Source organism: Pseudoalteromonas citrea, from assembly GCF_000238375.3.
GTDB classification, from domain to species: domain Bacteria; phylum Pseudomonadota; class Gammaproteobacteria; order Enterobacterales; family Alteromonadaceae; genus Pseudoalteromonas; species Pseudoalteromonas citrea.
Genome location: NZ_AHBZ03000014.1, coordinates 288358 through 519043 on the forward strand (window position 1 = coordinate 288358; position 230686 = coordinate 519043).

Genomic DNA, 230686 nt, shown 5'->3' on the forward strand with positions numbered 1-230686 from the left:
GCTCGTGCGTAAAAACCAGACAAATTCAGACCATGATGTTGCACTACAAAATGGGATTTGTATGTGGGTATCCGCCTTTGATCATAGTCAAATTGCACACACCCGTCACAATGCAGCCATTGCGCTAAGGTACTCGCTATGAAAGCCAGAATAGTGAGTTCACTCTTAATACTTGCAGCCATTACTCTCTACTGTTCATCAGAGCGGACTGCTGAGCCCAGCCATGAACACCCCCGTTATACAAAAATATCAGCTGATGGTGAACCCTTAAAGCCATGGCAAGGACCTTGGTCATGTGTGCTGGATCACCAAAATAACCTTCTGTGGGAAGTTAAAACAGATAACGAGTCTATCCATGATGGATATTGGACTTACTCATGGTTTAACAACCACAGCGGTGAAGAAAATCTCGGCGATTGCTATTTTGAACCAGCGCGCTGTGATACTCAGGATCTAGTGCGCCACACTAACCGCGATGGATTATGTGGCGTAAAAAGCTGGCGCTTGCCTACGCACGCAGAGCTACAAAGCTTGGTTGAAGCACCAACGCGCCCAAGCAGTACACATATAGCACATGACTACTTTATCCATATCAAGCATGGCGATTATTGGACGTCAGACAGCGACGATCAGCTACCGTCGCATTTCAAACAATTTCAAATAGGTGGCAAAGCCGTTAACTTTCATACAGGTCAGAGCATGACCTTACCTTATCGCAATGCCGCCTTTACCATGTTGGTCAGCGCTGCACCCAATTTAACTGCCATTAGATTAAACACTCCGCGGTTATCTAGCCGCACCTCTGTCATTACACAACCAAAGGAAAACAATAAATGAAACAACCTATTGTGAGTCTAGCTATCGGGCTAGCACTCGCCAGCAGTGCCGCCCATGCTGGTAGCCAGTACCACAGGCTGATCTGGGATAGTAACCCTAGTCAACAAGCCACGATTGGATTTACTCCAACCACGGGTAGCAATCACGTTGTGAAGTATGGGACCTCTACCAACGAACAAACATGGCAAACTAAACAAGTATCTGCATCGCATACTTTCGCGAGCAGTTTACAGAGCAAATTTGTCACATTTACTGGACTGTCTGCGAATAGTAATATTTATTATCGCGTGTGCGACAGTGAAGGCTGTGGTGAACGTTTGTGGTTTAAAACCGCACCAACATCAAGCAACGGATTTACCGTGGTTGCTGGCGGGGATACACGAACCGGCTGGACAAACCGCCGAAAAGGCAACCAGCTAATCGCTAAAATTAGACCGCTCTTTATTATGCATGGTGGGGACTACACTAACGCTAATTCATCATCTGAAATGAAAGAGTACCTTAAAGATTGGCAGTTAACCTTCTCAACAGACCAAATCGATGGCATAAGTTACAAACGTATTTACCCATTTGTTGCAACACATGGTAATCACGAAGACGGTAACTATAAAACCCTATGTCAGGTTTTCGGGGTAGACTTTAATAAAGATGGCAGCTGTACCAGCTCAGATACCTATGGGGCATTCAATGTCAGTCAATTGTTGCGTGTCTACACACTGAATAGCCAGTACAAAAATAGTGGTTGGTCAAACTATGCGACCACCATGAATAATTGGCTAAAACAAGACCTTACATCTCAAGGTTCAAGCGCTAAATGGCGTGTTGCGCAGTACCATAAGCCTATGTACCCACATTATTCAGGAAAGTCTGACAACACCATTTTACACACGTGGTGGGCGCAAAATTTTTATGATAAAAAAATGAACCTGGTTGTTGAGTCTGATACCCATATCAACAAAATTACCGAAGCACTGCAACCCTCAGGCAGTAACTTTGTAAAAACAACCACTGGCGGCACAGTCTATGTGGGTGAAGGCAGTTGGGGTGCACCTGCGCGATCAGCTAATGATCCCAAGTCTTGGACCATTGACCTTGCCAGTATTCAACAGTTTAAAGTAATGAGTGTTACCAATAACAACTTAACAGTGAGAACGGCTCAGTTTGACAGTACTGCTAGTACATTAACTAAAGCCCAGCGTGACGCTGATCCTCTCGCATTACCCACAAACATCAATTGGTGGTATGCAAACGGTTTGGGAGAAGAGCTGGTATTAAAACAAAGCGCGTCAGGGTTAAGTATTATAGATAACACAACGGATCCCGTTGACCCACCAGCAGATACGCCACTGTCTAATAATACGCCGGTTTCCGGGCAATCTGGCAACAAAGGCAGTCAAGCCTATTACGTTTTAGATGTGCCAGCTGGCGCAAAAACACTCTCATTTAAAACCTCTGGTGGTTCAGGCGATGTAGATATGTATGTTAAACATGCGACTAAACCGACAGCTAATAGCTACGATTGCCGCCCGTACAAATCAGGTAATAACGAAACCTGTGATATTAGCCCAATTCAAACGGGTAAATATTACGTCATGTTATCTGGTTATGCAGCATACAGTGGCGTTAGCTTGGTCGCGAGTTTTGACTCAACAACTCCACCAGATAATGGTGGTTCTGAGCAATGGCCAAACCTTAGTGCGAATAAAGATCAATGGGTATACAAAACACTCACGCTACCAAGTGGCGTAAATACCTTAACGGTTAATTCAGCATCTGGGACAGGTGATGCAGACCTTTACGTTCGCTTTGGCAGTCAACCAACCTCATCAAGCTATGACTGTCGACCTTACAAAGATGGTAATGTGGAAAATTGTGTATTATCAAATCCACAAGCAGGCACATGGCATATCGCCTTACGTGGATATAGTGCGTTTAGCGGAGTGACGGTCACAGCGAAATATTAATTAAGCACATACTTTGCCTCTTGTTATCTACTAATTTCGCCATACAATGGCTGCAACAAGACAACAAGGGGCATTTTTATGGAGTTTTTACACACAATGGTACGCGTTGCTGATTTAGACGCGTCGATGCATTTTTACTGTGATTTACTTGGCTTAATTGAGGTAAAACGATACGACAGCGAAAGAGGCCGATTTACACTGGTTTATTTAGCTGCGGCAGGGCAATTAGACGAAGCTAAAAACACCTTTAAACCGACGATTGAATTAACCTATAACTGGGATAAAGAACAATACAGTGGTGGCAGAAATTTTGGCCACTTGGCCTTTTCCGTCGACAATATCTATGACGCCTGTAATAAACTCATGTCTGCCGGTGTCGTTATTAACCGCCCACCTCGTTGTGGCCATATGGCATTTGTCCAATCACCCGATGGTATTTCAATTGAACTCCTACAAAAAGGCGAAGCGCTATCAAGCCAAGAACCTTGGCAGTCAATGGAAAATACGGGGAGTTGGTAAGGTAGCGCCTTGTGGCGCTATATATTGAAATTAAAAACGATAAATCACGCTCAGGTTGTCACCGTCGTTGCTTAAGCGTGCAGTAAGTGTACATCGCTAAACCAGCCTTGTTGAATACCCAGTTGTAATACACTGATCACAAACATAGAACCTGCCTGTTCGTCTTCAAACTCCCCTACCACAGATTGACATACCATACTAAACGGCATACCTTGTGCGATACTTTGTATGCATTGCCATTGCAATGCTGTTAATGGATGAAATCCTGTGCGCAACGTGGCTTCGCGCGCAACAAGCCAATAGTGTGGGCCCTTAATATCTGCATTTGGTGGCACATTTTTTTCTTTTAACGCTTGCCAGCTTTCAACTGCTGCATAATCACACGTTAAAAAATGCACACTCGGATGTAATACTAAAATCATGTTAGGCCATTGGCCAATATCAATAGCTTGTAATTGCGGCCAACTTAGCGTTGTGGCGTCAGCACTGTCAAAAGCACGCAGCAGAATACGTTCAAACTCAGCTATTTCAGCCAGAATACCATGCGCAGAGAAAGGCGCGGTCATCCGTAAAAACTCCGGTAATCTATCACCAAATTGGCGCAGTGAACGGGACTGCGAAGGAAAGCTAGCAATATATTGTGTCAACATGAGATTGAATAAGTCATCACCTAAGTAGAACCCTAACGTCTCATGGTCTTGTTCTAATACGCCTCTCAGCCTGATTTGATAAGCATTTTGATAAATCTCTAAACGCTGATTAACCTGAAGCGGAGGTTGATCTTCAATGTCTTGCATTAGCCCTGTATTGCCTTGCTGCAACAGTGCAATAAAAGCGTTTTGTAAACTGGCTAGGTCACCCATTTTACCTCCAGTGGTCGTGCGTTAATGCTTTGGCATGATCCAGTTCAGCGAGTAAATCAACCAAGGGAGGAAAGTTATCATCTCGTTCGATCATGGTGCTCACAGCAGGGAGTTGCTGACTAAATTGCGAAAACAATGACCATACCGCATCACATACAGGCTCGTCATGTGTATCTATAATGTGACTGTCAAAATCTTTATGGCCCGCCAAGTGGATTTGGGCAATGCTGCGCTTCGGGATTGCATTTAAATATTCCATGGCTGAGAAGTTGTGGTTACGTGCACTTACATAAACATTATTAATGTCCAATAAGAATTGGCAACCTGTTTGGGCATGCAATTGAGCTAAAAACTCCCACTCTGTCATGTATGACTGCTTATAAGTCAAGTAACTCGATACATTCTCAAATATCATCGGCCTTTCTAAATAGTCTTGTACCTGTGATATCCGCTGTGTTAAGTGATTAAGTGCTTCTTCGGTATAGGGCATAGGCAGTAAATCGTGACTATTGAACTCACCTAACGCGCTAAAACAGAGGTGATCTGAGACCCACACAGGGTTAACTCGCTCAATGGTACTTTTCAATTGCCTTAAATAATCAAAATTAAGCGGATCAGTACTACCTATAGACATGGATACCCCATGCATCACTATCGGATACTGCTCTTTTATTTGTGATAGGTAGTGCCATGGCTTCCCACCTGACACAAAATAGTTTTCTGAAATGATTTCAAACCAGTCTATGGCTGGTCGCTCTGAGATAATTTGCTCGAAGTAGCATGTACGCAACCCCATCCCAAAGCCTAAAAACGGTACTGACATAGGTTTCCTAAGTGATAAGGCTATCCATAGCCTTTCGTGAACGAATAAACTCGAACTGGTAAAGTCAAATTAACTTTTTACTTTACCACCAATATCGCCGCAAGATTTTGCTGGCATAGAAACAAACCCAGTCCCTTTACATGACGCTTGGCCTGCGCAGGCATTACTTGCCGTTTTACAGTCATTATGACCACCACAAATATTCACATCATGACAATGCACCAATGCCGCTTTTGCAATCTCCCCTACCCAAGCATCTTTTGTTTTACCACCTACGTCACCGCAGGCTTTTTTAGGCATGGCAACAAACCCTGTACCTTTGCAAGATGCTTGACCCGCACATGCATTGCTCGCCGTTTTACAGTCATTATGACCACCACATACGTTCACATCATAACAATGAACGAGATCAGTAGAACTTGCACTGGCTGCAGCACTGGCCGTTGCCGAGCCTGCCGATGAATTTGACGTACTAGTACTGTTACAACCAACTAACCCGGCAACCATCATTGCCATTGCTGCGCCTGTAAGTGCTTTCATGTGAATTTCCTCTTTGTTTTATAAGCATGGTAGTTGACCCACTTAATCCAAGATCTATTTCAGTTTAGGTAAGGTTTTTGTTTTTGCCGCGTTCCAAAAATAAAAAAAGGCAGCACAGCCACCTTTTTTACAAGCACTTAATTAGAGAAAGAAACTAACACCCGCCCTCGTTATAAGTTATTTTCAGCGTACTCCCAACACCAGCACTAGATACTTTCAAATAACCCCAATACTGTGATTGGCCACTCAGACTGATACATTCATTATTTCCGGTGTTATTAGAGCGCGCTTCCACATTTGTGTCAGTTGGCCAACCAGAATTACTATATTCGAGTGATAAATCACCGGTACCATAAGCCGTTTCTATACGAATTTGGTTTTGGCCACTCATGTTTTCCATACTAAACCACATGGGTGTTTGGTTTGCCAAGCACACAGCTTGCCCAGACAATAATCGTCCATCAGTTACCACACCTTGAGTTTGACAACTATCAGGTAAACGTGACAGTGCTGGCACATAATCAGCCAATAAACTGACATCGGCATAACGGTTATAGCCTCTGGTCATCACGTAATATTTGCCAGCCTGTGGTGCGGCTATTTCACATTGTTCAGCATTGCCACCTTGATATGGCCGACAGTCATACTCAGTTAACGTCGGTTTACTACCAAAGCGCACATATAAATCCACATCTCCCGTTCCTTGGCCTGTTGATATGGTTAAATTAGTCGCCCCATGGGGTACTTCAAAGGTAAAATGACTGAGTTCATCTTGTTCCGCCGAGATAATACGTGGTTTTCCTTTAATTAACATGGGCTCCGAAGTACTGTCCTCAATAATTGTTGCACTCGATGCGACTGCCGTACTCAAACCGTTATTATCAGTTACCGTTAAGTTCACAGTGTAATTACCACCACTTACATAACGATGAATAGGGTTTGCACTATTACTGTGGGTACCATCACCAAATTGCCATAAATAAGTAGCTATTTCCCCATCAGGATCATAACTACCTTGGCTGGAAAACTGGACATCTTGATTTACCAAACCTTGATATGGGCCATTCACTACCGCGACTGGCGCGTCATTGGCAGTGCCACCAGCGAGCTCTTGTGTCCAAACCGTAAACTCATTTTCATATTGATTAACCCAACCCGTAAGCAATGTTTTATACCCAGCCCAATCGCCAACCCGTGTGTGCGACAACATCGCATTTAACTCATCATTATGACGTTCAAACATAAAGCGCACCGCTAAATAGCCCCAGCGATATATCCGGTCCTGATCAAATCCTGCATATGTAGTCGCAAATATTTGTGCCAAAGAGTAGGTCGAACCATCTTTGATGGTATCTATTGCCGCCTGATTATCATTTAAGTTAGCAATGTACTCTGCGACCCCCTCACTCCACCATACAATAGCTTCTGTAGGCGCGTTAAAATCGCCATATAAATCAAATCTGCCATCTAAGTAATGCACGTACTCATGCTCAAGGTTCCACACAAAATGATCCGGTTTTGCATACGTGGCTTCATAGGCTATAAAGTTTGCTTGGTTACCTACTTTGCTCGGATCGCCCTCTAAATACATCCCCCCGTTATTGGTGTCTATTTTAAATATCGCCTTAGCGTATTTTTTATAGTCATCACTACTATTGAAGATATTCACCTGTAAAAAGGTATTATTATCATCAGCAACAGGAGTATTGGCGGTTGCTAAGCGGGTATGAAAGCGAGTTTCTTCCATTGCCATAGTACTGCATGCAGATACATGCTGTGCAGGAGTCATATCTTGTGAGCGAATTTTAACGGTATCACTACATTGGTAGGTTTGTGAAAGTGCTTGGCTGGTTAATTGCGCTTCAAAGCCACATATGCTGAATTGACTACAGTCTGCATAATATGTCGCAACATCAGCGGCATTAAGCCAAATGGCATCGCCATACCCGAAGCTTTTATAAGTAGAAAAAAGCTGTATTAGCGCGGTATCCACGTTAGTTTGAATGGGTGTATCTTTGTAGGCTTTTAATCGCGCTAACTCACCAGCGGCATTGACCATGAGATATTCAGCATCAGCCCCTATCAACCATGTTTGCTTGGTAAATTCACTTAATAACTGCACCAATTGAGTATCTGATTTAACTAAACCTTTAAAGTTATCATTCCACTGCCCACGATATAATACGGTAAAAATGCCATTGATAGCTCGGTGCATATTTCGTACACCAGCATAATTTTGATCAAAGCGGCTTAACCATTGCTTTATAACTGGCAAGTAAACATCTTGCTGCTCGGAGCTATCCATTGTGGTAATAACTTCTTTTAATAATTGCCCGTGCGCATCATTATTATCATAAAAGTGATTGTTGTTAACAAACGCGTCAATGGCATTTTTTACTGCCGGTTTTAACCAATCAGAAAATTGCACACCATCGTTATAAAACTCAACATAATAGCCAGCACGTATGAATAAGAACAATGCCTCGAGCTCACTGCTGCCCAACCCGCTATAAGTTACTGACAGTGCCTTCGCTCGATTCGCCGCGGCAAACATTTTATCAGAGTTAAATACTTGCTGTTGAATAGTACTGCTTGCATTAAATAGCTCATTAATACAGGTACTTCCCTGTGCTTTAATCTCTGTAAGTAACTGCGAAGAGTTAGCCTCAGCTAACGCATTTACATCGCATGTTGCAGCTACATTAAATATATTTTGTGTGGTATGTGTCTGCATTGAAAAAGTATGTGCGGTTTGCGAAGCGGCACTCGGTGCTTTTTCATGGCTGTCTAATTGATGATGCCCATGAAGCTGGGTATTGGTTGCATCAGTCGTTGTCGGTTTTGTTGAACGGTGCTGTTGATGCGCTTGTGCATTGAAGTTTAAGCCAATGACAGATAACGCCAACATGAGCGCTGATAGTTTCATAATTTGTCCTTTAAATGTTGTCAATCCACAACTGACGTTGAGGAATTACATTTTTTACATTTAAATTACAAAATATACAATATATTTTATATAATATAAAGTAATAAAAACTGTCATGTTGTGCTCTTCAAGTTCTTAAGCGCGGTCGGTAAACAACAATAAAAGCTGTACATCTTTAACTAAGAAACTGAAATAAATCTTATAAATGGGTAGTTGTTATGGGAACTAATAGTGCGGTCAATTGACTGAACTATGCACTACATGAATACGTCGCATGTCGAGATCAGAGCAATGCAGTGGATCATCTGATAGTAGCAAGTAATTAGCTCGCCCCCCAGCAAATAAATGACCCGCTTGTGGATGTATTTTTAAGTGAGATGCTGCGGCACTAGAAATACTCCTCATGGATTGTAAGCGAGTGAAACACTGCTTTTTATCCAAAGTGCGATCAGCAGCCATATAGCAGTGAGGTGCATACTCCATCTCTCTCGTGGTAGCTTGCTGGGCATTTCTCAACGGGGATAAGGGCAACATGGGGAAGCCTGATTGCAAGCATACATTTACGCCTTGTTTTAGCAATGACTGACAAGGTGTTAAAGTCTGTTCACCATGATAACTTTGGACCCAATCAAAACCTAAATAGCCTACATCACCAATATTTAAAGCAATAGAGTTATCAATAACGGCTTTACTTATGTCAGCCAACCCTAAGTCATTACCGTAGTTGCATGACGCATTGATCCAAGTCTCTATGGTATTAACTAAGTGTACTTTGGGTGTTCTTTGCGAATAAGTGCTTAATAAGTTTAATGCCACTGGGTGGCTATCAACATACCCTAAATGCGTGATCCCCTGCTCTTTCGCATGTGTCAGTAAATTATCTATATTTTGTATAAGTGCATAGCCAAATTGCTGAAGTTGACGCACGGGGAGTACTTCTAAAATCCAGAGTAACTGCTCATCTTTAAGACCTCCTTGCTTTTCTATAGCAGTGAAAAAATGTTGTTTATTCTTAAATAACCCAACATGATTCCGTGCCAAGTATTTATACAGCAGCTCTAGAGCAGCTGTATTAACGAATGCCAATGGCTGTTGGGCATCAAAAATAACAACAGGCCGATTCATTGCTATTGTTCGCAATGCTTTATACACACTGTATACATCTGATACATCATCAGAACTCAGTAAACTACTATAAAGCCCGTACCCTAGTAGCCATTGCTTATCTTTAATCGCTTTGTCCAAGTACAAAACTGATCGCAACACATAAGAAATATTATAGCTGTCCATAAATTTACAAGTTCTGCAATGAAAACCAAAAGGACCAAAATGAAACCATTGTTGTAAAACTGCAGAAGTGACCAAATGGCAGTGAGGTTCTATAAAACCAGGTGTGACGACTTCATTAGGTTTTAAACGATAAAATGTCGCTATAAACCCCATTTGATAAACCCGGTGCCGTACTTCATCCAATGTTCCCAAAGCTAGCACTTTGCCGTTATATACAGCCATTGCATCTTCATAATGAGCAAACTCACCAAAATGACTGTAGACCTTGCCACCATGAATAATGTGCGCACGGTGATGAGGTGAACCTTGAGTATATCGTTCTGAGTTATTATTTAAGGTAATCGACATAGGCGTTTTTGGCAGATATTCACCAAGTTTATCGAGCAACCCATCAAAGAATAGATGGTCTAAAGAAAAACCTTGCTGCTTATGCTGAATATCATTCATCACATACCTCCACCCTGTTTGTATACAGCTTAGGTGAAGCTAATTGAAATTCTATTACACCCGATTACAAAGGCTCAATGAAGGTGTTCAGCGTATCAAACACGGTATTGTAATTGATAATGTGGTTTGTTTAACGTATGACTAAAAGTATAAATGAACATTGAGTCGCGACTAACACAACACAATATTCATTTAACATGTTGTATTACTTAATAGGTAATTGCACATCAGCAAAAAGTGCATCTACATCATCTTGGTTGCGCAATAAACTGGCACGCTCAACAACATCTTTTGTCAAATGAGGTGCAAACCGCTCGATAAAGTCATACATATAACCACGTAAAAAGCTGCCCTTTCTAAAACCAATTTTAGTGGTACTGGCTTCGAATAAATGGCTTGCGTCTATGCAGACTAGGTCTTGATCCGTTTCAATATCTATCGCCATAGACGCAACAACACCGACACCAAGACCCAAGCGCACATACGTTTTTATGACATCTGCATCTGTTGCGGTAAATACAATGTGTGGCTCTAACCCATGTGCATTAAACGCTTTATCTAACTCAGAACGGCCTGTAAAACCAAAAACATAGGTGATTAAGGGGTATTGGGCAACATCCTGCACAGTTAGATTAGAGGCTTTTTGTGCCAGAGGGTGATCTTTTGCAACCACAATACTACGATTCCAGTGATAGCATGGCAGCATAACCAAATCAGAGTACAAGTGTAACGCTTCAGTTGCTATGGCAAAATCTGCATCACCGCGCGCTGCGGCGTCAGAAATTTGCTGCGGAGTGCCTTGATGCATGTGCAAAGATACCGCAGGGTATTTATTCATAAACCCTTGAATCACATTTGGCAGCGCATATCGCGCTTGCGTATGCGTCGTTGCAATATTTAGTTTGCCCTGATCCGGTAAGGTGTGTTCATTGGCAACCGCTTTTATCCCCTCAACTTTCGATAGGATCTCCCGGGCAATGTTGATGATTTCTGTACCAGCACTTGTCACGTGCGTTAGATGCTTGCCACTGCGGCCAAAAATTTGTACACCGAGCTCATCTTCTAACATTCTAACCTGTTTAGAAATCCCAGGCTGAGAGGTATAGAGGCTCTCAGCAGTAGCTGAGACATTTAAGTTGTGGTTTAACACTTCTACAATATATTTAAGTTGTTGTAATTTCATAGCTTGTATTGTTCTTATTAATTATAAGTCGGCACTGACATTCCGTGACATTGAACAGAGCATGCTCATCAGTATCAGTTAGGCTAGCATATTTAACTAGAACGAGATAGCAATTGCCTATTTTGTTTGTTTATCGGCCAAAATTAAATCATGGTCTATAATGAAAAATAATGAATTACAAAAGTTTTTTAAGACTTATGAACGTAATACTGTTCAGAATGCAATTAATTGATGTAATATAAAAAATCATCTTCTTGAGTCGTGGTCAAAGAGAATTCGTTATGTTTGTTTCTATTATTATTATGTTGATTGTTGCACTGATTGTTATTGCCGTGTGGGTAAGTGCCATCCAACAGCACAAGGAGAAACAAGAAGCTGAGCGTCGTAAAGAGTTAACCAAGCAAAAAAAAGTGATTGAAGAATCCGAAGACGTTTTAGTGAACAGCTCCAATATTCCTATGTCTGAGATGCTAACGCGTGTTTTACAGCGCCGCATTCATGATGCACTGGCAACTATGGTCGAGTTGTCTCCTACTTCTAGGGAACTTAAAAATCGTTTACATGAGTCTAAGGAGCGCCTTGGTACTGCTGTTGAATCAAACGCAAAAGGTGATTCCTTATCGTTACCCGATAATGACAAGCAACTTATTGCGCTTGTACAAGGCATTAAAAAGCTACGTAATGTGCTTCGCTCAGAACATTCAAAAGGGAAAGTTGATACTCAGCAGTTTGTCGCTGAAGATCGGCGTCTTGAAAAACTTCAGTTAAAAATCAACGTAGAAAGCCAAATAAAAAGAGGCGTGTCTGCACGGACGGCCAATATGGTTGGTTCCGCAAGGCAATACTTTGAAAAAGCATACGCGACAATTTGCGCTGTGACCTATTCTGACGATTACGTTACCGAAAAAAAGACATTACTAGAATCATATTTAAATGAGATAAGTACAGAGCTGAAAGCGTCAAATGCGTCTGCTGTAAAAAAGAAGAACGAGCAAGAGCAAGACGACTTGGATATTCTATTTGCACCAAAGAAAAAGTGGTAAACCACTTTTTCTTTGGCTTCACCCTTGTTCCTTAACTAAATGCAAACTTAACGATAAATAATACAGTTAAGACCCAAACGCTTATCGAGACCTCTTCTCGTTTATTACACAGCACTTTAACCGCTGTATATGCGATAAACCCAAGCGCGATACCATGCGCTATAGAAAACGTCAATGGCGTCATCAGCAACACCACACTCACAGGAATTGCATCACTCATATCATCCCAATTGACGAATTTCAGATTCTGTAACATCAAAACCGCAACGTATAAAATCGCGCCAGCTGTAGCATAAGCAGGAACCATTTGTGCCAAGGGGGCAAAAAACATCATCAGCAAAAAGCAGATACCCACCACAACCGCCGTTAAACCTGTTTTTCCACCCACCGACACCCCAGAAACAGACTCAATGTATGAAGTGGTGGTCGACGTGCCTAACATTGAACCCGCTATTGTAGCGGTACTATCCGCCGACAAAGCACGGCCTAAACGTGGCATATGACCCTTTTCATCGGCTAATCCTGCTTTTTGCGTAACAGCAACTAACGTACCTGATGTGTCGAACAAATCGACAAATAAAAATGCAAATACAACACTCAACATTGATAGCTCTAACGCGGCTGCGATGTCTAGCTGCATTACCGTTGGCATTATACTCGGTGGCACCGACACAATGCCGTGATACTCAACTAAACCGAGCCCCCAAGCACATACAGTGACAATAAATATGCTCAGTAGTACTGCGCTTTTAAAGTCCCTAAACATCAGTGCTGCAATAATAAAAAAACTGAAAATAGCTAATAAGGGTCCCGCAGACGTAATATCGCCTAGTTGAACCAAAGTCGCTGGACTCGCGACAATAATACCCGCATTTTTTAACGCTATAAGCGCCAAAAATGCACCAATACCTGTTGCAATAGCTTGTTTAAGAACCACTGGGATCGCTTGGATCACCCATTCTCGAACTTTAAAAAGACTGAGTAATAAAAATATACAACCAGATAAGAATACGGCGCCCAGCGCTGATTGCCAGGAGTGACCCATACCGAGTACTACACCATAAGTAAAAAATGCATTTAAGCCCATACCAGGCGCAAGAGCTAATGGGTAGTTAGCCCAAAAGCCCATAATAAAGCACCCAATTGCGGCAGCAATACAGGTCGCAACAAACGCAGCCCCTAAATCCATTCCCGCTTCAGAAAGCATTGCTGGATTTACAAATACGATATAAACCATTGTGACAAAAGTCGTTAGACCCGCGATCACTTCCGTTTTAACAGAGGTTCCCTGACGGGAGAGAAAAAATAGTCGTTCCAGCATAATGTTTGGTATTTAAATTAGAAACAAGTGTTTGGATTTTAACATAAAGCACTGACTTAATCGGACAAAAACGTTAGAATTCGGCTACACTAAATAGTGCATAAATAAACACGGTTGTAATATGGAAAAATCTCAGTTAGACAATTCAGCAAGTCATGATCTCGAACAACAATTATTAAATGTGCTTGAATTTGTCACCGCGCCAATTAATAGCGAAGCTCGTCTACCTGAAGCAACAGAAACAGCGCAAGCCTACAAAAAAGGTTTATATTACTTAAAAGAGCAATCCTATCCACTGGCTGCTAAATGGATTCGACTTGCTGCGATGTCTGGTGACCACAAAGCACAGTTTTATCTCGGTTTGTTATTTGTTAAAGGACAAGGGGTGCCTCAAAGCGCTTTTCACGGCATGGCCTGGTTAGTGCTGGCAAATAGCCAAGGCGTTACTGCAGCTCAAGAAATGATTGAGCAAATAAAGCCACATCTATCAACAAAGCGTATAAAAGATGCACAATGTTATGCTGCAACCTTGTATGAACAAATTCATCAGCTCCAATTTTTAAGCCCTGATTAGTTTCATCGTTCTTCAAAGCAACACTGATAAATGCCAAAGCGCCCCTAGATAGTACCTTTAGCCGGGGCGACGGCTATCAAGAAGTAACCTCTAAAAACGACCAAAATGAATCAAGCAACCTAGTTATCTTTGTGTCGTGCATAGCGAAAATTAGTACGCAAGAGCCCGCGCTTACTAGTCAGTTCAACCCACCTAGTGTACTTCGCCACTCTAGTTTCAGGCTACTTAACACAGGCTATAACCCCTCTTTAAAACAAACCGACCACTAACTATCATTTAGCAATTGTATAAATCAACTTAGTTAGAAAAGTAAGCGCAACGTGCGCTACTAACTTTCATAAAACAACTTTATTAAGATCAGATGTTTATAAAACACCTGATTCTTATAAACCAACAAAGCATATTTTTCGTACAATAAAGGTGATATTTATCTTGCTTTGAACAACTGTATGAACTACTGTATATAAATACTGTATATAACACCAGTGAGTTGATTATGTTGCATACTAATTCTGATACACCCATTTTGCTGAGTAACACAACACAACGCTCTAATGTCACCATAGTTCGCACAGCCGATGACATTAATGCTAATTTAGAGTTACTAAAAATCATTCGCTTGTGCAACAAAAGACATGGTTGGACCTTGTTAATTGCACCTGAAAATATACCAAATAAAGCTGTACTAGATAGTTGCTCTATTGACTCAAGTAAATTATTGGTAATAAAGCAAAAACATATTTCAAACTTACAATATGTATTAAATGCAGCATCAAGCAATGGCAACTTTGCTGCGATTATTACATGGACAAATATTGCTACCGCTGCTCAGTTAGATGATATGAAATTAAATCTAGTGGATACGGAATTATTTTGCTTTTCAAAAGTACAAGGCAAAGATATGTGTACAATAGGCAGTATGATTTCATAAGTAACAAAGCAACTATGTGTTATTGTAATAACCTCTCTACATTTGATGAGTGCTGTAAGCCAGTCATAACGGGTCTAAGACAGGCCTCATCAGCAGAACAATTAATGCGCTCAAGATTTAGTGCCTATTGTACAAAAGATGCTGAATATATTTTAAATACCTATGCGTCGTCACAGCGTGCAATGCACACAACCTCAGACATTTTGCAGTTCGCGAATGAGGTTAACTTTATCAAGTTAGATATAATTCATGCTTACAGTGACAGTGAATACGATTACGTAGAGTTCAAAGCACATTATTTAGCAGGTGATAAGCATTGTCAGCTACATGAGCAATCACGATTTATTTTAGAAAATGAAAAGTGGAAATACTTAGATGGAGACTTATTCGAGTCACCAGAAGTTAAAATTGGCCGAAATGATATTTGCCCTTGTAACAGTGGTAAAAAGTTTAAAAAGTGTCACGGCTAAGCAAAATACACCAACGTAAAAACTACGCGCTGAGTTGGAGCGCACTCTGCATTTCACCACTATTTAATTGATCATACATAGCTGCTGCATCCATTTTTGGTTTATCAGCAGTTCCCTCACCTTTTTTGTCCACATCTAAGCGATTTCTTACTGCAAGCTCACAATTATCCACCACAACCAGCGGGATGTGTTTGTAATCGTCTCGCACTGCAAGCGGTTCTGGATTTAAACAATTCGACAATCGTAAACTTGTCATACTACTTTGAGATAAGCGCTCTGCATTATGTTGCCCAATTAGCATATCAAAATCAGCGGGCGCCAAAACTTGCTCTGGCCCTATCTGTAATTCTTTCTTTAACGCAGATTCACTTTTGTCACTTTCTTGCTGTTCCTCTTCCGGTAAATGAAACTGACTAAAATCGAGCGCATCTTGAGACAACATTGCCAATAACATAGAAAAGTCTGCACGTCGCTGATCGCTGACACATATCGCCAACGCACCGCCTAACTGATCTTCTCTGGTTAAAATATTGTCTATTTGCATAGAGTTTCACCGATTGTGTATGAATCTTCATTTTTATCGGCATTTTTTAATTTTTCTTTAGGAGTTTTCTTTACTTAATTAGAAACTTTGATATTATCAGCGCCGTTGTTTAGGAGGGGTTCCCGAGCGGCCAAAGGGATCAGACTGTAAATCTGACGGCACTGCCTTCGCTGGTTCGAATCCAGCCCCCTCCACCATAACAACACTGCAAATACAATTTGGAGGGGTTCCCGAGCGGCCAAAGGGATCAGACTGTAAATCTGACGGCACTGCCTTCGCTGGTTCGAATCCAGCCCCCTCCACCAAATTGTAAATGTATTAGCTCCATAAGATGGAGGGGTTCCCGAGCGGCCAAAGGGATCAGACTGTAAATCTGACGGCACTGCCTTCGCTGGTTCGAATCCAGCCCCCTCCACCATCTTACTTTTGATAAAATACATCCCGTATTTTAAAAAAACCATCCAAATCTACATATTAATACAAACTCAAAAAAGTACTTTTTCTGTATTTTCCTCTATATACAGCAATCAATACACAGTTGGAGTGTGTGCATTTATTACATCAAATCATAGCTCTAATCTTTAATTATAATTCACATCACACAAAGCGTACGAATTATAATTGACCGCCTCAAACCTCTTTTGCAATAAACAGCGTTGTTCCCTTTTCTCTGAACCATTTAACCACCCCTTTATATTGCCCATAATGCTGTAACACTAGTTGCCAAAACTTAGGGTTATGAGCAAGAACATGACAATGCGCCAGCTCATGAATGATCACATAATCTATATAAGATGGCTTTGCCCCGATGAGCAACGTATTAAACGCTAACGCACGATTACTTGTACAGCTTCCCCAGCGACTTTTATACTCTCGAAATTTAACCTGATTAACGTGAGCATCCATTTTTTCCGCAAGTAAAGGTAATACTCCCATCACGTAAGATTCTAACTCAATGCGTAATAATGATAAAAGTGCAGCTCGACAAGCTTGTTTATCGTCAGAGTTAATGACGCACACATGTACGATGCGATTTGAATGACATAGTTTACTTTGGTACTCAGGGCCAAAAAAACAAGCGTATGTTTCACCAAACACGAGCAGGGTCTGGGTATGCCAAGGTGCTTGAAAAACCGGCACTGCCTGCATTTTTTGTTGCTTTGCCAAAACCCAGCTGCGCTTACTCACTAACCATTCTTGTAGTCGCTTTTTTTCAAGCCCTTTTGGTGCATATACAATAACACCTTCCCCGGTTACTTTAATTGCGACACTTCGCCTGCGCGTACTTTCTTTTAATTGGTATTCAAACATATCGAAAAAAATTATTTACTTTTCTCCATTCTACACCGCGAATAAGCTGCTAACCTATAAGTAAATGATGAAAAAGATCAGAGCGCTATGAATTCAAAGCCATGTTGCCAATATCACTCTCCAGATGGAAAAAGATGTCAGGAAATTGATATGGGTTCAGGGTTTTGTTTTTGGCATGATGCAAAATTTGATAAAAGTGGCTTAGAACTAACACAAAAACTAGAACGCTATGCAAAACGAGGCGGTTTATTACAAGGACTAGAATTAAAGCGGGCCAATTTAGAAGGCTTAAATCTCGTTAAATTTGGTGATCACAATGGCTACGATCTCTCTCATGGCAATTTTTATCGCGCCAATTTACGTGGTGCTCACCTTTTCAACAACACCATTGAACACGCCTCCTTAATGAAAGCCGATTTACGAGAAGCAAACCTACACTGCTGCAAACTTGAAAACACCAATATTTTAGGGGTAAAACTAGACAACGCGCGAATAGATAACTTGCAGCTAGGTGAACAACTAATGCAAGAATCCCGAGCGCATAAAGCGCTAAAAGAAAAAGCACCAGAAGACGCAATTGACTTATTTTTACAATCCGAGGAAATATACCGGTTATTACGTAAAGCAGCCGAACAACAAGGTCTGTTTGAGATGGCTGGCAAGTATACGTATAACGAACTGCGTATGCGCCATCAACAATACCCAAAAAGATCGAAAAAGCGCTTGGTGTCTAACGCCATTAACCTGTTGTGTGGTTATGGTGAAAAGCCAGAAAACGTGATCCGCTTCAGCCTGAGTATGATTGTCGTATGTGCTCTGTTGTACTTTTTGTTTGGTATTAGCTATCAAGATCAAATCATTCAGCTCAGCCAGAACAACAGCTTCTCAGAGAATTTAAGTGCATTACTCAATAGCTTTTACTTTAGCGTCGTCACATTCACAACATTGGGCTATGGAGACATAACCCCAGTGGGAATATCACGATTTATTGCCAGTATTGAAGCTTTTACAGGCAGCTTTTCATTAGCATTGTTCGTGGTCGTTTTTGTAAAACGGATGACCCGTTAATAACATAAAATGCAAATGTACAGTAGACCCAGCCAATACTATGAGATCTCAGTGCTGAGCCTCTGTAGAAACGCTTTCATAAACTCAGTTCTATGGGCTGCTTCTTCTTTTGCCGACTCGGTATTCATGTGTTCAGCAATATGCAGTAGCTTGATAAAAAAGTGGTCGAGCGTATATTTACTATCATCTGCTTCTCGATTTTCACACATAGGATCATCAGGGTGATAAAGGTGCCTTGCAATAGCCCCACCCACTTTCATACATCGGCTAACCCCTATAGCCCCCAAAGCATCCATACGATCTGCATCTTGTACTATTTTAGCTTCAAGTGTTGTGGGCCGAACATTGGCGCTAAAACTATGCGCCACAATAGCATGGTGCACAGCATCTAACTTTGTCTCGTCAAACTTTAAAGTTTGTAAAAACGTTACTGCTTTGTCTGCAGCCATCTTAGATGCTTTAGCTCGGTCAGGGTGATTTTTAGCAACGGCCACACAATCATGTAACCAAGCCGCAGCAACTACAATGTCCATGTCTGCTTGTTCACTTAGCGCCAGCGCCTTAGCCACCTTTACCACTCGTTCAATATGAGTAATATCATGCGCAGTATCAGCAAACTCACCACTTAACATGAACGCGCGGCATGCCATTTCAATATTTTTCATTAATTTCTCTCTGTAAAGTGGGTCAAATTGATCTAAACATTATTATTCACTGTGATCACATTGTATGTTGGCACGGCCTTCACTAAAATGGCAAGCATTCAATTTAGTAAGGAATTTATATGTCTAGCGTGGTCTATTTACAGCCAGGTAGAGAAAAGTCACTTAAACGTAAACACCCTTGGATTTTCTCTAAGGCCATCAAAAAAATTAAAGGTAAGCCTGCGCTTGGTGACACCATAACTGTATACAGCCATGATGGAAAGTTTCTTGCTACTGCAGCCTATAGCCCTGAGTCACAGATCAGGGCACGCGTATGGACTTTTGATGAAAATGAGCAAATTGATACTCAGTTTTTTATCAAAAGAATAGAAAGAGCTCTTGATGCTCGCCAGCATGTTATTAGTGAAGGTGGACTAACAGGCTTTAGACTCAGCGCGGCAGAGTCTGATGGTTTACCTGGGATCACCATTGATAAATTTGACGACTATCTTGTCTGCCAGCTTTTAAGTGCGGGTGCAGAACGTCACAAAGGTGATTTATTAATGGCGCTTCGCCATGTTTTTCCAGAGTGTAAAATTTATGAACGTTCTGATGTAGAGGTCCGAGCTAAAGAAGGCCTTGATAAGACCACAGGGGCACTGTGGGGCGATGCTCCAGCTGCACCAGTAATTATTGAAGAGAATGGTTTAAAACTAGAAGTAGACATCATCAACGGTCACAAAACGGGTTTTTATCTCGACCAACGTGATAGCCGCGCAGCGCTAGAGCGTTTCTCAAAAGACAAAAGTGTTTTAAATTGCTTTTGCTACACGGGCACCTTTGGCCTTTACGCACTGCGTGGTGGTTGTGAAAAAGTCATTAACGTTGATGTATCTCAAGCCGCGCTTGATATTGCCAAACGCAATGTTGAACACAATGAACTAGATATGACACGTGCTGAATTTGTAAAGCAAGATGTGTTCAAATTGCTTCGCCAATATCGCGATGAAGGCCGCCAATTTGATACGATAGTAATGGATCCGCCAAAGTTTGCTGAGAGCAAAGCACAACTTAATGGTGCATGTCGTGGCTATAAAGACATCAATATGATTGCCATGCAAATATTGAAGCCTGGTGGTACATTATTGACCTTTTCATGTTCAGGGTTAATGGAGCAGAATCTATTTCAAAAGGTCGTTGCAGATGCCGCTCTTGATGCAGGGAAAGACTTACTCATTGTAGAACGCCTAAATCAAGCCGCTGACCACCCTATTTCAGGTAATTATCCTGAAGGATTCTACTTAAAAGGATTAGTGTGTAAGGTCTATTAACAGCCTTTTACAATAAACTACTCACTAAAAAAGGGGCACTTGCCCCTTTTCTATAAATTTAGTCAATTAGTTAAATTTAGTTATTTCAAGCCCTAACAAATAGCTTTCGTCTTGTTCTTGTGAACACCTCACAACTTTTGCATGAGCATTTAATGGTGGCGTAGTAGCACTATTTGAGTCGATATAAACCTCCACTGTCGTATCCATATCAACTGGCTCTTCTATTTCTATCGACAGTCCCGTGGCACTTAAATCGTTACATGTCCCTTCAATACTCAACCCAGTTTCTAACAGCGTAATTTTTGCTTTTGCGTTAACCATCATCCGCATAAAGCGACGTTTGTCTTCGTGCAACATACCCTACTCCTAGACCATTAGTTTTAGTTTTTCTAATAAGGATTGCATTGAAAAGGGTTTAACCACATACGCATCACAACCGGCCTCAAAGCCCGCTTGCTGCTCTTGCTCTGTCTCTAAACCTGAGAGCATGACTATTGGAATATCTTTCGTCTCTGGCGTATTTTTTAGCAAACGACAAGTATCATAGCCGTCAAGGCCCGGCATACATACATCCAATAATATTGCATCAGGCCTGTTTGCAATTGCGTTCGATAAGCAGCTTTTGCCTGAATCAGCATAACTTAACGTAAATACTTCAGACAATGCCACGCTCAGCATCTCATAGTTAAAATATTCGTCGTCCACAACCAGTACATGGGGTGTGGTACTCCTTGTTTGCTCAGCGGACATGGTTAGTGTCACTTCCTTTTCAAGATCCAAAAATTGATTCCTCTTATTAAAGTAATGGGCCTGACTAAAAAAGCAAGCTTCAAGTTAAATTATTCACATTCTTTAAGTGCATTCATCACCCTTTTGGCTGAAATAGGATAAGGCGTTCCTAATGTTTGAGCAAACAAAGACACTCTTAGTTCCTCTTGCATCCAAAAAATATGTAATAAAGCTTCTGGTAACGGTAGCCCTTTAGGTACTCTAGAAACCTCTTTTTGGTAGGCTTCGCTTACTTTTTCAAGCTCTAACACGCACAACCTATCTCTGTTAGGGTCCACCGGTAGTTTTTCAAGCCGCTTCTCTATTGCCTTCATGTAACGCAGTAAATCTTCTAACTTGTCTGCACCATGATCACTCACAAAACCTTTAAATACCAGCCGTTGCAGTTGTGATTTTACATCTCCGTGAGCCGTTATCATGGTTAAATCTACAGGCCCTTTCATGCGTTTATTGATGGCATGAGCCACACTTAACACTTGCTCAACCTGGGTTGCAATCTTAACAACACACTCACCTAACTCACCACGAATGCTCTCTTTCGCTTGTTCAAATTGTTGTTCGTCTCTGATATCACCATGCGTAATTAAGAGTCGATCAACGCCAGCCGAAATACAATCGTTGATCAGATCTTGGACTTTGCCAAATGGGTTGAAATACAAGCCAAGTTTGGCTTTATTTGGTAATTTTTGCTGTAAATATTTAATCGGTGAAGGGACGTTTAGTAACACTAAGCGACGTAAACCTTGCTGATGCGCGATAGACGCTTTTATCGAGCTATCAAACAATTCGATCGCCGTACTGTCTTTTTTATCCACCAAAGCTGGGAAGGCTTTAATCTCGTAGTTACCTTGTTTTTTTGTATATTCACTCGGTAATGTACCGAATTGCCATTCGGTGATTTCTTGTTGTTCGATCCCTTTTTCAGCCACTTGGGATAAGGTATCTGCCACTTTGCCCTGAAGCTGAGTTTTTATTGCATGTAAATCAAATCCATGTGCAAGTACCGTATTGTTATCTCCAACGACTTGAAATTGCATTTTCAAATGCGCATCGAGTGTCGATAAATCCCATGCTTCACTGTCAACGCTGACGCCTGTCATTCTTAATAAACGTGTACTTAATGCCTCAAGCAAAGTTCCCTGCATTGGCTCAACAGCTGCAAGTACTGCGTCAGCATAATTAGGAGCTGGGACAAAATTCCGACGTAAAGTCTTCGGCAAGCTTTTAATTAACCCGCAAATTAATTCATGGCGTAATGCTGGAATGTGCCAATCAAACCCACTATCAGATACTTGATTTAACAAAGCTAGCGGGATATTTACGGTCACGCCATCTACTGCTTTTCCGGGCTCAAAGTGATAACTCAATGGCAGAATAATATTACCTTGTTGCCATGTGTCAGGGTAATCAAACTCGGTGATCTGCTCTGCACCATGCTGCATTAATTGCTCTTTGCTCATATGCAAAAAGCGTTTGTCTTGCTTTTTCTTATCTTTCCACCAATGTGTAAATGCAGCGCGCGTATTCACCTGGGCTGGAATTTTACTATCATAAAATTCAAAAAGCTGTTGCTCGTCAACCAAAATGTCTCGACGTCGCGCTTTTTGCTCAAGTACCTGAATATCATCTATCAAGTCTTGGTTATATTGTAAAAACCCTTCATTTTGCCCCAATTGTTGACCAATAAGTGCTTCTTTAAGAAAAAGCTCTCGACATAGCTTAGGGTCAATTTGACTATACACACTGCGCTTACGACCAACAATGATCAGTCCGTAAAGCGTTTGTTGTTCATAAGCAATTACACAACCAGGTTTTTTCTCCCAATGCGGTTCACTGTAACTGCGTTTAACTAAATGTTGCGCTAAAGAAGGCACCCACGCAATATCAATCTTGGCATTAATACGGGCATAAAGCTTACTGGTTTCTACCAGCTCTGCAGACATCAGCCATTTTGGGCTCTTCTTAAACAAACTGGAGCCAGGAAAAACATGGAACTGGCTATTTCGCGCCCCCTTATAATTCTGCTTTTCGTCTTTGAAGCCAATGTGGCTCAACATGCCACTTAAAAGCGCTTGGTGTACATTATCTAGTTCGGCTTCATTGTCCGTAAGTTTCAACCCCATCTCTTCGACAACGGTTGTTAACTGATACACAATATCTTGCCACTCACGCACCCGCATATAAGCCAAAAAGTCTTTTTGACATAACTTTCTAAACTGCCCGCGTGATAACTCAGCTTGCTGCTGCTCGATGTAATACCAAAGATTTAAAAATGCGATAAAATCAGAATCTGGGTGCTCAAATCGTGCATGTTTCTCATCAGCAGCCCCTCTGCGCTCTGAAGGTCGCTCTCGAGGGTCTTGAATAGACAATGCCGCGACGATAACTATTACTTCACGCAACGCACCCAACTTACTGGCACTCAGTACCATTTTAGCTAAGCGAGGATCTATCGGTAGCCGGCTCAGTAGCCGACCTGACTGCGTCAACTTAGTGGCTTGGTGACGTTTACTTGGATGAACCGCTTCTAACTCTTCTAATAGCGAGACACCGTCGTTAATATTTCGGCTATCTGGTACTTGCACAAACGGGAAGTCGTTTATATCTCCAAGCCCTAAGCCCAACATTTGTAAAATAACCGATGCTAAATTGGTTCTCAAAATCTCTGGGTCGGTAAATTCAGGACGAGATAAAAAGTCATCTTCTGAATACAGTCGAATACAGACACCTGACGCAACCCGTCCACAGCGCCCTTTTCTTTGATTTGCACTGGCTTGAGATACCGCTTCAATGGGTAAACGTTGTACCTTCGTTCGATAGCTATAACGGCTTATTCTCGCGGTTCCTGGGTCAATAACATATCGAATACCTGGCACGGTTAAAGACGTTTCCGCAACATTAGTAGATAGTACGATACGTCGTTGGCTATGAGCTGCAAAAATTCTGTTTTGCTCTGCATTCGATAGTCGGGCATACAAAGGTAAAACCTCTACACCGCGCAGGTTTCTCTTTGCTAAGGCGTCTGCGGTATCACGAATTTCACGCTCACCGTTCATGAAGATGAGAATGTCACCTGGCCCTTCATCACACAGCTCATCTACCGCATCAAAAATGCCCTGTAACTGATCATTTTGCGCCTCGGTGTCATTACTAGCAGTGTCTGCTGGGGGCCTGTACCGCACTTCAACAGGATAAGTACGTCCTGATACTTCGATAATTGGCGCATTATTGAAATGCTTTGAGAATCTTTGTGGGTCTATCGTAGCAGACGTAATGATCACTTTTAGATCTGGTCGTTTAGCTAGCAGGTTTTTCAAATAACCTAAAATAAAGTCGATATTTAAACTACGCTCGTGAGCCTCATCGATTATGATGGTGTCGTATTGATTGAGGTATCGATCTTGCTGGATCTCAGCCAAAAGAATACCGTCAGTCATCAATTTAACATAGGTATTGTCTGATACTTGATCACTAAAGCGGATCTTAAAGCCCACCTCATTGCCAAGTTCACATCCTACTTCTTCAGCAATCCGATTTGCAACTGTACGTGCCGCTAACCTTCTCGGTTGGGTGTGACCAATATAACCATCAACGCCTCGACCAAGCTCCAAACATATTTTTGGCAGCTGTGTGGTTTTACCTGAGCCCGTTTCACCTGCAACAATCACAACTTGATGTGCTGCAATCGCAGCTTTTATTTCATCTTTTTTCTGACTTACGGGAAGCTGTTCAGGGTAAGTAACTGCTGGAAGTTGTTCAGTGCGCGTAACTCTCAATGCTTGACTGCGCGAAATGGCCTGCGCAATAGACTGAACCGCTTTTGCTTGCTTAATTTCATCGGTTATTTTTTTTGTGCCATGAAGGCGTTTTTTTAAAATGAATTGATCTTTCTTTAGGCAAGATTTTAGTTCAGAAAACAGCGGTCCAACACTCACTTCGCAATACCTTTATATAATACAAATCGCGACGTAGTGTATCAAAAACTAATAACTGAGCCTATGGTTATACCCAGTTATTCTATAAAAGCGGTTTTATACGTATCGATTACCTGATTCATAGGTATCGTGAAGGTGTTTGTCTAACGCAAGTAATACATTTGCACGACTGATCACCCCCTGTAATCGTCCATCTTCATCACAAACAGGGTAGAGCTTTGGTGCATTCACCGTCATTCGGTCAGCCATTTGTAAAATACTATCACTTGGGGAGACACATAGCGGGGTGCTATTCATAACATCACTGACCACACTATGAGACTCATTCTGATAAGTGGCTTCTAGCATTTTACGTAAACAGTCCTGCTCAGACAAAAACCCCACCACATGTTTATTGCTGTCAATGACCGGTCCACCTGATTGACCACTTTGTAATAATTTTTCTACCGCAGCTTCCACACGCATATCAGCTGAAAAAGTCACGGGACGATGATTTAAATAATCTGCTACTTGAATTGATTGCATGGTATCGGCTCCATTAAAAAACGCCAGCATTCATAACTATAGCTGGCGTTATCTAATTTGCCTGTAATTTTTAATCTTGTTTAAAAATCGCGACGCTGGTTGGTTGTGAACTCGATTTACTGGCTCTGTACATGCCTTTAGTGTTAAAAGGCATACTCATGTTGCCTTTCGTATCCACTATGATCACTCCGCCGGTGCCGCCAACTGGCATTAATACATCATGAATGACTTCATTACCTGCTTGCTCAATCGTTTTACCTTGATACTGCACACGGGCACAAATGTCTGCCGCAACGTTATAGCGTATAAAATACTCTCCATGCCCAGTTGCCGATACCGCGCAAGACGCATTATCAGCAAATGTACCTGCGCCAATCACTGGAGAATCTCCAATACGGCCATAACGCTTATTTGTCATACCGCCTGTAGAGGTACCCGCTGAAATATTACCTGACTTGTCTAGAGCAACTGCACCAACAGTCCCTACTTTGTACGTTGTTTCTAATGCGTGATGCGCGGCTTGATAATCCTTATTTTGCTGTTTAGCGTGTTCCATCTTACGCTTGGCACGTTGCAACGCTTTATATCTATGTTCAGTATCAAACATTTTATTATCAACCATTGGCATACCTTGCGTCTTCGCAAACGCTTCAGCCCCTTCACCGCTCAACATCACATGCACAGAGTTTTCCATGACAAGTCGAGCTAAATTAATCGGGTTTTCAATATGCTTAACGCCAGCCACAGCCCCTGCTTCACGTGTTTTACCAAACATAATAGAGGCGTCGAGCTCATGCGCTTCATCATGCGTGTATACCGCACCTTTTCCGGCATTAAAATAAGGTGAATCTTCTAAGATCTTAATGGCCGTTGTTACAGCATCAAGGCTACTGCCCCCTTTATTAAGTACCGCGTACCCTGCCTCCACTGCCTCTTGCAATTTGGCACGATATGCTTGTTCTTTTTCCGGTGAAAATTTGCTTTTTTCAATGGTGCCAGCTCCCCCATGAATGGCAATCGCAATAGGGTTTTGTGTCGCTTGAGCCGGTATAGATAGCGCGGAGAGCAACAGCGCTATACAGCGAAGTGATGTGTTATACATAGAGTTATGCCTTTTATTATTATATTTATCGCTTTAAACAAACTTTGACGAGAATTGCTGCACATTGCAAGTCAATTGCGACGCGCTTGTAAATATCAGATACAAAAAAAGCACCCTAGGGTGCTTTTTTAATAATACAGATTTTATTTAAGCGTCAGCTTGGCGCTGTGCTTTTAAACGCGCTAAACGTGCAACTTGGTGTGTTGACGTTAGAAACGCAAAAATAGGTGCTAAATAGCCGCGCTTACGCAGCTCTAGGTGCGCTTCATCACTTAGTTCATTTAGTTTACGCTCATCAACTAAGTAGATACCATTGATGTCTTTTTTCTCACCTTTGATATCAACAGTTAAAGTTTGTTGAACTAACAACTCTTTATCAGCCAAATACTGTGTGAACGCTTCTGTTACACGAGAGAACTCAATGAAGTTTACTAAAGCTTCTTTACGCGCTTTTAAGTAATCAGTTTCTTCGCCATCTTTAAATAATGCGTTACCTTGCTCTTCACCTACCAGTGAACTCGCTTCGTCAATTACAATGCCAAACTGATCTTCTTCAGGGTGCTTAACTAGACCAAATGGGTAACGAGTCGCAGCTAAAGGTGCAAAACCTGCTGTCCATTTGCCATTGTCGATGAATAGATTTTCACCTGGCTCTAAGCCAAACATTGCTACTGGTTGGAATTGACCCGTTTCAGTGTTTTTTACAAACGCCATAGGGAACTCAGTCGCGACACGAGCGAACTCATGTGCAACAACTGGCATTAAGTGCTGTGATTTTAAGAAATCAACGTTGATGCCATTTTGTACTTTAGTATTAGCATGTTTTTCGTTGTGTAAAGGCTGCACTTGTTGCTCTGCCATAATGTTACTCCGTTCATTTACGTAATTATTACTTTTGTGGGCATAAGGCTAAAGGTTTTGGGGCCAAAATGGAAGTACCCCTCAAACTATTTTTCATTGCCGTGAAGCCTAACCTTTGGAAACCCCAAATTTTATAATTTTATCAATTAGCTCGGAGTGCAATTGCGCTTTATCAGCCCAATATTCGTATTCCATTGTTTTAGACTTGAGCATTTCTTGATAAACCGAATTAGAAAACGGTGACGGATTTACTAATGCTTCAGGGAAGTGCTTCATCCCATAAAGCACATATTGATAATTGGAAATAGTAAATACGTTTAGCTTTGATGTAAAATCAAATTTATTTGGTGCTCTAAAACGCCACATTTCTAACTTTTCAGACAAAGAGTCTGGGATCTTTGAGTTTTCACAATTATCTATCCAAAACTCACTGTCTCGGCGCTTTGATATACAGTAATGTAATTTAATAAAGTCGACAATATTCAACCACACAGTTTCAACGTCTCGATTAAACTTTGCAGCGGATTGTGTCAAGACATCGCCTCCACCTGCTAACGCATAACTTAACATTGAAGCAGTCATATCAAATACTAATAAGCCTGTTGCCTCTAAAGGTTCAACAAAACCTTGAGATAGACCAATTGCTGCGCAATTTTTCTTCCAAAATTGCTTTCTATAACCAACTTTCATATCTATTTGCCGTGCATTTAGTATATCTTTATCTATGCCGGTATAATCAGAAAGGAGAGTATGTGCTTCATCAATAGATGAATGGGAGCTTGAATAAACTAACCCAACCCCCTTCCTTGTTTGCAATTGAATATCCCAAATCCATCCACATGACTGTGCAACAGCTTTTGTATATGGGTTTATATCATATTTCTCAGGCGACTGAGGATAAGGTATTTGGGTCACCAATGCCTTATCTGTTAACAAAGTGTCAGATAAATCATTAAAACCAACACCTAACGTACCTGACAATAAATCACTTTGAAAGCCAGAACAATCAACGAAAAAATCGGCCTCAAATACTTCATTCTCACTCACAAGCGAATGAATACTTCCGTCAGGATTTAACTCAACACGATTGATTACAGCATTTTTTGCTTCAACACCAAATTGAGTTATCGCGTTGTTTGACAAAAGTTTCGTGAATTTGCCAGCATCAAAATGAAATGCATAGTCCACAAAGCTCTGATAGTTTCCATGCGTAATGAGTTTAGGAGCTAAGTTATTTTCTGCTAACCTGGCTTGAATTGATATATAATCTTCGAAGTTTACTTTATCAGGCTCTTGCAACCAACTACGGATAATTGATTCTTGGCCTAAAGGAAAAGGCTCAAACGGATGATAATAAGCATGCTCTCCCCTTTTAATTGGGTCTTCAGACCAATTCTGAAACTTAATGCCTTGTTTGTAGGTACCTTCAGCCTCAGTAATTATCGCTTCTTCACTAATTCCAAAATATTGTAGCGTTTCTTTAATATAAGGCACAGTCCCTTCACCAACACCAATCGTGGGAATAGTATCTGACGCGATTACAGTAATAGATACATTTTGACCCAATTCAGCATTTAGTTTTTTCGCTAGGTGATTCGCCGTTAGCCAACCGGCCGTGCCTCCCCCTAGAATGATAATTTTTTTCAATGTCATAAGAGGCCTTTACAATTGTGTTAGTCGTCAGTTAGATATATTAAGTGTTATTCATAGTTATATAAAACGATAAATTAACGCCATTTAGCCGTCGTTCATATCGGTTTTTAACTTTACAGATATAAAAAAGCCCGGTGATAACCGGGCTTAAAATAGGCTATTAATTAAAACCTAAATTGTACACCAAGTGAATAACGAGCTTCACCTTCATAGCTATAGGCTGGGTAACCATTAGAAGTTCGTTGCAGAGTCGCGATTTCACCTTGGTCACGACCAATTTGAATGCTATCTTCTTCTAGTAAATTAGTTATATCAGCAACAACTGTAAAGTTGTCATTGATTTTATAAGAAAAACTTAAATCAAGTGTACCAAAATCTTGGTGCTCTCGGTTACCATAAAAACCAACTTCACGGATCATATAATCTGAACGCCACGTATAAGCCGCACGCGCTGAGAATGCATCATCTTCATAAAAGCCAACTAAGTTTGTCGTATGCTTTGATGAATCGGTAAAGATATTATTTCTATCTGTGTAGTTCTTCGCATCAGCCTTTGCATCTGCATAAGTATAGTTAAATACACCACCAAACCCATTATCAAATGTATGCTGCCATTGGAATTCAACACCATTAATATCACCACCACGGCCATCTTTATAGGTATCTAAACGCCAACTATCAAGTTGAGAGTCTGGGTCAACGATACCGATTGACTGATTTGCGATGCTATCTGCAGTTGTAAATGTATCGACTTGCTTCGTGAAGTAAGAAAGAGCCACTAAGCTTGAGCTGTTATAGTACCATTCGACACCAATATCGGCCTGATTAGCCTTAAATGGACTTAGTGCTACAGACCCTTTTTCAACTGATTCATTTCCGATAATATTATCGCCAAATCCCTTAAGACTCGAGCTTGTAAACATATCATTATAATTAGGGCGCGCGATTACGGTTGCCGCTGAAAAACGTACTATCACATCTTCTTGTACATCAACTGCAACGTTGATACTTGGCAATACTTCATTGTAATTTGACTCTTCTGTAACTATATCATGTGAATAGCCATTATTTGCAACAAGAATGGGGTCTACAAATCCATCTAACCGGGCATATGTATCAGAACTAACGCTTGTACTTATGTAGCGTAATCCCATATTACCTCGAACATTCTCATGAGAGAAGTTTGCCATCACATAACCTGAAAAGTTATCTTCAACAATATTTGAGAAACCTGAACGTGATTCAACCCATTCAGTAATTAAGCCCTTAGTATGGCTGATCATCGCATCAGCATTTGGCTCAGGAATCGTAAAGCTATCTTTGCCCGCTGAAATCGTGCCCAATAGAAGCCCTTCAGCCGCATCAGTATTCGATAGTAACGGTCTATTAGATGACTTTTCTACTTCATGATGGACCCAGCGTACACCCGTTTTGATTGATGTAAAGAACTCACTTTCTAATTGGAAAGTAAAATCTACCTGTGCATAATCTTCACTGTCTTTATTCGGCGAATTTACGATTGAATTATCACCAACATTTAGAGTAGTAGCCTCATAAACTGGAGAAGTCATATCGTACTGAATTCGATCACCTTCGGCATTTATCGTACCAAGCGAACCTATTTTATCCGTAAGAGTTGCATAGTTAGTTTCAAAGTTCGTACCACCAGTCGCTTCTGTGCTACCAATTTGGAATTCAATTTTCACCGCATCACCAACATATGTCATGTCGAATGCGACAACTTCTGTTTCCATTGATGCTTGACGAGGACGAACATCGTAATACGGAAGGATTACATCGTCAGAATCTATCCAAGCCTGTGTCGCAGTACAATTAGTAGGAATACCCTGCGCATTTGTCGACGAACAATTTGAAAAATTCTGTGGAATCCAAATTTGTGTGTTAAGGTTATTAGCGTTAAGTTCAAGATTCATATAATGTAGACCAAAGTCTAATGAATCAGTTGGAGCGTACTGAAGCTGAATATCAGTCGCCGTGCGCTCGCGTTGCTGCTTAAAGTTCGTTGGCGCAATTCTTCCGGCCCAAGCAGGAAGTGACTCATCACCGATGCGCTCTAAAGAGTAATCAGACTTTGCTAAAGCACCTAAAACACCGAATGTCTCAGCTTCATTTTTCCAACTATATAAACCTGAGTAACTTGCATCATTCTCATCAGATGCTGTAGAACCCGTCATTTTAATCGACCCAAATACCGTATTTGCATCTAGATCTAAAGGACGACGAGTTTTTACAATAACAGTACCACCAACACCACCTTCCACGATATCAGCCTGCGCTGACTTATAAACATCCATTGATGCGATCATTTCAGGTGCTAGCATTGAGTAATTAAATGAACGGTCGATTGCTTGCTCTGTATACCACCCTGTAGATGCTACATTTTGTCCATTTAAAGAAGTTTTTGTTAATTGGTTAGATGCGCCACGAATTGATACTGCAGAACCTTCACCAAATTGACGTGAAACAGTTACACCTGGAACTCGGCCTAAAGACTCTGCTAAGTTATTATCAGGGAAGTCACCGATGTCTTCGGCTGATACAGAATCGACTACAGAGTTTGCAAAACGCTTTGTATTCATTGACGCTTCTAAAGAGCGGCGGATACCACGAACTTCAATTACTTCAACATCTTCTTGAACTTTGTTTTCTTCTGCTGCAAATGCAACACCTGATGCGCCTGCACTTAGTACAAGGCCTACATTTAAAGCGAGTAAGCTTTTCTTAAAATTATTAGCTAACACAGGATTCCCCTTGAATCATATTGTTGGTTTTTTAATCACTTCTGCCCAGTGATGATGACAACGCTGTCATCTAATAACAAACATACACCGTAAATTACAAATTCGCTACATCTTTTTTGTCATATTAAACAAAAAACAACCAAAGAATAAGCCAAACCTCTGATTTAACTGAACTTTGAAATTTACTTGAGATAATCTGTTACAAAAATCGAGAGAAATATACCATAAAATAAGAGAAATACCGCATCAAATTAGTTGAATTAGGGACATTCATAACTTTAGGTTATAAGAAATGGGGATATGTCTTGTTGTCTAGTGATAATGAAAACTTTGGCAGAAGTGTTCAAGGGTGATAACCATTCTCAATGACAACGCTGTCATTATAGAATCTCATACTCTCGATGTCCAGCAATTTGATAAAAAAATACCTACCTATTCCTGCTGTGATGCCTGTAAATACGGTACATTCAGCCAAACCCATGAGTTATCTATATTTAAATCTATGCTGACATCACGAATATCAAATTCCAAATGATATTTTTGTCTTGAAATAAAGTACAGGTTATGAGGTAGGCGGATAAAGAATATTTAGAGTGTATTCGCTATAGACTTCATTAGAGATAACCTAACTGCTCACAATGAGCAATTAGGTTACACTTAGCTATGGAGCCCTATGGGCACCAAAATACTGATAGTGTGATCTGAGGGTGATTAATTACGGCTCTCAGTGGTATATCCAGTTCCGACCCTGCACCTTTTGCTTGATCATACATCGCGCGCTTCTCATCACCACTAATGAGTAACACAACCTCTTTTGAGCGTGCAATACCATTCAAAGTCAAACTCATGCGTTCAGTGATGCTTCCTGTCACCGCGCTTTCAACCGCATTTATCGCACACACTATATCTGTTGTTTGTAAGCCAGACTCAAGACCTTCAGCATGTGGGAATAGAGAGGCCGTATGCCCATCCGGACCCATACCTAAAATGGTAACATCAGGTGCTTTTAGCGCTTGATACGCTTGTTCACATTCCACTTGACCTGCAATAGCTGAACTTGCCGAGTTTTTCATCACAATAAACTCAGCATCAGCAGCTTTATTCTGCAATAGCGTTTCATTAATAAACGCTTCATTTGATTTGTCATGTGCTGGGTCAACCCAACGCTCATCAACCATAGCAATTGAAATTTTGTCCCACTCCAATGGCAAATTAGATAAGTATTTATATGCTGGTGCAGGAGATGACCCGCCTGATACCATAACCAACGCTTTTCCATCTTGCTTAATACCGCTGGCAATACCTGTTTCAAGTAAAGACGCTAAAGCCTCAGTCATTTGAGCTTTAGATTCAAATATACGTTCCACAATATTTGCCATTATACTTGCTCCCCTGCGTTAAACCATACATGACCATTTTCTGCTAACAACTCATCAGCTCCCTCTGGTCCCCAAGAACCCGCGCGATACAATGCTGGGGCACCTTTTTCTTGCCAACGTGCAACAATTGGATCAATCCACTGCCACGCTTGCCTTACCTCATGGCGATGAATAAATAACGCAGGGTTATTTGCAGCAGCATCTAACATTAAGCGCTTATAGGCATCTGAGTGAAAACCATTTTTATACTGTTCACTCAATTCAATATTTAATGTCACAGGCTCTAACTGCATCTCTAAATTATCTAGGCGTTTAGACATTAGAGTCAGCTGAATGCTTTCTTCAGGCTGAAGTCGGATCACTAGACGATTAGGTTGAATTGGGCCAACAGAGTCATCGTATACATTGTGTGAAACCGGCTTATATTCAACCACAATTTCTGCACAACGTTTGTTCATGCGTTTACCCGTACGCAAATAAAATGGTACTCCTGACCAACGCCAGTTATCTATATGGGCACGAATAGCGACAAACGTCTCAGTAATACTAGAACCCTCGCCTAGTTCCTCTAAATAGCCAGGTACTAATTTACCTTGTAAATCACCAGGAACATACTGCCCACGAACAATATTACTATCAACATCAGCGTCAACCAAAGGGCGTAATGCTTCTAATACTTTAAGTTTTTCTGTACGAATACTATTGGCATTGAGCTTATGAGGAGACTCCATTGCCACTAAGCACAGTAATTGCAGTAAGTGATTCTGAACCATATCTCTTAACGCACCAGCTTTATCATAAAAGCCTGCTCGTGCTTCAAGACCGACAGTTTCAGAAATGCTGATTTGGATATTGTCTATGGACTTCGCGTCCCATAAGTTTTCAAATAAAGCATTAGAAAAACGTAGAGCCATTAAATTCTGTACAGTTTCTTTACCTAAGTAATGATCGATACGGAAAATTTGCTCTTCACTAAAGAACTGTGCAATTTTGCCATTTATTTCTTCAGCCGACTCACCGCAGTAACCGATTGGCTTTTCAACAACGACCCGTGATGTATCAGTGATAAGAGATTTAAGTGACAATATTTCACAACATCTACCGTATACAGCAGGCGGCAAGGATAAGTAAAAGACACGAGACTTATCACTGGCATCTTCATCTAGAATAGCTTTTAGCTTATCCCAATTATCGTCAACATCGGTTACATTAACCACAACAGGCACTAAAAATTCAGAAAAGGCTTGCCAATCTTTTTCGTTAAATTCATCCGCACTTAAAAAAGACTGAAGTGCTTGATGCGCTGTTTCGATGTATTCTAGTTGTTTATTTTCTTCTCGAACAGTTGGCAAAATACGAGAGCCCTTTGGCAGGTTCCCTTCTTGATATGCTCGATACATAGCTGGTAACAATTTGCGTAAAGCTAAATCACCACCCCCACCAAAAATTACGATATCAAAAGGATTAAGCATAATTTACTCTCTACAGGTTAGGCGCGTCGTAACAAACTAGGGTTAAAAGGCGCGCAATTTTCATTGTTATATTTGCTAGGTAAGACTACTTAGCCTAACAAAACAGTCGTGTCGTACGACATTGAATTCGATTGCAAGACACTTTAACAGGAATAGGCTGAAGATGGACATTTTGCGATAAATGAGCCTTAGGGGCCCTGTAATTCCTCTCACAAAAATACAGGCCCTAAGAACTCCAGCGCTACCCGTTCAAAGGTAATCTTTTCACATTGCGTGATTCAGTTGTCTCATTATTATGAGACGAATTTATTACAGTTTTTAACGATGTTGTTTGTAGTAAGCGATTAATCCATTTGTAGAACTATCATGCTCGTGACTTACATCGCTTTGTGTTAGCTCAGCTTCAATTGCCGATGCGAGTCCTTTTCCAAGTTCAACACCCCACTGGTCGAAAGAACAGATCTCTAATATAATTCCTTGACAAAATATTTTATGCTCGTAAAGCGCTATTAAGCGGCCTACCGCTTTCGCATCAACTGTATCAAGGATCATCGAGGTCGTTGGCCTATTCCCTTGGTGAATTTTATGCGTGACTAGCTGCTCTATCTTTTCTTCAGAGATACCTTTCGATACAAGTGCCTGACGAACCTGTTGCTCGTCAACTCCCGACATCATGGCTTCTGTTTGAGCAAAGAAATTAGACAGTAAAATATCATGATGCTGGCCAACATTCTTTTGTGGCTTTATCGATGCGATAAAATCAGCAGGTACTATCGTATTTCCTTGATGCAAATATTGATAAAACGCATGTTGACCATTAATACCAGTCATGCCCCAAATAAGAGGTACTGTCGTGTAAGGTACCGTTCGTCCATCGAATGCCACTGACTTACCGTTACTTTCCATCTCACCTTGCTGTAAATACGCAGGTAGCATATGAAGTGCTTGGTCATAAGGGAGAATAGCTTGAGCTTTGTGCCCTAAAAAGCTGGTATTCCATACACTTAACAGGCCCATGATCAACGGAATATTCTGCTCAGGTGATGCATTTTTAAAATGCTCATCTATTTCGAATGCACCTTCCAAAATATCAGAAAACACGTCAAAACCAAGGTACAAAGCAATCGGTAACCCTATCGCACTCCATAAAGAAAAGCGACCGCCAACCCAATCCCACATGGTAAAGACGTTTTCATCAGCAATACCGAACAAACGTGTTTTTTCTAAGTTCGTACTTACCGCGACAAAATGCTTAGCTATCGCTGCATCGCTTTGCGCACTCTCTAAAAACCATTTAACCGCTGAGTTTGCGTTTGTCATCGTTTCTGATGTGGTGAATGTTTTTGACGAGATCACAAACAAACAAGTCTCGGCATCTACTTTGCCAAGGACATTATCAAGCTGAACGCCATCGACATTAGAGACATAATGTACTTTTAATCTATCATCGGCATATGACTTCAATGCTTCTGTGGCCATTTGCGGGCCTAAATTAGAGCCACCGACACCAATAGCAACCACATCTTTTACAGCTTTACCTGTGTACCCAGTCCACTGACCATTTCGAACGTTTTCTGTAAACGCCTTAATTTTTTCCAATTCACCATGTACTGCTGGCATAACATCATCGCCGTCAACGTATACTGGTGAAACTGAACGATTTCTTAGCGCTGTATGCAATACAGCCCTATTCTCAGTAAAGTTAATTTTTTCTCCGCTGAACATTTTTTCTCGCCAGCCGGCTAGATCAACTTGTTCCGCTAAAGACAGTAATTGATTAAAAGCACTTTCATCAATCAACTGTTTTGAATAATCGAAAAGCAAACCTGGGATCTGACAAGAAAACTTATCAAAGCGTTGTTCATCCTGAGCAAACAGGTTTTTTATTTTTTGTTGTTTTAAATCTGCGGCTGATTGCTCTAATGCTTTCCAGCTATTCAGGTTGCTTCGGCAACTCATACTCTTCCCCTAAACACGACTAACTCGTTGAAAAACACAATATATAAGAGATCTTAATAAATAAAATGATACTTGCTTAGTAAACCATAAGTTAAAATGACAACGCTGTCAATGCTCTACTTTTCAATTTTATAGCGGGGATAATAACCCAATTCTTGTCATTTGACACCGGTATCATTAAATTATTTATGATCTTTATGCTGCTATTTTATGTTTGGATTAGATAGACTAAGCTACAAATAATGACATTTACTGAATTTTGAGCTCGTTGCGCTCTCTCACATAAAAGAACAACAACATGAAAGTCACTATAAATGATGTCGCTAAGTTAGCCGGTGTATCGATGAAAACCGTCTCTCGTGTGATTAACAAAGAACCATCAGTTAGAAAAAAAACGTACGATATCGTGATGAACGCGGTTAAAGAACTCAACTATCAACCTAATATAGCAGCAAGGAATTTAGCTGGAACCTCTTCGTTTGCCGTAGGTTTAGTCTATGATAACCCCAATGCTTACTATGTAATTGATATGCAGAACGGTGTGCTGTCTCGCTGTAAAGACGAAGGATATGAGCTAGTTATACATCCGTGTAGTTACTCCGACGATAACATGGAAGCAGATTTTATCACCATGATAAAACGGTCTCGCCTTGCTGGATTGGTTTTAACCCCACCATTATCTGAACAACAAAAAATCATTGATATGCTGGACGAAATCGGGATTCAGTATGTTCGCCTGCTATCTGGTAGAGCAACTGAGACTGAAAATAGCAGTAATTGTATCTTTGTTGACGACTTCGCCGCAGCTCATGAAATCACAGAGCATTTAATTTCTCTCGGTCATAAACGCATCGGTTTTGTACTCGGAGATAAGGAGCACAAATCAACCTCTGAGCGATTAGCAGGCTACCGCCAAGCGTTACAAGACCATAATATTAATTACTGTGAAGAGCATATATTCGAAGGGAGCTACTCTTTTGAATCTGGTGTATTAGGTGCACAGCACTTATTGAAGGACAGTAACAAAAACAATATTTCAGCTATTTTAGGCGGTAATGATGAAGTCGCTGCTGGCGCATTATTTGCTGCACGTTTAATGAATATAGATATTCCTGCTCAACTATCTATAACTGGGTTTGAAGACTCGCCATTCTCTCGCCAAACTTGGCCCAAATTGACCACAGCACATCAGGCTAACAATGTCATTTCGGAACATGCGGCACGCTTATTGTTTTCTAAAACGAGAGGATCTCGAAAACAAGACAAAGAGATCATTAGTACCTTTACCCCATCACTGGTAATACGCCAAAGTACCGGGGTAGCTGCCGACAAAACTTAAACAGCCACCCACACTAGAGTAAATAATTAATTTTATTGCTCTAGTGACACCGACTCCCCTTCTTGCCACTGCGTAGACCACGCGTTAAATAATGCTTTAACCAGTGACGCTAAAGGTATTGCAAAAAATACTCCCCAAAACCCCCATAGGCCCCCAAAAAAGAGCACTGCTACGATTATATATACAGGATTAAGGTCCACCGCTTCAGAAAATAACAGCGGGACTAATACATTACCATCCAGTGCTTGTATTACGCCGTAAACAATTAACACAGTCCAAAACTGCGTATCGATACCAAACTGAAACAAAGCAACTGCTGCCACGGGAATAGTAACCAATGCAGCACCAATAAACGGGATCAAAACAGACAGACCAACCAATGCACCTAATAATGCTGCATATCGCAAATCTAAGATATAAAAGGCAATAAACGTGACACTACCAATGATCACAATTTCAAATACTTTTCCTCGTATATAATTCATAATTTGATGATCCATTTCATGCCAAACTTGCGTAATTAGTCGTCTATCTTTTGGAACAAGGCGGCCGATCCCTTCAGTTAAAGTGGCTTTATCTTTTAGCATAAAAAAGACTAACAGGGGCACTAAAACAAGATATATCAGCCACGCAACAGCATCTTTTAACGATGTCAGAGATGCAGAGACGATTACTTGCCCTAACTCAATCACTTTACTTTCCACAGTTGTTACAAACGACTGCACTTGCTGTTCAGTTATTAAGTTGGGATAGTCATCTGGCAAATGTAGTAAAAAGTATTTCCCCTTTTCAATCATGTGTGGGCTTTCTTGCAACAAGTTACTCAATTGCTGCCAGAGCACCGGCACAATACCAAGTAAAAGCGCCAATACAACCCCAACAAATAACAACATAATAAGTGTTGTGGCCAATACTCGGTTATGCACCACATTTTGCATATGGGCTGTTGGCCAGTCCAACAAATAAGCGATCACAAGTGCGACCAAGACAGGCACCACAAAAGGCCCTAAAAAATATAATAAGCCAACGAGTGCAATCAGCATCAACAACAATGTAACTGAATGGGGATCTGAAAATTTATTTTGATACCACTGCTTTACTATTTCAAACATGGTGGGTATTTACCTCGATAAATAATTGTGATGTTGTGCTTTGGGTATAAGAATAATGACGCAATGTTAAATATTTAAATACATCTGTCATATCCTGAGCATTAGCATAATAAAAGCGGATCACATGACCTGCTTTCTCAGCTTGTTGTAAATGCCATTTAAACTGCACGAAGAGTTGAGGGCATTGAAGGTCGCAAAGGTTTTTTTTCACCATAGATCAAGCCTATACAGGCATTTAAATAACCACATTGATAACCTAGTGTAACACTGTGAAGTACAAACTAAAAAGAATAGTTCTGTGGCTTGGTACAAGACAATGGTTTATCCTTATAGCTATATGTTAGTTTAGGGAAGTTTTTTCATGCCAAAGCCTAGTGGCAAAGCACAATTACCTAATAACCCCACATTAAAAGAAATAAACTGGTACAAAAAGCAAATTAATTGGGGAGAGTTACCGCCGTTTTATCATTTGGTCGCTTCGTCAGTCAGTGAAAGTGAGGGTATTCTGCAACACGGTTTCGATAATGCGGTAAAACGCTTACTCGATAAACGCAATTGGAACCTTGAACTGCTCGATGGTTTTGAGGACGACAATGGGATCATTCATAGTCACGAGAAGCCGCGGATCGCATTACATCAAGTCTTTACTGATAGAGGTTTTGAATTATGGGCTTTCCCTTATGCTAAAGATATGAAAATTGACAATTACATAAAAGACAATCGCTTCATGGAATTCCAAATCTGGGATCCACACACAATGAAAAACCTAATAAGAATCAATCAACTGCATAAATTTATAGGCTTCTACTTTGAACGCGGTGACATTGCAGACAAAGCGATGATCTTACACGCGCACAAAGTCGTTTATAAAATTATCGCATTTTTAAAAAAAGAACTGAACGTCAAAACAGTAGATGGGGTCTCAATTAAAGATTTTTATCAGTTATGTGAAAAAGACAGCCGTGCGTGTGATGACGAGATTGATCTCGCAAAACTCATGCTCGGCGATGATTTAAAGAAGGATTAGTATGACGTTAAATAGTATATTTAAATTTATCATCGGTGCTGGGCTACTAATATCGAGCTCAACTTTATTGGCTCAAAACACCTTTAAACTTCCAGATTTGGGCACATCCGCCTTGCAAGTACTGCCTTTAGAAAAAGAGCAGGCGATTGGTGAAGTGATGATGATGCAAATTCGCTCCGGTTCGCCATTATTACAAGATCCCGTTTTAAATGAGTACTTGACCTCTTTAGGTAACCGTTTAGTCGCCAATGCTAATGATGTTAGATTTCCATTTACGTTTTTTTGGATCAATAACCCTGCGATAAATGCCTTTGCATTTTATGGTGGCCATGTGGGTATACACACTGGGCTAATCGCCCACTCAGATAATGAGAGCCAATTTGCGTCCGTATTAGGCCACGAAATTGCGCATGTTACTCAACGCCACTTAGCACGTCGACTACAACAAGCACAAGATAATAGCGCACTCACTATTGCAGGCATGATCACAGGCATATTAGCTACCGTCATTGCACCTGATGCTGGAATGGCCATTATAGCCGCTAACTCAACACAAGCAGCGTTGAGCCAACTTACGCATAGTAGAAAGGCAGAACAAGAAGCCGACCGCTTTGGTATGCAAACACTCCACAATGCAGGCTTTGACACGACTCAATCGGCAGAATTTCTAAGCAAACTCGCAGCACAAATGCGCTTTAAAAATAAGCCTCCGGTTTTTTTACTCACACACCCATTACCAGATTCGCGAGTATCTGACGTCAGGTTGCGTGCACAACAATATGCATCTGTTAATTTACCTGAAAGTCCCAAGTTCCAATTAGCAAAAAGCAGAGTGCTTGCACGCAACCATTATGCAAGTGACGAGGCTCAGGCGTACTTTGAAAGGCAGCTCAAGCGATCTTCTAAACTTGATGATAGCGCATTGGAGTATGGTTTGGCGCTATCCCTGCTAGATCAGGAGAAATATCAGCTTTCAGGCAATATCATAGTAAAACTACTTAAGAGGGAACCTGATAACCTTTTTTACCTTGATGCATATACCGATATATTAATTGGGCAAAAAAAGGCCGCAGATGCGGTCAAAATATTACATAAAAAGCATCAATTTAGACCTAATAATCAAGTGATCACGCTCAATTATGCCAATGCCTCTATTAAAGCAAAACAATATGATAAAGCAGAGCAGCTGCTGAAGATTTTTTTACTTGATAAGCCGGAACACACGCTTGCAATCGAGTTGCTAAGCCAGGTTTATAAAGAACAACAGAATAAGTCAGCTTATCACGAAATTAAAGCCAGTTTATTGGCCCAATACGGTGCATACATACAAGCAGCGGATGAAATTCAGCGTGCACTGAACCATGTAGAGAAGCAAGAAACGGTTAAAGAAAGCCGCTTAAAAGCTCTCTTAAGTCAATATCGACAGATGCAAAAAGAGCTCGCAAAGCTTTGAGAAAATCGATAGATACTTTAAAATGACTAAAACACTACTCGGAGCCAATATGTCTGTCACAATCTACCACAACCCTCGTTGTTCAAAATCGAGAGAAACACTTGCTCTTCTTGAGGCTCAAGGGATCACTCCAACAGTTATAGAGTACTTGAAATCTCCGATCGATTTAGCACAGTTAGAAACGTTATTAGACCAACTCAACTACCCATCTGCACACCAGTTAGTCCGTAACAAAGAAGCGATTTACAAAGAGCTCGCACTATCTAAAGACACAGATGAAGTGCAGTTAAAAAATACCATGATAAACAATCCAAAGTTAATTGAACGACCTATTGTTGTTAACAATAACAAAGCAGTAATTGGCAGACCGCCTGAGTCTGTTTTGGCCATTTTGTAATGGTCAATATCGTGGTGTTATACCACTCAAGCCATGGCTCTGTTGCTAATATGGCTCACGAGATAAGTGACACCATTGATAACTTGGGCGCCACTGTCAAACTCAGAACATTTGAGCAGAAACAACCCCATGACATCATTATTACAAAGCAAGACTTGATTGATTGTGATGCCTTGGCTTTTGGCACACCCACTCGCTTTGGAATGATGGCCGCACAGGCAAAAGCTTTCTGGGAAACAACCAGCGACCTATGGTTAAAAGGTCAGCTTATCGATAAACCAGCCTGTGTGTTTTCATCTTCTAGCAGCATGCACGGCGGAAATGAGGCTACGTTACTTAATTTATCTTTGCCTTTACTGCACCACGGTATGATGTTAATGGGGGTTCCTTATGACGTACCAGAACTCATCGACACCTCAACTGGTGGCACACCATATGGTGCATCCCATGTTGCTGGGGCTGATAACACCTCTAAGTTATCAAACACGGAAGTTAAAATATGCCAATCCGTCGGAAAACGATTATTTACCATTGCAAGTAAACTTAAATGACACATATTACCAAAAGTAAAATCACACAAAAGTATCAACGAATGGCTTTAATAGGCTATGTTGGGCTACTCATTCTAATGCCTATTTGGATGTTTCTCATAAGCCCTAATGAGCAGTATAGCAATGGCTTTATTTTTACTTTTTATATATTACCCCTATTACTACCACTTAAAGGGATAATACAAGATAAGCCATATACATATGCATGGGCGAACTTCATTGTGATGATTTATTTTATCCATAGTCTTACGATGATTTGGATTGCACCAGAGCAAATCATTTGGGCGTTATTAGAGTTAGGCTTCGCAACTAGCATGTTTATTGGCTGCACTTATTATGCGAGGCACCGAGGTCAAGAACTTGGATTAAAAATCAGAAAGCTAAAAGAAGACTTAGCAGACGAAAAAGCAGCGCATCAATCAAAAAGTGATTAGCTTACACAGCATAGACCAAAAATTTATCACGTTAGGTGTCTTATACTAGACACCTAATAAAGTGATGAGAACAAGCAATGAAAACATCCCTTGCAAGCTAATACTCATCCAGCTTAATGCACTTAAGCCTTTAAGAGACCAAGGGTGTGGTTTTGAAGGATATAAAGGCCCTCTTCGTACTCCTCGTGCAATAGCAAATATACTCACGCCAAGTAATGCTGCCCCCCAGACCAACTCCTGCTTTGCGTTTAAACTATCATGAAAAAAGAAAAAGAGCTGTAGAGGCAGCAGTAATGTCGCTAAAGCATACAAACCATGAACTTGTCGAATTTTGTTATATTGCGCATCTTCTGATAATTCGATGATGCCATGCTCTTCGAGTGCTTTTCGCGCAGCTAATGCGCTATTTTGCATTGAGAGTCGATATGCAGTTCGATCATTAACGTCTCGTTGATGAGGATCGCACCCGGCATTGAGTACAACTTGAACCATACTCGGTAAGTTCGACTTCACGGCATAATGTAAACAAGTTTCTCCCATGTCATCGATACAGTTGATATCTTGATACGGTAATAATTGTTCAACGACATTCACAAACCCCTTTTCAATCGCCCACATAAAGGCAGAACAACCAACGTCATCTTTTGCATACCCTTTTGCTCCTTGGCTAATAAAAGCAATCAATGTTGATTGTTTGGCTTGTGGGTCTACTACATGGGCCAGTAATGCTTGTTCTAATAAACTACTCAACTCACTTTCATCACATAGCTCACGCAACAAAGAGTAATATTCCTCACCTTTGAGTAAGTAGTCTGTGGCTAGCTGAATCGTTTCAGCGGTGTTAGCAACACAGTTAGGCAACGCATCAATGATCACACTTCGCAAGTCTTCGTTATTCCAAGCATTACACAAATCAACCGCCGTTAACTTAATACCTTGAGATAAAGCCCATGTTAGTGTTTGAAAATAACGCCGATGATGTAATAACTCGTAAAATGAAGGAGTAGGTACACTCTCTATCTGCAACTGCAGATCACTGTAGCCCTGCAACCTTTCCAACAAAGTCGTCGTCAAAGATTGCCTTGTCATCTCGGTCGAGTCAATATGCTCAAATAACTGTTGTGTATACACTTGTTGCTGCTCGTCATATTCATCGATATGTTGAAAATAACAAGATTCAAACGGTTCTAATGGTTTCAGCCAAAGTAAATAAAATGCAGGAGGTAATATTGTGCTCTCAACCCCCTGTTCGCCGATTGAGGTACCACAAACCGGCCAAGATTCCAGCGCATCAAGGATAAAAGCACCATTTTGTTCAGCTAATCCACGTAATAGCAGCGGATATTGTGCTGGCCAGATCAATACATGTTCCATCAGTTGACTACTCACCCTATCCTAAAATTATAAATATGCTAGCCTAAAATGACAGGCCTGACTGAGAGGTGAATAATATCAAGTAAACGTTGAAATTGCTTTGTAAAAACACATAATTTTACAGTGATTTCATTCATCGCTAGGTGGCACTTGGTTAGAGTCTCGCTTTTTATGTAAAGCAAAGTACAATAAAGATTGATTGTTATAGAGGAGAATACAATGCAGCAGTTAGAAACTTGGCAAGTTGTCTTAATCATCATCGGTGTACTTGGTATTATCTGGAGTAATATCGCGTTGTTAAAATACGCGACTAAGTTTGAGGTAAAAAAGAAAGTAGATAAGCAAATACAGAGTGATGACGAAAAAAAAGACGCCAATTAAGCGCCTTTCTTCTTTTATTTACTTAATTCAGGGTCACTATATGACTGGCTAGCCAACCAACCAATGTGCCATTAATGCTATCACAGGTAAGGTCACTAACGTTCTCAATACAAAAATAGCAAATAGCTCAAACAAGTTAACCGGTATTTTACTACCAAGCAAAAGCGCCCCCACTTCTGACATATATATCAATTGCGTGACACTCATTGCCGCAACTATAAAGCGAGTGACGTCGCTATCAATACTACTGGCAGCCAATATAGAAGGAATAAACATGTCAGCAAAGCCAACCACTATTGTTTGCGCTGCTTGGGCAGCTTCTGGCACCTGAAGCAACTCCAAATACGGTACAAATGGTGTGCCTAAAATTTGGAATATACTGGTATGCTCAGCAACTATCAACGCAAATGTTCCAACCGCCATTACAACGGGGAGTACAGCAAAAATCATATCAAGTGCATTAGTTACACCTTCTTGTAAAGTCCCCTTCACTCCCGGCGCTTTTTTTGCTTTCGTCAAAGCCACATCCAATGCGTGAGTGAATAACGTCTTCCCTTCTGGTACTGACTCGGCATCGGTATCAACAGAAGTACCATCAATATAAACATCTTTTTTGAATCTAAGTGGTGGCAAGCGCGGCACGATAATTGCGGCGACAAAACCAGCTAAGCATACTGTAAGGTAAAAAGGCGCAAATAGGTGTTCCAGTTTTACCTGGCCAATGACCACAAGACAAAACGTAATTGACACGGCAGAAAAAGTGGTCCCTATGACAGCCGCTTCTCGTTGCGTATAATATTTATCTTCATACTGACGAGCCGTCATCAATATACCCACACTGCCGTCTCCTAACCATGATGCAACACAATTAACAGCACTTCGACCTGGCACACCAAATAATGGGCGCATGACGCGTGTTAGTAGCGTTCCAACAAGCTCCAGGAGACCAAAGTTCAATAGCAAAGGTAATAATAATCCAGCCAGAATAAAAACTGAAAATAAGACTGGTAAAAGGTCATTTAAAACTAATGCGCCCGTATGTGCTGAATAGACAACCTCAGGGCCAACTTTAAAAAAAGTCATAATTATAAACGCTGCACCACATAGACGCGTTACTAACCAAATCCAGCTTACATCAAAGAGGTGCTTTATTAATGGCGCTTTTTCTAGCCAACTTGGTTTTACCAATTTAATAAATATGCTCATTAGACCCGTTAAGCAAATGATACCTAAAATAAGCTCACTCATAACCGGTGCAACAAAAGCTTGTAAGGATTTGGCCATCACCGCTATTGGGATTGTCATTGCTTCGCCAATCGCAACCGGAGTCATAAATAGAAAAATACCGATTAACGATGGGACAATAAAAGCGAATAATGTACGAAAATCTATTGATTTATCGCCACTTAATTGTGTTGTCATTTTATTTTGCCTACAAAAACGAAGAAAAGAGCCTAAGCTCTTTTCTTTTTTAAAACTAGATGATTAAATAGTTAGCCCTTTATCACGCAGCACAACCAATAATGCTTGTTGCAGTTGTGTCATCACTTCAGGCTCCAATACATCACCCGCAGCATCTCGCCACGTCAGTGATGTGGTCACCTCTTTAGTTTTAGCAACACTTACAGTGTAATCACCACTTTCAAGAGGTAACAATAAAGCATCATCACCCCAAATTGAATCCCAAACACTATCATCTGGTTTTTCATAGCGCACAGATATCAAACCTGACTCTCTGTCAATTTTGATAATAGTGAAGTTTACACGCTCCAAAAAGCCCGCAAAACGATCTATCACTATTTTATGATCTTGTTCAGTGATCAATGCAGCGTGACCTTTATCATCAAAACCGATTTCCAAAGACAATACACCCTGCTGCTTGCGCATTTCAACTTGTAACAAGCGGTACAAATAGTCAAATTCAGCGACAACTTCATTCAAAGCCCTTACTTCCAGCTGTTGCTGAAGTAGCGCATTAAGTGGCTGTGTATCACTTCTATAGTCAATTAGCTCAGCTTTTAAGGACGCAGTTCGCTGGTGTTCTTTTTGTTCAATAACAAACTTTATTTTTTGTTCCGAGACTATTTTATTGTCTTCCCAGAACCACCCTTCAATCGGTTGAATAAGAGAATACCAATTTGTACTAACACGACCTTTTTCACGTTCATCCAGAGCAATGTTAGTGCTACGGTTTACCATAACGCTATCAATCGCACGCCAAATAAACTGATTCAGATCATCAATGCCATCATTTTTATCAAAATAAACCCGCGCAATAGTCTCATTCTCTTCAACCCAACTACCTGTAGCGAGCGTCAATACTTGCTGAGGCGGGCGAAAACTCTTTGCTTCAGGGTCATTATTAAACGTTGCTACATCCATTTTAAACGTTGGATCTTGATATGGCTGCTCTAATTGAGCCGGCGTTTTAACTGCATCATTAACACGATAGTTGCGCTCATTGTGCGCATCGTTAATAAATACACTACACCCAGACAAACCAAGAATTACACCAACTGTCAACGCTTTTGGGATCCAATACTGCACTGATTATTCTCCTTAGCAAACCCATTATTTTTAATTCATTACTATGAGTGAGGAATGCTGATTTGGTTCACTGTTAAATATAAATTTACGCCTACATTAAACTGTTTCATTATTAATGAAGCACTTAGCTCATACACACGCAAAAACGACACTATGGTACTTTCCCAAGACACTAAACACAAGAAAGCCGTTCATTTATTGCATATTTAAAGCCCTTATAACAAAATCGACCATGTGTTCATGAGCCAACTATGGTACCATTTTTGGTTAAATATCAATTATTCGTCGTATTATCGCATTTGTATTGTTAGGTTCGGTGATATAGACACAAATTTAGGCACCTTGAATGACTGCTTTTGAAAACCAACAACTGGTCTTAACAGCCATCGGTGAAGATCGCTCAGGTATTGTCAGTGAACTGACCCAATTGGTCAGTGATTGTCACTGTAATATAATAGACAGTCGCATCGCTATTTTAGGTAATGAATTTACCTTTATCATGCTGCTCAGTGGTGATATGTCGGCTATAAGCCGTGTCGAACATACTCTTCCAGTCAAGAGTATGGAACTTGGCTTACTAACCATGATGAAGCGCACCAGTGCACATCAACACAGTAACTTCAGTGCAGGTTACACGCTTGAGTACCACGGAATCGATATGCCTGGTACTCTTAGCAAAATGACACGTTTTTTCGCAGAGCAAAGTATTAATATCTGTTCATTAAAATCAGATACATACGAAGAGTCTGATAAAACGCATATGCGCTGTGAACTCGAAATAAATATTCCGACAGATGTTGATGTAGACGCATTTAAGATTAAATTTGAAGATCTTTCAGGCGTACTCAACGTAGACTATGTATTAAGACGCATTCGCTAAGGATCACTTTAATGAATACACTCACGGCAGGCGATAACGCCCCTCTATTTTCTTTAAAAAACCAAAACGACGAAGTTGTAGAACTTGCGACCTTGTTGAATGATAACCAAGTTCTAGTTTACTTTTACCCAAAAGCACTCACTCCAGGCTGTACGGTACAAGCGGAACAACTGCGCGATCATAAAGAACAACTCGCCCAGTTAAATACTGTTGCGGTGGGCATAAGCCCAGATCCAATAAAGAAATTAAAAAACTTCGAAACCAAAAAAGAATTGAACTTTGACTTACTATCTGACGAAGATCACGCTATCGCTGATGCGTTTGGGGTTTGGGGGTTAAAGAAGTTCATGGGTAAAGAGTATGACGGCATTCACCGCCTTAGCTTTTTAGTTAGTCAAGACGGTACTATTAAGCACGTCTTCAACAAGTTTAAAACGAAAGAACATCACCAAGTGGTGATCGACTATATTAGTAGCCTCAGCGAATAATTTATGGCTTAAAAGCATTCACGACTGAACGTGAATGCGCTCTAACTGTTATCAATCAACAATGACTTTCATATATTTTCAACGCTTGCTCTAAGTCATTGATAAGATCTTCTACATCTTCCAAACCAATGTGTAAACGAATGATCGGACCTTCCTGCCAACCTGTTGTTGTTCGTAAAGCCGCCATCGATTTACTTGCTGTCACTAAGCTTTCGTATCCCCCCCAAGAAAAACCCATTTTAAAGTGGTGTAATCCGTCTAAGAATGCATTGATGGCTTTTTGGTTACCCTGCTTCATGACAAATGAGAAGAGTCCATTACTGCCAGAAAAGTCACGCTTAAAAAATTCATGACCGGGACAACTTGGTAATGCAGGATGGCGAACATGGTCCACCAGCGGGTGTGTTTCCAACCAATCAGCCACCTTTAACGCAGCTTTTTCATGTTGTGCTAACCTTACTGGCATGGTGCGTAAACCACGCAGCGCTAAATACGCATCATCAGCTGATGTGCACTGACCTAGAAGGTATGAATGTTCTCTTAATGTTGGCCACAGCGCTTCATTTGCTACAGCGACTCCCATCATCACATCTGAATGGCCTACGATATACTTAGTCGCCGCTTGAATACTAATATCAACACCATGATCTAATGGTTTGTAATGCCACCCATTGCCATATGTATTATCTAACATAGTGATCAAATCATGTTGCTTCGCAACCGCAACCAAGCTTGGTACGTCTTGTACCTCCATTGTGATAGAGCCGGGAGATTCTAAAAAAAGCACTCGGGTATTAGGTTGTATTAATGCTTCAATCCCAGCACCGATCATGGGATCATAATATGTCGTAGTGATCCCCAAACCCAATAAAATCTTATCGCATAAATCTCTAGTAGGCTCATAAGCGGTATCAACCATTAATAAATGGTCGCCGGCTTTTAAAAATGACAACAAAGATTGGCTAATGGCGGCGGCACCTGATGGGTACAATGCACATCCTGCTGCGTTTTCCAACTCCATCACAGCATCTTGCAATGCATAATGTGTTTGTGTCCCTCTACGGCCATAAAATAAGGTACGATTACCACGCCCTTTGACAGCTTCGTGTAATTCTGCAACAGAGTCAAACACCACTGTTGATGCCCTTTGTACCACGGGGTTTACTACACCATGGGTATAGTCACTTTTGCGACCTGAACTGATCAACTTTGTATTTTTTTTCATAATTTAACCTTTAGGATGCTCGCCAATATTCTATCAAATAGCGAGAAATAGAATCTTTTCGCGTTAGCTTAAAACCAGGTGCATCGATGCCCCACTCTAAAAATGAATCCAGATCAGCACGTGAAAACCATTGTGCATGTTCAAGTTCATCCTGCTCAACAGCGATATCGGTCGTCGTTGCTTGCGCAATAAAGCCAAGCATAAGCGAGCTTGGAAATGGCCAAGGCTGAGATGCTAAATACTTGACCTTGTCTACATCAATGTTTGCTTCTTCTTTTACTTCTCTAATAACAGCTTGCTCAAGCGTCTCAGCAGGATCTACAAAGCCTGCAAGTGTCGAGTATACACCTTCTGACCATTGTGCCTGACGCCCGAGCAGACAGCGCTCAATACCATCACTGAACAAATGTGTAACTAGCATAATTACTGCAGGGTCAGTTCTTGGAAATGTCATATGTCGACAGTCAGAATTTAAACACTTTCGGGCATGTCCTGCTTCAACACTATGATTCTTACTTCCACAACGACCACAATATTGATGTGTATTATGCCAATAGCATAATCCTTTAGCTAACACCCCGACAGAAGCCATTGTGGGTGGCAATTGAGGACCTATCTGGCGCATGTCTATAAACTCTGCACTACTAGGAATTTGAAGCGTATTTTTATCCGCATATTTGCTAATATCTAGTGCAAAATAGCTTTTCTGGCCATCAAGCCCTAGAAATACTGCATTATCTAAATGCAGCTCTTTTACTTGATCAAATGACAGCGACACGAGTGTACAGGTTTTTGTGTCCACTAAATTTTTATCATCATCAATCAAGAGCCAGTGGCTCTCACCGCGCATTTGCGCAATGATCCAATCGTTACTTTTTCGCTCACTGGAAGCGCGATTTAAATGCATTTCGGTATAATGTAGCACAGACGGTTCCCTGTTAAATATTTAGCCCAACGCTATCATAAGAGCGGGTAAAGCAAAACTATTTCAAGAGATTAAGTCAGATTGAAAGGGCTCGAAGCAATAGATAAAAAAAAAGCCCTTACGGGCTTAAAACTACAGTGTAATTTGTACACTACAGAGAAGCTAGGTAAGCTTGGAGTTTCTGATTCTCAGCTTCGATATGTTGGTAAAACTCAATATCTTTAAGTTTGCTTGCCGCTGCTTTATCAATAACAATAACAGCATCTCGGTGCATTTGCAGTGCAGATGCAGGACATGCTGCAGTGAGTGGGCCTTCAATCATTGCCTGAATAGCTTCCGCTTTATTTTCACCCGTTGCCAATAAAACTACTTTTCTAGCATCTAAAATTGTACCTATACCCATAGTAATGGATAAATGAGGCTGATATTCATCTGGCTTGAAAAAGCGTGCGTTATCGTCAATCGTTGCTTTTGTTAATGTTTTAACACGGGTTCTTGACGTCAATCCAGAAGATGGTTCGTTAAAGCCAATATGTCCATTGCGACCAATACCTAATAGCTGAATATCAATACCGCCTTTTTCAGCAATCTTTTCCTCATACTCATGACATGCTGAAACTGGGTTTTTTGCATCTCCAGGTGGAACATACGTGTGTGCTTTGTTTATATCGATATGATCAAAAAGCTGACTATTCATAAAATGACGATAACTTTGTGGGTGACTACCGTCTAAACCAAGATATTCGTCCAAATTAAAAGAGGTCACATCGCTAAAGCTAACATCACCAGCCTTGTTACGTTCGATCAATGCCTGATACAAAGCAACTGGCGTTGAACCTGTCGCTAAACCTAAGACGGAGTTTGCATTTCGATTTAATTGCGCGGTAAAAATATCTGCGCCGTAGGCTGCAACTTCGATTGCGTCATTTAGAATAACAATTTGCATAGTGTGGGCTCGATTTATAAATTAGGAAAAATGGGATCTGAGCCTCACTTCGCGTGCAATCAAAGTAAGGTCAGATCAAACCTAAAAAACGATAGAAATTTAGGTTATTACCATTATGACAACGCTGTCATTATTATCAGAAAACAACTTTTTGTAAAGTAAAAGTGAAGAAAGTTTTTGGAATTACATATTCAAATAAGTAAAGTCCGCATATGACGCGGACTCCAAAGCCAAAAAAATTTACACACTGACGAATATTTTACGTTTATACATCCAGTGTAAAACAATTAATTGCACAGCTAATAACGCAACGACACCCATTAGTGGCTGCCAATGTTCAGCGGAACCCGAAATAATGCCACCAAATACGCTACGTGATACAAATGTCCAGTTAACCAATGAAGAAGCTAAATAGATAATGATTGAATTTGCCCCGATGATCACAAACAAATAAGCAAAACGCTGACCATTAAGTACATCTACCAAGGCATAAAAAGCAGCGAGTAAGATAGCGCTCCAGCCAACCGTTACCAACACAAAAGAACTCGTCCATAGCTCTTTATTGACTGGAAAGTGTATATCCCATAGCCAACCAAGACCTAAAGCAACAAAACCAAACACAAATAGCCTAGCGACTGTATGCCACTGGCCCACATGTTGCGCTTGTGCAATGAGTCGCCCAGCAAACACCCCCGCTATCGCATTAACAATAGCTGGTAAACTAGATAAAACGCCTTCAGGGTCGACAGGTCTATTTTGGTAGCTGATCCCTGGTAAAAGCATTGCATCAACCCAAGCATTCCAACTTCCTGCTGCAGATAAATCACCAGCAGTGCCTCCCGGCACCGGGATAAAGCATAAAAGTAACCAATATCCGATTAACACGCCGCCACCAATGAAGCCTAACGTACGTAAGCTGGTATGCCACACTAAAAGCATACAGAAGAACCACGCTATTGCGATACGTCCTAGTACGCTAGCATAGCGAATTTCGCCCAGTGCTACAGGTATTCCTGTACCCCAGCCATGGTTATAAAGCACGCCCAAAGCCGATAAAAGAAACAACCGTTTTAGCGCTTTATTGTAATAACCCCGACGTTCGCTAAATGGCAGGTGATCAATTCGCTTGGGAGAGAGTCCCATAGCAACCCCTGATAAAAAGATAAAGAGCGGGAAAATCAAATCATAAAATGTAAACCCATGCCATGCACTATGCACTGTATGGGCTTCAAATGCTTTCCAGCCTTGCCACCCCGTCAATACAAATAGTGCCGCGAATATAGACTGCCCGCCTAAAATCCAGAACATATCCATACCTCGCAATGCATCAAGAGAAGCTAAGCGTTTTTTGTCGGTTTTTGTTGTCATATTTTGCTGCCTTTAAAAACAAAAAAGCCCCGCTATTAATTCAGCGGGGTTTTTCTCAGGGAGAGTTAAATCTGTTTTCCAGCGATAAAGGTCGCTTGTGTATAAATTTGTTCGTCTAACAGCACAAAATCTGCGTCAGCACCTTCTCGTAAGTGACCCTTGGTTTTCACATTAAGATACTGTGCAGGATAAAGTGAAGCCATACGTAAACTTTCAGATAAAGATACGTCAAGCCAGTTCACTGTATTACGGACTGCACTGGCCATATCAAGAACACTACCTGCTAATTCACCTGTCGTTGAGTTTAATCTATCTCCAGTACGGATCACCTTGCGTCCGTCAAAAAAGTCAAACTCCATATCATCTGTACCAACCGGTGGCATCGCATCAGTCACTAACATTATTTTACCACGCTGCTTAGTTCTAAGCGCCAGCTTAGCTGACGTGCTATGAACATGGTGACCATCGACAATTAACCCACACCATGAGTTATCATCCCATAATGCAGCACCAACCACTCCTGGTTCTCTCGAGGTAAACGCTGACATAGCATTGAATAAATGCGTAAAACCGTCTGCACCGACATGTAACGCATTCATCGTTGTCTGATAGTCAGCATTAGAATGGCCCACACATACCTTGACGCCTAAACTAATAAGTCTTTCAATATCTTGTAATGGTACCGTTTCAGGCGCTAGCGTAACCATTTTCACGCCTAAGTCTTCTCGCGCGTAAATCTCAAACTCTTGCTCAGTGATCGGGCGAATATACTGTTCACTATGCGTGCCTTTTTTAGGGTGAGACAAATGCGGACCTTCAAAATGAATTCCTAAAACACCCGCTTGTCCATTTGCAATCGCTTCTGCCGTTGCATCTGCAGCTTTTGCCATTACCTCAACTTTATCGGTAATCAAGGTTGGCATTAGTGCAGTAGAGCCAAACTGGCCATGAGCAGACACCATTTTCGCCAGACAGTTTGTGGTTTGTTCAGCATTAAAAAATGCACCACCACCACCATTTACTTGGACATCAATAAAACCAGGGGCAACTAATCCATCGAGTTCAATTAAGTCAGTGCTCAATTCTTCATCTGGATAGGTTACCTTAGCATCCTCAACAGCAAATATGACATTGTTGCTAAATGTATTACCGTCAAATAACCTTTTTGCTCGATATAATTGCCTAGACATTATTTGACCTTATTTAATTGTTGCTCAACAGAGTTTATTGCAAAGTATATCGCACCCATTTCAGGTGGTTGCTTTGGTAATTCTACTTTTTCGGCAATTTCAGGGGCTAACCATTTATTTAACGGCTCAGCCAAACCACCAATCATAGATAATCTAGGTGGACCACTTTCCAATAAACGCTGTGCTAAACGGCTAATATATTCCGCCCCTTGCTTTACAATTGTCAACGCAAGTTCATCTCCCTGCTCTGCTGCGTTAAAGACAAAACGCGCTAGTCTGGCGTAACCACTTGATGGTTGACCTGCCATCTGCTCTGCAATGCCCATTGCATTTGGCGTATTGAAATGTTGCAGTAATAAACTAGACAAAAGTGTTGGCTGACCTAACCCGTCTAGATCAAGCAATGCTGCTTTAACGGCTTCTAGTCCCATCCAAGCACCACTGCCCATGTCACCTTGAGCAAAACCATGACCACCAAAGTTGACAGTTTTTCCATTCACTAACGAAAACCCACAAGATCCAGTGCCGGTTATAATTACCGCGCCATCCTCACCTTCATGGGCACCAATACAAGCGGTGTGAAGATCCGTCGTCAAAAACATCTGTTGAAAAGGATGATCCCACTGCATAATTTTGTCATATAACGCAGGTAGGTTGACACCCGCTAGTCCTAAGCCCGCATTTAATGAATGGACTTGCTCTACGTGCAAGCCCGCATCTTGTAAAGCCAGTTGTGTTGAGACCATGATAGACTCGAGAGTACGTTCAAGACCGTGCAACGGGTTTGCTGGACCACCTAAACCAGTGCCTAGCACACCGTGTTCTAAAGAATAGATAGTAGCTCGGCATTTCGTCCCTCCGCCGTCTATACCTATATATAATTGGTCTTGTTGCACCTGTTTAGCCATCATGTTGCGACCTCTATGAAAATGGGGTTTAGCTCAATTTTATTTATTTCTTTACTGAGCGTTTAGTCATGTTGAATTAATGTTACACATAAAATGACAGCGTTGTCATTACTTTTTTTTTAAAAATGTGCAAGATTGAAAAAATCTAATATTGCACATATTAAGATTATTGTCAGGAAAAACTTACCTAATTTATTGAAATCAGGCAAAGAAATGACAATTAGTGACTACTCCATCTAACATATAGCTTAAAATTGCGGCTATATTTAATTTTGTGACAAAAAAGCCAATCTGAACGATTGGCTTTTTTGTCAATTGCTTCGAACTAAATTACTTTACTCCGAGCTCTCGTAAACGCTCCTGTAGATAACTATCTGCAGTGTAACGTTCTGACAACTCGACATCAGGACGAGGGTGCAAAAACAAGGGTAAAGAGATCCTAGACTTTTCAGAACCCTTCCCTGTTGGATTAATTACTCGATGAATCGTTGATGGGAAATAACCTCCAGATGCCTCTTGCAACATATCACCAATATTGATGATTAATGAACCAAAATCACACGGCACGTCTAACCAACCACCTTCCTGAGTTTGCACTTGTAAACCAGGCTCATTAGAAGCCGGTAATACAGTCAATAAATTAATATCGCCATGTGCTGCTGCACGAATCGCCCCTGGCTCCTCGTCACCCGTCATTGGCGGGTAATGTAAAATACGCAGTAAGGTTTGCTCTGAGTCTGCAATCATATCTTTGAGGTCAATTGAGAACTTTGCTCGCACATCTTCAGGCGCTTGAGCTTGAACCCAACTTAATAACTCTGCTGCAAACTCATTAGCCAAGCGATAGTACTCACGGATTTCCGCTTCTAACTGCGCTGGAACACGTCCTTTTGGGTATACGTGAAAATATTCTTTAATATCTTTAACGGTAAACCCTTTAGCAACTTCCGATACATCTGGCGGAAAATAACCGTCCTGAGTGTTTTTATTGAATAAAAAATCATGCTTTAGTTCTGAATTAAAAAACGCTTGCCAATTCTTATAAATTGATTCAACAAGCGATTGTGGGATCGGGTGGTTTTTTAAAACACCAAACCCTGTATTACGAAGAGATTCGACAAATTGAGATGCTGCGTCAGAGGCACGATAATCGACTGTTGGTAGTTGTTGCATAATGGTTCCACCCAGATTGTTTGCGTGATCAATTAATCACATTCATAACCAAAGCCTATGGCTGAAGTGATTAATTTAAATAATCTATTATTGCTCGCGAGCATAGATAAATAAACCAGTGCCGATAAGGACTTTTGTCCTCTTCACTTACCACTTGTGCAACTACTTTGATTTAGCTCAAGGGCATCATGGGAATTTTTATGATCCATTCTATACCCCGCTCTGTACTTGAAACAGTATATTCACCTTGCAGCGCTCCACTTATAATATTAGCAGCAACAGGTGTACTCAAACCAACGTGACCACTATTACCTCTGCGCGACGTGACAAACGGCTTAAGTAAATCCTCTATTGTTACATCGATAAGCCCTATACCATTATCGACATACTGTATTTCGATCTCGCGTTCATTCGCCTCTAATCGAATTTCAATCGGCCCTTTTTTATCAACCAGGCCATGATTAATGGAATCTTCAATAATATTGCCAAGCACTAATTGTAATAAGCTGGCATCGACTGTCACATCAAGTACCGAATGTTCCGATGTCAACTTTATCTCAACACCCGTTTCATTCTGACTGTATTGGCCAAGATGTTGCTCTAACACGGCAATAAGATCACACCGACCAGGCTGTGCTGGTGCTTCTGCTTTGGAAATAGTTTTAAGTAAATTTACAAATTCAGCCACTCGGCCAAGGCTTCTTTCACATAATTCGATACTCTCATTGGATTGTATCAAGAGATCTGCAAGTACATTTTGCGATAATGTTTTATTTTCAAACTCTCTAGTTAATTCAGCAATAACCCCAAATAAATGAGATGCGGCCGTGATCCCTGTACCCAGCGGCGTATTAATTTCATGGGCAACTCCAACAACCATTTGGTTTAAGGCATCCGACAGTTTACGCTTAACTTGTAAAGCATTTGCCTCTAAGAGTTTTATTTGGGTGTTTACACGTGCGTTGATCTCTGCAGGCCTAAAGGGTTTGCTAATGTAATCAACCCCACCCACTTCAAGCGCTTCTACTATATTTTCAGTATCCGTGTAAGCACTTACAAACATAAGAGGAATATGACTCATCCGTTTATCCGCTTTTACCAATCGACATAAATCAACACCGCTCATATTTGGCATCTTGATATCAGTTATTATCAGATCCGGTAATTTACTCTCAATAAGTTGCAACGCAGTATGGCCACTCGTTGCAGCCCGTATTCTAAATCGAGGGCACTTCAAAATCAGCTGCAACATTTGCAGGTTTTCTGCCACATCATCAACGATTAAAATATCAAACATGCTAGCTCCCTAAGCCTAATGGGCTCAGTATAGTCAACTCCTCGTTGATTGCTTAGTTAGTGTAAATTTTAGAGTTTTCTTGTGAAAAGTGTAGAGCAGACTATGGTTTAAAACAGGGTAACGTTAAGCCATAATATTGGAGACAAATGAGCGCGAAATTATTAGTTAACTTATTATTTTATATGATGAGCCTACTATTTGTATTATTGCTCAGTGCGGTGCTTTATTCGTTTCATATATCAAAACAAGAAATACGCACCTTAAACGCCATTAATACCCTACAAACTTTAACCAATGAGTTAAAACATAGTTCAGACTTATTAACCAATTATGCACGCAACTATTCAGTAACGGGTGAAAAACAATGGTTTATATTATTCAACCATGTTCTGGCTATTCGCAATGGTTACTGGCCCGCTCCCAAAAACCCAATCAACTACTGGGATAACCTAGCTAAAAATTCCGTGCGTCATTTAAGCAACTCCATCGACGAAAAAAACCACCTTTCTATCATCGAACGTATTGCTCAGACGGGTATCCGCCAAGAAGAAATTTATAACTTAACACTCGCACTTGACACTTCTGACCAGTTGGTAAAACTAGAAGAACGCGCGTTTACCTTGCTTCATAATCAATCAACTGACGGTAAAGCCGCTGCACAAGATATTCTCTTCGGGCAACCCTATTTAGAAGAAAAAGCCAAAATAATGAATGCAATTGCACATGCAAGTAAAGTGATTGATATTCGTAAACAGGCTCACAGAAAGGTATTGAATGAACAAGCCACTAACAATCAAATATTAGTGACCGCTTGCTTTACACTCACTTTTTTAATGTTCTTATTTTCATACATTATGCTTCGAGTTCGCTATTTCTTACCCATTAGACAGATCCACAAAGCGATTTCAGAATCTTTATATCAAAAGGCCAACACCCTGCAATTACCCACTCACCTTGCTGGAGAATTAGGTACGCTAGCTAAAATATTTAACACAACATTAAGTCAATTAAACAGTAAAATACAAGCCGCCGGAACAATAGAAAAGTACCATACGGCATTGCGCGGTCAAAACAAACTCAGTGACGTGATTCAAGAGTCGCTGCAATTTGTAGCGCTGCAATACGGCGCACCCAGTTGCGGTATTTTTATGTTTGAAGAAGATGACTTAAAACTACTGGAGTCTGCAGGAAGTGCTCCATGCTTTAATAAACATTCTCCCCATGTCAAAGCCGCTTTAAAAACTAAACAACCGCAATGTTTAGGTACTCCATCACAGACCTTAATTATTTCCAAAAATGAGCAAAGGCTAGAGCTTGCACAAATCCAACTATTTCCCTTAATAGTAAACGATTGCTGCATTGGTATTTTATATCTTGGCTGCGTATGCGAACTCGATGAATATCAGCGAGACAGTTTGGAACAAATAAGCCGAGAGCTGGCTGTTTCACTTGAAATCAGCAGTAATAACGCAAAGCAACAAGAAATAGAAGCCGCTTTGTCACAACAACTCGAATTAACACACCATATTATCAACGCGATCCCCAACCCCACGTATTACCGAGATAAGAATGGTGTCTTCATGGGTGTCAATCGGGCATTTTTGACATTTTTGAACCAGTTTGAAGTAGATGTGATCGGCGGAACACTCGACAATGTTTTTGATACAGGCACGGCGAGCTTATTTCATGCCCAAGCACAAAAGATTTTCCAACAGCAAATGAATGTAGAATTTGAACTTGTTACCTTAGATGGACAAGATAATGCGGTTGAGCTCATCGTATACGAAGCACCTTTTTTCAACAGCGACGGGCAAGTAGCCGGTATCGTAGGTATGTTATTGGACGTAACACAGCGCAACGAGTTAGAAAGAGAGCTTGTTTCATCAAAAGATCTCGCTGACCGATCTGCAAGGGTCAAAGGTGAGTTTTTAGCTAATATGAGTCATGAAATCAGAACACCTATGAATGCCATTATCGGTATGGCTCATTTAGCACTCAGTACTGACTTAAACCCAAAGCAACATAATTATGTGAGTAAAATTGACGTTGCAGCTAAACAATTACTTCACTTAATAAATGATATTTTAGACTTTTCTAAAATTGATGCTGGAAAGATCGAGCTGGAACACACTAAATTCGAGTTAGACCAACTGTTAGATAATGTAATGACCGTTATCAGTGTTAAAGCACAAGAAAAACAATTAGAACTCATTTTCGATGTACCAAATACGATCCCAAATAATTTAATTGGCGATCCGTTAAGGTTAGGACAAATTTTAATTAACCTAGCAGGTAATGCAGTCAAGTTTACTGAAAAAGGACACGTCTCAATACAGATCCGAGAATTAGAGCAAGCTGAAGAGACGACCAAAATCACTTTCTCTGTCATTGATACGGGTATTGGAATGAACCCTCAACAGCAACAGAAACTGTTTAAATCATTTTCCCAAGCTGATACATCAATTACACGAAAATATGGAGGCACTGGATTGGGTCTCACTATTTCTCAGCAATTAGTCAAACTGATGGGAGGAGAGATTTATATCGAAAGCACTTTAGGTGGCGGATCCACTTTTTATTTCACTTTGGAGTTATCACGTGATCAACATACGCAAAAAGTTGCTCTACCCACGCTTAGTACCACAAAAAACATTCTTATTGTAGATGACAATGCGCAAGCCATAGAAGTACTCCATGATATGCTCGTCAATATGAATGCCACTGTATCCTGTGCAGACAGTGCCATTAAAGCTATCGATATAATTACAACTGCTCCCAAACCTTTTGATGCCCTGATTATAGATTGGCAAATGCCTGAAATGGACGGCCTCACTGCTATCGAAATTCTCAATACTCGTAGTTTGCTTACCCATACTAAAGTTTTACTAACAACAGCGTATGGCCGTGAATTAGAGCTTAAACCTCATCAAAAATCATCTGTAGCAGGTGTCGTACTTAAACCGATAAACGCCTCTCATTTATTCGATACATTAATAAGCTGCCTCGGACCATACACACAGCCACATACCACTGTTGAACCTGTAAATGAGCAAGTATCAACAAGCTTGGGTGGTATCTCTATACTCCTTGCTGAGGATCAGCCAGTTAACCAAGAGATTGCTGTAGAAATTTTATCTAATTATGGGGCGAAAATTGATGTTGCGAATGATGGGGTAGAAGCTCTGAAAAAAATAGCTGAAAATAAGTATGACGTTGTGCTGATGGACATGCAAATGCCCAACATGGGAGGCATTCAAGCCACACAAGCAATTCGTAAACAGCCTAATAATGGCGACCTACCTATCATTGCTATGACAGCTAATGCGATGCAAGATGACATAACGCTCTGCTTAGATAGTGGTATGAACGATCATATATCAAAGCCAATAGATGTTCCTATTATGATAAAAACAATCCAAGCGAACCTTGGCTCAATGGTCAAAGGACATGAACCATGTCAAAATCAACAGTCACATGAAACTCTGTCTAAGCCTGATATACAAGAAAGCACCATTGAGCGTAGCTTAGAGGGTATAAATATTGAGGAAGGCATAGAGCGCGCAGCAGGTAACAAAGAAATATACTTTAATATACTCACTACTTTTTTATCGCAGCAGGTTGAAGAGTTAATTAATTTAAAGCAAGCTATAGCAATCACAAACTACGAATTAGCAGCGAATATTTTACATGCAATCAAGGGGGCGGCGGCAAATCTATCAATTTACTTCATCACAGAAAAAGCCAAAACACTCGAAATCCAATTAAAGGGGATGACTGTAGATATAGGTGAAATAGACATTATGATTGATTATGTCAATACCACACTCGCGAAATGTCCGCATGTCATAAATCAACAGCTAAATGACAATGCCCTCCCTGAGCTCGATACAAACTACATGCTAGATAAACTCGCACAAGCGCTGCAGGAATTCGATACCAGTGCATCAGATCTGGTTTTACAATTAACGTGTAATGAATATCTAACTCAAGATGAACTTGAGGAGCTAAAAATACTCATTGCACGCTTTGAATTTGCCCAAGCGCAAACTGCGCTTGGGAAAATTCAACATAAAATCTCTGAATCGAGTCCAAGTTATTTACATTGAGGTTTTTTTCCAGATTGCCATGCAACTCGCTTTAGCTTAGAAGCTTCGTCCATCTTAGATGTTAAGTTTGCAATTCGACTTTGTGGTGCGGGATGTGTGGACATAAATTCAGGCGGACGTTCTCCTGATGAAGCCGCTTCCATATTTTTCCAAAGCGCCACAGAACCCTCCGGTTCAAAACCCGCTTTAGCCATAAGGTCTAACCCAATAACATCAGCTTCACTCTCATGTGTTCGCCCAAATGGCAGCGCAACACCATATTGTGCACCAAGCCCCAATCCTTGCATAATGGCATTTCTATATTCAATATTACCCATTTGTAATGCCGTATTACTTGCCTGCAAACCAAACTGTAATAGACTATTTTGAGATACTCGTTCATTGGAATGCTCTGCAATAACATGCCCAACTTCATGACCCATTACTGCTGCCAATTGATTTTGATCCTTTGCCACATTTAACAGTCCGGTATGAACACCTATTTTTCCACCTGGTAATGCAAAAGCATTTGCGCTTGGCTCTTTAAATACCACGACTTCCCATTCTTGGTTTGCATAATTACTTGGTAGCTCTGCGATTAAGTGCGTCGCAATACATTTTACATATGCATTCATTGTTGGATCTGTTTCAATGGCTTGCTCTTTCTTCATTTGTTCAAAGCTTGCTGAACCCATTTCATTCATCTTTTGATCTGAATAAAGCGCGATTTGTGTTCTACCAGTTGGAGAGGTTTTACACCCTGACATTAATAAAGCGATAGCGAGTATTGAAATAATTTTTTTCATCGTATTATCCAAAATAAGTGATTACTGTATCCAGTGTAAAATACACGGGTTATCCCTCAAGATACAAAATAGTACTTTTATCTATAATAACTCAAAAGCGGCCTGTCTTGTCTCATTTGGTCATAAAGTCATTCAATATTTGATAAGATTACAACAAATGTAATTAAGATACACACCCATGATCCAAGATCACCCACTCGGCCGGCTACTCCTGCCGCTACTTGCTAGTATTGTTGCACTTACTCCCCTTGCGATTGATTTATATTTACCTGCAATGTTAGTTATTGCATCGGACTTGAATTCTGATTTGGAGAGTGTTCAGGTTTCATTGAGTAGTTATCTTGGAGGTTACGCGCTAGGCATGATGGTTTTTGGCCCGCTTGCAGACCGATTCTCTCGCACACGGCTTGTCCAAGTTGGTTTGTTCGGTTTCGCTATTAGCTCCATTGCACTCGCTATAACAAGAGAAATCGATGTTTTCTGTGCGCTAAGGATCCTACAAGCGTTTTTTGGAGCGGCAGCAACAGTCGTAGTACCTGGTGTTATACGGCATTATTATAAAGAGCAGACAGCCAAAGGCATGTCATACGTTTCTATGATAATGATGGTCGCTCCACTTATCGCGCCTACTGTAGGAGCTGCCCTTATGTTAGTTTGGCATTGGAGCGCTATATTCTTCGTCCTCGCCCTCTATGCCAGTACCCTATTATTCATTACACTCGCTACGAGTATTGATGTTCCAAAGTTTACCAATGAGAAAATAACCATTCATTTTTTCACTAAAAACTACTTGACCGTTTTTGCAAATAAAGCAGCTAGAAATGATATTTTGACCTCTATGTTAGTCTCTTTTGCATTCTTTTGCTTTTTAACATCAGTGCCTTTTATTTATTTGGACTATTACAACGTATCCGAACAATTATTTGGCGTACTCTTTGCTATGAACATTATTGCACTAATGTTAGGTAATTTTCTCAACACCCGATTAGTTCCTAAAATTGGGTCACGAAACATGCTTTATTCTGGCCTCATTATAGGCCTACTGTCCGGTATTGCCGTACTCGCTGAAAGCCTAGCCGATATGGGGGTATGGGTAATTGCCAGCACAATCGCACCGTTAATGATGAGCCTAGGCATAATTGCTAGTAATGCAGACGCTTTAATTTTAATCGCTTTTGAAAAACACACCGGCACTGCAACTGCTGTGATTGGTACCCTTAGATTTGGCAGTGGCGCGCTAGTCGGACCTTTACTAGCACTAGTACAACCTAACAGTACTATCCCATTTGCAACATTCATGTTTATGGCTGTCGTCCTGGCTGGATTATGCCAAATGAGGCAGCGTAACTTTATTTAGCGCATAAAAAAGGCCGAGTAATCGGCCTTTTTTATATCATGCATACTATCAAGTATTATTCAGCTTCTTTTGAAACCATAACCATTGCAGGACGTAATAAACGACCGTTTAACGTATACCCTTTTTGCATAACCGCCAGTACTGTATTTGGTGATACATCATTACTCGGCTGAATAGACATAGCTTGATGAAATTCCGGATTAAAGGTTTCACCTTGAGGGTTCACCATCTCAACACCGAACTTTGCAACTGCATCTGAGAAACTCTTCAGCGTCATATCGATACCTTCAAGAACTGGCTTCAACGTTTCATTTTCTTTGTCAGAAAACTCAATGGCACGCTCTAAGTTATCGATCACAGGTAACAACTCATTTGCAAATTTTTCTAATGCAAACTTATGTGCTTTCTCAACATCTTGAGCTGCACGACGACGCATATTTTCTATATCTGCTGCGGCACGTACTACGCTGTCCTTTTGATCTGCAATTTGCTGCTTTGTCGCTTCTAGTTCAGCATATAAACCTGCGATTTCTTCTTCAGTACTAAGTTCAACTTCAGTCTCGACGTCAGTTACCTCAGCGTCTTCGATTGGGTCATTTGCTTGTTCAACTGGCTCTACGATTTCTTGCTCATGTTCAGTGGCATTATTTTGCTCAGACATGTAAAACTTCTCCGATTCTTTACAATTGACGCTAAATATGGGGATTGAATCTATAGATTCAAGACCCAATGGTCTCAATTTGAGAAAATTCTCCAATGATAGCCTCAATAGGCGCATACACTGGACAAATTATACAAAATCGACTTTGATATTCACCCTCGGTAAAATAGGGAAGACTTATCACTAATGACTCCTCTAAATTCAGGGTACTTAATTCGTTTGCATATAGTACCGATATCCCATTTTTAAAAGCAAGCTTATCCTCTACCTGGTGTAAAAATGGCACACCTATATTTAATTCACTCTCCAGCTCCAGACTCTGATATAAATAGCGCTCACCAACCACAATAGTATTGTCAGTTCCAAGCTGCTGACTTAGCTCTCGAGTCCACTGTGCTAGTTGATCATGACACTCGGATGGTGCGCTATGTGCCATTGCACGCATTCGGTGTAGACCCTCAATTAAAGTTTGCTGACTAAAAACGGTGTTCATCCAAGCTGCAAATTGATAACGTAAGGCATCTGAGTCATTATTGGGTTTCTTTATACAAATATTATGAGACTGCCCTGCTTTATCTATCAGTAAGACAAGCCAAGACTCACTATCAAACCCTAAAACCTCCACTCTAAACACCAAACGAGAGCTCGCTTGTGGTAACCCTACACAGCAGCAAACTTGATACTTTTGACTTAAGCCATGTGCAAATTCAACCAACTGATGTTGCTGAGGCTGCCAGTAAGTTGCTATTTGAGAAAGCTCAAAAAACTCTTCAAACCAATATTTAAAGCCAGCCTCAGTCGGCACTCGTCCAGCTGAGGTGTGTGGAGAATATAAAAGCCCCTCACGTTCAAGTCTCGCCATCACATTTCGGACCGTCGCAGAGCATACCGCCATTCCTTTTTGTTTGGCAATTTTGCTAGAAGCTACAGGGCTGCCTTCATTGTCACAATAAAGGCCCATCACCGCTGTAAAGATTTGTTGGTCACGTGCTGTTATTTTCATATTATTTTAATGGTGACGTTAATTGTCAGTTTCAAGTGGTAAAGAATTCAGTTAATCTTGCGCTATAAAAGAAAAAGAGCCATTTCTATGACAACACCTTTTAAAACCATAGGTTTAATTGGCAAGCCAAGCCATGAAGGCGCCGCGTTGACATTACAACGCTTATATACCTTTTTGCAAGCATTAGGTTATGAGGTTTTAGTAGAATCTCGTGTTGGCGCGCAAATAGACACCATTGATAACAATTCATTAACGGAACTTGTTGAATTGGGCCGCTTATGCGACTTAGCTGTTGTTGTTGGTGGAGATGGAAATATGCTCGGCGCAGCAAGAGTGCTTGCTCGGTTCGATGTTGCTGTAATTGGCGTTAACCGTGGCAATTTAGGGTTTTTAACTGATTTAAGCCCTGATGGATTTGAAGCGAGTTTAGAGGCTGTATTGCGCGGGGAGTTTATTTCTGAGTCTCGTTTTTTACTCGAAGTTGAAGTCTATCGCCACGCAGAATTAAAGAGCGCTAATTCTGCAGTAAACGAAGCTGTTTTACACGCAGATAAAGTCGCACATATGATCGAGTTTGAAGCATTCATTAATGATGAATTTGTGTTTTCACAACGTTCAGACGGCCTCATTGTTTCCACCCCGACAGGTTCTACCGCCTATTCATTGTCTGGAGGTGGGCCTATTCTCACACCTGAGCTCAATGCTATGGCGTTAGTCCCCATGTTTCCTCATACTCTATCAAGTAGGCCATTAGTCGTTGATGCAGATAAGGAAGTTAGATTGAAGTTAAGCCTCTCGAATACTGACAGTTTACAAGTAAGTTGTGACAGTCATGTTGTTTTAGCTGTCTTACCGGGAGATGAGGTGGTGATTAAAAAAGCAGATAAAAAGCTGCGTTTGATCCATCCAAAGTCTTATTCCTACTACAATGTTCTTAGACAAAAATTAAATTGGGGCAGTAGGCTTTACTAACACTATAAAGATAACGCACAATAGCAAATTAGTATTTTTCTAAATTGGGAAATTATAAGAATTATGAGCTACATTGTTTTTTTCACCTTAGTATTATTAATTACTTTATTAGGTGTTTATGTGGTGATCGAAAATAATCGTAAAAAGGCACGTGAAGCCGAAAAAAAAATGTTCAACGATCGATTAAAGAAAATCACATCACAATTTAAATCTAAAACTTCTGAGTTTGTAGAAGCTAAAGCCTTACGTCCAAAATATTCACCAAAAGTGAATGCCATTGTTGGAAACTTCTTCGTCGTACAAGCTCATACTGAAGAAAACCTTGATCAACTAGAACGGATAGCAGAACAATTTATTTACTGTGTTATAAGTGAATTAAATAAGTGCAGAGAAAATGGCAACCTAGACTTACTGTCAGATCAGCTTCAATATTTTGTAGCTGAGTTACCAACCTCTGGCATCTCGTATAACAAAGAGTTTTATCAAGAAATTCTTCCTGCTTTGATTGTTATGATAAAGACACCTGAACAAGGGCCTAATAGTACACCTAGTGATGAGTCAAACCAGCATAGTGATGACTTATCAACAACACCTTTAGACGATACTAAAGCAACACAGAAAGTAGCAGCCAAGGCACAACCTGTTGCTTAGCTGTTAAGCTAAATTATAAGTAATTTCTATTTTCTGGTTGCATTTACACTAAGTACTGTATAAATTAACAGTAAACCACTGTTTGGATACACAGTATGCTAACTAATTTAGAAGTAAATGATTTTGCTATTGTCAGTGCACTCAATATTGAATGGCACTGTGGCATGACAGCGATCACCGGTGAAACTGGCGCTGGTAAATCAATAGCTATTGATGCGTTATCTTTATGCTTAGGCGAGCGTGCTGATCCAACAGCAGTTCGCCCAAGCGCTGATAAAGCGCAGATCAGTGCACACTTTGATATCAGCCAACTCCCTATAGCACAACAATTTTTAGCTGAGCATATGCTAAATAATGATGACGAAGACTGCATTTTGCGGCGAGTAGTCAGTAAAAATGGCCGTAGTAAAAGCTATATTAATGGTATATCAGTCACTGCGAGTCAGTTAAAAGAACTGGGACAATGTCTCATTTCAATCCACGGCCAACATGCACACCAATTACTTTTAAAGCCTGAACACCAGTTGCACCTACTTGATTCTTACGCAGGACACACACCGCTAATCAATGCTGTAAGAACGCAATATACCCATTTCAATAAATTACAGCGTGAACACAGCAGCCTATTAAAATTACAGCAAGCACAAGCAGCGCGCAAACAACTATTAGAGTATCAGGTTGCCGAACTCAATGAATTTGCAATCGCAGAAGATGAATACGAAGCGATAGAAATAGAACATAGTAAACTCAGTAATAGCCAAACAATTATTGACACCTGTCAGCGAGAGTTACAACACCTGTACGAAAGAGATGACCAAACCGTCCTGAGTCAATTACAACAAAGTGCACAGCAATTTGTCGATTTAACTGGGTATGATAAGGCGCTAGAACCCATTGCACAAATGCTCGACGAGGCTGCGGTTCAAGTTGAAGAAGCATGTAGAGAGCTGCGCAGTTATAGTGGCCGGGTTGAACAAGACCCTATGCGCTTACAAGAAGTAGAGGCTCGGCTATCGCAAGCAATGGACTTATCAAGAAAACACCATATCAAGCCACAGGAGCTATTCGAGTTTCACCAGCAATTATGCCAAGAGCTGGTAAACATTAGCTCTGACTCTGCGCGTATTGATGATCTTGAAATTGAAATTGCAGACTCGTTACAAGCCTATCAGTTGGCTGCACGCTCACTGAGTGAAAGCCGTGCTAAAGCTGCCACAAAGTTAAACGGCCTGATCTCCAAAAGTATGCATTCTTTATCTATGGATAATGGTCGCTTTGCAATTGAATTACAGCAAATGCCACAACAAAAACCAAGCAGCTCTGGCTTTGATAATATTGAGTTTTTAGTCTCAACAAACCCTGGGCAACCCTTACAAGCGCTAGGCAAAGTTGCATCTGGAGGAGAACTATCTCGTATTAGTCTCGCGATACAAGTTATTATCGCTCAACGAGTTACAACCCCAACTTTGATTTTTGACGAAGTCGATGTAGGTATATCAGGCCCAACGGCCTCACAAGTAGGTAAACTACTCAGACAGCTGGGTAATTCCACTCAGGTCATTTGTGTTACCCACTTACCTCAAGTCGCTTGCAGTGGTCACCAGCAGCAATTTGTTGCTAAAACAGTTAAGAATGGGCAAACATTCACATCGATGAAACCGCTTGAACACGCTATGCGTGTCGCAGAAATTGCGAGGTTAATCGGCGGCGATCAAATCAGTAATACAACCAAAGCAAGCGCCGAAGAATTGCTATTGGTGCAAAGCGCTTAACCAACCTCATTAGCAAAAGTATGAATTAGTGCTAACAACACTACACACTATTTAAGAAAAAAATAAGGCCCAAAATTGGGCCTTATTGTCTCCAGGGTATTACAAACTAAACATCTAAATAATCCAATATCCCTTCTGCTGCATTGCGGCCCTCAAAAATTGCCGTTACAACTAAATCAGATCCCCTGACAGCGTCTCCACCGGCAAAGATCTTAGGGTTACTGGTTTGGTGAGTAAAAGCACCTTGCTCTGGCGCTTCAATGCCTCCCCAACTATTAATCTCTACATCATACTGTGATAACCAATCTAAACTATGCGGCTTAAACCCAAAGGCCACCAAAACGGCATCAGCGTCTAAAATATGCTCCGACCCCGCCACTTCTTCTGCTCGACGTCGTCCATTTGCATCTGCGTCACCTAATTGGGTTTTAACCACCTTCACGCCGGCTACTTTCCCCTCAGCGTCTAATACAATCCCTTTTGGCTGAACGTTAAATTGGAACTCAATGCCTTCTTCTTTGGCATTTTTAACTTCACGACGCGAACCAGGCATATTCTCTTCATCACGACGATACGCACAAGTCACTTTACTCGCACCATGACGCACTGAAGTACGTACACAATCCATTGCGGTATCACCACCACCAAGTACAACAACCTTTTTTCCCGCCATATCAATATAAGGTTGTGTAGACTCATCATAATTCATCACTCGATTAGTATTACCGATTAGAAATGGTAAGGCGTCATGAACACCTCTGGCATCTTCATTTTCGAGTCCGCCTTTCATACTTTGATAAGTACCAACCCCGACAAATACAGCATCATACTCACTGAGTAATTCGTCCATTGAGATATCGGTCCCAATCTCTGTATTCAACTTAAATTCCACGCCCATTTCAGAAAACACTTCTCGACGCTTTTCCATTACTGACTTTTCAAGTTTGAAAGACGGGATCCCAAAGGTTAACAAACCGCCAATTTCTGGATTTCTATCAAACACAACCGGCTTGACGCCATTTCGCACCAAAATATCAGCGCAGCCCAGTCCCGCAGGACCCGCCCCTATTACAGCGACTTTTTTATCTGTCCAAACCACATACGACATATCGGGCTTCCAACCCTGAGCAAATGCCGTATCTGTAATATACTTTTCAATATTCCCTATGGTAACCGCGCCAAACTCTTCATTAAGTGTGCACGCGCCCTCACATAGCCTATCTTGAGGACAAACTCGCCCACACACTTCTGGCAAACTATTTGTTCTATGCGACAGTTCAGCTGCTTCAATTATTCTTCCTGTGCGAATTAGCTTAAGCCATTGTGGAATATAATTATGTACAGGACACTTCCATTCACAATATGGATTGCCACAGTCAAGGCACCGATCCGATTGAGAATTTACCTGATTGGTTGAAAATGGTTCATAAATCTCAACAAATGATTGTTTTCGCGTAGAAATAGGCTTCTTCCTCGGATCTACACGTTGAACGTCGATAAACTGATAGACATTTTCGCTCATACTTCCCCCTATTGAGCCTGAACACGTAATTCAGCACTACTTCGTGCTCTGTGGCCTAGTAAGCTATTTACATCACTAGATTTTGGTTTAATTAACTTAAACATCGGCAAGTACAATTCAAAATTAGCCAAAATCTGTTCAGCACGAGATGATCCTGTCAAATCAAGGTGCTCAGCTATCATTCCGCGTAAATGTTCTTGATGCGAGACGAACTCAGCTAAGCTAACCACTTCAACAAGCTCTGGGTTAATGCGTTTAGAAAAGTCATCGCTTTCATCGAGTATGTACGCAAACCCACCAGTCATGCCAGCACCAAAGTTAACACCAACTTGGCCGAGTACGCATACTACCCCTCCGGTCATATATTCACACCCATTGTCCCCCAGGCCTTCAACAACGGCATTCACCCCAGAGTTACGCACAGCAAAGCGTTCACCAGCTCTGCCTGCGGCATAAAGCTTTCCACCTGTTGCACCATACAAGCAAGTGTTACCAATAATGGTCGCATGATGGCTCGCAAAACTTGAACCAACTGGCGGTCTTATAACTAACTTACCACCAGCCATCCCTTTACCAACATAGTCATTTGCATCACCGACAAGCGTCATTTCAAGACCACCCGCATTCCATACTCCAAATGACTGACCCGCAGTACCATGAAGCTCAATTGCAACAGGATCTGCGGCCATGCCTTGATTGCCATGTTTACTCGCAATATAACCTGACAACATCGCCCCTACGGAACGGTCGGTATTACAAATACGATTAACGAGTGAGATACCACTTTTATCTGTAATAGCTTGCTTTGCTTTTTCAAGTAGCAGCTCGTTTAATTTACCCTGATAATGCGACACATTCGGTGCAGAACAATACAATGTTTCATTCGTTGGGTTACTTGGTTTAGCCAACAAATTAGATAAATCCAGCTTACTTTGTTTGTTGGTTTTACCTTCAATCATGTCAAGCAGATCAGTTCGCCCAATCAGGTCAACCAATCGCGTCACGCCCAACTGCGCCATTAACTCTCTGGCTTCTTGTGCTATAAATTTAAAATAATTCATCGCCATTTCTGGTAAGCCATGATAATGCTTTTGACGCAGTGTCTCGTCTTGCGTTGCAACACCGGTCGCACAATTATTTAAATGACAAATTCTCAGATATTTACAACCCAGTGCAACCATAGGTCCAGTACCAAAACCAAAACTCTCTGCACCTAAAATAGCCGCCTTGATTATGTCTAAGCCTGTTTTCAATCCACCATCTGTCTGTAAACGAATACGGTGACGTAGTCCATTCTCAACGAGTGCCTGCTGTGTTTCTGCCAAACCAAGCTCCCAAGGGCTTCCAGCATATTTTACTGATGTGAGTGGGCTGGCACCTGTACCACCGTCATAGCCTGCGATAGTAATTAAATCGGCATATGCTTTCGCAACACCCGTTGCTATCGTGCCAACTCCTGGTTCAGATACCAACTTCACTGATATCATCGCTTCTGGATTAACTTGTTTTAAGTCAAATATAAGTTGGGCTAAATCTTCAATTGAATAAATATCATGATGAGGCGGAGGTGAAATAAGTGTCACACCCGGCACTGAATATCTTAATTTCGCAATATAAGGGGTTACCTTCTCTCCGGGTAACTGACCCCCTTCACCTGGTTTAGCACCTTGTGCGACCTTGATTTGTATTACATCAGCGCTTTGTAAGTAATGTGGCGTTACGCCGAATCGACCAGATGCAACTTGCTTGATACGCGAGTTCTTCTCAGTACCAAAACGGAGCTTATCTTCACCGCCCTCCCCTGAATTTGAACACCCACCTAATCGATTCATAGCAATGGCGAGTGCTTCATGCGCTTCAGGAGATAATGCGCCAATACTCATTGCCGCAGAGTCAAAACGTTTGTAAAGCTCAGTCGCAGGTTCTACATCATCAATTGGTACTGACTCTTGCGCAGTATTAACACGCAACATATCCCGTAAGTTGGTCACTGGGCGCTTATTTACTAGATCTGCGTAGACTTTGTAGTCTTCATAATTCCCTGAACGCACGGCCACTTGTAAAGTACTCACTACATCGGGGTTATAAGCATGATATTCACCACCATGTACAAACTTGAGTAACCCCCCATGGCTGAGTAATTTACGCTTACTGTACGCGAGTTTATGAAGTTTACTCTGATCACATTCAAACTCTTCAAAAGACGCGCCTTGAATACGGTTCGCAACGCCTTTAAAACATAAGTTTACCAGCTCATCAGACAACCCAACGGCTTCAAATAACATCGAACAACGATATGACGCAATGGTACTGATCCCCATTTTCGACATTATTTTGTACAACCCTTTGTTGATGGCTGAACGATATGAAAGCGTTACTTCTCTATAATTCTTTTTAATAACATTATCATCGCACATCGCTACCAATGATTCGTATGCTAAATATGGATAGACTGCAGTTGCGCCAAAACCAAGTAGTACCGCATAGTGATGAGGATCTCGAGCACTGCCAGTCTCGACAATCACATTGGCGTCACATCTTAAGTTGGTATTGACCAGCCTTTGTTGTACCGCACCGACAGCCATTGCTGCAGGAATGGGTAGCGACTCCTTGGTGGTATTCCTATCACTTAAAATAACCATTACACAGCCCGATTGCGCATTACTTTGTGCCTCATCACACACACGTTTGATGGCATTTTGTAACCCTTCATCAGGGGCATAATTCAGGTCAATAACACATGAGCGATAATGTGTATCATCAGCATCAACTAATTGCTGCATATCCGAATAGGTCAGTACTGGAGAATCAAACTGGAGCCGCTTTGCGTGTCCTGTCGTTTCATTGAATACATTTTGCTCACGGCCGATACAGGTTGCTAATGACATCACGTGATTTTCACGCAATGGATCAATAGGCGGATTTGTTACTTGAGCAAACTTTTGTCTAAAGTAATCATAAAGTGAGCGAGCACCTTCTGAAAGCACCGCAAATGGTGTGTCATCTCCCATCGAACCCGTTGCTTCTTGGCCATTATCGCCCATAACACGAAGAACTTGGTCTAACTCCTCGTTACTGTAACCAAATAGCTTTTGATAAGTATGAAGCGTGGCTTTATCAAAACTACGTTGACCGGCGTCCTGCTTCTCATCTAATTGTTCAAAAGGTGTTAAACGCTTCACATTTTGTTCTAACCATGCCTTGTACGGATGACGCGCTTTTAAGTCTTGATCGATTTCATCTGACTGCCAAATTTTACCGTGTAAGGTATCAATCACCAACAACTCACCAGGACCTACTCGGCCTTTTTCAACTACCTCATCTGCCGCATAGTCCCAAATACCAACCTCAGATGCTAACGTAATAAAGCCGTCTTGTGTGATCACATAACGTGCAGGGCGTAATCCATTTCTATCTAAATTACATGCCGCAAACCTGCCATCAGACATAACAATACCAGCAGGACCATCCCAAGGCTCCATATGCATGGAGTTAAAATCGTAAAAAGCGCGTAAATCTTCGTCCATGGCTCTATTTTTCTGCCATGCTGGCGGAACCAGCATGCGCATTGCTCTGAACAAATCCATGCCACCTGCTAAAAAGAGTTCCAGCATATTATCTAGACTCGAAGAGTCGGAACCGGTCTCATTAACAAAAGGCGCTGCGCTTTGTAAATCAGGCAATAATGGTGAAGAAAATTTGTATGATCGGGCACGTGCCCACTGTCTATTGCCCGTAATCGTGTTTATTTCACCATTGTGAGCCAAATAACGAAACGGTTGAGCCAGAGGCCAACGTGGTTGTGTATTTGTCGAAAAGCGCTGATGAAAAACGCAAATAGCACTGGTCATACGCATGTCAGCCAAATCAAGATAAAAATTTGGCAGATCTGCCGGCATCATTAAGCCTTTGTATACAGTTACCAAACCTGACAAGCTAGAAATATAAAACTCTTTATCATGTTCTAGGCGTTTTTCTATTCTGCGTCGTGCAATGTATAGACGACGCTCCAAATCTTTTGGCCGCCAACCTTCTGGGGCGCTGACAAACACTTGTTCAAAAGTCGGTAATTGCTGTCGGGCGATCGGCCCTAACATTGACGGATCTGTCGGTACTTCACGCCAACCAACTAGCGTCAACGTTTCTTTTTCTAGTTCTTCGTTTATTACATCCCTAGATCTTGTGGCGAGTGCAGCCTCAGGATTTAAGAACAACATACCTACCGCATAATTCTTGCCTAAACGCCAATCATTTTCCGCCGCTATCGCTCGGAAAAAACTATCTGGTTTTTGCAGCAGTAAGCCGCATCCATCTCCGGTTTTACCATCAGAGGCAATTCCGCCCCGATGCTGCATACGATCTAACCCTGTGATCGCCGTTCTTATCAATTTATGGCTAGCCTGACCGCTTGTATGTGCTATCAAACCGAACCCACAATTATCTTTTTCTAGTGCTGAGTCATATAACATGGACTCCTCCCCTTGCTACCCCTGCCAGTGGATTAAACTGCTGACGATTATTACTGGCCGATATTCAAAATTAACGGGGATTTAAAACTGAGTCAACACATTTATGAATACATATTCATAACTATGAATATTTCTCATTGGTAAGACAAATTAACCAATTCGTTAAAAAACACTTAAAACTATCCGTATAGAATAAAAAAACAGCATGACACCAGTGTCATTGTGACTAAAAAGTGAATTAATATCGCACAGATATTCAGTTTACGTAAACGTAAAGCCAAGCTGCAGTGAATATATATTCATAAAACATCATTGATTAATGGGTGAAAAATAGATTCAGTGAATAATATGCAGGTACAACTACATAAGACCATGAATCAAAAAATAGGCAGCTCTGAAAGGGTTACTTGATGGAGGACTGTATTGGGCACAAAAAAGCCGAGCAATCCGCTCGGCCTTTTAAACTAACTAACTGACATTACTTATTCTGCAGCATCAGCTTCTTGAGTTTTATACTTTGCAGCAGTTTCTTGTATAAGCGGTTGCAACTCACCGCGCTGAAACATTTCAATGATGATATCACAGCCACCAATTAGTTCGCCTTCGACCCAAAGTTGCGGGAATGTAGGCCAATTGGCATAGTGCGGTAACTCTGCACGAATATCCGGGTTAAGAAGAATATCAACATAAGCAAACTGCTCACCGCATCCCATAAGAGCTTGTGACGCCTGTGATGAAAAACCACAGTTTGGTAACTTCGGTGATCCCTTCATATATAGAAGGATTGGGTTTTCTGAAATTTGCTCTTTAATTTTATCAATGGTTTCCATCTTTAACCTCAAAAATGACGATAGCTTCAGCCCAAATTAACAATTTATTGTTTAAAAATAAATCAACAGGGCTAGTTTCCTAAATAAGTGTAAGGCAACGCCATTGCTGTTTGCCAAAACTTGAGTAAAATACTCAAGAATTATAATATCACTATAAAGCCAGCTCGTATAGAAAAGTGCACTTAACTGCGCTATGTTTCGTATCGATTCTGGAATTAATAAACAATTGGAGAAAAAAATGGCATTTGTACTACCGTCACTACCTTATGCAATTGATGCACTTGAGCCGCATATTTCAAAAGAAACGCTAGAGTTCCACCACGGCAAACACCACAACACTTATGTTGTAAAACTTAATGGCCTAGTTGAAGGCACTGAGCTTGCTGAAAAGTCTCTAGAAGAAGTTGTATGTAATTCAGAAGGTGGCGTATTTAACAACGCAGCACAAATTTGGAACCACACTTTCTACTGGAACAGCCTTGCACCAAATGCAGGCGGTGAACCTTCAGGTAAAGTAGCTGAACTAATCAATGCAAAATGGGGCTCATTTGCAGATTTTCAGGCTGCTTTCAACGATAAAGCTGTTAACAACTTCGGCTCAAGCTGGACTTGGTTAGTGCAATTAGCTGATGGCTCACTTGATATTGTTAACACATCAAATGCAGCAACTCCGTTAACTGAAGCAGGTGTTACTCCAATCTTAACTGTGGACCTTTGGGAACACGCTTACTACATCGACTTCCGTAACGTACGTCCTGATTACCTTAAAGGTTTTTGGGCACTAGTAAACTGGGAATTTGCAAACGCAAACCTAGCATAAACACCTGCAATAAAAACTATTTGTTTTTTTGCAACAAAAAGGCGCTAAGGCGCCTTTTTTTATTCCTAAAAACCAGTACGTTATTCTATTAAATGTTTGGAATTTTTAGGCAAATTACCATTTTCACGTCTAGACTTAAAACTAACCTTTCCCACTGAAGATTAAATAGCTTTCCTTACTTAAGCAGGTTATTGGAGGTCGTTATGACGATATTTGAACACTACCAAGCCAGATATGAAGCAGCTCAAGAAGAAGAATACAGTATCGCTGAATTTCTAGAGATCTGTAAGAACGACAAGTCAGCCTACGCCAGTGCTCCTGAACGTTTGTTAATGGCCATTGGCGAACCTGAAATGATTGATACATCAAATGATGCTAGACTCAGTCGGCTGTTTTCAAATCGTGTGATTGCACGTTATCCCGCATTTAATGAGTTCTATGGTATGGAAGATGCTATAGAACAAATTGTGGCGTACCTAAAACATGCTGCACAAGGGCTTGAAGAATGTAAGCAAGTACTTTATTTACTCGGTCCAGTTGGGGGCGGTAAATCATCTATAGCTGAAAAACTAAAGTATTTGATGCAACAGGTGCCGATTTACGCCATTAAAGGCTCACCAGTCAATGATCATCCACTGTCTTTATTTAACCCCGTTGAAGATGCTGAACTGTTAGAAAAAGAGTATGGGATAAAACCTCGCTATTTGAAGACAGTAATATCCCCTTGGGCCACAAAACGTCTTCACGAATTCAATGGCGACATAACCCAGTTTAAAGTTGTTAAACGTTACCCCTCTATTCTGGATCAGGTTGCTATTGCCAAAACAGAACCTGGCGATGAAAATAATCAAGATATTTCAGCGTTAGTGGGTAAAGTCGATATCAGAAAATTGGAACACTTTGCACAAAATGATCCCGATGCATACGCTTATTCAGGTTCTTTATGCCTTGCCAACCAAGGGTTAATGGAATTTGTAGAAATGTTTAAAGCACCAATTAAAGTGTTACATCCATTACTCACAGCAACGCAGGAAGGTAATTATAACGGTACTGAAGGTATTTCAGCATTGCCATTTAATGGCATGATATTAGCCCATTCAAATGAATCAGAGTGGCAAACTTTCAAAAACAACAAAAACAATGAAGCATTTTTAGACCGTGTATATATCGTAAAAGTGCCCTACTGCTTACGCGTCTCTGAAGAGGTAAAAATTTACGATAAATTGATTGAAAACAGTGAGCTCGCCACGGCACCATGTGCACCGGGTACATTAGAGACATTAGCTAAATTTGTTTCCTTGTCGCGAATTAAAGAACCTGAAAACTCAAGCATCTATTCGAAAATGCGTGTATATGACGGTGAAAGTCTAAAAGATACAGATCCTAAAGCAAAATCCTATCAAGAGTATCGAGATTATGCCGGCGTTGATGAAGGTATGAATGGACTGTCAACTCGATTTGCATTCAAGATCCTATCTCGCGTGTTTAACTTTGATCATGCAGAAGTTGCCGCTAATCCGGTTCATCTTTTCTATGTGCTTGAGCAACAAATAGAACGTGAGCAATTTAATGCCGAGGTACAAGAACGTTACTTGAGTCACCTTAAAGGCTACTTAACCCCCCAGTATGTAGAGTTTATTGGTAAAGAGTTACAAACAGCTTACTTAGAATCGTACTCAGAATACGGGCAAAATATTTTTGACCGCTATGTCACCTATGCTGACTTTTGGATCCAAGATCAAGAATACAGAGATCCAGATACAGGCCAGCTATTTGATAGAGCAGCATTAAACGCTGAGCTAGAGAAAATTGAAAAGCCAGCAGGTATATCAAATCCAAAAGATTTCAGAAACGAAATAGTTAACTTCGTACTCAGAGCTCGAGCACATCATAACGGGAGCAATCCAGTGTGGACGAGTTACGAAAAACTACGCACAGTAATAGAGAAGAAAATGTTCTCTAACACTGAGGACTTATTGCCTGTTATTTCATTCAATGCCAAAACCTCTGCCGAAGATCAGAAAAAGCATGAAGATTTTGTCAACCGAATGGTAGAGAAAGGCTATACACAAAAACAAGTTAGGTTACTCTCTGAATGGTATCTAAGAGTGAGAAAGTCACAATAAGATTAATTCGACTGAGAGGGTGATTTATGGCGCATTTTATAGACCGTCGCCTGAACGGTAAAAATAAAAGCACACTTAATCGACAGCGTTTTATTAGGCGCTACAAAAAACAGATAAAAGAAGCTGTTTCTGATGCGATTAATAAACGCAGCGTAACCGATGTGAGTAGTGGTGAGAGTATTTCGATACCGCAAAAAGATATGAGTGAACCCGCGTTTCACCAAGGCAAAGGGGGGGATCGAGAAATGATCCACCCCGGTAATGACCAATTTACGACTGGGGACAAGATACAGCGTCCCCCTTCGGGTCAATCTGGTGGTGCAGGAGAAGGCGAAGCCAGTGATCAAGGTGAAGGCGAAGATGACTTTGTATTCTCAATCTCCAAAGACGAGTATCTAGACTTACTATTTGAAGATTTAGAGCTGCCTAATTTACAACAAAGTCAGCTTGATAAATTGGTGCAAATGAAAACCCACAGAGCTGGTTTTTGTAACGATGGTATGCCAAGTAACCTCGATATTGTGCGCTCATTACAGGGGTCACTGGCAAGACGTGTTGCGATGAGCGCAGGCAAGCGACGCAGACTTAAAGAGTTGGAAGAAGCGTTAGCGGAGTTGCTAAAAGAGCCCGTACCACCGCAACATCAAATCTCACAGCTGGAAAGTGAAATAGAAGGCCTAAAGCGACAAATTGCAGCTGTGCCTTTTATTGATAACTATGATTTACGTTTTAGAAATTATGAGAAAAAGCCGCACCCAACAAGCAAAGCGGTGATGTTTTGTTTGATGGATGTATCTGGCTCTATGGATCAAGGCACTAAAGATATGGCGAAACGGTTTTACATTTTGCTCTATCAATTTCTTACACGTACGTACAAAGATATCGAAGTGGTGTATATACGCCATCATACACAAGCTAAAGAAGTTGATGAGCAAGAGTTCTTTTACTCTCAAGAGACGGGCGGTACGATAGTATCAAGCGCACTGAAGTTAATGGATGAAATCGTAAAAGAGCGATATTCGCAAGGTGATTGGAATATCTACGCAGCACAAGCGTCTGATGGCGATAACTGGGCTGATGATTCACCCCATTGCACTGATATTATGACCAATCACTTGCTTAAAACAGTGCGTTACTACGCCTATATAGAAATTACCACACGGGCACACCAGAGTCTGTGGAGAGAATATCAAGCAATCGAAAATACGTTCGATAACTTCGCTATGCAGCATATTAAAAGTGTCGAAGATATCTATCCAATATTTAGAGAGCTATTTAAAAAGAATCGTCAGCAACAAGGCGCTGCCTAACCTTTATAGGAGGGAACTATATGAGTTATAACCCTATGAATGACGGACCTGATTGGACATTTGAGATGTTAGGTGAATATCAGGCCGAGATAGCGCGAGTAGCAGAGCACTACCGGTTAGATACATACCCTAACCAAATAGAAGTAATAACCGCCGAACAAATGATGGATGCATATTCGAGCGTTGGCATGCCTATTGGCTATAGCCATTGGTCATATGGCAAAAAGTTTATTCAAACTGAGCAAAACTACAAGCGTGGCCAAATGGGCCTCGCTTATGAAATTGTGATTAATTCAGACCCTTGTATCTCGTATTTAATGGAAGAAAACACATTACCCATGCAAGCATTGGTAATGGCACATGCCTGTTACGGACACAATTCATTTTTTAAAGGTAATTATCTTTTTAAAACTTGGACTGATGCACCATCAATCATTGATTATCTATTATTCGCCAAAAATTATATTGCAGAATGTGAACAGAAATATGGGATTGATGAAGTCGAGAATTTACTCGATTCTTGCCATGCACTCATGAATTACGGTGTTGATAGATATAAGCGTCCGCAACAAATCTCTTTATATGAAGAGCAGAAAAGACAAAAAGAACGCGAGGACTATTTACAGTCTCAAGTGAACGAGCTTTGGCGTACGATCCCCGTGAGCGCGCACGAAGAAAAAGTAAAAAGGATCCGCTTTCCAACAGAACCTCAGGAAAACATCCTTTATTTTATAGAAAAAAACGCGCCTTTATTGGAATCATGGCAACGAGAAATTATTCGTATAGTCCGTAAAGTATCACAATACTTTTACCCACAACGCCAAACACAAGTTATGAATGAAGGGTGGGCAACATTCTGGCACTATACTATTTTGAATCACCTTTATGATGAAGGCAAAGTCAGCGATGCTTTCATGTTAGAGTTTTTACAAAGCCATACTAATGTGGTCTATCAACCACCTTATAACAGTAAATTTTACTCTGGCATAAACCCCTATGCGCTTGGCTTCAATATGATGGTAGATATTCGTCGTATTTGCGAAAACCCAACGGAAGAAGATAAACAATGGTTTCCGGAGTTTGCGGGGAAAGACTGGCTAGATACGCTCCATTTTGCGATGGAAAACTTTAAAGATGAAAGCTTTGTGAGCCAATTTTTATCACCAAAGCTGATCAGAGACTTTAAACTATTTACAATAGTTGACCAACAAAAATCTCCTCATCTAGAAGTGGGTGCAATTCATAATGACGAAGGTTACCAATTTGTACGTTCCTCATTATCTGCACAATACAATTTAAGTAATCACGAACCTAATATTCAAGTATATGACGTAGATGTTCGAGGAGACCGGTCTTTAACATTACGCTACGTACCGCAGAATGACATACCTTTGGCAAACTCTAAAAAAGAGGTTTTAAAACACCTATATAGGCTGTGGGGGTTCTCTGTTAAGTTAGAGCAAGTGGATAGCGACGGGGCTAAGACAATCATCGGTCAGTGCCCTGCTGAGAATAAAGAAGCTTCTGCTTAGTTTGAAGCGTAAGCCCTGACGTCGTAAAATATCCGACACAATAAAAAAGCCCTGTTATTAGGGCTTTTTCACGACTTTAAATTACTCTTTTTATTTTTTCATATCAACGGTGTAACCAGTCACTTTATTTCTACCCGTTTCTTTTGAATGATACAACGCAAGGTCCGCAGCTTCAATCCACTGCTCATGCTTGTCAAAATCACTGGTATACACGGCAAAACCCACGCTCACTGTAATTTGTATTTGTTTGTTATCATAAAAAATGGATGACTTTTCAATCAAGCACCTTAAACGTTCAGCAAATATTTGTGCTCCTTCCTCATCCGTATCAACCAACGTGACTACAAACTCTTCGCCACCATAACGGCCGGCAGTGTCCGTTTCTCTTAGAGTTTTCTTTAGTAAATCTGAAATATGCCGAATTGCTTCATCACCACCACTATGGCCATACTCATCGTTGACGCGTTTAAAGTGATCAATATCAAACATTAACAAGCTACATACACCCTGACTACGCTTTAATCGCTTAAACTCTTTACGTAAGGTTGTTTCCCAATAGCCTCGATTGGCTAAAGTCGTTAAGCTATCAGTGCGGCTCATTTGTTCAAGCTTCTGATTAACTTGTTCAAGTTCAAGCTTATTCATTGCTTCATCAGTCACATCATAAATAATGATACAAATGTGCCCTACTTCACCGGTAATTGTACTCAAAGGAATAATGGTCGAACTTTGATACATATGGTCTGCTTTACCGGTGATTGGTCGGTAATTCTTAAATTTAAATATGTATGGTTGCTGTTCCCAAATAGTAAAAGAACGGTTTTTTAACACAAATACCGACTCTGTTTTGCCTCTAAACCACTGTTCATCAATACTTGGGAATAGGTCAAAAATATCTTTATCTTTAACGGCACTTGGCAATAACCCAGAGTGGTTTTCCATAAAACCATTCCAAATACATACTTTATAATCTCTGTCTAATACGACTAAACCAACATCAACCGTATTAAACATATCCATTAACCAATGGATTTCATTCATGTCAAAATCAGCAGCAGGCATAGTTTTAATCTTCTAATAAGTATTCGACTTTATACTTTAAGGTCTTCAATGAGTCCTCAGTAAATAGCAGCATTAAGTCACAGTTGATGTTGTGATTTTCAATTCCATAACTAATTTCTATAGCTAGCGTCCGTTGCCATCTAGATTTATTTGCTTTAACCAGATCTGATACGTCACAGTGCTGCCCGAGTACCACAGGATGACCTTGACTAAATGGCATATCCAGCTGCCTTGATAAACCTGTCAAAATCGAGCCAATCAAGATGTTACTAATATCCATTAATAACTCAAGTTCAACCTTTTCATTCAGTTCACCGTGGTAGTTCATGAGTGATGCGACTTCTTTGAAGCTAGAATCATTCAGTAGTAACAATGCTTCGCCCGATACCCCACCACCGATAAAGCCTTGGCAAACGCCCGACGTGCTTGCACTTGCATCAATAGCCTGTAAAGCCATATGTAACTCACTGACTTCAAGGACATTCACATTTGGAATTGGTAACTCTACAAATACATTCAACAGCCTAGCCAATAAATCACCCGCTTGGCCCATAGCTACATTGGTTAATTCTTGATAAATATCTCTGATCTCAGGGTCTAGTTGCTCACCTAATTTATGGACTAAACTTTCGCGAATAGCGCGATCTCGTATCCCATGGTGCTCAATGATTTCAGCAAGCTTTGTTGCATCACAGGGCTTGCGAATGAAGTCAATTGCCCCAAGCTCGATAACACGTTGATGTGCGTTAGGCTGAATGTCCCCAGACACCACAACCGTTAATACATTCAAATCTTGGTTTTGAATTTCTTGCAATACGCCATAGCCATCCATTTGCGGCATATTTAAATCTAGAAATAGAATTTCAGGAGAAAACTGTTTGATCTTTTCAATACAGTCTAAGCCATGTTCTGCAAATTCTACCTTAATATCCCAATCCTCAGGCAATGAGCGAGCCAGTTGACGGCGCGCTAATTTAGAGTCATCACATATTAAAACTAATGTTGACATAAAAGCTCTCTTTGCTCGAGTTGTTCTCAATGATCTGTAAATTGAGACTTAATGATTATTATAAGTTTTTGGTGGCTCAATTTTACGGCTAATGTTAATAAAACCCCTAACGATTTACAACGCAGTTATCCCGTAATACTTTGTTAGCGTTTTACAGTATAATACACTGACGCCAATTAAGATAACTCGAAAAGGAATACTTTATGCTGAAAGTCTCCATTATTGCCACAAGCTTGTTCGCTATGAGCGTATCTGCATACACTCTACCTGAAAACAAAATTGACTCAGGTAAAGTATATGCCCAAGAGAAGCCAATCACATTACTGGGCCAAGGTGTTACCGAAGGTCAAAAAGCCCCTGATTTTAAGGTTGTTAACGATGCATTTGTTCCTGTGAAATTATCGGACTTTCAAGGTAAAGCTGTTTTGATAAGTGTTGTGCCAAGCTTAGACACAGGTATTTGTAGCCTACAAACCAAACACTTCAATGAGCAAGTCGCTAAGACTTTTTCAAATATTGAAATGCTAACAATCAGTGCTGACTTACCATTTGCCCAAAAGCGCTTTTGTAAGCAAGAAAACATCGACAAGGTCGTAACTTTATCTGACTCGGTATGGCGAAACTTTGGTGAAAACTATGGCTTATATATTAAAGATATGGGGCTACTTAGCCGAGCTGTTTTTATCCTCGATAAAGAACATAACATTGTTTATAAACAACTAGTTAAAAATTTAGCTACTGAACCTGATTACAGTCAAGTCGTCGAGAAACTAAAAACATTATAAAAAAAGACCCTGTAAATAATTCTGTGTAACTGCTCTTAGTTACAAGTATTCAGTTAGTCGGTCTTCAAACATAATCATAAAACGGTTTAGAGCTTGCTTCCAGTTATGAATAGGCATTGTCCACCTCTTGGAAGCATCCATTATCGCTAAGTACACCACCTTGCTAGCGGATTCATCTGTCGGGAACAGTTTACGTTTCTTGGTCGCTTTTCTGATCACACTGTTCAGAGATTCAATAGCATTTGTCGTGTAGATAGCTTTACGAATATCTTGAGGGTAGCTAAATAGAGTATTGAGATTATCCCAATGAGCCGTCCAGGAGCGGCTGATTTGAGGGTACTTTTCATCCCATTTATCACCAAAGTGCTCTAACGCCAACAGGGCTTCATCTTCCGTTGTTGCTTGATAGATTTCTTTTAAGTCAGCGGTAATTGCCTTGTAGTCTTTCCATGGGACGTATTTCATTGAGTTTCGCACCATGTGTACGATACAGAGCTGAATTTGAGTTTTTGGATAAACAGCGTTGATGGCATCAGGAAAGCCCTTCAGGCCATCTACACACGCGATGAGGATATCATTCACGCCTCGATTTTGAAGTTCGGTGAGCACGCTAAGCCAGAACTTCGCTCCTTCGGTTTCGGACATCCACATCCCAAGAAGTTCTTTCTGACCTTCCATATTTACGCCAAGTGCGAGATAAATGGCTTTGTTGATAACCTGTTTATTCTGGCGTACTTTCACGACGATGCAATCGAGATAAACGATGGGATAGACCGTATCAAGCGGGCGAGATTGCCACTCAACCACTTGTTCTAAAACAGCATCTGTAACTTTAGATATTAGACTGGCGGAGATATCCGCATCGTACATTTCTTTGAATGTTGCGACGATTTCACGGGTGGTCATTCCTTTGGCATATAGGCTTAAGATCTTGTCGTCCATCGATTGAAATCGGGTTTGATGTTTACGAACAAGCTTGGGTTCAAAGGACGCGTCACGGTCACGAGGGACTTCTAACTGGATCTCACCATCGTCTGTAATTAGGCGTTTAGATGAGTAGCCATTTCGACTGTTACTATCGTTAGTTGGTGAGTTTTTTTCGTAACCGAGGTGCTCATTAAGTTCAGCATTTAAGGCTGTCTCAACCGTCACCTTGGTTAACATTTTCCTAAAGTCATCAAGATCAGAAGGAGTCTTAATCGACTTAGCTGCTTCGCGAGCGAAGGCTTCTAGAGCTTTCTTATCCATATTGCTTATCCTCAGCCATTACTGGCTTAATTATAAGCAGATACACAATTTAAATTACAGGCTCTAAAAAAACCGCCAAAAGGCGGTTTTTTTATAATTTAGGCGTTAATCAAACGATTAACCTAACAGCTCAGCAAGTTGAGCGCTTACCGCTTCAACAGCCTGCGTACCATCAAGTTTATGGTATTGCGTGTTACCTGAATCCGCTTCAGCTTGGTAGTAACTTACTAATGGCTTAGTTTGCTCATGGTAAATACCAAGGCGCTTTTTAACTGTTTCTTCAACATCGTCAGGACGAATAATTAAGTCTTCACCTGTTACATCATCTTTGCCTTCAACCTTTGCTGGGTTATAAACAACATGATACACACGACCAGAACCAGGGTGCACGCGACGCCCACCCATGCGCTCAACAATAATGTCATCAGCTACATCGAACTCAATAACATGGTCGATGCTAATGCCATTTTCTTTCATTGCGTCTGCTTGTGGAATTGTACGAGGGAAACCATCTAGTAAGAATCCTTTTGCACAATCAGCTTTCGCAATACGCTCTTTGACAAGGCCAATGATGATTTCATCAGATACTAGTTGACCTGCGTCCATCACTTTCTTTGCTTCAAGGCCCAAAGGCGTGCTTTCTTTAATAGCCGCACGTAACATGTCGCCAGTAGAGATCTGTGGAATGCCGTGCTTTTCCATTAAGAATTGTGCTTGAGTGCCTTTACCTGCACCCGGTGCGCCCAAAAGGATAATGCGCATAATATGTTCCTCGTATCGGAGTTTATTTAAATTTGGTTGAATTTTTTCACAAGCGCCGGTGTTTCTCAAGCAACTTATACTAATTGCTAAGGTTAATTCGTTATAGATAAAAAAAAGGGGCATAAAGCCCCCTTTTCCTTACGGAATTTAACCGCTTATTTGCTTAAATCAAGCATTAGTTTGTTCAAGCGAGCAACAAATCCAGCAGGGTCTTTTAAGCTACCGCGCTCAGCAAGTAGCGCTTGGTCAAATAATACTTCTGACCACTGTACAAACTTGTCTTCATCTTGCTCAACATTTAGGTGCTTCACAAGTTGGTGCTCAGGGTTTAGTTCAAATACAGGCTTAGACTCTGGTGCCGCTTGACCCACAGACTCCATCAGCTTTTGCATTTGTGAACTCATGTCGTGCTCATCTGCAACAACACATGCTGGAGAATCAGTTAAACGGTGCGTAAAGCGTACTTCTTTCACTTTATCACCCAGCACTTCTTTAATGCGCTCAACTAAGCCTTCAACTTCTTTTTCACTCTCTTCTTGTGCTTTCTTAGCTTCTTCGTCATCTAAATCACCTAAGTCTAAGTCGCCTCGTGTGATTGACTGTAGTTGCTTCTCATCAAGCTCTGTTAGGTGGCTCATCATCCACTCATCAACACGATCAGAAAGCAATAATACTTCAATGCCTTTCTTACGGAAGATTTCTAGGTGTGGAGAACTCTTAGCTGCTTCAAAGCTATCGGCAACAACATAATAAATCTTGTCTTGGCCTTCTTTCATACGCTCAACATACTGCTCTAAAGACACATTCTGTGTAGCTTCATCTGTATGTGTAGAGCTAAAGCGTAGAAGCTTAGCAATGGCTTCTTTGTTAGCTGAGTCTTCAGCTGGACCTTCTTTGATCACTTGACCAAATTCATTCCAGAACGTTTGATACTCTTCAGGCTTGTTTTTGCCCATACGGTCAAGCATTTTCAATACGCGAGATGTACAGCCTTTACGAATTGCTTGTGTGATCTTGTTATCTTGTAAGATTTCACGTGAAATATTCAGTGGCAAATCGTTTGAATCAAGTAAGCCTTTAACAAAACGTAGGTAGCTTGGCATGAACTGCTCAGCGTCATCCATAATGAAAACACGTTGTACATAAAGCTTTAAGCCCGTTTGACGATCACGGTTAAACATGTCGAATGGTGCTTTCTTAGGAATATACAATAAGCTTGTGTATTCTGTTTTACCTTCAACCTTGTTGTGTGCCCATGTTAGTGGCTCTTCCCAGTCATGGCCAACGTGCTTATAAAATTCTTTGTATTCTTCATCTGAAATGTCTGACTTATCGCGAGACCAAAGTGCTGTAGCACGGTTAATCGCTTCCCACTCACCCGGAACTGCTTCAATTTTTTCACCGTCTGGACCTTCTGATTCTGGCACTGGTGCTTTGAACATTTCAACAGGGATAGAAATATGGTCAGAATATTTAGTCACAATACCGCGTAGTCTGAAGTCGTCTAAGAATTCACCTTCTTCTTCACGTAAATGCAGCACGATTTCAGTACCACGGCCTTCTTTTTCTACTTCAGCAAGCGTGTAATCGCCTTCACCTTGTGAATGCCACTCAACACCTGTGCTTTCACCCGCTTTACGCGTCGTTACTGTTACCGCATCAGCAACGATGAATGCAGAGTAAAAACCAACACCGAATTGACCAATTAACTGTGAGTCTTGCGCTTGATCACCTGTAAGGTTGCTAAAGAACTCAGCAGTACCTGACTTAGCAATCGTTCCTAATGAGCTGATCACTTCTTCACGTGTCATACCAATGCCGTTATCAGAAATGGTCACGGTATTCGCTTCTTTATCAACACTTACACGTACACGCAAGTCTGCGTCACCGTCATAAAGGCTGCCATCAGACAGTGCTAAAAAGCGCAGTTTATCCGCGGCATCTGAGGCGTTAGATACAAGTTCACGTAAGAAGATTTCTTTATTCGAGTACAAAGAATGGATCATTAGGTTTAATAATTGTTTTACTTCTGTTTGAAAGCCTAATGTTTCTTTTTGAGCTGTGGTCATCGTTCTCTCCGTCTAACCAAATTGATACTAAATATTATGCAAAAGGATATGGGGGGGAGTTTTTCAAGTTCAAGGGGAAAAATGTATTTTTATAATGAATCAAAGCTGAAAAGCCTGTGTGGCCGTCTGTTTAGTTTAAATAAAAGTGTATTTGCGTGATTTTTTACAGCGTGCAAGTCCTGAAACTGACCATAATTCTAACCATTAAATTTATGCGTAACAGTAAAAGTTTGTGTGTTCAATTACAGTTACGATACAGACAGTCATTTTTGGTCTAGCAAAATCTGGGAAGTACTGTGCAACAAATCACGTTAGGGCCTCAGCTCAGCCAGAGCAACTACCATTGGGCTTGCACTGAGATTTCTTACACCTAGCGCAATGAAACGTACTAGGTGTAAAAACAACTCATCATTACGCTGCACAATTGTCTTTAGTTGCTGGTTGTAACTCCATCAATACCGTTTGCCATAATCCACTCAATCCCAATAAGTAACCTGGCTGCTGATATACAGGCTGTGTTTCACCTTGGACAGTGGCAGCTAATGTTGCAATAGCCGTGAGATTACACTGATCTCTGTGACTCATTAACTGCTGCCGATCCATAGGTGCAAGCTCAATGGGCATATAGGTTCTCCAAGACTCAGCAGGTAAGGATTGGCTTGCAGGAAACCAGCTTAATGGGCCAGAAGTTTCACTCAGTGTCAAAGTACCATGAGGAAATAGCGCAGAGCACTGATGATTTAAAAAAGTGGCACTGCCGTCATCTTCAACTGACGAAAAGTTTTGGCATAACACAGAGACAGTGAGATTCTTATTTTTGAGCATAACAGGCTGAAATGCCATAGGATCACCGCTGTATTTGACGACTTCCAGCCCTTCAAATCCACCGAGAGCGCGGCCTAATAAGTCCAGCGCCGAATATAAAGTTCTTAAGTTAGCCCCCATAGCATAATGCATACAGCCAAAACCCTGTTGATAGGCAGCAAGTATAGATTGTAAAAAGGCTTGTGGGGCATATAAGTCAGCAAAATGGCCATTGACGTGAAAATAGACTTGCTGCTGCTTGGCAAGTGCCAGTGCTTCTTGCACAAAGGCTTGATCAACTGGGTGCTCACATAATACTGAGATGCCTTTTTCTAGTAAAGACAATACAATTGCTTTTCCCGCATCGCCTGATACTGCGACACAAGCAATATCAATACTGTCAGCCGTTACAGCGGCAACATCAGTATAATATGGTACCCCAATTTGTTTGGCAATTTGCTGAGAGTGCTCACTCCCTTTTGATAGTATGCCTGCACATAAAAAGCTATCTTGTGGAAACTGAGTTAATGCGCGAATATAAGTGGAACCATAGTGGGTGCCACACACGAGTACGTTCATAATAATATCCTTTTTCTAAGCTATGGGGTGTGGCTCTTTATTAATCGGACGCCCTTGTAATAACTTACGCAACCTTGGGTTATCTGCCCGTTTAAATTGCTCACCAAAGTGAATTGGCTGAATATTGACACCTATAGCCCGTGCTACTCTAAATGGACTTAACGCCATATCCGGAGAGGTGACATCCACAATGGCTACGTCAACACCCGCTTCATCTAGACGTTGCTTAAGTTGGGTTACTTGCGTGATCACTTCATAAGGCCAATCATCCAGAGTTTTTGCCTCACTTAAAGGGCGACGCATAAAATCAAATGTAGCGAGTTTGCTCTTGCTAAAGTAATAAGCTGCGTGATCTTCTAAACCTGTCACATCGCTAACATGATGCGGAATTTTATTCCCCGAACGCATTAATTGGCACAAATAAGGCATTACATGCCCCTGCTCTAATAGCGCCTTGCGCATGGCAACTTTAATATCGCCATGAGTGGCCAAAGCAACCGATGCCGCAGGGGTGCGATAGCCATCACCGAGTGCTAAGCATACCACCGTGGGGACATGTAACCCTACATCTAATAAGTAGCACTCAAGTTCTACGCCGAGCTTAGTTAAATCTTCTATCATCACTCTCATTTTGCCTTGATTAAGTGCTTCATAGCAGAGACGTTCGCAAGGTAACTGCGCATACCAAGTGAGCATCATGGCATCGCGCTCAATTAGTTCATAACAGGCTCTGAGAGCCGCATCATCATTGTCTTGGCCCGCTGCTAATCCGTTTGAAGATACCTGACTAAATTGCTCTTTGTAAGGGCAAGAAAAATTAAAGTAGCTGACTAACGCGGGTACCCAAACAGGTTTATCTGTTGCTAACCAGCTACCGCGGCACCAGTGTATTTTTTGCTTTCGATGCCATTTGTGAAATGGAAAATTAGGGGTGCTGTATTGCTTATTAGAATATAAAACTAAAGTGTCAGGGTCGATATAGTCACCATGCAACTGTCTAATAGAAGCGTATTTAAAATCGCTTAATTGGTATCGAGCTGCGGAGTAACGCTCCAGTGCCTCCCCTACTGCGCTGATATGCGCTGAAATATGATCCAGCCCCTTACCAGAACCTACTTGACCTGAAGCTCTTGGGTCAAACTCACCTTCAGTAAACGAGGACACCCCTGCTGACGCAGTAATTGGAAAATCGGGTAAATGTGGGGCATGTCCTGTGAGTTGGCGTACGATACCGGTTACCGAGTCTACCCAGCCTTCAAATAAAGATTCAAATTGCTCAACATTTTGAAGCTGATTAAGCGGGTTACCAGCTGGTTTTCTATCGCGATGCATTGATAATGCATGAGTATTCGCAGTGCTATGATCAAAACCACATACTTCACACCAAGGGATAGGAATAATGGCATGTTTTTCTGAGTGGGATGTGACTAGGTTTTGCACAATAACATGCGAGGATAATTCACTTTCGGTATAGCCCCAAAGGATTTTTAATGCTTCCATCGCAAGCTGTTGGCCAGTGATGGCTGACATTGGTGTCAACATACTACGGGCACGACCGTCACGATTTTTTATATGACTTTTTTCTAATTGGTGTGCCAACTCGCCATGTTGCTCTGTACCAAGCTTTCTTAATCTTAAACAGTTCCAACATGAGCTAGAGGCGGTGTCATTTAAATTGACAACTGGACCTATCCAGCTTTCTAAACCATTCAAATGACCATACATCGCTTTAATCGTATTTTGATGCACATACTCAGAAACTTTATGTGACCAAAAATGGGCATCTTTACCTAAAGTAATGATGGCCAGATCCCAGTCATTTGAAGGACTACCTAAGTTGTCGTTATCACACGTGAGCTCTGAGTAGCTGATCTGCATCCAGGGGTTACGTTGTTGTAGTGCAGCTTTAAATACCTGTGCTCTTGATTTGCCAATATCGTCAGGCGTGAGAAAGCGGTGACATGTTAAATCATCACTGGTGATATTTTCTTTATCTAATAAATGAATATGTCCCACACCTGCGGTGCTTAACTCCTCTAGCAATGTAACAGCCCAAGGCTCAAGGCCCACTACTAATACCCTACAAGGGGTTAGGGAGTATATTTGATCTTGGCTAGATAGCGTTTGACTTGCTTGGTACCATGGCCGTAAAAAGCGTGTTTGCACTAAACCTGGTGGCCTAAACTCAAGTTGCGCAGAGACTTCTTCTAATAAACCATATTGGCTAAGCATTTTCAGGACACTCTGAATACTCTCATCACCATATTCAGGTAAACGCGTGCAAATTTCAGCTTGAGTGAGTTCCCCCTCCAGTAGTGGCAATATTTTTTCAACAAAGTCTGCCGTATCGCGACCATGAACTTGAAAGTCTCCCAAATCTGAACTTAATAACACACCACTGCTATTGGGAATAATGCTCGCAGCTGGGGTTAATCTTAGTTTCTTCATAAATTAAACATCCAATTTCTAAGAACGCTCGCTGAGTTGAACTCAGCGAGCGTTAATAACTGCGTGCTAACCGCCGGTACTACACGGTGTACAAGTTAAACACTGGTAACATTGCAAACACTGCGGAGCACATTGATAACACTGCGCACACTGCGGAGCACATTGATAACACTGCGCACACTGAGGTGCACATTGGTAGCACGGCACACATTGGTGTGCACACTGAACACATTGATAGCACTGCACACACTGCGAAGCACATTGAATACATTGAGGAGCGCACTGATAACACTGTGCACAGAAGCTCACGGCACAGGGGTTACAGGTATCACATTTAGTCACAGGTTCGCATTGTTGACAGAAATTCACGACGCATGGATAACAAGTCTCACACTTAGTGATAGGTGCACACTGCTGGCATTGTAAATGTTGACCAGGTTGGCATGTCACACAATAAGTCACTACACATGGATAACAAGTGTCGCAGTGAGTAACCGGCTCGCATTGACTAATTGGCGCACATTGCTGACAGAAGTTGACAATACATGGGTAGCAAGTGTCACACTTAGTGATATGAGCACATTGCTGACATTGTAAGTTTTGGCATTGCTGACACAACGCACAGAAATTAACAATGCAAGGGTAACAAGTGGCACAATTAGCGACAGGCTCACATGTTAAGCATTTGTAACTCGCATCACATTGCACACAAGCAACACAAGGTGTTGGCGGACCTACAGGCTGATAGCTGGTACCAACAGGTGCACACATAACACATTGTGTAATCGTGCAAGGGGCGCATAGAATTGCCGGTGTGATACAGGGGCTACAAGGTGTACAGTAATAACATACAGCACAGTCTGTAATTGCAGGAGGGTTACAGCGTGATTCTAATGCTTTGACTTTACAAGTGAGCTCCGTCACTTGTAATTGGAGTTGTTTTATTGCTTGTTCGCTCATATTACTTTCCTTAAAGTTTATTTAATTGTCATCTTTGGTATCGCATACCAAACAAACTGCGGTTTATCGCTTGCCGAATGTATCTCACACGAGGCAAACACAATGTCTTAAACAGACATATTCATCACAATGCAATCGCGTGCTTATTGCACTTTAAATAGTGTATTGGCCGTAATGTGCGGAAACTGATAACCGCTGCGTTTACTGGGGTCTTTACCAGTTGCCAAACTAAAATCCAAGGTAATATCTTGAGTGTATTGCAGCATATCGAGGCCATTAGACAGTCGCTCTAACCACAACGTAGTTTTGAATCGAGGCACATCAGAATGTGCTTTCATAAATGGTGTATTGGCAATATTGCCATGTTTTTGAGTATCAACATCGAGCACCGTGGTATCGATAACACCTATGCCTTGTTGATAGAGGCTATCTAAGGCAACTTGCAGTACAATATTGGGGTTAACATTTGGGTTTTCAGGACTATCTGTACCATATGGGGCTTTAAAACTCGTTCCGCCAGCAGTGGGCAGGGCATTCGCAACAGGAATGCTCGGCGCACCTCTAAAGCTATCGTGATGGCCTATCGCTAAAATAGAATTACCGTGAGGAACTGAAACCTGCTTTACGATAGTTAAGTTCTTCTCTTGCTGAGGGAGGGGGTCGGGTGTATCGGGTACCCATGGCGCTTTGTTCAGTGGTCCTTGCCCTTGAGGCGCAATCACCTGATGTAGCCAGCTCCCATTTTCAGCATGCACAAGCTCATCTTTTTGACAACCTTCAGCAAAAAACACCCGTTGTGAATAAAAAATAGTATAAGCGTCTTGCTCATAATTACCTGCTCGGTTAGCGACTTTACCCTGAATAGCGCTAAACGTCATAACTTCGTAATACGGGATATTTTTTAAAATAAACCCATTAGGGGCATTATCTTGCGGGATAGGCATGACATTAAACCCTCCACACCGTGTGCTGACCCAAGTACCTATCAACCCAGCCAATGGTCCGAGTTTTTCTAAAATATCGCATTTTTTATCGCCGCCACCAGCTGCAATAAGCGGTATATTAAAATCGGGGATAAAATGAGGTTGTTGTGGGTTAGTGGCTTTTTCTGTGCAGCCATAAAGCTGCTGTGGAATACATGTGGCGCAACGCAAAATGGCGTTGTGCTCACTTTCTGTCGAACATTGTTTATTAAGATCTTCAAATGCAGATTGAAGTTGCGCGATTTCAACTTGTAATTGCGCAATAGGATCTGGCTTGCTCATAGTTTACTTTCCTTGCTGTACATAAATTAACGGTTGATTGATTTTTCATCCGATTTTGAGTATATCAGCAAGGTTTTTTTAGGGTATTACACCCCATTACACAAAAGTAAACGTTTTTCATTAGAGCATATATTCATCGCCATTACTCTCAAGGTTGTACATTACCTATTACAAGTAATTATTAGCCTTGGGGAAAATAATATATAGTAGTGTGAGCGGCTTTAAAATTTGAGCCGCACTGCATATCTGAATGATGCCTGTCAGTCATTGTAATGCAAAATTAAAGAAACTTGTACGCAGCTAATTACTGCAAGAAAAAACCAAAAAATAGCTATTATAGACTACATCTAGCGGCTCGTAGGATCATATGCCTATGGTCAAGGATGGTGTCATGAGCGCTCCTAAAGTAGCTTTAAATTAGGCATTGACACCCAAGTCCATTGCCAGTTAACTAAGGCTGCGCCGGCCAGAGAATGCATGCATTAATGTCATGCCATCGACTAAATCAAGCTCACCACCGACAGGCATACCATGTGCGATTCGAGATGCATCCACGTTATGTTTTTGACACAGCTCTGCAATGTAATGTGCAGTGGCTTCACCTTCAACCGTCGGGTTTGTTGCCAGAATTACCTCATCAATATTACCCTTTGACAATTTATCATCGAGTATATCCAGCCCAATTTCTTTCGGCCCAATACCATCTAATGGTGACAAGTGACCCATTAAAACAAAATACAACCCTTGGTATTGCCCCGTTTGCTCAATAGCAAGCACATCAGTTGGCGATTCGACAATACATAATAAACGGCTGTCTTGACGTTTTACACTCAAGCAAATATCACACAATGGTGCTTCAGAGAATGTACGACATGACTCGCAGTGACCAATAACCTGCATGGCTTTTAACAAACTATCGCCAAGTTGAGTCCCGCCTGAGCGATCACGTTCAAGTAAATGAAAAGCGATCCGTTGCGCTGACTTCGGCCCAATGCCAGGCAAGCAGCGTAAGGCTTCGATTAACGCCGTTAATGATGGAGATAATTGCATAGTAAATTAACTTAAAATAACGTGATTAGAGCACAAAAATTACTTTTATTTAGAAGCCATAAAGCCACTCAGTAATTTATAAGCCGTTTAAAAAATAATGATACCAGAAAATACTAAATGATGGCAGCTATGCCCTTAGACATACACCATATACTTTATTGTTCGCCAACCGACTTCATTTACTGAAGACCATCTGCTTCACTGTACTTATATCACTGTATGCTTATATGGTACAAAAGCACCAATTCCCTACTTACTTGAGCTATTTACATGAGCGCTACCAACCCCATGGTACTCGCACGTAGTAAAACGCACTGTTACTCAGCCAGCATCCTAATTCATCTCACTTTTTGATAAAACCAACCCCAACTTAATGACAAGTTATCCACTTTTTCTGTGGATAACCATGCTATAAAAAAACGCAGCTTCGCGCTGCGTCTTATTATATTTTTCTAGGGAAGCAATCTAGTTAATTACAAACCAAATACCACCTTTTCACTTTTTAACATACGGCTACTCAGCCAGCTAAATAAACCAAACAATGCCAATGTAACAAGCGTTGATATAAATAATTGCGGCCAAGGTAATGCATTGCCTTTAATAAATTCAATCATGGCATGTTGTTGCGCCGCAATAGGCAACCACTGCACGTACTCTGTCGCAATATCGTAGGTCGTGACCATACTGAGTCCCATCGGCACAAACAAAACCATGGTGACGTACGTTTGCGCTTCCTTAAATGACTTAGCCATGAACGACACAAACACTTGTAAACTGGCTGACATTAACGCAATTGGTAAACCAATCACCATGCATAACAGCATAAAATCAAAGCCGATATTGACACTAAAACCAAGCTGCTGCCAAGGCACCAAAGCATAAGCAAATTTTGACACCACCAAAATAATTGCAAGACCAAGCATTGAAAAAGCAGCAATGGCAGCTGACTTTGCTAAAACCACCTGCATACTGCTAAGCGGGTGACTTAGCAACAACGCCAGTGAATTTCGCTCTCGCTCGCCCGCACTGGTATCAATTGCCAAATTCATCGCAGCATAGAATAACGTAAGTACAATAGATAAGGTTGCAATACCTAAAAACATGCCCCCTTTCGACTCAGGCGTTGCTTGATCATGCACTTGTACATTCACCGCTTGCATTACAGTAGGATCAATACCCCGTGTAAGTAACCGAAGACTGGCGACTTCACTGTTATACCTCATAAGCGCACGTTCAAGTTCAGCAATCGATTTTCGTAACTTATCGTCGGACTTATCAGCAATAATTGTGACCTGTGCACTGCGTCCTTCGCGCATTTTATCTTGATAATCTGCACTGATTTCTAAGGTAATGGCTTTTACGTCGTTATCAGTACTGTGAATGATCTCTTTGCTATCTAAATATTGCACCAATGCTGGCGCAGCATCTGCATTATTAATGGTAATTTTTAGCTCATCTGGAGACGCAAACTGCTTGAGCATAATTGAAAATAATACACACATGATTATCGGTGAACCAATCGCGTAATATAAACCAGCCATTACCGAGCGCTTGTCTCGACCTGCATCAAGTACTTCTTTTTTAAACAATACAGTCAGTAATTTCATTATGCTGCTATTCCTTCATCACTGCCGATCAACTCAATAAATGCTTCTTCTAATGTTGCTTTGCCAGTGCGCTCACACAGTGACTCTGGTGAACCTTCCGCCACAACTTTCCCCTTTGCCATAACTACCACATGATCGCACAATGCGGCCACTTCTTGCATTACATGGCTTGAGAACAACACACAATGCCCTTGCTCTTTCAGCAACAGTAATAGATCACGTAATATACGCGTGCTCATTACATCGAGCCCCCGCGTCGGTTCATCTAAAATAATATTGGTTGGCTTGTGTACGATTGCTTGAGCCAAAGCCGTTTTCATATGCTGGCCTTGTGAAAAGCCTTGGCAACGCCTATCAGCTATATCATCCATCTGTAACTTAGATAATACATCTGCTGTCGCTGTTTTTGCATCCGTAGCGCTCATACCACTCAATTGCGCAAAAAACTCAACATACTCACGTGGTGTTAAGCGTTCATATAAACCACATGGATCAGGAAATAAGCCTAGCTGCTGCTTTGCTTGCATGGGATCTTTTGCGACGTCAATGCCATCAATCTCAGTGTTACCACTGTCAGCCTTAAGCAAACCAAACACGGTGCGTAAACAGGTTGTTTTACCCGCACCATTTGGCCCAAGTAACCCGGTAATTTTACCATTTTGCGCACTAAAATTAAGGCCATTAAGCGCATTTACATCACCGATTTTTTTCGTTAAATTATTTACCGATATCATAAGTCGCCCCTACTTGTGATGTACTATTTTTTGTTTTTTGAGTTGAAACTGTGCCATTAAGATTCATAAAGAACTGTTTACGATTATCTTTTTCCAAGCAACTGGCGTCTAACTCCTGCGCACTCTTTTTATCAATGAATTGACCAACTAACTTAGCTGCACAAGTTTGCGATACCACGCCATGTGTTGCTGATGGTGCAATCAAGTGTGTGGCATTTTCCATATTAACCATCGCCATCTCAGCCCACTCTGGTGGCGTCGCTGGATCAACACCCCCTGATAACAGCAAAGTTGGCGTTACAGTATCAAGCGGCTGATAAAAACGGTTATCAACCGGTTTTACTTGCCAAACAGGGCAACTCATATCTAGAGACTCAATCATCAATTTACCAAAATAACTTTGCGTATGTTTTACGCGTGATACAGATGTTAAATAGGGCCAGTCTTCACCGCACACAATCGCACTGTGCATCCCCATCGCCATACTATCAACCATGTCTGATGAAGATAATAACCCCACTAACGGAGAATAATTACCTGCCAGCGCTTCACTAATCGTTAAAGGGATTAATGCACGAGTGTGATGGCTATACAGTGCCATTCTTATGGCAGAAAAAAACTTTAATTGCGTAACAACTAATTCAATGTTTTGATGAGTTCGGGGGTGCCTTACGTCAATTGTAACGGGTGAATGATCTAATCTATCAAGTAAAGTAGCCAGTTGATTTGATAAATCAGGATACTGCTTTTCACATTGCTTTTGCGCTTTACAACGTTTAAGTAACGCTTCGAGTGACGTATCTATAGCACCGCCAATTGCCGCAAGACTCTGTTGCATTGGTGCAACACCATCTAATGTACTGGTTAGCACTGAGTCTGGAAATTGACGAGTATACTCTTGCGCTATACGCGTACCATAAGACACACCGTACAAGTGCAGCCCGGTATAACCTAAAGCTTGGCGAACTGCTTCAAAGTCCTTTGCAGCAACAGGCGTGGTAAAGTGACTCAAATCAACCTTTATCTCAGATTTACAACCTTGGGTCTCTTTTGCTGTTAACGTACTCATATCTACCAATGCATCATTGAACGCAAACTGAGTCACTAAGTCATCAGACTGACACTGTAATTTAAATGATTTACCCGTGCCTCTTTGATCAACCAATAAAATGTCACGGTTTTCACGGGCATACCGCAAATTACGATTAAATATTGCAGCCAACTCAACCGCAGATTGCCCAGGACCTCCTGCAAAGCCCAATACAGCTTCAGTTGGGTAACTTTGTTTAATGGCCGGAATGACCGCAAAGTGAATGTCTATTTCACCTTTATTCGTTTCATACGATAACGGCTGTTTTATGCTGCCACACAATAACCTGTCAGGCAGGTTTTCAATGTAGCAAGGTGTTAACTGTACTTTTGAACTCGACTCTGTATCAGCTAAAGCACGCTTATTTATGCCAAGAGACACAGTCAGTATTGCAAGACATAAAAGTCCTGACTTCATTTTTTTTATAGAATGCATCAATAATTTTTCCTAATTGCATTTCGCGACGGTGGTGTTGACAATATCGCTTACGTTCCATATATAGACACAAAACGAGTTTACTTAGCGCATCTTGTGATGTCAATTATGCGTACTAACACCTTTTTTATCATAACTTTTACCCGCAGTAAGTACTAACATAACTAAAATACTCAATGTTAAACACCGCACAGTATGAATTACAAAAAGACAAAAGCCGGGCGAACCCGGCTTTTCATTAAACATAATACAATGTTACTTTTTCTTTTTCTTCGTCACTTTCTGCTCAATAACCCACTTACCTTTATCAAGGGTTGCTTTCCAGCCTGTTGCTTTACCTTCAACTTCTGTCATAACGTATTGAGTCTTAGTTTTGCGTGAATAACGAATTACCGCTAAGTTACCATCATCATCTTGATCTGGTGCATCAGCTAAATAGTAAAACTTTGGTGATATACGGTCTCTAAAGCGTTTTAACTCTGCCACTTTAGGCGCACGTGTTTCCCGTGATTTAGGGAAGGTATGCGCTGCTAAAAATACCCCAGACGCACCATCTCGCAAGACAAAATACGCTTCAGACTTTTCACACTCCAACTCCGGCAAGTGAACAGGATCTTCTTTTGGTGGCGCAGGCTCACCACTTTTCAGCAGTTTACGCGTATTCTTACAATCTTCATTGGTACAGCCAAAGTACTTACCGAAGCGACCAGACTTTAACTGCATTTCTGATTCACATTTATCACATTCGATAACTGGGCCATCATAGCCTTTAATTTTAAAGGTGCCCTGTTCGACAACCACGCCATCACATGCCGGGTTGTTACCGCATACATGAATTTTACGTGTTTCATCAATGAGATATGAATCCATCGCTGTTTCACAAACTGGGCAACGCTTCATCTGCATTAACGTTTCAGTTTCAACATCTTCTACATCAGCAGCAACCGCTTCATCACCCGACACCAAGTTCATGGTTGTAGTGCAACGCTCTTTTGGCGGCAGATTATACCCTGTACACCCTAAGAATACCCCTGTAGACGCGGTACGAATACCCATTTTCCTACCACATGTCGGGCAGTCAATATCGGTTTCAACCATAACATTTTGACGCATGCCGCCTTCGGCTTCTTCTCCACCAGCCGTTGTTAACTGCTGCGAGAAGTTTGCGTAAAACTTATCTAAAACTTGCGTCCAAACTCGTTCGCCTTCTGCAATGTCATCTAAACGGCCTTCCATTTTGGCAGTAAAATCAAAATTCATTAAATCGTTAAAGTTTTCGACTAAGCGATCCGTAACAATTTCACCCATTTTCTCGGCAAAGAAGCGACGATTTTCAACACGAACATACCCACGATCTTGAATCGTCGAAATAATCGCTGCGTAAGTAGATGGACGGCCAATACCACGCTTTTCTAATTCTTTAACTAAGCTTGCTTCACTAAAACGTGCTGGTGGCTTAGTGAAATGTTGCTTAGGATCTAACGCGACTAAGTTAATGTCATCGCCGACAGCAACGGCTGGTAAAGATTGATCTTCTTCATTTTTCTTACGTATCGAAGGCTGCACCGCAGTCCAACCATCAAAGCGCATTACGCGTCCCTTGGCTTTCAGGGTATATTCACCCGCAGCCACAGACATGGTGGTTAAGTCATATTCAGCAGGTGTCATTTGACACGCCACAAACTGTCGCCATATCAACTCATACAACTTCTTGGCATCAGCATCTACGCCTTCAACATGACCTGACAATACCGTTACGCTTGATGGACGAATGGCTTCGTGCGCTTCTTGTGCGTTATCTTTGGCACTGTACTTTATTGGGTTTTCAGGTAAATACTTATCACCAAACTGCTCTGTAACATACTCACGACACATCGCAACGGCATCATTTGATAAGTTCGTTGAGTCTGTTCGCATATAAGTAATATACCCAGCCTCATACAAGCGCTGCGCAAGCATCATGGTTTTCTTTACGCCGTAGCCTAAACGCGTACTGGCTGCTTGTTGCATTGTTGAAGTAATAAAAGGTGCACTTGGCTTACTTTTACTTGGTTTCTCTTCAACTTTTACAACTTTGTAGTCGCTCTTTTCAAGTACAGTTACCGCTGCAGTGGTCTGCTGTTCATTAACCGGCTTAAATGCACTGCCTTGAAACTTAGTTACTTCCAAGCGAATTGGTTGTGCACTGGCTGTCACATCGGCGTGAATATCCCAAAACTCTTCTGGGATAAATGCTTTTATTTCACGCTCACGTTCTACGAGCAAACGCACAGCAACTGACTGTACGCGCCCCGCAGATAACCCTCGAGCAACTTTTTGCCATAGTAAAGGCGATACCATAAAGCCCACTACACGGTCTAAAAAGCGGCGAGCCTGCTGAGCATATACCATATCGGTATTTAGCTGCCCCGGTGCCTCAAAGGCTTGCTGAATGGCGTTTTTGGTGATCTCGTTAAATACCACGCGCTTATACTTTTCAGGTTCGCCACCGATGATCTGTTCGAGGTGCCATGCAATGGCTTCCCCTTCTCTATCCAAATCGGTTGCGAGATAGATGTGGTCAGCACCTTCAGCAAGTTTTTGTAATTCTTGTACTACCTTTTCTTTACCTGGCAGTACCTCATAATGTGGCTCCCAGCCTTGTTCTGGGTCAATCCCCATACGCGCAACAAGATTCGCATAATCTCTGTTTTTCTTGTAAATGGCTTTTTCTTCTGGCGCCATTTTGCGTACTTCAGCAGGGGTTTTGGTGGCAACACCTTTGGTTTTACCTGCACCTGACGTCGGCAGGTCCCGCACATGGCCGACACTAGACTTTACAATAAAGTCCTTACCTAAATATTTATTAATTGTTTTAGCCTTTGCGGGAGACTCTACAATTACTAACGATTTGCCCATAGCTGCCTATTCTTGACCGTTCTTGTCTACGTTTTTACCCATCACGGGCGATTAATATTTATAGGTATATCTACAAACACCTATTGTTACAAGCTTTAAATACAATCTTTTAGCTGATCACTGATTAATTACACAACTTTTGGTGCTATTTTACTCAAAAACTATAAACCCTAAATTAAGCTGCGCAATATAAAGGAATAGATACAAAAATGCCAACCCGGAGGTTGGCATTTCATACTATTTCACTTTATCTGTCATCTAAGACCGTAATCGACCTGGTGATTTTTGTTTCCGCATCACCATTTTTTATCAAAAATTCAATCGACAGCGCACCCGTGGTTTTTTTATTCCCCTCTTCCTCACGTGCAATGGTTACTCTTGAATACATCGTTTGATCCGAATTTGTATTAGGGATGATTTCGCTATGTTCGATGATTGTTAGCTCGCCATTGGTCGCTGAAAGCGTTACCTCAGTGCCAGCAGGCAACGGATTACCAAACACATCTGAATAATAAATGTATACGATGACAGATGAGACCCCTTCGTCATCATCGCTTATACTCCCATCATCATTGGTAATCTGAATCGTTGATTCTGACAAGTTTATTGCGTTGATATCACAAAAATCTTTATGACCCGAAGGGGCTTCACCCGCAGACTCAATATTAAGCTTACCAGTTCCCGCATTGGCACCAGCCGTAAACGCTTGGCTGCTGCAATCCGCAGGGATGTGGAGCCTATGTGCAGCCAAATCATCAGCTTGTTTTTCTACGGAGAACCTTACATAAGGCGTGTCTCCAGACATTACTAACTCAAATTGCTGCCTTACTTCGATTAACTCACGGGTACATTCACCTGCTTCTTCAGCTTCTTTTGAACACAATAAGCCGTTATATTTATCATCTTTTTCATCATGTCGACCATTGCCATTTAAGTCTCGCCAATCATCATCATGTCCACCGTTCTCGGTACCTGTTGGGGAGCAAGGCCCAGTTGTATTATTGGTATTACAATCTACTTTATCAAATTTACCATTTTCATTGGTATCTAAGAATGCTTCACTCAAATCAAACTCTTGACGATACTCACCAATATCAAATAGTCCGTTTCTTCGGGTTACAGGGTTCTCTACCTTTTCGGGGTCATCTGAAGGCTCATCACGAAAACTCTCTTGTCCTTTTGCTACAGCTAAAATGCTGACACGACCGCCCATAACGATACCTTTAGGACTGCTAGTATCGTCATCATTTTTAGCTCGCAGCATACCATTGATACATGGCGCAGCTGCATCAAAATACATATCACAATTTTCTTTATCTGTAGAAGGATTAATACTTCCCAAACGATTGTTCCACTTCGGGTCGGAGAATGGTCTTTCACCTTGACTACGCCATTGCACCGTACAACTGGCGTTATCAGTCACACACTCAAGTGTATTGGTGCCATCGATGCTGCCAATTGCCCCTGCTTCAGCAATCACGGTTGCAGTCACCCCATCAGCATTAAATTGGTTAAACTGATCACCAAAAAAAACCGTGATATTTGAAACAATACCATTATAGTTCAATGAATTGGTATTAAACACATCTGGTGAAGCACTGAAGGAATCTTGATCGGTGACACCGGAGCTCAGGCTAATTTGTGACGAGACACTCAATATCTGCTTAGAAATATCGTATAGTTGTAACGCCCCAGCTGGGCATATTTCACTTGCAGGCGTACTCGCACACAAAGCAACATCCTCTTCCCAGCAAGAGTAATCATCGTTTGGAGCAGAAATGGCTAACGCATCCAGATCAGCCTGATCAATATAGCACGCAGTAACCACTAGTGGACCCGGTACAACCCCAGATTTAACACTGGTTTGCACCACCCCATCATTATCGGTGTTACTCTGACGTTGAGTAAGCGCAGCAGAGCCTTGATTATCCGATAATTTAAAGTCCACCCGAGCACGTGGCACAGGCAAAGTATCTTCGTCTAACAAAATAAACTTCACGATAGATTGAGTCGGAATACCGCCCTCACCTGGAGGCAGTGCAATAAATGGTTCAGAGACACTGTCAAACTTGATTGATTGAACCGGTGATGACAATACAGGTATCACAGTTCGAGCACTAAAGTTCTTACCACCTGTTTGCACGTTCACCGTGATATCATCATCACCTTCACAGCCTTTTGCACGATACGTCGCACTCGCCACACCATTTGAAGTTTTTACAATGCTATCTAGTTCCGATAAATCCGCACTTTTACACGTCGACGAAAACTCAACATCGGTTGGCACAGTATAAAGATCGCCATCTAAATCGCGTAAGGTGACATTAATAACCGTACTACCGCCCGCTTTTAACGGCACGACTTCATTATTTACAGTTGATAGCCCGTTATCGACGCTCAATGTCAGATCCGCGATCCCCACCGCAAAATTAACCAGTTCTTGCACGTTACTCGCTTGAGATGAGGAAATAGTCAATGTACCAGCACCACCTTCTGTGCCCGGTTGCAACTTCAACAATGCAACACCAAAACTATCAGTCAGTGCTTTGCCTGAACTCGGTAGCAATGTGCCTAAATCAGTAGTTACCTCGACGAGTCCATTTGCGACACCATCACCTGTTTGGGCATTGGTAAGACGAACATAAACATCCGCTAAATCACTCGATGAAATTGAGTTGACCACTTGACAACCAGATGCCGTACTTAAAGGGTCAAGTAATGTGTCATTTCTATTGGCATCCCAATTTGCATTACAATCCACCAGCAATTTCACATCGAGTAAAAACCCGCTTGTATCATTAGCACCACTGTCTCCTGATGAAAAAAACACGTCTGACTTACTGATACTTTCGTTGCTGCTGGAATCTTGATAAGTGGCTGTAATTCGCCCCGCACCTTTTGATTGCCCGCTACCGAGTTCTAATCGGGCGACACCACTTTCGTCGGTTATGGCACGTTCAGTACCATTTTTAATTTCACCTGTAAACTCTGTAGCAAAAGAGACAATTACACGAGGTAGCGCCACACCATCTTTTTTCAAAGTCGCTGTGATAAAGCCGGAATTATCTTGTGTCAGCGGGTTTGACTCAGTAAACGTGTTACCGCTTTTGTCGAGTACTGATACTAGCAGAGTGACATCTCCCGATACTCCGGTATCAGTGCCGCCACCGCCGCTTGAAGTAAAATCAAAACTAGCTGGGACGGTCTCATCACCCACAACATAAACAGCACTTAGCCGACCAGCACCTTCATTGGCTGTAGCACTAAGCAATATATCCGCTTGGCCTGCTGCATTAGTCAAAACAGTACCAGAGCTGGGGTTCAAAGATGCAAATTGATTACTGGTGAAAGTAATGAGCGCATTACTTTGTGCTATCCCCTCTTTACTGAGTAACGCCCTTACCTTTAAAGGTTTCTCGGATGAGACTAGATTACTTGTTTCATTAGTTTCACTGTCTAACCCTGTTAACGTCAGAGTATAATCAGAAGTTGTTCCGCCATCTGAATTATCGTTTTTCTCAATGGAGCCACCGCCACCGCATGCGGTAAGCCATAAACCAAGCATGACAATGCTAAATAAGCGCATTAGAGGCATCGAACTCTCTCCCTAGCCAAGATTTAAGTTAGAATTTTTTATCATATTACCTTAGAAAGGTTGAAAAAATCACAGTTTTTTATTAATTAATTGTCGATTTTTTTTGGTCTTGTGCAGTCAGCCTGTTAGGCTATGCTGATTTTCCGATTACTTTAGTAACATAGTTATGCAAATAAATAAAAAAACGAGCCTAACCTCTCGGATCATGTTTGGCATGGTCGCGGGTGTTATGATAGGCCTGCTACTTCAAGCTTTGTTAGCCGGTCAAACCGAGGTCTATATTCCACTTGGCCTATTTGATTTTCCAGTAAAAAGTGTTTTTGTTGATGGCTTTTTCCACATTGGCGGGCAAATATTCATTGCCAGCTTAAAAATGCTGGTTGTTCCTTTGGTCTTTATTTCGCTGGTTTGCGGTACATGTAGCTTAAGCGATCCAAAAAAACTCGGTCGCTTAGGCGGCAAGTCTATTGGCTTATACTTACTCACAACCGCGGTTGCGATTACGGTTGCTATTAGTTTGGCTTTATTGGTCAGTCCGGGTGTCGGCTACGACGTACCAACTAACGCAAGTTTTGATGCCAAGCAGGCACCTACACTTGTGCAAGTCATTATCAATATGTTCCCGACTAACCCTATCAGTGCAATGGCAGAAGGTAATATGCTGCAAGTTATCGTGTTTGCATTGTTATTTGGTATTGCCATGGCTCTCAGTGGTGAGGCTGGCAAACGCATTGCAACTATTTTTGAAGACTTAAATACTGTTATTTTAAAATTAGTGACCTTACTGATGAACTTAGCACCCTATGGCGTGTTCTGTTTAATGGCAAAGTTATTTACGACCATTGAAATGGACTTAATCATTGGCCTTGCCAAATACTTTTTCGTGGTTGTAGCAGCGCTGTTTATTCACGCGTTAATTAACTATTCAATCATATTAAAAACACTCACGGGATTGAGCCCAATTAAATTCTTGCGCAAAATGAAAGATGCCTGCTTGTTTGCATTTAGTACTTCAAGTTCAAGTGCAACGATGCCAGTAACCCTTGAAACTGCCACGAAGAAGCTAGGTGCTCATAACTCTGTTGCCTCTTTTACAGTCCCTTTAGGTGCCACAATAAACATGGATGGCACTGCAATTATGCAAGGTGTCGCGACCGTATTTATTGCTCAAGTGTTTGCGGTAGATTTAACAATTAGTGATTACCTCATGGTCATTTTAACTGCCACTTTAGCTTCTGTCGGTACCGCAGGTGTCCCTGGTGTTGGTCTAATAATGCTTGCTATGGTGCTTAACCAAGTCGGTCTTCCAGTTGAAGGGATCGCAATTATTATGGGCGTAGACAGATTGCTCGACATGACCCGTACCGCAGTGAACGTAACCGGAGATTGTATGGTGACGTGTGTTGTCGCTAAATCTGAAAAAGAGTTTGATGTTGAGGTATTTAACGACCCAAATGCAGCAAAAACACTCGAAGAGAATAAGCCTATCTCTTAAATTCTTAATAACTTAAAACAAAAAAACCAACATGAATAGTTATGTTGGTTTTTTTGTGCCTAACAAGAGCGGCATTAAAAATGCAGCTCTTCAAGTAGAAATGCTAATTTATGCCTATGTATTTATGTACTTGCACTGATAACCGCCAGTTCTTTTTCATACACGTGTCAATGGCCAGCTTGGTCGCCTTCGCTTTTTGACTGATCGGCTGTAAATACACTAACCTTGGTGTGACGCCAGTTTCTGTAAATAAAGCTTCTAATTCATCAACATGTTTTTGCATTGCAACGGGGTGCTTAATTTCATCAGCGCGCTTCATTGCCGACGTTAACACCTCATACCCACCGCGCATGTTTATTTTTGGTGAGACCGTGACCCATGTTTCTGCTGGCGCTTTAATCTCAAATGTACCACTGGTCTCAATTTGTGTAGAAAAGCCTTCGTCATGTAACAGCTCACACAAGGGTATCAAGTCATACATACAAGGTTCGCCCCCCGTAATAACAACATGCTTGGCCAAATACTCTTTATCTTTGAATAAAGTAACTATTTGCTCTGAAGTAGCTTCAGTCCACAGTTCAGAATCTGCTTTTTTCTCAACCGTTTTATCAAGCGACACTAGATACTCTGTATTGAGATCCCACGTCTGTTTGGTGTCGCACCATGAACAACCCACTGGGCAACCCTGTAAACGTAAAAAGATCGATGGCACGCCAGTAAAGCTCGCTTCACCTTGAATAGTTTCAAAAACTTCGTTGATTTTGTACAAAACAGCTCCGATACAACTTTCCAAACTCAAAAAATTACCGCGGAAAATTGTTATTTTTTCAGCGGCCGTGTAGTATATCGCGCCCTGAAGTAAACCTCTATCAAAATCGAGGCAAAAGCATTATGAGTGAAAAAGTTGTTGTTATTTATTCTGGTGGTATGGATTCCTATACCGTATTGAACAAAGCGATCCGTTCGGGACACGATGTCTATGCTTTGTCATTTAACTATGGCCAGCGTCATGTCAAAGAGCTAGAAGTTGCAGCACAAGTGTGTGAACGTCTTAACATCACTCATAAAATAGTTGATATTTCGGCGATTAATCAACTTATTGGCGGCTCATCACTCACTGATGATATTGACGTGCCTGAAGGGCATTACGAAGAAGAAAGCATGAAAAGTACTATCGTGCCAAATCGTAACATGATTCTAATTTCTCTCGCCGTTGGTTATGCCGTCTCGATCAAAGCAAGTAAAGTATTTTACGGTGCGCATTCTGGTGATCATGCTATTTACCCAGACTGCCGTCCTGAATTTGTGAAAAAAATGGATGATGTATGCCGTATTGCTAACTACGATGCCGTAGAAATTGTCAGCCCATACTTAAATAATACTAAAATTGACATTTTAACAGATGGCTTAGAAATGGGCCTAGATTATAGCCAAACATGGACTTGTTACAATGGTAGACAACATGCCTGTGGTAAGTGCGGTGCTTGCCAAGAGCGTCTAGAGGCCTTTGCATTGAATAATGCAACCGACCCTATACCTTACGAATAATTATACTCCTTAACAGCAGGAAGGTTTTACAGCTTCCTGCTCATACTCTCCCTTTAAAGCCTGCCAATGTCTTTTGACACTTGATAACCGTCATCCGTTACCAACTTTTCAAGCACAACAATGCGTTCTTTTAACGCTGATATCTCAGTCTTTAACGACTCTACATCCTGATCGCCTTTGGTACTGCGCTTTTTTAATTCTAATTTAGTAATATATATTTCTCTAATTGCGCCAAACCCTACAGATACTAGCACGATTAAAAAAATCATGGTTGTGCCACTCATACGTCTCTCCATTTGCGTTTTAATCAACAATAGCAAAACTGAATAACATTTCGAAGTGACAAACGTCAGAATTTTACCTGCATTTAAACCTTACAACCCCCAGCTACAGACTAGTCGTTTAAACGACCTGTTTTTCGGCACTTAAAAACTTGAGTAATTCTGATGATGGCAAGGGTCGACATATAAAATACCCCTGTGCTTGATCGCAACCCATTTTGTGTAACTTGTCTAAATGTGCCGCTTGCTCGACGCCTTCAGCAATTAAGCACAGGCCTAAGTTTTTGCCCACATCAATAATGCTTTGCACAATTGCCTCCGCTTTGGGCTCGCTCAATAAAGCCGCAACAAATTGCCTGTCTATTTTTAAATAATATATATCAAGTGCCTGTAAATATGCGAGTGAAGAGTAGCCCGTACCAAAGTCATCGATTGCCACTTTAATACCAAGTTTTTTTAGCTGCTTGAGCGTCGCTTTAACATTCGCTAAATTACTGATCAATGCACTTTCTGTTAACTCTAATTCTAAAAGAGATGGATTGAACTTATAACGACTTAGTAGGCGCTCTAGCTTCTCATAAAAATTATCAACGCTGATGTCTTTGCCTGAAATATTAATAGCAATAGATAAGTCTTTCAAATGAGCTAAGCCGTGCCACTGACTTAATGTGTCACATGCCATTTCTAACACGCACTCGGTGATCTTTCCTATTAAGCCTTTATCCTCAGCGATAGGAATAAATTCGTCTGGAAAAATCATCCTGCCATTATTTGGCCATCGAATGAGCGCTTCTAAAGAGGTAACTTGTCCGGACGCTATATTTATTTTTGGCTGAAAGTACAATTCAAATTGTTTCAGTGTGATCGCTTGCTGTAACTTCTCTTCAATATAAATGGCTTTTTGAACTCGCTGCTCTAGCGCTGAGTCGAATAACTTATATTGATTTTTACCCTGTTTTTTCGCTTGATACATGGCGATATCTGCTTTACCCAGGATTTCAGACACCTCTTTACCATGGGCTGGGTAACTTGCTACACCTACGCTTAGAGAGAGTTGATAACAATTTCCTTCTATTTTTATGGGATCTATAAACGCATTTAAAATGTGCTCTAGCTGCTCACGTATTGCAGGCAAACTGTCTAACATTAAGACAACCAGAAACTCATCACCGCCCAACCTTGCTAAACGATTTGGCTGCTGCACACGCCTTTCTAAACGCTTGGCACAAATTTTTAATGCGTCATCGCCAGCAAGGTGACCCAAGCTGTCGTTTATTTTCTTGAAATCATCTAAATCAATTAGCACCAAGGCAAATGGCTTCACCACATCACTTTGAAGCATTCTATTAACTGTAGCGATAATATTAAATCGATTAGCGAGCCCCGTAAGAGAGTCACAGTTTGCTTGCTTTGATAGTAGCGCTTTTTGAGCTTTTAAATCTGTGATATCACGGCAACACCATACTCGTCCAACATACTCTCCGTGGATCAGCTCCGGTACACTGTAATATTCATAGTATCGACCATGTATCGTCTCAAAGTTTCCAGTCAGCAGCGCTTCTTTGGAGTCAAACATGGCTTGAATTTGTTCTATAAATACATCAGGCGCAGTAAGTAGGGATAAAATAGAGTGAAGAACTTGTGTCGCATCAAGGGTCAGAGCAGTTCCCTCATCACAGCCGAGAAAAGTGCAACCACTTTGATTTATATGTGTAATTTCTCCACAAATATTAAACTCAACCACTACTTCTGGACTAGCGTCTAATATTGCTTTCTGGCGGGTAACAGATAACTCTAAGCTCCGTTGGTATTTATCAATATCAACAAGCTTGGTGCGTAACTGGCGATTATTTTCAGTAAGCTCTTTACTCGTTAAATTTAAACTATGTTCTAGCATCCATCGATCTTCATCTGCATGCGCAAACGCGTCGGATAATAAACGTATAAAGTGGTCGTATTGCGCTGAGTCAATACCAGAAAAACCACTTTTCTTAAGTAATCGCGCTAATAAATGATGCATATTATTCTGAGACAAGTGTTACCGTCATCGTTTGGTTGTGTAAAAGGCAAGGCCCACCATACTCACCTGGAGCCAACTCTCCATATGAATAAAAGCCCATACACTTAAACCCAGAGGCAAGTTTTGTTGTGATAGCTTCTAGTTCTTCCTCAACTCTCGGCCCCAAAACCAGCTTTCTACCGACGCAGCTAATTAATAAAGCGACGCCAGACTCACCATGCGCACACTCTAATGACTTCATAACCCCAGCCCCAGCCCCATCCACGAGCCGATCAAAGTTAGCCTTCATCAATTGTGCATAACCTTGATGTGGCATATCGCCAGCAAATACCATGCTATTATCTTCATAATCAATATCTAATATGGTTCTTATCACCGAGAGACCAGTCTCAGGGTGCGTGACCTGAAGTGGAAACCTCAGTGCTGATGCAGGTAAATCATTGGCATATGGGCCTAAATACTGCTTATACAAGGTGATAGCAGGCTCTCCATCTAGCGCATAAAGACGATTTCCTTTAGCTTGGGTGATTTCTCGTCTTGGTCCAAACGGATCCCATCCACCAACACTTGCATGGCTTACTTTCAATGTATCTGAGTAGAAACCACATAAGATCACAGCCCCTTCTTCTAAGAATTGGTTATTAAATAATGATGTACTTGAAAACCGCTCTCCATCTGCGGCAAGACCCCCGGTAATTATCACTGTTTCATCGAATGAGTGATTAAGATGTACTGCCAAGTCACTGCCGTTGATAACATGCCCATCGCTTATTACCAGTAGCCATTTTAAATCGGGTTTTTGCAATGCTGATGCGGCGAATTCGCAAAACGCACTCACCGCAGTACCTTGCACTGCGTCACTATAAATAGCGACTCGAGTATTACTGAATAAAAAAGCGGTAACTACCATTGCATCATCAAATAACTGATCTGCTGCTATATCACCTGCACTACTGCAGCCCACTATTTTGGCATTAGGAAAATAGTCCTTCAAACGCGTAAGCTCGTTACAGTTTCGTTCCTGTAAACTAAAAAACACAGTCACAAGCTGAACCCGCTCGTTTGCTACAGGTGCATTAATCCACTGGCTTTGTTGGTAAATGTATTGCTCTGTTTCCATTTCGACAAGTTACTCGCAATCGTATTGCTTTAAACTTAGCAGTGGATTGCCGATTACGACAATTTTTACCCAATTAAACAAGGAACTATTACTTAATAATCTAGCTCCAATAAAAACTCACTCGGATTAACTTTTGGTTTGATGAGGTACACTTGGCGTTTAGCACGTGTCAATGCGACATAAAACAATCGACGCTCTTCAGCGTTTGGAAAGTTTCCTTGTTTTGGTAATAAAGCCTCGATGAGTGGATCACTACTTTCTTGAGCAGGTACGCCACTCGTGCCAGCATGTAAACCCAGTAAAATGCTATAGTCTGCTTCTTTGCCTTTCGAGCCATGAAAGGTCATGGTGCGAAGCTCTAAAAACTCGAACTGTTGTTGCAACTTAGATAACAACCGCTTGTCTGGTAACAACTTATGATATCGAGCAAGTATTAGAACGCTGCATTCAGTTTGCACTTTTGCATTTAATTCACTTAGTGCACTGCACAACGACTGCTCTTCTTCTGACTCTTCAATATAAACTAACGGCGCTATGTCGTCGGTGTTATGTGCCGAGATCCGTTTCATGATCTGACCCGGATTAGCACAAATAAAACGACTGGACACATCTAAAAGTGCCTGATGGTAACGAAATGTTTTATCTAATTGCGTCACAGTCCCTTGGCCAAAGAAGTTTGTAAAATCCGTTGTATATGAAATGTCTGCGCCGCTAAACCTATAGATAGATTGCCAATCATCACCAACAGAAAATAGATGATGACGTTCTGACTGCTCCGTTAATGCTTTTAATAACTTGGCTCGTATAGGAGATATATCTTGAAACTCATCAACTAAAAAGTGTGTCCAAGGGGATATAAACTTTTTTTCTTCTACATACCGAATGGACTTGATGATCATATCTTCAAAATCAATTGCCTTTTCATTACTCAAATAGAGGCTATACTCCGCCAAAATAGGCCTAATACACAATAAAACTTCATTAAAACGCGTCTCAAGCCGCAACAAGTTGTTCATCGCTGCGGCGCACTTGAGATGACCTAACGACTCAGTAATCGTTTTTAACTGACGAGTCCCTTGAGCACTTTCTAAATAACGTCGAATACTTGCTATATCTGTGCCTGAACATTTGGTGTAGTGCACAAAGCTCAATCTATATTGCTCTTCTTGACAAAGCAATACTATTGTTTCCTTCACAAAAGTACGCTTTTCTCTTTCGTTCTGAGCAAGTTGAGAAATATTAGGTGCAACCCCCTCAACACGCTCAATGATCTCTAACCCTAACTTATGAAACGTCATACATTCTGGAAACGTAGGATATTGACTGGCTCTTTGCGCCATCTCACGCGCAGCCTCATTACCATACGCTAACATCAGTATATGCTTAGCATATGCTTGGCGGGTATACGCCAAGTATTGCGCTTTTGCTATCATCACACTTGTTTTGCCCGTACCGGCACCTGCAAGTAATAACTGCCTTTCATCTTGTATTACACAGGCTCGCCTCTGGGCTGTCGTTAACGGTAACTTTTCGACTGTATCAAAAAATACTTCATGTTCTGTTAATTTATAACGCACGTAGCCTTCTTGAAATGCCGCAATATCTCCCTCGCTCCATTGCGTAACCTCCTTTAAAGTAGCAATGGCTTGAGCTAATTCAGCACTGAGCTCACAGCGTATATCCCAAGATAGCCATTTATCACGATACGGTATCAATACCGACTGGATCATATTAATGAGTCCATGAGATAAATACCTAGCTTTGAGTAACCTTTCTAGCTTGATAATACGCGCACATAACTCTTTTTGATGGTGTGTCACCCATATTTTTTGTAACTTTAAAGCAAGCTCTGATTTGTCATCTACTTTAATAGCCAAAGACATCAAGCCTTGGCTATGTGTAATAGTCAGATAACTAAATAATACTTTAGATTCAAGTTTAGGTGGCTGAATTATTTGCTTCCATAGTAACGAATAAGGTTTGCCATAGCGGTCGTAGAGTATGACCCCGCCATCATCTACATTGATACTCGTATACGAAGCAAAATATTTTAAGATAAGTGGTGTAGTAAATAACAATAGAAGTATCAATTAACTAGATATAGACATAGCATAATTGAAGTAAAGAAGATCATAAAGTAAAAATAACTAAGCAATTAAATTCTTAGCATATTATTTGAAAGCAAAAACCCCGATTGAATTAAATCAATCGGGGTTTTAATATTTGGTGCGGATGGGGGGACTTGAACCCCCACGCCCGAAAGCACTACCCCCTCAAGGTAGCGTGTCTACCAATTCCACCACATCCGCTTTTTTACAGCCATTTGATTAACTGAGGTGTTAATCGACTGGGTAACTAAAGGATACCAATCTTTATTAATTTGGTACGTCTGACGTATTATTGTCAGTTGACGCTGGTACATCTGATGCTGCAGGCACTGTAATTGCTTCTGCTGGTGCTTCTAGATTTTCCCACTCGTCTGTTTGTTTAATTTGACCTGCTGTCAGATTACCCAAAACAATACTTAAAACAAAGAACACAGTTGCTAATACTGTCGTTGTTTTAGTCATAAAATTACCGGCACCTGATGATCCGAATACAGTTGCTGATGCACCTGCTCCGAAAGAAGATCCCATGTCGGCACCTTTACCTTGTTGTACTAACACCATGCCAATAAGTGCAAGTGCAACAATTAAATAAATAACCAATAATATTTCGTACATGCTATACGTTCCCTAATGCACTGTTACAAATGCTCACAAATGCATCTGCTTTCAAACTAGCGCCACCAATAAGGCCGCCATCAATGTCTGGTTGTGTAAATAAGCTTTTACTATTTTTATCGTTTACACTGCCACCATAAAGTATTTGCAGTGCTTGTGCGACAGGCTCGCTTTGTGTGCTAAGCATGTCACGAATAAACTTGTGTACAGCCTGTGCTTGCTCAGGAGTTGCCGTTTTACCGGTTCCTATTGCCCAAACGGGTTCGTATGCTAGCACAGAATTTGAGAGCGCTGCTATACCTAATTTAGAAATTACAGCATTTATTTGTTCGGCTACTACTTTCTCTGTTTCACCTGACTCTCTTTGCTCTTCCGTTTCTCCAACACAAAGTACGGGGATTAAACCATTCTCTTGTGCCTTGGCAAACTTGTTAGCAACTGCTTCATTGCTTTCGCCGAATATAGCACGGCGCTCTGAATGGCCTACGAGTGTGTATGTAGCACCAAGTTGCTTTGCTAATTCTGCACTCAATTCACCGGTGTAAGCACCTGAATCAAATTCTGAAATAGTTTGCGTACCTACTTCAACTCCAAACTCTGCCATCTTAGTCAATAAGGCTGCTGGAGGAAAAACAATAACATCAACTTGCTTATTTTTACATTCATTCACTGCTGTGCTGATCTCTGAAACCAACTCTATTGAGCCATTCATTTTCCAGTTACCAGCAACTATTGGCTTACGCTGCGCCATTCGATACTCCGCATTCTAAAGCGGGTGAGATACTAACTCGACTCACCCAAAGTTACAAGATATAAAATAAAAAAAATGATTAATTGCTCACTGTTTCAACAACTTCAGCAATTTTTTGAGTGAAATCGATAACCTGTTTCTCTTGCTCAGCTTCAACCATCACTCGTATCACTGGTTCAGTGCCAGATTTACGTAATAATACTCGTCCTTTACCAGCTAATTCAGTTTCAACTTCATTAACTGCTGCCAACACTTTCGGATCAGTTGTGGGGTCAGTTGCAACAGAGTACCTTACATTAATCATTTTCATTGGGTACTTAACAAAGCCTTGCCCTAGGTCTTGTAACGTTTTGTTTTGTGAAACCATCGCTGCAAGCACTTGCAAGCTCGATATAATACCATCCCCTGTGCTTATCAAGTCTAAGCTCAATACATGCCCTGAACTCTCGCCTCCAACTTTCCAACCATTTTGCGAAAGTAGCTCCATCACGTAACGGTCGCCCACCTTGCTTCGAGCAAACTCAATACCTTTCGCTTTTAACGCATTCTCTAAGCCCATATTTGACATTACCGTGCCCACAACACCTCCACCCAGCGTGCCTTGCTCAAACGCTTGGCTGGCAATAATGTAAACTATGTCATCACCATCAAAAACTCGGCCATTATGGTCAACCATCATCACTCGATCACCATCGCCATCGTAGGCAATGCCCACATCGGCGTCGTGTTCAAGTACTTTACGTTTCAAGCTATCTACATGAGTAGCACCACAATTGAGGTTTATATTCACACCATTTGGTTCACAAGCATGGCAAATCACCGTTGCACCTAGCTCACGCATTACAGCTGGCGCAATATGGTACGTCGCACCATTTGCGCAGTCTAAAACAATTTTTAGTCCTTCCAGCGACAGTTCGTTAGGAAACTGCCCTTTACAAAATTCAATATAGCGGCCATCTGCGTTATCGAGCCTATGTGCTTTACCTAATTGCTCAGATGGCACACATGTCATTTTATCATCAAGCATTGCTTCTATTTCAAGCTCTACTGAATCGGCAAGTTTTAGTCCGTTACCACTGAAAAATTTAATCCCATTGTCATGGTATGGGTTGTGTGATGCACTGATCACAATACCAGCTTCTGCGCGAAACGTTTGTGTTAAATAAGCCACAGCGGGCGTGGGCATTGGGCCTAACAACACCACATCAATACCTGCGGCTATTAAGCCGGCTTCTAATGATGTCTCTAATAAATAGCCTGAGATACGCGTATCTTTACCTATTATGACTTTCTTTGTACCTGATTTTGACAATACTTTCCCAGCAGCCCAACCAAGTTTTAATGCAAACTCTGGTGTGATTGGGTACTCACCTACCAGACCTCGTACCCCATCAGTACCAAAATATTTTCTTGTTGTCATAAAGTTACTCCATTTCTAGCTGCATGCCATACATTTAACACATCAGCGGTTTCCTGAACATCGTGGACTCTAATAATATGTGCACCCTTTTGTGCACACAGTAACGCGCCAGCTAAACTCGCTGATAAGCGTTCATCTGTGTCCCGGTTCAATAATTGACCAAACATTGATTTGCGCGATAACCCTGCCAATAAAGGTAGTTTAAACATAGCAAACTGCTCAAATTCGCCCAATAAACTAAAGTTATGCGCCAAATTTTTACCAAAGCCAAACCCAGGATCGATAATTAACCTATCTCGCTTGATCCCCGCTTGCTCACAAACCTGAATACGCTCACTAAAAAACTGCTTCACCTGAAGTATCAAATCTGTATAACTCGGATCCGCCTGCATCGTTCTGGGCTGTCCTTGCATATGCATTAAGCAAATGGGTACATCATCAAATTGCGCTGCGACTTCTAACGCATTAGGCTCTTGTAAAGCCCGTACGTCATTAATAATGTCAGCTCCCGCATTAATAGCCGCTTCCATCACTTTCGCTTTACTGGTATCAATAGAGATCACACAATCAGAAATCGCTCGAATTGCCGAGATCACTGGGATCACCCTTTTCAGCTCTACATCACAGCTAACGTCAGGTGCACCAGGACGTGTAGACTCGCCACCAATATCTAAAATAGTTGCACCTTGTTTTAGGATTGTAATGGCTTGTTTTACAGCATGCTCGCTATTGAAATAATTCCCGCCATCAGAAAATGAATCTGGTGTGACGTTGATAATTCCCATTACTTGCGGAACATTTAGGTCCAAAGTGCGACCCCGAGGTAAACTTAACGTAGTCATGGTGTACCTTAGCTTAATAATATTCTATCGAGAGGAGCTTTTTAGTCTTAATTCTCAATCCAGTTTTTGGCTTTCATTTGGATATTAAAAAGCCCCGATATTCGGGGCTTTAATAAGAGGACAGTATTTTAACCGTTATTCTGGACTATCATCAAGCTCTGAACTTGATTGAGATTCAGAAGTTGGCTTTTTTTCTGTGTCATTTGCATCATCATCTGATTTTGATGCTTTCGCTTTAGGCTTAATGTCATGCGCATCGCGAGGTGGTCTCACTTCAATACGTGCCATCAAATCATCAATTTGAGGTGCATCAATTGTCTCATACTTCATAAGTGCGTCTTTCATGCTATGCAGTACATCCATATTGTCTTTCAATATTTGTTCTGCACGGTCATAGTTTCGAGTTACAAAGTCTTTAATCTCTGAGTCAATTAATTTAGCTGTTTCATCTGACATGCCCGACATACGCTGTGAACCGCCACCCATATACATTTCATTTTGATCTTCCATGTACATTTGTGGACCAAGCTTGTTACTTAAGCCCCACTGAGTAACCATTTTTTTAGCGATATCTGTAGCACGTTCGATGTCGTTACTTGCACCTGTCGTCACTTTGTCGTCACCGTAAATAAGTGCTTCAGCAATACGCCCACCATATAAGCTAGACAGCATGGATTCTAAATGTTCTTTAGAATGGCTAACTCTGTCCTGCTCAGGTAAGTACATAGTTACACCCAACGCACGACCACGAGGAATAATCGACACTTTGTAAACAGGATCATGTTCAGGAACCAAACGACCAACAATCGCGTGTCCAGCCTCATGATAAGCGGTCATTTCTTTCTCATGCTCGCTCATAACCATAGACTTACGCTCGGCGCCCATCATGATCTTGTCTTTTGCAGCATCGAATTCAGCCATACTTACTTTGCGCTTGTTCCCACGCGCAGCAAATAGTGCAGCTTCATTCACTAGGTTCGCCAAATCAGCACCAGAGAATCCTGGCGTACCACGCGCAATTACTGACGCTTCAACATTATCATCAAGCGGTACTTTTCTCATATGAACATTTAATATCTGTTCACGACCACGAATGTCAGGTAAACCAACAACAACTTGACGGTCAAAGCGACCAGGGCGTAATAACGCTGGGTCAAGTACATCTGGGCGGTTAGTCGCAGCAATAACGATAATACCTTCGTTACCCTCAAAACCATCCATTTCTACCAGCATTTGGTTAAGTGTTTGCTCACGTTCATCATGACCGCCACCCATGCCTGCGCCACGCTTGCGGCCTACCGCATCTATTTCATCAATAAAGATGATACATGGTGCTGCTTTCTTAGCTTGCTCAAACATGTCACGTACACGTGAAGCGCCCACACCAACAAACATTTCAACAAAATCAGACCCTGAAATTGTGAAAAATGGCACTTTTGCTTCACCAGCAACCGCTTTCGCTAAAAGTGTTTTACCCGTTCCTGGAGGACCGACCATCAAAACGCCTTTAGGAATACTGCCGCCAAGCTTTTGGAATTTTGACGGGTCGCGTAAAAAGTCAACCAGTTCAGTAACGTCTTCTTTTGCTTCGTCACAACCAGCAACATCAGCAAAAGTGGTTTTTACCTGATCTTCACTCATAAGGCGCGCTTTACTCTTACCGAAAGACATCGCACCTTTACCACCACCGCCTTGCATTTGACGCATGAAGAATATCCATACACCAATCAATAACAGCATTGGGAACCAAGAAATGAAAATGTTAGCCAAGAAAGATTGCTCTTCCGGTTTAACACCTTTCACATTTACATCGTTTTTTAGCAAATCATTAATTAAATCTGCGTCATGCATAGGGATTATTGTTTGAAAGCGCTCACCATTGCCCTTTACGCCAGTAATAGTACCTGAGTAACGGTCAACGTTAACATCTCGAATTGCGCCGCTGCGCACTTCTTTCACAAACTGTGTGTAACTTGTTTGACGATCAATATGATCGCCGCCATTGAAGCTCTGAAACACGGTCATTAGCACAACTGCAATAACCAACCAGAGTATTAAATTCTTTGCCATATCGCTCAAGGGGTTAACCTCTTGTATCCAAAATTGTTTAAATTCAACTTAATGCTGTCCAACTGTACTACAGTTTGTAGCCTGTCGCCACTATATATACTTCTCTCGAACGGGGTCTAGACGCTTTTGGCTTGCGGATCTTTACCACGTTAAAGCATTTACGTACTTCTTGAACAAATTGATCAAAGCTTTCACCTTGAAACACTTTTACAGCAAATGCGCCGTTTTTGCGCAGTACTTGATGACACATATCTAACGCAAGTTCTACTAAATACATGCTTCCAGCCTGATCGGTCGACATGTTACCACTCATATTAGGTGCCATGTCAGAAAATACGACATCAACATTTTTTCCTTCAATCCGATTTAGTAAAGCATCTAATACAGCCTCTTCACGGAAATCACCTTGTAAAAAATCAACACCAGCCAAAGAATCCATCGGTAAAATGTCACACGCAATAACTTGACCTTTTGTGCCGACTTGCTCTGCAAGGTACTGAGACCAACTACCAGGAGCAGCACCAAGGTCGACAACACTCATACCAGGTTTTATCAATTTATCCCGCTGCTGTATCTCTTCTAGCTTAAATACAGCACGTGAACGAAACCCTCGTTTTTGTGCTTCTTGAACATATGGATCATCAACATGTTCTTTTAACCAGCGCTGGGAACTCGCTGAGTGTTTTTTATTTGTCATTATTCGCTGCAACTCATTAGTAATATTGTCTAGATGGCGGTAGAATATCAATAATTCAAGCCTATATTTAGTAAATTGTACCAATATGACCTTATCAAATAAACAAAAGCAGTACTTAAAAGGATTAGCACACCCATTAAAACCCGTTGTTTTGCTCGGTGCAAACGGTTTAACGGAAGGTGTGGTGATGGAAATAGACAACTCATTAACCATACATGAGCTTATCAAGGTAAAAGTGCCTACGAATGATCGTGAAACAAAGCAGTTAATTTTTGATGCAATTGTAAGAGAAACCAAAGCCTATAAAGTACAGAGCATTGGCCACGTAATCGTATTGTATCGCCAAAGCGAAGAAAAGAAGATTCAATTACCTCGTACATAATTGACTCTTTAAGATACTCAGTCCGCGCCAAAGGTTATGCCTCTGGTGCGTTCTGAGCAAACTGTAGTGCGCTATTGATAAAATCTGTTGTTAATGAGTTTATCACCCCACTTTCTGCGTTCAATAATAAGCTAAAGCCCATATTTATTGCAGGGATCACCACAACATCGGTTCTGTAGCCTTGCACCCAGCCACTGTGATAATACAATGTGGTTCCTTCATATTCGTAAATTCGCCAACCTAACCCATAATATGCTTGTGTCACGTGTTCACGCCAAATACGCCGTCGTAACTCGCGTTTTGTGCGTGTATAAGGCCGGCTTTGTATCGTGAGCGCATCCAGCGACATAACACTTGGGTAATAGCCCAGTTGCAATTTTAGCCATTGCACCATATCTGCTGCACTCGCGTTTACTCCTGCAGCAGGCGCAACTTTATAATAATTCGCTTTAAGTCTTGCTGTGTGCCAACGCTTTCTCCCCAACACATGGGGTAGCGCGTAGTTTTTATTCCGAGTCATGTTATCTAAACCCACACCACCATCGTTCATATTAAGCGGTGTAAACATAAACTCTTGAAGCCACTGCTCATAAGGCATTCCTGTCGCTTTAAAAATAACGTCAGCAATGACGCTAAACATCACGTTCTGATAGCCATAGCATTGTCCTGGCCGACATATTTTTTCAACCGATATCAAACGCTCAACAATATCTTCGTAAGACATTCGAGATTCGATTAAATTATCGTATGCATTAGGGACCAACCCACTTGAGTGACTCAATAAATGATAGAGTTTTAAATGCTTATATTCTGAATCAGAAAAAGCAGGTAAATAATCACTAACATAGTCATCAAGTAGTAATTTGTTCTCACTGGCTAACTTCGCACTCAACGAGCCAGCAAAGGTTTTTGATACAGATGCAAGCCGAAATCGAGTATGCATATCAACCGCACGGCCTTTTCGCACTTTTGTTACCCCATATCCCTTGGCATAATCGCCTAATTCGCCATGAACAATACTTAATGCGGCTCCAGGAATGGATTTTTCTTTGAGTTTGCGCTCGACTTGCTTAGAATAGCTGTTCAAAAATTGGTTCCACTGAACTTTTGCTGAGTCTGTAGCAAAAGTATGAGCAGTGAATAGCCAAAATACGACTGAAACTAAAAACTTCATATTGACTCATTTTAATTTTCTTGAGTGAAGTGTACACGAAGTTAGACTCTGTTTGTAAAGGCTATATAATTTTTTAACGCGATTGAGGTATTTAGATGCGGTTACTGTTTTGTATTATTATTTTAAGTTTCACTTTTGGTTGTGTTTCAACCAAAAAATTGGCACCGACACTAGATATTCCTGCAAAACCTCTTTTAACAAAAGAAGTTTACCAACTTAGTTATAGTACTGAGCTTGATTCAGCACGTATTAAATCCGTGCAATTACCCGCACACCCGATTAAGACCAATAATACGGTGCGTATTGTGACTGATAAAGTCAGCATGACGGATACGCTCAAGGCCCAGTTAATTAAAGCGCTCAATATAAAAGGCTTAAAAATTGTTACATCAAGCAAAGCGGATTATGTATTAACCGTACACCAATTAGACTTAGAGTTTGGCTCAGATAAAACATACACGCTTAATCAACCTAAAAAGCCCCACCCATTTTTTACTCGCTTAGCACAGCAAGTGCCCAGCTATCAATGTACCAATATCATAGCATCAGTCAGTATGCGCCTAACTCACCAAGCCTCATCAGACGTAGTATGGTTTGCCAAATCCTCTATAGATAGTGCTAGCTTTCAAGGGATCCCATTACAACTTAATTATACGCAAAATCAAACTATCACTAACGAACATGCTGTTATCTCTTTTATTGTAAAACAAAATACCGACTTAGCTCGACAAGCCCGCTTTAATAGCCCCCTTGCGATACCCAAGTATGATGTAAAAACCAGTATCAGCCAGCCAACAAAAATTGCCGGGGCATGTACTGAAACTGAAGTCAGTGCGCTTAGTAGCGCGATGCAAACATCACTGACAAATTTATTGATTGAAAAAATCAACCTTCAATAACTTACAATTTTTTACAGCAAAATCAGACTTCCCAGCGTATATTGGTCAGTAACACATAATGGTTACTGGCCAGTCGTACACTCGCCAAATAAGCTACTTAGTATTTATCTTGTATCCATGCCATTTTTTATCCTAAAAATACAGATATACGCGCCAAAAGCTTAACGGCTATGTACTTCTAAGTACTTAGAATAACTTAACAAAAAAGAATATTGACGCTACACTTACATATAATCAGGCCTAGCTAATTAACTTGCCAGACATGGCACAGGAGACATTTTTAATGGACAATTACGGCACAATTTTACTCGTCGAAGATGACGCATCCTTAGCGCAGTGGGTTGCTGATTACTTAAACGGTCAAGGCTATACAGCGCATGTCTGTGAACGAGGTGACAAAGTTGTCGCCATGGTTAAGTCTCTAAACCCAGATATTGTATTATTAGATGTTATGCTGCCAGGTCAAGATGGCATTAGTGTGTGTAGGGAACTCAGACAGTTCTATCACCAACCTATTATCATGCTCACCGCCAGAGATGAAGAAATGGATGAAGTGATAGGTCTTGAAGTCGGTGCCAGTGATTATGTGATCAAACCCGTTAGACCACGTGCACTGCTCGCACGTATAAAAGCGATGCTACGGACAACACAAGACAATAAGCCCGCTGAAATCAATAGTAACATCATTCAAGTGGGAAATTTAAGCATTGATACACAGGCCAGAAAAGTACTACTCAATAGTAATGAAGTTAATATTTCAAGTGCTGAATACTTACTTTTACACTTCCTAGCTTCCAATGCCGGGGAAGTTGTCTCACGAGATGCCGTTTTCAAAGCAACAAAGGGACGAGAGTATGACGGGTTAGATCGCAGTGTCGATGTACTTATCTCAGCGTTACGCAAAAAATTTAATGATGACCCACAACAGCCTGAGAAAATTAAAACAATATGGGGTAAAGGCTATTTGATGGTTCCCAGTGCTTGGTAGTTATTTTTCGTGAAAAAACTTTACTTGTATCTACTTACCAGTGCAATTATTTCTATTGTTGTACTCAGCTTAGTGATCGACGCATTGAGTCAACAGACTGCCCCAACCGTTGATAGCTTCAGTTGGGAAAGTACATTAACCAATGGTTTTGCTCAACAAGTTGCGCGTCAGCCGGTCGATCAAAGAGCTGAATTCACACAACGCTTAAGTCGCGATTTCAATATTACATTGACGTATAGAAAAGGCGACACACTGGCACTACCAATAGAACTCAAGACAAAAATGGTCGATGAAGGCCAGCTACTGCTTGAAGAAGAGCAAGGGCTAAATTTATTAAAAACAAATGATGCACTATTGCCTGATTATTTAGAGCTAAAAGTTGAAAAACCAGCGAAAGAGCAAAACAGTGACATCGCACTTACTTTTATATTTTATGCTGGTATCTGTGCATTTATGTGGTTTATTCTTGCCCCTTTGGCGAAAAGACTCTCTGTACTGACTGAAGCTGCAAAACGTTTTGCCAGCGGAGATATGAGTGCTCGTATCGAAGTGAATCATTTCACTTATATAAAAGATGTGGAACTCACCTTCAACAGTATGGCTAATCAAATCGACAAACTTCTAGCCGAAAATAAACTCATGGCTTCGAGCCTCTCGCATGATATTCGAACCCCGGTTGCATGTTTAAGGTTTGGGTTAGACGCGGCCATTGAAGAGGACGATATGCAGCAAGTCAGAACCATTTTATCTAGAATGGAAAATGATCTAGACCAAATGGAAAACATGTTGTCGAGTTATTTATCGTTTGCCACGTTAGAACAAAAAGCACACTTGCTTAATTTCGAATCAACCCAGGCACAACAGTATATCATTGCGCTTATCGAGCAAGTGCAACCGAAAATTGCAAAAGCCGAGCTGATCAGTAGCTATGATGTCGATCCGGCGCTATTTTTGACCGCTGATCTTCACTGGGTAGCCCGCGCAATCACCAATTTATTAAGCAATGCCTGCAAATTCGCATCTCACAATATATTTGTTAAAGTGCAAGAACTTGATCAGTACATTGTTATTGATATTGAAGATGATGGGCCTGGTATAGCACCGAATAATTGGCATAAAGTATTTAGCCCATTTTTTCAGGAACAGAATCATAGAAACCGCGATGAAAAAGGGTATGGGCTTGGGCTGGCCATTGTTGCAAAAGTAGTCGATTGGCATCATGGAAAAGTGTCAGTATCTCAATCAGACACTTTAGGCGGAGCTAAATTCACATTAAGCATCCCGTGTAAACCTACAAGAGCACTGTAAAACAACTCAAACAGTTCGAATACGCAAACAACTTAAAGCATTAATAACCCTAGGTTTAATATTAACTGAATACCTAGCTTTACGCATCATAAAGCTTACAGATTCAAAGCGAGTACACGTTTGTCCTAGATCATGTTAATTAGTGTGTAATTAGCACTTTTTATTTGTGATTAATTACAGTAGATTGTGGTCGCCGTTATAAAAATAGAGAAGTATAAATAATATGAGCAGTGTTCGCGGAGAGTTCAGTTCTCGCTTTGGTTTCATTATGGCCGCAGCTGGGTCTGCAGTTGGCCTTGGTAATATATGGGGCTTTCCAACCCAAACCGCCAGCAATGGTGGCGCTGCATTCGTGCTAGTGTATTTAATTTTAGCATTTTGCTTAGCCTATCCCGCATTGATGGCTGAGCTTGTAATAGGACGATATGGACAAGCTAACGCCGTTTCATCGTTACAAAAGCTCTCTGAAAAACCGACCCATAAGCGCTTCGCTTTTTTCGTTGGGTTTGGGGGAATTGTCTGCGCAGGTTTAATCTTGAGCTTTTATGCAATTGTTGCCGGTTGGATGTTTAGCGCCACCATTGAGCCCATCACCAAGCTTGCCGGTATGCCTGACATGACTCATTGGCTAAGTACCCAATCTTTAGGCAGAGACCTTTTCTTTACTTCGATATTTATCATTTTAACTATCGCGATTATTAGTAAAGGGGTCGAAAATGGGATTGAGAAATGGTCTAAACGGTTAATGCCTGCTTTGTTAAGCATTTTGTTTTTACTCATTGTTTATGTTCTCACTCAAGATGGTGCGAGCGAAGGGCTAAAAGCGTATTTGATCCCAGACTTTTCATCTTTGCTCAACCCAGACTTACTCGTGAGTGCCTTAGGCCAAGCATTTTTCTCGTTGTCTTTGGGGACTAGCGTGATGATCATTTATGGTTCTTATATCAGTAAAAAAGAAAATTTAGTTTCTTTGGGAGCATATGTCACACTCATCGATGTTCTCATTGCGTTCGTCGCCGGGTTATTGATCATACCTGCAATGTACGTAGCGCAAGCTCAAGGCGTAGAAATATTTGCCGCAGATGGCAGCTTGCTATCAGAAGATACGTTGGTATTCCAAGTGCTCCCTGCTCTCTTTAACGGTATGGGTGAAGTTGGTTTGTTCGTCGGTTTTGCTTTCTTTGCCTTAATGAGTATTGCAGCCCTGACCTCTTCCATTTCGATGCTAGAAGCGCCGGTATCGTATGCTGTAGAGAAATTCGCACTAAGACGTATCCAAGCCACATGGATCATTGGTGCCCTTATCACTCTTGTAAGTTTTACCATCATATTTAACTTTAATGCCCTATTTGGCCTAGTCATCAGTCTGACCACGCAATTTGGTCAACCACTGCTTGGCATGCTTTGTTGTATCTTTGTCGGCTGGTTATGGAACAGAGGGACACTGCTAAAAGAAATTGAATCAGGTAGCCCTGACATTGCTGCAACCTGGTTTTGGAAAATTTGGCCTTGGTACATTAAATTTGTATGCCCAATTGCCATCGCTTTGGTATTTATACACTCGCTATAAAAGCAACTTAAATAGATTGACAATAAAAGCCGCTCACCAGCGGCTTTTATTTTACATTGCCTCACAGGTTAAAATCATATCTTGGTGTTCAATACCATCTTCTAAATACGGCTCTCCAACGCATGTAAAGCCCTGTTGGGCGTAAAAACTCCGAAGATATGCCTGCGCACTGAGCTTGATTGAAGTGCCTGAGCCATAGCCTCGTGCAACCTCAATAGATTTTTCCATTAACGTCGCTGCTAACCCTTTGCCACGATATGGCTCGGTAACTAGAACTCTTCCAATAGCAATACACTCAGCCGTTTGCGTATAAACGCGCGCATAGGCTGCAATACGGCCATCCACTGTGGCATATATATGATGGGTATCAAGCGCACGATCAACCTCATCAAGCTCCGGGTATGGGCACGCCTGCTCGACGACAAAAACATCAACCCGTGCCTTCATAAGGGTAAATAATGTTGAAACATCTAACTCTAAAAATTTCTTACACTGCCATTGCATCATTATCACCTTATATAAAAAAGCCCAGCATCGCTGGGCTTAATCGCATGTAAATACTCGCCGTTATGCAAACAGTCGCTCTAGCTGATCGCAAAGTGCCGACAAATTCACTTGATCATGTTCAATTGTTAAGTCTACATAACCATCAGAGCGAAATGCTCTATCAAGCTCAATTAAAACATGTGTCTTATGTGCCTCAGGCACGAAAGACAACTCTATTTCCTGTATTCCAAAAATAGATTGGCTATTTGGTCGGTATTCAAGTTCTTGATAACACCCGGAAAAGGATTGAAAGTCCGCCGCTTTCAAAAAGCCTTGCTCAACATCAGCTTTAACCAATGTAAACCCTAACTTTTCCATCGCAGCCATACAGGTTTTAACCGCCTCATTTGGGTAGATATGTAACGTGTCTTTATCCGATGGATCAAGCGCAAGGTCAATATCCAACCCTGTTTCAATCCACACAAAACTATAATTATAGCCTGCGTTAATTTCTGTGATCGGTGTTTCTGAATGTAAGCGCGCTTCAAATGGGATTACTTTTTGCTCACCGGGCCCTATACTAAAACGCTCTCCGACGCTCCACTTTTCCAAAACGTGATTGGTAAAATATTCACCATTCTCACCATCATGTTTGATACGTGTCATCAAGGCTAGTTCCAGACCAGTCACCTCTTGTACAACATCACCACCATTGACAATAATTTGCGCCTGAAACTTCTGCCCAGGCTGTAAATGCTCGGTCTCTAAAACAGTATCGACTTTCGCAGCACCGATACCCACTGATGCAAGGATTTTTTTAAACATTAAGTCTCCTGTTCGAGATTGCTCCTTTTCTTGCATCTTAACCCTAAAAATTAGAGTTTGTCAGCGAAAATTTGTAACATAAATCAGAATATCTTATTCATGACGTGTTTAACGTTATCTATTTATTGCCTCTTCTATAAGTTTTTAATTTATAAATCAGCCAGTTTTGATACACTTTAGCGACGAAATATCTCTAATTGGTTGCCAAATGGAATTACTGTTTTTTGCCATCGCTTTTGTCTGTGGTTTCTCAGTGTATCAACTTAAACTCCCACCACTTATCGGCTTTTTAATGGCAGGGTTTGTATTAAACCTACTTGGTCATCAAACAACAGAGTTACTCACTTCCCTCGCCGATTTAGGCGTTACGCTGCTGTTATTTTCAATTGGCTTGAAGCTAAAAGTTTCAAACTTAATCAAACCGCAAGTGTGGGCACCTGCCACTTTGCATATTGTGGTGTGTACGGCATTTTTCACTAGCCTATTAATGCTTCTCGGCTATATTGCTCTGCCGTTATTTACTGAATTATCCTTAACCAGTGCCATGTTAGTAGGCTTTGCTTTTAGTTTTTCAAGCACCGTCTTCGCTGTTAAAGTGTTAGAAGAACGTGGGGAGATGGCAACACTACACGGCAAAATATCGATTGGTATTTTAGTTATGCAAGACATTTTTGCTGTGGCATTTTTAGCAATCAGTACCGGCAAAATACCAAATATGTGGGCTTTAGTACTATTCGCAAGCCTATTTGCTCTCAAGCCCGTGATGTTTTGGGTTTTAAACCGCTCGAAGCACGGTGAGCTACTTCCCTTGTTCGGGTTCTTCTTTGCGCTGGTAATAGGGTATCATGCTTTTGAATATGCAGGCCTGAAAGGCGACCTTGGCGCACTCATTATTGGTATGATGTTCGCACCTCACAAAAAAGCCGGTGAACTCTCAAAGTCTTTGCTCAATCTCAAAGATATTATGCTGGTCGGATTTTTCTTAAATATTGGACTTAATGCCAATATATCGACCAATGCGTTTTTAATCGCATTATTACTGGTCGTTGTCTTACCAATCAAAGTTTCGCTGTACTATGCCTTCACAAATTTATTTAGACTGCGTGCACGCACATCACTACTCAGTGCTTTTACTCTCTCAAACTACAGTGAGTTTGGCTTAATCGTGTGTGCTGTGGCAGCCTCCAGTGGCGCGATTACTTCTGACTGGTTAGCCGTTGTAGCAATCGCGGTCTCTTTGACCTTTGTTATAGCGTCACCACTGAATAAAAGGGCCAACGAATTGTTTGTAAAACTTGAGCCTTTTTTACTTAAATTCGAAAGCAATAAACGCTTGGAAGAAGAACTGCCTGTTAATTTGACCGACACCCAAATTGTTATATTCGGTATGGGCCGAATTGGTACCGGAGCGTATGAAACGATTGAAGCATCTAACGCCGGTATTATTGCAGGAATTGACATTAAGCCTGAAGTTGTCGATCGTCATGTTAAGCGAGGTCGAAGAGTCTTGCTTGCCGATGCGACCGACCCAGACTTTTGGCAACGAGTGAATCACTCAAATGTTGAAATGGTTATGCTCGCTATGCCAAAACATATGCAAAACATCTATGCCTTAGAACAGCTCAATGCTTCTGGGTTCAGCGGTCAGGTTACTGCTATTGCAAATTACCCAGACCAGCAGAAAGAACTTGAAGAAATGGGGGTGGATTATACCTATAACTTCTACCTAGAGGCCGGAAGTGGCTTCGCTGAACACGTTAAACAAAAATTATTTTCTTAGAACAGTAATTGAATTATCAGTACCATTAAAGGTACTGATAATTATTTTTATTTCCTCATCAATACCTTACTTCTAGACGTCTAGATTATAGATACAAACTGTAAACAAACACTCCTTCTTGCGATTTACAAAACTTTACATCTAAGTTAGTAATCACAGCCTAAAACAGAGTACACTGGCTTTATTCGAAAATACGTAAGTATCTATTTTTAACACAAAAATTTTAAAATATCGGAGTATGCATGGAAAACTCCCATCGTGTTAATGCAATCTAATGAGGGTAAAAATGCTTAAAACAAAACCAGTAAATCAATTCTCTGCTGTTGTTGATGATGTCAAAGCAGCGCCCTTCTCGGATCTACAAAGCCGCTTAGATGAACTTCAAGACAATGGAATGACAGCGTTGACAATACGAGGTATTTTATTTCATAAGATGCTAGACCTGCACTCGGTACCTGCCGATCATGCACTTCGTAAGCAAGAAATCCCGCAGCGTCTTGATGACCCTGCAATAATAGCCAATTTAAATGAGCTTGGCTTTTTCAGAAAACAGCGCAATATGATGCACTAATCAAAATTATGGGAGCCTACATACTCCCTTATAGGCTGGCTATGCCCGTCGCCAGCCTATTTTTCTTTATAAAAACAACTCAAATATTTATAAATCAATCACGTTCACAAGTTTTCTAAAAAGTCCTCATCAAAGTCAGCATCTTCTTCCTTCATTGGTGGATTACCATCGTAAAGCTCGTATAACTGTCTTTGAAAGTAAATATCTTTAATAAATACATATGGGTCGAGTGACTCCTTGAGTAAACTTTCTTGCGCCATGAGCGATGCCCGAGCTTCTACTGCTCGTAAAGCGAATAATACGAGTGTTTGAGGTGTTGTTAAAGCAATTTCAGGGAGGACTAAATTATCAACCAGATCTCCCGTAACATTGCGTACAGTAGAAGGTCCCATCGCTGGTAGCATAACATATGCGCCATCTCCAAGGCCCCAGACGCCTAGCGTTTGGCCAAAGTCTTCATCTTTGTGCTTTAAGCCAAAATTACTCGCAACATCAAATATCCCTAGTACGCCCACCGTTGAATTGATCAAAAATCTGGCTACATTGACTCCCATATCTCCAGGCTTACCTTGGAGGCCAGCATTAACAGCATCAATGGGCGCTGCTATATTGGTCGTAAAATTAACAATGCCAGCCCTGACTGGCGCAGGGGTAACCGCTAGGTAACCGACCGCAGCAGGGCGCAAAATATATGCGTCCAATACATCCATATTGAAGTCATACATAGGACGATTAAAAGACTGTAATGGGTCTCGTTCATCTTTTTTCTCTTCGGGTACTGTTGTACAGCCCGAAAGAACTGTCAGCGCTAATAACACGCTATAAATAGGTTTAAACATTTAGCTTCCTGTGCTGGTAATTACACGACTTATTTCTACCGTTTGGTTTTGAACTGAGCCAGTAAGCGCAATGGGTTGAGATTGCCCTTCAAGCTCCCCCGCACTAACCGTAACTGAATTATCAATAGAGATACGCGCAGTTACGACAACCTGATCAAAGTTTGATAACTTCAAGTTCGGCATCATCGCCATACTATCATCCAAAGTGACGACTAAAGGCAAGTAAAAATCTGTAAGTTTTTCTACAGCTAAGGGCATTTTTGGGCCATCGACAGCTTTTGCAAACACAAATAAAGTCGCATTTTCTGGTACAGATGCCAACAAGCTGTCAGCTATCGTAACTGTAATCGCTAAACGCGGCCCAGAAGTCACATTATTAACCGGTTGCTGCACTGCGCTCAATTGCACATCAATTTCTGAAATTCGTTGTGAGATCATATTATAGCGGGGGTCCGAATCAGTCATTGTAGAAAGTAACACTTCAAATGCTGTTTTTGCTTCAACCCAATCTTTTCTTTCATAGGCAATTAATGCGAGTAACGATATTGCGTCGATATTACTTGGATCTGACTGTAGCACTTTCGACAACATTTTCGCCGCCTGATTCATACTCGTTTCAGAACCTTCAACTAACAATACTTGGCTATAATTCACCAAAACATTGTTATTATCTGGGTTCATCTGCAATGCTTTATCAAACGCCTGCTTCGCCATTGTATAGTCATTTAAAGACATGGCCACTCGACCAAGTAACATCCATGCAACGGCATCATCACCGCTGTTTGCCAGCTTAGTTCTTAGGCCCAATGCAAAAGCTTGCAACTCATTCTGACTTAACGGCTCACCTTGCTGCATTACCGCACGCTCGCCATACTCTGGCAGCTTGTCGATTGCTTGATACCAATTTTCAATTTGTGTTTGGCTACCGGTAAAACTATAGAAAACCCCACTCACTGCCAGTGTAAATGCAACGCCTGTTAGAGCGAAAATGCGGTTATTACCTCGACTGTTTAACTGCTTCTCAGGTGACAATTCGTGGTATAAGCGCTGCTTTAACTCCAATATAGATTCATCATGAACCGTTTTTTCTATTCGTTGACTGCTTAAATCTTGTTGTAATTCTTCCACTCTTTGATGATAAATATCGATACGCTCAGCATTGGCATTATGATCGAGCGTTAATATCGACTCTTTACGTAAAAACGGCACAACCACGAATAATATTGCAAGCACAGTGAGTAAGGCGAACATCGCCCACATTGTCATCATCTCATTCATTATTGTTGCTCCTTACGCTGGTATTGAGCAATTAACTTCGCTAGTTTTTTCTCATCATCAGGGTTCCAATCTTGCTTTCGAGACGCCTTTTTTTGTCTAAATATGATAAATCCAAAACCGATGATAACGATCAAAATAGGCAGCACCCATAAAATAATCGTGGCTGGTGTCACTGGAGGTTGGTAATGAACAAAGTAACCATAGCGGTCGATCATATAATCAATCACTTCTTGCTTACTTTTTCCATCGTGGACCAAAGTAACGACTTTATCTCTTAAATCTTTAGCCACAATCGCATCAGAGTCGGCAATATTTTGATTCTGGCATTTAGGGCAGCGCAGTTCATGAGTCAACTCTTTAAACGTTGCAGCTCGCTCTGGGGTTGAAAATTCATACTTATCTTCTGCTGCATGCAAAGCCACACTCATCGCCATGGCTAATACCATCATTAAGGCTCTCATTCTGATAGCTCCTGAATAATAGGTGCAAACTTAGCACGCCAAACTCTCGGATTGATATCACCCGTATGGTGCAACAATATTTTGCCTTCTTTATTTACTAAAAAAGTTTCCGGTGCACCCGACACGCCTAAATCGAGTGCCAGTGTCCGCTCTAAATCTAAAATATTAAACTGATACGGATCACCCGCTCTATTTAGCATTGTTTTTACTTCCTCTCGAAGAGCCGTTATATCAAAATGATCTCCAAAGTCGGGATCATAAGCTTGCTCATAATACAGCCCTATTATTCTGATCCCCTGTTCACGGAGTTGCTCTAAATAACCCAGCTCAGCAATACAAGTCGGACACCATGTACCCCAAACATTCAGCAAATATACATCACCGAGCAAATCAGTATTTTTCCATTGCTTAGATTCATCCATTAAATCTGGCAATGTAAAGCTCGGCATTGCCTGCCCAATACGCCCTGTTTGTAATTCACGTGGGTTGCCAAATAAACCTTGATATAGGAACACACACAAAAGCATAAAAATTAAAAATGGAATAAGTGCTAAAAACTTTTTATTCATGCAATTACCCCATCAACTTTTTTGTTTTGAGTACGCTTTCTATAACGCCTATCGGCAACAACCAAAAAGCCTGCAAACGATATTAATAGTCCACCAAGCCACATCCAACGGACATAAGGTTTGTGGTAAATACGCAATGACCAATACCCATTACTGAGTTGCTCGCCAAGTGCTAAATACAAATCTCGGAAGAAACCATCATCAATAGCCGCCTCTGTCATAAACTGCATGCCAACATCATAAAGACGCTTTTCTGCATATAGCTCAGTAACCTTTTGCTCGTCTTTTAATACAGTCACTACACCTGCATGACCACTGTAATTAGGCCCTCGAATCTCTTTTACACCTTCAAAGCGATATTGATATTCATTAAGCAACGCAATATCACCAGGCTTGACGCTTACTGAGCGTTCAACTGAATAAGCTGATGTAAGCGTGACTCCCGCTATAACAAATGCAATACCTACATGACCTAAGATCATCGCCCAATAGCTCAAACTTTGACGTTTAAAACCTTCCAGTAACTGCTTTTCTACAGTGACTTTTTCAAAAATATCGACAAGTGCACCCAGCGTGATCCAGACAGCCAATGCCGTCGCAATAAACGTCAATGCTGACACCGTATCATAACTGCTATATAACCATACGGCAGTCAACAATAAAGCACTCGCTACTAGCCCCAATGCTTTTCTGGCTAATGGCGGTAACTTATTTTGTTTCCATCTTAAAAAGGGAGCAATACCTAATAACAAGGCAAACGGTACTATCAATATTGCAAACATTTGATTGAAGAAAGGAACACCGATTGAAATAGACCCTAAGCCCAACTCTTTATGAATCATTGGCAATAATGTACCAAGTAATACGATGAGTGTTGCAACCACTAAAAATATATTATTCGCCCAAAGTGTTACTTCTCTAGACAATAATTTATAGCGCCCTTCACTTTTCACTTCTGACACACGCATTGCATATAAAGCCAAGCTGCCGCCCACAACGACCAGTAAAAAGCTCAGAATGAATAAGCCTCTGTCAGGATCTGTTGCAAACGCATGTACCGACACAATAATGCCAGAACGTACAATAAACGTCCCTAACAAACATAAACTGAACGCTGTTATTGCCAGTAATACAGTCCATGATTTGAAAATGCCACGCTTTTCTGTACTTGCTAAAGAGTGTAACAACGCAGTCGCCACTAACCATGGCATTAATGATGCATTTTCAACTGGATCCCAAAACCACCAGCCGCCCCAACCAAGTTCTGAATAAGCCCACCAGCTACCGATGGTTATGCCCAATGTTAGAAATCCCCAAGCAACCATGGTCCAAGGACGTGACCATTTGGCCCATGTATTATCCAATTTACCTGTTAACAACGCGGCGATTGCGAAAGAAAATGACACAGATAACCCGACATACCCCATATAAAGTAAAGGCGGATGTATGATCATACCAGGGTCTTGTAGTAATGGATTAAGGTCACGACCTTCTACCGGATAATACGGTAACAAACGCTCAAATGGACTCGACATCCATAAGGTATACAACATAAAGCCGACACCAAGGAAACCAAGTACACCCAGTACTCTCGCACGTAGCACCCATGGTAAAGAATTAGACATCATCGCTACCAAGGCAGTCCAGCTGGATTGCATAACCAACCAAAGTAAAATAGCACCTTCATGGCCACCCCAAGTTGACGTGATTTTATAATACCAAGGTAAACTAGTACTCGAATGGTGCGCAACGTAGGCTACGGTAAAGTCATCCATCAAGGTTATGTAAATTAAAATAGCAAAAGAGACTAATACAAATAAACATTGACCAACAGCCAGCGACGGCGCCGCACGCATTAATCTCAAATTGCCGGTATATGCTCCCCACATAGGAAAAATACAAAGCAATAGGCTCAACGCCATTGCTAATACTAACGAGAAATAACCAATCTCTGGGATCATACTAGTTCTCGCTATTTAAATTATAAGTGGGCTTCACATGTTTGATACCCTTCACCGCTTCAGCAACTTCAGAAGGCATATACTCTTCATCATGCTTGGCAAGCACTTCAAATGCTTCAATCACATCAGGTTCAATTAAGGTACCTTGCGCTACGATACCTTGCCCTTCTCGAAATAGATCGGGTAAGATGCCATGATATTTAATTGTCACTAGCGGTCCAGTGTCAATTAGCTTAAAAGTCACATCTAAGCTTGTTTCATCTCGCACTACAGAACCCGGCACAACCATACCGCCAATTCTTAATTTCTGACCAACAAAAGGTTTTTCTTTCGCTTCCCCTTTGCCATCAATTAACTCGCTTGGGGTATAAAATAAATTGATGTTTTCTTGCAATGCATACAGAGTGAGGCCTATCGCAGAACCTACACCAAAAATAATTGCAACAACCGCGAGCATACGCTTTTTACGTCTAGGGTTCATACTGCTTGCTCCTGCTGCGCCTTTTTGATTCGGGCTTCACGCTCTATTTGTAACTTAACTTGCTGTTTCAGCGTTTTGCCATCATGTAATGAGCTTAACAACACAGATAACAACACAAAGGCACAACTACCAAACGATAACCAGACATAAAAGCCATATCCACCCATCGCTAAAAAATCACTAAATGACTCAAATTGCATACTTAACCTCGACTCACTAAATCGCGCACCCATGGGCGATGTTTCTCACGTTGTAATATCTCATTTTTCAATCGGATCAACGTTACAACACCAACAAAACCAGCAAAAGCAACAATGTTGATGAGCAGTGGCCATAGCATTGACGGATCTATGGCTGATGTATCAAACTTTGTAATGGTTGCCCCTTGGTGTAATGTATTCCACCATTCAACTGAGAAGTGAATAATCGGTAGGTTAATCACTCCCACAATTGCCAGAATACAAGCTGCCTTACCAGCTGATTTTTTGTCTTCAAACGCATGATAAAGCGATAAAACGCCCAAATATAAAAATAACAAGATTAGCTCAGATGTAAGTCGTGCGTCCCATACCCACCAAGCTCCCCACATTGGCTTACCCCAAGCAGCTCCAGTTACCAAAGCGATCACTGTCATTGCAGCTCCTACGGGCGCGATTGCAACCACGGCTAGCTCAGCATTTCGTAATTGCCATACCAATGCGACTATTGCAGCAATGGCCATTGATGAATATGCCCCCATTGATAAAATAGCCGAGGGCACATGGATAAAAATTATTCGGTAGCTGTCTTTTTGTTGATAATCGGCAGGTGCATATGCAAGCCCCCACACCCAACCAACAACTAAACACACAACGGTGAACACTGTAAAATAAGGCAGTAGCGTATTACATAATTGATATGCACGCTCTGCTTTTGCATAGGGATGTAACCATTTCCACATGTTAACTTACACTCACTTTTAAAGCTGACGATATTGCTAAAGGGGCCATAACAGCTGCTACCGCTAACATAGCCCCAAGGATCGCGAGTTGCCCACCATAAGCCAATGACATACTACTGGTGTCAATGGCGGACGTCGCAAAAATTAATACAGGTATATACAAAGGTAGTACCAAAAGGCTCATTAATATGCCACCTTTTTGCAGAGCAACGGTTAGCGCTGCCCCTATTGCACCGATAAAACTCAGCAACGGTGTACCAATCAGTAAGGTTAGTAACGTTGCTGTCAATAATTGAGTATCTAAATTCATTAGTAATGCAAAAACTGGCGCCATTAATACCATAGGTAATCCAGTTATAGTCCAGTGTGCTAAGACTTTCGCGAGGACACTTAATGGTAAGGGGTAGGAAGAGGCAATTAACTGCTCTAAAGAACCGTCATTAAAATCATCACGAAATACTTTATCTAAACCGAGCATGGTTGATAGCAATGCCGCGACCCAAATAATACCAGGTGCCATACGGGAAAGTAACGCGGGCTCAGGGCCTATCGCTAAAGGGAATAACGTGATCACAATGAGAAAGAACAGTAATGGATTTACAATTTCCGCGCGCTGTCGAAATGCCAATGTCAGGTCTTTACAATAGACCGCACAGAATAACTGCCAGTAGGAGTGTGATGCTTTCATCAATGGCGGTACTCCAGAATAACTTTTTTCAGTCCGCTAAATTGCGCTGTTAAATCTTGATGGGTAGTCAGTAAAATAGCCCCCCCCCGATCCAATTGGTGCATAAACTGTTGCTGTAACATCGCAACACCTTTTTTATCTAATGCCGTAAATGGTTCATCTAAAATCCACACTTTGGCATTATTCATCCACAGTCGAGCCAACGCAACCCGTCGCTGCTGACCTGCTGATAGAGTGCGTACTGGGACATCTTCTAAACCAACCAATCCCAACTGAGCCAAAATATCGTAAATATTTTCCGCACGCTGATAGCCATGTACATCGAGCCAATGGCATACATTCTCATAGGCAGTTAGCTGCCCATTGACGCCCGTTTTATGACCAATAAACAAAAGTTCAGCGGCAAAGTCATCATAACGCTCACTGATTGAATAACCCTCGAAGGTCACATCACCATCGTCAGCATTAGCAAAGCCTGCAATAATGCGCAATAAAGATGTTTTCCCCGCACCGTTTGGGCCCTCAACTTGCATAATTTGACCTGCGTCTAAAGCAAAGCTCAAAGACTCAAACAAACAACGCTCTTGTTTGACACAAGTGACAGATTTAATCTCTAGCAAATTGATGATTCTCACTACTCAAAATTGGGCGTTAGTCTACCATAATGGTATGGTAATACGAATAATCCAACACAAACGTTTACTGAAAATTTGATTTAAAATAATGAATAAGCAGCCTATTTCAATTCAACCTTCGAGTACATCTGACACTCGCGCAGTTTTAAGCGATGCTGGTACAAAAAGCGAGCTTAATAGCTCGCCACAAACGTTTACAGCGAAAAATGTTGTTATCAAATCTGACAGCCTCCAAATGGAAGTTGAACTCAACGGAAGATGGCAACCAATGCGTCTGGCAATTAACAATGGCAGCTCAGTGCCACTTCGTATCGATGAAGCACTGGTAACAGTAAATAATAATGGCCAGACCCTAACCCTTAAAACACCAGAGCAAAGTGTACAAATCAAAGCTGCAAATGAGTTACTATCGCTACTTAATTTATTAAAGAACCAACCCCCGAATGCCAGTTCACAGCATCAGGCTAGTATCATTGAAAAACCTCACCCTCAATTGCACTTTAAGAAATTAGGCATGTCACTGGCAATTAACCCAGCGCTTGCACAGGTACTCAAAAATGAGGCTAAGCTTATTGCGAGTATCCATGCTTCAGGACATAAGATATCATTCACATTGTTCAATCAATTCGAAGACAAGTTATTGACTGGCACAATTAGCAAACAAAAAGTCATCGACCTTTTGTCTGTCAATAAACAGGCGCCGCTCATGTTAATCGACAAGCAAAGTGTACAGGTTAAATTTACTCAGTCACAACAGCCACTAAAGTTATCTGACGCGGTTATCTCTTCCTTGCCAAGCAGCACAAGCGCTAAATGGCTCCCAGTAGAAATATCGAAGCAGATGCAAGGGATTAAACTGTCTCAAATACCTCAATCTCACTTACTGACATTGACTCAACCCGTCAAGCGTCAATTCTCGGACGTGACCAACGACCACGCAATGAAGTCGGTAAAGAGCACCGATACACCACGTCCAGAGGCAACGTTAAACTACAGTAAGCCTTTCATAAATATAAGTTTAGAAGACATCAAGCATGCTGTGAAAGTGGCTCTTCAAAAGTGGGTCTGCGTACCTTTCAGTAGCCCTAACAGTATCAGGGCTGTAACTCATACACCTTTAAATACCCCAACATTTACGCCCCAATTGATGAACCAACTTAGCCCAAACATGGTGCGTATTAGCGCTCAACAAGCCATACAGCCTCCTATTGTTCAACTTATGTCACAACTAACGCAAACAATACAAGACACTGTTATAGGTAAATCATCACAAGCGAGCAGTGTGGACTATCAACACAACACAATATCACTAAAAGAAATAAGTAACCTGTTACCCGCAACACAGAAGAACAGCCTACCTGCTAGCATGATCATGCCACAGAACTATTCCCAAACGCCGTATGTTCCAAAGCTACCTTTAGAGCGAGCCCTATTGAGCGCCATATTAGCAATCAAGCCACACAGTCCGATCTCCACAAAAGAAACCCCCGACATTTCGCCAAAAATTGACGGGCTACACAATTATAAAAGCAGTAACTCAATAGATTTAACAAGGTTAGTAAATAACGCATTCTCAAGAATGATAAATGAAGAAAACGCCACTCCAGCAAAAATAACACAAGAGTTGCAACCACAATTAGCGCAGCTTTTTAGCTCACAAATAAACACAGCAATGAAAACTGCGACTAGCTTTACACAGGCACTCGACAAACTTCTTGTAACACTAATTGCTGCGCCAAAAGCAATACAGGGGTATAGTGAAAGTGAACAACTAGAACGATTACACACATTACTAAAAACACTGACTCCGGAATTTAAAAGTGTACAACCTAATAAAATGCTACAAAATCTGCCCCATTTGCAATCGCAATTGGTAGACGATTTAATACAAATAAACAACGCAAGTCATAATAATGCACCGCAAAATGCCGCTGCCGCAAAGTATGATTCTGACGCACAGCTATTACTTAGTTTATTTTTGCCTATGAAACTTCCAGCGGAATGCAAACAAACGGAAGTGCAAATTGGCCAATACAAAAAAAAAGCCAAAGAAAATATGCCTGAGAAGACAGTGTGGTTTATTCGCCTAAACTTTGATTACGCCAATCAGGGGAAAATCAGTGCTCATGCCGAACTTATGGATAAAGCACTTGATTTACAACTACTGGCAAGCACCGAACAAGCGCGCCAACTGGCCGCCCCCCACATTGACGGGTTACGACGTAAGCTTAGCGCACATGGCTTGCAAGTCAGCGACATTGGTTTATCAGAAAACGCTGAACACATAGAGTTATTTTTTAATAGTCATACAATCGTCAATATTAAGGTATAAATAGGATTTAATATGGAACAAAAGACGGCCATAGGCCTACTGTATGAAGCGGGCCAATCTCCACATGTTGCCTGTAAGGGCTTTGGTGAACTTGCCGATGAGATAATTGCACTTGCAGAAGAAAAAGGCATTATGCTTCACCAAGATGCGAGCCTTTCTAAAACTCTGAGTCAGCTAGATTTAAATCAAGAGATACCACCAGAATTATATTACGTTATCGCAGAATTGATCGCGTTTTCTTATGTATTAAGGGGGAAGTTCCCCCCTGGATGGAACGGCTTTAACAGTAAACTCGATATTAAAGCTTAATCATGAAGGCTTATTATGTAAAGACATGAGTAGTTCAGCTTCTGCTCGAGGTAACTCACATTCACGCATGATCTCTTCAATATCAGCGCCTAACTCTACCATTTTTACTGCTCGAGAATAGATTTTTGCATCAGGGTCATCATATTTTTGAGCTGCTTGTTGCTGCGCTATGTCTTTGGCATAATTTTCACAAGCAACCAATCGTTGCCCAATACTCATTAAACCAGACCTCAGTTCAGCAATTTCGCTGCGTAAGATCGCTGTTTGATTCTCGCTCTCCTGAAAAGAGCCACGTAAAACCTTCTGCTTTTGTTCATTCTGTTGATTTTTTTTGGTAAGCACAAAAATAAACCCCAAGCAAACTAGCGACAGCATGCTTGAGGTTATTGAGACTAACAGTAAAACCAAATTATTATTTACTACTTCCACTATTTATATATGGCTCACTTCATCCCACTCATCATCATTGAGCAGTTTATTCAGGTCAACCAAGATCAATAACTCACCTTCACGGTTCGATACGCCTTGAATAAATTTAGCACTTTCTTCAGTACCAATATTTGGTGCGCTGTCAATCTCGGAGCTACGCAGATACACAACCTCTGCAACACTATCGACAAGAATACCAATCACCTGCTTTTCAGCTTCAATAATAACAATACGTGAATTGTCGGTAACCTCAGAACTCATCAGCCCAAAGCGAGCTCTAGTATCAATAACTGTAACAACGTTACCACGCAGATTTATAATCCCCAGCACATAACTTGGAGCGCCGGGTACTGGTGCAATTTCAGTGTAACGTAGCACCTCTTGTACTTGCATTACGTTAATGCCGTACGTTTCGTCTTCAAGTTTATAAGTTACCCATTGAAGAACTTCATCGTTACTATCAGCATTCTTGTCTGCAGAAAGTAGTCTATCTTGGCTCATGGTTTTACTCCATAAAGATCTTGGTTACTGCTCTCGACTATCGAGGCCTTGCTCAAGCAAGCGGTTTAAATTATCGACGTCTATTAAGGCGCACATTTTCTTCTTTATAACCCCGGCCAACCATGGTCGCTTACTGTCGCTTGTGCGCCATTTTACATCATCTGGTTGCAAGGTTATATTATTAACTAGGCTCTCTGCCAATAAGCCCCAAGGGCTATCGCCCAGAGTTATCAAATACTGATAATCTAAACGTTCCTCAAGCTCTGCTGTAAACTTTTCGGGCATCACCCATCGTGCAGTGTCTACAACGTTCAACTTTTCTTCTCGGTTTAACATCACCCCTTTAAACCACTTAGGCTTACCGAACAACTGGTTTATTTCACCCAATTGATGAATACCACCCAATGATTTTAAAGGAACGGCAAGTGTTAACCCTGCTACTTCAAAAAAAAGCGCCTGAAATTCATCCTCACCATACGCTTCTCGTGCACTAACGGACTGATTTACCGTTTCCGATGCTTCTTTGATAATAGTATTATTTTCTGTTATCTCAAGATTTTTTGCTTGTAGCTCAACGATATCTTGAGGTTCCTCAACAACGTCAACTGCTTTAGAAGTCTCTAAACGCTTCGCTTGTTGGCCTATTTCAGGTGCTACAGGTGCGACTTCGATATCAGTAACAACTTCATCAACACTTTGTACTTGCTCTAATAGTTTTGCGACAGGTGCTAACTCTTCCTCCTGAAGAGGCTCCTCAGTCAACAAAGCACCTAAATACTGCTTCATAACTTTTTCATTAGCAAACAAATGCTTACTCATCTATACCTCTATTTAACCTGTTGCAAGTGTTCTAATAATGCTTGGTAAGCAAATACCCCGCGAGACTTAGGACAAAACTCTACAGGAACCTTCTGTGCGAGGCTAGCATCACGAAATTTGGTATCAACTGGGATCACGCCAGGCCAAACATACTCTTTATAGTTTGCGAGTAGTGACTTATACGCTTCTAATGACGCTTTTGTTCTTTTGTCATACATTGTCGGAACTATCGTATATTGGTAATCTTTAGATTGCGAACTTTGCATCAGTTCCATTGTTCGCATCATTCTATCCAACCCCTTTAACGCCAAAAACTCTGTTTGTACTGGGATCAAAATACGCTCACTGGCTGCTAACGCATTAACCATTAAAACCCCTAACACGGGTGGACAATCTAAAATTGCATAATCATAGTGTTCACTTATTTTGGCTAAGGTTTTTTTCAGAACAAGGCCCATGCCTGTTCTATTCCCCATACTCCTATCAAGTGTCGCTATCGCCATAGTTGCTGGCAAAATATCTAGATTATCAATTGTTGATGGGCACAAAGCCTGCAAAATTTCTTCACTTTGCATTGCCGCACCCCGCGCAAAAATATCATAAACACTCACTTCTAACTCTTCAGAGTCAATACCAAAATAGTAAGTGAGTGAAGCGTGAGGATCGGTATCAATGAGTAAAACCCGCTTTCCTTGCAAAGCTAAAATACCACCTAAGCTCACAGCAGTGGTCGTTTTCCCTACTCCACCTTTTTGATTTGCGACTGTCCAGATCTTCACTATTTATGTCTATTCCTAAACGCTATGTCTATTCACTATGAATCTATCATCTAAACCTTAATTAGGGTACTCAAAAATATCTACTAACAACCAACTTCCTTTGTAACGCGCGTCGCAACATCTTGAAGTGCCAAACTTTCTGTAGATAACCCTGCATTTGCAACCGCTTGAGGCATACCATAAACAACGCAGGTTTTCTCATCTTGAGCCCAAATAGTCGCACCAGCTTGTTTTAACATCCTGGCTCCATCACGCCCATCAGCGCCCATTCCCGTTAAAACAACAGCTAGTACATCGCCCTGATATGCTTTTGCAGCACTGGCAAACGTAATATCTACACTTGGCTTATAGGTGATCCGAGGACTGTCATCTTCAAATACTTTCAGCGTCTTTGATCCACCTCGAGCCTCAACCATCATCTGCTGTCCACCTGGGGCTAAATAAGCAACACCAGGTACCAACCTGTCACCATTTTTCGCTTCTTGTACTTTTATTTTACATAGGCTGTCTAACCTGCCCGCAAAAGCAGGTGTAAAAGCAGCTGGCATATGCTGAATAAGTAGAATAGGATGAGGAAAATTAGCAGGCAATTGTGTCAAAATAGTCTGTAATGCAACCGGTCCGCCTGTAGAAGTGCCAATAGCGACTAATTGATAACGCTTGCCTGATGCTTTTGCACTTCCTGCATTTGAACTTGAGGTTGGTGCAGCAGCACGGTTAAAACTGCGGTCAGGTTGTGCCACTGATGGCTTTGTTTGACGTGTATTGAGTCGACTGGCGTTATCCGTTAGGGGAGTCCGCGTTGCCGTCGTAGTCGGTGCTATACGAGGCATTCTCCTACGACCAATCTCTTTCACTTTTGTTTGTAGTGACTTAATCGCCTCTTCACTATTTCGCGCAATGTCTTCAAACTTCTTAGGTAAGAAATCTACAGCACCAGCATCTAGCGCATCCAGTGTTGCCCCCGCGCCTTCCCTCGTTAATGACGAGAACATTAAGATTGGAGTCGGATTAGCCTTCATAATTGCTTTTACAGCACTGATCCCATCCATCACAGGCATTTCAACGTCCATAGTGATAACATCAGGGCGTAGTTTTGCTGCTTTTTCGACAGCATCTTGGCCATTCACTGCAAAGTCAATTACTTTTATGTCACTGTCTTTTTCTAAAATTTCACTGACTCGACGACGAAAAAAACTCGAGTCATCAACTACTAATACTTTAACTGCCATTGGCACGCTCATTTTTTATGCGGATCTGAAAAGTGGCGCTCGCGCACCACTTCAATCAATTTAACTATAATTTACCAAAGTGGACTATTGTCCAGCATAGTGTTTCAACATATTTGGCACATCTAAGATTAAGGCAATCCCGCCATCAGAAGTAATCGTTGCCCCCGCCATACCTGGCGTACCTTGTAGCAATTGATCTAAAGGCTTGATAACTACCTCCTCCTGACCAATCAGAGAGTCGACAACAAAGCCCACTTGTTGTGTACCTATTTGAACAATAACAACGTGACCTTCTGCTTTTCTTGTCGTTGTGTCTGCACCTTTTACTAGCCAATGCTCTAAATAGAAAAGTGGAATCGCTTTTTGACGAACGATTATCGTGAGTTGCCCATCAACAATGTTTGTCTTGGTCAAATCTAAATGGAAGATTTCACTCACGCCAGCTAATGGCAATGCAAACGTTTGTTCACCCACCACCACCATTAAGGTAGGTAATATCGCTAACGTTAATGGAACCTTTATTTCTAAAATAGTACCAACGCCTAATTCAGACTGAATATTTACAGAGCCATTAAGCTGCGTAATTTTCGTCTTAACCACGTCCATTCCGACACCACGTCCTGAAATATCAGATATTTCTTCTTTCGTCGAAAACCCTGGTGCAAAAATTAAGTTGTACGCTTCGGTATCAGATAAGCGGCTAGCTTGGTCTGAGTCAATAACGCCTTTACCAATCGCTATTTTCTTCAGCTTCTCAGGGTCCATACCAGCCCCATCATCTCTGATGGTTAACAGGATATGATCGCCTTCTTGAGATGCAGACAGTGTCACAGTACCCGTTCTTGGTTTATTACCCGCTTCACGAACGTCTGGCATTTCAATACCATGGTCAACAGAGTTTCGCACTAAGTGAACCAGCGGATCGGCTAACGCCTCAACCAAGTTCTTATCTAAATCAGTCTCTTCGCCTTCCAAAATCAAGTTAATATCTTTTTTCAAGCTTCGAGCCAAGTCTCGTACAACACGTGGGAAACGACCGAATACCTTTTTAATTGGTTGCATTCGAGTTTTCATTACCGCACCTTGTAAATCAGCAGTAACGACATCCAAATTCGATATCGCCTTACCCATAGTTTCACTATTGGTATTATTTGCAAGACTAACAAGTCTGTTTCTAACCAGTACCAATTCACCTACCATATTCATTATTTGGTCTAAACGTTTGGTATCAACTCGAACTGTTGTCTCCGCCTGAGCGGCAGCTGGCTTCTTGGCAGCAGGTGCTTTTGCTGGCGACGCTTCTGCTTTTTTCGGCGCAGGTTTAGCTACAGGCTTCGGAGCTGGTTTTGGTGCCGGTTTTGCCGCAGGAGGTGGGGTAGCAGCTTTGGGTGGCTCCGGTTTTGGCGCCGGAACACTTGGCTTAGCTGGCACTTCTGGTTCTTTAGAACGAGGTGCGCCACCTTTGCCATGTAATTCATCTAACAATGCTTCGAAGTCATCGTCATTTATTTCATCATCATCTGCGGCACTTGGTGAAGCGGGTGCTGCAGGAGCCGACTGTTCTGATTCTATGTTACCAAAACTACCGACGCCATGTAATTCGTCTAGTAAACTGTCAAATTCATCATCACTGATATCACCATCACTACCCGCTACAGCTGGTGTTGCAGGCGTTGAGGGGGCTGTAACTGCTGGGCCCTGTCCAGAGCCATGAAGTTCATCTAATAAGTTTTCAAATTCATCTTCTGATATTTCATCGATGCCGCCACTAGAACTTTCCGCATCCGCAGACTCCACATCCACCTCAAACACAACATCCTCAGCAGGAGCTGTTGCAACAGGTTCTGGCTCTGCAGGCGCAATAGGCGTTTCATCTTCCGACTCAGGTCGACTTAGCTGATGTAATGTTTCAAGAAGCTGTGGATCAGCAGGCTCTGGCTTTTCTCGATTTTGGATATGACCAAACATTTCATTAATCGTGTCTAACGACTGTAAAATCACATCCATTAATTCTGAACTAACACTGCGCTGACCTTGCCTAAGCACATCAAACACATTCTCAGCACCGTGGCATGCATCAACCAACTCGGTCATGCTCAAAAATCCAGCCCCACCTTTAACGGTATGAAAGCCTCGGAAAATTGCGTTCAATAACTCTTTATCTTCGGGGTTATTTTCGAGCTCGACTAATTGCTCAGACAGCAGCTCTAAAATTTCTCCAGCTTCAACAAGAAAGTCTTGTAAGATATCTTCATCGACTTCAAAGCTCATGTACATACTCTCCTATTAGAAGCCTAAACTAGACAATAAATCATCGACTTCATCCTGCCCAGAAACTACATCATCACGCGTATCAGCATCTAATATAGGACCTTCTGGACCAGAAATCGCATCTATGTCTATTTCAGTTGTTTGAACAGCTGCTTCATCTGCAACAAGGTTACTTTCATGATTTGGCTGTTCATCAGTTGTACCAAAAACGGTAAGCATATGGATAAGGTTATCTTCAACTTCCCTGACAAGTTCAATAACACGGCGAATAACTTGGCCGGTTAAATCTTGATAATCTTGTGCCATTAGCACGTTGGTCATCAGGCTCTGCAACTCATCAGTACGAGTTTGAGAGCCCTGCATAAAACGATCTAGGTCATGACATAGCGTCTTGAACTCACCGAGTTGAATATCTCGGCTCATAAGACGGTCCCAAGTAGGCTTAATTTGCGATATATCATCACCCAATTGTTGCGCTAAAGGCAGACTAGCCTCTATGGCATCCATCGTTTTATTCGCCGCATTCTCTGTCATTTCCATGACATAATTTAAACGTTGTTTAGCATCGGGAATGGCTTCAGTCGTCAAATCAGAAAGACGAGTGTCGAGTTCGAAACTTTTTAAAGACTCATGCAATTGTCGAGTTAATTTCCCGACCTCCGCAAACAACTCGGACTGTTCTTTATTTGCAGCATCCAGAATGAGCTGGTCTGCTTTTTCTTGCTCACCTTGCTCCAAGTAAACAACAAGTTGCTTTGCTTGTTCAAGGGTGATTTGAGGCACAGAAGGCGTTGACATAAGCCTCTCCTTCTTATTATTAACCTAAACGTTCAAACACTTTTTCTAACTTAGTTTTTAGTGTTCCTGCGGTAAATGGCTTGACAATATACCCATTTACGCCCGCTTGCGCAGCGGCAACTATCTGCTCTTTCTTAGCTTCAGCAGTTACCATAAGAACTGGAATATGCTTGAGGCTGTCGTCCGCGCGAATGGCACGCAAGAGATCAATACCTTGCATCCCTGGCATATTCCAGTCGGTTACCACAAAATCGAACTCCTGATTTTGTAGCATTGGAAGCGCAGTACTTCCATCGTCAGCTTCTTGTACATTTGTAAAGCCCAAGTCTCTAAGTAAGTTTTTGATTATTCTCCTCATTGTAGAAAAATCATCAACCACGAGAATTTTCATGTTTTTATCCAAAACATCCTCCAGTGAGGTTTCAACCTATTATTTTTACTCTAATTGACCCAGTCATTGATTTTAGCTTTGAGCTTTATCATTGCCTGCCCATGTATTTGGCTAACACGAGATTCACTTACATCAAGTATCTGGCCGATTTCTTTTAAATTCATCTCATCGTTGTAATAAAGAGACAATACTAACCCATCTCTTTCTGGCAGCGATTGTATCGCTGAAAGCAACGATTCGTTAAAACGTTCATTTTTAACGTTATTAAAGGGTTTGTCTAGCGATAAATCATGGTTTGCAGGAGTAATAACGTCTTCATCGACGCCCAAGTCCTCTATCCCAATAATCTTGCTCGCATTTACATCATGTAGAATATGATGGTACTCATCTAGCGTAATATCAAGTTTTTCAGCGATTTCAGTGTCTTTTGGTTCTCGTCCTAGCTCAGATTCGAGAAAAGATATAGCTTCAGCCACTGTTCTGCTGTTTTTGTGAACAGACCTAGGCGCCCAATCTCCGCGACGGATCTCGTCGAGCATAGCTCCTCGGATCCGAATTCCGGCAAATGTTTCAAAACTTGCGCCTTTACTCGCATCAAAGTTCTTAGAAGCTTCGATAAGACCAATCATACCTGACTGAATTAAATCATCTAATTGGATATTTGCTGGCAGACGAGCCAATAAATGACACGCTACCTTTTTCACAAGTGATGCATGACGTTCTACCACCATGCTCAAATGCTCTGTCGTTTGATACCCCATCGCTTTACCCACCGATGATGCCATAATTACCCATTGACAAGTTGTTCAATAAAAAACTCTAAATGACCTGATGGTTGATGTGGAATTGGCCACTTTGCGGCCTTGCTTGCCAAACCACGAAATGCAACCGCAGCTGGAGATTTTGGAAATAGCTCAACAATTGTTTTTTGACGACGCGAAGACTTTCGCATATTTTCGTCATAAGGAACTGTTGCAACTAACTCAAGTGCCACATCTAAGAATCTGTCCGTCACTTTTGACAGTTTAGCAAACAATTCTTGCCCTTCTCTTAAACTACGCACCATATTGGCAACTATTTTAAATTTATAAACCCCATGCTCTCGGCTCAACACTTTGATTAGCGCGTAAGCATCGGTAATTGAAGTTGGCTCATCGCATACAACAACCATCACATCTTGAGCTGCCCGAGAAAAACTCAGCACCATATCTGAAATACCAGCAGCGGTATCGACGATAAGTATATCAAACTCGGTATTTAACTCACTAAAAGCACGAATAAGTCCCGCGTGTTCTGCAGGAGTTAACTCAACCATGTTTTGCGAGCCAGATGTAGCAGGTACTATTTTTATGCCTGCGGGCCCTTCAACTAGAATTTCATCTAGTTCACACTCACCAGAAAGTACGTGTGATAAATTCTTTTCAACACGCAAACCTAACATAACATCACAGTTTGCTAAGCCTAAATCGGCATCTAAAACCAGTACTCTATTACCTTGTTGGCCTAGCGCTATAGCTGTGTTCAATGACACATTGGTCTTACCAACACCACCCTTACCACCGGTAACGGCAATGACTTTTACACCATGGTTATTATTTTGATTCATCCTACGCAGGCCACTTGCTTGATCTAAAACTGTGTTAATCATACATTCCTACTGTCTGAGACGCCACTGCTTCACGCCTTGAATGTTGTGCTTTTATTCTCTTTAAATACAATTGCTCAGCTTTTTTGACTAACTTTTGAGCATTCGCCACTCGAATGTCTTCTGGCACTCGCTGACCATTAGTAAGATACCCTATTGGCAGGCGATTTTGAATCGCAATACTAATAATCTCACCTAAACTTAGACATTCATCAAGTTTTGTGAAAATACAGCCACTTAAATTCACTTTTTGAAAGTGACGCACTGACTCTTGCAATACATGCATTTGAGACGTTGCACTTAATACTAAATAACTTCTAATGTCTACACGTGCACTTCGCATTAAGGTATTCAACTGCTCAGTTAAACGAAGGTCTCTTTGGCTCATACCCGCGGTGTCTATTAATACTAGACGCTTATTACGTAAATGATATAAAACTTCTGCTAATTCATTAGCATCTTTTACCTGCTTCACTGGGCAACCAATAATTCGGCCATATGTTGCAAGTTGCTCATACGCCCCGATTCTGTAGGTATCGGTTGTAATTAATGCAACTTTATCGGCACCATACTTTTGTGCTCCCAAAGCAGCAAGTTTTGCAACAGTGGTCGTTTTTCCTACTCCAGTAGGGCCAACCAGTGCGTAAACACCACCTTGACGTAAAATATCATTATTTGTGGTATGCATCTGGTTTACAACCATGTTTAACAATGCATTCCATGCTTCTTTACGGGATACATCATCAGGTATAAAACACGCCATTTGCTCCGCTACTTCACTATCAATTCCCATACCCTGAAGGCGGTCGATCAGGCATGCTCTTGTAGGATCTCTGCGCGCCATATCTTGTTGCATTAGGCCAGAAACCTGGTGTTCTAATAGTTGACGAATTGCGTTCATTTCTTCACGCATCGATGTCATTTCGTCAGGTTTAGCTGCAACACTTGGTTTCGCCATATCGTCGCCAAATCCAGAGTCAAGCTCATCATCGAACTGCCAGTCTGAACTTCCAGAGTCCGTTCTTGCTGAAATGTCTTTTTGTCTGGCTTGTGCTTGATTTCGTGGTGTATTTCTTGCGTAATTTGGCTGTTCAGTGCGAGTCTGGTTAGATTCATACTGCTCATGAGCATCGGCTTGTTTATTGAATACTTGCTCCGTGTCGATCCCTGATTGTGAAAACATAGAAGCTAATTCAGGTGAACGTGGCCGGGGAGCCTGACGCTCTAATAAAGCTTGTAAACTATCAGCCACTTGCGCTTGTGGCTCAGGCCGAGCACGCTGAGGCTCAGGTCTCACTAACCTTGATGGCTGTGATTGTGGTTTTGTAATAGCTCCTTGGGTTTGTGATGAAACTTCAGGCTGTTGCTTAACAACTTCTCGGTCATTGTCTACCGCTGCAACAATCTCAACACCATCTGCCAACTTTTTATTTGACATGATCACTGCATCAACGCCAAGCTCTTCTTTGACTTCTTTTAATGCTGTACGCATATCTTTAGCAAAAAAACGTTTAATTTTCATGTTACAACCCCTTGAGTCCTATTACTGTCCAACTGAGCTCACAATCTTGATTTGTCTTTCATCTGGTACTTCCTGATATGACATCACTCGAAGTCCAGGTATTGTATGTTTTACAAATCTTGAGAGCACACTTCTCAACATACCTGAGGTTAATAAAATTGACGGGTCACCTAACATCTCTTGCGTTTGATGTGCTTCTCGTAACGATTCTTGAAGCCGCTCCGCAAGACCTGGTTCGATACCTGCCCCTTCATCACCTGCGTTCTGAAGTGACTGATGCAACATCTGTTCCAACTCAGGTGCCAATGTTATGACAGGGATCTCATCCGCACCTCCAACAGCATCCTGAATGATCAGTCGGCGCAGTGAAATTCGCACTGCAGCCGTTAATACATCAGGGTCTTGGCTTCTTGGGCCATACTCAACTAGAGTCTGTACAATCGAGCGCATATCACGAATTGCTACGCCCTCATTGAGTAAATTTTGTAGGACTTTTACGATAGTTGTTAAAGGTAAAATATCTGGCACTAGACCCTCAACTAAACGCGGATGAGTTTTTGCTAACATATCGAGTAAATTTTGAACTTCTTCATGACCAAGTAATAAAGATGCATTATTTGTTAACAATTGGCTGATATGGGTTGCTACGACAGTCGCCGCATCGACCACTGTATATCCCAATGAATGTGCTTCATCTTTTTGGTCCGGCTTAATCCAAACCGCCTCTAAACCAAATGCAGGATCAGTGGTCGCGACACCATTGATAGGCCCAAAAACTTGACCAGGATTAATTGCTAATTCATCACCATGCTTTAACTCTCCATCACCTGAGCCCACGCCCATTAAAGTGATATTATAGGCATTGGGGTCAAGTTCTAAGTTATCTCTAATATGAACTGGAGGCACTAAAAAACCAAGCTCTTGCGATAGCTTTTTACGAACCCCTTTAATACGACTCAGTAACTCACCACCTTGCGCTTGGTCGACAAGTGGTATTAGTCGATACCCTACTTCTAGCCCAATCACATCAACAGGTTGTACATCATCCCAGCCTAACTCTTTTTGATCTTGCTTACGCGCTGCGACATCACCACCTTTGGCTTCTTCAGCTTTTTTCTCTTCTTCAGCTTTTGCTTTTTGTGTGTGCGTATAATAAGCCAGATAACCTAATAATGCGCCGAGGCTTAAAAAGGCCACGTGAGGCATTCCAGGTACAAGTCCCATAACAATTAAAATTGCAGCCGCTATTGACAGTGACTTTTCGTTTCCTAATTGAGACTTAAACTGATCACCCATATTGTGGGATTCATTTTGTCTGGTTACAACAATCGCAGTACCGATAGAAAGGAGTAAAGAAGGTAATTGAGCAACTAATCCATCACCGATAGTCAGTAATGTATACACTTCCATCGCTCTACCAAATGATAAATCATGTTGGATCATACCAACGAAAAGGCCACCAATAATATTGATCGCCAAGATAACAATACCCGCGATTGCATCCCCTTTAACGAATTTACTCGCTCCATCCATAGAACCATAAAAATCGGCTTCCCTTGTTACTTCATCTCGCCGAGCTCGTGCTTCATCCGCACTGATAAACCCTGCATTTAAGTCAGCATCAATAGCCATTTGCTTACCAGGCATCGCATCTAGCGTAAAACGAGCCGATACTTCTGATATGCGCCCTGCGCCTTTTGTAATTACTACAAAGTTTATAATAATGAGAATTAAGAATACGACTAAGCCAACCGCATAATTACCACCAATTACCACTGAGCCGAAGGCTTCAATTACCTTCCCTGCTGCATCTCCACCGTTATGACCTTCTAATAATACAACGCGAGTACTCGCAACATTGAGTGCTAGACGCATGATCGTCGCGATGAGCAAGACTGCTGGAAACATACCAAATTCAAGCGGTTTCATTGTATAAACCGTCACGAGTAAAACAACAAGTGCTAAGGCTATATTAAAGGAAAAAAGAATATCCAGTAAGAATGGGGGTAAAGGTAATATCACCATACCCAATGCAGCCAATACCATTAGAGGGGTTCCTACACCTTTAGCATATTCTTTTTTATCTCTATTGATTTGCTGTAAAACCGCTTTAAAATCCATCGCTTACCGACTACAAAAAATTGACACTGACTAGTTAAAGCAAGTTACGCGCCATATAACCTATTAAGCTCGTACTTAATGGTTTACTCGCTTATAAATTTAATTGCTGGGCAGGCCGCTAAGTACTCTTATAGATGTGTTGGGATCGGACAGGTGAACTTTAATGTTTTAGTTCGTTAGGAATGGGTAAGTCATCACTTAGCCCTGTAGGGCGCTTTCCCCGACCTTTTTGAAAACGTTTTAGTTGAAAAACGTAGGCTAAAACTTGTGCTACTGCCGTAAATAATTGATCAGGTATTTGGTGTCCCACCTCGGTGGTATGATACAAAGAACGTGTTAATACCGGAGACTCTACAATTGGTACTTCATTACCAATTGCCACTTTTCTGATTTGCATAGCAAGTTCATCAACCCCTTTCGCAATAACGATTGGGGCACCTGCTTTTTCTGTATCATACTTCAATGCAACTGAATAATGCGTTGGGTTCGTCACAATGACGTCAGCATCGGGTACATCTTGCATCATTCTACGCTGCGACATTTCGCGCTGTGTACGCCTTATGCGGGCTTTTATTTGTGGATCACCTTCAGAGTTCTTATATTCATCTTTAACTTCTTGAAGCGTCATTTTAAGCTGCTTATGATGATTATAGCTTTGATAAGGGGCATCAATTGCAGAGATAATGATAAGTGTGCAACTTAATGCTAAAAACATCCAAGCTAATATTTCCAGTGCATGAATAATACTGCTAGGTACTTGTTCAACACTCAAATGTAATATTTCATAGAAAAAAGCATTAATTAAAAATATTGCAAAGCCAGCAACCAGGATAAACTTTAAAACTGCTTTGACTAGTTCAACACCCGCCTGGGGACCAAGCATTCTCTTTAACCCTTTCGCTGGGGACATTTTACTGGCCTTGGGCGCTGCAGCCTGCCAACTAAAATTAATCCCGCCCAATAAGGTATTGCCAATAAAAGCAGCAATTACAATAATAAAAACAAACATAGACATAGGAAAGATTAACTCAGAGAACATTTCACCCCAAACCGCAAACATCTTGGTTGTGTCGTAGGTTTCATTACGGTTAAGCGTTAGGGCACGACCCATAATATTATATAGGCCTTTACCAATGGCAGGACCATACATCAGAAGTGAAATCGCTGAAAAAATAAGTACAAATGTCGTTCCCAGTTCTTTTGACCGAGCTATTTGCCCTTTCTTTCGAGACTCCTCGATTTTTTTACCTGTGGGTTCCTCTGTCTTCTCTTGACCTGAATCTTCTGCCATAAACTACACCGAACACCCAATTAAATTACACATTAATTCAACTGTTTTCAGCCACTGAAACTCATATTGCACAATAAAGTTACCTAATGTAGCCCAAATAATTACTAGACCAGCTACCAATGTAAATGCAAAACCAACAGCAAAAATATTCATCTGAGGCGCAGCCCGGGTCATGATACCAAACGAAATATTGATTACCAGCATCGCTGTTAAGGGCGCTAACGACAAAGCTAAAGCGGTGGTAAACATCCACCCACCCCAATTTACTATTTGCCAATAATTATCAACTATCCACCACTGTCCATTAATTGGAAACGTTTCAAAGCTAAACACAACCATTTGTAACATCATTAAGTGACCATTAAACACAAAGAACAGTAAAGTAGCTAGAATAAGATAAAACTGTCCTACTGCTGGAACACTCAAACCATTTGCAGGATCAACAACAGACGCAAAACCTAAACCTGTCTGCATAGCCAATATCTGCCCCGCGATAATGAAAGTATTCAGCAGCAACAAAGATGCAAAACCAATAGAAATCCCTATAATCATTTGCTGGATCACCACAAAAACCATGGACAATGAAAATAGTTCCGTAAACTGAGAAGCTGGTAATGCAGGTACAACAGCAAACGTCACTGTCACAGAAAGTCCTAGCTTTATTCGGGTTGGTACCGTTTGAGCCCCCAACCCAGCCATGACCATTATCATTGAGCTAATTCGTACCAGAGGTAGTAGAAAGTCGCTTAACCATTGAATAATAATTGCAAATGGAAACTCCATATCAACCTGCAATTTCAGGGATCAATAATACGATGCCTTTAAAGTAATCCATTAACTCTTGTGTCAGCCAGTGACCACCAGCGATAAGCGCTAAAATTGTTATGATTAATCGAGGTAAAAAACTTAAAGTCTGCTCATTAATTGACGTCGCAGCTTGAAATACCGCAACGACTATACCAATAGTTAAGCCAGGAAGTACAATTGCTGCAACAAGTTTGATCACTAGAAACAATGCATCACTTAATATATCAACAAATACTTCAGGTTCCATATCAAGTTCCCAAGCCAAAGCTACGAGCAAGTGTACCCATAACAAGACCCCACCCATCAACAAGGACAAACAGCATAATCTTAAAAGGAAGAGAAACAATCATAGGAGAGAGCATCATCATACCCATCGCCATCAAGACACTGGCAACCACTAAATCAACAATCAAAAACGGGATAAAAAACATAAAGCCAATGATAAACGCCGTTTGTAACTCGCTAGTAACAAATGCAGGAATAATGACTATAAAAGGTGTGTCTTCTGGTGCATTTAGCTTATCGTAACCGGCTATTTTTGCAAATGTCTCCAAATCCTTTATACGTGTCTGTGACAGCATAAATGTTTTAATCGGTTCTTTTGCTACCGTTAGGGCTTCAATCGATGTCATCTTCTCATTCAAATAAGGTTGCACGGCATCATCGTTTATTTGCCCGAAAATAGGTGCCATAATAAAAAACGTTAAAAATAGAGACATACCCAATAGGATTTGATTGGAGGGAGACTGCTGAAGTCCAATCGCCTGTCGTAAAATAGCCAACACAATAATAATTCGCGTAAATGACGTCATCATAATCACAGCAGCTGGAATGAAGCTCATCGCTGTCATTATTGCCAGTACTTGCAATGTTACAGAGTACTCTTGAGAACCATCAGGGTTGGTCGTGATACTTAAAGCATCAATGCCTTCAGCGGCAACATGCGGAGATAGCATCAGTAAAAGGGCGATAAAGAATAATCTAATCATTAGAAGTGTTCTTACTGTTTTTATTGTGCGTTGTTAAAAAACGACTTAGCTCTTTGGCAAAAGCGGGGGCTGTTTGTACTTCAAGCGGCGTATCTAACTGATGTAAGTAGTTGATATTTTGTGGTGTTACGCCCAATAGTAATTGTTTACCGTCAATTTCTACCACAAGCAAACGCTCTTTCGTTCCAAGGGGCAAGCTTCTGACAACTTTAAAGTCACTATTATTACCAATGTTCGGATTCAGCTTTTTTAAAAAAAAGCCTAAACCAATGATCAATAACACAATCATCAGTAAAGACAACGCAACTGATACAAGTTCAGAGCTTAGCCCTACGACCTGTGTGGCAGATAGAGTCACACAGGGGAATAATCCTAGTAAAAACAGCAGTCGCTTCATCGTAGTTTTTTAATACGTTCTACTTGGCTGATCACATCCGTTAGGCGAATACCAAATTTATCATTTACCACAACCACTTCACCATGCGCGATCAACGTTCCATTTACTAAAACATCCAATGGCTCACCTGCAACACGATCTAATTCAACCACAGACCCCTGGTTCAACTGCAATAAATTCCTAATATTTATTTTAGACCGACCAACTTCCATAGAAATGGTAACGGGAATATCTAAAATGGTATCAAGTTTTCGGGTTTCGTCAGCCGATAAACCACCTGAGGCATCAGTCAGTTCATCAAGTTCAGCTAATTCTGGTTCACCACCTTGATCTGAATCGTCGGCCTCAGCTAACGCTGCTGCCCACTCATCCATTGTATCTTGATCATCACTCATACTATTTAAACCTTATTAAATCAATGATCACCAGTCGAGGTCTACGCCATCAGACAAGTGTAAATCTTCTTCTAATTCTGCCAGCTCTGCATCTGAGTCCAACTTTTTACCGCCTTTGGTAAATACATGTAACTCAGACTTAACAGATTCTGGACGCTTAATCTTTTCACTAATTTGCAGTGCAATATTATCTCGAGAGCGGCCCATTTTTGCGCGGTAAGTTGGTAATTCTTCAACAAACACAGTGATATGCTCTGGCATTTCAACCGGAATAACATCACCTGTTTTTAAGCCCATAATTTGCTCAAGTGATAAGTCTACTTCTAGCAATTGAGTCGATAGTTCAACCTCAACATCCATAATTTCATCACGTAATGCCTTACTCCAGCGCAAGTCCGTGTCTTCGGTATCAGATTGCACACCAGCATCTAATAGTTCACGGATAGGTTCTAGCATTGAATACGGCAAAGAAATATGAAAATCGCCGCCACCGCCATCTAGCTCAATATGGAAAGAGCTAATCACCACAACTTCTGTTGGGCTCACTATGTTAGCCATTGCAGGGTTTACTTCTGAATCTAAATACTCGAAAGACACATCCATTACGGGGGCCCACGCCTCTTTATAATCTTCAAATATAATCTTCAGGAGCATTTGTACAATGCGTCGTTCTGTCGGAGTAAATTCACGACCTTCAATTTTTGCGTGATAGCGTCCATCACCACCGAAGAAGTTATCTACTAAAATGAAGACTAATCGCGCTTCCATGGTAATAAGTCCAGTTCCCTTTAACGGACGAAAGCGCACCATATTTAAACTGGTCGGTACAAATAGCGTATGAATATACTCACCAAATTTGAGCATTTGAACACCATTAATAGACACTTCAGCCGTTCGGCGCATCATATTAAATAAGCTGATCCGCATATGACGAGCAAAGCGTTCATTAACAATCTCAAGGGTCGGCATTCGACCACGAACAATGCGATCTTGCGATGAAAAATCATATTGGAGCGCATTGGAGGACTCACCGTCCTCACCATCAACAACTTCTTCTTCTTCAACTTCGTCAACACCATGTAAGAGCGCATCAATTTCGTCTTGAGATAATAAATCACTCACCGTAAACCCTCATTACTGCATTACAAAGCCAGTAAACAAAACCCGTTCAACGACTTTGCTACCTTCTACACCTTCCATCGCTGCTTGCACTTTGTCCAGCGCAGTCAACCTGAGTGTCTCCTTGCCTGCACTCGTACTCAACTCATCCGCCGTGGTTGTGGAAAACACACTTAATAGCGTCCCTTCAATTAACGGAATATGCTTTTTAGCAATTTCCTCATTACCATCGCCTCTGACTAACAGCTGTACTTTAATTTGTACAATTCTATCTCGACTAGCACCTGGTACGTTAAACACAAAAGGTCTCGGCATTGCGACATAAAGTGCACTACCAGTTTCTGCTGTAGCACTGCCACTTGCTGCTGGTGCTTCAGCCATTGTTGTTTCTTCTTCAAGGGTCTCAACTGGTTCGTCCGAGCCTGACATCAAAAAAAAGCCGGCTACACCACCCAATATCACTACAACGGCTGCAATAATAATGATGAGCTTTTTCTTGCCACCACCCGACTCTTCTATCTCTAAATCTGTTTCTTCTGCCATACTAATCCTTAAAAGTGATGTAAAATCACTAGGTTTCTATTTATATCATAGCAGTTGTTACGCATAGTAATCTATTCCTGATCCTTCATCTGAGCTGCTAGTGACTAATTGAGGGCTATTTTGCGCTTCGTCATTGTGATTAGCAAGTGCAGAATGTCCTTGTTGTTGATTGTTATCACTTTGTTCCTGATCAGCACCAGAGTTTTCTTGCTGTATATTACTTTCACCTAACTCGATACCTTGCTCAGCAAGCATCTCTTTTAACTTTGGCATAGATTGTTCTAGTGCTTCTTTTGCTTGTTGATTCTGAACAACAAAATTTACTTGAGCCTGCTCTGCATCGCTTCTTATCCGTATTTGCATACTGCCAAGCTCAGGGGGATCCAATCGAATTTCAGCCTGTTTGTTATTTAAATTCAGCATCATAGAAACTTTTTCTTGGAGTACTTTGGCTGCATCATTACGTGCAATATTAATTGCTTGTTGAATTTCAGGATCTACCAACATTTTTCCAGAAGTCGCACTTTGCTGATTGATGTTTACTTGCTGATTTTGCATTGAATCTAATATTTGAATTGTATTATTAAAATCATTCAGACCAGTACTACTCTGCCCTTGAGTTAAATGAGCTTGCGGATTAAGAGGTTGCATCACTGCTTTAAACAAGTGTTCAACTTGAGTACTAACAGGTACTTTACTCGTGACATTCTCTGATTTATATATTAATTCATCAAATATTTGCTGATCTTTGATATTTTGTTCTTGCAGTGCTTTTACCTCATGACTACGAGAAGAATCATCTCCAACTTTCGCTGCGATTAGGGGGGACGGTGCTACATCAGATTTTTTTACAACAGGCTTGGTCACGTCTTTAAACTGCTCTATAGAACCTTCAGAGCCAAGTCCTGCGGGACGTTCAACTTCACTGGATAGTGTCGCTTTATCCAATTTTTCTTTGTCTAAGTTCTTCATCGCTTGCAATGTCAATTCAGCTTGTTTTGTGCCTTCTGGTGATAATTTACCACTTTCAATTGCATCTCGTATCAATGATTGCAGCGCTTTTTTATCTGTGCCATTTAATTGCGTATAGCCAAGTTCATCAGTAAGGGGCGTTTCTACCTTCTGCAATAGTTCAGCAGATTTAGTGCTATGTGTAGGTGCGGTAATACTCACTTCAGCATTATCAAGCAATACTTTTTTTCCACCCGACTGCTCACTATTGCTGGCCTTGTTGACGTTGCTACTATCGATAGCTATTTTTTTTTCATCTTTACCCATTAACGTTTCATTTGTTTCAACGCCAGCGAGTTTAGGCTGCTTAGCAGCAGAATCTTTATGAACTTTGTCTTTATTTCCTAAAAGCGTATCCAAGTACGAACGTGCCTCAGGTTTAGTTTTCACTTCTTTTTCCTGGATGTCATCAGAAACTGCACCCTCCTTATCAGAAGCATTAACCTCCTTCGGATCACCTGCAGCTTGTTTACTAAGTGCTTCTATTAATGGCTTGTCGCTTCTGGGCGAGGAATGCATTTTTTCTTGCGTCATCAATACGCTATTTAAATTTTGTTCAGCATCAATTTCAGCTGGAGGTACACCTTGTGGAGCTTGCCCATGCTTCGCTTTTTCTATTGCTTGAGCAACTTGCGACAGCTGAGACCTAGTCACGGAAGCGTCTTTATCCGTATGGTTTTGTATAGAGGTGCTTTGTTGTTGCGCTGCATTTATTTGCGCTAAAAAGTCTGTACTCCCCTCCTCATTTACCGACGTTGATTTCACGTGTTCAGATTCAACATCGCCAGCGTGTGACGCCTCACCAGTTGAGTAACTCTGACTATGTTCTTCATTGCCATCAACTCGCTCTGGCTTCTCTTTATATTGGCAAGCTACATGCTCTTCATATTTATTTAGCTCATGCGCAAACTCCTCATCAGCCGCTAACGCTTTTTGCTCTTCACTAATTAGCCGCTCAGAATACTCTTTATTGTGTAACGCTAAATCTGATTTCATATTGAGCATATAATCACCTTTACTTGGACGGCAAGAGAGGGCCGCACATTGAATAACTTATCTTAACTAAGCAATTAACAAGCCAGTTTAGCTCGCTCTTCGTCGCATGAACTGATTTGTTGCAAATTCATCTAACATAGCTTGCTCAGCTTTATTTAATCGAGCTTGCTTTTCTGCGGCTCTTTTATCCATAAGCATTTCTATTGCTTTAGCTTTTACTTGTTGAGCCAGCCAAATCTTCTTACGCTGCTCCACAACTTGTTGTGCCGTCATTACAGTAGTAGCCTGCTGCTTTATGGCATCTTCAATTTTTTTTATAAACGCCTGATATTGATTGAAACCACTTGTTTGTAAGCCATTCTGGGCTTTTAAATGTAGCTGCTGTGTATATTCTAAGCGAAAGTCATTCAAGCCTTTAAGCTTTTGCTGGTTGGCTGATAAGTGCTGCTGTGCTTGCACATAGTTTATTTTCAACTTTTCTTCTTTTTCGCTTTCAAGTTTATGTAACAATGCTAGCTTATCTGATGCCATTAGCCTTGCCCCAACAATTGTGCGAGGCCTTGTAAGCACTCATCATAATTCAACACATCTTTCATTCCTTGCTGTAAAAAAGAATTCACCGTGGGCATCATATTAATTGCCTGATCTAACATTTGGTCACTGCCCTGCTGATATGCACCTAACGTGATCATGTCTTTATTTTGTTGATACATAGAATAGACCTGTTTTAACACTCTTGCTTGCTGCATATGACTATCGGATACAACCTGTGGCATAACGCGACTAATCGACTTTTCAATGTCTATTGCGGGATAGTGCCCACTATCGGCGAGTTCACGTGACAGCACAATGTGACCATCCAAAATCGCCCGTGCAGCATCAGCAATCGGATCTTGCATATCGTCCCCTTCACTCAATACAGTGAAAAATGCCGTAATGGACCCTTGCCCTTCTCCGCCATTACCTGCTCTTTCAACCAAGGCGGGTAATTTAGCAAAAACAGACGGCGGATAGCCCTTGGTCGCAGGTGGCTCTCCGACTGCCAGTGCGATTTCTCGTTGTGCCATGGCATAACGGGTCACAGAGTCAAGTAATAGCAATACACTCAAGCCTTGATCTCGAAAGTACTCTGCAATTGTTATTGCACTTTCACACCCTTTTAAACGCATTAAAGGTGATGCGTCCGCTGGCGCTGCCACAACCACTGAGCGCTTTCGCCCTTCAGCACCCAAAATTTCGTCTATAAACTCTTTAACTTCTCGACCACGCTCCCCCACTAAACCAACAACAATAACATCGGCTTCACTGCCTCGCGTCATCATTCCCAGCAACACAGATTTACCCACACCACTGCCGGCAAATAGCCCCATTCTCTGACCTTGCCCAACGGTAATAATGGAATTGATTGCTCTAACTCCAACATCCATTGGCTCTTTGATCGGTCTTCTTGCAAGGGGATTTATGGGTTCTTGAGCAAATTTCAACGTGTCTTGTGCATCAATATTACCCAGGCCATCTAACGGTCTACCAAGGCCATCAACAACACGGCCCAGCAAAGCCATGCCAACAGGGAGGCCGGTTTCATTCAATTGGGGAATAACACGTGCGCCAGGTAAAACACCAGATATGTGATCATTTGGCATCAAATATAAGGTATCATTATTAAAGCCAATGACCTCAGCATCAACGAAACCTCGAATGGTTTCAATTTTACATTGGCTACCAACTGGGGCAATCAACCCCTTCGCTTCAAGCGTGAGCCCAACAACGCGTGTCAAGCTACCTGCAACGGGCACTGAAAATTGTGGAATGTGATCTTGATAACGTGCAATTCGCTCGGAAAATGGACTACTTAGGCTCATATATGGATTCAATTATCATCACTAGATACCACTGTCATGCAAGAATTTATCCAGTATTTCTTTTATGCGTATTTTTAGTGTCATATCTATTGATGATTGAGTGGTTTTAACCTCACACCCCCCCCTATCTAAAGTAGGTTCAGCCATTAGCTGCCATTGTTGCTTTGCAAGCTCTTCATTACCATAGGCTTCTTTAACTATATCAATATCTTCAGGGTGTAAATGAATTTTAACACTTTGCTCGGCAACAGGTAATGCGTCCATGGCTTTTTTCAAAGCCAATAATACGAGTTCAGGTTTAGTCGTAACTTCTTGAAAAATCACCGCCTCCGCCAATAAATTGGCGAGGTAAACTAGCTGCTTTTCGCATGCCTCATCAACTTGCCTCAATGGCGCATTTAAGTCATTACAAAGTTGCGATAGAAGTTGTAGTTTTTCATCAACCAATGGCTTTGCATCATCTAGCCCTTGTTGTTTACCAATCTCAATGCCTTCTTTGTAACCTGCTTCTTTTCCTTCGGTAACGCCTTTATCAAAACCGTCGATATAACCTTGCTCATGCCCTTGTTTAATGCCTTCTTCATAAGCATCTTGGCGAATTTGCTCAAGCTCTTCCATGGTGAGCGTCGGAAACTCCGGCTCTTGCGCTTCAGGCTCAACACTCTTTTTTTCATCCGGTTTTTGAAATACTTCTTCTAGTGGCTGACCAAATGCTGTTGAACGGCCCGCATATTTCCTCGGATCATCAGATACGTCGGGAATTGGCCAGTTTTTTAATAATTCGTCAAGCGCTTCGCCTTCAACTGGCCGCCCTTTATAAAACTTTGGATCGCTCATGGTTTACAAGAACTCCTCACCGCCGCCACCACCTAGCATGATTTCTCCGGAATCCGCTAAACGTCTAGCCGTAGAGAGCACTTCTTTTTGCGCCGCTTCTACTTCGCTGATCCGTACTGGTGGCATCGCTTCTAAATCGTCTGCCATCATTTCAGCTGCACGTTTCGACATATTGGCTAAAATCTTATCTTTTAGCGCATCATCTGTGCCTTTAATCGCTTTCATTAATACATCTTGCTGCACTTCACGCAATATCGCCTGAATACCTCTATCTTCAACATCTAAAAGGTTTTCAAATACAAACATTAAATCTTGAATTTGCTGCGACATCTCTTCGTCATGTTCTCTTATAGAGTCCATCAATTGCCCTTCAACATTCGTGTCGAGGTAGTTCATGATATCAGCCGCAGCTTTCAAGCCACCCATTTTCGCAGCCTGCGCCCCAGCTTGACCAGCGAACTGTTTCTCCATGATTTCATTCAGTTCTTGTAATGCCGCAGGTTGTACTTCCTCTAAATTGGCAATACGCATGGTTAAATCTAACCGTACCTTTTCAGGGAATTGCGACAAGATTTCAGCGGACTGTTCTGGTTCTAAGTACGACAATACAATGGTTTGAATCTGCGGGTGCTCATTACGAATAATGTTAGCAACCTGCTTAGAGTCCATCCATTTCAATGAATCTAACCCCTTTGCACCAGACCCCATTACGATTTGGTCGATTAAGCTGGCCGCTTTGTCTTCACCTAGCGCCGCAGTCAATGCTTTACGTATAAAGTCTTCAGACTGAAAACCTATTGTACTAAAACTCTGAATTTGTTCGATAAACAGGTTATGAACTGCACTTATTTTAGATTGCGATAAGTCATCTAATGCCGCCATCGACATACCGACCTTTTGCACTTGTTTAGGTTCAAGGTGTTTAAGGATCTGAGCGGCATCTTCTTCTGTCAGGCTTAATAGCAAGATTGCCGCTTTATCAACACCATCCAACTTCTCAACATCAAAAGTTGCCGGTAATTGTTTTTGTTCTTCATCAGTCATCTTCAGTTAACCACGCTTTCACTACTTGTGAGGAGAGTTCTGGCTCATTCGCTACTAAAGCACGTACTGCTTTAAGTAAGTCTTCATCGCCGTGTAAGTCCGGTAATTGTAATGTACCATCAGATGAGAAACCAACAGCTGCCGAATCAAAATCGTTATTTAACATATCTAATGTGCTGTCACCCAAGTCAACACCTGATGTCAATGAATCTTCATCAAACTCTTCTAGAGTGTCATCTGGGTAAATCAAACGTTTCAACATCGGTCTCACAACTGCCAATATTAAAACAATGATAACCAGTGCACCCATTACCAAGCGCATCGTTTTCATAAACCACTCTTGCTCCCATAAAGGTAGCTCAGCAGTTTCTAAAATATCTTCGCGAACAAATGGGACTGTAACAACCTCTAACGCATCGCCACGTTGCATATCAAAGCCAACACCCCCTTGCAATAATCGTCTGATATTGTTGATTTCTTCTTGGCTACGAGGTTCCATCGTAACAGTACCCTCAGCATCAGCTTTAGGCTGATAATCCACGGCAACAGAGACACTGATCCGGCGAATGACACCACTTTGTTGGCGCTTATGACTAATGGTTGTGTCTAGTTCGTAATTACGCGTCGCTTCTTTATGTGTTCTACTCGGATTCGCGCCGTTACGACCATTACCTTGACCAGCAACTTCGGGAATATTTGAGTTTACAGGAGGTTGATTAGTCAAAGCTCCAGGGATCCCCACAGCTAACCCACCAATATTATTTTCTTCAAACGTCGTTTCACTGCGTACGGCGGGTAAATCAGGATTAAAGCGTTTTTGGGTTTCTTCAATAGAACTGAAGTCCATGGTTAAATCGACTTGCGCTGTAAACTTACCTAAGCCAACCACTGGGATCAAAATGCTATCAATCTTTTCTAAATATTCTTGTTCTCTCTTGCGCTCAATATCATATTCTTTACGTGAACGTGCAGCGAGTGAGTCTTGAGAACCCGAATTCAATAGACGGCCATTTTGATTAGTCACGGTTACTCGAGCTGGTTCTAAGCCTTGTACTGCAGAAGCAATAATGTCAACAATTGCATCGACCTCTTCGCCGCCTAGCGTTCTACCACGTTTGAGAGTGAGTACCACCGTCGCAGACGGTTTCTTCTCTCGTCTTGCGAATACGTTTTCTTTCGGGATAGCTAATAACACTTTAGCTCTAGAGACATCTTGAAGCTCTTCAATGGTACGCGCTAATTGTTGCTCCCGACTATGCTTTAAGCGTTCTCTTTCAAGACGTTGACTCACACCAAAGCCCATATCTTGCATTAGAATATCGGTACCTGAACTTGGCGATTGTGTGAATCCATCACGCGCCATTTTAAGCTTAATATTTTGATAGTCATTTTCGGCGACCATGATGGTATTGCCATCAAGCTCGTACTCAACTTTTTGAGCGTCTAGAAAGTCAAGTGTTTGAACTAACTCATCGGTAGGATACTGACCTAGCGGACGCATATCAGGTTGGCGAGCCCAAATGATAATGAAAATCGCGATCGCTAAACAAATAGCCAATGCGATTACAAGAGTAACCTGACGCAACATATCAACGCCATTTAACCCACTCAAATAGCCTGATTTCTGTTCTTGTTGGTCTTCAGATCCACCGTCGCCCGCAGCGCCATCGGATAAAGCCAATTCAGTTGATTGATTCGTTGCCACAGTTACTCTCCACTACCCAATATAATTAAACTGGCATACTCATAATTTCTTTATACGATTCAACAAGCTTGTTGCGAACCTGTACTGTCGCTTCAAATGCCACTGACGACTTCTGAGATGCGATCATCACCTGTGATAAGGATACACTACGATCGCCCATTTCAAGCGCTGTAACTTTAGATTTTGCATCTTTTTGCAAGCCACTTACAGTATTAATTGCATCTGATAATAAATCACCAAATTGCGCTGACGACGTTGCAGCAGTTTGTGCAGGCATAACGGAGTCTGGTTTATTGCGTGTCGCCTCAATTGCGAGAGACTGCATTTCTTGGTATAGAGCGTTCGGTTGAATATTCATAATGCTGATCCTGTAAATTTGTTACACAGAAACAAAGCATTAATCATGCCAATAAATAACCCAGTTAAATCAATGGTATATAGATAAATTTACTGTGCCATATTATTGACAATGAAAGAGCCAGGCAAGGCTGGCTCTTTCAAGGTAGGAAGTTTTAATCAATTATGCGGGCAACGCTATGCCTAAATCACGCATTTTGGCTAACTTGTAGCGCAGTGTTCTTGGACTCATACCTAGTACTTCAGCAACATCTTTACGTTTGCCTTGATATCGTGAAAGCGTATCTAAGATAATTTGATGCTCTTTATCTTGTAGCTCAGTTTTGTAATCGGCCCCAACACTTTGTGCAGTTGCTTCATTTTTAACCTCAAGTTGTAAGTCTAGATCTAAGGTCTCTGAACTATTTATACTCACAGGTTCTGTGACAGTGAAAGTTTCAGCATTTTCAATAAAAATATCCTGCTCGGATATTGAACTGCCTTGTAGTAATATCAATGCTCTTTGCACCACATTATCCAATTCACGGACGTTGCCTGGCCAACTATGTGCCAATAATTTCGCTTTCGCTGGCTCGCTAAACGTCGGTATTGTTTGCGCAGACTTAGCGCAATGCCGCGTAACCAAGTGCTCAGCTAGTATAATAATATCACCAGGGCGCTGCTGTAAGGGTTTCCACATCAGCGGAAAAACGTTTAAACGATAATATAAATCTTCTCTAAATGTTCCCTGCGCAACAGCTTCTTTCAAGTCACGGTTACTTGTAGCAAGCACACGGACATTCAATTCAATCGTTTTTCGCCCACCAAGCCGCTCGACCTCTCGCTCTTGGAGTACTCTAAGTAATTTAGCTTGTAAGCCCAGTTCCATTTCCGTAATTTCATCAAGTAAGATGGTACCGTGCTGCGCTTGTTCAAATTTACCTGGGCATGCTTGAATAGCCCCAGTAAAAGCACCTTTTTCATAGCCAAACAACGTTGCTTCAAGCATATTCTCAGGGATCGCAGCACAATTGATGGCGACAAAAGGCGCATCAGCGCGATCTGATTTATCGTGAATATAGCGTGCTAGTACTTCTTTACCTGAGCCACTTGGCCCTAGTACCATTACACTTGCATCAGATTTAGCCACTTTCGCAGCCAACTCTAATAATTGAATGCTTTGTGGATCAGCAACAATAGGCCCGTCCGTTTCTTTTGCTTTTTCTGGCATATAACGACTTACCATATTTAAAAGCACTTCAGGGGCAAAGGGTTTAGCCATATAATCAATAGCACCTAACCTCATCGCTTCAACTGCATCGTCTATTGTTGCGTAAGCTGTCATCATCAATACGGGCAAATCTGGGTAATTTAACTTAATTGTGCGTAGCAGGTCGATACCACTCATTTCACCCATTTGCACATCACTTACAACCAGAGAGAAGCTTTGCTTTTTTAACAACATAACTGCTTCTTCAGCACTCGACGCTTCGACACACTCAAGGCCTGCTAACTGTAATGTGTCGAGCAACGCTTCACGTAAACCTGCATCGTCTTCAACGACTAAAATAGAATGACTCATACAGCCTCCAATTGTTCCATATCAAATGAAATTGGTAACAACAAACTAAATTGTGCACCGCCACTATTTACGTTACACACTTCCACGGACCCTTTGTGAGAGTTTGCAACTGAACTCACTACGGCAAGACCAAGGCCTGTGCCTTGTGTTTTTGTCGTAAAGAAAGGTTCAAATAACTTACTTTTCAATGCTTCATCAACGCCAGGGCCATTGTCTGATACAGAAATTCTAACTCTGTCAGTACCTGGTTCTCGCTTTGCACAGATGGTTACATGTGCCTGCTCACCTATAATTTGAACACTGTTGTGGATCAAGTTCTGAATTGCTCCCGCCAAAGCGGTTTTATTGCCAATCACGGCAATATCAGGTTCCGGTAGGATCACCTCTAGCACACTATCATGCATAGTGACCATGGCGTCCGAACCTGCTTTCACTTCGGTAAGTAACTGCTGCATAGATACACTTTCAACCACTTGTTCTTCGCCACTTTTTGCAAATAGCAACATATCGTTGACTTGAGACTCCAAATCTTTGAGTCGCGACATTAATTTTTCGTGAAAGCGAATTCTGGCTGAGCCCAACATTTTATTACTGCCTAGGTTAGCGGCATAGAGCATTGCGGCCGATAAAGGGGTACGCACTTGGTGGGCCAAAGACGCAACCATCTTCCCCAGCGCGCTTAGTCGCTGCATATGTGCCATTCTAGATTGAAGCTGTCTTGTTTCAGTTAAGTCAGTCATCAAGATCAGTTGACCTGGCTCTGGCGTTAGCGCTGAAATATCCAATTTAATCAGGCGCCCATCTTTGAGAGATACTTCATGTCCATCATCTTGTTGTGGACAAAAAGAACGCTGAATAATATTAAACCATTTTTCACCTTCTAATGGTTCTCCGAGCATATCTATCGCAATTTGATTTGCTTTAGCTATCATTCCTTGACCATCTAAGACCACAACGCCCGCTGGCATCGTATCAACCAAGTGACTCAACCAACTGGCTTGCTGTCGAAGGTCGCTCAACTCACCCACATAAGCCTCTTGTAATAAACAAGGGTTGTACTGTGTCGCAGGTGAAAAGCTTGGGTTTAATATATGTGCTAAAGCCATAATAAAAACTCTCAAATAAAAATTACTGAAATGAATAAAGCACACTTCATGCCAGTTTTATTTTCATTTTTATCAATCAGTTAGAGATTAAATTCCCGCAACGTTTTTTTGACACTCGATAAAGTAGCTCGCACATTTAATATTAAAGTGTGCCGTATTCCTCATATTAAGACCATAAAAAATCCTATTCCACCAACAAAAATATGCTAACTCGTCGTCGCTCAATATTTATAGTAGCCCCAGTATTCTCCAAAGATTGAAGTACATAGGCACTCATGAATTTTGATGGTACTCTCACTTATACTTTTGGTTGATATTGAGATTCATTATGTCTACTCGCTGTTTATGGCTTGATCCGACAAAACCTGACTATGTTGCTTACCATGATAATGAATGGGGGGTACCAGTATTTGATGATCAAACACTCTTTGAGTTTATTACATTAGAATCGGCACAAGCAGGTCTAAGTTGGTACACTATTTTAAAAAAGCGCCAAGGCTATAAAAATGCGTTTCACCAGTTTAACGTGAAAGATGTTGCTAACATGACAGATCTCGACGTGAACCGTCTTATGGATAACCCCGATATTGTCAGAAACAAATTAAAGATACTTGCGACAATTAATAATGCAAAAGCATTTATAAAGATCCAAGGTGAATTTGGCAGTTTTGCACGGTATCAGTGGCAATTTGTAGATTATCGTATTGTCGTGAATAACATTGCGAGCAAGGAAGATTACCCAGCCACCAGTGCCATTAGTACCCTCTTTGCCAAAGATTTAAAAAAGCGCGGATTCAAGTTTCTAGGGCCCACGACAGTATATGCGCATATGCAAGCATCTGGTATGGTCAATGATCATGACAATGCGTGTTTCAGGAAACAGGAAATTCTAGATGACTGGCAGCATATCGATATAAAAGAGCGCGTGACCTAAACCCTTATAGCGACTCACTCGGTTACTTAACTTATTTAATCTTTATTTAAGTTATATTTTTTCATTTTTTCAACTAATGTCGTGCGGCGTACCCCTAGTATCTCAGCTGCACGCGCTACGATATAGTCATACCGTTCCAGTGCTTGCGTGATTAAATTTACCTCAAGTTCAGCCAGATATTCCTTAAGCTCAATCCCTTCTTCAGGTAAGCTTCCAACTGATTGCTCCATTGGTTGAAATTCTGATTCTAACTCCTCGTCATAGTCACTGAAGCCTTCACTGAATAATTCATTAAACGCATCTTTTTCACGCAATTCTTCAGGGTATTCTGGCTCAAATGCATCCACTTCGATATGTCGATACTTATTTGGCAAATCCGTTACATCAACCACTTTTTCAGGGAACATGATCACCATACGTTCAACTAGATTCGCTAATTCACGGATATTACCTGGCCATTCATGTGCTTTTAAACTTTCAATGGCACGCTCTGTAAATTTCGCTCCAGTCCCGCTTTGCTCATTCACACGGCGCATCAACTCTTTTAATAAAAGCGGTATATCATCTGAGCGTTCATGTAATGAGGGGTTTTCAATAGGAAATACATTCAAGCGATAATATAAGTCTTCACGAAATTTGCCTGATTCAATCATGTCTTCAAGGTTTCTATGAGTCGCTGCGATAACCCGTACATCGGCCTGAATGGCCTTGGTACCCCCAACTCGCTCATAACTGCGCTCTTGTAATACTCTAAGCAACTTAACTTGCATTTGCAGCGGCATATCTCCTATTTCATCAAGAAATAATGTACCGCCTTGAGCAAGCTCAAAACGCCCTTTCCTTGCTGAAATAGCCCCTGTAAACGCTCCTTTTTCATGACCAAAAAGCTCACTTTCAAGCAACTCGCCAGGAATAGCACCACAGTTAACTGGCACAAACGGACCATTGTTACGCTTTGATAATAGATGTACGTTGCGCGCGACAACTTCTTTACCAGTTCCTGACTCACCTAATATCAGCACATTGGCATCTGTTTTAGCAACTTGAGAAATTAAGAATCGAACCTGTTTAACAGCGTCAGTTTCACCCACTAGTCCATCAAATGATTTACCACTGATTTTATCCGACTGACCAGGGAGCATGCGCAAATATTGCTGACAATCATGCAACAATTGCATGGTGATATCATGACTAAAAGGCTCTGTAATTAACCCTATAACGTTCGCTAAATTCAAAAGGGGTTTTAATGTCTCGCCAACGAGTAAGAAAGGTGTGGCTGGGTAAGATTTAATAATTTTTTCATGATCCAGCTCAATAAGTGCACCTAGTACAACAATATTATCTGAATTTAATTTTTGACCTTGAGATAAAGCAGCCCCTTCAACAACCTGCGATGATTGACCAACAAAGTTCAATGAAGCACATAAGCTATGTGCCCGGCTATTATTATTATCGAGGATCAAAACCATCTTAACGGGTCTCACTTTCAAGGCGATCATAAAGTTAAGATTGTAAGGCAGTTAACGAGGGATGCAATACCTAAGTGGCAAAATTTTGACAACTTCGCCAAAAAACTGCCACTTAGTATGCTCTAAATCAATACTTATTGATTAGATTATATTTTTTGTGCCTATAATAGACCAAGCACAGATGACGCCGATTGATTAGCTTGGCCACGTAACGCGATGGATGCTTGCGACAAAATATCATTTGCTGTTTGCTCTGATATTGCTTGCGCATAATCAGTATCTTGAATTCTACTTTGACTGGCAGCAATATTTTCGTTTTGCGTACCTAATCCACGGATTGTACTATTTAAAGTATTCTCAAAAGCACCTAATTGCGTTCGTTGTGTATTTAACTCTTTAGCCGCTGTATCAGAAACGTCGATGGCAGCCTGAGCACCAGCCTGTGTAGAAATATCAACACTTGCTATCGCATTTGCAAAACTACCATCTGTTGCCGTAATGTTTTGTGTTGAATTTGCATCAGGGCCAACCTGAAAGCTCGTTTCATCACCGTTAAACAAAGATTTTCCACCAAACGTAGTATTTTCGAACGTCTCTGTTATTTGAGTTTGCAGTTGAGACACTTCATCTTGCAACGCCTGTCGGTCTGAATCAGTTAATGCGCCATTACCTGACTGAATCGATAATTCTCTAATGCGCGAAACAGCATCATTGACACCCGATAATGCTGATTCCGCTGTCTGGGAATAGGAAATGCCATCATATGCATTTCGTACGGACTGATTGTAACCCTCTTGCTGGGAGTTCAATCGATTAATTATCTGTAATGCTGCCGCGTCATCCGCCGCAGAATTCACCTTTTTACCAGTAGCAAGCTGTTGATTTAACTTATTCCCAACTTGCTCAGTGCGATTAAACGCATTAAAGCTTGGTGATTGAATTTTCATAACCCCTCCCCGTCAGGTGTTATTGCATCCAGGTTGATAGTTTAAATAATAACCTGGCTTGCGAAAAAAGTCACCTTGTACCATCTTTTATTGCAACGTCCTTGGCATAATTACTGCAAAATGATGAGAAGTATTATAAAGTACTGACAATTAAATTGTTTCTAGTGTACTGCTACGGCAACTGCACAACTTGTTGTATGTATCTGTAAAGTATTAGATGCACTTGAACTAGGTGATCATATGTTTGATAACAAAACTATCTTAATTACTGGTGGTACTGGGTCTTTCGGCAAAAAGTACGTTAAGACTCTACTCGCTCGGTACAAACCCAAAAAAATCATCGTATTTTCACGCGACGAGCTCAAACAGTTCGAAATGCAACAAGACTACAATCATTCATGCATGCGCTATTTTATTGGTGACGTCAGAGATAAAGATAGACTTCGCCGTGCTATGCGTGGGGTTGATTATGTCATTCATGCAGCAGCGCTTAAGCAAGTGCCTGCAGCTGAATATAATCCCATGGAATGCATTAAAACAAATATAAACGGTGCAGAGAATGTTATAGAAGCGGCACTAGACAATAATGTTTCTAAAGTCATTGCTTTATCAACAGACAAAGCGGCAAATCCAATAAACTTGTATGGCGCGACTAAATTAGCATCAGATAAACTATTCATCGCGGCAAATAACATTGCAGGTGGCCATAACACGACATTTGCAGTTGTTCGTTATGGTAACGTAGTATGCTCTCGAGGATCGGTTGTTCCAATATTTCAAAAGCTCGTTGATGAAGGTAAAGATCATATCCCCATCACCCATGAAGACATGACCCGATTTTGGATTAGTTTACAGCAGGGCGTTGATTTTGTTTTAAAGAACTTTGAGAGAATGTTGGGAGGAGAAATATTTGTTCCCAAAATACCTTCTATCCGTATTACTGATTTAGCTACCGCAATGGCACCTAATATCCCTCAAAAAGTAGTAGGGATCAGACCAGGTGAGAAACTACATGAAGTGATGTGCCCTGCTGATCTTTGCTTTGAAACCTACGAATATAATGATCACTTCGTGATTGCACCAGGCATTAAATTCAGTAGTAGAAGCAATCATTTCGATGTGAATGCACTGAATGAAAAAGGTCAAAAAGTAGCCCCTGGATTTGAATACAACTCTCGCGATAACTTGGATTATATGACAATTGAGCAAATCCAAGCGTTTAATATTCAGGCGCTAATATGATCCCATATGGTAAGCAGGACATAGACCAAAAAGACATTGAAGCCGTGATTGATGTACTCAAGTCAGATTGGCTAACACAAGGTCCAAAAGTGCCAGAGTTTGAACAAAGCATAATTAACTACGCTAGGTGTAAACATGCAGTTGCTGTCAATAGCGCTACGTCAGCCTTGCATGTAGCTTGCTTATCATTAGGTGTAACTGATGGTGATTTAGTCTGGACTTCTCCGATATCATTTGTTGCAAGTAGTAATTGTGCATTGTATTGCGGTGCTACTATTGACTTCGTAGACATTAATTTATCTACAGGTAATATGTGCACACTTGAACTAGAAAAAAAGCTCATTGTCGCCAAGGAAAATAAACAACTCCCAAAAGTTGTTATTCCCGTTCATTTAGCCGGGCAGTCTTGTGATATGCAGCGCATCTATGCACTCTCATTAGAGTATGGCTTTGCAATAATCGAAGACGCCTCTCATGCAATCGGTGCAAAATATCAAAATGAACCTGTAGGTAGCTGTCAGTATTCTGATATATGTGTCTTTAGTTTTCACCCAGTTAAAATTATTACCTCTGCTGAAGGTGGCATGGCGACTACAAACGACCCTATACTCGCAAGAAAAATGCAGCTATTGCGTAGCCATGGTGTTACCTCTGTTGATACAGAAATGACAGAGCCTTCCCAAGGACCTTGGTATTATCAGCAAGTCAGTCTCGGATTCAATTACCGTATGACAGACATACATGCAGCACTAGGCTTAAGCCAGCTGCAAAAAGTTGATACCTTTATTGCAAAACGTAACCAACTTGCCAGCTTATATAATGATCTCCTAAATGACACACTGATAGCACCACTTTTTCTAGTTGAAGGAACCTACTCCGCTTACCACCTTTTTGTGGTTCAACTGACAGTGCCCTGTAAAGCCAAGCATCGTGAACTAGTAACCCAGCTTAGAAGACACAACATTATGGGCCATGTACATTATATCCCTATTCACTTACAGCCCTACTACCAAGCTATGGGGTTTAAGTCTGGTGATTTTCCTAATGCAGAGCGCTACTATGAGAGTGCGGTCACATTACCATTGCATCCAGGTTTAACCATTGAGCAAGTTCAGTATGTGGTTGACACAGTCCATGATATCTTAAGCTAAAGTTTTCCTTTCAGTTGACGATTTATTATATAACCTACTTACTGCAGAGGCCTTTATGCTAAATATCCGCCCATCACTCAAGCTGGCATTTATTGGCGGGGGAAATACGTCAGCTGTTGGGTATGTGCATTTTTGTGCAGCCCACCTAGACAATAAATTTCAAGTGGTTGCTGGCGCATTTTGCCGTTCCCAAGAGAACAATCATAAAACCGCGCAACAGTGGGGCATAGCACCAGAAAGAGCGTATCTCAATTGGCAGGAATTAGTTGAACAAGAGTGTGATCATGTAGATGCCTTTGTCGTGTTGACCCCAACTCCTCATCACCTAGAAGTACTACAATATTTATTTAACAAACAAGTCCCTGTGATATGTGAAAAGGCGATGGTGTGTGATCCAAAAGAAATTGAAGCCCTACAGCCCTTTTATAGCAAAGAACAGTTTTTAGCAGTTACATTTAATTATAGTGGCTATGCCATGATACGAGAACTAAAGTATCTAATTAACCAAGGAAAATTGGGGTGTATTCAAAAGATTCATTTAGAAATGCCACAAGAAGGCTTTAGACGACCCCCCGATATTGCTGGGAAATCAGCCAGCCCCCAAGCATGGCGTTTACAAGATGGTGACGTACCCACAATTTGCTTAGACTTAGGCGTACATTTACATCACTTATCGAGCTTTTTACTCGATGAAGAACCAAGTGCGGCAATTGCAGAATTTAGTAATCACTCGCAATACCCAAACATCGTTGATGACGTACAGATGTTACTAAAATATCCTACAGGCATAAGAGGTAGTATGTGGATGTCTAAAACAGCAATAGGCCACCGAAATGGATTACAAGTTAGGGTCTATGGAGATAAAGGCAGTGCAAAGTGGTTTCAGCTAAACCCTGATGAGTTAGAGTTAAACTATAACAATGGGCGACGTGAAATTTTAGATAGGGCAGGCCAGTGTGAATATGCAGATCAGTTTAGATACAATCGTATGAAACCAGGCCACCCTACCGGCTTTGTTGAAGCATTTGCTAATTTGTACAGTGATATTGCAGATAACTTATTAAGCTATAAGCATGGTACCGTACAAACCTCACCCTATGTTTTTGGGCTTGAGCATGCAAATGCCGGGTTAAAGCTCTTTTCTGCGGCCAGACGTTCGTCATTGAGTCAAAAATGGGAAGCCATATAGCAACTTAGCTTATTGATCTTATCAATAAGCTTGAGTGTGATAAATGTGTTTGATAGTGGGTTTATGGATTTTACCCATTTCAGTTTTAGGTAAACTCTCAAATTCTAATAGTTCCTTTGGCTGCTGATAATCTGTTAATTGAGATAAAAAGTGCAGTTTCATTAGGGTTTGAGCCTCATCAGGCGCGTCATTTCGTAATACATAAGCCACCAATATTACCTGGCCAAATTGAGCACTTTCGACACCGAGCGCAGCACACTCCTCTAACCAAGGTAGTTGATTCGCGACCAACTCAATATCGCTTGGGAAGACATTGATCCCTCCGGATTTTATCACCTCTTTCGTACGTCCAACGTAGTATAAATAGCCATTTTCATCCAAAAAGCCTAAATCACCCGTATAAAAATAACCCTGAGCATCGTAACTATTCAATGTTTGCTGCGACAGGTTGAAATACCCAACAAATTCAGTCTCTGAACGACACGCTATTTCTCCAATTTCCCTACAGTCTAATTCTTTGCGCTCTGCTGAGCATATTTTTACTGTGACATGCGGCAATGGTCTACCTACACTCTTTAGTGGAGCCCGTGGTTTTGTGATGTCAAAATCGCTTATCACCCCCATCTCAGAGGCGCCATAACACTCATGAAAACGACACTTCAAAAGGCTCAATAGCCTTGATTTATCCGCTACCTCTAATGTGGCAGATGAAGAAACGATACACTTTAGGCTACTCAAATCACGGCCTTTAAGCTGGTCAGTGAGGACTTTAAGTTGCCCTGATACAGCAAACAAAAAGTTAACTTCATGAGTCTCTACTGCTTTTAACCAAGCCTGCACCGTAAACTTTGGTAAAATAACGACTGTTGCCCCCAACATTAATGGCATTAATAAACCTCGTTGTGCTAACGAGTGGTAAAGGGGTGTTGAAACCAAAACAACCTCATCCTTAGACAGGCTGTAATAGTCAATAGTCGCTTTAAATGCACGATTGATTTTAGTAATTTGCGTGAAAACGATAGGCTTTGGTTGACCCGTAGAGCCAGAGGTCATCGTCAAAATATAAGGGTTCTCGCTGGGTCCCATAGGTACATCAATTAAATGTAGCGCACATAGCTGCTCTAGCGTTAATTTAGTCACAGGCCCCCTTCCGATGGTAACAATACACTCTGCTGATATGCACTCTAAGTCAGCCACCGCTTTTGCAACCGTTGGCCACGCAAATACGAAATCACACTGAGCGCTTTTTAACGCTGCCTCTAACGCATCTCCTTTCATTGTTAATGGTAATGGTACTATTGCAGCACCTACTTTCGATGTCGCTAGTAAACATAAAGCAAACTCAATATTATTAGGGCAAAACAGCGCTATTTTACTTTGTTCACGTACCCCACTCTGCCACATACCACTTGCTAAATGATCGACCTTATTTAAGAGTTCTTTATAGGTGACTGTTTTATCTTGATATATACAAGCCACTTTATTTGGTGTCTTGCAACGGTGCTCTGCTACTAATTGATATATATTTGGTTTATTCATCAGGGTATCGCATTACAAAGTTAAACTGTTTGTCAGCTTTCGGAAAAAGGTTTTGTGTCACAGTATGAAAAGAAGAGCCTAAGGGAGATTCAATAAACCCCATGTAACGATTTAATAGATTCACAAACTTATTTTCTTTGTGGATCACCGCTAGCCAATAAGCTTTAGGGTGAAGCTCGCCACAAAAATCTAACTGCCACTGTAAAATCAGCATTGCAATATTAAAAGGCACTTCCTCACCGGCGGTAAACCACCCTCCGTAAAGGTATTCTGCACCATCACATTGATATATTTGATGCCAAACATACGCGATGACTTTTCCATTTTGTTCGACGACATATGAGTTTCGATTATTATTAAACCACCATAGGTAATGCGTTAATCGGTCGATTGGTTCTGTTACCGTCATTCTTTTCGCATTATTAGGTTTATTTCTAGCAGCTAAGTAATCATTAACATCCCCATCAAACACAGGCCTAACCGATATGGAGCTTGATAACCATTGATACTCATGAACGTAGCTTTGCAGTGGCCCTACACTGGGCTGATACTTAATGCCGGTTAATATATTAGCAACGCGCTGTACACCCGCTCCATCAACTAATAATGTGCTTTGCTCTCTCATCTTAACCAATCTAGGTAACGCATTTACTATTAATGCTAACTTTTCACCTAGTTTCGAAATTTGCAATAAACTAATATCATCAAGGTGTAAAAAATGGCCAAATGCTTCTAAATGAGACAAAGAGTTGTGTTGGTTTTCAGCAATTGAAAACGTGATGCTGGGCACCTTAAATACAGCGAGCTCATATAAAGATGTACCTAGTGCACCAATAAATAAATCACTCGATGCATAGTACTCAACCAACGATAAAGGAGCGTCAAGCAATGTTAATTCAGGGGTATTTTTACAAATTGCATGTAGTTGCTCCTTGTACTGAGCTTGAGGCCCAACTACAACCGAAATATGTAGCTTTTTCAGAAACTCTTTTGGAATAGCACTTACCAAAGCTGCAAATAATCTTAGGTCCCCTCCTCCACCAAGAGACAATAGAATGTGTTTTACTTCACGCTCAATTACTGCTTCACCATCAATTTTTAAATAATCCGGTGCCAATAAAGCAAAGTCAGGCCCTTGATGTACTTCAGTAAACTCAGGAACTTGAGTGTTATACCTAGTATACGTATCACTTCCTTGCCATTTAGCATCAAAAAGATAGTCACAGTAATGCGCTCTAGCTAAGTCATCAAAAACAACAACCTTACCGCCGAGAGATTGCAGTGCGAGTTCATATTCATAACCAAGCTCATAGTGATCGATAAATATAAAGTCAGGCTTTTCAGAGGCTGTGAGGGATATGAGTAACTCTAAGTCATGTGCGCTATTTGTAACCACATAGTGCTGTTCACAGGTCAAACCGCTCAGTAAATAACTAACATCAACTGAACTTTCATCTAAAATCAATGTAAGTTTATAGTGCCTCACTGTGAATTCGTGCAATAACCACTTCATGCGCATTAAATGCCCAATCCCTGCGCATGTTGAAATTCTTGCGATAATATTCATAGAGACTCTAAAATAGTAGAAACAAGCCCTGAAACCGTCGCATTCTTTTCATCGACTAACTGTAGCGGTGTTAGTTTTATTCCCGATACTAACTCCAACTCCATTATCATCGATAAAATTTCAAATGAATCTAGCAGACCCGAGGCTACAAAATTAAAGCATAATAATCTTTCACCTGAACATTCAATCCCTCGGGCCATTAAAAAATCAGAGAAAAACAATAGTAACTGTTCTTTGCTCATAACACGCCCACCTATGTAATATCATTCCAACTCAATTGAGTACCTTTGGGTAAAAAATGTGCCGTAGTTCTTCCTATGATATTTGGTAAATCCTTCGGAGCAAGTTCACCACCACCTGGTCGCATGTTTATGACATTACTCCTATCAAGTTTAGCCCCAGCTGCAACGTCACATGATGTATATAAACATCGTCTGTATGGAGACGGCTTAGTTGGATAACAGACCGTTCCTATGGCTTTTTCTACTTGTCGAACACCATGCACTAGTGCTTTTAGTTCATCTGGCGTCATAGAAAAAAAGCTATCTGCCGTTTCATGATCCTTGCTTAACACAAAATGCTTTTCAATGATGTGCGCACCAAAAGCAACAGAAGCAATAGGTACGTCATTACCTAAAGTATGATCTGACAGCCCTACGGGGCATTGAAAGCTTTGTGCAATATGCGGAATAGTCTTGAGATTGATCGATTCTGCTGGAGCTGGGTATGTGCTAGTACACTTTAATACACATAACTCTTGCACACCTGCTTCTTCAGCAACTTGCACAGCATCCGCAATTTCATTCAACGTGGCACCGCCTGTCGACATAATCATAGGCTTACCTGTGGCTGCCACTTTGCGAATTAAGTCATGATCTATGAGTTCAGGAGATGCAATTTTATAAGCCGGAGAATCAAGTGATTCTAATAGTTCAACGGCGCTTGCATCAAAAGGTGATGAAAAGATGGTAATTCCAATTTTATGCGCCAATTCAATCAGCGGTTTATGGAAATCCCATGGCATATAGGCCCCCTCATACAAGTCGTAAAGGTATTGTCCTTGCCAAGGGCCTTGATCAATATAGAAATGTGGTAAATCACATTTCATAGTGAGTGTATCTGCGCGATACGTTTGTAATTTTACCGCATCTGCACCAGCTTCTTTAGCTGCAATCACAATGGCTTTTGCTTGTTCCAAGTTTTGTCCATGGTTTGCAGACATTTCTGCAATAATATAAACAGGATATCCGGGACCAATTTTTCTTCCATCAATAGAAATTTCTGATTTAAATGTCACAGGCATTCCTCTTCTTAATCTAATTTATGGTCAAACCAATTAGCAATCTTTGTGCCCTAACCTAAAATATTGCTCAATAAATGAAACATTACCTTGTTCTATAATAGGTTAAGTACTTTTTACTGTGTGAAACAGTGTAATGATTTGCTATATTGAACTCAATGATAATTATCACAAGTCTAAGTCATGTCCAATGTTATGATAATCATTCAAGCTAGAATGACATCAACCCGATTGCCAGAAAAAGTCATGCTCCCTTTGTGTGGAAAATCTGTACTTCAGGTAATGATTGAAAGGTTGTCGAATTGGCATGAGCACATTATCGTAGCAACGACAAATGATGGCAGCGAACGGCCTATATTAGATTTATGTAACAAATTAAACATTCGTACTTTTGAAGGTGACACAAACGATGTTTTGGGCCGTTATTACAATGCAGCTAAGTTATATGGCGCAACCGACAATACCACGATTGTAAGGCTCACAAGTGATTGCCCTCTCATAGATCAACAATTATGTGCTCAAGTTATTTCAAAAAGACTACAACAAGAATACGATATGGTTAACTTAGGACCTCACAGTGGTTTCCCACGCGGCCTAGATTGTTGCGCATTCTCATTTAAATTACTTGAGCATACCCATAATCAAGCCACTTCGACCGCCGATCGTGAGCACGTAACACTTGGCATGGCAAAATTTAATTCCATGTCAACTTATACTTTCAGTTCACAAGAAGACTTTAGTCACTATAGACTCACCCTTGATGAGCCTGATGACTACTTGGCAATCACGGCTATATATGGTGCTTTTTGTGATTCTCTCAACTTTTCATATCCTGAATTGCTTAAAATGCTAAAGAAAAAGCCCGAACTGTACGATATAAATAAACATGTTGAACAAAAAGTTGTCTAGAACGCTTGTTTGTGTATGTTAACTATCACGGCTGTAGGCTCTACGTATAATAATTTAGAGAAAATATAATGAATTCTAAAACAGTACTCGTTACAGGTGCAACCGGCTATAAAGGCACCGTCCTAGTTCCAAAACTGCTTAACAAAGGCTATCGCGTAATCGCTTTAGATACCCAGTGGTTCGGAAACTTCCTACCTAGCCACAGTAACTTAACTGTAATAAAAGGTGATGTTCGGGATACTCATAGTTTCGATTTAGATAACGTCGATGCAATTATCCACCTTGCTTCCATTGCTAACGATCCGTGTGGCGATTTAAATCCAAAGCTCACTTGGGAAGTTAGCGCTCTCGCTACAATGCAACTAGCAGATAAAGCTAAACGCCATGGAATTAAACAATTTATTTACGCATCTTCTGGCAGTGTATATGGCATCAAAGATGAAGAGCATGTAACCGAAGACCTATCATTAGAACCCATATCAGAATATAACAAAACTAAAATGGTTGCCGAACGTGTACTACTAAGCTACGCAGATGATATGGCTGTTCAGATTGTCCGTCCAGCTACGGTGTGTGGTTTATCGCCTCGTATGAGATTAGATGTCTCCGTCAATATGTTGACAATGCAAGCATTAAAAAATAAAAAAATTACTGTTTTTGGGGGTAAGCAAGTTCGACCAAACATACACATTGACGATATTACCGACTTGTATCTTTATATGCTTGAAAACCCAGAAAAGACCCAAGGCGTGTTTAATGCCGGTTTCGAAAACATTTCAATTTTAGACATTGCCAATCGGGTAAAAAGCAAAGTTGATTGTGAAATAGTTGTTACACCATCTAATGATCCTCGCTGTTACAGAGTAAACTCTGACAAATTACTTGCCACAGGGTTTAAACCAACTAAAACCGTTGCTCATGCAATAGATGAAATAGCGCAAACCTATAGGAACGGAGATTTAGTCGATCACCCTCGCTTTCATAACCTGCAATGGATGCAACAGGAAATTTTATGAATGAGCGCAGAAACAACATACCGCAACTAGCGATAACTTATGTCAGTTCACTTACGAACACATTAGAGCAGCTAAATACTGATGCCCTGACATTATTCGTTGACACACTTTTAGATATGCGAGAACAACGAGGTACACTTTACTTATGTGGAAATGGAGGTAGTGCAGCCAATGCAATTCATCTTGCAAACGACTTCACTTTTGGTATTAACCCACAAGGTAATGCGCTAAAAGTTGAGGCCTTACCGGCTAATAGCTCGATACTTACATGCCTAGGTAACGATATAGGCTACGACAATATTTTCTCCCATCAGCTGCAAGTAAAAGCCGAACAACAAGATGTTTTACTTGTGTTGTCTGGCAGTGGGAATTCACAAAACATTATCAACGCAATTTCGTACGCAAATAATATTGGTATGACAACCATCGGTATACTCGGTTTTGATGGTGGCAAAGCTAAAGCAATGCTCGACCAACCATTTCATTTTGATGTGCAAGATATGCAAATATCAGAAGATACTCAGGTTATTATTGGCCATATCCTGATGAAAGCATTATACGAGGAGTTGCAGGATGAGTAACGCCCCAGTATTAGTTCTTGGCAGTAACTCTTTTTCTGGCGCTTCGTTTTGTGCCCATATGTTAGGCCAAGGCAAAAAGATTGTTGCCGCAAGTCGTTCTTTAGAACCTATTGATGCCCTACTTCCATATAAATGGAAGCATAACCATCAAAGTAACTTACAATTCAAGCAATTAGACCTAAATCATCAATTGGATAAGATAATCTCGCTCGTAAAGCGAGAAAAAATCAGCCAAGTATATAACTTCGCAGCTCAGAGCATGGTTGGACAAAGCTGGGAGTTTCCTGAACATTGGTTTATGACCAATGCAGTCTCAACCATCAAACTGCATAATGCGCTTCGTCAACTTGATACGCTTGATAAATATATCCATATATCAACACCTGAAGTATATGGTAGTTGTAAGGGGTTGGTGCCAGAGCACCGTAAATACCATCCAAGTACGCCTTATGCCGTATCTCGTGCTGCTGCAGATATGAGTTTGCACACTTTCTCTGATGTTTATGACTTTCCGGTAGTATTTACCCGAGCTGCAAATGTATTTGGGGAAGGCCAACAACTTTATAGAATAATCCCTCGTACTATTTTATATATATTACTCGGTAAAAAGCTTCCCCTTCATGGTGGTGGGCATTCCACTCGCTCATTCATTCATATTGATGACGTATCTCATGCTACACAGCTGATAGGTGATTCAGGGAACAATGGCGAGATTTATCATATTTCCACACAAAGAATGATCACTATTCGCGCCATTGTTGAAATGCTCTGTGAAATGATGAATGTACCGTTTGAAAAGGTATGTGAAGTCACTGATGATAGATTAGGTAAAGATGCTGCTTATCTGCTAGATACCAAAAAAATCCGTACTGAGCTTTCTTGGGAAGATAAAATAGAGCTTGAGAACGGGCTGCAAAGAACAATTGATTGGGTTTCAAATAATTTGAATACATTATCTAAACAACCTTTAGAGTACATTCACAAAGCATAAATTATTGGAGATATTAATGGGAATGACACTAAACGTATTGGAAAAAACACTCACTTATTTTCCAAAAAACAGCTCAAAAGTACTCGATATAGGGGCCCAACAAGTATTTGGCAATTTTTATCGTTCAAAAGAGTTTCAGCTTTCCCCACATGAATGCCCTACTGTTAATATTCCTGTTAAATCGGGAGTATATGCTCGAAATATTTATGAAGGTCTCGGGTTCACTTATAAAGCTATCGATTTAAGTGGTGAAGACTACAGTATTAGTATTGATTTAAATTTTGATAGTTATCAGGAAGAGGATAGTTTTGATGTTGTAACCAACTTTGGAACGTCAGAACATATTATAAATCAAGTTAATTGTTTCAAAGCAATGCATGACGCATGTGCTCAAAATGGGGTTATGATACACTCTCTGCCGTTTACCAGGTTCTTTGAGCACGGTTTTTACAATTATAACCCTAACTTGTTTCTTTCATTAGCCCTTGCAAATAACTATGAAATTGAATACTTTGCCATTATTGAAGATAAAAATGGTGGCCGGATCCAAAGTATATTTCATGAATTAGATAGTTTTTACAGATATGAAGAGCTACCTCCTAAAGACTTACTTTTATATTGTGTTTTTAAAAAAACGACAGACGCGCCCTTTCAACTACCTCAACAAGAAAAGTATACTTCACTATCAATGAGGTATGCGCAGCAGAAAAACAATTTTTATGCTAATAGACTATTAGAATTAAGCATTAGCTGGGCAGTTGATATTCAAAAGTTTTTATCCAGTGTACCTCAGCAACCTTTTGCTCTTTATGGTGGTGGTGAATTAAGCCAAAATATTCTATCCATAGAACAATGTAGAAAAAACATACAGGTCATCATTGATGCCGACCAAAGTAAGCACGGAACTGAAATATATGGTATTCCAATAATATCCCCATCAGAGATACCGGAAAATATAAATCACATACACTTAACAATTGACATTCACTCGACCGTTATTGAGAGTTATCTAAAGCAATTTAGCTCTCAAAATTACAAGTTCAGCGGATACTTTACAGGGTAATACACATGCTAGGAAATGAGATCAACCTTTTGAAGAATTACCCTCAATCAAAAAGGGACACAAGAGGAAGAGCAAAAGTAATAACAGAGGTTGACAGAGAAATAGCACGCCAATATGGCAAAGATTTTTTTGATGGTGACCGTACTTATGGGTATGGCGGCTTTAGTTATATGCCACGCTTCTGGCAACCGGTTGTTCCTGACATCCAGTCTCATTTTAATTTAACAAGCGACTGTTCATTGCTAGATGTGGGGTGCGCGAAAGGTTTTATGCTCTACGATTTAATGCAGCATATACCAAATATGACGCTAACAGGCCTCGATATTTCAAAGTATGCCCTCGAGCATGCAAAACCAGAAGTCAAAGACTTGTTGCAGCTTGGTAATGCCAAAGCGCTACCATTTGAAGACAATAGTTTTGATGCCGTTATATCAATTAACACAATCCATAACCTTGATGAACGAGAGTGTGCTATCGCCTTGCAAGAAATTGAGCGCGTCAGTAAAGGAAAGTCGTTCATTACTGTGGATGCATACCGAAACGATGAAGAGAAAGAACGCATGCTTGAGTGGGCGTTAACAGCCAAAACGATAATGCATGTAGATGACTGGAAAGTCTTTTTTCGAGATCACGGCTACACAGGTGATTTCTATTGGTTTATACCATAATGGATATTACAACCATAAGCTCAAAAATGAGGCATACATTGTGTGACGTTTCGTCTAAAACAAAGACACCGCACCTAGGTAGTTGCCTTTCCGCAATAGATATTCTAGCGGTACTTTACTGGAAAGTAATGCGAATAGATCCTCAGCAGCCAAATGCGCGCGACAGAGATTATTTTTTACTCGGTAAAGGCCACGCTGCAAGTGCGCTATATACAACTTTGGCCTATCGTGGCTTTTTCGATATTGAAGCTCTTTACGAGCACGGGAAAACCAACAGCCGCTTTGAAGAACACCCTGGGGTCAATGCGCCTTCAGGTGTAGAAACTGTGTCCGGCTCACTTGGTCATGCGTTGTCTTTAGCCGCTGGTATGGCACTGAGTTGTAAGTTACAAAACATGCCAAACCACTTCTACGTTCTCATGGGAGATGGTGAACTTAACGAGGGAACTATTTGGGAAGCTGCTATGTTTGCCGCTGGCAAGCAACTTGATAATTTAGTTGCCATTGTGGATTTCAATAAATTACAGGGTACAGGCGAAAGCTGCCAAATTATGCACTTAGAACCATTAGAAAAAAAGTGGTCAGCGTTTGGCTGGCACACTATTCGACTAGATGGCCATGACCCTTGCGCTTTAGAGTTAGCACTTAAAGAAGCAAAGCTGATGTCTAAGCCTGTCTGTATTGTGGCTGATACAGTAAAAGGAAAAGGTATTTCATTTATGGAAAATGACAATAATTGGCATTACCGTATACCTAAATCTGATGAAGTAGATATGGCAAAGAAGGAGCTAGAACTTTAATGAGAAATGCCTTTGCACGCGTATTAACAGAACTCGCAAAAGTTGATGAGAGCCTTATATTATATTATGCCGACATTGGTAACAGGCTCTTTAATCCATTGAAAGAGTTTGCAGCAGAGCGCACAATTAATGCTGGAATTGCCGAAGCTAACATGGCATCTATGGCTGCAGGCTCTGCGATGATGGGTCACAGACCATTTATTTATACTATTACTCCATTTACTACCTCTCGTAATTTTGAACAAATTAAGATTGATATTGCTTATCAAAATCAGCCAGTGATCATTGTTGGCACCGGTTCGGGGCTCTCTTATGCTAATTTAGGCCCCACACATCATTCCTTTGAAGACATTGCATTAATGCGCAGTCTGCCAAATATGAATATCGTATGCCCTGCTGATGCTGAAGAACTAGAGATTTTAATGCCACAACTTATTGCATTAAATAAGCCATGCTACTTCAGAATTGGTAAAAAGAATGAACCTAAAGTACATGATAACCAACCTGATTTGAAATTTGGCCGCGCCTTTACAATGGAACAGGGAAGTGAATTAGCGATACTTGCAACCGGCACTATCATGCCATTAGCCCAAGCATTGTATCGTGATTTAAGAGCTCGCGGCATTTCCGTTGAACTAGTTAGTTACCATACAATTAAGCCTCTTGATACTGATTATTTAAATACCGCAAGCCAGCGCTTTAAACACATAATCACCCTCGAAGAGCATAATGTGAACGGTGGCTTTGGCAGTGCCGTGTTAGAACATACTTCTACATTAACTGATATGCCTAAAATCCATCGTTTCGGTATCCCAGACCACTTTATTGACCAAGTACATAACTGTGACGATGCCCGTCAAAAAGCTGGACTGACGGTTGAGAGCATGACCAATAAATTAGTCGAGAGAGGTGTTATATGATCATTGGAATTGATTTTGATAATACCATCGCAGATTATACTGGTGTGTTTCATAAGGTTGCACTAAAGTTGGGCTGGCTCCCCCCTCATGTAGGCCAATCAAAAGCACAGGTAAAAGAGTATTTTATTACTCAAAATCAAGAACCCAAATGGACTGAACTTCAGGGGATTGTTTATGGTTCGCATATCACATTAGCGCCAGCCTACAAGTATTGTCTAGATGTACTTAAGCACCTCAAACAGCAAGGCCATCAACTCATAATTATTTCGCATAAAACTAAATACCCAATCATTGGCGAACCGATAGACTTACATCAGGCTGCTACTTACTGGTTAAAAGAGAAAGGTTTTACTGAATGTGCATCTGCTCCAATTGACATGAACAATGTGTACTTTAATGAAACAAAATTAGAAAAAGTGGAACGGATTAAACAGAGTAAATGTGATATTTTCATTGATGATCTTGAAGAGATACTAGCGCATAATCAATTCCCTATACAGTGTAAAAAAATTCTTTTTTCTGACCAAGGCTCATCACTGTTTGACTGTATTAATACTTGGGCAGACTTAAACTCAAAAGTATGCTAAACACTAATATTGAGTGCTTTCTAAAGCAACACCTAAGTGAATCATCTTGGCAAATTCAGACAATTTCTGCAGGTGCAAATAATCAAGTATGCAAGGTCGTAACACCCGAGAATATATATTTATTAAAGTGCTTCGCACCGTCAAATTCTGCACAATATAAATTGCAGAATGAGTTTGTATTTACTCAAACATTATTCAATGCTGGTATAGACCGCGTATCTAAACCGCTCTGTTATGACAATAACTTGCTCATGGCTTTATATCAGTTTATCGAGGGACATCCGATCGCTAACATCACTGATTGGCATATTAATGAAGCTACTCAGTTTATTATTCAATCTAACTCAATAACAGGTATTAAAGAGTCCTTAAACATAGCATCCGAAAGTCCTGATAGTCTTTATGGGTTCATAGAAATAGTGCAAAAACGGCTCACTAACCTATCATCTGCAACAGTTTCTGAACGCCATGTAACGCCTTTAACAAACATTTTGACACAGGTTCAACAAAGGCTCGATGATCTAAAGCAGCAAACCAATAATGGCTGGCACCTCTCTATCGAAAGAAGTTGTGTTTCAGCCTCTGATTTTGGCTTTCATAATGCTATTGAAGAACACCATCAAGTAACGTTTATAGACTTCGAATACGCAGGCATAGACACACCGTGGAAACTTATTTGTGATTTTTATGCGCAACCGGCTATCCCAATTTCTTTATCTTATCTACCAAACTTGCTCGAACTAAGTATTTTTTCAACAGTAAAGGAACAATCTGCTAATTTTGCTGTTGTTTTTGAATTAACCTTATTGAAGTGGACCCTAATAATGTTGAATGAATTCTTACCCCATGTTCAGGCTCGCAGAAAGTTTTCTTGGAATAACTCTTGCATTGAATCAATGGAACAACAACTCTGTGAGGCACAAGAGAAACAACTCGCGAAGAGCGCTCAGTACTTATCTGAGATCCCAACAAGAGTTCTCAGTGTTAAAAAAAAATTAAGGGACATGTAAATGAAAGCTGCTGTATTATTTGAAACTGGCAAACCACTAAAAATTATTGAAAATATTAAACTTCCAGAGCTAAATCGTGGACAAGTACAAGTAAAAATAATCTATAGTGGGCTATGCCATTCACAGTTAATGGAAGTCAGTGGAGGAAGAGGAGAAGATAAATATTTGCCTCATTTACTAGGTCACGAAGGCGTTGGTATCGTTGAGGCGATAGGCCAAGATGTTACTAAAGTACAACCCGGAGACAAAGTCGTTATTGGCTGGATAAAAGGTCAGGGTATCGATGCGCCTGGCGGGAAGTACCCCCACGATAATTATGTTATTAACTCTGGAGGGGCGACCACTCTTGCAGAACAAAGTATTGTCGCAGAAAACAGAGTCGTAAAGTTACCTCATCAATTCCCTGAAAAGCTCGCGATGTTACTTGGTTGTGCATTACCAACAGGGCTTGGCTTAGTATTCAATGAATTAAAACCTGAAAAAAACAAAACCATTGCGATATTTGGGCTTGGTGGAGTGGGCATGAGTGCTTTATTAGCCGCCAAGTTATTTAACCCAACCAAACTCATAGCTGTTGATGTCACTGATGAGAAGCTTGAACTTGCAAAAGAGTTAGGTGCAACTGACATAATAAATGCCAGTAACCACGACCCCATCGCAGCAATCCTTGCATTGACTGATAATACTGGGGTTGATTACAGCATTGAAGCAGGTGGCACAACCCAAACGATTGAGCAAGCTTTCGAATCTGTGCGAGATGCCGGTGGGCAATGCATTTTCGCCTCTCATCCAAGCAATGAATTAAAGATTCAATTAGAGCCACATGCATTCCATCGAGGTAAGTCTATTCGTGGTAGTTGGGGTGGAGGCAGCAATCCAGATAAAGATATTCCCATGTTTGCCGATTTATATAATAACCAATCTCTAAACATTGCACCGCTTATTTCAAAAGAGTACGCTCTTGAAGAAATTAACGAAGCACTTCAAGATTTAGAGAATAAGTCAATCGTGAGAGCGTTAATTTGTTGTCATGCAGAAAAGTAATATGCTAAATGAGCTGAATATTTCGGATCAGCCAGGCTATATTTCATAATTTCTCATCTCAACAAAGTTTTAAAAATATTGGACAAATCAGGCTTACTACATTGCGATAAAACGTTGTCACAATTATTAAAGGCAAGCACTGAGGAATACTATTCACGGTTACAAACCATACTCAATAAGAATGGGTTTTAAAGGGGTAAATATGAGTAATAATAACCTAGCTGCGGATTTTGATGTAGATACACCCATCGATCACAATTACCATGTTGATACCAACGAAAAAATTGAACGTTGGGAGTCAACGTTACCAAAAGAGTATTGGGATTATAGAGAGGAATGGGAGAGCCACCCAAAAAACCGTATTGTTCAACAGTTCCCCATTCACCTTGATATCGAAGCAACCAGCTCATGTAATTTAAAGTGTACAATGTGCCCGCGAACAGAAATGGAAGCTAATGGGACATTTTGGAAAGTAGAGAATTTTGATTTTGAGCTTTATAAAAAGTTAATTGATGAAGGTGTTACTAATGGCCTACGGTCAGTTAAATATAACTACCTCGGTGAGCCATTATTAAACCCAAAGCTATTTAAAATGATTGAGTATGCGAAAGAAAAAGGGGTTATTGATGTTATGTTTAATACCAATGCCACCTATCTATCAGAAAAAAATGCAGAAAAGCTCCTGAACTCAGGTATTGATAAATTATTCTTCTCTTTTGATTCACCAACCAAAGCACAATATGAAAAAATTAGAGAAGGCGCTGAGTTTGAGGAAGTGCTTGGTAATATCAAGCGTTTTATTAGAATGCGTGATGAACGTGGCTCAATAAAGCCTTTTACTCGTGTTTCTATGGTGCTAATGAAAGAAAACCAAGACGAATGGCCCAAATTCAAAGCATTATTTGAACCGATTGTAGATGCCGTTGCTTATGTGGATTACCTAGATCACGGAGATCAAAATAACAGCGAAATGACTTTAATTGACCTCACTGCAAGAGACAATAGATTCTGTTGCCCACAATTATGGCAACGCATGTTTGTTCATCCAGATGGTGTAGCCACGGTATGTTGTATTGATAGTAAGAGAGAACTGGTCGTCGGCAATGTACATGAACAAACCATCTCCGAAATTTGGCAAGGTGATAAATATAGTAAGCTAAGAAAGTTACATGCTGAAGGACGGTCTCATGAAATACCTGCATGTGCACGTTGTCCACTAGCCAAATATTGAGGCATTTAAGTGTCAAAACAAAATATTCAATGGCATAAATGCCTATTACTTACTAAACACTCAATTAGGGATGCCGTTAGGACGATCGATGAGAGTGGCTTGCAAATTGCGCTCATTGTAGATAACGAAAATACTTTGCTAGGTACCGTCACTGATGGGGATATTAGGAGAGCTTTACTTAAGGAGCTGCCGTTAGATGCTCCAATAAACCGAATCATGCATACAACGCCACTGGTTGTCACTCCCCACATCAACCGGAGTCAAGTAGTGCACCTTATGAAGGTAAACAAAGTACACAAAGTGCCCATTGTAAATGACGAACATCAAGTAATAGGCCTGCATATATGGGAAGACATTGAGCCATGTGACCCCGCTATTGAGGTCCCTTTTGTCATAATGGCTGGTGGTTTAGGAAGCAGGTTAAGACCTTATACAAATACATGCCCAAAGCCTATGTTAAAAGTTGCTGGTAAGCCTATGCTAGAGCATATTATTGAGCGAGCAAAGGAGGAAGGGTTTTCAACTTTTATTATTTCGATTAATTATTTAGGTGAGAAAATTAAGCAATATTTTGGCAAAGGCAAGCGCTGGAATATTAACATCGAATACTTAGAGGAGCAGGAGCCTTTAGGTACTGCCGGTGCGCTGGCCCAACTAAAATCAAGCCCTCATAAACAATTTGTTGTCACTAATGGCGATGTAATGTCTGATCTTCGCTTCAGTGATTTTCTCAACTTTCACATTGAAAATGGTGCGATCGCTACCATGGCAGTCAGAGCACACGAATGGCAGAACCCGTTCGGTGTCGTAGAAAATGATGGTATTAACATTTTAGGTTTTAAAGAAAAGCCGATCATAAAATCACAAATTAATGCAGGCGTTTACGTATTAAATAAAGACGCAATCAATCACCTTTGTGACAATAAAGCGAGTGATATGCCACAATTGTTCACATCTTTGATGAAAAGTAATATGAAAACCATTGTATTTCCTATGCATGAAACTTGGGCTGATATCGGCAAGCCAGAAGATTTACATAAAATAAATAAAAGCAGCAAAATAACTAAACTATGATCGTTTTATATGGAATAAATAAAGTAACAGAAACTCTTCTGAGAACTATTAACGAAGAAGTAATACTTGCATCAACACACGGGAAAGAGGTATTTCCTGGTTATAGTGTCCTTAATCTACAAGCTCTATCTGAAATTGATGAAGGCCGTATAGATAAAATTATCATTTGCTCAATGTATGTAGAAGAAATATCTAACAGCTTATTATTAAAAGGATTCTCTAACGAAAAGATCAGCTTTTTCAATTGCGTAAGCTGCCTTATTGAGCCACTTGCTCCTCGTCAACCGCCTTTAAATTCAAATAAGATTTTTTACACGACCTTTGACCTTGCGAAGTCATTGCCATCATTTGATGCAGTTAATTTCTTTTGCTCTATAGAGTCACAAAGAAAAAAAAGAGGCGCAGAACATATCCACCTTTTGATTTTGCCCCCGATCTCTGACTCGCGACACTTTCAAACTAATATTCATCATGATGCTGACGATACAGTCTGGCGAACTCATCAAATCATTTTGCATTTAGCACGTTGTTTACCCAGTATAACTGGGGTTTCAGTGCTAACGTATCGTGAGCAACTACTGCACTACCCTTTAAATAGCTCAAACAGTGATTGTTCTACCTATGATTTAGAAAACCCAAAGAATATGGTTACATTTAACGATATCCGAGAGGATATCGCATCTGGTCTTACATCTAAAATCTTTCAAGCTCCTACACAAGCCACCGCTATTGCTAAACAGTTTATAGCCACCTTTAGCCAAGAAAAGCCTTTGGTCGTTATTAATTTAAGAGAATATACACAACAGCCTTTTAGAAACTCGGACTTAATGTCGTTAGGCATGTTTGTTACTTGGCTTGAAGAGCGAGGATATTATCCAGCACTAATGCGGGATACTTATAACCTTTATGGGGAGCTCCCAGAGTCCCTTCGAAATGTAACTTGCATTCCCGTCGCGTCTTTAGATTTAACTGTTAGAATTGCATTTTATCAGCAAGCTTTTTTGACAATGTCTGTAAATACTGGCCCTAGTAATGCTTTTTATTTTGTAAAAGACTGTAACTCCATTGAATTTAGATGGAACGATGAACAATTTTTTTCAATATCCAAAAGTACCATGGAGGCAACTGGTTTTCCCTATAAACAGCAGCCCTATTTTAAAAGTACAGACTATAACAAAGTGTTTTGGGGGAAAGACTCATATATCAACCTCAAAGCAGCCTTTCAAAAATTTGAAAGCTGGCACACTCACATGTAATCACTCGAGGCAGAAGTCACAGTATGACTATTAACATTAAACATCGACGCACATGTCGATTATGCAATGAAGAAGATATATCGCTTGCGGTAAGTATGCACCCTATCCCTCCACAAGAGCTTTATCTCGAAACAAAAGAGCAAGCACAAGCTATCCCGAGATTTCCTGTGGATGTATATTTCTGTAACAATTGCAGCCATGTTCAGCAGCTCGATATTTTAGATTCAGATACTTTATGGCAAGAGTACACCTACTTATCAGGTCAAGCTAAAGGTATGAAGCAACACTTTGAATCATTCACAAAAGCCGCGATTAAAAAACATGCGCTAGGGCGTTCTGGTTTAGTCGTTGATATCGGGAGCAATGATGGTTCTTTATTAGTCAACTTCCAAAAAGTTGGTTTTTCTGTGCAAGGCGTTGACCCTGCATCACAAGTAGCTAAATTTGCACAAGCACAGGGTATTCCAACAATTGTCTCAGGCTTTGCTCCTGAAGTAGCGTCTGAAATTATTGCCGAGCACGGAAAAGCGAAAGTAATCACAGCGTTTAATGCATACGCACATGCTGATGATCTACATGCAATGACACGAGGTATTAAGGCACTATTAGACGACGACGGCGTCTTTTTTTTCGAAGTGCAATATTTACTGGATGTAATAGATAAGGTGTTAATTGGCTCAATCTTTCATGAGCACATGAGTCACCACTCCCTCATTCCATTACAAAGATTTCTTGCTCAACACCAATTAGAAATCATTGATGTTGAACACGTCTCTATTCAACATGGTTCTTTAATTGGTGCAGTACAACACATGGGTGGAAAGCGTCATATTTACCCAAGTGTTGACGAGCAAATATCAATTGAAATAGCCCAAAAATTAAACCATTTTAGTAAGATTTCCCAATTAAAAGCTGCTATTTCAAACCTTAAAGCGGATGCTCAGGCATTAACAATGCAACTAATTAACGACAACTGCACTATTGCCGCTTTCGGTGCTGCACGCTCAGGGCAAACTTTAATCTCGCAACTAGGTATCGAAGGTGTCATTCAATATATCCTCGATGATCACCCTCAGAAAGTAGGAAAGTACCCCGCTGGTGATGGTATTCCAATAGTACCCACTTCCACATTGCTAGAAAAAATGCCTGATTACACAATAATCTTAGCTTGGGTACACTGTGAGCGAATTATTCGTGACAACCAAGCTTACTTAGATAAAGGCGGTAAGTTTATTGTACTGACCCCTAAAGTGACAATAAGAGAAGCCTAATTATGGGAAAAAGCAAAGTTTTAGTTGTTGGTGGTGATAGCTTTTTAGGTAAACAGCTTGGCGTAGAACTCGATAGTATGCATGTAGAGAGCTATCTATCGACCAGAAGAAAGTCTTCAGTCTCACAATACAGGCCTTTTTTAGATTTACTTCAACCAAAGTTGTCTACCACATACGACCACGTTATTTTACTCGCTGGCATTTGGAATTATCACGCATGTGCAACTGATCCTGACGCATACACCATCAACGTCATAAATATGATTGAAATCGCACAAGCATGCTGGAATAAAGGAGCATTTGTCACATTTATATCTACTAACACCGTGTTTGGTGGCGATAAACCGTGGTGTAACGAAGACACCTCTTTGTCTCCTTCATTTCCATATGCTCAACACAAAGTAGATGCGGAGTTAGGCTTACAAAAACGCGCAAAGCTTCTCGCTTGTGAATCTAAACTAAATATCATACGCCTGACAAAAATATTAGATGCGAGTGTCTCCCCCCTCCCATCATGGTTACCGGAACTTGCTAATAATAACAAAATAACCCCCTTTTCTGACCTTATTTTTGCACCGATAACACGTGAATTCGCTGCCCAATCTATAGCAAGAATTGCTTTATCAGGCATCGCAGGCACCTTTCACCTTTCTGGTGAAAAGAATGTTAAGTATGATGAGTTTGCGAAAAATATTGCGATAACAATGGGACATTCACAAAAGCTAATCGAGGCAACCACTTCGACTAAAGCCGGTATAAAAATACCATTTTTACCACTGTATAGTGGCTTGGGAATGCGTAATACAAATGAAGTATTTAAAATAGCCCCTCAACCTTTGCAACAAGTTGTTTCAACTATAGTCGCACAATACCATGCAAAGAACAGTTACACATGTAAAGTGTGCCATCAAAAAAATGTCAAACTCATACTTAACTTTGGGCCTCAGCCTATTTGCAATAACTTTCAAACGACACCAAATACGGCCCCTAGCTATGAGCTTACTTTTGGGCAATGTACACATTGCGGTACTGCCCAGCTGGTAAATAGCCCTTCAATTGAAGACTTGAGGCCACGCCTAAACTGGCTAGCTTATAATGAGCCCGAAACACACCTTGATGAAGTTGTTAAACAGAGCGCACACATTATCGGCTTCGACAACTTAAAGAAAGTACTTGGAGCGACTTATAAAGATGCCTCAATGCTGTCTAGGTATACTGACATGCTTGAATGTTCACAAGCAACTATACAGCCGCATCCAATACCTGAGTCACACGGACTAGAAACAATCCAACAAGCTATTTGTGATAGAAACGTCATTGGAATTAAAAGTGACTTAGTTATTGCTAGGCACTTAATTGAACATTCTGATAAACCAGTTAAGTTATTAAAAGAATTAAGCAGCTTCATAGATGATACTGGTTATATCCTTATTGAGTTGCCTGCTAGCGAACATATCTTCGAGCATAATAATCACCCATTCATTTGGGAAGAGCACTTTTTGTACTTTACAGAGTCATCCGTAGATGCGCTAATCGAACAAAGCGGCTTAGAGCGCGTTCATTATTGGCGGTTTAAATACGACTATGAAGACTCACTTGTTCTTCTCGTTAAAAAGGCGCAAAAAAAGATACCACACTCTGTCAAACATGTTTGCTTAAAACCCGTGCAATCTTTTGCCAAAACCTTTCTTGAAACGCAATGTGCTTGGCAAACGCAATTAAAAAAGCTAAAGCAAGAATATGGGGGGATAGCCGTATTTGGTGCTGGTCATATGTGCATTCGATTTATAAATTTTTACCAATTGTCGGACTATATTGACTATGTTATTGACGATAACCCTAATAAAATTGGCATGTATCTCCCAGGTAGCGATATCATTATCAGTGCAAGTGCCAATATTAACGCAGAACAAGCACCCGTATGTATTTCAACATTAAGCCCTGAAAGTGAGGCGAGGGTCGTTGCAAAGAATACTTACTTGTCATCGGGTGTACTATTGATAAGGGCATTTAAAGAACATGGCTAAACAAAATCACAAATATTCAATGCCTAAATATTTGCGTGAAGAATCATACGAAGTCTACCGTTTTACTGAAAAATACCCGTTCATAAGAAAAGACGACTTATTATTTTTAAAAGAACGAGCTAATAATTCAGAAAGAAAACGAGCACGCATTTGCCTACATGAAAGTAATCACTGCGCTTTACAAGAGATGGTTATTGCTCTTTGTAAAGGGACGTATGTACCACCACATAAACATGAGAATAAAGTGGAGTCGTTTACTGTACTTGAAGGCGAAGCACGACTCATCATTTTTGATATTAGTGGAACTATCATTTCACAGCTTGAACTAAGTCCCAATGCATGTAAATTCTGTCGTATTCCAGAAAATCAATTTCATACACTTGTTATAATAAGTGATATTTTCGTCGTAGTTGAAACAACTCAGGGACCATTTAATAATAGTGGCACTGAAAATGCTAAGTTTGCTCCGACTGATCAAAGCCTCGGCTTGCAATATTTAAACAATATTATACTGAACTAATTTAAAGTGAAAAAAATGAAGCGCCTCATACTTGTCACAGGAAACTTTGATGTTTTACACCCTGGTCATATTCGATTACTAAAATTTGCACGAGAGTGTGGTGATCATCTCGTTGTAGCTGTAACCAGCGATGAGCAAATGGAAGTTAAAAGCAGAGTTAAACAGCAGCATAGGCTTGAAGTAGTTAATTCACTCGAATGTGTAGATGAAGCTTTCATCAGCACTACATCTCCGGAACAAAATATTCTTAGACTAAAGCCTTATGCGGTAGTAAAGGGCAAGGAACATGAAACTCAACTCAATCAAGAACAAAGTGTACTTGATAGTTATGGCGGAAAACTAATTTTTGGCTCTGGCGAATTTGAGACGAACTCTGAGCAATATTCGAGACATTCACAGTCACTATACGAACACTACGACTTTACCCAGGCACAACGATACGCACAAAGACATAACATAACCCAAACAGCTCTGCATGATATCTTAGATCATATTCAAACATTGCGTGTTGCCGTCATAGGTGAAGTAATAGTCGATGAATATGTTCATGGAACAGCTGTTGGCATATCTCAAGAAGATCCCACCATTGTAATGACGCCAGAGAAAAATGAACTATTCTTAGGTGGTGCAGCTATCACCGCAGGGCATATCAAATCACTTGGAGCTGATGAAGTTACACTTATTTCTGTACTAGGTGACGATGACATACAGAATTATGTAAAAAATAATATTGATAAGTATCAACTGAAATACCACCTTTTAAGCGATGTAAGCAGGCCTACGCCATTAAAAACGCGATACCGTGCGGGTTCTAAAACTCTACTAAGAGTCAATAAGTTAAGACAGCATAAAATATCAAAACAATTACAAGATGAGATATACAAATATATTGAGAACCTCGTCACTAATATTGATCTACTCGTCTATTCAGACTTTAATTATGGTATTTTGCCGCAAGATTTAGTCAATAAAATTTCGACTCTATGCGCAAAATATAAAGTAACGATGGTTGCTGACAGCCAAACATCCTCACAAGTAGGAGATATATCTAGATATAAGAATGCAAAATTACTTACGCCTACAGAAAAAGAAGTGCGTGTTGCTTTGAACAACTCTGATGATGGTCTGGTAGTACTTGCAAATAAGCTATGTGAGCGCGCAAACCCAGAAAACCTCGTGGTGACTTTAGCTGGAGAAGGTGTATTTATTCATATTCCAGATAACAAAAACAATACATGGGAAAATGATACGCTACCAGCTTTTAATAAGAATGCCATAGACCCAGCAGGTGCCGGCGACTGCTTTCTTGCAACGAGTAGTTTAGCGCTTTGTGTAGGAGCAACACCGTGGCATGCTTTCTACTTAGCCAACTTATCCTCCGCATGTCAGGTTTCCACTTTAGGTAATTCACCATTGGAAGCGCAAACTTTACGACACATTCTTGATAGATCAATGAGGCAACAATGAGAGCCGTTTTACTTGCTGCGGGGCTGGGCACAAGATTAAAGCCCCTAACTAACACTATACCAAAATGTTTAGTTCCGATTGGTGGACGACCTCTACTTGATTACTGGATAGAAAAGCTTATTAAATTAGGAATATCTAAAATTTTAATCAACACCCACTATAAATCAGAACTCGTTGAAGCATTTGTGCATTCACATAAATACCGAGAACAAATTTACCTTTCGCATGAAACTGAACTACTTGATACAGGTGGCACTTTAATTAAAAATAGAGAGTTTTGGGATAGTTCGGATGTTTTAATCGCTCATGCCGATAACTTTACCACCAGTGATCTCAGTGGGCTAATCTCAGCGCACAGCTTCCGAGCAAGCCATATTGATGTAACAATGTTATTGTTTTACTCTGACACACCACAATCTTGTGGCATTGTCGAACTAGATGAACTGAACATAATAACAGGGTATTTCGAAAAAGTAGCTCAACCACCAACTAATTTAGCAAATGGAGCTGTCTTTTTATTTTCCCCAAAAGTATTCCAACGTTTTTTTCAGCCAATGCTACGTGAGAAGCGGCTCAGTCTATGCGCAGATATAGTGCCCACTATGATTGGCTCTATGCAAGGTTGGCTTGTTGATGGCCCTTATATGGATATTGGTACACCTGCATCGTATAAGCATGCAAACGATATTATTAAGCTATAAAATTAAAAATAACATTTACAGCATTAGAACCTCTTGAGATAAAACCTGATTAATTAATAGTGTTCGCTACCTTTAAGTAAGCATCTTTAAGCTTACTCACTTCAATTAAACATGAGGACACTTCCCCGAAGCTAAAAGCTTCATAGTTTTTGTACATTGTTAATTTAAAGCTGACATACTTAGCACCGCTAAAATAGAATAAATACTATGCTATTCACTCTCAATTGACCTCTTGCTTGTTAGAGGTTTTGCTGATTTACAATACCAGAAGATACCCCATGCAAGGTCCGTTGGAATAATCGAATGTGCTTTTTATCGTCCATTATAATTTCATAAATAAATAGCGAACACCGGTAATCCTCCCATTTTTAATAGCCATCAAAAATAGAGAGTTAAGCTACAGCCAACGGCGGTTTACCTCCATTAGCTTTATGCGGCCTTTTATGATTATAAAACCACAGCCAACTTGTAGCATGCTCTTGAGTCGATGGTCAATGTGTCAGATGGTGAAGCCCTTGCCAGTTTAATCAGGCCACTGCGCAGGAATATAGACAGAGTCACTGGTGACGGTGCGTATGATACACGCAGTTGCTATGAAGAGGTCGCAGCAAAAAAAGCGATTATGCGGGCACCGCCAAGAGACAATGCCCAATACTGGGAAGAAGGACACCCCAGAAATAATGCCGTATTTATGATGCACCAAATAGGGTTAACGCAGTGGAAAGTGAATTCAGGGTACCACCTTCGTTCACTTGCCGAGACGGCGATGTATCGTTTTAAACAATTAATGGGTGATAAGCTAAAAAGTCGTCAATTCAATAGTCAGCATACTGAAACGATGATTAAAGTGAAGGCAATAAATAAAATGAATGGGCTAGGTATGCCCAAATATCAGCAACAAAGTTAAAACTGAGAAATTGATTGGTAGTTAGCTATTTGATCAACACTGCCGCATCAAGGTAGCAAAGGTACGGCGAAGTTTATGGGCATAAAAATATATTCCACTGTATTCCCTGAGTGAAGAAATATAGCGCTTGAGTACGTCATAGCTCAATTGGGTATCATGCTTACTAGAAGTAAAAAAATAGATGCACCTTTTCTTTAGTCGGTTTCTTTGAGCTATGTAGTTTTTAAGGATATCAATTAATGCCGCTGACATAGGGATAAGCCTGTCTTTATTTCATTTTCAGTTTTTGATAAATAAGACACGGCTTTCAATATCCATTTCCGAGACTTTGATGTTTCTGAGTTGGTAATCCTCCCATTTTTAATAGCCATCAAAAATAGAGAGTTAAGCTACAGCCAACGGCGGTTTGCCTCCATTAGCTTTATGCGGCCTTTTATGATTATAAAACCACAGCCAACTTGTAGCATGCTCTTGAGTTCATATCATCAAGATAATCTCTATATACCCAACACACCAAACCAAAGAAGTTCAATTATTTAGGAAACAACGCCCATTTTGACACAAAAAAGTTTGCTAGGTTCAATGAATTTAGAGCCTAGCAAGTAACTTCTTATTAATAATTAAATATGCTTAGTTTGAGCCTGAATTTCTGGTAAATTATCGATAAAATCTCTTTCTACTAGATATAACTGCTCAAGAATTCTATTTTTATCTTGGCAATTCTCTTTCCCAATCTTATTTTGTTTTTTACTCCAATAAATGGTACTTAATACAAATAATAACAAAGGTGAGAATGCCAAGTAGCCTATATCAAAATCCCACATAAAATATACGCCAACGAGGGATATAATACCGAGGAAAAACCGCACTACGTCATTTGCATTTCCACTAAAACGAGAAAATCGATTTCTAGCATACTCGATATCTTGTGTTATGTTGTACGTATACTCTCTAAATATAAAAGTTTCGTCGTTCAACGTTGCCACAGATTCACCATAGGAGATCCAGTCTCCTTCATTGATACTACCGAGCATGTCAGAATCAAAATAATAGGTATGTATGTTTCCGTCACTACATTCAATCTGGACTGGGCCGTGCATCGTTGATTTTCGTAACGTCTGATGGACTGATGAATACTGTGTTATGTCATTCTTGTCTTTATATGAATTAATGCCGGTATTAATTTTTTTCGTCGACACTGTAACTTCCACATCTTTACTGACGACTTTACCCAACATAAAATTAAACTCTACCTCGCCAACTTGATTTGAGCGTAACACATTCCTGTGTGTATACTTTTCTGAATAGTTCACTTTATAGCGTTGCATTAACGCATTTTTAAGTTCACTAACAGTCGTCTTTTGAGGCATAACGTCTTCGTCTACTGCTGTGTCTTGAACATTAGGCGCAGCATGTGAACCGCATTGAAAACAATAAATGGCATTTTCAGATATTGTTGAATTACAGCCTATACATATCAAATCACTGTCTATTATCGGTCTTATTTCAAACTCGTACCCTAACTGAGCCGCAGATGTTGGTGCGACTTTATTGATAAATTCGCTCAAGGCTTTAAATCGTATCATCCTTGCTTTAAATATTTTTCTCTGAGTAAAGTAACGATGAATTAGTTTCAAAAGCACACCACTGGTCGCCAGTGAAAGACACCATATAAACTGGGTGGGAGATCTTATAAAAGACATACTCGTAGCCATAATGGCTACCCAAGCTGCGAGTGTTTCGGGTACAAAAAGAGTACCAAATTTAGGCTCTCTAATATGGTTTACCAGATACTGATCACAGTTTTCCGCACTTTGACGAGGCCGACCATGAAATATAATACATGGAGGTTTATCGTTGTTAGTGATTCTATTATTTGCCGGTGTATCATCTACTTGCGCATTAAGCGTTGACCAGTAAGGACTGACAACTGAGAAAACGTCGCCTTTTTTAATCGTATGAATTCCTTTAGTCTCAGCAGAAACCGAAAACGTCAGAACATCCCCATCTTTGTTCTTAAGCTCTAACCACCAATAAGAATAAGTTTCATCTCGGCTATTCATATGGGATTTATTTTCGACGTTGCATAAAACTTTTCGCTGATACAAAAGTGTTGAGATCACCTCACCCGTGAACACTATGTCACTTTCATAGTGTTTTTCTAGTAGTGACTTTTGCTCTGGGAGTATATCGAAAAGTGTAGAATAATGTGTTGTATTACGGACTTTATCACCACAATGACTACAAAAATTGTCACCGACAAAGACAGTTGTATTACAATGTTCCATTTTCCCTCTTTGGTACTTTAGGGGTTATTAAATATACCCTAAGCTTAAACACACTAAAACGTAAATTTGATTTAAAAAATCAATTTATGAGAAGATAATGCGCTATTTTTTAACTTGAACGTTCAGTTGTTTTAGCACAAGGTAGCTTATTAATAATCCATTGGTTAATTTAAAAGAGATTTAATTACCTTTAAAAGGGAAAGTCAATAAAAACAACTAAAAAACAAAATATTAATTTTTATTTGTCATTTTTATATCATTTTATTTATAGATAAAACGTTACGTAAACTTTATTAGCGAGAGGCATATAACCTTACCTGGTATGATAAATAACCTAATTATATCAATTTTCTCATTTCGTCTATGCCACTATTTTTCATTTTAATAAAACATGGATCTTATATACATTCAGCTTTACTGTTATTTCAGTATATAATTTAAAGTTACATATATGGACTCTCTATAATTGTTTCATTTAGATAGCCATTTGAATTGCACCTGAACTTATTGGTTTTTTAATAGGCAACTAATCTAAATTGCGTGTAAAAAGGTCAGTTATATCGATAAAATTACGGTTAAAATAGACAATCCCTAGGACGGCGACAACGGTTTAAATGATTGTAAAAAGTTAGGCGATATAGAGTCGCTTTGCTATAGCTGAGAGAGGAGCAATACAGTTAAAACGGTACGAATAAACAGACCTTACGCGGGCAAACGCAAGTGAGCGTGCAATGATAGTTGTATTGTCTGGTACATAATATAGAAAAGCGAAAAAACAGGATATATAAAGAAAAGTAGGGCCATTTTAACCACAGTAAAGCCACAAAGGCCCGCTGTTAAGACCGATAAAATACCCCTCAAAGCGCCGTTGTTTCCTAAATAATTGAACTTCTTTGGTTTGGTGTGATCAGATCATAAAATGCCTTAACAACCTCTTCCAACGTATCAAATAAGTTTTTGCTCAACCAGCTATATCGAATTGTTTTGTTATGTCGTTCGATGTAAGCGTTTTGTTGTGGGTTGCCCGGTTGAATATATTCAATTCGAATTCCATGCTGTTTCGCCCAATGAGTAAATTCATGACTGATAAATTCAGGACCATTATCACAACGAATGACGCTTGGTTTACCTCGCCACTCAATGAGTTGATTTAGGCTTCTTATCACTCTAATCGCTGGAAAAGAATACCCAACATCAATCACCAACCCTTCACGTTTATAATCATCAATGATGTTAAATAAACGTATTTTTCGGCCATTACTTAACTGGTCATGCATAAAGTCGACCGACCATACTTGATTGCGCTTTATTGGCTCTTTAAGAGGCTCTGGTTTATGCCGTTTCAATCGCCTTCTAGGGCGTATTCTCAAATTAAGGGCTAACTCACAATAAATACGATAAACACGCTTATGGTTCCATTTAAAGCCTTCTACATTTCGCAAATAGTCGTAGCACAGACCAAAACCCCAATCGGTTTCGTTCTCGGTTAATTTTACGAGCCAGTCGGCTATTTCAGCGTTTTCTGAACTTAGCTTTGCTTGGTAGCGATAGCAACTTTCACTGATACCAAACGCTATGCAAGCCAGTTTAATACTGATGTTATGATTAGAAAGCATATGCTGTGCCATCACTTTGCGTTGCGACGGCTTCACCACTTTTTTTGCATCGCTTCCTGAACTATTTCCGCTTTTAAACGCTCTTCGGCATACATTTTTTTCAGGCGACGATTTTCTTCTTCTAATTCTTTCATGCGAGCCATAAGTGATGCGTCCATCCCGCCATATTTTGCTCGCCACTTATAAAAAGTAGCGCTACTCATACCGTGCTCACGACATAGCTCTGGCACAGGGAGCCCTGATTCTGATTGTTTTAAAATAGCCATTATTTGGCTGTCACTAAATTTTGATTTTTTCATGTAGATCTCCTTCGTCTAATTTACGAGAAAATTCTACTTTTGAGGACTGTTATTTTTTGGGGGGATTACCCACCCACCTTTGAGGGTTTCATCTGTTTCCTATCTCTCATTAAGCATTATAATTTATAATGCCTCTCTCAATACTACACCCTATCCATACACACTAAATTTTGGTCCATATTTTGCTTAAACTCAAGTATCATGGGTGCACCCCTAGTTACGGAGTAAATATAACAATGATTAATGACTTTGAAGACCTATCTAACCTAGCCAATAACTCACCGCAAGAGTTTGTACAGCTATTAATCTCTCAGTATATGTCCGAAAATAATTCTCTTTTTGAATTATTTGGACCAGAAATAAAATCATTACTCCAGTCTAATCAAGAACTATTTTGGCAGTTCTGGAATGAAAGTGAACGCGCTCAGCTCTTGAATTGTCCCGATGATAAACATCAATCATTGCTGAATACACTAGAGCAAGACGGTATTTGTATTATCAATGATTTTTTCGATAAGAAGACAATTCAATTATTACAAAGTGAATGGGACAATAGCTTCAAGCAAATGCCTAAACAAGATGAGAAAACAGTTCAAAAGGCATTAAGAAGCCGCTTCACTTTTGATTTTATTGATGGTGTCCGCTACGTACAAAGCTCTCCCTTTGATAATAAGCAACGAATATTGTTTCAAGAACATGAAAAAACGCCGCCCGCATTTTCAAAATTCATTCTCAATAACACCATGTTCTCAGAGGTTGCCCAACGTCACTTTAAACTTAACATACTTCCCACTCCTAGTTTTGTTATGGCTGAGTATCTCCAAAATACGCGCGTTCCCAGACAAGATTTATTTTGGCATATTGATAATTTGAGCGACCAGTTTAAAGTTATGGTTATACTTGAGGATATGAGTGACATTGACGGTCCGTTTACATTCATTAAAGGTACACATAAAATTAAGTGTGAATATAAAGAGCGATATCATAAAATGTACGCAATGAATGGTCTTTCCACTCAGGCACATAATCATTTTGAGCCTAGCTTTACTAGCTATAAAAATGCTGAAAAAGCAGTGTTAAAAGCTGGAGATATTGTCCTGTTTGATTGCAAAATCCACCACAGTGCAAGCTTTGTTAAGAAAATGGGAAGCAGAAAGAATCTAGTTCTTTATTTCAATGAAATCCCCACTATCAGGAATAATATTTTCCAGAAATTTGATCACTTCTTAAACTTTGGATTGAATTAAAATGAATAAAAATCGAAAGTACTGACTGTATGTATGATTCATAGAGATCGTTTCAACCAAGCGATCTCTAACTCTCTTCTATAATTGATACCCTAAACCCTTTCACTTTTGAGTTTATAGTTTTCAATAACAGCACCTGAGAATGGTGTTTTGCATATCTCAGCTTTCGCATCTTCGCGTGTCGAGTATATCTTACGCTTAATTATTCGCTTTTTTATCGTCGCAAAAAGGCTTTCCGAAACCGCATTATCATGGCAATTCCCTACGCGACTCATTGATGGCACGAGTTTATGCTTTTTCATAAATGCGAGATAGTCAGCGCTACCTGATTGGCTACCTTGGATGTGTAGATAATAGCTAATAGCGTCCCTCAGTAGCCTGCTATTTTCAGGTAGTGAGGGAGCATTTCTACATATGAATTAATAGTGACCATATCAGCCTGTTTGTTCCCTAAAAAGCTCTCGACTTGTTTATATAACCCAGGCTTAAAATCTATATCTAGGCTAGATTCAAGTGCAAATTTAGATATTGAAATAGAGCCCTTATTTTGTATAGCAAGCTCTTCAAAGGGAGACAAATATATTTTTCTTTTACTCGTTTGTATTTCAATAGCCCACCGGCCTGCCGACTCCCAGTCCGCATGATAACTAAACAATACGCCTGTTTGTGTCACACCTGAACCACTGAACAAAGCTGGTTTATGCCAACTTAATTCACCCGAGTGATTACATGACATTTCAGCTGGTGCTCCGGAAAAACTAAATGCTAAATCGACAACATGGAGTGAATTACATAAAAACCAGTTCTCTAATTCTTTTCTGGGCTTACTTAACTTCTCAATTACATGAGACCACTCAGTAAACTCGAATTGAATGGCCCTTACACCACCATCCTCTTTTATTAACTGGTGTGCTTTTTCAACTGATGCGTAGAACCTTCGATTTAATCCTATATAAACATTAGCATTAGCCTCACTAGAAGCTCGATATAGCTGTTTTGCTTCATCCAGTGACAAAGCAGCTGGTTTTTCAACCAAAATTGATTTAAAGCCAATACCCAATAACTGCAAGGTAATATCAAAACTCGATAATGTACTTACACACACTATAGCGCTGTCGCACCTAATATCAGCACCTTTAACCACTTCATCAATTGGTGACCTATGTACAGTAATTCCTGTTTTACTCTCAAACTCCGTTGCTGATCCCTGTCCTCGTCCAATAACTTTAAAAGTTTCATTTTGCGCTTTAAGTACTTTTGCATACTCAATCGCCATATTCCCTGCACCAATTAACCAAATCATATCTACCTCCTAGGTGATCTGATACTCACAACGACGTAAAGTATCTCCATGCAATTGGAAATGCTTTTCTAGCGTATCTAATAGTGCTAAATGGGTATCAGCAGATTCTTCAAATGGTGTTAGTAACATTTGTTCCCCGCGAATACTCTGTTCAACAAATTGATAGCTTAAATTACTTTGATAAACCGTTTCAAAAGCGCGTACTTCTTGTATATCTCCATTAAATTCGACCGTACCAGCAAGCTCATCGATTAGAACCTCCTGACACTCTGAAGTCAGCCTCACCTGCAATGACATTTTTTCACTATGTCCACACGATATAGAAAGTTCTTTTGATGAACTCATTATTCGGCCAAACACCTCTTTATAACCACCTCGTTTACTATCAAATATACAAGGCTCTAACTCTTTATCTTCTAAAATAAAAAGCTCTTTCTCTTCAAATAAATAACGATATATATCTAGAAAATGTACCGCGTTGCAAGCAAGCCCCCACTCATTTCCCACGACTGAAAATTGCCAATTTGCGTGTTTTTTTAGTTCTTTTTTCAACGCCTGATAGTGTGGGTTCATCCTACGAGGACAATTGACATAGGTCTTAACTGAGTGCTGCTTAAGTAAACGTTTGGCTTTTTGATATTCATCTTTAAAAGAAAATAAAAATTTCTCAAGAATTAAGCTGGTAACATGATTGCTATTTAGTAGTTCACGCATTACATGAAGTCTAACATTTGAGGTTGTCGCGATAATTGCAACGCTATAATCCTGCCCTTCTGGTAACACTACTTTATAATGTACTTGCGTTTGACCATTGCCAGGCGTTACTTCATCTGCCAACTTTCGAGCTTTAGTTAATGACTCTTTGTCAATATCGACTACATCAATACTCAAAGGTAAACTGCTTTTGAGTACACCTTGTAAGTGACGTGCGCCTATTCCCCCACATCCAACAATTAATATTCTGTAATTCAACGTGCTTCTTCCATCAGTAACTGTGCAAATTTAAAATCTAATTCAGAATCGATATCTACCGATTCTCGTTGAGACATAATGTATGCCTGTAAGTTTTGCCCCAGAAAAAAACTCTTCTGTTCTCGTATAGCAGCCACTTTAGCTATGTAGATTGCACCATTGAGCCGAAAATAAGGAGGTAAATCTTGGCTCCTAGCATTAACAAAGTCCATATTTAAAAACTGAGACATGTCTTTATCTTGACCAAGCTGTCCCGACCAAATTGGCGAATGCTCAACCTCACAAACAGAAATGATGCCTTCACTACCACTTCCAATCATCTGAACAAAAGCCTCATCGATATGTTTAGACGTCCTTAACGGTGATGTTGGCTGTAGCAAAATAACGTAGTCAAATTGCTCTCCTTGAGATTCGAAATAATCAAGCGAATGAAGAACAACATCTATTGACTTAGCGGTATCCGACGCTAAATGCGTAGGCCTCAAAAATGGCACTTGCGCGCCCATAGATTGTCCTAAAGTGCGCATATCCTCGCAATCAGTACTCAAAAGACAGGTTGTTATCGTACTACTCTCTACCCCGGCTTTTAAAGTCCAGTGTAATAATGGCTTTGAAAGTAGCGGTTTAAGGTTCTTATTTCGAAGTCGCTTACTTCCTTTTCTCGCAGTTACCACCGCGAGCACTTTACTCGCTGGTTTCATTTTCTAACCTTGAAACGCGTTCCAATACGGAAATGAGGCGTAAATTTTTCAGCTACTTTTCCATCAAATACTTCACTCATTTGCGTAATTAGTATTGAACTATCTGCTACTTTAACTACACACCCTTTTGAATTACGAGCAGTCACCTCACCTATTGTTGCAATGTATTCAGGTGCACCTAAAATAAGCTCACTACTCAAAATTGCATATTCTTGATCACCATGAAAACAACGAGCACCGGGGCCTGGCAACGTAATTGCTCTGATAAAGTTATGGACTCTAACAGCAGATTGATTGAATGTTAAAATTTCATCCCCGATAATACGTTGGCAAAAATAGGTTCCAATAGGATGTATATCTTGCTGCCGTATTCGTTCAACGGTATTTGTAGCCAATTTTTTTAACGCTGAATATAAAACATCTGCGCACGAATTAATGGCTTTTGACAACAAAGTACTATAGTTGTCGACACCTTCTATCGGGAACTTCTGTTGCTCAATGATATCGCCGGTATCAATGCCTTCGTCAATATAGTGCACGGTGATCCCAAATTCACTTTCTCCATTTATCAGTACCCAATTTAAAGGGTTTCGCCCTCGATAAAATGGCAATGCCCCTGCGTGACAGTTAATAAAACCTTTAGGTGCCATACAAAGAATAGGTGTTTTTAATATTTGATTGAACGACATAGAAACCAAAAGTTCGGCACCAAACTGGTTAATCACACCAATAAACTGCTCTGAATTAACATTCTCAGCCAGTAAGAATGGTACACCTAATTTGTTTGCCCACTCTTTCAATATGGGATCTTGAGTATCAAATCTAGGTACGATGAACACTATTTCAAAGCAACTATCAGTTACTATTTTCTCTAACGCTTTGTGAGCCCAAGGTCCATCTGCAAAATAACCGATTTTCACTATATTTCCTGCTCTTCATCAAGATCTGTCACAACAGAGCTACCAATAAGAGACCAATACTCCATTGGTGAGCGACCCGAACCTGAACGTTTAGCCGTAATCATATCTGGCTGCCAGAGTTCGCCCGCTTTTACAGCTCGTGTCGTCACTAAGTTCTTCCTGACAATAGAGCGGTTTTCAACCTCAGACTCAGTAAACGTCTTAACCCCACTACCTAACGCCCGCTCAACAGAGCGAATATTAGCTACCATATAGTCTAACTCTTTGGGCTCAAGAGAGGCTTTATGATCCGGGCCTGGTAATTTCTTATCCAACGTAAAGTGTTTTTCAATAACGACACCACCGCGAGCAACAGCCGCCAGTGCGACCGCGACACCTTCAGAGTGATCTGAGTAACCAACTGGAACCCCAAATGCATCAGCCATTGTATTCATAGCTTTTAGGTTAATATCTTCCAACTTTGCAGGATAGTCTGACGTACAATGTAACAAAGTCACTTTTTGCCTTAAAGCTTTCTGCCCAGCCTCGGACGCATAAGCGCTCTGGCACGCAGCAATGGAGCACTCTTTTTCTGGCGTAGTAAAACCAAATGCAAGCACAGCCAAAGCTAACTCTATATCGGCTAATGTCGACATTCCCGTTGATAAAATAATATCAGCCCCCGTCTTTGCGTGAGCCAATAAAAACGGGCCATTGGTAATCTCACCCGACGGGACCTTCAATATAGAAAGCCCTAGTTCGTTTACCAAAAAGCTTAGACTTTGCTCATCAAACGCGGTAGATAAAAACTGTATTCCTTTTTTATCGCAATACGAAATAAGCGGACCGTGATGCTCATAAGGTAGCTCAAGCCGCTTTAACATAGCAAATTGAGACTCTTTAATCTCCGTATTAACCGTTTGGTATTCACATTGCCGCGCTTCTTGGGTAACCAACTGTTCTGCTTTAAAAGTTTGAAACTTTACAATATCAGCACCAGCTTCAACTGCTGCATCTATTAATTTGTAAGCAAGAGCAATATCGCCATTATGATTTACTCCAGCCTCAGCAATGATTGTAACTTTCTGATTCATATTACCTCTTTTAGTATCATAAACGCTTCGGCCATGTCGCACCCAGCTACTGCACCTCTATAACGTGCTAATGCGCGAATATTTTCTTCACTACGGGGAAATGGTGCGGGCTGGATCTCACCTTTGTAATACTGCATAATTTCGACTTTTCGCTCTACGTGCTCCGAAATATCTACGAATAAGTTTGGCTTAAATACAGGATTCATAGGGTTTATCGCAAACTCAGTTTCAGATAAGGTTTCATAGCAGCATATTTTTTTGATAAATGGGTATCTGAACGACTTTGAACATGCCGACACGGCATTAAACACCACACCATGGTCTGAATGAACATCGCCAGGGTATGGGACATAAAGCTGATCGGGCTTTAGCCGATTAATCACCTCAGATAAATCACCAATTAGATCTCCTAATGTATCTGATGACAAAGTAGTAGCCACATGCTCTAGCCACAAATAAGACGTCATTTTATACGCATCAGCCACTTGCTTTATTTCACATTTTCTAGCGCTTATGCGGTCTTTTGAAAAACCAATTTCTTCGTTAATTTGTGTAACAATAATCCAATGAACTTCGTCACCAGCAGCAAGGTGTTTCAATATAGTCCCTCCACACCCTAATGTTTCATCATCAGGATGTGGCGCAATAACTGCCACAATACTCATATGTACTCTCCGGTTATGAATTTTGAGCCATCTATATTTTCTAACCAAAGACTCGATGTACCTGAACACTTTACATGTACCTTGGTACGGGTTGTGCTTAGTATTTTCCCCGGTTCGAAGTTTAATGCTACCATTTCGTTGTGATGAGTCGCACAAGTTACAGTATAGATTTCGCCGCCCTTTAAAAATGTAGCCCCAGGATATGGCGAAGACAAAGCTCTAATTAAGTTGTAAATATCGTTAGCATGCATTCTCCAATCAATTGCACCATCAATCGCTGACCGTTTGCGCCAATAATTAGAGCCAGTTTCTACTTGAGGTTGAGGCTCGATTGAGTTGTCATGATAGCCTTTGACTATTTTTGATATCTGTTGAGGAATTACCAAAAGCACTTTATTATATAAATCTCGAGCATAATCCGTATCAAATATTTCGATTGTCTCCTGATCCACTAGCGCGCCACTATCAACATTTTCCTCCATTAAAAAAAAGCTCGAGGCGGTTTCTGTCAACCCCAAGGCCAATGCCCAAATTAAAGGGTGGCGCCCACGGTTACTAGGTAGCTTTGCCGGATGGAAACCTATTGCCGCTTTTTTCACGTGATGGAGTATTTTACTAGGTATTATATGACTCCAGCCAATACAAAATAATATATCAATATGTTTATCCAATAAGGCTTTTTCGTAATCGGTATCATTTATAAAAAAGGTTGTCTCAATACCAAGTTCAAGCGCTAATTCAGCCAAACTTGCATAGTCTGAGTTAAACACTGATTTAGATTTGGTGATCAATGCAACCAACTTAATCTTACCTTCCACATGGTGCTTTAACAATTGTTTGAATGCTGCATGACTGGTTTCTACACAACCGATAAATGCTACGTTCATGACTCACCACCAAAGTCATTGAACCTTTTTAATAATATATCTTCAAGTGACTGATTCATAACTTCATGCACTATTTTATCCGACGCACCACCAGTGCCATAAGGACTAATAACAGACATACACACCTCCTTATGCTCTAAGCTAATCGCTGTTTTCAGGGCTTGTACTATTTCCTCTACAGATCCACCACTTTGAATAACTGATTTAGCAGCAACTCGCCCTAGCTGTCTAGAGCCAATATTGACGGTTGCAACTTGACAAGAGGGCGCTTCCAATATGCCACTCGATGAATTACCAACCACAGCATCACACGCTTTCATAAGTGATAGATATTTCAACTGACCTAATGATTGTGTTAATAACACTCTATCCGGTTGACTTTTGCCAAGCTCTTGAAGCTTATCTATCAGCACTCTGCCAAATGTATCAGCATTTGGATATGTAATAACGAGTTGATAATTCGGAAAAGCGTTAAAAGCTAATAGAAGATTTTCTAATGCTTGAAGTGAGCTTTCCCTATCTAAAGTCAAAGGGTGATAAGTGACTAAAAAAAACTTCTCTCCTAACTTAAAGTCGAGTTCTTTTTCTAACAACTTTTTTGAGAGCAAATTTAATTTTAATAAGTTATCAATTCCAGGAGCTCCTACATTAAAAACCCTATCCGGCTGCTCACCTAGCTGCTCCACCCTATTTTTGTAAACTTCAGTAGTAGTAAAGTGTAAATGAGACATTTTTGACAATGAGTGGCGAATAGCTTCATCAATAAGCCCCTCTGTTGCCTCACCTCCATGTATATGCGCAATTGGAATATTTGCTAGCATTGCGGCTTGTGCGACAGCTAACGATTCATACCTATCTCCCAACAACAGCAACAGGTCAGGGGTGTGTATCGCAAATTGTTCGGCAGCAGACATCATGGCTAAAGCCATTGATTTTGATACACCTAAGGCTGTATCTGAAGATACCAAGAACTCCAGTTGCCCTGTTACATCAAAGCCATCTTGCTTTATTTGCTCAATGGTATAACCAAACTCTCTTGATAAGTGCATCCCACCTACGAATAATTGTAAATCACACCGCGGATGCGCTTTTAGACCTTTTAAAGTCCAATAAAGTAACCCATATTCTGCTCGGGTTCCGGTAAAAATAGCAATTTTTCTCACAATATCACCGCTTCTTTTTTACGGAGCTAGGCAAGTTCACTAGCCTCTGTGCAAAGTATTCTGTATTGTTTAATTCCACACTCGGTGCGTCAGCGTACATATCTAGCAAATGCATGGGTCTCCATACCGGTCTACCCATTATGTTGTCTTTCGCGAGAGAGTCTAATAACCTATCTCGGTGCGACTTATCCTCACAAATAACAGCATTTAGCCAAAAATTCGACTTACAATTTGGTGGTTCATCAACAAAGCAATAATCGCTATTTAAAAATAAAGAGCGATACTCATCAGCTAGCAATCGCTTCTCAGTTAAAAAGCCATCTAAGCGACCTAATTGTGCCCTGCCTAGCGACGCATTAATACTTGGCATTCTGTAGTTAAAGCCTACTTGGTCATGGATAAACTCTCTTTCATGTTGCACCTTAGCAGTTGACATAAGGTGCCTACTTGCGTTGGCTACCTGTATATCTTGCGTTAGCAAAGCACCACCACCACCAGTCGTTATAACCTTATTACCATTAAAGCTTAACGCTGATGCTGTACCAAATGTACCAAGAGATTGTCCATTATATTGACTCCCTAAGCCTTCTGCGGCATCTTCTACAATAGCTAAATTCCATTTTTTACACACTTTTTGTATGCCATTCATGTCAGCTGGGTGCCCAAAGGTATGCATAGGAAGCACAGCACTGATCTTTTTCTTCTCGATTTTATGAATGCATTCTCCATCTTCGTTTACAAAAGCATATTCAAGTAAGAAATTTTCTAGAGAAACCGGGCATAAACTTAGCGATTGCAACGAGACATCAACAAAAATTGGGGTTGCGCCAATGTAACTAAGGGCATTACAAGTCGCCACAAATGTAAGAGACTGAGTAATTACAAACTGGTCCCGCTTCACACCTGCAACCAGTAATGCAACATGAAGTGCTGATGTTCCAGAGTTAGTCGTTACGGCATAGTTCGATTGAGTAAAAGCACAGATCTCGCTTTCAAACTGAGTTACATTAGCGCCTACAGTCGATACATATGTGCTATCGAGGCAATCTATAAGCATTTGGCTTTCAATTGAACTAAAGTTTGGTTCATGCAGAGGGATAAATTCTTTCGTGTCAAAGTAACACTGGATGAACTGGCTTATCTTATTGAGCACAATGACTCCTACATTTTATTATCCAATGAATTATACTTTTCGATGTGGGTAAAGTTCGGGAGTATAGGGGCTATAGCATTTTCAATCTCTGACTTTGACCAAACACCTGAACGCTGTAGACGTTTAATTTCATCAATTATGCTTATTATCTCGGCTTTATTGTCAACATTTTTGCTAGGCTTGATTATTCCTACCTCCTTGAAAGCGCTCAAGTCAAGCGTATCATGCCCAGAAAAAAACTCTTCCTCAGGCTTTTCACCACTAGTATCACTTTGGGAGAAGTAACATGGCCATAAGCCCGAGGCGATCAATTTTCTGGCTTCACTGCGAGCCTCACCTTCTGAGTCACACCTATATGGAGTAAAGCCATGTGACTGTATCACTGTTTCAGCTACATCAACAAAGCTTTGCAACACTATTTCTGAATTACTTTTTGGAAAGTAAATATCTTTATTCTCTCCAAGTAAGCAAGATATTAAGCATAATAACCCCGCTTCCTCCTGCGTAATAAAATACCTTAATATATCTGTTGGTGCAGTTATAACCTGACGCTTTTCAATTCTTGTCTGAAAACTTTCTAATAAAGAGCCATTCGAAAAAGCAACATTAGCAAAACGAGCTGTTGAAATATCTAGCTCTGTACTATATCCATATAATACTTTTTCCATTAATAGCTTTGAAGCACCCATAAAATTAGCTGGGTTAGTCGCTTTATCTGTAGAAACGGAAAAATACTTTTTTACTCCAGAAGAGACAGCTTGTTGTAGCGTTTTTTCTGTAGCTAGAACATTTGTCTCCAACATCCTCATTAAAGTAAATTGGTCCCTTTCACTTCGGACATGTTTCAATGCTGACAGGTTTAATACGTAATCATACTGTCCATTTTGAGCATAAAACGCATCATATGTACTAGAACATATATCGAGTGAAAAAGTCTTGAATTCACCAGAAATATACCCAAGTTCACAACGTAAATCCCTAACCAATTCGGCTAAGCCATTTTCATTAATATCGACTGCATGTAAACATAACGGGCTTCGCCTGAATATTTGTTTTGTCACCGCTTGACCTATTGATCCACCAGCACCTATCACTAAAAAACGTGCATTTGAAACTAATGTATTCAATATATCATTATGTTGTGAAACATCCTCATGAAACAGCGGACGGGTTCTACCTATCATTTTTAAAACATCAAGCATGTTATTTAATTCAACTTTAATTTATTTCTAAATTTGACTTGGATTTAAATAATCACAGAACTTTCGGTAATTAGAACCAAAATCAGCCTGTATACTATTAATATAATTAATCCAAAGGTTATTGAGCTGCTCATAACGTTGCAAGGTAAACTCATCGTCCTCATAACTGTATAACAGTGTAATAATCGGGCAGTGAAAATATAATAACGACCCTTTTAAAATATGAAATAGATGACTCGCGACGGTGCCTCTCAATGAATATATATATTGCTCTTGCCTTTTTAAGTTAGACGCAGCTTCAGCTCGGCTATTTACGCTTTCATGACATATGCTCTTTAAATGTTCACATACGTCATTGAAAATACCCACCCCAACAAACTCATCATTGATATTTAAAGATAAAGGACAATAAAAGTCTCTTTTAATTGACTCTACAACAGTGTCTATCTCGATTGTCGAGGGGATTGGTAATAACTCCTGTGCACTTACCGGAACTGCACCTTTAAGCTTGGCTCCATTACCCACATTGTAGAAAGTAATATTCGGATAGGTTGAGATTAAGCTTTCAATTTGTCTATGTGATAATTTATATAAATCATTAGTATAAACAAAGCCAGTTAAATTACCCTCTAAAGTATTTTCTGTTACTCCTGGGCTGTGGTAACCAGGTTCGTCTGGTGAGTTTCTATAGAAACTAAATTTACTATGGTGTTTTCCAGAAACACAGTTACCGTTGTCTACCCCAAACAAATAAATATGTTTAAAGCCTAAATAACTAAAAATACTACATGCCGTATTAGAAACGAGTGGATTGCTGAACGAAGGTAATGGTAGCGTTATTTGCTGATTTTGAAATGCTAAGATTCTCAGTAAATCAGTGCCAGATTCATTTCCCTTCAAAGCTAATCCCGACCACTTATAGAGCTTTGTTGTATCAGGGTATACCACATTCACACTGAGTAAGTTTGTTTTTAAGTACTCTTCTTTAGGTAACACATCTTCGACAATTTTATAGTTTGACAAAGGTCTTTCAACGAGCACATGAAAATCACTTTTAATACCTAATTTAACTAATGATGCTAAAGCTGAACCAGCTGCAACTATAATTGCTTTTCCTTGCTGTTGTTTGATGAAATCACTTGCTTCATCCAACGAAGGACCATTACCTATGATAAAAACAGGCACATCTTGAAATTTGAAATCTTTTTTGTCTACGTCTTTTAAAAAGCTAACTTGACTTTCAGCGTGATGAATAGAGTGAGCTAGTCCAGTTATTGCATCATTATAAAACCCATGTCCAGTTTGAAATTTAAAGTAATCTTCAAACCAAATTTTTACGATGTCATTTAAACTAGAGTTCGGAATGTGCTGATAACAAAAAGAACGCACTAGCGCTTGAGAACCTATAGATTCAGTAATAACCTCGAGATCAGCAATAAGGGTACTTTCAGACACACCTAAGAGAAAGTATAAGTTACTACCTTGTTCATCAATACGCTCAATAATACTCGCCCAGTCTGTACAAAATAAACTAGCAAAAAACACTTCAAAGTCAGGCTCAATCAAGAATGTATAATCAAATTGGCATCGTTCCATAAGCATTGTTACATGATAGCCAAGGCCTAACCCAAAAATCATCGCTGTGGGGAACGTATCAGGCAGACTTTTTAACTTGGGTTGTTTTGCCTCTTTATTCTCACGCATTATTGCGCCAAGGTCTACCATGTAATTGGTATGGATCCTATCGTCACTTTTCCTTTTTGGATAACTACTATAATCAGTAACTGTAAAATATGCGTTATTAATATGCTCCGTAACTTGCTTTTGAGCTTGTTCAATAGGGTCATCTCCGTATAAAGGTACTGGCATACCCTTTGGTACAAAGTTCCCATGACCGCTTTGTGTCACATGCAGGCAAAAATCATCTCGTAACTCGAACTCTTCAATCGCTTTACCTAGGTCAGGATAATATTTATTTATACATACGATATTATGTTCAAAACGAGCGTTCGCTTCCTCTGAAAAAGCAGCTTCTCTTTTTTGATGCGCGATTGTGTGGGATATGCTTTCATCTAACTGATTAATTTGGGTTTGTAACGGCTGATTGTGTTTGTTTTTATTCATATAGAGATCACAGGTTTCTGTAGACATCAAGCTTCTTTTTATTACCGACATGCTTCACTAGTTTATTATAAGTTAGTTTTTGCTCTGTCTCTACGCAGCTTATTAAATTTGAATAGCGTGTATAAATTTCATTTAATCTATCCACCTCATCTTGATTCAACGTGACGTCTGGGGATTCAAAAACTGACCGTAATGTTCGTTCAATAAGTTGACAGGTATCTACAATATTCGTTATTTCTTTGGGCTCAGGACTATTATTAAGCACCTCACTGACTTTATCAATAAGGTTGCCTATTTGCTGGATTTTATCCAGCATTGGCATCACTACCATTATCCCCAAGTGTTTTCTCTCGGATAGAGTATGGGATAGCGTCCCAAGCTGATTTAATCTCTTTCAAAAGCATCGATACTTCCTCGACAATTGACGAGTCATTTTTTAAGCTCGCATCTAATAATCTATCTATCATGTACGAATACAGTGAATACAAGTTCTCAGTAACCTCTCCACCAACTTCAAAGTCAAGGCAACCCCTTAAAGCTTCGATAATAGCTGAAGCTTTTGAAATATGTTCAGCTTTTGCCTCTAGGTTTTTCTTATCAATTGCCACCTTTGCAAACACCATTTTTTCAATTGCGCCAGACATCAGCATTTGAATAATTTCATACCTATCAGCGCCCGCAACGCGAGTCTTCAAAGCTTCTTTTTGATAATTTTTTACTTTTGCATTATACATTATAACACCTTAATTATTTGACTTGGTAAAGCCTGGTAAATTAGCAAGTTGCGCGCCTAAATAAGACTGAGTTTGCTGCATATTAGCAAGTAAAACATCTAATCCAGAGTATTTTTGCCTAAGCCCAGCTTCAAAAGACTCCATTCGAAACTCATGGTTTTCAACATCATCTTCTAGCTCACTCAACTGCCCATTCAACGAAGTTTCCCTTTGTTTGATAAGGCCCGATGAGTCTATATAGTTACCTAACAAAGTTTCTAAATCTTTCGCAACCCCATTATCCCCTGCAAATGCCTTGCCAATATCATCAAAATTCTCATCCATTGCCTCATCTAAACTTCTTACCAATGATGATTTTTCTAAATATCCATCTTTCTTAACACCCAAGCCTATATCAAAAATAGAGCCAAAAGGACCTGCGTCAGTTAACGTTTTACCTAACGTATTTATGAGTTGGTCACTTAAACTCCTCATAGATGAATCACCATTGAGCGGTTTGCCTATCCTAGTTTGAAAACCTATATTTCCAATTAAGTTGTTATAATTTGTTACTAACTCGTCAATCAGCGTAGAGACTGATTCTTTATCATAATCTATATTTAATTTTGCTGTTTCTGGAGAACCGGCATCATCATCCTCACTGACTTTTAATGCCTTGATTGTCATATCTTGAACGGCATCTTTAAAAGTATTCGTAGCGCTATTTACCGTTAAACCATCCACTGTAATTATTGCATCTTGAGCCACGTCATCCGCAGCGATTGTCATGCCCCCACTGGGGTTCGTTGATGCATCATAGGTTTCAATCGCATCTAGCTCTGATGTATCGCTGGTAATTACCAGATCATTACCCGAACCACTTGCACTAGAAGTAAGTACTAGCTTTGACCCTATAGCAGGGTCGCCAGTATTTACAATATTAGCTGTCACTCCAAAGTTATCTTCTGCGGAGTTGATTGCATCCCTCAGTTCAGCAAGTGTTGCACCGGCACTCAGTGTTAAATCGAATGTATTATCTGCCCCAGCTCCAAAGGTTAATGTACCTCCAGATGCGGTTACTACATCATCTACTGACGAAAATGCATTATCAGCACTTACAGCTCGGCTCCCCTGAGCCAATTGCGTCACTGCAATATCAAAACTACCCACCGAAATATCAGAAGTTGGCGTTACACTTATCAAGTCGCCGCTAGTTGGCTGAGTTATCGTTGCAGCCCTTTTCCCAAAGTTATCTGGATCAGCTAGCTTTTCAATCGTATCGTTTAATTGTGAGATAGCCGACTTCACTTCACCGATTGCAGAGAGCTCTACCTTGAGTGATTCTTCTTTTTTTGCAAATGCGGTAATTTTCGGACCACTTTCAGCGTCAACTGACGCTTTAATGATACTTTCTAAGTCTAAGCCTGAACCGATACCGGCGGAAGTTATAAGTGGCATGTGTATCTCCAAAATTCATTGTGTTCTATGCGATACTGTCGAGTAAAACACCTTTACTTGTTAATTTATCGGCAAGTTCATCCAAAGCCTTAGCAACTTCGCGAAATTCCTCTGAAGGAATCTCTCTAATCACTTCATCATTTCCTTTGTCAACCACACGAATATAAGGTGGGTCGCCATTTTCATCAAATTCAAATGACAAGTTTGTCGTTACGGGAATGAATTTATCTAATTTTTCTAAGTTCTTTTTTACATCCTCAAGCAAAAACTGATTATCTGCAAACTCATCTAACGCTCTTTCTTCTTTACCACGCTCTTGAACCTGTTGCTTGTCGACCGTTGAGAATGGTTTTGCGGTAACATTATCAGTCAAAATATTGGCGGTAACATTTAAAGGGTCAATATCTTTCATAATAGATCTCCTGAAACACTACTTAATTATAGTATACGCCAAGTCCAGACGCCTGGCATCTGAAATTGGCGTAACACAACAGATTAGCCGAGTAATGATAAGGCTACCTGAGGTCTTTGATTTGCTTGACTTAAAATCGAACTACTAGCCTGTTGTAAGATCTGCATTTTCGTTAAGTTTGCAGTTTCTTGGGCAAAATCAGTATCACTGATACGAGATCGCGCAGCTGTCAGGTTTTCTGATACATTTGCTTGGTTACGTATAGTTGATTGGAATCGGTTTTGAATTGCACCTAACTCAGCACGTTTTTTATCTACCACTGCGATCATAGCATCCATCCCAGCCAAAACAGCTTGTGCGTTTGCCTGTGATGATACACTGATAGAACCTGCCTGAAATGTATCTGAGAAAGTATAGCTGTTTGCAGCACCAGATACAGCACTCACACCATCAGATAAAGTCTGAAGAGATTGCCCCGAGATGCCTTCTGCGATACCAGCAATACCTGACAATGTAAAACCACCATTAGCCGAGATATCATTTGCGGTTCCATCGACATTTTTCATACTAAATGCAATCGTTTGTACTGCGTCTGCACCTACTTGAAAATTAGCATCATATGAACCATCTAGTAGGTTTTGCCCACCAAAAGTAGTATCTTGTGCTACCCGGTTCACTTCTGATGATAGTGACTGGATTTCTTCTTGGATCGCAAGCCTATCTTCATCTGTGTTTGAACCATTTGAAGCTTGTTGCGCTAGTGTACGGATACGCTGAAACATTTGCGTTGTTTCATCCAATGCACCTTCTGCTGTTTGTGCCAAAGAAATACCATCGTTTGCATTTCGTATTCCTTGGTTTAAACCATTTATTTGACCAGTCAGACGGTTTGATACTTGCATACCTGCCGCGTCATCTCTAGCACTGTTTATGCGCATACCGGAAGATAACCGTTTAAACGATGTATCCAACGAGTCTGCTGAATTACTCAATTGTCTTTGTGCGTTCAAAGAACTCACATTAGTGTTTACATATAAAGCCATAATAGCCTCCGCTTCATCTTAGATAAGGTAACTAGCGGGATACCCCTACCCTGCTAGATACCGTATTAGAGTCCTAGATTTATAGTTCTCTAATTCTGCTATCGGCGTATGAAGCGAAAGCTTTAGCTAAATTTGTAAATAAATTAAAGTTTATTTATTACCCTTGTAATAAGCTTAGTGCTGCCTGCGGTCTTTGGTTAGCTTGCCCTAATATTGTTTGGCTAGCTTGTTGTAATATTTGATTCTTTGTAAGCATAGCTGTTTCCAATGCAAAGTCCGCATCTTTAATTCGAGATTTTGCAGAGGACAAGTTTTCGGAGATATTGGCTTGGTTTCTAATCGTTGATTGGAATCTGTTTTGCACCGCACCTAATTCCGCACGCTTTTTATCAACCACAGCTATCATTGCATCCATACCGGCAAAAACAGCTTGTGCATTTGCTTGTGAAGAAACACTGATCGTACCAGCCTGAAATGTATCAGAAAAAGTATATGCGTTAGCAACACCTGATATAGCACTCACACCACTTGCCAAAGTTTGTAGGTTTGATCCACCCACTGCAGCAGCTATGCCTGCAATTCCTGATAATGTAAACCCATTATTTGATTGAAGACTATTTGCTGTTCCACCAACATCTTGCATACTGAAGCCAATAGTTTGCACAGCATCAGCACCTACTTGAAAGTTAGCAGCATAGGTACCATCCAACAAATTCTGACCACCAAATGTAGTATCACTTGCAACTCGATTCACCTCACTTGCAAGCTGTTGGATCTCTTCTTGAATTGCCAGTCTATCTTCATCTGTATTCGAACCATTAGCGGCTTGTTGCGATAATGTACGAATTCGCTGGAACATAGATGTCATTTCATCCATTGCCCCCTCAGCGGTTTGCGCCAAAGAAATGCCATCATTGGCATTACGATTACCTTGTCCTAAACCTAGTATTTGCGACTGAAGACGGTCTGTAATTTGCAGACCAGCAGCATCATCAGCGGCACTGTTAATACGTAAACCCGATGATAAACGTTTAAATGAAGTATCTAATTCATTACCTGAATTGGTTAATTGACGCTGGGCATTTAATGCACTGACGTTAGTATTTACAAATAAAGCCATAACTCATTCTCTCTATTTCAAGTCAAAGCTGAATTACCTCAGCTTTAATTTACTAAATACAAGATGGCAATTTTTATCGTCAAAGCTATTTGCCGAAGGGGCAAAAAACTGCCATTTGCATGGTATTTAACTTACTTAGAATGAGTGATGCAAAAGGTAGGCCAAATAATAATAGTTCATTTATTATTTGTATATTTCATGAAAAAAGGGGCTAACAGCCCCTTTTTGAAGTTTGAGAGTGAGTGTCAATAAATTAGCATAAACATTGGCATAGTTCATGCTTATAAATACTTGTTCATTGAATTGATGAACAGTTTGGATTAAAGCTCCTCCGCTTTGCTATCCAATCCGGTGTCCGTGTTAATACCCCATCAAACACGGACACCCACTTCCTAAAATCATAATAACTTAATTTAAACCTTATCCTAATAAACTTAGCGCTGCTTGTGGACGTTGATTTGCTTGGCTTAAGATCGTTTGGCTTGCCTGTTGTAAAATTTGCATTTTGGTTAAGCTTGCAGTTTCCTGAGCGAAATCGGTGTCTTTAATCCGTGATTTTGCAGCCGATAAGTTTTCTGAAATATTAGCTTGGTTACGAATAGTTGATTGGAAACGATTCTGAACTGCACCCAACTCAGCACGCTTTTTGTCTACTACCGCAATCATTGCGTCCATACCCGCTAATACCGCTTGTGCATTCGCTTGTGAAGAAACACTAATCGAACCCGCCTGGAATGTATCAGAAAACGTATAGCTGTTAGCAACACCAGATACAGAACTCACACCATCTGCAAGAGTTTGCAAGGAGTTTCCACCGATACCTTCCGCGATACCTGCGATACCAGATAGTGTAAAACCACCATTTGCTTGAAGATCATTTGCTGTTCCATCAACATTCTTCATACTAAAACCGATGGTCTGTACTGCATCTGACCCGACTTGGAAACTCGCTTCATAAGAACCATCTAGCAAGTTTTGACCACCAAATGTGGTATCTTGTGCAACTCGGTTTACCTCTGCAGATAAAGACTGAATCTCTTCCTGAATTGCTAATCTGTCTTCATCTGTATTTGAACCATTTGAAGCCTGTTGTGCAAGCGTTCTCACACGTTGAAACATCGATGTTACTTCATCCATTGCGCCTTCTGCTGTTTGCGCTAATGAAATACCATCATTTGCATTTCGGTTACCTTGATTCAAACCGTTTATTTGAGAGGTCAAACGGTCTGATATTTGTAGACCTGCCGCATCATCAGCCGCGCTGTTAATACGAAAGCCTGAAGATAGACGCTTAAATGAAACGTCAAGCGAATTACCTGAATTATTTAACTGTCTCTGTGCGTTCAATGAACTTACGTTAGTATTTACATAAAGTGCCATGATATTTCTCCCAATGTAAACTTTGTGTTTACTCTCAAACTTATAACTTTAAGCCTTTGATGTTTTTTATCTCTCCAGCTTGGTTACTTAAGTTATCGGAAGAGCCTAAAAATCCTTTAACGTTTTTTTTAAAAAAAATTTAAGTGACTAATTAATCTAGGGAAAAAGGCAATATAATCATTTGAGAAGAATATAAGAATTAAGAGCTAAAGCTGGCTCATATTAAAATAAACATTAATAGTTTCAGACTATTAGAGGGAGTTCCTCACAGAAAAAGGGCTTAAAGAACATCCTGCTTAAGCCCTAACTCAGTACGTGCTTTATCGAATATATTCTAATAAAGATAAGTTCGTTAAACGGCCAAACGTTGCCTGTGAAGCTTGTAATGCCGTTTCATGCTTGGTCAATTCAGTTATAGCTTCAGCCATATCCAATTCAACCAAGGTCGCTTTCGCTGCTTTATTGTTAATATCCAAATCAGCATTTGCGTCGACAATACGTTGCGCTGTATTAGACCGGCCACCCAAACCAGATTGGGTTTGAGATACCAAGTTTTTAGCATTTGTCAGGCCAACTAATGAATCTGCTAACACTTGCTCATAATCATCTTGACTTATAGACGGGTCAGTTAAAGCGGCCTCCAATTTATGCAAAGTGTTTAACACATTCTCTTTTTCTGGCTTTGCTAGGTCAAAAGTCAAACTGGCAGCACCGTTTGCTCTAACTTCCATCCCGTCAATGTTTGCTACCCCGTCAGAATACGTACCTGACTTAAGTGCCACCCCACCTTGTAAAACATCATAGGTAGTTGCCGATGTAAAGTTAACAGTTATTGTATTCGCATTGGCTGGCGCAGAAGGACTGGCGTCATATTGCGCTTTATGGAAGTTATCAAATTGGCCTTGTTCCTTTACGTACACACTTGATGTTACTGGTGTGAGACTTGCCCTATCAACGTCTAGGCGCTTTGCCACACTTTCAAAAACATCAAAGCCATTATCACTTGATTTAATTTCAACCCCTTCAGCCACTTTAATTTTGTGCTGACCTTGATCGCCATTATATTTATATTCATTATCCGTACTATTGAAAGAATAGGTTTGTGTATTATCTTGATAACCCGAAAAAATATAACGCCCATCTTCGGTTTTCGCATTCATCAAATCAAGTACGGTTTCTTTAATTGCGGAAATTTCTTCAGCAATACCTGCTCTGTCGATATCTGCTAACGCTCCACTACCGGCACTAATGGTTAATACATGAGATCGCGTAATTGACTCTTTAATATTCGTCAATACGCTTTCTTGCGTTTTCAAACGACTATCAAGCATGGTTAAGCTTTTGGAATATTGCTCATTGGTTTGAATTCTGTCTGAATAAAGCAACGCACGGGCTGTAGCAGAGGGGTCATCAGATGCCGTCAATACCCGTTTTTGAGTATTGACTTGCTGCTGAGCTTTGTTAACTTCTTGCTGATTGTTCAAGATAGAGTTCAAGTTTGTCTTGTGCATTAAGTTATTTGATAAACGCATAATTACCTCGTTGCACTTAATAATGTATCAAAAATCGTTCTAGCCGTCGTAATGATTTGTGCCGATGCTGAATAAGACTGCTGAAAACGTAACAAATTCGCAGCTTCTTCATCTAAATTCACACCCGACATAGATTCAAACCATGCCTCTGACTGGGCTGCTAATGCCTCAAAGGCCGTGCCATTAGTCTTGGCTTGATTGGCGACAACCCCTACATCGGTGACAAGCCCCGCGTAAGCCTCATTAAATGTTTGTAAATTATCAGCGGTAGTCGTGGTTATTACGTTTTCACGAACCAGTTCACTAGATTGCAATTTACTTAATTCTAACCCATTGCGGTTATCGTCAAAACCTCCAGTATTAAACTCAAGGTCAAACTTATCCCCGGGTTGAGGCGTCCCTTCGATATTAAAATCAAACCCATAGGTATCAAATGGAGGCCCTGCTAGAGATAGCATATTTTCTGTTGGTGACGCAGCAACAAATGTCACGCTGTTAACACCATCACTAATTGTATATTCATTAGCATTTAAAGTCTTTTCTATCGTCATATCACCATTTGTCAAACTCGGTGTTGGAGCTGCTGTAAAGTTACTCCCAGCACCGGTATTAGAGACAGTGCCCACAGAAATATTTGCGCTGCCAATATTATCTGCATCGGTTTTTGTACGTATAGGTGAAGCCAAAGCCAAATGTTCAGGTCTGTCAGTGGCCAATTCAATATTGCCTGCAGCAGTGGCATTTAACTTTACCAAAAAGCTATCATCTTGAGATGCTGTGCCTGTAATTGATATTTCTAACCCAAATGTATCTGGATCAGTAAAGACGATATTACTAGGGCCTGGCAAAGTAATAGTACCTGCTGAAGGTGTACCAATTTCATTGCCTTTACTATCTACTGGAACTACAGTAACTGCAGTGCCTGCTCCCATCGTGACTTTAAAGTCAGTAGCTGGTATTTCACTGCCTTTTCCAGCTTCTAGTGTTGCTGTTACTACAGCTGAGCTACCAATGTTATTCGTACTATATGGAAAACCTGTAACAGAGGGGATAGTGAACAAATCACCCCCTAAATTACCATCTAAGTCCATTCCTTTCTTGTTTTGCTCATTAAATGCGTCTGCCAATGCAATACCAATTTGCCCTAATTGATTTTGGGCTGGATGTAATATTTCATCTCTAAACGCTAACAATCCACCGACTTTTCCTTTTAACGTACTTGAATTAACATCTAAAGCGACTGCTTGGCCATCTCGTACGTCTAGTTTTAATTCTCGAACGTTGGGATCTGGGTCTCCTGCCAGGGAAAATGCGTTAAACGTTCCGTTTTCCATCACTAATGCTTGACCTGAACCCAAAAAGACCAACTTCTCCCCATTGGGGCCATCTAGTGTCTCTAAATCCACCAGCTCAGCCAAGTCACTAATCGCTTGATCTCTTTCATTCAGTACTGAGCTAGAAGCATTTGTACCTGATGGGGTATTTAACGAGGTTACCTGACCATTTAAATCACTAATCTTTTGAATCAGATTATTCGCTTCATCGGCAAATAAATCGAGCTGTTGATTAACAATGTTACCTTGGTCAAACACAATGCCTGATAAGCGATCCATCTGCTCAGTTAAGTTTTCTGCGTCAGTTAAAAATAAGCTTCGAGTGACCCGAGATGACGGCTGATTCATCGCCTCTTGTAGATTATTAAACAGCGAGTTGATGCTTTTATTTAAACTATTTGAATCTTCGGCAAATAATGTGTCAACCCGAGAGGCCTCGGTGACAAACTGCTCATAGTAAGTTTTATTCGAAATATCTCTGTTGAGTTGCTTTTGTGCGAACTCATTTATCAAGCGCACCGTTTCGCCGCGGCCGACTTGATTGCCAACCATTGTAGTATGCTCCGTACGTTCGCGGATATACCCTTTGGTGTTGAGGTTTGAAATATTTTTACCCGTGGTTTGCAGTAATTCACTGCTAGCTCTTATCCCACTGGTACCAATATTCATCAAATTGAATGACATCTTAATTTACTCCTTGGCGAACCAACGATGTGAGCATTTCTTTTAAGTCACTGCGCTGAAGTACATTTTTTATTTTTTGTGCGTACTGTGGATCTGTCGCATAACCTGCATCTTGCAATGCATCTAAAAATTGCTCTGGCTGGGCTACTTTTTGTAATGCTTCTTGATAACGAGGGTTACCTTGTAAAAAATCAATATAGTCATTCATGCTATCTTTAATTGTGTCATATGCACGAAAGTTTGCTTGCTTTTTCACCGGCATTCCCTCTTCAAATTCTAATGTCAGTTTTTTGGCACTGTCACCCTGCCATGTTTTACTAGATTTAATATTAAAAAGATTATTGCTGCTTGAACCATCAGCTTTAGCAATAATATGTTTACCCCAACCGGTCTCAAGTGCCGCCTGTGCAACCATAACAGCCGGGTTTAACCCTATTTTTTGGGCCGCTGTTTTAGCATGCTCCCACATAGATGAAACAAACGATTCAGGATCTTTAAACGTATTATTATTACTTTCTATGGTTTCAGGCTTGGTTGCAGCAACATTAGCTTGCACATCATTTAGCTGCCCAGTAGCACGTTTATCACTTTCAATATTGGCACCGGTTCGAATTATTGACGCAGGCGTATAGCCCGTGGCATTCGGAGATAGCTGCTGAACGATTAAATCAGCTAACCCCAAGCTACCTTTACTAGATAAATCCATTGAGAGCTGTTGATCATGCATTTCTTCAAAAAACTTCACACCACTTGAATTGAAAGGGCTGTTTTTATCTTCCATCGCTTCATTCGCTTTACGCATGCTTTTCATCAACATCTGTGTGAATATTGATTCAAACTGTTGTGCCGCTTTCTTTAGCGCTGCATCAGAGGCATTTGGATCACCACCGCTTTTCAACGCATCTTTTCTCAAGCTGTTTAAATCGCTTAAATCAAAAAAGTTTTGTTTTTCTAACGGGTTTGTATTCATCGGCTTACTGACACTTAACTTATCATACTAATAATTAAGCAATATTCGAGCCAAAAAAAACCCTAACGAATTAGGGCTAACTTATTGATTAATAAAAACACTCTATATGACGACTAATTGACCATTGATTGCACCTGCTTCTTTCAGTGCCTCCAATATCGCCATCAAGTCACCCGGCGCTGCACCCACTTCATTAATGGCGCGGACTAAATCATCAAGGCTGATGCCTGGGTCGAATACAAAAGCACGAGAGTCATCAGTGTCTACATCAATAATACTTTGACGGGTTACAACCGTTTCCCCTTCAGCTAAAGGCTGTGGCTGATTAACATTCTGTTGCTCTGCTATCGTAACAGTTAAGCCACCATGAGTAATTGCAGCCGGTTGAAGCTTGACATTTTTACCAATTACTATGGTGCCGGTACGTGAATTCACAATAATTTTTGCGCTGGTATCTGCAGGGGTAAATTCAAGGTTTTCTAATGTCGACAAATAAGACACGCGTTGTGATGGATCGCGTGGCGCAATCACTCTCACCGATGCGGCATCCATTGGCTTCGCACTATTAGGGCCAACTAAATTATTAATGGTATCTGCTAAGCGTTTTGCCGTTGTGAAATCTGGGCTATTTAAATTAAAAGTAATGAAGTCACCTTGGGTAAAAGGGCTTTTTACTTC

203 protein-coding genes, 4 tRNA genes and 5 pseudogenes (2 of these 212 running past the window's edge) are annotated in these 230686 nt (G+C 40.8%); 69 read left to right on the forward strand and 143 right to left on the reverse strand.

Features of this window, described 5'->3' with window-relative positions:
* The 4 genes from PCIT_RS04535 to PCIT_RS04550 form a co-directional block, all read left to right on the forward strand.
* Positions 1 to 142: the 3' end of an ethylbenzene dehydrogenase-related protein gene (locus PCIT_RS04535; protein WP_238347997.1), read on the forward strand. Its footprint begins 884 nt before the window's first position; 142 of the gene's 1026 nt are visible here — the last part of the coding sequence; its start codon lies off the left edge, out of view; the stop codon is at positions 140 to 142.
* Positions 139 to 837: an Lcl C-terminal domain-containing protein gene (locus tag PCIT_RS04540; protein ID WP_010362637.1), complete on the forward strand. Its 699-nt coding sequence runs from the start codon at positions 139 to 141 to the stop codon at positions 835 to 837. Before PCIT_RS04535 ends, PCIT_RS04540 begins: the two co-directional genes overlap by 4 nt.
* Positions 834 to 2801, forward strand: coding sequence for a pre-peptidase C-terminal domain-containing protein (locus tag PCIT_RS04545; RefSeq protein WP_010362636.1), 1968 nt, complete (start codon positions 834 to 836; stop codon positions 2799 to 2801). Before PCIT_RS04540 ends, PCIT_RS04545 begins: the two co-directional genes overlap by 4 nt.
* 78 nt (positions 2802 to 2879) lie before the next feature.
* The gene (locus tag PCIT_RS04550; RefSeq protein ID WP_010362635.1) at positions 2880 to 3320 is read left to right on the forward strand and encodes a VOC family protein; all 441 of its coding nucleotides are present in this window, start codon (positions 2880 to 2882) and stop codon (positions 3318 to 3320) included.
* A 71-nt stretch (positions 3321 to 3391) separates the two neighbouring features.
* Here the strand turns inward: PCIT_RS04550 and PCIT_RS04555 are convergent, their stop codons facing one another.
* From PCIT_RS04555 to cysB, 6 genes are all read right to left on the reverse strand, one after another.
* Complete coding sequence (locus tag PCIT_RS04555) at positions 3392 to 4183, reverse strand: HvfC/BufC family peptide modification chaperone (RefSeq protein WP_010362634.1); 792 nt, start codon at positions 4181 to 4183, stop codon at positions 3392 to 3394.
* Position 4184: 1 nt separating this feature from the next.
* Positions 4185 to 5006: an MNIO family bufferin maturase gene (bufB, locus tag PCIT_RS04560; RefSeq protein ID WP_010362633.1), complete on the reverse strand. Its 822-nt coding sequence runs from the start codon at positions 5004 to 5006 to the stop codon at positions 4185 to 4187.
* Positions 5007 to 5075: 69 nt separating this feature from the next.
* Positions 5076 to 5546, reverse strand: a complete 471-nt coding sequence (gene bufA2 / locus PCIT_RS04565; protein WP_010362632.1) for a BufA2 family periplasmic bufferin-type metallophore — start codon at positions 5544 to 5546, stop codon at positions 5076 to 5078.
* A 154-nt stretch (positions 5547 to 5700) separates the two neighbouring features.
* A complete protein-coding gene (locus PCIT_RS04570; RefSeq protein WP_010362631.1) occupies positions 5701 to 8472 on the reverse strand; it encodes a collagenase in 2772 nt (923 codons plus the stop codon).
* A gap of 237 nt (positions 8473 to 8709) precedes the next feature.
* Complete coding sequence (locus PCIT_RS04575; RefSeq protein WP_010362630.1) at positions 8710 to 10209, reverse strand: amidohydrolase family protein; 1500 nt, start codon at positions 10207 to 10209, stop codon at positions 8710 to 8712.
* A 205-nt stretch (positions 10210 to 10414) separates the two neighbouring features.
* Positions 10415 to 11392 (reverse strand): HTH-type transcriptional regulator CysB, encoded by a 978-nt coding sequence (cysB, locus tag PCIT_RS04580; protein ID WP_010362629.1) that lies wholly within the window; start codon positions 11390 to 11392, stop codon positions 10415 to 10417.
* 281 nt (positions 11393 to 11673) lie between these two features.
* Here cysB and PCIT_RS04585 point away from each other — a divergent pair, with 281 nt between their 5' ends.
* Positions 11674 to 12435, forward strand: a complete 762-nt coding sequence (locus tag PCIT_RS04585; RefSeq protein WP_010362628.1) for a hypothetical protein — start codon at positions 11674 to 11676, stop codon at positions 12433 to 12435.
* 31 nt (positions 12436 to 12466) lie between these two features.
* On the opposite strand, the gene PCIT_RS04590 is transcribed toward PCIT_RS04585, so the two are convergent.
* Positions 12467 to 13756: an NCS2 family permease gene (locus tag PCIT_RS04590; RefSeq protein ID WP_010362627.1), complete on the reverse strand. Its 1290-nt coding sequence runs from the start codon at positions 13754 to 13756 to the stop codon at positions 12467 to 12469.
* 121 nt (positions 13757 to 13877) lie between these two features.
* Here PCIT_RS04590 and PCIT_RS04595 point away from each other — a divergent pair, with 121 nt between their 5' ends.
* From PCIT_RS04595 to PCIT_RS04605, 3 genes are all read left to right on the forward strand, one after another.
* Complete coding sequence (locus PCIT_RS04595) at positions 13878 to 14330, forward strand: SEL1-like repeat protein (protein ID WP_010362626.1); 453 nt, start codon at positions 13878 to 13880, stop codon at positions 14328 to 14330.
* A gap of 496 nt (positions 14331 to 14826) precedes the next feature.
* The gene (locus PCIT_RS04600; protein WP_010362625.1) at positions 14827 to 15261 is read left to right on the forward strand and encodes a hypothetical protein; all 435 of its coding nucleotides are present in this window, start codon (positions 14827 to 14829) and stop codon (positions 15259 to 15261) included.
* A gap of 14 nt (positions 15262 to 15275) precedes the next feature.
* Positions 15276 to 15731, forward strand: a complete 456-nt coding sequence (locus PCIT_RS04605; RefSeq protein WP_157592805.1) for a YchJ family protein — start codon at positions 15276 to 15278, stop codon at positions 15729 to 15731.
* A gap of 22 nt (positions 15732 to 15753) precedes the next feature.
* On the opposite strand, the gene PCIT_RS04610 is transcribed toward PCIT_RS04605, so the two are convergent.
* On the reverse strand, positions 15754 to 16275 hold the full coding sequence (locus PCIT_RS04610; protein WP_010362623.1) for a VC2046/SO_2500 family protein: 522 nt from the start codon (positions 16273 to 16275) through the stop codon (positions 15754 to 15756).
* Positions 16276 to 16387: 112 nt separating this feature from the next.
* Here PCIT_RS04610 and PCIT_RS04615 point away from each other — a divergent pair.
* The 3 genes from PCIT_RS04615 (at position 16388) to PCIT_RS04625 (ending at position 16693) form a co-directional block, all read left to right on the forward strand.
* Positions 16388 to 16472: transfer RNA gene (locus PCIT_RS04615), tRNA-Tyr, on the forward strand.
* A 23-nt stretch (positions 16473 to 16495) separates the two neighbouring features.
* Positions 16496 to 16580 (forward strand) — tRNA-Tyr (locus PCIT_RS04620).
* A gap of 28 nt (positions 16581 to 16608) precedes the next feature.
* Positions 16609 to 16693: transfer RNA gene (locus PCIT_RS04625), tRNA-Tyr, on the forward strand.
* A gap of 212 nt (positions 16694 to 16905) precedes the next feature.
* Here PCIT_RS04625 and PCIT_RS04630 read toward each other — a convergent pair.
* Entirely contained in the window at positions 16906 to 17586 is a 681-nt protein-coding gene (locus PCIT_RS04630) for a M48 family metallopeptidase (RefSeq protein ID WP_010362622.1), read from the reverse strand.
* Between the two features lie 87 nt (positions 17587 to 17673).
* Here PCIT_RS04630 and PCIT_RS04635 point away from each other — a divergent pair, with 87 nt between their 5' ends.
* Complete coding sequence (locus PCIT_RS04635) at positions 17674 to 18654, forward strand: ion channel (RefSeq protein ID WP_040697058.1); 981 nt, start codon at positions 17674 to 17676, stop codon at positions 18652 to 18654.
* Between the two features lie 38 nt (positions 18655 to 18692).
* On the opposite strand, the gene PCIT_RS04640 is transcribed toward PCIT_RS04635, so the two are convergent.
* Positions 18693 to 19319: an HD domain-containing protein gene (locus PCIT_RS04640; RefSeq protein WP_010362620.1), complete on the reverse strand. Its 627-nt coding sequence runs from the start codon at positions 19317 to 19319 to the stop codon at positions 18693 to 18695.
* Positions 19320 to 19438: 119 nt separating this feature from the next.
* On the opposite strand from PCIT_RS04640, the gene PCIT_RS04645 reads away from it, so the two are divergent.
* On the forward strand, positions 19439 to 20629 hold the full coding sequence (locus tag PCIT_RS04645) for a class I SAM-dependent methyltransferase (protein WP_010362619.1): 1191 nt from the start codon (positions 19439 to 19441) through the stop codon (positions 20627 to 20629).
* A 66-nt stretch (positions 20630 to 20695) separates the two neighbouring features.
* Here PCIT_RS04645 and PCIT_RS04650 read toward each other — a convergent pair whose 3' ends face one another.
* The 11 genes from PCIT_RS04650 to pgi all read right to left on the reverse strand — a co-directional run bounded on the left by PCIT_RS04650 (position 20696) and on the right by pgi (position 37066).
* Positions 20696 to 20986, reverse strand: coding sequence for a PilZ domain-containing protein (locus PCIT_RS04650; RefSeq protein WP_010362618.1), 291 nt, complete (start codon positions 20984 to 20986; stop codon positions 20696 to 20698).
* 9 nt (positions 20987 to 20995) lie between these two features.
* A complete protein-coding gene (locus tag PCIT_RS04655; RefSeq protein ID WP_010362617.1) occupies positions 20996 to 21379 on the reverse strand; it encodes a response regulator in 384 nt (127 codons plus the stop codon).
* Positions 21380 to 21468: 89 nt separating this feature from the next.
* Entirely contained in the window at positions 21469 to 25353 is a 3885-nt protein-coding gene (hrpA, locus tag PCIT_RS04660; protein WP_010362616.1) for an ATP-dependent RNA helicase HrpA, read from the reverse strand.
* Positions 25354 to 25449: 96 nt separating this feature from the next.
* Positions 25450 to 25878: a CBS domain-containing protein gene (locus tag PCIT_RS04665; RefSeq protein WP_010362615.1), complete on the reverse strand. Its 429-nt coding sequence runs from the start codon at positions 25876 to 25878 to the stop codon at positions 25450 to 25452.
* A 70-nt stretch (positions 25879 to 25948) separates the two neighbouring features.
* A complete protein-coding gene (locus tag PCIT_RS04670) occupies positions 25949 to 26980 on the reverse strand; it encodes an isoaspartyl peptidase/L-asparaginase family protein (protein WP_010362614.1) in 1032 nt (343 codons plus the stop codon).
* A gap of 147 nt (positions 26981 to 27127) precedes the next feature.
* Positions 27128 to 27841 (reverse strand): SapC family protein, encoded by a 714-nt coding sequence (locus PCIT_RS04675; protein ID WP_010362613.1) that lies wholly within the window; start codon positions 27839 to 27841, stop codon positions 27128 to 27130.
* A gap of 108 nt (positions 27842 to 27949) precedes the next feature.
* Entirely contained in the window at positions 27950 to 29494 is a 1545-nt protein-coding gene (locus PCIT_RS04680) for a tryptophan halogenase family protein (RefSeq protein WP_010362612.1), read from the reverse strand.
* Positions 29495 to 29658: 164 nt separating this feature from the next.
* Positions 29659 to 32256, reverse strand: a complete 2598-nt coding sequence (locus tag PCIT_RS04685) for a TonB-dependent receptor (protein ID WP_010362611.1) — start codon at positions 32254 to 32256, stop codon at positions 29659 to 29661.
* 671 nt (positions 32257 to 32927) lie between these two features.
* Positions 32928 to 33635 (reverse strand): 6-phosphogluconolactonase, encoded by a 708-nt coding sequence (pgl, locus tag PCIT_RS04690; RefSeq protein ID WP_010362610.1) that lies wholly within the window; start codon positions 33633 to 33635, stop codon positions 32928 to 32930.
* On the reverse strand, positions 33635 to 35107 hold the full coding sequence (gene zwf, locus PCIT_RS04695) for a glucose-6-phosphate dehydrogenase (protein WP_010362609.1): 1473 nt from the start codon (positions 35105 to 35107) through the stop codon (positions 33635 to 33637). The genes pgl and zwf overlap by 1 nt, the downstream gene beginning before the upstream one ends.
* Before the next feature lie 318 nt (positions 35108 to 35425).
* Positions 35426 to 37066 carry a glucose-6-phosphate isomerase gene (gene pgi / locus PCIT_RS04700; RefSeq protein ID WP_010362608.1) on the reverse strand — a complete coding sequence of 547 codons (1641 nt, stop codon included), beginning with the start codon at positions 37064 to 37066 and terminating at the stop codon, positions 35426 to 35428.
* A 298-nt stretch (positions 37067 to 37364) separates the two neighbouring features.
* Here pgi and PCIT_RS04705 point away from each other — a divergent pair, with 298 nt between their 5' ends.
* Complete coding sequence (locus PCIT_RS04705; protein ID WP_010362607.1) at positions 37365 to 38405, forward strand: LacI family DNA-binding transcriptional regulator; 1041 nt, start codon at positions 37365 to 37367, stop codon at positions 38403 to 38405.
* Between the two features lie 32 nt (positions 38406 to 38437).
* Here the strand turns inward: PCIT_RS04705 and PCIT_RS04710 are convergent, their stop codons facing one another.
* Together PCIT_RS04710 and PCIT_RS04715 are read right to left on the reverse strand one after the other, a co-directional pair.
* Positions 38438 to 39517, reverse strand: coding sequence for an AI-2E family transporter (locus PCIT_RS04710; protein ID WP_010362606.1), 1080 nt, complete (start codon positions 39515 to 39517; stop codon positions 38438 to 38440).
* Positions 39510 to 39731 carry a hypothetical protein gene (locus tag PCIT_RS04715; RefSeq protein WP_010362605.1) on the reverse strand — a complete coding sequence of 74 codons (222 nt, stop codon included), beginning with the start codon at positions 39729 to 39731 and terminating at the stop codon, positions 39510 to 39512. Before PCIT_RS04715 ends, PCIT_RS04710 begins: the two co-directional genes overlap by 8 nt.
* A gap of 147 nt (positions 39732 to 39878) precedes the next feature.
* On the opposite strand from PCIT_RS04715, the gene PCIT_RS04720 reads away from it, so the two are divergent.
* From PCIT_RS04720 to PCIT_RS04740, 5 genes are read left to right on the forward strand one after another with little or no spacing between them, the layout of a single operon-like run.
* Positions 39879 to 40544, forward strand: a complete 666-nt coding sequence (locus tag PCIT_RS04720) for a hypothetical protein (protein WP_010362604.1) — start codon at positions 39879 to 39881, stop codon at positions 40542 to 40544.
* A gap of 1 nt (position 40545) precedes the next feature.
* Positions 40546 to 41997 (forward strand): beta-barrel assembly-enhancing protease, encoded by a 1452-nt coding sequence (gene bepA / locus PCIT_RS04725; protein ID WP_010362603.1) that lies wholly within the window; start codon positions 40546 to 40548, stop codon positions 41995 to 41997.
* Between the two features lie 49 nt (positions 41998 to 42046).
* On the forward strand, positions 42047 to 42394 hold the full coding sequence (gene arsC / locus PCIT_RS04730) for an arsenate reductase (glutaredoxin) (RefSeq protein ID WP_010362602.1): 348 nt from the start codon (positions 42047 to 42049) through the stop codon (positions 42392 to 42394).
* Positions 42394 to 42945, forward strand: coding sequence for an NAD(P)H:quinone oxidoreductase (gene wrbA, locus PCIT_RS04735; RefSeq protein ID WP_010362601.1), 552 nt, complete (start codon positions 42394 to 42396; stop codon positions 42943 to 42945). The genes arsC and wrbA overlap by 1 nt, the downstream gene beginning before the upstream one ends.
* Positions 42942 to 43379 carry a DUF2069 domain-containing protein gene (locus tag PCIT_RS04740; RefSeq protein WP_010362600.1) on the forward strand — a complete coding sequence of 146 codons (438 nt, stop codon included), beginning with the start codon at positions 42942 to 42944 and terminating at the stop codon, positions 43377 to 43379. Before wrbA ends, PCIT_RS04740 begins: the two co-directional genes overlap by 4 nt.
* Positions 43380 to 43424: 45 nt before the next feature.
* On the opposite strand, the gene PCIT_RS04745 is transcribed toward PCIT_RS04740, so the two are convergent.
* On the reverse strand, positions 43425 to 44768 hold the full coding sequence (locus PCIT_RS04745) for an ankyrin repeat domain-containing protein (RefSeq protein ID WP_157592802.1): 1344 nt from the start codon (positions 44766 to 44768) through the stop codon (positions 43425 to 43427).
* Between the two features lie 204 nt (positions 44769 to 44972).
* Between PCIT_RS04745 and PCIT_RS04750 the strand changes: the two genes are divergently transcribed.
* Positions 44973 to 45134 (forward strand): DUF2897 family protein, encoded by a 162-nt coding sequence (locus tag PCIT_RS04750; protein ID WP_010362598.1) that lies wholly within the window; start codon positions 44973 to 44975, stop codon positions 45132 to 45134.
* Between the two features lie 48 nt (positions 45135 to 45182).
* Here PCIT_RS04750 and PCIT_RS04755 read toward each other — a convergent pair whose 3' ends face one another.
* Both PCIT_RS04755 and bamC read right to left on the reverse strand, forming a co-directional pair.
* Entirely contained in the window at positions 45183 to 46556 is a 1374-nt protein-coding gene (locus PCIT_RS04755; RefSeq protein WP_010362597.1) for a YjiH family protein, read from the reverse strand.
* Positions 46557 to 46619: 63 nt separating this feature from the next.
* Positions 46620 to 47681, reverse strand: coding sequence for an outer membrane protein assembly factor BamC (gene bamC / locus PCIT_RS04760; protein ID WP_010362596.1), 1062 nt, complete (start codon positions 47679 to 47681; stop codon positions 46620 to 46622).
* A 346-nt stretch (positions 47682 to 48027) separates the two neighbouring features.
* Between bamC and PCIT_RS04765 the strand changes: the two genes are divergently transcribed.
* Both PCIT_RS04765 and bcp read left to right on the forward strand, forming a co-directional pair.
* On the forward strand, positions 48028 to 48561 hold the full coding sequence (locus PCIT_RS04765; RefSeq protein WP_010362595.1) for a glycine cleavage system transcriptional repressor: 534 nt from the start codon (positions 48028 to 48030) through the stop codon (positions 48559 to 48561).
* An 11-nt stretch (positions 48562 to 48572) separates the two neighbouring features.
* On the forward strand, positions 48573 to 49049 hold the full coding sequence (gene bcp / locus PCIT_RS04770; RefSeq protein WP_010362594.1) for a thioredoxin-dependent thiol peroxidase: 477 nt from the start codon (positions 48573 to 48575) through the stop codon (positions 49047 to 49049).
* A gap of 55 nt (positions 49050 to 49104) precedes the next feature.
* On the opposite strand, the gene PCIT_RS04775 is transcribed toward bcp, so the two are convergent.
* From PCIT_RS04775 to PCIT_RS04810, 8 genes are all read right to left on the reverse strand, one after another.
* Complete coding sequence (locus tag PCIT_RS04775; protein ID WP_010362593.1) at positions 49105 to 50274, reverse strand: cystathionine beta-lyase; 1170 nt, start codon at positions 50272 to 50274, stop codon at positions 49105 to 49107.
* A 10-nt stretch (positions 50275 to 50284) separates the two neighbouring features.
* Positions 50285 to 51199, reverse strand: a complete 915-nt coding sequence (nudC, locus tag PCIT_RS04780; RefSeq protein WP_010362592.1) for an NAD(+) diphosphatase — start codon at positions 51197 to 51199, stop codon at positions 50285 to 50287.
* Between the two features lie 151 nt (positions 51200 to 51350).
* Complete coding sequence (nagB, locus tag PCIT_RS04785; protein WP_010362591.1) at positions 51351 to 52145, reverse strand: glucosamine-6-phosphate deaminase; 795 nt, start codon at positions 52143 to 52145, stop codon at positions 51351 to 51353.
* A 240-nt stretch (positions 52146 to 52385) separates the two neighbouring features.
* Complete coding sequence (nagX, locus tag PCIT_RS04790) at positions 52386 to 53513, reverse strand: transmembrane glucosamine N-acetyltransferase NagX (protein ID WP_010362590.1); 1128 nt, start codon at positions 53511 to 53513, stop codon at positions 52386 to 52388.
* A gap of 65 nt (positions 53514 to 53578) precedes the next feature.
* Positions 53579 to 54703 carry an N-acetylglucosamine-6-phosphate deacetylase gene (nagA, locus tag PCIT_RS04795; protein WP_010362589.1) on the reverse strand — a complete coding sequence of 375 codons (1125 nt, stop codon included), beginning with the start codon at positions 54701 to 54703 and terminating at the stop codon, positions 53579 to 53581.
* Positions 54703 to 55614 (reverse strand): N-acetylglucosamine kinase, encoded by a 912-nt coding sequence (gene nagK / locus PCIT_RS04800; RefSeq protein WP_040697062.1) that lies wholly within the window; start codon positions 55612 to 55614, stop codon positions 54703 to 54705. Before nagK ends, nagA begins: the two co-directional genes overlap by 1 nt.
* Before the next feature lie 327 nt (positions 55615 to 55941).
* Positions 55942 to 56784, reverse strand: coding sequence for an isopenicillin N synthase family dioxygenase (locus tag PCIT_RS04805; RefSeq protein WP_010362586.1), 843 nt, complete (start codon positions 56782 to 56784; stop codon positions 55942 to 55944).
* Between the two features lie 172 nt (positions 56785 to 56956).
* Entirely contained in the window at positions 56957 to 58081 is a 1125-nt protein-coding gene (locus PCIT_RS04810) for a hybrid sensor histidine kinase/response regulator (protein ID WP_010362585.1), read from the reverse strand.
* A gap of 146 nt (positions 58082 to 58227) precedes the next feature.
* On the opposite strand from PCIT_RS04810, the gene PCIT_RS04815 reads away from it, so the two are divergent.
* Entirely contained in the window at positions 58228 to 62187 is a 3960-nt protein-coding gene (locus PCIT_RS04815; protein ID WP_010362584.1) for a response regulator, read from the forward strand.
* Here PCIT_RS04815 and PCIT_RS04820 read toward each other — a convergent pair.
* Positions 62175 to 62972, reverse strand: a complete 798-nt coding sequence (locus PCIT_RS04820) for a M48 family metallopeptidase (protein WP_010362583.1) — start codon at positions 62970 to 62972, stop codon at positions 62175 to 62177. The two genes, PCIT_RS04815 and PCIT_RS04820, sit on opposite strands and share 13 nt — an antisense overlap.
* A 178-nt stretch (positions 62973 to 63150) precedes the next feature.
* Here PCIT_RS04820 and PCIT_RS04825 point away from each other — a divergent pair, with 178 nt between their 5' ends.
* On the forward strand, positions 63151 to 64329 hold the full coding sequence (locus PCIT_RS04825; protein WP_010362582.1) for a Bcr/CflA family multidrug efflux MFS transporter: 1179 nt from the start codon (positions 63151 to 63153) through the stop codon (positions 64327 to 64329).
* Between the two features lie 55 nt (positions 64330 to 64384).
* Here the strand turns inward: PCIT_RS04825 and grpE are convergent, their stop codons facing one another.
* Both grpE and PCIT_RS04835 read right to left on the reverse strand, forming a co-directional pair.
* Positions 64385 to 64990, reverse strand: a complete 606-nt coding sequence (gene grpE, locus PCIT_RS04830) for a nucleotide exchange factor GrpE (protein WP_010362581.1) — start codon at positions 64988 to 64990, stop codon at positions 64385 to 64387.
* 58 nt (positions 64991 to 65048) lie between these two features.
* Positions 65049 to 65993, reverse strand: coding sequence for an HrcA family transcriptional regulator (locus PCIT_RS04835; protein ID WP_010362580.1), 945 nt, complete (start codon positions 65991 to 65993; stop codon positions 65049 to 65051).
* Positions 65994 to 66080: 87 nt separating this feature from the next.
* On the opposite strand from PCIT_RS04835, the gene nadK reads away from it, so the two are divergent.
* The 3 genes from nadK (at position 66081) to recN (ending at position 69388) form a co-directional block, all read left to right on the forward strand.
* A complete protein-coding gene (gene nadK, locus PCIT_RS04840) occupies positions 66081 to 66965 on the forward strand; it encodes an NAD(+) kinase (protein WP_010362579.1) in 885 nt (294 codons plus the stop codon).
* 63 nt (positions 66966 to 67028) lie between these two features.
* Entirely contained in the window at positions 67029 to 67616 is a 588-nt protein-coding gene (locus PCIT_RS04845; RefSeq protein WP_010362578.1) for a hypothetical protein, read from the forward strand.
* A 95-nt stretch (positions 67617 to 67711) separates the two neighbouring features.
* On the forward strand, positions 67712 to 69388 hold the full coding sequence (gene recN, locus PCIT_RS04850; protein ID WP_010362577.1) for a DNA repair protein RecN: 1677 nt from the start codon (positions 67712 to 67714) through the stop codon (positions 69386 to 69388).
* A 106-nt stretch (positions 69389 to 69494) separates the two neighbouring features.
* Here the strand turns inward: recN and PCIT_RS04855 are convergent, their stop codons facing one another.
* The 3 genes from PCIT_RS04855 to PCIT_RS04865 form a co-directional block, all read right to left on the reverse strand.
* Positions 69495 to 70910, reverse strand: a complete 1416-nt coding sequence (locus PCIT_RS04855; RefSeq protein WP_010362576.1) for an FAD-dependent oxidoreductase — start codon at positions 70908 to 70910, stop codon at positions 69495 to 69497.
* 8 nt (positions 70911 to 70918) lie between these two features.
* A complete protein-coding gene (gene gltB / locus PCIT_RS04860) occupies positions 70919 to 75379 on the reverse strand; it encodes a glutamate synthase large subunit (RefSeq protein ID WP_010362575.1) in 4461 nt (1486 codons plus the stop codon).
* 482 nt (positions 75380 to 75861) lie between these two features.
* Positions 75862 to 76209: a Grx4 family monothiol glutaredoxin gene (locus PCIT_RS04865; RefSeq protein WP_010362574.1), complete on the reverse strand. Its 348-nt coding sequence runs from the start codon at positions 76207 to 76209 to the stop codon at positions 75862 to 75864.
* Between the two features lie 238 nt (positions 76210 to 76447).
* Between PCIT_RS04865 and PCIT_RS04870 the strand changes: the two genes are divergently transcribed.
* The 4 genes from PCIT_RS04870 (at position 76448) to PCIT_RS04885 (ending at position 81997) form a co-directional block, all read left to right on the forward strand.
* Positions 76448 to 77029 (forward strand): Fe-Mn family superoxide dismutase, encoded by a 582-nt coding sequence (locus tag PCIT_RS04870; RefSeq protein WP_010362573.1) that lies wholly within the window; start codon positions 76448 to 76450, stop codon positions 77027 to 77029.
* Between the two features lie 203 nt (positions 77030 to 77232).
* Positions 77233 to 79155 carry a PrkA family serine protein kinase gene (locus PCIT_RS04875; protein ID WP_010362572.1) on the forward strand — a complete coding sequence of 641 codons (1923 nt, stop codon included), beginning with the start codon at positions 77233 to 77235 and terminating at the stop codon, positions 79153 to 79155.
* 26 nt (positions 79156 to 79181) lie between these two features.
* Positions 79182 to 80465, forward strand: coding sequence for a YeaH/YhbH family protein (locus PCIT_RS04880; RefSeq protein ID WP_010362571.1), 1284 nt, complete (start codon positions 79182 to 79184; stop codon positions 80463 to 80465).
* 20 nt (positions 80466 to 80485) lie between these two features.
* Complete coding sequence (locus PCIT_RS04885) at positions 80486 to 81997, forward strand: SpoVR family protein (RefSeq protein WP_010362570.1); 1512 nt, start codon at positions 80486 to 80488, stop codon at positions 81995 to 81997.
* Positions 81998 to 82087: 90 nt separating this feature from the next.
* On the opposite strand, the gene PCIT_RS04890 is transcribed toward PCIT_RS04885, so the two are convergent.
* Together PCIT_RS04890 and PCIT_RS04895 are read right to left on the reverse strand one after the other, a co-directional pair.
* A complete protein-coding gene (locus tag PCIT_RS04890; RefSeq protein WP_010362569.1) occupies positions 82088 to 83059 on the reverse strand; it encodes a sensor domain-containing diguanylate cyclase in 972 nt (323 codons plus the stop codon).
* A gap of 4 nt (positions 83060 to 83063) precedes the next feature.
* Positions 83064 to 84068: a response regulator gene (locus PCIT_RS04895; protein ID WP_010362568.1), complete on the reverse strand. Its 1005-nt coding sequence runs from the start codon at positions 84066 to 84068 to the stop codon at positions 83064 to 83066.
* 203 nt (positions 84069 to 84271) lie between these two features.
* On the opposite strand from PCIT_RS04895, the gene tpx reads away from it, so the two are divergent.
* Positions 84272 to 84853, forward strand: coding sequence for a thiol peroxidase (tpx, locus tag PCIT_RS04900; protein WP_010362567.1), 582 nt, complete (start codon positions 84272 to 84274; stop codon positions 84851 to 84853).
* 39 nt (positions 84854 to 84892) lie between these two features.
* On the opposite strand, the gene PCIT_RS04905 is transcribed toward tpx, so the two are convergent.
* From PCIT_RS04905 to PCIT_RS04925, 5 genes are all read right to left on the reverse strand, one after another.
* Positions 84893 to 86101 carry an IS256 family transposase gene (locus tag PCIT_RS04905; RefSeq protein ID WP_192992771.1) on the reverse strand — a complete coding sequence of 403 codons (1209 nt, stop codon included), beginning with the start codon at positions 86099 to 86101 and terminating at the stop codon, positions 84893 to 84895.
* A gap of 117 nt (positions 86102 to 86218) precedes the next feature.
* The gene (gene adk, locus PCIT_RS04910) at positions 86219 to 86863 is read right to left on the reverse strand and encodes an adenylate kinase (RefSeq protein WP_010364811.1); all 645 of its coding nucleotides are present in this window, start codon (positions 86861 to 86863) and stop codon (positions 86219 to 86221) included.
* Positions 86864 to 87018: 155 nt separating this feature from the next.
* Positions 87019 to 88932, reverse strand: coding sequence for a molecular chaperone HtpG (htpG, locus tag PCIT_RS04915; RefSeq protein ID WP_010364812.1), 1914 nt, complete (start codon positions 88930 to 88932; stop codon positions 87019 to 87021).
* Positions 88933 to 89343: 411 nt separating this feature from the next.
* Positions 89344 to 90315 (reverse strand): Gfo/Idh/MocA family oxidoreductase, encoded by a 972-nt coding sequence (locus PCIT_RS04920; protein ID WP_010364813.1) that lies wholly within the window; start codon positions 90313 to 90315, stop codon positions 89344 to 89346.
* Between the two features lie 15 nt (positions 90316 to 90330).
* Positions 90331 to 92763 carry a TOMM precursor leader peptide-binding protein gene (locus PCIT_RS04925; RefSeq protein ID WP_010364814.1) on the reverse strand — a complete coding sequence of 811 codons (2433 nt, stop codon included), beginning with the start codon at positions 92761 to 92763 and terminating at the stop codon, positions 90331 to 90333.
* Positions 92764 to 92849: 86 nt separating this feature from the next.
* On the opposite strand from PCIT_RS04925, the gene PCIT_RS04930 reads away from it, so the two are divergent.
* Positions 92850 to 93101: a hypothetical protein gene (locus PCIT_RS04930; RefSeq protein WP_010364815.1), complete on the forward strand. Its 252-nt coding sequence runs from the start codon at positions 92850 to 92852 to the stop codon at positions 93099 to 93101.
* Between the two features lie 123 nt (positions 93102 to 93224).
* On the opposite strand, the gene PCIT_RS04935 is transcribed toward PCIT_RS04930, so the two are convergent.
* From PCIT_RS04935 to PCIT_RS04970, 8 genes are all read right to left on the reverse strand, one after another.
* Positions 93225 to 93437, reverse strand: a complete 213-nt coding sequence (locus PCIT_RS04935) for a hypothetical protein (protein WP_192992775.1) — start codon at positions 93435 to 93437, stop codon at positions 93225 to 93227.
* A 429-nt stretch (positions 93438 to 93866) separates the two neighbouring features.
* Complete coding sequence (locus PCIT_RS04940) at positions 93867 to 94988, reverse strand: heme-binding protein (protein ID WP_010364816.1); 1122 nt, start codon at positions 94986 to 94988, stop codon at positions 93867 to 93869.
* 447 nt (positions 94989 to 95435) lie between these two features.
* Entirely contained in the window at positions 95436 to 96038 is a 603-nt protein-coding gene (gene recR, locus PCIT_RS04945) for a recombination mediator RecR (RefSeq protein ID WP_010364817.1), read from the reverse strand.
* A 473-nt stretch (positions 96039 to 96511) separates the two neighbouring features.
* On the reverse strand, positions 96512 to 97645 hold the full coding sequence (locus tag PCIT_RS04950) for an ABC transporter permease (RefSeq protein ID WP_010364818.1): 1134 nt from the start codon (positions 97643 to 97645) through the stop codon (positions 96512 to 96514).
* A complete protein-coding gene (locus tag PCIT_RS04955; protein WP_010364819.1) occupies positions 97645 to 98379 on the reverse strand; it encodes an ABC transporter ATP-binding protein in 735 nt (244 codons plus the stop codon). The genes PCIT_RS04950 and PCIT_RS04955 overlap by 1 nt, the downstream gene beginning before the upstream one ends.
* Positions 98363 to 99904 carry an alpha/beta hydrolase gene (locus PCIT_RS04960; protein ID WP_010364820.1) on the reverse strand — a complete coding sequence of 514 codons (1542 nt, stop codon included), beginning with the start codon at positions 99902 to 99904 and terminating at the stop codon, positions 98363 to 98365. The genes PCIT_RS04955 and PCIT_RS04960 overlap by 17 nt, the downstream gene beginning before the upstream one ends.
* A 255-nt stretch (positions 99905 to 100159) precedes the next feature.
* Complete coding sequence (gene topA / locus PCIT_RS04965) at positions 100160 to 102802, reverse strand: type I DNA topoisomerase (protein ID WP_010364821.1); 2643 nt, start codon at positions 102800 to 102802, stop codon at positions 100160 to 100162.
* A gap of 247 nt (positions 102803 to 103049) precedes the next feature.
* Positions 103050 to 106397: a hypothetical protein gene (locus PCIT_RS04970; RefSeq protein WP_010364822.1), complete on the reverse strand. Its 3348-nt coding sequence runs from the start codon at positions 106395 to 106397 to the stop codon at positions 103050 to 103052.
* 166 nt (positions 106398 to 106563) lie between these two features.
* On the opposite strand from PCIT_RS04970, the gene PCIT_RS04975 reads away from it, so the two are divergent.
* Positions 106564 to 107892 (forward strand): dicarboxylate/amino acid:cation symporter, encoded by a 1329-nt coding sequence (locus PCIT_RS04975; RefSeq protein ID WP_010364823.1) that lies wholly within the window; start codon positions 106564 to 106566, stop codon positions 107890 to 107892.
* A gap of 103 nt (positions 107893 to 107995) precedes the next feature.
* Here PCIT_RS04975 and queE read toward each other — a convergent pair whose 3' ends face one another.
* Positions 107996 to 108661 carry a 7-carboxy-7-deazaguanine synthase QueE gene (gene queE / locus PCIT_RS04980; protein WP_010364824.1) on the reverse strand — a complete coding sequence of 222 codons (666 nt, stop codon included), beginning with the start codon at positions 108659 to 108661 and terminating at the stop codon, positions 107996 to 107998.
* 122 nt (positions 108662 to 108783) lie between these two features.
* Here queE and queC point away from each other — a divergent pair, with 122 nt between their 5' ends.
* On the forward strand, positions 108784 to 109440 hold the full coding sequence (gene queC, locus PCIT_RS04985) for a 7-cyano-7-deazaguanine synthase QueC (protein WP_010364826.1): 657 nt from the start codon (positions 108784 to 108786) through the stop codon (positions 109438 to 109440).
* Between the two features lie 53 nt (positions 109441 to 109493).
* Here the strand turns inward: queC and PCIT_RS04990 are convergent, their stop codons facing one another.
* From PCIT_RS04990 to rlmE, 11 genes are all read right to left on the reverse strand, one after another.
* The gene (locus PCIT_RS04990; protein ID WP_010364827.1) at positions 109494 to 109724 is read right to left on the reverse strand and encodes a hypothetical protein; all 231 of its coding nucleotides are present in this window, start codon (positions 109722 to 109724) and stop codon (positions 109494 to 109496) included.
* A 118-nt stretch (positions 109725 to 109842) separates the two neighbouring features.
* Entirely contained in the window at positions 109843 to 111741 is a 1899-nt protein-coding gene (locus PCIT_RS04995) for a putative bifunctional diguanylate cyclase/phosphodiesterase (RefSeq protein ID WP_010364828.1), read from the reverse strand.
* Between the two features lies 1 nt (position 111742).
* Positions 111743 to 112861 (reverse strand): FIST signal transduction protein, encoded by a 1119-nt coding sequence (locus PCIT_RS05000; protein WP_010364829.1) that lies wholly within the window; start codon positions 112859 to 112861, stop codon positions 111743 to 111745.
* 92 nt (positions 112862 to 112953) lie between these two features.
* Positions 112954 to 114939: a UvrD-helicase domain-containing protein gene (locus PCIT_RS05005; protein ID WP_010364830.1), complete on the reverse strand. Its 1986-nt coding sequence runs from the start codon at positions 114937 to 114939 to the stop codon at positions 112954 to 112956.
* A 146-nt stretch (positions 114940 to 115085) separates the two neighbouring features.
* Positions 115086 to 115170, reverse strand: a tRNA-Leu gene (locus tag PCIT_RS05010).
* Positions 115171 to 115236: 66 nt separating this feature from the next.
* Positions 115237 to 115584, reverse strand: coding sequence for a preprotein translocase subunit SecG (gene secG / locus PCIT_RS05015; RefSeq protein ID WP_010364831.1), 348 nt, complete (start codon positions 115582 to 115584; stop codon positions 115237 to 115239).
* Between the two features lies 1 nt (position 115585).
* Positions 115586 to 116335, reverse strand: coding sequence for a triose-phosphate isomerase (tpiA, locus tag PCIT_RS05020; protein ID WP_010364832.1), 750 nt, complete (start codon positions 116333 to 116335; stop codon positions 115586 to 115588).
* Positions 116336 to 116414: 79 nt separating this feature from the next.
* Positions 116415 to 117755, reverse strand: a complete 1341-nt coding sequence (glmM, locus tag PCIT_RS05025) for a phosphoglucosamine mutase (RefSeq protein ID WP_010364833.1) — start codon at positions 117753 to 117755, stop codon at positions 116415 to 116417.
* On the reverse strand, positions 117752 to 118597 hold the full coding sequence (folP, locus tag PCIT_RS05030) for a dihydropteroate synthase (protein WP_010364834.1): 846 nt from the start codon (positions 118595 to 118597) through the stop codon (positions 117752 to 117754). The genes glmM and folP overlap by 4 nt, the downstream gene beginning before the upstream one ends.
* Positions 118598 to 118732: 135 nt before the next feature.
* On the reverse strand, positions 118733 to 120667 hold the full coding sequence (ftsH, locus tag PCIT_RS05035; protein ID WP_010364835.1) for an ATP-dependent zinc metalloprotease FtsH: 1935 nt from the start codon (positions 120665 to 120667) through the stop codon (positions 118733 to 118735).
* A 67-nt stretch (positions 120668 to 120734) separates the two neighbouring features.
* Positions 120735 to 121364: a 23S rRNA (uridine(2552)-2'-O)-methyltransferase RlmE gene (rlmE, locus tag PCIT_RS05040; protein ID WP_010364836.1), complete on the reverse strand. Its 630-nt coding sequence runs from the start codon at positions 121362 to 121364 to the stop codon at positions 120735 to 120737.
* An 85-nt stretch (positions 121365 to 121449) separates the two neighbouring features.
* On the opposite strand from rlmE, the gene yhbY reads away from it, so the two are divergent.
* Positions 121450 to 121746, forward strand: a complete 297-nt coding sequence (gene yhbY / locus PCIT_RS05045; RefSeq protein WP_010364837.1) for a ribosome assembly RNA-binding protein YhbY — start codon at positions 121450 to 121452, stop codon at positions 121744 to 121746.
* 34 nt (positions 121747 to 121780) lie between these two features.
* Here yhbY and PCIT_RS05050 read toward each other — a convergent pair whose 3' ends face one another.
* Positions 121781 to 122920: a serine hydrolase domain-containing protein gene (locus PCIT_RS05050; protein WP_010364839.1), complete on the reverse strand. Its 1140-nt coding sequence runs from the start codon at positions 122918 to 122920 to the stop codon at positions 121781 to 121783.
* A gap of 95 nt (positions 122921 to 123015) precedes the next feature.
* On the opposite strand from PCIT_RS05050, the gene PCIT_RS05055 reads away from it, so the two are divergent.
* The 4 genes from PCIT_RS05055 (at position 123016) to PCIT_RS05070 (ending at position 127685) form a co-directional block, all read left to right on the forward strand.
* Positions 123016 to 123819, forward strand: coding sequence for a hypothetical protein (locus PCIT_RS05055; protein ID WP_010364841.1), 804 nt, complete (start codon positions 123016 to 123018; stop codon positions 123817 to 123819).
* Between the two features lie 283 nt (positions 123820 to 124102).
* Positions 124103 to 124807: a response regulator gene (locus PCIT_RS05060; RefSeq protein ID WP_010364843.1), complete on the forward strand. Its 705-nt coding sequence runs from the start codon at positions 124103 to 124105 to the stop codon at positions 124805 to 124807.
* 9 nt (positions 124808 to 124816) lie between these two features.
* Positions 124817 to 126115, forward strand: coding sequence for a sensor histidine kinase (locus PCIT_RS05065; protein WP_010364844.1), 1299 nt, complete (start codon positions 124817 to 124819; stop codon positions 126113 to 126115).
* 223 nt (positions 126116 to 126338) lie between these two features.
* The gene (locus PCIT_RS05070; RefSeq protein ID WP_010364846.1) at positions 126339 to 127685 is read left to right on the forward strand and encodes a sodium-dependent transporter; all 1347 of its coding nucleotides are present in this window, start codon (positions 126339 to 126341) and stop codon (positions 127683 to 127685) included.
* A 51-nt stretch (positions 127686 to 127736) separates the two neighbouring features.
* On the opposite strand, the gene PCIT_RS05075 is transcribed toward PCIT_RS05070, so the two are convergent.
* Entirely contained in the window at positions 127737 to 128189 is a 453-nt protein-coding gene (locus PCIT_RS05075) for a GNAT family N-acetyltransferase (RefSeq protein ID WP_010364848.1), read from the reverse strand.
* 63 nt (positions 128190 to 128252) lie between these two features.
* On the reverse strand, positions 128253 to 128996 hold the full coding sequence (locus tag PCIT_RS05080) for a sporulation protein (RefSeq protein WP_010364850.1): 744 nt from the start codon (positions 128994 to 128996) through the stop codon (positions 128253 to 128255).
* Positions 128997 to 129204: 208 nt separating this feature from the next.
* Between PCIT_RS05080 and PCIT_RS05085 the strand changes: the two genes are divergently transcribed.
* Positions 129205 to 130776, forward strand: coding sequence for a cation:proton antiporter family protein (locus PCIT_RS05085; RefSeq protein ID WP_010364851.1), 1572 nt, complete (start codon positions 129205 to 129207; stop codon positions 130774 to 130776).
* A 286-nt stretch (positions 130777 to 131062) separates the two neighbouring features.
* Complete coding sequence (locus PCIT_RS05090) at positions 131063 to 131347, forward strand: hypothetical protein (protein ID WP_010364853.1); 285 nt, start codon at positions 131063 to 131065, stop codon at positions 131345 to 131347.
* A gap of 104 nt (positions 131348 to 131451) precedes the next feature.
* Here PCIT_RS05090 and PCIT_RS05095 read toward each other — a convergent pair whose 3' ends face one another.
* The 10 genes from PCIT_RS05095 to ccmA are packed head-to-tail and all read right to left on the reverse strand — an operon-like array spanning position 131452 to position 139184.
* Positions 131452 to 132186: an MlaA family lipoprotein gene (locus tag PCIT_RS05095; RefSeq protein WP_010364854.1), complete on the reverse strand. Its 735-nt coding sequence runs from the start codon at positions 132184 to 132186 to the stop codon at positions 131452 to 131454.
* Positions 132187 to 133455, reverse strand: a complete 1269-nt coding sequence (gene ccmI, locus PCIT_RS05100; RefSeq protein WP_040696542.1) for a c-type cytochrome biogenesis protein CcmI — start codon at positions 133453 to 133455, stop codon at positions 132187 to 132189.
* An 8-nt stretch (positions 133456 to 133463) separates the two neighbouring features.
* Positions 133464 to 133925, reverse strand: coding sequence for a cytochrome c-type biogenesis protein (locus PCIT_RS05105; RefSeq protein ID WP_010364858.1), 462 nt, complete (start codon positions 133923 to 133925; stop codon positions 133464 to 133466).
* Positions 133922 to 134494, reverse strand: coding sequence for a redoxin family protein (locus PCIT_RS05110; RefSeq protein ID WP_010364860.1), 573 nt, complete (start codon positions 134492 to 134494; stop codon positions 133922 to 133924). The genes PCIT_RS05105 and PCIT_RS05110 overlap by 4 nt, the downstream gene beginning before the upstream one ends.
* Positions 134491 to 136455 carry a heme lyase CcmF/NrfE family subunit gene (locus PCIT_RS05115; protein ID WP_010364862.1) on the reverse strand — a complete coding sequence of 655 codons (1965 nt, stop codon included), beginning with the start codon at positions 136453 to 136455 and terminating at the stop codon, positions 134491 to 134493. Before PCIT_RS05115 ends, PCIT_RS05110 begins: the two co-directional genes overlap by 4 nt.
* A 1-nt stretch (position 136456) precedes the next feature.
* Positions 136457 to 136936, reverse strand: a complete 480-nt coding sequence (gene ccmE, locus PCIT_RS05120; RefSeq protein WP_010364863.1) for a cytochrome c maturation protein CcmE — start codon at positions 136934 to 136936, stop codon at positions 136457 to 136459.
* The gene (ccmD, locus tag PCIT_RS05125) at positions 136933 to 137136 is read right to left on the reverse strand and encodes a heme exporter protein CcmD (protein ID WP_010364865.1); all 204 of its coding nucleotides are present in this window, start codon (positions 137134 to 137136) and stop codon (positions 136933 to 136935) included. The genes ccmE and ccmD overlap by 4 nt, the downstream gene beginning before the upstream one ends.
* Before the next feature lie 2 nt (positions 137137 to 137138).
* Positions 137139 to 137876 carry a heme ABC transporter permease gene (locus tag PCIT_RS05130; protein WP_010364867.1) on the reverse strand — a complete coding sequence of 246 codons (738 nt, stop codon included), beginning with the start codon at positions 137874 to 137876 and terminating at the stop codon, positions 137139 to 137141.
* 1 nt (position 137877) lies between these two features.
* Positions 137878 to 138564 (reverse strand): heme exporter protein CcmB, encoded by a 687-nt coding sequence (ccmB, locus tag PCIT_RS05135; protein ID WP_010364868.1) that lies wholly within the window; start codon positions 138562 to 138564, stop codon positions 137878 to 137880.
* Complete coding sequence (gene ccmA, locus PCIT_RS05140) at positions 138564 to 139184, reverse strand: cytochrome c biogenesis heme-transporting ATPase CcmA (RefSeq protein ID WP_010364870.1); 621 nt, start codon at positions 139182 to 139184, stop codon at positions 138564 to 138566. The genes ccmB and ccmA overlap by 1 nt, the downstream gene beginning before the upstream one ends.
* A 103-nt stretch (positions 139185 to 139287) precedes the next feature.
* Between ccmA and fliK the strand changes: the two genes are divergently transcribed.
* Entirely contained in the window at positions 139288 to 141531 is a 2244-nt protein-coding gene (gene fliK / locus PCIT_RS05145) for a flagellar hook-length control protein FliK (protein ID WP_010364872.1), read from the forward strand.
* A 12-nt stretch (positions 141532 to 141543) separates the two neighbouring features.
* Positions 141544 to 141840 (forward strand): EscU/YscU/HrcU family type III secretion system export apparatus switch protein, encoded by a 297-nt coding sequence (locus PCIT_RS05150; protein ID WP_010364874.1) that lies wholly within the window; start codon positions 141544 to 141546, stop codon positions 141838 to 141840.
* Here PCIT_RS05150 and PCIT_RS05155 read toward each other — a convergent pair whose 3' ends face one another.
* The 29 genes from PCIT_RS05155 to PCIT_RS05295 form a co-directional block, all read right to left on the reverse strand.
* On the reverse strand, positions 141841 to 142215 hold the full coding sequence (locus tag PCIT_RS05155) for a DUF2802 domain-containing protein (protein WP_192992784.1): 375 nt from the start codon (positions 142213 to 142215) through the stop codon (positions 141841 to 141843).
* A 57-nt stretch (positions 142216 to 142272) separates the two neighbouring features.
* Complete coding sequence (locus PCIT_RS05160) at positions 142273 to 142770, reverse strand: chemotaxis protein CheW (RefSeq protein ID WP_010364879.1); 498 nt, start codon at positions 142768 to 142770, stop codon at positions 142273 to 142275.
* Positions 142771 to 142794: 24 nt separating this feature from the next.
* Positions 142795 to 143589 (reverse strand): chemotaxis protein CheW, encoded by a 795-nt coding sequence (locus PCIT_RS05165; protein WP_010364881.1) that lies wholly within the window; start codon positions 143587 to 143589, stop codon positions 142795 to 142797.
* 8 nt (positions 143590 to 143597) lie between these two features.
* Complete coding sequence (locus tag PCIT_RS05170) at positions 143598 to 144368, reverse strand: ParA family protein (RefSeq protein WP_010364884.1); 771 nt, start codon at positions 144366 to 144368, stop codon at positions 143598 to 143600.
* Between the two features lie 83 nt (positions 144369 to 144451).
* A complete protein-coding gene (locus tag PCIT_RS05175) occupies positions 144452 to 145600 on the reverse strand; it encodes a protein-glutamate methylesterase/protein-glutamine glutaminase (protein ID WP_010364886.1) in 1149 nt (382 codons plus the stop codon).
* 84 nt (positions 145601 to 145684) lie between these two features.
* Positions 145685 to 147871, reverse strand: coding sequence for a chemotaxis protein CheA (locus PCIT_RS05180; protein ID WP_010364888.1), 2187 nt, complete (start codon positions 147869 to 147871; stop codon positions 145685 to 145687).
* Positions 147872 to 147886: 15 nt separating this feature from the next.
* The gene (locus PCIT_RS05185; RefSeq protein WP_010364891.1) at positions 147887 to 148669 is read right to left on the reverse strand and encodes a protein phosphatase CheZ; all 783 of its coding nucleotides are present in this window, start codon (positions 148667 to 148669) and stop codon (positions 147887 to 147889) included.
* 19 nt (positions 148670 to 148688) lie between these two features.
* Positions 148689 to 149072: a chemotaxis response regulator CheY gene (gene cheY / locus PCIT_RS05190; RefSeq protein ID WP_010364893.1), complete on the reverse strand. Its 384-nt coding sequence runs from the start codon at positions 149070 to 149072 to the stop codon at positions 148689 to 148691.
* A gap of 38 nt (positions 149073 to 149110) precedes the next feature.
* A complete protein-coding gene (locus PCIT_RS05195) occupies positions 149111 to 149821 on the reverse strand; it encodes an RNA polymerase sigma factor FliA (RefSeq protein WP_040696547.1) in 711 nt (236 codons plus the stop codon).
* A 26-nt stretch (positions 149822 to 149847) separates the two neighbouring features.
* Positions 149848 to 150708, reverse strand: a complete 861-nt coding sequence (locus PCIT_RS05200) for a MinD/ParA family ATP-binding protein (protein WP_010364898.1) — start codon at positions 150706 to 150708, stop codon at positions 149848 to 149850.
* Complete coding sequence (gene flhF / locus PCIT_RS05205) at positions 150701 to 152227, reverse strand: flagellar biosynthesis GTPase FlhF (RefSeq protein WP_010364900.1); 1527 nt, start codon at positions 152225 to 152227, stop codon at positions 150701 to 150703. Before flhF ends, PCIT_RS05200 begins: the two co-directional genes overlap by 8 nt.
* Before the next feature lie 21 nt (positions 152228 to 152248).
* Positions 152249 to 154348: a flagellar biosynthesis protein FlhA gene (flhA, locus tag PCIT_RS05210; RefSeq protein ID WP_010364901.1), complete on the reverse strand. Its 2100-nt coding sequence runs from the start codon at positions 154346 to 154348 to the stop codon at positions 152249 to 152251.
* 160 nt (positions 154349 to 154508) lie between these two features.
* Entirely contained in the window at positions 154509 to 155639 is a 1131-nt protein-coding gene (flhB, locus tag PCIT_RS05215) for a flagellar biosynthesis protein FlhB (protein ID WP_010364903.1), read from the reverse strand.
* Between the two features lie 3 nt (positions 155640 to 155642).
* A complete protein-coding gene (fliR, locus tag PCIT_RS05220; protein ID WP_010364906.1) occupies positions 155643 to 156422 on the reverse strand; it encodes a flagellar biosynthetic protein FliR in 780 nt (259 codons plus the stop codon).
* Position 156423: 1 nt separating this feature from the next.
* Positions 156424 to 156693, reverse strand: a complete 270-nt coding sequence (gene fliQ / locus PCIT_RS05225; RefSeq protein ID WP_010364908.1) for a flagellar biosynthesis protein FliQ — start codon at positions 156691 to 156693, stop codon at positions 156424 to 156426.
* 1 nt (position 156694) lies between these two features.
* Complete coding sequence (gene fliP / locus PCIT_RS05230) at positions 156695 to 157435, reverse strand: flagellar type III secretion system pore protein FliP (protein WP_010364910.1); 741 nt, start codon at positions 157433 to 157435, stop codon at positions 156695 to 156697.
* The gene (gene fliO, locus PCIT_RS05235) at positions 157428 to 157832 is read right to left on the reverse strand and encodes a flagellar biosynthetic protein FliO (protein ID WP_084622618.1); all 405 of its coding nucleotides are present in this window, start codon (positions 157830 to 157832) and stop codon (positions 157428 to 157430) included. Before fliO ends, fliP begins: the two co-directional genes overlap by 8 nt.
* The gene (fliN, locus tag PCIT_RS05240) at positions 157829 to 158227 is read right to left on the reverse strand and encodes a flagellar motor switch protein FliN (RefSeq protein WP_010364913.1); all 399 of its coding nucleotides are present in this window, start codon (positions 158225 to 158227) and stop codon (positions 157829 to 157831) included. The genes fliO and fliN overlap by 4 nt, the downstream gene beginning before the upstream one ends.
* A gap of 27 nt (positions 158228 to 158254) precedes the next feature.
* Positions 158255 to 159349, reverse strand: coding sequence for a flagellar motor switch protein FliM (gene fliM / locus PCIT_RS05245; protein WP_010364917.1), 1095 nt, complete (start codon positions 159347 to 159349; stop codon positions 158255 to 158257).
* A 12-nt stretch (positions 159350 to 159361) separates the two neighbouring features.
* Positions 159362 to 159889, reverse strand: coding sequence for a flagellar basal body-associated protein FliL (gene fliL, locus PCIT_RS05250; RefSeq protein ID WP_010364919.1), 528 nt, complete (start codon positions 159887 to 159889; stop codon positions 159362 to 159364).
* 57 nt (positions 159890 to 159946) lie between these two features.
* Entirely contained in the window at positions 159947 to 161905 is a 1959-nt protein-coding gene (locus PCIT_RS05255) for a flagellar hook-length control protein FliK (RefSeq protein ID WP_010364921.1), read from the reverse strand.
* Positions 161906 to 161983: 78 nt separating this feature from the next.
* Positions 161984 to 162427, reverse strand: a complete 444-nt coding sequence (gene fliJ / locus PCIT_RS05260) for a flagellar export protein FliJ (protein ID WP_010364923.1) — start codon at positions 162425 to 162427, stop codon at positions 161984 to 161986.
* Positions 162427 to 163758 carry a flagellar protein export ATPase FliI gene (fliI, locus tag PCIT_RS05265; RefSeq protein ID WP_010364926.1) on the reverse strand — a complete coding sequence of 444 codons (1332 nt, stop codon included), beginning with the start codon at positions 163756 to 163758 and terminating at the stop codon, positions 162427 to 162429. The genes fliJ and fliI overlap by 1 nt, the downstream gene beginning before the upstream one ends.
* Before the next feature lie 21 nt (positions 163759 to 163779).
* A complete protein-coding gene (gene fliH / locus PCIT_RS05270) occupies positions 163780 to 164595 on the reverse strand; it encodes a flagellar assembly protein FliH (RefSeq protein WP_010364928.1) in 816 nt (271 codons plus the stop codon).
* 3 nt (positions 164596 to 164598) lie between these two features.
* Entirely contained in the window at positions 164599 to 165639 is a 1041-nt protein-coding gene (fliG, locus tag PCIT_RS05275; RefSeq protein ID WP_010364930.1) for a flagellar motor switch protein FliG, read from the reverse strand.
* Positions 165632 to 167344, reverse strand: a complete 1713-nt coding sequence (fliF, locus tag PCIT_RS05280; RefSeq protein WP_010364932.1) for a flagellar basal-body MS-ring/collar protein FliF — start codon at positions 167342 to 167344, stop codon at positions 165632 to 165634. Before fliF ends, fliG begins: the two co-directional genes overlap by 8 nt.
* Before the next feature lie 25 nt (positions 167345 to 167369).
* Positions 167370 to 167702 (reverse strand): flagellar hook-basal body complex protein FliE, encoded by a 333-nt coding sequence (fliE, locus tag PCIT_RS05285; protein WP_010364934.1) that lies wholly within the window; start codon positions 167700 to 167702, stop codon positions 167370 to 167372.
* Positions 167703 to 167864: 162 nt separating this feature from the next.
* Positions 167865 to 169262 (reverse strand): sigma-54-dependent transcriptional regulator, encoded by a 1398-nt coding sequence (locus tag PCIT_RS05290; protein WP_010364936.1) that lies wholly within the window; start codon positions 169260 to 169262, stop codon positions 167865 to 167867.
* On the reverse strand, positions 169259 to 170368 hold the full coding sequence (locus tag PCIT_RS05295) for a sensor histidine kinase (RefSeq protein ID WP_010364938.1): 1110 nt from the start codon (positions 170366 to 170368) through the stop codon (positions 169259 to 169261). The genes PCIT_RS05290 and PCIT_RS05295 overlap by 4 nt, the downstream gene beginning before the upstream one ends.
* Before the next feature lie 328 nt (positions 170369 to 170696).
* Between PCIT_RS05295 and PCIT_RS05300 the strand changes: the two genes are divergently transcribed.
* Positions 170697 to 171302, forward strand: coding sequence for a DNA-3-methyladenine glycosylase I (locus tag PCIT_RS05300; RefSeq protein ID WP_010364939.1), 606 nt, complete (start codon positions 170697 to 170699; stop codon positions 171300 to 171302).
* A gap of 35 nt (positions 171303 to 171337) precedes the next feature.
* Here PCIT_RS05300 and PCIT_RS05305 read toward each other — a convergent pair whose 3' ends face one another.
* Together PCIT_RS05305 and PCIT_RS05310 are read right to left on the reverse strand one after the other, a co-directional pair.
* A complete protein-coding gene (locus PCIT_RS05305) occupies positions 171338 to 172771 on the reverse strand; it encodes a sigma-54 dependent transcriptional regulator (protein ID WP_010364940.1) in 1434 nt (477 codons plus the stop codon).
* Between the two features lie 161 nt (positions 172772 to 172932).
* Entirely contained in the window at positions 172933 to 173718 is a 786-nt protein-coding gene (locus PCIT_RS05310; protein WP_010364941.1) for a flagellin N-terminal helical domain-containing protein, read from the reverse strand.
* A gap of 240 nt (positions 173719 to 173958) precedes the next feature.
* Here PCIT_RS05310 and pseB point away from each other — a divergent pair, with 240 nt between their 5' ends.
* The 3 genes from pseB to PCIT_RS05325 are packed head-to-tail and all read left to right on the forward strand — an operon-like array spanning position 173959 to position 177300.
* A complete protein-coding gene (pseB, locus tag PCIT_RS05315) occupies positions 173959 to 174960 on the forward strand; it encodes a UDP-N-acetylglucosamine 4,6-dehydratase (inverting) (RefSeq protein ID WP_010364942.1) in 1002 nt (333 codons plus the stop codon).
* A complete protein-coding gene (gene pseC / locus PCIT_RS05320) occupies positions 174957 to 176111 on the forward strand; it encodes a UDP-4-amino-4,6-dideoxy-N-acetyl-beta-L-altrosamine transaminase (RefSeq protein WP_010364943.1) in 1155 nt (384 codons plus the stop codon). Before pseB ends, pseC begins: the two co-directional genes overlap by 4 nt.
* A gap of 55 nt (positions 176112 to 176166) precedes the next feature.
* Positions 176167 to 177300 carry a Gfo/Idh/MocA family protein gene (locus tag PCIT_RS05325; protein ID WP_010364944.1) on the forward strand — a complete coding sequence of 378 codons (1134 nt, stop codon included), beginning with the start codon at positions 176167 to 176169 and terminating at the stop codon, positions 177298 to 177300.
* A 21-nt stretch (positions 177301 to 177321) separates the two neighbouring features.
* Here the strand turns inward: PCIT_RS05325 and PCIT_RS05330 are convergent, their stop codons facing one another.
* Genes PCIT_RS05330 through pseI form a run of 4 tightly spaced genes read right to left on the reverse strand, consistent with a single transcriptional unit; the run spans position 177322 to position 181709 of the window.
* Positions 177322 to 178839 (reverse strand): class I adenylate-forming enzyme family protein, encoded by a 1518-nt coding sequence (locus PCIT_RS05330; protein ID WP_010364945.1) that lies wholly within the window; start codon positions 178837 to 178839, stop codon positions 177322 to 177324.
* Positions 178832 to 180406, reverse strand: coding sequence for a glycosyltransferase 28 domain-containing protein (locus PCIT_RS05335; RefSeq protein WP_010364946.1), 1575 nt, complete (start codon positions 180404 to 180406; stop codon positions 178832 to 178834). The genes PCIT_RS05330 and PCIT_RS05335 overlap by 8 nt, the downstream gene beginning before the upstream one ends.
* Entirely contained in the window at positions 180403 to 180648 is a 246-nt protein-coding gene (locus PCIT_RS05340; RefSeq protein WP_010364947.1) for a hypothetical protein, read from the reverse strand. Before PCIT_RS05340 ends, PCIT_RS05335 begins: the two co-directional genes overlap by 4 nt.
* A gap of 11 nt (positions 180649 to 180659) precedes the next feature.
* Positions 180660 to 181709 (reverse strand): pseudaminic acid synthase, encoded by a 1050-nt coding sequence (gene pseI / locus PCIT_RS05345; protein ID WP_010364948.1) that lies wholly within the window; start codon positions 181707 to 181709, stop codon positions 180660 to 180662.
* A gap of 192 nt (positions 181710 to 181901) precedes the next feature.
* On the opposite strand from pseI, the gene PCIT_RS05350 reads away from it, so the two are divergent.
* The 19 genes from PCIT_RS05350 (at position 181902) to PCIT_RS05440 (ending at position 200842) form a co-directional block, all read left to right on the forward strand.
* A complete protein-coding gene (locus tag PCIT_RS05350; protein ID WP_040696553.1) occupies positions 181902 to 182615 on the forward strand; it encodes a cytidylyltransferase domain-containing protein in 714 nt (237 codons plus the stop codon).
* Between the two features lie 68 nt (positions 182616 to 182683).
* Positions 182684 to 183631: an NAD-dependent epimerase/dehydratase family protein gene (locus tag PCIT_RS05355; protein ID WP_010364950.1), complete on the forward strand. Its 948-nt coding sequence runs from the start codon at positions 182684 to 182686 to the stop codon at positions 183629 to 183631.
* Positions 183628 to 184212 carry an SIS domain-containing protein gene (locus PCIT_RS05360; RefSeq protein ID WP_010364951.1) on the forward strand — a complete coding sequence of 195 codons (585 nt, stop codon included), beginning with the start codon at positions 183628 to 183630 and terminating at the stop codon, positions 184210 to 184212. Before PCIT_RS05355 ends, PCIT_RS05360 begins: the two co-directional genes overlap by 4 nt.
* Positions 184205 to 185203, forward strand: coding sequence for a GDP-mannose 4,6-dehydratase (locus PCIT_RS05365; RefSeq protein WP_010364952.1), 999 nt, complete (start codon positions 184205 to 184207; stop codon positions 185201 to 185203). The genes PCIT_RS05360 and PCIT_RS05365 overlap by 8 nt, the downstream gene beginning before the upstream one ends.
* A gap of 16 nt (positions 185204 to 185219) precedes the next feature.
* Positions 185220 to 186266: a methyltransferase domain-containing protein gene (locus PCIT_RS05370; RefSeq protein ID WP_010364953.1), complete on the forward strand. Its 1047-nt coding sequence runs from the start codon at positions 185220 to 185222 to the stop codon at positions 186264 to 186266.
* 5 nt (positions 186267 to 186271) lie between these two features.
* Positions 186272 to 186934, forward strand: coding sequence for a class I SAM-dependent methyltransferase (locus PCIT_RS05375; protein ID WP_010364954.1), 663 nt, complete (start codon positions 186272 to 186274; stop codon positions 186932 to 186934).
* A 26-nt stretch (positions 186935 to 186960) separates the two neighbouring features.
* On the forward strand, positions 186961 to 187734 hold the full coding sequence (locus PCIT_RS05380) for a transketolase (protein WP_084622624.1): 774 nt from the start codon (positions 186961 to 186963) through the stop codon (positions 187732 to 187734).
* Positions 187734 to 188654: a transketolase family protein gene (locus tag PCIT_RS05385; protein ID WP_010364957.1), complete on the forward strand. Its 921-nt coding sequence runs from the start codon at positions 187734 to 187736 to the stop codon at positions 188652 to 188654. The genes PCIT_RS05380 and PCIT_RS05385 overlap by 1 nt, the downstream gene beginning before the upstream one ends.
* Positions 188651 to 189241 (forward strand): hypothetical protein, encoded by a 591-nt coding sequence (locus PCIT_RS05390; protein WP_010364958.1) that lies wholly within the window; start codon positions 188651 to 188653, stop codon positions 189239 to 189241. The genes PCIT_RS05385 and PCIT_RS05390 overlap by 4 nt, the downstream gene beginning before the upstream one ends.
* Complete coding sequence (locus PCIT_RS05395) at positions 189235 to 190251, forward strand: phosphotransferase (protein WP_010364959.1); 1017 nt, start codon at positions 189235 to 189237, stop codon at positions 190249 to 190251. Before PCIT_RS05390 ends, PCIT_RS05395 begins: the two co-directional genes overlap by 7 nt.
* A complete protein-coding gene (locus PCIT_RS05400; protein WP_010364960.1) occupies positions 190252 to 191295 on the forward strand; it encodes a zinc-binding dehydrogenase in 1044 nt (347 codons plus the stop codon).
* A 202-nt stretch (positions 191296 to 191497) separates the two neighbouring features.
* Complete coding sequence (locus PCIT_RS05405) at positions 191498 to 192526, forward strand: radical SAM/SPASM domain-containing protein (protein ID WP_010364961.1); 1029 nt, start codon at positions 191498 to 191500, stop codon at positions 192524 to 192526.
* A gap of 9 nt (positions 192527 to 192535) precedes the next feature.
* Entirely contained in the window at positions 192536 to 193600 is a 1065-nt protein-coding gene (locus tag PCIT_RS05410; RefSeq protein ID WP_010364962.1) for a nucleotidyltransferase family protein, read from the forward strand.
* The gene (locus PCIT_RS05415) at positions 193597 to 194856 is read left to right on the forward strand and encodes a hypothetical protein (protein ID WP_010364963.1); all 1260 of its coding nucleotides are present in this window, start codon (positions 193597 to 193599) and stop codon (positions 194854 to 194856) included. Before PCIT_RS05410 ends, PCIT_RS05415 begins: the two co-directional genes overlap by 4 nt.
* Before the next feature lie 23 nt (positions 194857 to 194879).
* Entirely contained in the window at positions 194880 to 196127 is a 1248-nt protein-coding gene (locus PCIT_RS05420; protein ID WP_010364965.1) for a class I SAM-dependent methyltransferase, read from the forward strand.
* A 2-nt stretch (positions 196128 to 196129) separates the two neighbouring features.
* Positions 196130 to 198154 (forward strand): sugar nucleotide-binding protein, encoded by a 2025-nt coding sequence (locus PCIT_RS05425; RefSeq protein ID WP_010364966.1) that lies wholly within the window; start codon positions 196130 to 196132, stop codon positions 198152 to 198154.
* On the forward strand, positions 198147 to 198674 hold the full coding sequence (locus PCIT_RS05430) for a WbuC family cupin fold metalloprotein (RefSeq protein WP_010364967.1): 528 nt from the start codon (positions 198147 to 198149) through the stop codon (positions 198672 to 198674). The genes PCIT_RS05425 and PCIT_RS05430 overlap by 8 nt, the downstream gene beginning before the upstream one ends.
* A 15-nt stretch (positions 198675 to 198689) precedes the next feature.
* On the forward strand, positions 198690 to 200141 hold the full coding sequence (locus tag PCIT_RS05435; RefSeq protein WP_010364968.1) for a PfkB family carbohydrate kinase: 1452 nt from the start codon (positions 198690 to 198692) through the stop codon (positions 200139 to 200141).
* Positions 200138 to 200842, forward strand: coding sequence for a nucleotidyltransferase family protein (locus tag PCIT_RS05440; protein WP_010364969.1), 705 nt, complete (start codon positions 200138 to 200140; stop codon positions 200840 to 200842). The genes PCIT_RS05435 and PCIT_RS05440 overlap by 4 nt, the downstream gene beginning before the upstream one ends.
* Before the next feature lie 392 nt (positions 200843 to 201234).
* Here PCIT_RS05440 and PCIT_RS05445 read toward each other — a convergent pair.
* Positions 201235 to 201324: pseudogene (locus PCIT_RS05445) on the reverse strand (integrase core domain-containing protein); the annotation flags it as partial.
* Positions 201325 to 201338: 14 nt separating this feature from the next.
* Here PCIT_RS05445 and PCIT_RS05450 point away from each other — a divergent pair.
* Entirely contained in the window at positions 201339 to 201749 is a 411-nt protein-coding gene (locus PCIT_RS05450) for a transposase (RefSeq protein ID WP_192992777.1), read from the forward strand.
* A gap of 33 nt (positions 201750 to 201782) precedes the next feature.
* On the opposite strand, the pseudogene PCIT_RS23325 reads toward PCIT_RS05450, so the two are convergent.
* From PCIT_RS23325 to PCIT_RS05470, 4 genes and pseudogenes are all read right to left on the reverse strand, one after another.
* Positions 201783 to 202010 (reverse strand): annotated as a pseudogene (locus tag PCIT_RS23325) (tyrosine-type recombinase/integrase); the annotation flags it as partial.
* A gap of 123 nt (positions 202011 to 202133) precedes the next feature.
* Positions 202134 to 202223 (reverse strand): annotated as a pseudogene (locus tag PCIT_RS23330) (integrase core domain-containing protein); the annotation flags it as partial.
* Positions 202224 to 202369: 146 nt separating this feature from the next.
* Entirely contained in the window at positions 202370 to 204037 is a 1668-nt protein-coding gene (locus PCIT_RS05465) for a hypothetical protein (protein ID WP_010368167.1), read from the reverse strand.
* Between the two features lie 929 nt (positions 204038 to 204966).
* Positions 204967 to 205952: pseudogene (locus PCIT_RS05470) on the reverse strand (IS3 family transposase); the annotation flags it as partial.
* 236 nt (positions 205953 to 206188) lie between these two features.
* Between PCIT_RS05470 and PCIT_RS05475 the strand changes: the two are divergent.
* Positions 206189 to 207199, forward strand: coding sequence for a phytanoyl-CoA dioxygenase family protein (locus PCIT_RS05475; protein WP_010362156.1), 1011 nt, complete (start codon positions 206189 to 206191; stop codon positions 207197 to 207199).
* 155 nt (positions 207200 to 207354) lie between these two features.
* Here PCIT_RS05475 and PCIT_RS23075 read toward each other — a convergent pair.
* From PCIT_RS23075 to PCIT_RS05585, 23 genes and pseudogenes are all read right to left on the reverse strand, one after another.
* Positions 207355 to 207540, reverse strand: a pseudogene (locus PCIT_RS23075) (IS3 family transposase); the annotation flags it as partial.
* A 29-nt stretch (positions 207541 to 207569) separates the two neighbouring features.
* On the reverse strand, positions 207570 to 208502 hold the full coding sequence (locus tag PCIT_RS05480; protein WP_010362158.1) for a Gfo/Idh/MocA family protein: 933 nt from the start codon (positions 208500 to 208502) through the stop codon (positions 207570 to 207572).
* 9 nt (positions 208503 to 208511) lie between these two features.
* The gene (locus tag PCIT_RS05485; RefSeq protein ID WP_010362159.1) at positions 208512 to 209474 is read right to left on the reverse strand and encodes a Gfo/Idh/MocA family oxidoreductase; all 963 of its coding nucleotides are present in this window, start codon (positions 209472 to 209474) and stop codon (positions 208512 to 208514) included.
* On the reverse strand, positions 209471 to 210175 hold the full coding sequence (locus tag PCIT_RS05490) for an acylneuraminate cytidylyltransferase family protein (protein ID WP_010362160.1): 705 nt from the start codon (positions 210173 to 210175) through the stop codon (positions 209471 to 209473). Before PCIT_RS05490 ends, PCIT_RS05485 begins: the two co-directional genes overlap by 4 nt.
* Positions 210172 to 211095 (reverse strand): methionyl-tRNA formyltransferase, encoded by a 924-nt coding sequence (locus tag PCIT_RS05495; RefSeq protein WP_010362161.1) that lies wholly within the window; start codon positions 211093 to 211095, stop codon positions 210172 to 210174. The genes PCIT_RS05490 and PCIT_RS05495 overlap by 4 nt, the downstream gene beginning before the upstream one ends.
* Positions 211095 to 212168, reverse strand: a complete 1074-nt coding sequence (gene neuB / locus PCIT_RS05500; protein WP_010362162.1) for an N-acetylneuraminate synthase — start codon at positions 212166 to 212168, stop codon at positions 211095 to 211097. Before neuB ends, PCIT_RS05495 begins: the two co-directional genes overlap by 1 nt.
* On the reverse strand, positions 212165 to 212833 hold the full coding sequence (locus PCIT_RS05505) for a PIG-L deacetylase family protein (RefSeq protein WP_010362163.1): 669 nt from the start codon (positions 212831 to 212833) through the stop codon (positions 212165 to 212167). Before PCIT_RS05505 ends, neuB begins: the two co-directional genes overlap by 4 nt.
* Entirely contained in the window at positions 212830 to 213720 is an 891-nt protein-coding gene (locus PCIT_RS05510; RefSeq protein WP_010362164.1) for a formyltransferase family protein, read from the reverse strand. The genes PCIT_RS05505 and PCIT_RS05510 overlap by 4 nt, the downstream gene beginning before the upstream one ends.
* On the reverse strand, positions 213717 to 214883 hold the full coding sequence (gene neuC / locus PCIT_RS05515; protein WP_010362165.1) for a UDP-N-acetylglucosamine 2-epimerase: 1167 nt from the start codon (positions 214881 to 214883) through the stop codon (positions 213717 to 213719). Before neuC ends, PCIT_RS05510 begins: the two co-directional genes overlap by 4 nt.
* A gap of 4 nt (positions 214884 to 214887) precedes the next feature.
* Positions 214888 to 216036: a LegC family aminotransferase gene (locus PCIT_RS05520; protein WP_010362166.1), complete on the reverse strand. Its 1149-nt coding sequence runs from the start codon at positions 216034 to 216036 to the stop codon at positions 214888 to 214890.
* A gap of 8 nt (positions 216037 to 216044) precedes the next feature.
* Positions 216045 to 217238 carry a polysaccharide biosynthesis protein gene (locus PCIT_RS05525; RefSeq protein WP_010362167.1) on the reverse strand — a complete coding sequence of 398 codons (1194 nt, stop codon included), beginning with the start codon at positions 217236 to 217238 and terminating at the stop codon, positions 216045 to 216047.
* 27 nt (positions 217239 to 217265) lie between these two features.
* Complete coding sequence (locus tag PCIT_RS05530; RefSeq protein WP_010362168.1) at positions 217266 to 219389, reverse strand: motility associated factor glycosyltransferase family protein; 2124 nt, start codon at positions 219387 to 219389, stop codon at positions 217266 to 217268.
* A complete protein-coding gene (locus PCIT_RS05535; RefSeq protein ID WP_010362169.1) occupies positions 219370 to 219678 on the reverse strand; it encodes a hypothetical protein in 309 nt (102 codons plus the stop codon). Before PCIT_RS05535 ends, PCIT_RS05530 begins: the two co-directional genes overlap by 20 nt.
* Entirely contained in the window at positions 219668 to 220096 is a 429-nt protein-coding gene (gene fliS / locus PCIT_RS05540) for a flagellar export chaperone FliS (protein ID WP_010362170.1), read from the reverse strand. The genes PCIT_RS05535 and fliS overlap by 11 nt, the downstream gene beginning before the upstream one ends.
* A 9-nt stretch (positions 220097 to 220105) precedes the next feature.
* Complete coding sequence (gene fliD, locus PCIT_RS05545) at positions 220106 to 221533, reverse strand: flagellar filament capping protein FliD (protein WP_010362171.1); 1428 nt, start codon at positions 221531 to 221533, stop codon at positions 220106 to 220108.
* Positions 221534 to 221558: 25 nt separating this feature from the next.
* Positions 221559 to 221945, reverse strand: coding sequence for a flagellar protein FlaG (locus tag PCIT_RS05550; RefSeq protein ID WP_010362172.1), 387 nt, complete (start codon positions 221943 to 221945; stop codon positions 221559 to 221561).
* A gap of 83 nt (positions 221946 to 222028) precedes the next feature.
* Positions 222029 to 222988: a flagellin N-terminal helical domain-containing protein gene (locus PCIT_RS05555; protein WP_010362173.1), complete on the reverse strand. Its 960-nt coding sequence runs from the start codon at positions 222986 to 222988 to the stop codon at positions 222029 to 222031.
* Between the two features lie 157 nt (positions 222989 to 223145).
* Positions 223146 to 224108 (reverse strand): flagellin N-terminal helical domain-containing protein, encoded by a 963-nt coding sequence (locus PCIT_RS05560; protein ID WP_010362174.1) that lies wholly within the window; start codon positions 224106 to 224108, stop codon positions 223146 to 223148.
* A 420-nt stretch (positions 224109 to 224528) separates the two neighbouring features.
* Complete coding sequence (locus PCIT_RS05565) at positions 224529 to 225488, reverse strand: flagellin N-terminal helical domain-containing protein (protein ID WP_010362175.1); 960 nt, start codon at positions 225486 to 225488, stop codon at positions 224529 to 224531.
* A gap of 320 nt (positions 225489 to 225808) precedes the next feature.
* A complete protein-coding gene (gene flgL, locus PCIT_RS05570; protein ID WP_010362176.1) occupies positions 225809 to 227020 on the reverse strand; it encodes a flagellar hook-associated protein FlgL in 1212 nt (403 codons plus the stop codon).
* A 2-nt stretch (positions 227021 to 227022) separates the two neighbouring features.
* On the reverse strand, positions 227023 to 229038 hold the full coding sequence (gene flgK, locus PCIT_RS05575) for a flagellar hook-associated protein FlgK (protein ID WP_010362177.1): 2016 nt from the start codon (positions 229036 to 229038) through the stop codon (positions 227023 to 227025).
* Position 229039: 1 nt separating this feature from the next.
* Positions 229040 to 230008 (reverse strand): flagellar assembly peptidoglycan hydrolase FlgJ, encoded by a 969-nt coding sequence (flgJ, locus tag PCIT_RS05580; protein WP_010362178.1) that lies wholly within the window; start codon positions 230006 to 230008, stop codon positions 229040 to 229042.
* Positions 230009 to 230110: 102 nt separating this feature from the next.
* On the reverse strand, positions 230111 to 230686 hold the 3' portion of the coding sequence (locus PCIT_RS05585; protein WP_010362179.1) for a flagellar basal body P-ring protein FlgI. It continues 519 nt past the right edge of the window; only the last 576 of its 1095 coding nucleotides appear in the window; its start codon lies off the right edge, out of view; its stop codon occupies positions 230111 to 230113.

Bases quoted from the DNA above. Each gene is read 5' to 3' on its own strand.
- queC (WP_010364826.1), top strand. From the start codon at position 108,784: ATGAGTGAAAAAGTTGTTGTTATTTATTCTGGTGGTATGGATTCCTAT.
- PCIT_RS05105 (WP_010364858.1), bottom strand. From the start codon at position 133,925: ATGAGAGCCTTAATGATGGTATTAGCCATGGCGATGAGTGTGGCTTTG.
- PCIT_RS05530 (WP_010362168.1), bottom strand. From the start codon at position 219,389: ATGTCTACAGAAACCTGTGATCTCTATATGAATAAAAACAAACACAAT.
- PCIT_RS04710 (WP_010362606.1), bottom strand. From the start codon at position 39,517: ATGTTTGAAATAGTAAAGCAGTGGTATCAAAATAAATTTTCAGATCCC.
- PCIT_RS05165 (WP_010364881.1), bottom strand. From the start codon at position 143,589: ATGAGTAAGCATTTGTTTGCTAATGAAAAAGTTATGAAGCAGTATTTA.
- PCIT_RS04665 (WP_010362615.1), bottom strand. From the start codon at position 25,878: ATGCAATCAATTCAAGTAGCAGATTATTTAAATCATCGTCCCGTGACT.
- PCIT_RS05360 (WP_010364951.1), top strand. From the start codon at position 183,628: ATGAATGAGCGCAGAAACAACATACCGCAACTAGCGATAACTTATGTC.
- flhA (WP_010364901.1), bottom strand. From the start codon at position 154,348: ATGGATTTTAAAGCGGTTTTACAGCAAATCAATAGAGATAAAAAAGAA.
- PCIT_RS05185 (WP_010364891.1), bottom strand. From the start codon at position 148,669: ATGTCAACGCCTTCTGTGCCTCAAATCACCCTTGAACAAGCAAAGCAA.
- PCIT_RS04680 (WP_010362612.1), bottom strand. From the start codon at position 29,494: ATGACATTGAAAAAAATTATCATTCTAGGGGGAGGCACGGCCGGTTGG.
- recR (WP_010364817.1), bottom strand. From the start codon at position 96,038: ATGCAATTATCTCCATCATTAACGGCGTTAATCGAAGCCTTACGCTGC.
- fliK (WP_010364872.1), top strand. From the start codon at position 139,288: ATGAATAAGCAGCCTATTTCAATTCAACCTTCGAGTACATCTGACACT.
- PCIT_RS04550 (WP_010362635.1), top strand. From the start codon at position 2,880: ATGGAGTTTTTACACACAATGGTACGCGTTGCTGATTTAGACGCGTCG.
- fliR (WP_010364906.1), bottom strand. From the start codon at position 156,422: ATGGAGTTTCCATTTGCAATTATTATTCAATGGTTAAGCGACTTTCTA.
- cysB (WP_010362629.1), bottom strand. From the start codon at position 11,392: ATGAAATTACAACAACTTAAATATATTGTAGAAGTGTTAAACCACAAC.
- pseC (WP_010364943.1), top strand. From the start codon at position 174,957: ATGATCCCATATGGTAAGCAGGACATAGACCAAAAAGACATTGAAGCC.
- bufA2 (WP_010362632.1), bottom strand. From the start codon at position 5,546: ATGAAAGCACTTACAGGCGCAGCAATGGCAATGATGGTTGCCGGGTTA.
- PCIT_RS05565 (WP_010362175.1), bottom strand. From the start codon at position 225,488: ATGGCACTTTATGTAAATACTAACGTAAGTTCATTGAACGCACAGAGA.
- PCIT_RS05510 (WP_010362164.1), bottom strand. From the start codon at position 213,720: ATGAACGTAGCATTTATCGGTTGTGTAGAAACCAGTCATGCAGCATTC.
- flhF (WP_010364900.1), bottom strand. From the start codon at position 152,227: ATGAAAATTAAACGTTTTTTTGCTAAAGATATGCGTACAGCATTAAAA.
- PCIT_RS05150 (WP_010364874.1), top strand. From the start codon at position 141,544: ATGGAACAAAAGACGGCCATAGGCCTACTGTATGAAGCGGGCCAATCT.
- PCIT_RS04835 (WP_010362580.1), bottom strand. From the start codon at position 65,993: ATGAAAATAACAGCACGTGACCAACAAATCTTTACAGCGGTGATGGGC.
- PCIT_RS04675 (WP_010362613.1), bottom strand. From the start codon at position 27,841: ATGGCAGAGCAACAAGTGCAGCCTTTACACAACGAAAAACATGCTAAT.
- PCIT_RS04750 (WP_010362598.1), top strand. From the start codon at position 44,973: ATGCAGCAGTTAGAAACTTGGCAAGTTGTCTTAATCATCATCGGTGTA.
- PCIT_RS05080 (WP_010364850.1), bottom strand. From the start codon at position 128,996: ATGTTTAAAAAAATCCTTGCATCAGTGGGTATCGGTGCTGCGAAAGTC.
- PCIT_RS05055 (WP_010364841.1), top strand. From the start codon at position 123,016: ATGCGGTTACTGTTTTGTATTATTATTTTAAGTTTCACTTTTGGTTGT.
- PCIT_RS04820 (WP_010362583.1), bottom strand. From the start codon at position 62,972: ATGAAAAAAATTATTTCAATACTCGCTATCGCTTTATTAATGTCAGGG.
- PCIT_RS05385 (WP_010364957.1), top strand. From the start codon at position 187,734: ATGAGAAATGCCTTTGCACGCGTATTAACAGAACTCGCAAAAGTTGAT.
- pseB (WP_010364942.1), top strand. From the start codon at position 173,959: ATGTTTGATAACAAAACTATCTTAATTACTGGTGGTACTGGGTCTTTC.
- PCIT_RS04955 (WP_010364819.1), bottom strand. From the start codon at position 98,379: ATGATATCGGTAAATAATTTAACGAAAAAAATCGGTGATGTAAATGCG.
- grpE (WP_010362581.1), bottom strand. From the start codon at position 64,990: ATGTCTGAGCAAAATAATGCCACTGAACATGAGCAAGAAATCGTAGAG.
- PCIT_RS04815 (WP_010362584.1), top strand. From the start codon at position 58,228: ATGAGCGCGAAATTATTAGTTAACTTATTATTTTATATGATGAGCCTA.
- PCIT_RS05560 (WP_010362174.1), bottom strand. From the start codon at position 224,108: ATGGCTTTATTTGTAAATACTAACGTCAGTGCATTAAATGCCCAGCGT.
- PCIT_RS04540 (WP_010362637.1), top strand. From the start codon at position 139: ATGAAAGCCAGAATAGTGAGTTCACTCTTAATACTTGCAGCCATTACT.
- PCIT_RS04995 (WP_010364828.1), bottom strand. From the start codon at position 111,741: ATGCATCATTTATTAGCGCGATTACTTAAGAAAAGTGGTTTTTCTGGT.
- PCIT_RS04825 (WP_010362582.1), top strand. From the start codon at position 63,151: ATGATCCAAGATCACCCACTCGGCCGGCTACTCCTGCCGCTACTTGCT.
- PCIT_RS04990 (WP_010364827.1), bottom strand. From the start codon at position 109,724: ATGAGTGGCACAACCATGATTTTTTTAATCGTGCTAGTATCTGTAGGG.
- pgl (WP_010362610.1), bottom strand. From the start codon at position 33,635: ATGGCAAATATTGTGGAACGTATATTTGAATCTAAAGCTCAAATGACT.
- PCIT_RS04605 (WP_157592805.1), top strand. From the start codon at position 15,276: ATGTGTTATTGTAATAACCTCTCTACATTTGATGAGTGCTGTAAGCCA.
- PCIT_RS04545 (WP_010362636.1), top strand. From the start codon at position 834: ATGAAACAACCTATTGTGAGTCTAGCTATCGGGCTAGCACTCGCCAGC.
- fliN (WP_010364913.1), bottom strand. From the start codon at position 158,227: ATGAGTGATGATCAAGATACAATGGATGAGTGGGCAGCAGCGTTAGCT.
- PCIT_RS04590 (WP_010362627.1), bottom strand. From the start codon at position 13,756: ATGCTGGAACGACTATTTTTTCTCTCCCGTCAGGGAACCTCTGTTAAA.
- PCIT_RS05130 (WP_010364867.1), bottom strand. From the start codon at position 137,876: ATGTGGAAATGGTTACATCCCTATGCAAAAGCAGAGCGTGCATATCAA.
- gltB (WP_010362575.1), bottom strand. From the start codon at position 75,379: ATGTTATATGACTCAGCACTAGAAAAAGATAATTGTGGGTTCGGTTTG.
- PCIT_RS04885 (WP_010362570.1), top strand. From the start codon at position 80,486: ATGAGTTATAACCCTATGAATGACGGACCTGATTGGACATTTGAGATG.
- PCIT_RS05480 (WP_010362158.1), bottom strand. From the start codon at position 208,502: ATGATTTGGTTAATTGGTGCAGGGAATATGGCGATTGAGTATGCAAAA.
- ccmI (WP_040696542.1), bottom strand. From the start codon at position 133,455: ATGATGACAATGTGGGCGATGTTCGCCTTACTCACTGTGCTTGCAATA.
- PCIT_RS04755 (WP_010362597.1), bottom strand. From the start codon at position 46,556: ATGACAACACAATTAAGTGGCGATAAATCAATAGATTTTCGTACATTA.
- PCIT_RS04925 (WP_010364814.1), bottom strand. From the start codon at position 92,763: ATGAAGAAACTAAGATTAACCCCAGCTGCGAGCATTATTCCCAATAGC.
- PCIT_RS04845 (WP_010362578.1), top strand. From the start codon at position 67,029: ATGAGCTACATTGTTTTTTTCACCTTAGTATTATTAATTACTTTATTA.
- PCIT_RS05155 (WP_192992784.1), bottom strand. From the start codon at position 142,215: ATGCTGTCGCTAGTTTGCTTGGGGTTTATTTTTGTGCTTACCAAAAAA.
- PCIT_RS04855 (WP_010362576.1), bottom strand. From the start codon at position 70,910: ATGAGCGAAAATGTCTATCAGTTTATCGACGTTCAACGTGTAGATCCG.
- PCIT_RS04865 (WP_010362574.1), bottom strand. From the start codon at position 76,209: ATGGAAACCATTGATAAAATTAAAGAGCAAATTTCAGAAAACCCAATC.
- PCIT_RS05505 (WP_010362163.1), bottom strand. From the start codon at position 212,833: ATGAGTATTGTGGCAGTTATTGCGCCACATCCTGATGATGAAACATTA.
- PCIT_RS05395 (WP_010364959.1), top strand. From the start codon at position 189,235: ATGCTAAACACTAATATTGAGTGCTTTCTAAAGCAACACCTAAGTGAA.
- PCIT_RS05295 (WP_010364938.1), bottom strand. From the start codon at position 170,368: ATGGCTTTAGCACATATATTAAACCCAAGCTTTTCACCTGCGACACAG.
- PCIT_RS04715 (WP_010362605.1), bottom strand. From the start codon at position 39,731: ATGGTGAAAAAAAACCTTTGCGACCTTCAATGCCCTCAACTCTTCGTG.
- PCIT_RS04645 (WP_010362619.1), top strand. From the start codon at position 19,439: ATGTCTAGCGTGGTCTATTTACAGCCAGGTAGAGAAAAGTCACTTAAA.
- PCIT_RS04610 (WP_010362623.1), bottom strand. From the start codon at position 16,275: ATGCAAATAGACAATATTTTAACCAGAGAAGATCAGTTAGGCGGTGCG.
- flgL (WP_010362176.1), bottom strand. From the start codon at position 227,020: ATGCGTTTATCAAATAACTTAATGCACAAGACAAACTTGAACTCTATC.
- nagB (WP_010362591.1), bottom strand. From the start codon at position 52,145: ATGCAAATTGTTATTCTAAATGACGCAATCGAAGTTGCAGCCTACGGC.
- fliE (WP_010364934.1), bottom strand. From the start codon at position 167,702: ATGAATATTCAACCGAACGCTCTATACCAAGAAATGCAGTCTCTCGCA.
- fliP (WP_010364910.1), bottom strand. From the start codon at position 157,435: ATGATTAGATTATTCTTTATCGCCCTTTTACTGATGCTATCTCCGCAT.
- PCIT_RS04805 (WP_010362586.1), bottom strand. From the start codon at position 56,784: ATGCAACAACTACCAACAGTCGATTATCGTGCCTCTGACGCAGCATCT.
- PCIT_RS04765 (WP_010362595.1), top strand. From the start codon at position 48,028: ATGACTGCTTTTGAAAACCAACAACTGGTCTTAACAGCCATCGGTGAA.
- PCIT_RS04870 (WP_010362573.1), top strand. From the start codon at position 76,448: ATGGCATTTGTACTACCGTCACTACCTTATGCAATTGATGCACTTGAG.
- nagK (WP_040697062.1), bottom strand. From the start codon at position 55,614: ATGATGGCTAAACAGGTGCAACAAGACCAATTATATATAGGTATAGAC.
- PCIT_RS05195 (WP_040696547.1), bottom strand. From the start codon at position 149,821: ATGGGGTATCAAACGACAGAGCATTTGAGCATGGTGGTAGAACGTCAT.
- PCIT_RS05380 (WP_084622624.1), top strand. From the start codon at position 186,961: ATGAGGCATACATTGTGTGACGTTTCGTCTAAAACAAAGACACCGCAC.
- bcp (WP_010362594.1), top strand. From the start codon at position 48,573: ATGAATACACTCACGGCAGGCGATAACGCCCCTCTATTTTCTTTAAAA.
- fliO (WP_084622618.1), bottom strand. From the start codon at position 157,832: ATGAAGCGACTGCTGTTTTTACTAGGATTATTCCCCTGTGTGACTCTA.
- pgi (WP_010362608.1), bottom strand. From the start codon at position 37,066: ATGAGTTGCCGAAGCAACCTGAATAGCTGGAAAGCATTAGAGCAATCA.
- PCIT_RS05000 (WP_010364829.1), bottom strand. From the start codon at position 112,861: ATGGAAACAGAGCAATACATTTACCAACAAAGCCAGTGGATTAATGCA.
- PCIT_RS05355 (WP_010364950.1), top strand. From the start codon at position 182,684: ATGAATTCTAAAACAGTACTCGTTACAGGTGCAACCGGCTATAAAGGC.
- fliG (WP_010364930.1), bottom strand. From the start codon at position 165,639: ATGACTGATGAAGAACAAAAACAATTACCGGCAACTTTTGATGTTGAG.
- PCIT_RS04585 (WP_010362628.1), top strand. From the start codon at position 11,674: ATGTTTGTTTCTATTATTATTATGTTGATTGTTGCACTGATTGTTATT.
- PCIT_RS04970 (WP_010364822.1), bottom strand. From the start codon at position 106,397: ATGCCTCTAATGCGCTTATTTAGCATTGTCATGCTTGGTTTATGGCTT.
- PCIT_RS05330 (WP_010364945.1), bottom strand. From the start codon at position 178,839: ATGAATAAACCAAATATATATCAATTAGTAGCAGAGCACCGTTGCAAG.
- fliS (WP_010362170.1), bottom strand. From the start codon at position 220,096: ATGTATAATGCAAAAGTAAAAAATTATCAAAAAGAAGCTTTGAAGACT.
- PCIT_RS04635 (WP_040697058.1), top strand. From the start codon at position 17,674: ATGAATTCAAAGCCATGTTGCCAATATCACTCTCCAGATGGAAAAAGA.
- nadK (WP_010362579.1), top strand. From the start codon at position 66,081: ATGACAACACCTTTTAAAACCATAGGTTTAATTGGCAAGCCAAGCCAT.
- PCIT_RS05425 (WP_010364966.1), top strand. From the start codon at position 196,130: ATGGGAAAAAGCAAAGTTTTAGTTGTTGGTGGTGATAGCTTTTTAGGT.
- PCIT_RS04890 (WP_010362569.1), bottom strand. From the start codon at position 83,059: ATGCCTGCTGCTGATTTTGACATGAATGAAATCCATTGGTTAATGGAT.
- PCIT_RS05340 (WP_010364947.1), bottom strand. From the start codon at position 180,648: ATGAGCAAAGAACAGTTACTATTGTTTTTCTCTGATTTTTTAATGGCC.
- PCIT_RS04575 (WP_010362630.1), bottom strand. From the start codon at position 10,209: ATGAATGATATTCAGCATAAGCAGCAAGGTTTTTCTTTAGACCATCTA.
- flgJ (WP_010362178.1), bottom strand. From the start codon at position 230,008: ATGAATACAAACCCGTTAGAAAAACAAAACTTTTTTGATTTAAGCGAT.
- nagX (WP_010362590.1), bottom strand. From the start codon at position 53,513: ATGACAACAAAAACCGACAAAAAACGCTTAGCTTCTCTTGATGCATTG.
- PCIT_RS04670 (WP_010362614.1), bottom strand. From the start codon at position 26,980: ATGTATAACACATCACTTCGCTGTATAGCGCTGTTGCTCTCCGCGCTA.
- PCIT_RS04775 (WP_010362593.1), bottom strand. From the start codon at position 50,274: ATGAAAAAAAATACAAAGTTGATCAGTTCAGGTCGCAAAAGTGACTAT.
- PCIT_RS04595 (WP_010362626.1), top strand. From the start codon at position 13,878: ATGGAAAAATCTCAGTTAGACAATTCAGCAAGTCATGATCTCGAACAA.
- PCIT_RS04555 (WP_010362634.1), bottom strand. From the start codon at position 4,183: ATGGGTGACCTAGCCAGTTTACAAAACGCTTTTATTGCACTGTTGCAG.
- PCIT_RS05365 (WP_010364952.1), top strand. From the start codon at position 184,205: ATGAGTAACGCCCCAGTATTAGTTCTTGGCAGTAACTCTTTTTCTGGC.
- PCIT_RS05305 (WP_010364940.1), bottom strand. From the start codon at position 172,771: ATGGTTTTGATCCTCGATAATAATAATAGCCGGGCACATAGCTTATGT.
- PCIT_RS05465 (WP_010368167.1), bottom strand. From the start codon at position 204,037: ATGGAACATTGTAATACAACTGTCTTTGTCGGTGACAATTTTTGTAGT.
- htpG (WP_010364812.1), bottom strand. From the start codon at position 88,932: ATGACCACAGCTCAAAAAGAAACATTAGGCTTTCAAACAGAAGTAAAA.
- PCIT_RS05390 (WP_010364958.1), top strand. From the start codon at position 188,651: ATGATCATTGGAATTGATTTTGATAATACCATCGCAGATTATACTGGT.
- PCIT_RS05095 (WP_010364854.1), bottom strand. From the start codon at position 132,186: ATGTTTAAACCTATTTATAGCGTGTTATTAGCGCTGACAGTTCTTTCG.
- PCIT_RS04880 (WP_010362571.1), top strand. From the start codon at position 79,182: ATGGCGCATTTTATAGACCGTCGCCTGAACGGTAAAAATAAAAGCACA.
- glmM (WP_010364833.1), bottom strand. From the start codon at position 117,755: ATGACAACAAGAAAATATTTTGGTACTGATGGGGTACGAGGTCTGGTA.
- recN (WP_010362577.1), top strand. From the start codon at position 67,712: ATGCTAACTAATTTAGAAGTAAATGATTTTGCTATTGTCAGTGCACTC.
- zwf (WP_010362609.1), bottom strand. From the start codon at position 35,107: ATGCTTAATCCTTTTGATATCGTAATTTTTGGTGGGGGTGGTGATTTA.
- PCIT_RS05325 (WP_010364944.1), top strand. From the start codon at position 176,167: ATGCTAAATATCCGCCCATCACTCAAGCTGGCATTTATTGGCGGGGGA.
- PCIT_RS05160 (WP_010364879.1), bottom strand. From the start codon at position 142,770: ATGAGCCAAGATAGACTACTTTCTGCAGACAAGAATGCTGATAGTAAC.
- flhB (WP_010364903.1), bottom strand. From the start codon at position 155,639: ATGGCAGAAGATTCAGGTCAAGAGAAGACAGAGGAACCCACAGGTAAA.
- bepA (WP_010362603.1), top strand. From the start codon at position 40,546: ATGACGTTAAATAGTATATTTAAATTTATCATCGGTGCTGGGCTACTA.
- ccmB (WP_010364868.1), bottom strand. From the start codon at position 138,564: ATGAAAGCATCACACTCCTACTGGCAGTTATTCTGTGCGGTCTATTGT.
- adk (WP_010364811.1), bottom strand. From the start codon at position 86,863: ATGCGCATTATCCTTTTGGGCGCACCGGGTGCAGGTAAAGGCACTCAA.
- PCIT_RS05115 (WP_010364862.1), bottom strand. From the start codon at position 136,455: ATGATCCCAGAGATTGGTTATTTCTCGTTAGTATTAGCAATGGCGTTG.
- PCIT_RS05110 (WP_010364860.1), bottom strand. From the start codon at position 134,494: ATGAATAAAAAGTTTTTAGCACTTATTCCATTTTTAATTTTTATGCTT.
- PCIT_RS05085 (WP_010364851.1), top strand. From the start codon at position 129,205: ATGGAATTACTGTTTTTTGCCATCGCTTTTGTCTGTGGTTTCTCAGTG.
- flgK (WP_010362177.1), bottom strand. From the start codon at position 229,038: ATGTCATTCAATTTGATGAATATTGGTACCAGTGGGATAAGAGCTAGC.
- secG (WP_010364831.1), bottom strand. From the start codon at position 115,584: ATGTACGAAATATTATTGGTTATTTATTTAATTGTTGCACTTGCACTT.
- bufB (WP_010362633.1), bottom strand. From the start codon at position 5,006: ATGTCAGTACCGTTTTTAGGCTTTGGGATGGGGTTGCGTACATGCTAC.
- rlmE (WP_010364836.1), bottom strand. From the start codon at position 121,364: ATGACAAATAAAAAACACTCAGCGAGTTCCCAGCGCTGGTTAAAAGAA.
- PCIT_RS05555 (WP_010362173.1), bottom strand. From the start codon at position 222,988: ATGGCTTTATATGTAAACACTAATGTGAGTTCTTTGAACGCACAAAGA.
- PCIT_RS05535 (WP_010362169.1), bottom strand. From the start codon at position 219,678: ATGCTGGATAAAATCCAGCAAATAGGCAACCTTATTGATAAAGTCAGT.
- PCIT_RS04640 (WP_010362620.1), bottom strand. From the start codon at position 19,319: ATGAAAAATATTGAAATGGCATGCCGCGCGTTCATGTTAAGTGGTGAG.
- PCIT_RS05090 (WP_010364853.1), top strand. From the start codon at position 131,063: ATGCTTAAAACAAAACCAGTAAATCAATTCTCTGCTGTTGTTGATGAT.
- PCIT_RS04940 (WP_010364816.1), bottom strand. From the start codon at position 94,988: ATGAGCAAGCCAGATCCTATTGCGCAATTACAAGTTGAAATCGCGCAA.
- PCIT_RS05415 (WP_010364963.1), top strand. From the start codon at position 193,597: ATGATCGTTTTATATGGAATAAATAAAGTAACAGAAACTCTTCTGAGA.
- PCIT_RS05420 (WP_010364965.1), top strand. From the start codon at position 194,880: ATGACTATTAACATTAAACATCGACGCACATGTCGATTATGCAATGAA.
- PCIT_RS05550 (WP_010362172.1), bottom strand. From the start codon at position 221,945: ATGAAAGATATTGACCCTTTAAATGTTACCGCCAATATTTTGACTGAT.
- tpx (WP_010362567.1), top strand. From the start codon at position 84,272: ATGCTGAAAGTCTCCATTATTGCCACAAGCTTGTTCGCTATGAGCGTA.
- ccmE (WP_010364863.1), bottom strand. From the start codon at position 136,936: ATGAACCCTAGACGTAAAAAGCGTATGCTCGCGGTTGTTGCAATTATT.
- PCIT_RS04720 (WP_010362604.1), top strand. From the start codon at position 39,879: ATGCCAAAGCCTAGTGGCAAAGCACAATTACCTAATAACCCCACATTA.
- PCIT_RS05430 (WP_010364967.1), top strand. From the start codon at position 198,147: ATGGCTAAACAAAATCACAAATATTCAATGCCTAAATATTTGCGTGAA.
- PCIT_RS05180 (WP_010364888.1), bottom strand. From the start codon at position 147,871: ATGAGCTTTGAAGTCGATGAAGATATCTTACAAGACTTTCTTGTTGAA.
- PCIT_RS05075 (WP_010364848.1), bottom strand. From the start codon at position 128,189: ATGCAATGGCAGTGTAAGAAATTTTTAGAGTTAGATGTTTCAACATTA.
- PCIT_RS04655 (WP_010362617.1), bottom strand. From the start codon at position 21,379: ATGTCCGCTGAGCAAACAAGGAGTACCACACCCCATGTACTGGTTGTG.
- ccmD (WP_010364865.1), bottom strand. From the start codon at position 137,136: ATGCAATTTGAGTCATTTAGTGATTTTTTAGCGATGGGTGGATATGGC.
- PCIT_RS04570 (WP_010362631.1), bottom strand. From the start codon at position 8,472: ATGAAACTATCAGCGCTCATGTTGGCGTTATCTGTCATTGGCTTAAAC.
- PCIT_RS05310 (WP_010364941.1), bottom strand. From the start codon at position 173,718: ATGAAAATTCAATCACCAAGCTTTAATGCGTTTAATCGCACTGAGCAA.
- PCIT_RS04650 (WP_010362618.1), bottom strand. From the start codon at position 20,986: ATGTTGCACGAAGACAAACGTCGCTTTATGCGGATGATGGTTAACGCA.
- PCIT_RS04875 (WP_010362572.1), top strand. From the start codon at position 77,233: ATGACGATATTTGAACACTACCAAGCCAGATATGAAGCAGCTCAAGAA.
- PCIT_RS04895 (WP_010362568.1), bottom strand. From the start codon at position 84,068: ATGTCAACATTAGTTTTAATATGTGATGACTCTAAATTAGCGCGCCGT.
- PCIT_RS05060 (WP_010364843.1), top strand. From the start codon at position 124,103: ATGGACAATTACGGCACAATTTTACTCGTCGAAGATGACGCATCCTTA.
- PCIT_RS05070 (WP_010364846.1), top strand. From the start codon at position 126,339: ATGAGCAGTGTTCGCGGAGAGTTCAGTTCTCGCTTTGGTTTCATTATG.
- fliJ (WP_010364923.1), bottom strand. From the start codon at position 162,427: ATGGCATCAGATAAGCTAGCATTGTTACATAAACTTGAAAGCGAAAAA.
- yhbY (WP_010364837.1), top strand. From the start codon at position 121,450: ATGACCTTATCAAATAAACAAAAGCAGTACTTAAAAGGATTAGCACAC.
- PCIT_RS04905 (WP_192992771.1), bottom strand. From the start codon at position 86,101: ATGGATAAGAAAGCTCTAGAAGCCTTCGCTCGCGAAGCAGCTAAGTCG.
- PCIT_RS04810 (WP_010362585.1), bottom strand. From the start codon at position 58,081: ATGTTTGATATTTTAATCGTTGATGATGTGGCAGAAAACCTGCAAATG.
- fliD (WP_010362171.1), bottom strand. From the start codon at position 221,533: ATGCCACTTATAACTTCCGCCGGTATCGGTTCAGGCTTAGACTTAGAA.
- PCIT_RS04600 (WP_010362625.1), top strand. From the start codon at position 14,827: ATGTTGCATACTAATTCTGATACACCCATTTTGCTGAGTAACACAACA.
- PCIT_RS05435 (WP_010364968.1), top strand. From the start codon at position 198,690: ATGAAGCGCCTCATACTTGTCACAGGAAACTTTGATGTTTTACACCCT.
- PCIT_RS05350 (WP_040696553.1), top strand. From the start codon at position 181,902: ATGATAATCATTCAAGCTAGAATGACATCAACCCGATTGCCAGAAAAA.
- PCIT_RS05400 (WP_010364960.1), top strand. From the start codon at position 190,252: ATGAAAGCTGCTGTATTATTTGAAACTGGCAAACCACTAAAAATTATT.
- nagA (WP_010362589.1), bottom strand. From the start codon at position 54,703: ATGTCTAGGCAATTATATCGAGCAAAAAGGTTATTTGACGGTAATACA.
- fliL (WP_010364919.1), bottom strand. From the start codon at position 159,889: ATGGCAGAAGAAACAGATTTAGAGATAGAAGAGTCGGGTGGTGGCAAG.
- PCIT_RS05335 (WP_010364946.1), bottom strand. From the start codon at position 180,406: ATGAATATTATCGCAAGAATTTCAACATGCGCAGGGATTGGGCATTTA.
- fliI (WP_010364926.1), bottom strand. From the start codon at position 163,758: ATGAGCCTAAGTAGTCCATTTTCCGAGCGAATTGCACGTTATCAAGAT.
- pseI (WP_010364948.1), bottom strand. From the start codon at position 181,709: ATGCCTGTGACATTTAAATCAGAAATTTCTATTGATGGAAGAAAAATT.
- PCIT_RS05290 (WP_010364936.1), bottom strand. From the start codon at position 169,262: ATGAGTCATTCTATTTTAGTCGTTGAAGACGATGCAGGTTTACGTGAA.
- PCIT_RS04705 (WP_010362607.1), top strand. From the start codon at position 37,365: ATGAAAGTCACTATAAATGATGTCGCTAAGTTAGCCGGTGTATCGATG.
- PCIT_RS05525 (WP_010362167.1), bottom strand. From the start codon at position 217,238: ATGCTTGATGTTTTAAAAATGATAGGTAGAACCCGTCCGCTGTTTCAT.
- PCIT_RS05440 (WP_010364969.1), top strand. From the start codon at position 200,138: ATGAGAGCCGTTTTACTTGCTGCGGGGCTGGGCACAAGATTAAAGCCC.
- PCIT_RS05375 (WP_010364954.1), top strand. From the start codon at position 186,272: ATGCTAGGAAATGAGATCAACCTTTTGAAGAATTACCCTCAATCAAAA.
- fliH (WP_010364928.1), bottom strand. From the start codon at position 164,595: ATGAGCGATCCAAAGTTTTATAAAGGGCGGCCAGTTGAAGGCGAAGCG.
- wrbA (WP_010362601.1), top strand. From the start codon at position 42,394: ATGGTCAATATCGTGGTGTTATACCACTCAAGCCATGGCTCTGTTGCT.
- PCIT_RS05300 (WP_010364939.1), top strand. From the start codon at position 170,697: ATGTCTACTCGCTGTTTATGGCTTGATCCGACAAAACCTGACTATGTT.
- neuB (WP_010362162.1), bottom strand. From the start codon at position 212,168: ATGAATCAGAAAGTTACAATCATTGCTGAGGCTGGAGTAAATCATAAT.
- PCIT_RS05370 (WP_010364953.1), top strand. From the start codon at position 185,220: ATGGGAATGACACTAAACGTATTGGAAAAAACACTCACTTATTTTCCA.
- PCIT_RS05200 (WP_010364898.1), bottom strand. From the start codon at position 150,708: ATGATTAACACAGTTTTAGATCAAGCAAGTGGCCTGCGTAGGATGAAT.
- PCIT_RS05405 (WP_010364961.1), top strand. From the start codon at position 191,498: ATGAGTAATAATAACCTAGCTGCGGATTTTGATGTAGATACACCCATC.
- PCIT_RS05255 (WP_010364921.1), bottom strand. From the start codon at position 161,905: ATGCTCAATATGAAATCAGATTTAGCGTTACACAATAAAGAGTATTCT.
- PCIT_RS04630 (WP_010362622.1), bottom strand. From the start codon at position 17,586: ATGTTTGAATACCAATTAAAAGAAAGTACGCGCAGGCGAAGTGTCGCA.
- arsC (WP_010362602.1), top strand. From the start codon at position 42,047: ATGTCTGTCACAATCTACCACAACCCTCGTTGTTCAAAATCGAGAGAA.
- PCIT_RS05050 (WP_010364839.1), bottom strand. From the start codon at position 122,920: ATGAAGTTTTTAGTTTCAGTCGTATTTTGGCTATTCACTGCTCATACT.
- PCIT_RS05490 (WP_010362160.1), bottom strand. From the start codon at position 210,175: ATGAAACCAGCGAGTAAAGTGCTCGCGGTGGTAACTGCGAGAAAAGGA.
- PCIT_RS04950 (WP_010364818.1), bottom strand. From the start codon at position 97,645: ATGAAATTACTGACTGTATTGTTTAAAAAAGAAGTACTTGATGCAGGT.
- folP (WP_010364834.1), bottom strand. From the start codon at position 118,597: ATGACTACGTTAAGTTTACCTCGGGGTCGCACTTTGGACCTAAATGTT.
- PCIT_RS04920 (WP_010364813.1), bottom strand. From the start codon at position 90,315: ATGAACGTACTCGTGTGTGGCACCCACTATGGTTCCACTTATATTCGC.
- PCIT_RS04975 (WP_010364823.1), top strand. From the start codon at position 106,564: ATGCAAATAAATAAAAAAACGAGCCTAACCTCTCGGATCATGTTTGGC.
- PCIT_RS04740 (WP_010362600.1), top strand. From the start codon at position 42,942: ATGACACATATTACCAAAAGTAAAATCACACAAAAGTATCAACGAATG.
- fliQ (WP_010364908.1), bottom strand. From the start codon at position 156,693: ATGGAACCTGAAGTATTTGTTGATATATTAAGTGATGCATTGTTTCTA.
- PCIT_RS05175 (WP_010364886.1), bottom strand. From the start codon at position 145,600: ATGGCAGTTAAAGTATTAGTAGTTGATGACTCGAGTTTTTTTCGTCGT.
- tpiA (WP_010364832.1), bottom strand. From the start codon at position 116,335: ATGGCGCAGCGTAAGCCAATAGTTGCTGGTAACTGGAAAATGAATGGC.
- PCIT_RS04960 (WP_010364820.1), bottom strand. From the start codon at position 99,904: ATGCATTCTATAAAAAAAATGAAGTCAGGACTTTTATGTCTTGCAATA.
- topA (WP_010364821.1), bottom strand. From the start codon at position 102,802: ATGGGCAAATCGTTAGTAATTGTAGAGTCTCCCGCAAAGGCTAAAACA.
- ftsH (WP_010364835.1), bottom strand. From the start codon at position 120,667: ATGGCAAAGAATTTAATACTCTGGTTGGTTATTGCAGTTGTGCTAATG.
- PCIT_RS05475 (WP_010362156.1), top strand. From the start codon at position 206,189: ATGATTAATGACTTTGAAGACCTATCTAACCTAGCCAATAACTCACCG.